Origin of the sequence: Paenibacillus sp. FSL H8-0548 (genome assembly GCF_038630985.1) — a bacterium.
In the GTDB taxonomy this organism is placed as follows: domain Bacteria; phylum Bacillota; class Bacilli; order Paenibacillales; family Paenibacillaceae; genus Pristimantibacillus.
The window spans coordinates 6,799,990-7,030,675 of the sequence record NZ_CP152049.1 but is presented as its reverse complement, the minus strand read 5'-3'; the positions used below and the strand labels follow the sequence as shown (position 1 = coordinate 7,030,675).

Genomic DNA, 230,686 nt, shown 5'->3' with positions numbered 1-230,686 from the left:
GAAATACGAAATCATTGCAATGCATGAGAACATGCTCTTTGGCTATCAGGAGTTTCCCGCTGTTGTTGAGGAGCCAGTGCTGCCTGGAAAGCTAAGTACAGCGGGGACGCCTCCAAATTGGGGGGACTCCAGAATGGATCTGCATTTTCAGCCATGGGAGGATGGGCATCTGTATTTTAAACCGGTCGAGCAGTTATTTGCGTACTATAGTGATTCCTTCAAAAAAAGGCGCGAAAATATGAACTGATATTTGCCTTTATTGGACGAAATATGGTACAATAAAATCATTGCAAGTTTGAAGCAAATATTCAAAATACACTGCTGTTTATAAATGATAACTGCCCCTTACTCATAAGTTCGAGGCAGTTTTTCCTTTTTTATCGCGAAGGAGGCTGAACATGTACAATCGTAAAAAACCGCTTGAAGAAATTCCGGAAGAAAACACGAAGGTATGGACATGTGAGACAGAAGGGTGCAACAGTTGGATGCGCGATAACTTCGCGTTTGAGCATGTGCCTACATGTTTGATCTGCCATGCACCAATGGTCAGCGGCGAGAAGATGCTGCCAGCCCTCAATAACTCTAATAGTGACATGAAGGCGTTGAAGAAGGGCACACCGATTACGTAGGTGCCTTTGTCAACGAGAAGCCCAGCTTTGCGGGAGCGGTTAACGCCGTTCTCACAGAGCTGGGCTTTTTTCATTTTTCGATGCAGCTCTATTCATTTTCACCGTAATGCTGCTTGCGGTAGTCATTGGGAGAACAGCTCGTACGTTTCTTAAATACACGGCTAAAATATTTCTCGTCCTGGAAACCAACAAGCTCGGCCACCTGTGAAATTTTTAGCTGTCTATTCGCCAGCAGCTCCTTCGCGCGTTTGATACGAACCTCAGCAATGAAATCCGACAGATTCCCGTTAGTCTCCTGCTTGAATTTCCGCGAGATATACTCTCTGCTCAAATAAAAGCGCTCCGATATATCCTGCAGTGTAATTTCCTCCTGCGGATGCTGCTCGATATATTTTGCAATGTCATCGATCACACTGCGCTCTTTGTCTGACTCCGAAAGCTGCGAGGAAACGTCACATGCCTCTTCATATATCATTTTCTTCCACAGCTCGTAATCAAAAGATCCATTTTCGTCGACAGGCAGCGATACCGATTCTTCGGAAGGACGTTCCTGTCCATTGCTGCGGTTTTGAACGCTTTTGGATTTCCATATCGTTTTGGCAAGCTCATATTGCTGTCTCCATGGAAATAGCTGTTTGAGTGAAATATATCCGCTTTGATCAAGCTTATCGAACCAAGGCTGAAAGGCGCGGCGTATTTGCTCCTTGCTGCCGCTTTGTACAGCGAATCGTATGCTTTCTTCATGCTCGCTGAAGAGAAGCAGTGTATTTTCCGAAGTAGAATGGGCTTCATCAAACAGATGGCAATACGAATCATGAACGAGCAAATTACGCCTAAGCAGTGCGAGCTTTGCTTGCTGATACGCGCTTGCTGCTGACAGAGGAAAGGCTTCTGCGCGCCCGACTCCAAAGTGAAGACGCGTCTTCAGCGCCAAAAATATCGCATCGTTTATGGCTGCAAGCAGCTGAGGCGCCTGCTCGCCCTCTCCCCAGAACAGCAGCAGCAGCTCATGCTCCTGCCCCCGGTGGCGAAGCGCGAAGCCAAGCTCTGTCTCCTTAAGAAACTCATTACAAATATTCGTCAAAGAAAACAATAGCAAATCCAGCCCAGATACAAACTTCTCTCTAATGCTAGGAGAAGTGAGATCAAATCTAGCGATGGCGATTCGTGCTTGTGTAACGGACTTAGTGATGCCAAGTTCCTGCCTTAGCGTCTCGGCTAAGCTGGGATAGCTGCCTGGCTCGTTGATCAGCGCCGAGAAATACTGCTCCAAATAGATAGGCTTAAGCTGGTTGAGCTCGATATTCATTTGGAGCTTTCGGGTGCGTTCCTGCTCCTCGGTCGTCCAGCAGTTGACCGCTTTCGTAAGTGCACCTACCAGCTGCTCCGCATCAATCGGCTTCAAAATATAATCGACACCGCCATACTTTACCGCATGGCGCACGAGACTGAAGTCATCATGTCCGCTGATAACGATAATTTTACTAGCAGGCGCATGCTCCGCCACCCATTGCAGCAGCTCTGTGCCATCCATATTCGGCATCATCATATCGGTAAAAATAATTTCCGGTCGTTCGGTGCGGATGAGATGGGTAGCGGACATACCGTCCTGTGCTTCGAGCAGCGTATCGATGCCAAAGCGTTCCCACGGTACAAGCAGGCGAATGGCTTCTCTTACATGCTTCTCATCGTCAATGATTAATGCCTTCATCCTTCATTCTCCTTTGCCAGCGGAATATGGATCGTTACGGAAAAGCCGTGCGGCTGCACATGCTGAAGCTCCATGAAAGCCGTTGCGTTAAAATGCAGGCGCAGCCTTGAAAGCACGTTGTGCAAGCCGATCCCTCCTTCCTCCTGCTTACTCGTCTGAGGAGCCCCGTGCGTGGTCACACGCTCCAGCCTCAGCAAAATTTCCTGCCGGCGCTCTTCAGACAGGCCGCGTCCATTATCCGCAATGGTAATGGTGAGCCATGTCTGTGTTTCATCCAGCTTGCTGGCAATGATCAGCTCCGAGGGCTCCTCGGACGATTGCACGAAGCCGTGCTTGAAGAAATTTTCAAGCAGCGGCTGCAGAATCATTTTTGGAACGAGAATATGTCTGGATTGCTCCTCTATATGAAGCTGAATATGCAGAGCAGTATCAAAGCGCTGCTTCTGAAGGTCGAGATAGGCCTGTACATAATCGAGTTCTCTGCTAAGCTCTACGACTGCATCCATCGTGTTCATGTGATAGCGCATCATTTTGCCAAGGGAGGTAATGAGTGAATAAGCCTTCGTATCACCGTGCTGTAGTGAAACTGTTCCGATCGACTGCAGCGCATTATACAAAAAGTGAGGATTTACCTGCGCTTGCAGCGCCTTCAGCTCATTGGTCTTGTTGGCAATCTCGAGCCGATATTCTGTCAAAATCAAATTGTTAATCGTCTGCATCATCGAGCGGAAGCGTCTGGCGAGCAGGCCGATTTCGTCATTGCTGTGAATGTCGATCGATACGTTCAAATTACCCGTTTCAATTTTGTTCACGTACCCGATCAAGCGCAGCAGTGGCTTCGTAAATCGGATGGAAATGAATAATGTCGCGAGCACCACGATAGCAAGAAACACAATTCCGACGGCTGTATTAATCCGGGCAATTCGATCCGCAGCGCTAAAGAGATGCTTATAAGGCGTTTGCTTAATTAAATACCAGTCCATATATGGCGTTTTAATTCGATCATAAAAAATCATCCCGTCGAACGCTCCCGCCTTCCAATCGAAATGCCCGCTGTCCTGACCGGATTCTACAATAGAACCGAGCCAGCTTTGCGCAGCTTCTGTGCCAATCTCAGCTTTGTTTGAGGATAGCACAATTTGTCCCTCGGCATCGACAATATAGAAGCTTTCCTCACCGCTGTCATAGAGCTGACGATTTAAGTCCTCCAGTACAAGCAGCTTGACATCGATGGACAGCTCGGCGAGCAGCTCGTCGCTTGGCGCACGAAATATCGGGCGATGCAGCGTGAATACAAGCTCCTCGCTCGCGGATGATTTAAGATTGACGAGTCCGTAATTATGGCTTTTATGCGTAGGCTCAATATAGGCCTTCTTGAGAGTTTCTGGTATTTCCTCCACATTTTGTCCGACCTTGATGTCGTCATTCCAGAGTAGATAGGTTGCGTTTTGGTTCACGACATACAATCGTACTTTATGGAATTCGCTGACGCTTTGATAGATGTTGTACAGGTGGTCCTTCAGTAGATTGCGATTGCGGATGACGTCGGTAATATCGTTCGGAAATACCTCATCCTCCATACTGTGCTCCAAAATATAATACAAGGAGCGCGGTACGTTCATCGCGTTATAGACAGCGAGTGATTTCTGATTAATGTTGTTCATGTAGTTCATAATATTGGTTTTGCCTAGGGAAAGCAGTCGATTATTTTTGGCAATGGCTTCCTCTGTGATCGATTTGGTTGTCGCATTATAGGAGATAATCATGGAGGTCGCGATGGGCAAAATCGTTGCTGCGAGCAGCAGGAGCATCAGTTTTTTTCGAATCGTATTAAATGGCTTAACTCCATTCATAGCTGCACTCGCCCGCTTTCTGTTCATATCTCTCATGCATACACAGTAACCGATCCTGCTGTGGATGGTCAATATAGTCCACCTACCTTATCATCATTCTCAGTGGTTCATTGGCGGGCTCGGTTCTATACTGTGATTAGTAATAGATTTATTCCGGCAGAGGGAAAGAGAAGGGGGACGAGAATGATGTCCAAAAAAATAAAATGGAACGAATGGGTCCAGCAAACGGTGTTTGTAGGCCCAGGATTAATTGCATTTACGCTAATTGTGCTGGCTCCGTTCATGATGGGCTTTTATTACACGTTTACGGAATGGAACGGACTAGACTTAGGAAACGCTAAATGGATCGGAATGAAAAATATAATAAGAATTTTTACTGATGATGAGCGATTTTGGAATGCGTTTTGGTTCACGACGAAGTTTACGGCTGCTGCTGTTGTCGTCACGAATGTCATCGCATTTCTACTGTCGCTGCTGCTGACGCGAAATCTGAAGAGCCGCAATATTTTGCGGACGGTGTTCTTCCTGCCTAACGTCATTGGCGGCTTGCTGCTTGGCTACATCTGGTATTTCATTTTTGTAAGGGGCTTCCGAGCGATTGGAGAGGCAACGGGTATCAGATTTTTTAATCTACAGTGGCTGGGAACTCCGGATACAGCCTTCTGGGGAATTGTCATCGTTTTTGTATGGCAGACCGCTGGCTATATGATGATTATTTATATTGCGGCGATGATTAGTGTGCCGAAGGATTTAATCGAGGCAGCACGAATCGATGGGGCAGGCGCTCTGCAAATGCTGCGTTCGGTTACTGTACCGCTCATTATGCCAGCCATAACAATTTGTTTATTTCTAACGACGTCAAATTCATTTCGAATGTTTGATCTTAACTTGTCTCTAACGGCGGGTGGACCGGGCAATGCGACGGAATCGATAGCACTTAATGTTTATCGGGAGGGGCTTGTCAACAACCGCTATGGTCTCGGTACAGCGAAAGCGATGATCTTCTTCTTCGCTGTTGCGCTCATTACGGTGACCCAGGTTTGGATTACGAAGAAGAAGGAGGTGGAGGCGTAATGGATAGCAAACAGCGATATACGCCTCTACTCTTGCTGCTGGAGCTCGTTGGTATTGCAGCAGCTCTCGTTTTTTTGGCACCCTTTTATTTTCTCATCGTCAACTCGTTTAAAGAGCTCAAATATATTTTGCTGAATGCGGCGTCATTGCCAGAGAAGCTTGGCTTCGATAACTTTAAGCGAGCATGGGTCGCCATTGATTTTCCAACTGTATTTCTCAATTCATTCCTAATTACCTCGATCAGCGTGACGATGCTGGTAGTCATTAGCTCGATGATGGCATATCGCTTGGTCCGCCGCCCGACAGTGTTCAATAATTTGCTGCTCACGGTACTCATTGCGGCTATGATTATTCCATTTCAGTCGGTCATGCTGCCCTTGATGCGAATTACTTCGCTGTTCGAGCTTCGCGGACATTTGTATGGTATCGTTATTTGTTATATGGGCTTCGGTATTTCGTTGTCGATGTTTTTGTATCATGGCTTTATTAAGTCGGTGCCTCTTGAAGTGGAGGAGGCTGCAGTAGTAGACGGGTGCTCTCCTTATGGGGTGTTTTGGCGGATCGTATTTCCGCTCTTGAAGCCGATTACCGTTACCGTTATTATTTTGAACGTGCTGTGGATTTGGAATGATTATTTGCTGCCGGTGCTCGTTGTTAACGATAATCTGACTACTATTCCACTGGCGGTGCAAAAGTTTTTTGGCCAATATTTGCGCAAGTGGGATCTTGCAATGGCCGCGCTCACCTTAAGTACGATTCCGGTCATCATGTTTTTCTTATTTTTGCAAAAGCATATTATTGAAGGCATTACGGCTGGTTCAGTAAAAGGGTAAGCATGCAGCGTGTATATCTGGAAGTTATCAACATATTACACCTATTTGTACAATATATTCGGTGTTGTGCTACGTTGTTGCACACTTATACTAACGTTGTAAGCGTTACAAAAAATGATAAAAAATTGCGGGGGGTCATAAAAATGAAAAAATTAATCGCGGTTATGCTGTCTGCTATTATGCTTATCTTTCTGGCAAGTGCTTGTGGCAGCAACAATAATGGTGGAGCGGCTACAAACGCACCGAAGAATACTAACGATACAGGTAAAACGGAAGCAACGGCAGCACCTAAGAAGGACGTTACGATTAAAGTGTTTCAGTTCAAAGTAGAGATCGCAGATGCGCTTGCGAAAATGGCGACAGAATATGAGAAGGAAACAGGTGTAAAAGTAGATATTGAAACGCATGGCGGCGGCGAGGATTACAGCGCCTTGCTGAAAGCGGAGCTGGCGGCTGGCGAAGAGCCGGAAATCTTCAACTCCAGCGGTTGGTCAGGCTTCGATCCGTACGTCGACCGTGCTGTTGATCTGTCAGGTGAAGCGTGGGCGAAGGATCTGGTAGATGCGTCTAAAGCGCAAATTACGCGTGATGGCAAGCTGCTTGGCATGCCGATGAACCTTGAGGCTTACGGCTTTACGTATAACAAAGATTTATTCGCAAAAGCGGGCATTACAGAGCTGCCGCAAACGCTGGATGAGCTTGAGGCTGCGGCTAAGAAGCTGAAGGACGCTGGCATCATTCCGTTCGCACTGACTTCGGAGTGGTGGTCGATGGGTATTCATACGCTCAACATTGCCTTTGCTAACCAAGCAGACCCAGCTGCTTTCATCGAAGATGTGAAGGCGGATAAAGTGAAGCTGAAGGATGATCCGACTATGAAGCAGTGGATTCGCCTTGTGGACATTATGTTCGCTAATGGTCAAGACAATGCTCTTACAACGGATTACAATACGCAGGTAGCTGAATTTGCATCAGGCAAATACGCGATGATTCAGCATGGCAACTGGATTCAAGGGATGATCGACGAAATCGATCCAGCACTTAATCTAGGGATGATGGCGGTGCCGCTTCTAGATAAGCCGAGTGTATTTACAGGCGTACCGAACAACTGGATCGTGAACAGCAAATCGGATCAAGTAGAAGAGGCTAAAGCATTCTTGAACTGGATGGTTACTTCGGAAACGGGCAAAAAATATATTGCGACTGATTTTAAATTTGTACCTGCACTGTCCTCCATCGAGCCAAACCCAGAGGCAGTAGGCAAAATCGGCGGCGATTTCGCAATCTACGCCAATGCGAACCCTGAGCAAGTGAAAAGCTGGAACTGGGATCGCTTCCCAGACGGCATTACGCAGCAATGGGGCGCTGCAATGCAAGAGTATCTTGGCAAGCAAATCACGAGTGACCAGCTGCTTGAGAAATTTGACAAAGCGGTACAGGATATCGTGAAAAAATAATAAGCAATGGAAAACTCCGAGCACTCGCTCGGGGTTTTTCTTTGTTTATCGTCAACAGCTTCCTCTATTCGATAATGTTAGGTATGCCCCAGTCACTTCCACATGCACCCCACGACAAAATATGTTTTAATATACGAAAGGAGTGTGATTTAATGGAAATCAAATCGTTTCTATTTCCTAAGAACGAGGTCTCTTACCTTTTGACATCCTCTAACATGAAAGAAGCTATGGATAAATTAGAGGCAAGCCACTATACGGCCATTCCGATTCTAGATGAAAATGGCTTATATTTCGGAACACTATCCGAGGGAGATTTGTTATGGAAGCTGAAAGGCACACCAGGCCTCAGCTTCGATACGATGCACGAAATTCCTGTCGTTTCCATCAAAAAACGGATGAAAGTCGAATGCGTCGCGATTAACGCCGATTTGGACGATATGCTAGCGCTGGCGGCCGATCAGAACTTCGTTCCGGTCGTAGATGCCGATCGCGTCTTCCTTGGTATTATTCGCCGCAAAGATATAATCGAATACTATACCCGAAATATTGCTGACTAGTTGGAAAGTCATCCTATTGCGGATCATAAGGCTGCCGGTCACCGGCAGTCTTATTGTTGTTCTTCATGTTTATTGAGCTAGCTGTCGTTACAATTTTCTTAAATGATTAAATCTTCTTCTAAACAAAGGGGACTCTCCATACCTATATTGTTGAGAGCAGTATGCTCAAAGCAGTATGGACAAGGCGGGGATCATATGAGAATGAGATGGCTCATTAAGGGAAGCGCGAGGGTAAGACGGATTCTAGCTTTCATTTGGAGATCCATTTATAAGCTCATAAGCGCAAATAGAGCTTCAGCTTCGCGTAGTGTCGCTGCGGGCTTAGCGCAGCATATCGGCGAACGAGAAGAGCAGCAGGATGCCTATAGGCTCTTTCCTCTAGAGGAAACGGGGAAGAAGGAGAAACAGGACTTTTTTGCGGTGCTGGCAGATGGCATGGGCGGTTACGCCATGGGCAAGGAAGCGGGAATACTTGCTGTGGAAACGATGGTGAGCGCTTATGCGATTCATTCGCCGTTGACCTCCGTACCTAAGGCGCTGGGTCGGTCCTTGCAGCTCGCGAATAAAGCCGTTTACGAGCTAGCGCTGAAGAATGATCTGGAATGGAATGTTGGATCGACGCTCATTGCAGCTGTCATTGCTAGCGGGAAGTTGAACTGGATATCCGCAGGTGACAGCCGAGTGTATTTATACCGGAGCGGCGTGCTAGTTTCATTAACGCGAGATCACGTGTATGCCAATCGGCTGTATGAACAAGTTTTGGCAGGAACGCTTTCCATAGAAGAAGCGGAGTCACATCCGGAACGTCATTTGTTGACCAGCTATCTAGGTATTCCAAGCATGACCGAAATCGATGCGAATCAAACACCGCTGGCGCTGCTGGCAGGCGACTATGTTTTATTGTGCAGCGATGGTATTCATGATGACCTGTCAGAGGAGCTGCTTGAGGTGGCGTTCAAGTTCTCACCGCAGGCTGCCGCTGATTATATATTGCAGTATGTCCTTGCACAGCAGAGACCTTATCAGGATAATGCGACCATTATCCTGCTCGCCTATAGGTAGGATTGACTGCGTTAAAGCCTCGCAGAAATAGTTGGTTAGAATGATGGTTGAGGTGGGTATTATAGGATAGAACCGACGAAGGAGGCCATTTTAAATGACAAACGGACATGATCACACTAGAGAGCACTTGAACAACAGCTTAGTGACCGAGAAGGATATCGATCCAAGGTTTGGTTTGTTTACGGAAGAAGTACAAGAGGACGCAGTTTCAGAAACCTCGGAGGAAATCTCAGAGGAGCTTGCAGCTGTGCCGGATGCGGATATTATTGCAAAGGACAGCCCTGTTGATGCAGCGTCGCCAGTCGAGGAATTCCACGGTACGGATTTGTTGAACGGCGTTGGCCGCCATCCCGAGGAAGAGATTGAAGAGCGTTAATGGTTCAAGCAAAATAAAGCATTAGACTGACGACAAACATAGAAGCAGCAGCCAGAGACGTGAAATAATGTCTTGGGCTGCTGCCTGTTTTGTTGAACGATCGATTCTTTTTAGTTTAATAAGCTAGTTTTTTGTGCAATCATTTTTGTTATGGCATGTTGGTGCGGGATGCCTGATGAATTACAGTCAAAAATAACTTCTGAGCTGTCCCTAATAAGCCAGTCGTGATAATGTGAAAGTAATTCTCCAGAATGCCACTTAAATGCATTGGGTTCTTTTTCAGGTGGTGGAGATATAAAAGGTTTGTTTACAAATACATTAAAAACATGAATACCATTTGTGTTTGTAAACTGTCTATAGTTACTAAATATGTCGTTTCGATAATCAGGCTTAATATAATGAAATACACCGCTAGAGAAAAGGATGTCAAAATTGGAATCTATACGAAAATCCAAAATATCGGCTTTGAAGACTTCAACGGGTACACCAACTTTATCAGCAAGCCTTTTAGTTTTTTCAATACCTGCATCGGATACATCAATTGATGTGACATCATATCCATTTCTTGCAAAAAACACAGAGTCTTTCCCCTCGCCGCAACCAATATCTAGTAATTTTAGATGTTTGGTAGGGGGCATTAAACGAATGACTTCATAACATGCTGTATTTGGTTCCATACCCCAATAATAATCTGGCGTTTTATATTCTTCCTCATAAATGGTAATCTGTTTATCCTGTATTACATAACCAAGTAGTTTATCAATACTTATTTCCAATACTTTAGACAGATGTGGTAACAATGAGATTTCGGGCATTGTCTGAGCGTTTTCCCATTTTGAAACTGCTTGAAAGGTAATTCCAAGTATGTTTGCAAGTTCTTCTTGTGTTAGTCCCTTTTCCTTACGATATCTGTTTATGTTTCTTGCCAGTGTAGCCTTCATAACTTCTCACGCTCCTTATTAACACCAATTTTATTGATGTTAATGGAAACAAACAATAACCTGATATTTGATATACTTTTTTATTCAACCAACAGTTGACCCAATCGTTCCGGTTCCATTTTGCTATCTATTGCGGTAACCAAGCTTTTATTTCGCTTCTCCCAACCAAACATTTACTTTATGATCCATCTCTTCGTGCAAATCCTCAACATTTCCAACATCTCGCTGTGCCATGCTTAAATACTTTTCAGGAAACATTTTTTTCAAAGAAGATTGATAAAGATCTCCGTCTTTTGGCTCAGTGTAGCTGGTTACAGAGTATCCTGCTGCTTTTTTCTGCAGACGAATAACAGCAGGCAATGAATGCCCCGCTTGAGTTTTTAGCCCGGTGGACTTATTAAACCCGCCAAAATAGGAATGCATATAAACACTAATGATTCCATTTGATTCACTCGTGCCATATACTCTATGTACTTCAAATTGCTGTTCGGTGTGAGCATAGACAGATGAATACTTTTCAATAATATAATTTGAAATAACCTCGTTCATTTCTTCGGAGAGGGGACTGCTGCTATCCTCTGTCGTAGGACCCACATCAGTTTTACATGCGCTAAGTAAACAAACGATAAAAATCATGAACAAAATTAATTTAAGCCTCATATAAAAACTCCTTATTAATAATACTTTTACATCAGTTTAGACGCCTTCATTATTAATAAAGTTGCATATTTGGAAACATTATCCTGAATCTGACTCACAACCTATTTACGCTTGCTTCGGCTCATGTGCTACAATAAAGGAACAAATGTTCTTTTTGGGAGCGGAAGAAAAGACTTATGCTAATGAATGATACGGTTACCATTTCAGTGAGACACTTGGTCGAATATGTATTTCTTAGCGGCAGCATCGATGTCAGGCTAAATGCGATCGATACGATGCATGAGGGTACGAAGGCACACCAGCGGGTGCAGCGCGCCTATGGTGAACAAGATCTTAAAGAGGTTTATGTGAAAGCAGACATTCAGCTGGATGATCTGTTGTTTGTTGTAGATGGGCGCTGTGATGGGCTGCTGGGTACGGAGCCGTTATTGACGATTGATGAGATTAAATCGACCGGCGGCGATCTGGATCGCATTGCGGAGGATGGTTATCCGGTACACTGGGCGCAAGCGTTGTTCTATGCTTATATGTACGCTAAAGAGCACGAGCAGGCGGCGATGCGTGTGCAGCTAACCTATGTGCAAACGGAGACGGAAGAGGAACGACGGTTCGTGAGAGAGGTAAGCTATGAAGAGCTTGCGGAGTACGTCCATGAGATCGTATTGCGTTACGCGCCTTATGCGCAGCAGCGCCGCAGGCATGAGCTAGCTAGAAACGAAAGCATTCACGGGCTGGCATTTCCATTCGAGGCTTATCGCGCAGGGCAGCGGAAGCTGGCAGGGGCGGTATACAAATCAATCGAGGAAGGCGTTCGTTTATTTGCCAAAGCACCTACCGGTATTGGCAAGACCATTTCTACGACTTATCCGACTATCAAGGCGATAGGGACAGGCCTGTTGCAGCGCTTTTATTATTTGACAGCACGAACGACAACAAGAGCAGCGGCCGAGGATGCGCTTCTGTTCATGCGTGATAAGGGCCTGCACCTGCATGCCGTAACGATAACGGCTAAGGATAAGATTTGCTTTCAAGAGGAAGTACGCTGCGAGAAGGAGCATTGTCCTTATGCAGATGGCTACTACGATAGAATAAATGGCGCGGTGCTTGATATATTGGAGCAGGAGACGGTTATGACAAGGGCGGTCATTGAGCGCTATGCTCATAAGCACCTTGTATGCCCGTTTGAGTTTTCGCTCGATTTGGCGTATGCGGCTGATGCGGTTATTTGTGATTACAATTATATTTTTGATCCGCGCATCTCATTTAAACGTCAATATGCAGAGATGAAGAAGCGTTCGGCCTTGCTCGTCGATGAGGCGCATAACCTTGTGGACCGGGCACGGGAGATGTTTTCAGCGGAGCTGACGAAGGCGCCTTTTCTAGCGCTGCAGCGCGAGCTTAAGGGTGTGCACAGCGAGGGCTACCGCACAGCGAAGGCGATGAATGATTATTTTATTGCTTTGCGCAAGAGCAGTGATGGTGCGCCGCATCTGGTGGAGCGGCAGCTGCCAGAGGAGCTGGTTGCGCTGGCAGCTGCCTTTGCTTCCGCCGCAGAACAAGCGTTGGCAGCTGGAGCTGCAGGAAGCGGTCAGCTATTGGATGCTTATTTTAACGCACAAAATTTTATTCGCACGGCCAAGCTATTCGATGACCGATATGTTGTCTATACGGAGCTGACGAAAAATGATGTGCGGCTAAAGCTGTTCTGCCTCGACCCTTCATTATTGCTGCAGCAAATGGGCAAGGGATATCGTTCGCATATTTATTTCTCCGCTACACTCTCGCCGGTTTCCTATTACATGGACATGCTGGGAGCGAGGGAAGAGGATTATACGCTGGTGGTCCCTTCACCTTTTTTGAAGGAGCAGCTGGATGTCATTATCAAACCGCTTTCTACTCGCTACCATGATCGCGATGCGTCTAAGGAGCCGATTGCGAAGCTGATTATGCAGCTGATGGAGGAGCGTCCAGGCAATTATTTTGTTTTTTTTCCTTCCTATGCTTATATGAATGCGGTTTATGAAACTTATATGGAGCTAAGGGAATGGTCAACTAGTGCAGGCTCTGCTTCAGATGCAGAAGTGCTGCTGCAGCGACCGGATATGTCAGAGGAGGAGCGGGATAGCTTCTTGAAAGCCTTTCAAGGCAGTAATGAGCAGTCGTTGCTCGGCTTCGCTGTCATGGGCGGTATATTTTCAGAGGGTGTGGATTTAGTTGGCGACCGGTTGGTTGGAGTTATAGTCGTTGGCGTAGGGCTGCCCCAGCTAGGGGTGGAGCGTAATATGCTGAAGGATTATTTTAACGAGCGGGGCAAGAGTGGCTATGATTATGCTTACGTCTTTCCGGGGATGAATAAGGTTCTTCAAGCCGGCGGGAGATTAATAAGGTCCGAAACCGATCGTGGGACGCTCGTGCTTATAGACGATCGGTATAGGCAAGCGCAGTATCAGCGCCTGCTGCCGGAGGAATGGAGACCTTAACTACATCGCCGAATCCGATTCGGTATTGATCGCTTTTTTGGGGAACAGCGAAATGGTGCCGAATCTTTTCTCAACATATGAAGCAGCAGACAAAGTCATTAGCAAGCCGAGCAGTGAGCCGCAGACAGATAAGGGAATGACCCATAATAGCGGAGGCTGCGTAAAAAATGGAATAAGAGAAACGGCCAATATTGGCGGTGCATTCCATTTAAATTTATTAATGAGGAAGATAACGATCAGCAGCGTGAAAAGCAAGGAGAGCACGCCAGAGCTCCAAAAGACGAATAATGAGCCAATAACGGATGAAAGAATCGCTCCAAAGGCGATTTTGCGAACCTCTGCTTTCTCAAAGGGCCTTGAAATAAAGAGTAGGCTGAATGCGCCTAACGTTGGGAAAAACAAAGCATTCATGTACGGGACATGCAAGGAAACCCAGTAAACCATAATGATATATAAGCAAATAGCGTAAGTTCTGATGCGCATGCTGCGTAAATCCCTTCTTTCAACATGGAAGTTTGAGTCTTTTTTTGAAATATAAGAAAGTAGATCATTTCGCCATACTATCTCTATATTTCGCCGGAATGAAACGCGCTCGCGCCTTTAAAGGACGCCGACAGCCATTTCACCTTGGTCAGCAAGTAACATTTTACTCCTCTTGCTCTTGTACCGTCAATTACTTAAATGTGTCATGATCAAACTATATAAGTTGAACTAGTAGCTTACGTTTTGGTCGCTGCGCGAGTAGATTATTCTTTACGTCGCGGTTGCAGCGAGATTCTAGGGTTTATCTATCACTGCGAAACGAGCTTTGCCTTTAAAGGACGCCGATAGCCGTTTACGCTTGAGTTCAGCTTATGTAAATGGAATTTCTCCCTCTATTTTAAGGGAATTTAGCTTATTTTGGCGATTAGATGGAATTCCTCCCACTAGTTCTAAGGAATCAGCCGAATTCATGAGAAACAGTAAAATTAACAGGACAAATTCCATCTAGTTCATACTGCGAAGCGAACAACGTTATTTTAGCGGGAGAAATTCCATCTAAATTCATTGCATTTATAAATGTGAGGGTAAAACGAAGCGAGCAGATCAAGTTTTACGATCCCAGGTGCAGCCGCCGGATGCTTCGTTTCACCTTGAGCTTAACTTATATAGCTTGTTATGCGAAAATACAAGAAAACCCTTCCGTCAAAACAGAAGGGTTTGGATAAAGGTGGGAATTTCGTGCTGCTGCATAAAGGCCAAATCCTGTTTCGACAAGGGGAAGAAGGGTCGCTCTATCACTTGCGAAGCGGGCTGCTTAAGATCGTTCGCCTGCATGAGGACGGCAGCCCGCATCTAGTCAATATTATCGTACCGGATGAGATCATCCCTCATCATTCCTTAATAAGTCCAATGCCTAATCATGGTACGGCGATCGCCCTGGTTACTTGTGAAGTTGATATCGTATCGCCGCAGGAATGGTATGAGGAGCTCGCGCAGAGTCCGGAGAAAATCCGCGATATTGCTTTGCTCCTCCAAGGCAAGCTGCGAATGATGCAGCAGCGTATCGATCAATTAACCCAGATCGCCCCCGCCGATAAGCTGAGCAAGCTGCAGCAGTGGTTTGCAGCTTACATTGGACCAGCCCCGATAACGGATGTGCTGACACAGGATGAAATCGGACAGTTTATCGGCTTGCGGCGCGAAACGGTTAACCGGCTGCTGCGGGCTTCGTTGAAATAAGAATGAACGTGCGTTTAGACAGTTACGGCCGGCTCAAGGCTTGCTGCGGGACCAAAAAACTCAAAGTGAATATCTGCCTCTGGAATTCCCCACTGCTTAAGCGAACGGTTCATGGCGGTCATAAATGGCAGCGGACCGCAGAAATAGAATGGCCCTCCGGCATCCTTAATGACCGATTGCAGCCAAGGCAGATCAACATAGCCTGTTTTGTGGAAGCGCTGCTGCTCCAAATCCTGTTTAGTTGGGTTGTTATAGCAATAATAGACCGCAAGCTGCGGATGCTCACTTGCCAGTGCATCTACTTCCTCTCTCAAGGCATGAAAATCTCCGTTTTGAGCAGCATGGATGAAGGTAACAGGCCGCTTCGGAGCCTGCTCCACGAGTGTATGAAGCATGCTGAGCATAGGAGTTAGGCCAACGCCACCGCTAAGCAGCACGACAGGCCGCTCGTCTTCTAGATTCAAGGTGAAATCACCGGCGGGAGCTGAGAGCAGCAAGGGAGTGCCAACGGCTGCACATTGGTGCAAATAGGTGGATACAGCACCAGCGGCACGATCCTGATCTCCGTCCTCGCGCTTCACAGAGATGCGATAATAGGGCTTCCCGGATGAAGCGGATAAGCTGTACTGACGAATTTGCGTATGCTCTGCGCCTTCTTGATTAATTTTTACGCTCACATATTGCCCAGGCTTAAAGGCTGCAATGGCACCGCCATCCTCCGGAACAAGGTAGAAGGAGCTGATAACCTCGCTCTCTTTAACCATCCGCTCCACGCGGAAGGAACGAAAGCCCTCCCAGCCTCCAGCCGCCGTGTGTGCCTCCTCGTACATTTCATTTTCAATGCTAATAAATGCATCAGCGATAATCCCATAAGCCTCTGCCCAAGCATTCAAAATATCATCGGTAGCGGCATCTCCGAGCACATCCTTAATGGCCATCAGCAAATATTTACCGACAACCGGATAATGCTCAGGCTTTACGCCCAGACTGCGATGCTTATGGCCAATTTGCTTTACAACTGGAATAATGGCACTCAGGTTTTCAATGTGCAGCGCTGCTGCATATACGGTATTTGCAAGGGCGGCTTGTTGTCTGCCTTGCTTCTGGTTCGCGTGATTGAATAGGTTCAGGAGCTCAGGATGATTAGTGAACAGCAGCTCATAGAAGCGCTTTGTAATCGTAACGCCGTGTACTTCTAGTACAGGAACCGTTGATTTAATAATGTTAATGGATTGGACGCTTAGCATGTTTAATCCCTCCAGGCTTTGTTTGAAACGAATAAGCTAAGTATAGACGGAGGGAAGTGAAGCTCTTGTGATTCAAATCACAGAAATCCGCAACGATTTGTGACAGCTGGCACATGAATGGGCACAAAAAATTAGAATATAGGGTATTGACAGTATTTTCATCGGATGGTAAAGTGACTAATATATTTTACGAGAGGAGGGTTACGTTCCATGAACATTCACAATCATTTTAGTCTTATTGCAGCTATTAATCATCGTTTGAACATGAATAACGTAATCCATCCGCGCGTCGTTTATCTTTGATTGAGGATATTCCGATCATCAGAGGCGCATGGTTACGTCACCGTAACTATGCGCCTTTTCTATGCTTGCGAGATACGACTGAATTCCAGTCGTTTCCCGCCTGAGGAGGAAGCGTGTCGTTGCGGCGGCGCGCTTCTTTTTTTTGTAAATATAGGAATATTCAAGGTTTACGATGCTGGGATGGACAGCGGAAGGTGTGGTAGAGAAGCATGTTTAGTGTACTCAAAAAGTTAAGCTGGTTTTTTAAATCGAATTGGAAGCGTTATACCGTAGCGATCTCGCTGCTTGTGATTACAGGGTTTATCGATGTCATTCCGCCATGGCTCATCGGCTATACGATTGATGGTATTCATCAGGATTTGCTCGGTCAGGCTGACTTCAATCGGATACTTTATGGTTGGATAGCCATTACGATTGTCGGCTATGTTATTACGTACGTCTGGCACTATAAGCTGTTTGGCGGTGCCTTCGTACTGGAGAAGCTGCTTAGATCACGATTAATGGGACATTTTCTAAAAATGACTCCTACTTTCTACGAACGCAATCGTACGGGTGATCTGATGGCCCGCTCGACCAATGACCTTGGGGCCGTTGCGACGACTGCAGGCTTTGGCATATTGACGCTCATTGATTCGACTTTGTTTATGATTACGATTCTAATTGTAATGGCAGGTCTCATTAGCATCAAGCTGACGCTTGCCGCATTACTGCCACTGCCGCTTATGGCACTGGCGATGAGCTTTTATGGCAAAAAAATTCATGAGCGCTTTATGGATGCACAAAATGCATTCGGTGAGCTCAACGATCAGGTGCTGGAATCCGTATCCGGGGTTAGAGTGATAAGAGCCTTTGTACAGGAGGAAGCAAACGAAGAGCGCTTTGGCGCTAAGACAAACGAGGTACTCAGCAAAAATATCGCCGTAGCACGTATTGACGCATTGTTCGAGCCTACGATGAAAATTCTTGTGGGAACGAGCTATTTGATCGGGCTTTGTTATGGCGGTTACTTAGTTTTCCACAATGAGATCACACTTGGTGAATTGGTATCCTTTAACGTATTTCTTGGCATGCTGATCTGGCCGATGTTCGCCATCGGCGAGCTTATCAATATTATGCAGCGCGGCAATGCTTCGCTCGATCGTGTTAGTGAGACGCTTGGCTATAAGCCGGACGTTAATGATGCAAGTGTACCTGTTCGGGTGGAGGAGCCTACCTCATTATCCTTTAGCAAGGTTACATTCCGTTATCCGTCCTCTACCGTCGATAACCTGAGCAAAGTATCCTTTACGCTGCATCAAGGTCAGACTCTCGGCATCGTTGGCAGAACCGGCAGCGGCAAGACGACACTACTTAAGCAGCTGCTTCGCGAATACCCGCTCGGCAGCGGGGACATCAGCATATCCGGGGCATCGCTTAACCGTGTGAAAATTGATGATTTACTTGGCTGGATTGGTTATGTGCCGCAGCAGCCAGTTCTCTTCTCCAAGACGATTCGCGAAAATATCTTTTTTGGCCTCAAAGAGGGAACCGAGAAGGATTTGCAGCGCGCGCTTGAGCGGGCTTCGTTCGCCAAGGATATTAAATTTTTGCCGGATGGCCTGGAGACGATGGTTGGGGAGCGGGGCGTTGCGCTGTCTGGTGGACAGAAGCAGCGTGTCAGCATTGCCCGCGCATTAATTGCCGATCCGGAAATATTGCTCATGGATGATGCGTTGTCAGCGGTTGACGGGAAGACGGAGGCTGAGATTATTGAAGGCATTCGTACGGAAAGAGCAGGCAAGACCACGCTCATTACGACGCACCGGCTGTCAGCCGTGCAGCATGCCGATTGGATCATCGTCTTAGACGAGGGCAAAGTCGTGCAGGAAGGCACACATGAGCAATTGTTAGAGAGTGGCGGCTGGTATCGTGAGCAATATGATCGCCAGCAGCTTGAGGCTACTATTGAAACGTAATAAATTGGAGCGTGAAGAGCAATGGGCAATACAGGAAAACGATTGTTTCAATACGCCATGCTATATAAAAAACCGATTATTCTTGCGCTGCTGCTACTCATATTAGCCGTATGCGCAGAGCTTGCAGGCCCGCTGATCGCCAAACGGATGATCGACCAAAATATTCTCGGCATCGAGAAGAAGTGGCATGAGGTTGAGGCGAAGCAGGACTATGCGGTTTTTTATAAAGATAAATGGTATAAGCGCGAGGATCACTTTGCAGCTAGCGGTTCAGAGCCAAAGGGCAAAGAGGTTCGCGTGCTGCAGATTGGTCGCAAGTTTTATTGGCTGGACGATGCGCTAGCTTTCGAGCAGGGCAAGCGTGTCATCGAAGGGAATACGTTGACCGTGACAGAGAAGGAGTCTGGGAAGCAGGCTTCCTATCCGGTAACGGAGCTCACGAATCCGGAGCTTTATGAGTTTTATAAGCCTGAGTTTCCGGCGTTGCTGAAGCTTGCAGCTATGTATTTTGGTTTCTTGCTGCTGGTGGCGGTATTCACCTACGGACAGCGATTGATGCTGCAGACGTCTGCGAACCGCATCGTACGCAAGCTGCGCACCGATATTTTTGCACATACGCAGCGGTTGCCCGTCAATTATTATGATAATTTATCGGCGGGGCAGGTCGTCTCGCGGGTGACGAATGATACAGAAGCGATTCGTGAGCTGTACGTCGCGGTTTTGGCGAATTTTTTCACAGGCATTATTTATATGGCAGCGATCTATGGAGCTTTGTTCCTGCTGGATGTTCGACTAGCGCTAATTGCACTGCCGTTAGTTCCAATTCTAATCGTATGGATTATCGTCTATCGGAAGTTTGCTGCGCGTTACAACCGTATTATTCGCGCCAAGCTGAGCGAAATTAATGGCATGATCAATGAATCGATTCAAGGGATGACCATTATTCAGGCGTTCCGCCGTCAGAAGGAGACGAATAAGGAATTTGAAGAAATGAACGAGCATTATTATACGTATCAAAATAAACTGCTCAGCTTAAATTCCATTACGTCGCATAATTTAGTCAATGTCGTTCGGAACATTTTATTTATAATCGTGATTTGGATGTTCTGGGGCGATTCGCTGCGCGGAGCGGTATCTGTCGGTGTCCTTTACGCCTTCGTTGATTATATGAACCGCATGTTTGCACCGATTGTCGGTATCGTAAACCAGCTATCCAATCTGGAGACAGCACGTGTCTCTGCAGAACGTGTCTTCAAGCTGATGGACGAGGAAGGCATTGATGTCGTTTCTGGCAAGATGGATCGCTATAAGGGTGATGTGCAATTCGAGGATGTTTCGTTTGCGTATAAGAAGGATGAATACGTTCTGAAGCATATTTCCTTCCATGCCCGTCAAGGGGAGACTGTTGCGCTCGTAGGCCACACCGGATCTGGGAAGAGCTCGATATTAAATCTGCTGTTCCGCTTCTATGATTCCAATGAAGGAAAAATTAGGGTAGACGGTACGGATGTGCGCGATATGCCGAAGCAGCTGCTAAGGCAGCATATGGGTATTGTTCTGCAGGATCCGTTTCTATTTACGGGAACGATTGCTTCCAACATCAGCTTGGATAATCCTGAGATAAGTCGGGAAAAGATTGAACAGTCGCTCCGCGACGTTGGCGCGTATGATATGTTCAGTCAGCTCACAGGCGGCATTGACGCACCGGTAATTGAGAAGGGCAGCACGCTGTCTGCAGGCCAGAGGCAGTTGATCTCATTTGCACGAGCGCTAGCCTATGATCCAGCTATTCTCATATTGGATGAAGCAACAGCTAGCATCGATACGGAGACGGAAGCGATTATTCAAGAAGCGCTTGATGTATTGAAGAAAGGGCGTACGACGTTTGTTATTGCGCATCGTCTATCCACCATTCGGAATGCAGATCAAATTCTTGTGCTTGATCGCGGTGTAATTGTAGAGCGTGGCAGTCATGATGAGCTTATGGAGCAGCAGGGCAAATATTTCGCCATGTATCAGCTGCAGCTAGGTGCTGCATTGTCGGCATAATGATAGAGGATAGAAAAAAACGGCTAAACGGGAGCATACCCGTTTAGCCGTTTTTGCTTAGTTGCTATATCACCCTATTGCTTAGGTTTTGAACCGTCCAATGGCCTCTTGCAGGCTGGAAGCCAAATTACGAAGCTGCTCGGATGAGCTTGCAACCTCCTGCATGGAGGCAAGCTGCTCCTCGGAAGCAGCAGCTACGCGCTGTGAATTGCCAGCGGCACTCGCTGTTATCGTCTCAAGCTCATCGAGCGAGGCGGCGATCTGTTCACTGCCAGCGGACATTTGCTCCGATGCTGCGGAAACCTCCTGTACTTGAGAGGATACGTCGCGGATGGAAGCAACAATGGTGCGGAATGATTCGCCCGCTTGGCCCGAAACGCTTGAGCCAGTGCGTGCCGCATCAGCGGATTGTTCCATAGAGGATAATGCAGTCGATGTATAGTTTCCAATGCTGTGCAGGATCGTACCGATTTGTTCAGAAGATTCTTTAGAGCGCTCTGCCAGCTTTCTTATTTCGTGGGCAACGACGGCGAAGCCTTTGCCATGCTCGCCAGCACGTGCTGCTTCTATAGAAGCATTAAGAGCGAGCAGGTTGGTTTGAGTGGCTACATCGCCGATCATGGCTAGAATATGACCGATTTGATTGCTTTGCTCCTCCAGCTCACGTAAGGTAGCAACCGTTGCTACGACATTGGTTTCAATCGTTTGCATTTGATCGAGCGTTTGCTCGATAACAGCTTCGCCTGCAACAGCAAGCGTGGAAGTCTCGGCAGCAAGATCGGATACGGAGGACGTTGATTCCGCGATTCGCTGAATGCCGATGGTCATTTCCGTCATCGCACGCTGGCACTCTTGGAAGCTTTGCAGCTGTGTCTCGGAGCCGGATGCAACCTCTTGGATAGCTTCGGTTACTTCTTCAGTAGCTCTTGAGGTCTGTTCGGCGCTTTGCTGCATGTTGAAGGCAGAGCCGGCAACCTCGTCCGATGTCGTACGAATGCTGCTGGTCAGCTGGCGCAGGCTGGCGATCATTTGGTTAAATGCTATAGCAACTTGTGCAATTTCGTTGCTGCCACTGACGGGCACGGAGAGGGTTAAGTCTCCTTGTGCTGCCAGCGAGGCAACTACCGCAAGTCTTTTGAGCGGCTTCAGCACGATACGAATAAGTACAATAATAATGCCGATAGCAATAGCGGATAGAAGTACTGCTATCCCGATACTCTTCCACAGCAATGTGGACAAGGCTGTATCAATTTTTTGGTATTCAACATCTATGCCGAATAAGCCGATGGTCTTGCCGCTAGAATCTGTTAAGGTAGAGAAAAATGTCAACCACTGACCGTACTTATCTATGACTAAGTCTGTGATAGCAGTGCCATCCTTAAAGGCTTTATTCACACTCTCTTCCAATGTGAACGTCATTTGATAAACGGCTCCGGGTCCTAGGCCGTCCGCTTTCAGCTGCGCACTGCTTTGCAGCATGGTAAGCGCATTAGTGCCTTCCTGCTCCACGATCTCAGGCATATAGATGTAGGCGTTAGCGACAATATCGTTCTCAACCATGGCATCAAGATACTTCTGTAGCTGCTTGGAATTGTCGTTATCATCGTAATTTCCGGCAGCTATCTCGCTATAGCCTAATGCAAGCATTTCACGATCAGCTTCGATTTGGTAGCTGAGGGTTTGACCTATTCGTTCGATCTCATCATAATAAGCTTTTTTTTGCGTGTTGTAGGACAAATACTCCGTAACGCCAATAACAATGATTAATAGCAGGGCTAACACAATGGAGCTGGTAACGACTAAGCTTTTGTCCTTCATACGAAACATGTGGGCTACACCTCTTAATGGATTTGTTAATGTAGTTTATCGTCGAATTTTGTCGGAAAATGTATAGGCAATCACTAATTATTTTCACAACATTTCATGGTGTATGCACTACCCTAACAGTAACAAATGTCTATTAGAAAAATACGCACTTAATGTTAGGAAAGTGTTCAATTCCAAAAATGAAAGTTCATTTTAATCATGTATCAACTCACAATATCCAGTTTGATCCAATAGCAGCAGGCCGCAACAACCTTCAGCTAACCTTCAGCTAACCTTCAGCGGTCTTTAAAGGAGACTTAAGTATTGCCTGTTATGATGGGTCTTGTAACAACAAATCGTAATTGAAAGGTGGAATTAAGTATGATGAAAGCAGGAGCAATAACAGCAGGTGCAATCGCACTAACACTGGCGCTAGGAGGCGGCAGCTTATGGACGAGCCAGTATGTAAATGCAGCAACAGCTAGCGTTGATAAGCAGCTGGAGCAGAGCACTCAAACAGATAAGGGAACTGCTAAAAAGAACCACAGCGGCAAACGCGGCGGCCTCGGAAGCGGTTTTGAACATATACAAGAACAATTGACAGCAGTTCTTAGCCTGACTGCGGCTGAGCTAGAGGCTGAGCAGGAGGCGGGCAAGACGATTGCGGCTATTGCAGAGGAGAACGGAGTCGACGTACAAACCGTTATTGATGCGCTGGTAAGTGATCAGAAAGTGAAGCTGGACGAGAAGCTGGCAGAAGAATTAGCAGCCGGCACAATTACTCAAGAGCAATACGATATTAGACTGGCAGCTGTCTCTGAGCAGGTGACAAAATTTGTGAATGGCGAATTTACGGTACCAACCAAGGGCGACGATAAGAACGGCCATGAAGGAAAGGGATCGCGTGGCGAACGTCCAGATGGAGCTGGAGTAAAAGATAAGTCGGCCGCTGACGAGATAACAGATGAGGAATAGTTAGTTAGCGGATAAACGTGGAGCAGCTGTAAAGAGGGCGTGCTTTAAAATAAAAGGAGCGATCTCCTAAGGTTCATAACCTGGAGATCGCTCCTATTTCTATTGATCCACGTTTTCATTCTTATATTAGAAAATTGCAGTTAAGCTTTGAGAACATCATGATCTACGTATCTCTCGCCATTTAGCTCACTAATGATGTTGATGGCTGCCTTCGCTCCGTCGCCTGCAGTAATAATGGCATGCACGCTTACTCCAGCTACCGTACCGGCTGCCCAAATGCCTTCTATGTTTGTTTTTCCTGCCTGATCGACAGCGATAATGGTTTTGATGCGCGGCTCAGTGCCCGGCTTCGTAGTAAGTCCGATGTGCTCTGCGAGCTCAGTGGATACACCAGTGGCGAACAGTACATGCTTAGCTTCATAGCTGCCGGCATCCGTATCTACTCGTAGTCCGCCTGTAACAGCTTCAATATTTTGTACGGTTTCCTCTTTGATCTCAGCACCGAATTTTTCGGCCTGTTTTTTGCCGGTATCGACAAGATCAGGACCTCCAATTTCCAATACTCCGTAATGATTCTCGAACCAAGCGCGCTTGGTCATTCCTTTGTTGTTTTCAAACACGAGCGTCTTCTTGCCTGCTTTCGCAGTAAAAATGGCCGCGCTTGCTCCAGCTGGACCAGCGCCAATAATAATGATATCGTACATGCGGCAAACCTCCAGTGAATGATTTTGTATTTACCTCAATAGTATATAAACTGCTGCTTCTAAAAAGCAAATCGTTTGTCCATATTTATTTCCAGTATTTGTTCACCATATGTTCAAATTCATAACGTTGAATTGCTGAAAAAGATTTGATATAGTTCTATTATCGAACTATTTCATAATAGAATTAGTTTCATGTCTGTTCACTAGCTGTGAAAGAGGAGGATACTATTGTGGATCGAGCGTTGCTGAAACAAATAATTGATCGTTACGAGGCAGCAACATTTCTCGTGAACCGCCGATTAAATGCTATGATCCGCGAGTTAATGCCGGATGATTTAACGATTGACCAGTTTTCAACCTTGCGTTATTTGCACTCAAGCAAGCGGAGCACGCCATCTGAGCTGGCTGATATTTTTTGCGTAGGCAAAAGCTCAATATCTGCGATTACGACAAGATTATTTGACAAAAACCTGATTGAAAGAATACCGGATGAAAAGGATCGCCGAGTCATTTATTTGGCGCTTACGACGGAAGGCCAGCAGGTTTGCGAAGAGATGGAGGATAAGATTCACCTGCTGCTTGCTAAATACATCAATCATTTTGATGAGCAAGAGGCCATTTGTTTTATAGAGACCTTTGAGAAGCTTGGGAAAGACTTGATGAATGATTAGTTTTATTTTAGATGGAGGGATATGAGAGATGAGGACGGTACTAAAGTATAGATGGCTGGTGCTGGCTGTTTGGTTGATTGCTGCGGTAGGGCTGATGGTAACCGCGCCAGGCATGGAGGAGCTCGTTCGCACGAAGGGCCAGATCAATGTGCCAGATGGTTATTCATCAACGATAGCAAGTGAACTGGAGAACGCAATTGGGGCAGATGAAGAAGGCGCCAACAGCGGAATGTCCACCGTGCTCGTATTTCATAAGGATGGCGGTTTGTCAGATGCAGATTTAGCAGATGTGCGGAGCGGTGTGGATAAACTGAAGAGCGACGGTGAGTCCATCGGTGTTTTGTCCGTAACGACGCACTTTGATACCAAAGAGCTTGAAGAGCAAATGGTGTCCGAGGATGGGAATACGATTCTTGTACTCGTTAATGTTGAGGCAGGAGATCGTGAGCTTTCAGAGCTTAGCGATGGTCTTTATGCGGCTATTTCCGATGTGAAGGTCGATCATTATTATACGGGAAACTGGCTGATTTCCGAGGATGTTGTACAAAGCTCACAGGAAGGGCTTAAGAAAACAGAGTTTATTACACTCGGCTTTATATTAATTATTTTATTTGTCGTATTCCGTTCGGCCATTGCGCCGATCGTTCCGCTTGTGGGGGTTGGCTTTACTTATTTGATATCACAATCCATTATTGCGTTCTTAGTCGAATACTTCGACTTCCCGCTTTCAAACTTTACGCAAATCTTCCTCGTTGCTGTTTTGTTCGGGATCGGTACGGATTATTGTATTCTGCTTATCAGCCGATTTAAGGAAGAGCTTACGCATAGCGGGGGCGACAAAACAGAAGCTATTATTCAGACGTATCGGACAGCGGGCAAGACCGTCTTGTTTTCTGGTCTAGCTGTACTGGTCGGTTTTTCAGCGATTGGCTTCTCTACCTTCATGCTGTACCGCTCGGCGGTTGCTGTTGCGGTCGGTGTAGCGATCTTGCTCATTGCCTTGTTCACGATCGTGCCTTTCTTTATGGCGGTGCTGGGCACAAAGCTGTTCTGGCCTGCGAAAGGCTCTCTAGAGCATAAGCCAAGCAAGCTGTGGGGGAGTGTCGGGAAATTTTCATTGAAGCGTCCCGTTTGGGCACTTATTATTTTGGCCGTAATTATTGTTCCGTTTCTAACGGCGTACAAGGGAACCATTTCCTTTAACTCCTTAGATGAAATTGGTGATAAATATGATTCTGTCAAAGCGTTTAATATTATTTCAGATAGCTTTGGACCAGGGGATTCTTTACCAACTACGGTTATCGTTAAGTCGGATAAACCGATGGATACGCCAGAGGGTCTTGCGATAATGGAGCAGGTAAGCCGCGAGCTTGCCAATACGGGGGGTGTTAAGACCGTTCGCAGCGCCACTCGTCCAACTGGCGATATTATGGAGCAATTTCTCGTTTCTGATCAAGTTGTGACACTTGAGGACGGTCTCGGTCAGAGCGGCGATGGCTTGGGGAAAATCGGTGACGGACTTGCTGAAGCAAGCAGCGCGCTGAATGAAAATGCGCCAAAGCTCAGTGAAGCTGTTAATGGCGCAGAGCAGCTCGTTGCGGGTACGAATCAGCTGAAGGCGGGCATCGTACAGCTGGGCGATGGACTGAAACAAATTCAACAGGGTCTGCAGGACGGTTCAGCCGGTGCTGGAGAGCTTAGCGAGGGACTGAAGCAGGCACAAGCCAGCGCGGCGCAATTAGCAGGCGCAAGCCGTCAGCTGTTAGGCAGCTATGAGCAGCTAGGCGGAGGCCTCGGTCAATTGACGGGCGCATATAGCGCTGTTGCTGCTGAGCAAGCGAAGCTGGCAGATGGTCTATCTGGTGTCTTGCAAGGCTTAACCGGTCTGCAGGAAACCTATCCAGAGCTGCAAGCTGACGAAAGCTTCAAGCAAGCGCTAAGTACATTAGGTCAGCTTCAAGTAGGAGCAGCAGGTATTAGCGGTCAATTGAACCAGCTGGGAGAGCAGCTGACTGGCATTTCCTCAGGTATGGTACTGGCGAATGCCGGCTTCCTGCAAGCAGCAGAAGGACAATCGGCACTGGCGTCAGGCCTTGGCAAGCTCGCGGATGGGCTTGCAGAGCTTCAGATTGGTATCGCACAGGCGGCTGAAGGCCAAGGGCAAATTGTTTCGAAGCTACCAGGCGTAACGCAAGGTTTTAATGAGCTTGCAGATGGTCAGAAGGAGCTTCAAGCCGGCTTTGCTGCTTTAAATGATCAGCTTGGCGAGCTCACGAGCGGGCTTGATCAAAGCGTGGACGGATTGTCTCAGGTCACTGACGGGCTTGCTTCCGCAGGAGGCTACTTGAGTGGTTTGGCTGGAGCACCGGATAAACAGCTGACAGGCTGGTACATTCCAGAAGAGGCGATTGCTAATGAGGAGTTCCAATCGGCACTGAATGTTTATATGTCCAATGACCGTCAGACGGCAAAGTTCGATGTCGTATTTAGCGGTAATCCTTATTCACAGGAAACGATGGCACAGATTGAGGAGCTCGAGTCTGCTGTAAACCGTGCGATTACAGGTACGGACTACAGCGGCGCACAGGTTGCCATTGGCGGTGTAACGAGCATGAACAATGATTTGAGCAATATTTCGAAGGCCGACTACTCACGCACGGTTATTCTGATGCTGATCGGGATCTCCATTATATTAATTATTTTGTTCCGCTCCATCGTCATGCCGCTTTATATGGTTGCATCGCTGCTCGTTACTTTCTATTCTTCATTGGCCATTGCAGAGGTCATATTCGTAAGGATGCTTGGATTGTCAGGCATCAGCTGGGCGGTTCCGTTCTTCGGGTTTGTTATGCTAGTGGCGCTCGGTATCGATTACAGTATTTTCTTGATGGATCGCTTCAAGGAATACCGTCATTTGTCACCGCAGGAAGCCATTCTTGAGGCGATGAAAAATATGGGTACCGTTATTATGTCGGCAGCCGTTATTCTCGGGGGAACGTTCGCTGCGATGCTTCCATCGGGCGTAATGTCGCTCTTGCAAATCGCCACAATTGTGCTGTGCGGATTATTTATGTACGCATTGCTTATGCTTCCATTGTTTATCCCTGTAATGGTTCGTATATTCGGACCTGCCAACTGGTGGCCATTTATGGGCCGGAGGCCGGAGGATGGGCAGCCAGGACGTGCTCAAGACGGGCAGACGTTAAAGGGTCATCCTGTCTCACATGATTCGATAAGCTAATAGATGAATAGGGGTTGCCGGGTGGTCTGAGCTGCAGACTGGCGGCAACCCCTTCTTTGAAATATAGGAAAGTAGATCATTTCGCCATACGATCTCTATACTTCTCCGGAATGAAACGCGCAGCGCCGCCAAAGGACGGCGACAGCCGTTTCACCTTGTGAACAAAAGCTAGGTGTATGCTTCCTGATTTTCCTCAGCTGAGAAGCTTTCCTGCTCGTGTCCATCCAGAAACTTATTGATTTGCTGCTGCTGCTCAAATAATAGCTTCTGTAATCGATTTGCACGCTCCTTGCTTGCAGAAGCCTCTTGCTCCGCTTGGGTTACCAGTCTGAGCAAACCGAAGGATTGGCTTGATAAACCAAGCTTGAGCCGTATTTTTTCAATACGGAAGGCCTCGGCCTCCGGTGAGTAGCGGCCATCTACTGCTGCAATTCGGCTTGTCTTGTCAGGAAGAAGCAGTAAAGAGGATCGACCATGCTCCGTTATCCTATAAATTTTTTTTCCGGAATCCTCAATCCTTACAGAAATAAATCCGCGTTTTTCAAGCATTTGCAGCGTCGGATAGATAGAGCCCGGGCTAGGCACATAAAGTCCGCCGGACTGCTCCTTTAACGCCTTCATCATCTGATAGCCATGCATCGGCTCTTCTTCAAGCAGCTTGAGCAGTGCAAACTTGACACCGCCTCTGCCAAAGTATCGTTTTCCATAAACCTGCTGCTTGTCATCTGTTGGATAGAGCATCTAATGTCACCTCGGTTTTTATGTTAAAGTATTCCTCGTCCTATTCAATAAGGCATGAATCGTTTATGCTTGGTTTATTACCGCTTTGGGGTTGTCTGCATAAAATTGTCTCTACCTACAGCATTGACAATGATTATTATTATTATTTATGCTTTATAAAAATAATATGATTTTTAAAGGATGTGAGCGGATTATGACGCAACAGCCGGATCAAGAAAAATATAAAATAATGACCTATACAAAGACAGAAGAAATCAAGCTGTCGCCTGGGGACCAGCATCATTTGATCCATGGGCAGGAGCATTGCTTCGCCTATGTGCTGCAGCAGAAGGTTAAGGTTAGAATTGTGAAGCAGGAGCTGCACACTTCCAATAGAGCGGTTGCAGGAGAGCTGTTTCTCATTCCGCCGGATTGTATAGGTACACTGCAAAACTCAGGCTCGCTGCAGGCAACGGTTTTGCTTATTCATTTTCGGAGTGAGTCTGCGGCTGATGCAGAAGGCTCTTCCAATGCCAGGATAGATAATCTTCCCTATCGAGACAGTACAGGCTTAAAGCTGCTGCGATTGCCTCAAGCGAGGAGCTGGATACAGGACTTCCAAAGCGATTGCGGCTCCGATGATGTCAGTCTTTACTATCAGCTTCAATCGCAGCTGTATGCTATGGTTGCAGCTCTTGTGCAAGCTACTCAGCAGCCTAGAGGGACGGAGGCTGGTCTAATCAGCTTCATCGAGCACACGAAGCAGTTCATGATTGAGCAAATCAACTCTCCGATGGATATGGAGGAGCTTGCCAGATCCTCCGGTGTAAGCACGAGTCGCTTTTACCAGGCATTTCGCACCTATACTGGCTTAAGCCCGCTCAAATATATAACGAAGCTTAGGTTGGATGCTTCTATGCATATGCTCTCAGGTACAACGGCTTCTATTGTCGATGTAGCTCATTCAGTGGGATATCCGGATGAGTATTACTTTAGCCGATTGTTTAAAAAGCAGCTCGGGCTGGCGCCTACCGAATATGCCCAGCTTGCAAAAAAGAGAGTGGCGACACTTGTTTCGGTATTTGCGGGGGATCTATCGGCACTCGGCATGAGCACATGTTTATCTATTATTCGATTAGGAAAGCATCAGCAGGAAACGGTGCTGCAGCAATTGCGAGAGGCGGAGCCGGATCTGATCCTGGCAGGGCCATTAGAGCAGGACATGCATGCAGCATGCTCTGCAATTGCTCCAGTCCTTACGCTCGACTGGAAGGCTTACTCTTGGAAGGAACGGCTGATGGACATTAGTGAAGCGCTCGGCTTGTCTACAGTGGGCGAGCGCTGGTTAGCCTACTACGAGATTAAGGTTCAAAATGCGCGTATGCAGCTTAAGGATAGCTTAGGCGATGAGCCATTTTTGCTAGTTCACGCTGGTCAATCGGGTTTTCGTATGTTCGGACCGCGCCGCCGCAAGATGAAGGATTTCTTTTATGATGATTTACAAATGGCTTCCCCGCACTCTGCTCGTCAAATCGGTTTTTTGGATACACCCTCACTCCATGAGATTGCTGATTTGGGCTGCAGCAGCGTACTCTTTCTTGTCCCAGCTGGTTCCTCGCGTGCCTACTGTGATCAATTGGAGAAGAGCTGGCTTCATCTGAAGCAAGGGGACAAACAAAGAAAATGTATGTTTATTAGCTATCATGATCGGCTTAATTACAATCCTCTTGTCCACGACGGGTTGATTGATGAGACGGTGAGATATTTTCTGAACTATGCGCAATAGCAGCTGCACAAATAAAATTATCCATCGGACTGATGTATCAGCCGGAATTCCGTCAAGCTCTCGGGGTGCAGCCTGGAGAGAAAATCGTTGGTGTTCTGCATACCGGCTACCCCCAGAAGGTGCCAGCAGCGCAGTCTCGTATTCCAGCAATCGACCGGCTTACCATTATTGAATAGCTTTGTTTTCGTTAAAAAGATCAATCCTATGCGAATAGCGTAGGGTTGATTTTTTTTGAAAAAAAACGAATAAACAGTGTCGTACCAGCCACATAAAGCCGATAAATAAAGTAGCGGGAATGAATCATTATTGATAGGAGGAAATGTGATGAGGCACCATATAATGAGTAGAACAATATATTTTCTCTCATGCATCATCATGATTTCTATTTTATGCAGCTGTACGAAAAATGTAGATCTTCAGATAGAGCAAGAGGAATCAGCTGATTCCGCGCATGAGAAAATAACGTTAAAGATTGTTCAAAGCTTGATATCGCCGCAGCGGACTGCGAAACTCGAACAGCTTATTGATCAGTATGAAGCAGATCATCCGAACATTAGCATTCAATTGATTACGCCACAAAATTCTACGCCAGACAAGACGATATTAACGATGCTGGAGGAGAACCGGGAGGTTGATATCGTTGAGGTGCGTGATATTACGGCGCATGAATATGCTTCACGCGGTCTGCTCGCAAGCCTTGAAAAAAACATTTCACACTGGGGCAATTATGCTCTACTTAGTGAAAATGCTAGGCTAATGGCCAGGGATGTCGGCAATATCACCTATTACATACCAAGCAGCCTTTATCAGGTACAGCTTTATTATCGCAAGGATTGGTTTGATGCCAGAGCGCTTCAGGTACCGGAAACGTGGGAGCAGCTCTATTATGTGGGCAAGCAGCTGACGAAGCCGATGATGGGACAATACGGCTTTGCTTTCCGAGGCGGACCAGGTGCAGCATACATGCTCTCCAGCATGATTCAAGATTACAATGGAGACGATGTCGGCACGAATGATTCGATGTTCAATTTGGATGGAACTACGATTTTTAAGGACGAGCGGGCGCAGGAAGCTCTTGAGCTGTACCGCAAGCTTTACACCGAAATTTCTCATCCTGACTCTATGGATTGGGGATTTACTGAGCATGTTCAAGCATTTATGGACGGTAAAGCGGCAATGCTGATTCAGGACTCGGACGTCATTCCAATGTTTATAGAAAAGCTCAAGGATATGGAATGGGCCACAGCCCCTCTTCCTTCGGGACCACAGGGCATATCACATTTTAATGTTGGAGCGGCAGGCTGGGGAATTGCTTTGCAGTCTAAGCATCGTGAAGAGGCCTGGAGGTTCATTGTATACCTCTCCACCATGGAGAATAATCGAGACTTTGCAGACGCGGCAAGCGTCATATCCATTTACAATAATGCGCTGAATGAGGAAAAGTATGCTACTGGTCCTTATGCGCCTTATATTCTGATGAATAACGATCCTATCCATTATAGAGGAGTCAAGCGGCCAAGCCATTATATGAATTATAATGAGTTTTTTAAGATGAGTACGGAGCGCGGACGTTTTTACTTGCAGGGACAGCTCACTGCTGATATGCTGCTAAGCGAGTTCGATGAGTTTTGGCAGCTGCAAAGGCAACTGCAAAATTGACGATAAGGTTGATATGGGAAAGGGGATGCTGCGATGAAGCTGTAGTTTGCAGGCGTCCTCTTTTTTCATATTTAGTCGGATCGATTTTTATAGGGTATGAAGATGGATGGGAGGGGGAACCTGTTAAGAGGGAGAATACCACTTGACCTGCGTGCAGCTGCGCATATACGATAGCAGCATAGCAAGGAGGAGCACAAATGAAACAGCTGTTAGTTCTATTTACAGGAGGAACCATCGGAAGCAAAAAGCAAGGAGCTGGTATTGATGTTGATCAATCAGGCACTTATTCACTAATTGATGTCTATCTCAATAGCACCCGTCAGCGGGACGATAGCATTCTACATACGATACAGCCACTAAATTTATTGAGTGAAAATATGACGACAGATGATTGGATTGTACTTGCTGAGGCTATTCGCGGGGTAGATACAGCGCTGTACGATGGTCTTGTCATTACGCATGGTTCAGATACGCTGGCCTATAGCGCTGCTATGCTGAGTTATTTATTTGCGAATTCGAGCATTCCGATCGTGCTGACTGCTAGCAATTACCCGCTCGAGGATGAGAGAAGCAACGGACTTCGGAATTTTTCGAATGCGATTGATTTTATTGCTGATGCAGGTCTGCCAGGTGTGTTCGTCGTATATGAGGATGATCAGGGAAACGCTCATGTATATCTCGGAACGAGAATTACGCAGGCCGTATCGTTTACAGATCAGTTCGGCAGTCCCTACGGCGTACCATATGGAACGATGGAGAACGGAGCCTTCAGCTGGCTTGAGCATGGGCGCAATCCAACACCCGAGGCGCTTCTTCAGCCAGCGGCACAGTCCTCCTTGGTATGGGAGCCAACTTCGCTTCGTCTCGATTCCAATGTGGTCTATATTAAGCCTTATCCAGGCTTAAATTATTCCTATTATGATTTTTCATTGAATCGGCCCAAAGCTGTGCTTCACGATCTGCATCATTCCGGTACGGCATGTGCGATTGCGGAGGGGCCCTACTCGCTTCCACAATTCATTGCATACTGCATAAAGCTTGGCATCGACGTCTACATATGTCCGATTAGGGATCAGTCGGATTCGCTCTATTCGTCATCGCTCAGGCTGATAGAGGCGGGGGCAATCGTTATTGAAAAGCTGTCCGTCGAGGCTGCGTTAACGAAGCTCATGCTGGCGTATGGTCTTTATGGCGATAAGGCTGAGGCAAAGGCATTTGCGATAGGAAGCAGCTTGTATTATGAGCACAACGAAGCATTCAATCATATTTGAAAAACAAATGAAGAGGAGCATGTGAAATGGGAGAGCAACTAAAAGTAGGAGATCGGGTTCCAAATTTCAAGCTGGAGGCATCAAACGGCAAAACGGTGGAGCTGGCGGATTATGCAGGCAAGAAGCTCGTTATTTATTTTTATCCACGTGATATGACACCTGGCTGCACAACGGAATCATGTGATTTCCGCGATTACAACGGGCAGTTTGGAGCGAATAATGCAGAGGTTATCGGCATCAGTCCGGATGATCTGGCTTCACACGAGCAGTTTGTCGACAAGCATGAGCTTCCGTTCCTGCTCCTTTCCGATACGGAGCACACGGTTTCGGAGCTGTTTGGCGTATGGAAGCTGCGGAGCTGGAAGGATGAGGAATTTATGGGGATCGAGCGCTCAACCTTCCTGCTTGATGAAAAGGGCGTTATAGCCAAGGAATGGCGCAGCGTTAGTGTAGAGGGGCATGTCAAGGAAGTGCTTGAAGCTATAACGGACATATAATACGGAATGCTCTGATTATCAAAAAAAAGAAGGCTCACTCTAAAGCAGCTAATCGCGCTTTAGAGTGAGCCTTCTATCTGTTTATTTTGTTTTCCAGCTTGGCAATTGGCTTACGTAGCTGTCGGATAGATTGAGCAGCTCCAGCGCACGCTGATACTCATCCTCGGTCGCTTCTTGTTCTTTAAGCCCGTCTCCAGCTAACGAGTAGTGCTTGCCGTCTTCATAGCCGCTGCCAGACATAAATAGCTCCTTGCTGCTTAAGAATGAGCCTGTCGGGAGATAATAACGTTGTGGAAGCACGTTATACGACTGATTGAATAAGTCTTGACCAAAATGGATATGATCATCCAAGGAAATACCGAGCATATTCGCAATAGTTGGCAGAATATCGATCTGGCCGCCTAGCTGATCGAATACTTTTCCTTCGGTTACGCCTGTTGATGCGACAACAAGTGGAATATTAATCATATCGGTGTAGCTATATTCGTGTCCGTAAATTTCAGCCATCAGCTCTTTGTCATCACGATCAAGCGAGTAGATGGGAAGTCCCAGATGATCGCCATAAAGTAGAATTAAGCTGTCGTCCCAAATGCCGCGTTCCTTTAAATCAGCGATAAAGTTGCCGAGTGCGTAATCGGCATAGTTTTGGGCGCGAATATAATCGCCGACAAAGGTGTTCTCATAACGCTCAGGAAGTGTCATTTTGTACTTGTCTTCAGGAATGGTATACGGATGATGTGCTGTCATCGAAATGACATGTGAGTAGAACGGCTTACCATTCTGACTCATGCGATCCAGCTCTTCCGCTGTTTTTTTGTAAAGCTGGTCATCGGAAGCACCGAAAAATACAGTATCCTCTTTACCGAAAAACTTCTCATCGTAATAACGATCGAAGCCAAGTGCTTTGTACAGCTCTCCGCGGTTCCAGAACTCGACGACATTCGAATGGAATGTTGTCGTATCGTAGCCGTTTGCTTTCAACAGCTTAGGCAAGCTTGGAAGCTCTTTATCAGCATAAACCATCGTAGCTGCGCCGCGAGGCGGAATATAAAAGGATGTATTGACGACGAATTCAGCATCGGATGTATTTCCTTGTCCGACCTGCTGGTAGAAATGTTTGAAATAGTAGTTTTCATTGACTAGCTTGTTAATGTTTGGCGTAATTTCTTTGCCGTCAATGTTTAGATTAACGAGAAAGTTTTGGAATGACTCCATCTGAATGATAATAACATTTTTGCCGGACGCTGTTTTCCAAAGCTGCGGAGCAGCAGGCTGTTCAATTTTCTTTACCGTATTAATTTTCTCTTGCGTGATATGGTTAGGATCAATAAATTCGATGTCTTTATTGGAAAAAATCATATAGGCCTCGTAATTAAGAATGCCCATTTGCTCGGCTTTAATAATTTCATTCATGCTTGCACGGTTAGGCAAGATATTGAATAGGCAAAGCGCAATCGAAATGCCGAAAAGTGCAGTGACAAGCCGTTTACTTTCCTTGCGTGAGCTTTCTTTCTTCCAGGTGATTGCTTTCTTAGGGCGAAACAGCAGGAACGCCATAATAATAATGTCAGTAAAGATGAGCAAGTAGTAAGGGTCCATTAACGAGAACACACTATTTTTAACCGCTGTTACCTGATTGACCTGCTCAAGTGCCAGATAGGTGACGATGACACCGTAATATTTGTAATACATAATGACGGCAAACAAAATAAGTGTCATGAGCAAATTGGCTATTGTATAGTAGACAAGCTTGCGTTTGGATGCAAAGTATTCTATGAGACAGAAAACAATGAGTACAAACGGTATTTCTTTTAAAATTGTAGTCCAAGAGAATCCATCTTCGAATATCACCATCCAAGCTAAATAGCTTTTGAGAAGCATAATAAACGAGAAGAATAGAATGGGCCTGGTGCTTAACCATTTTTTTGGATTTGAAATTGACATATAACCGCCTACCTCTCACAGCAAAAACTGGCCATCTCTTCGAGGCAGCCAGCCCGCTAATATTAATCTATATGCGTTTTGTAAATTCTTATCCCATTATGCTCCTAATAATAGTCCGATGTCAAAAGGCAAAAGGCTCCTTCATACCCAAGGATATGGACATACATTACAAATATAGGGATTCATTGCTCTATTTCTATAAAAGCAAAGAATTTCCAAGTGATTGGATTGAAACATTACAGTAGTTTTAGTAGTCTATTAAATAGATAGATTGGGAAGAGCGTGAATACAAGTATCATAACATGAAAAATATGTAAAATCATCTATTGGAGGATAATCATGAGAAAAAGAAGTAGTAGAAGGCTGCTCATGTTTGTTATGGTATGCGCAGCCATGGTCATAGGTTACTCCATATTTAAAACGGAAATTTCGGAGGTCTTCCCTGCCAAGCAAGCTGCGGCTAAAGGCGAGACGATGGAGAGCGGTGGACAGGTAATCGGGACTATTGATGCTGGGGCAGATGCTAAGCCTATAGCTGTACCGACAAGTGCTCCACAAGAGCAGGAGCCTATAGTGAAGACAGAGGACGGAATGGTCGTTATTGCGAAGCCTGCGGATATGGCAGTGCTCGTAAATAAACAAAACAAGCTGCCTGAGGAATACAATCCATCAGACTTAGTATATCCGGACGTGCGATTTATATTTGCAGAAAAACTGGACAAGCGCATGATGAGGCAAGAAGCGGCTGCGGCTCTCGAGAAGATGTTCAAGGCGGCGGAAAATGACGGGGCTATGCTGGCTGGGGTTTCGGCTTATCGATCGCATAGCACGCAAACAACGCTGTTTGAGCGCTATGTGAAAAAGGATGGGCTGGAGAAGGCGAGAACCTATAGTGCATTTCCTGGCACGAGTGAGCATGAAACAGGCCTTGCAATCGACGTGACGAGCAGCGATGGCAAGTGTGCAGCGGACAATTGCTTTGCTGACACGAAGGAATCGGCGTGGCTGGAGAAGCATGCGCATGAGTATGGGTTTATTATTCGTTATTTAAAGGGCAAGGAAGATATCACAGGCTATCAATATGAGCCATGGCATTTGCGGTATGTCGGCAAAGATATCGCTGCGGAGCTTGCAGAGAGCGGCGAATCGCTTGAAGAGTATTACAATGCGGTTCCTGTCACAAAATAAATTTAGTAGAAGCGGCGCAAGCACTAAGATTCGGGAGTTTTCGTCATCCCGTATTTACAATCAGAGCGCTTGCGCTGCTTTCTAGAAATATAGGAAATCCTTTCCTTATATCTTTGCTTCAAACGTTTTGCAATCCGTTTCTTCGGAATTGCTTGCTTGTTTGCCGCGGTTGCTGACCACATAAATAGAAGAAGCGCCGCAGTGATTTCCTGCTGCCCAGAACTTGCATGAATTCACTTCACATAGTACATCTTTAGCCATTGACCGTTCACCTCCTTGTTTATAGGATGGACAAACGATATATCGTTTTATACGTAATGAGGACGGATAGATATGGGAATGAACTATATTTTAATCATGATGCGGGCGTAGACGATCTTATATCGCTATTTCAGAACAAAAAAGCACAGCCGAGAATGAGTAGGCCTCACTCCAGCTGCGCTTTTATTTTTAGTCCATTTCATATATAGAGCCAGATTTGCTGGCGTATAGCTCGGCGTAAACCTTCTCGGCGTATGCGTCTGTCATACCGGAAATATAATCCGCTACAAAGCGGGGCCAGCTCCATTTGTTCTTATGGAGCTCGAAATTTTCAATCCAATCCGGCGGTATGATGAGCCGGCCCGATTCAGGCACCTTAAAGCTGTCCCAAAGTCTGCGAATCATAATTTCGCTTCGCATTTGCAGGCGCTGCACGCGGAAGTCCTTGATGAGCGTCACCCATGCAAGCTTTTTCAATATTTCCATCGTTCGCAGCAAGTCGATATCCTGTTGTCCATTGTTGACGAAGGTGACCTGCTTCCAGCCGAGCTGCGAATGGTCGATAATGCCGACCTTGCCTGCAAACAAGCTCACCCAGCGCGCTTTCATCTCTCGCCTAGTGCGAGAGGGCTCACGATCACAGCTGACATACAGAGCCTCCCATTGCTCGAAATAGGAGAGGAGCACCCGCTTAACCATTCCTGTAATGTCAACCTCGCCCCAGCCGATACCGGTATTTCCTTTATCCTCGACAATTTCCTGCACGACATGATCAATTAGTCGGCTATCCTCGAAAAAAGTCCGGTTCATTTGAATTTTTCCTGCGCGAATGCCATCTTCGATATCATGTGTGGAATAAGCAATATCATCGCATAAGTCCATTAGCTGTGCTTCCAAAGTCGAGCAGCCAATCGGAATTTGCCAAGATCTCCGCAGCTGTTCAATTTCTCCCCATTCTGAGGTATATAAGCCCTTGAGCCGGCCCGACTCTCCCAGACTGAATGGATATTTATTAACAGCGAGCAATACGGCAGCAGTTAAGTCCAGACCGCTACCGCTGCCGGCACGCTTCTCCAGAAACATTAATATTCGAAAGTTTTGTGCATTTCCCTCGTAGGGAATACCATACTCCTCTATGAGCAAATGGTTAAGGACCTCTTCACCCTTATGCCCGAATGGGGGGTGACCGAGATCATGAGCAAGCGCAGCAATCTCGACCACAGCAGGATCAAGCACTAAACCGGGATGCTCCTTGCGCGCCAGAAACTCATATTGCTTGTTCAGCCTGCGCGCGACCTCGCGTGCGATTTGAGAAACTTCAAGTGAATGGGTTAATCTTGTCCTATAGTAATCGCCCGTGCCTGCACCGAATACCTGTGATTTGCCTTGCAAGCGGCGAAAAGCAGGGGATTGAATAAGTCTGGCATAATCCCGTTCGTATTCATCCCGCTCTTCGCTAAAGGTGCTTGATGTTTTCTCGTCTAGTCTAAATTTGCGAATGTCCATCATGGTTCCTCCAGTGTGCCACTGCTGCATTAATGAAGAAGCAGCTTGTTTGCTTGAATTGTAGCATATAATCAGGCTTGAACATACATCACGCTTAGAGTATGATCGCAGTAGCTTTCATATAGGACTGAGGTGTTTATTATACGAGCAATCATTATACAAAACGTATATGCAATTATTATGGTTCTTAACATTTTTTTGGCCATAACTGTCATTTTTCTTGAGCGGCGAAACGCGAGTACTACATGGGCGTGGCTGATGATTTTATTTTTTGTTCCGGTTTTTGGATTCATCTTGTATCTTATTCTGGGCCAGAAGCTGCGCAAAAGGAAGCTGTATAAGCTGCTCGGCGACAGTCAGCGCATTGTCGAGCATACGATCGAGCGGCAAATGCGACAGCTGCGCGACGGTGAACTTTTGGATAAGGACCTTGAAATGATCAGCTATCAGGATATGGTCTATATGAATTTGAAAACGAGCTATGCGCTGTATACGAGCAATAATGCGGTTGAGATCTACACCGAAGGGAATCAGAAGTTTGATGCACTGCTGAGAGATATCGAGAGTGCCCAGCATCATATTCATCTCGTCTATTATATCGTCCGTGATGATAAGCTTGGGAGAAGATTGGTAAAGGCGCTTGCTGCGAAGGCTGCGGAGGGCGTTGAGGTTAAATTTTTATATGATCATATCGGAAGCTCTGGCTTGCCCAAGCGTTATTTTTATGAGCTGCGTGCGGCCGGTGGACAGGCGGCAGCGTTTTTCCCATCACGCATTCCTTACTTGAATTTAAAATTAAATTATCGGAATCATCGCAAGCTCGTCATTATCGATGGACAGGTAGGCTATATCGGTGGTTTTAATATTGGTGATGAGTATTTGGGATTGAATAAACATTTCGGAGAGTGGCGAGATACGCATCTGAGAGTTCAAGGCAACGCGGTGCTGCAAATGCAAGCACAGTTTCTAATGGACTGGAATTTGGCTGCATCCGGAAAAATTATATTAAATGATCAATATTTCCCCATTATGGATGATGCTAAGGGCACAATCGGCATGCAGCTGGTGGCAAGCGGACCGGATACGGAATACCAGCAAATTAAAAATTCGTATATCAAAATGATCTATGCTGCCAAAAAGACGATTTGCTTGCAAACCCCTTATTTTGTACCCGATGAAAGCTTGATGACGGCGTTGAAGATCGCTTCCTTATCCGGCGTTGATGTTCGCATTATGCTTCCGATCAAGCGGGATCATTTCTTCGTGTATTGGGCGACACATTCCTATTTGGGCGAGCTTCTCGCTAATGGTGTCCAATGCTATATGTTTGAGAAAGGTTTCCTTCATGCGAAGACGCTTGTTATTGACGGCAAGGTTGCATCTGTGGGAACTGCCAACCTCGATATTCGCAGCTTTAAGCTTAATTTTGAAATGAATGCATTTATCTATGATACGCAGACGGCGGCTAAGCTGCAACGCATTTTTGAAGACGATATGAAAAATAGCACGCAGCTAACGCTTGCACTGTATGGCAAGCGGCCGCTCATGAATCGATTCAAAGAATCTATCTCTAGATTATTGAGTCCAATCCTATAGACGCAAATAAGAAAGGCTTCTGCTTATCAAATGATAACCAGAAGCCCTTCACCTGCTTGGTAGAGAACTATTCAATTTATTCAAACGCTCCAATCCGAATCTTTCCTTGTATCTTCCTCGTCCTTTCGAATTTGTTACAAACCCTATCGACTTCGATCCTAGCTTGAGTGACCTCGATCAACATCCTTTCGATTTGTTTCAAATTCTTGCCTTCCGTTAAGTACCTGACATCCAACCAATCGACAAATGAGCTTCGCTGCTTTCCCCGCATGTCATTTATACTCTTCGTTTCTCCTTCCCGAGTTGGTGAGACATGCTTCGCTAACCTACTTCAATGGGCTATCCCCTCTCGTTTGGTATAGGCTTAGTATACATCATTGTTTGAATTTTGTAAATATTCAGTTTATTTATTTCGACAAAAAAATTGTGATTTTTTATACAATGCATGTTTGATGGCTTATTTGCCCTCGATCGTGCTTACCGGCTTAAAGCAGTCTAAATGCTGGCAGCGCTGTAAGTGATCAGACGGTTGACCATTTTAGTCATTGTATTTATACTTAGTCTAAAGTCATTAAACTGAAGGAATGATGTTTTTATGAACAAAATTAATTTAACTATACAGCGCAAAGCTATATTTGAGGTAGTGCAGGACGCACATGATCATCCAACAGCTGCAGATGTCATTGATCGGCTGAAAGGAAAAGGCCATAACTTCGCTTATGGCACCGTTTATAACTCACTTCGTTATTTGAGCGATGTAGGCCTTATTCGTGAAATGAAGCTAGGCGAGGCGGTCAGCCGATACGATGCGCGTACGGAAGAGCATCAGCATATCGTATGTACCGTTTGTGGACGTGTAGATGAAGTGCTGACCGAGCTGCCGAATGAATGGCTGCAGAAGGTTGCTTTGGAGACAAAATATAAAATTGAGCACGCACAGGTCGTCATCGAGGGGGTTTGTGAAACATGCGCAACGAAACAACCATAGGAGATGCTGCTCAAGCTGCCGTAAATGAGGGAGCGCTGCTGCCTAGCGATGCAGGCAGCTTCTCAGAGGAAGAACTGCTGCAAAGCGGAATGCTGTGCTCGATCACACAGCGAGTCATGATTATCAGTCCGTTTCCTGAGCGTGTCAAAAGCTTGCTTATCGCGTTGTCGTCCGAGTGCTTCGATGTTTTCTCGCTGCATGACTTCAATAAGAGCATGCTGGAGAGCATGCAGCCGGAGCTGCTGGTCTATGATGCGATTCCTGTCGTCCACGCAGCTGCTGGAAATACGCTGCAGGCTGGGGCAGAGCTGCTGGAGTCTGCGGATCTGCATGCCGTACCGGTTCTCATATTGTTGGATGAGAAATCGTTTGAAGCGCGCGGAACCTTCGCTTTGGGAGCGGCAGAGCTGCTTGTATGGCCTGCTAAGCCAGAGCAAGCGGTTAAACAAATCAACCGCATGCTCCTAAATCGACCAGCTGCTGCCGCTAAGGCTGTATCTGCCGATACGATTCGCTCGTTTAAGGATATTACGGTAGATCTTAAGAAAATGACCGTTGATCGGAATGGACAGCGTATTGATCTTACGAAGACAGAATATGATTTGCTGCTGCATTTTATGTCATCGGATGGATCGGTGCTCTCGCGAGAATCTCTGCTTGATACGGTATGGGGACTGCATTTCTATGGCGGGAGCAATCTGGTTGACGCTCACATTAAGAGCTTGCGCAAAAAACTTAAGGATAGTGCTGTTGCTCCCAAATATATCGTTACGGTGCGCGGTGCAGGCTATCGACTTGCGGATCTTCGCGATAAATAAGCAAGCAGCTTTTCTTCTGTAATTCCCCGTCTTCATGTAGAGATTTCTCTTCATGAAACGTTCATCCTTCATTCATAGGGTGTTCATGACAGTCATCTCACTATCCGATATGATTAGTTTAAGGATTTAGATCAAGTCTAAATATATAAACTAATCGAAGAGGTGCTATCATGAGAAACGATATGACAACGAATCAAGGAACGCCTGTCGGCGATAATCAAAATTCGCGGACGGCGGGACAGCGCGGGCCTGCACTGCTAGAGGATTATCACCTGCTGGAGAAGCTGGCACATTTTGACCGGGAGCGCATTCCTGAGCGCGTCGTTCATGCTCGGGGCGCAGGAGCGCATGGCGTTTTCCGCACAGAGGCAAGTATGAAGAGCCATACGAAAGCGCATTTTGTACAGGAAGCAGGAATGGAGACTCCTGTATTCGTAAGATTTTCAACGGTGATTAATGGAACGGGCTCTCCGGAGACGGCACGTGATCCACGCGGCTTCGCAGTTAAATTTTATACGGAGGAAGGCAACTATGATATTGTCGGCAATCATTTGCCTGTCTTTTTCATCCGTGATGCCATGAAATTCCCTGATATGGTGCATTCCTTGAAGCCAGCGCCGCATACGAATCTTCAAGATCCGGCACGCTACTGGGATTTTATGACGCTTTCGCCTGAGTCCACTCATATGCTTACTTGGCTTTTTTCGGATGATGGGACACCTGCCACGTACCGCGAAATGAACGGCTTTGGCGTACATGCGTACAAGTGGATCAATGCTGCAGGAGTGGCTGTCTATGCGAAGTATCAGTGGAAGTCCAAGCAGGGGGTACGCAACTTTACAGCAGCGGAAGCGAGCGAAATGCAGGGTAAGGATTTTAATCATGCGACCCGCGATTTACATGCTGCAATCGAGCAAGGCGATTTTCCTGAGTGGGAGCTGTATGTGCAGCTGATGCCTCTAGACCACGTTGAGCGATATGCGTTCGATCCGCTTGATGCGACAAAGGTATGGCCAGAGGATATGTACCCGCTGCAAAAGGCAGGGACAATGACGTTAAACCGGAATCCGGTTAACTATTTCGCAGAGGTAGAGCAGTCGGCTTTCTCGCCAAGCGCTGTCGTTCCAGGCATAGAGCCGTCGGAGGACAAGCTGCTGCAAGGACGGCTCTTCTCGTACCCGGATGCTCAGCGATACCGCTTAGGCACGAACTATTTGCACATTCCGGTAAACTGTCCGTATGCGCCTGTACGCAATCATCAGCGTGACGGAGCAATGACGATGCATGCTAATCCCTCTACTGTTAACTATGAGCCAAACAGCTCGTCGGAGAGCCCGAGAGAGTCAGCAGCTTATCATGATTCTTACGTCGCTCTTCAAGGTGCTGCCGGGCGCCAAAAGATTGACAAAACTGATGATTTCACACAAGCTGGCGAGCGCTTCCGCTCACTGTCTGAAGACCAGCAGACTAACTTGCTTGCCAATTTGACGGGTGAGCTGGCGCAGACGAATGATGATATCCGTCTCCGCGCCATTTGCAACTTCTTCCGTGCGGACCGCAGCTTAGGCATGCAGCTATCGCAGAACCTTGGCGTAGATATTCAGAAGTTTATGCCGCAAGGCTAGGCAGCGTTAGTCACGTAGCGAAAATAGTATGCTTCAGATTTCTGGTATCTCCACAGAAACTAGCAATCGCTGAAACTGTTAACGGAGCGCAGTCTGTATGGCCGAAATGCTGCAATTCCGATTAACGGAGCGCAGTCTGTATGGCTGAAATGCTGCAATATGCTACTAACGGGAAAAACTCCTGCTATTTCCGTTGATTTGAGCCGTTTAACTCTTTTAAATGGAAAAACTCCTGTTAATTTATCGGCAGAAGGCAGTTTAACGAGTAACGAATAATTTTAGCGGGAGAAAATCCTGTTAAGTCGATTTTATCCTCAAGTAAAGCTAGTTTAGATGGAGTTATTCCTGTTAATAACTATGCTGCACTTTCAGTGGGATTGACGTGAAATATAGTTGTGCTAGAATCTATTGTGTTATGGAATAAGCATAACAACTGAACAATACAAAACTTTATATTTGAGGCTGGTCTAATTAGGCAACTTAGCCTATAATCATATGCATGAGACGAAGAACGTCCTGTTTACACTCCTTGGTGAGTGTTGGCAGGACGTTTTTTTATTTATACATAAGAATTTTTAAGTTTTCTATTATAAATAGACTTATCTATCACTGCGAAACGAGCTTTGCCTTTAAAGGAAGACGATAGTTGTTTACGTTTGTTCAGAGAGGATGATTGGGATGGGATATGAAGAAGCGCATGGCTCCTTTATTCAATTTCATATCGGCAGGAGGACGGGGGAGCGTCGCGGAAGGCTGGAAAGAGGACATGGACATGCAGAGTCATTATTTTTACGCAATGTGTGGTGGCCTCTTAGGGGAGACTTTCAGCATCTTCATCCCGAATATGAGGTGCTTGATTGGCGAGGAAGATCGTATTATGCCGACTTTGCATGGCTTTTGGGCGGGATGAAATTGATTATTGAAATTAAAGGTTATGCTGCGCACGTACGCGACATGGATCGGCAAAAATATTGCAACGAGCTGAATCGTGAAACCTTTTTGCAGGCGATGGGATATTCAATCATCTCATTCGCCTACGACGATGTGGAGAAAAATGCTGAGCTTTGTATAACTATGCTTCGATTGGTGATGAGCAGATATTTGCCTGAAGGATCGACGACATCGCGTATACGGTTAGTGGAGAAGGAGATTTTACGATTGGCGATCCAGCAAGCTGAGCCGATCAGGCCAAAAGATGTAGAAATCCACTTTGAGGTTGATCACAAAACAGCAGTTCGCTGGCTGCAGCAGCTATGTGCAAGAGGCTGGATGCTGCCCGCCTACGGTGTCAATCGCGCACGAGTTATCCGCTATGAGATTGCTCCGATAGCTTTTCAATATTTGTAGCAGCAAAGCAAAAAAACAGCCGTTCAACCTCCATATGGACGGTTAAGCGGCTGCTTGGTTATTTAGTGTTATTTAGATTTATTTAAAATTATTTAGTGTCGGCTTTAAGCTTGTCCCATGCGCCTTGCATCCCAGTTTCCCAACCGGACGCATCGATTCTGCCAGCGATGTATTGTTGAATTACGCTAGCAAATTCTTGCGTTACGCCATCAGGGAATTTCGAAGATTGAAGGCCGAGAACTTTGTTTTCTTGTACATAGTTGTAAACCTCAGTACCGATATCGCCCATATCTTCTGGTGTAGCTACGATCGAAGTTAGAGCGGGAATGAATTTGAACTTTTTGACGATGTATTCTTTACCGATATCAGAAGTTACGAGCCAGTTCAGGAATGTTTTTGCTTCTTCCTTCACGTCTGATTCTTTGCTGATAACAAGGTTGGCAGGAATACCTACGTTCAGCTTGTCGTTAGCAGCAGCATCCTCGCCAAGCGGCATAGGAAGAACGCCGACATTCAAATCAGGAGCGATACTGTCGATTTGAACCTGTGACCAGTTGCCTTCTTGCATCATAGCTGCTTCGCCGCTTGCAAATAGCGATACTTGCGTGTTGTAGTCAGTTGTAAGCGGGTTTTTGTTGCCGTAATCAACTGTAAGCTTCATTAGCTTAGCCCATTCTTGGAACTTCTCGTTTCCTACGATTGTTGAAGTGCCGTCGTTCAGACCAGCGATAAAAGCATCAACGTCTGGTTGTTGGGCAAATGCAGGATTGATTCCTTGGTTGCCGATCAACCACCATTCTTGATAAGCATTAGCGAAAGGCGTAATGCCGGCTGCTTGCAATGTTTTTGCAGCAGCTTCTAGCTGAGAATATGTTTTAGGAAGCTCAGTAATGCCAACCTTCTCGAACAAATCTTTGTTATAAATGTAGCCAAAGCCTTCAAGGTTCATCGCCATACCATACACTTTACCGTCTTTGGTCATAGGCTCAGCAGCTAGCGGGGAAAGATCCTTTACCCAAGGCTGGTCGGAGAGATCTTCCAGCTTGTCCAGCCACATTTCCATTTCAGCATAACCGCCGTTGGAGAAAATGTCAGGAGCATCGCCGGCAGCAAATTTTGTTTTTAGGGAAGCACCGTAGTCAGCACCGCCGCCTACCGTTTGAATATCCAGCTTAATGTTTGGGTATTCTTTATTGAATTCAACGGCCAATTCGTTTAGGCCTTCAACGATCTCTGTTTTGAATTGAAAAATAGTTACCGTTTTTACTTCCTCTTTAGATGTTCCGCTACCTTCGTTGCTGTTTCCGCCACATGCGGATAGTACGATACTCATAGCTAGCACAAGGCTAAGCGTAAGCATGGTCAGCTTCTTATTCATGATGTAAATCCCCCTTAAATAATGTTTTATTATATGGAATCAGCTGTTCAATTATAAGCGTTAGCCTTTCACTGAACCAGCTGCTATTCCCTCAACGATGTAGCGCTGCAATAGCAGGAAGAATGCTACGATTGGTGTAATGCCAAGTACGAGTGCAGGCAGTGCAAGATCCCACTGCTTCGTATATTGCCCGAAGAATGCGAAGGTCGCGAGCGGAATCGTCCGCATGTCCGGCTTTTGCAGGATCAAGGATGGCAGCAAGTAATCATTCCAAACCCATAAACAGTTCAAAATAATGACCGTCATCAGCATAGGCTTGAGCAGTGGAAGCACGATCCGGAAAAATACGGAGATCGGATTGCAGCCATCTACAGTTGCAGCCTCTTCAATCTCAAGCGGGATCGCCTTAACGAACCCATGGAAGAGAAACAGTGAGAGTGGAGCTCCAAGGCCGAGATAACACATAATAAGACCAATCATGCTATTGTTGACGCCGAGCCAGTTAACAACCTGAAGCAATGGAATCATAATCGATTGGAACGGTATAACCATAGCCGCTACAAAGAACATAAATAAAATACGGTTAAGACGCGTGTCAGCACGCACCATGCGGTATGCGCCCATTGCGCTGATCAGTGCAGTCAGAATAACGGTGGACGCTGTAATAATCATCGAATTAGTAAATGCCTGCGGGAACCTTGTCAGCGTCCAGGCACGAGAGTAGTTGCTCCAATTAAACACCTGCGGCCAGCTCGCCGAGTTGGTCATAATTTCGCCGAAGGGCTTAACCGAGTTAACGAGCAGGAAATAGAATGGCGCAAGAAACAAGAGGCCAATAACGATCATAACCGCTTCGGTTAAGAACAGCTTGCCGGTATATTTTTTTGTATCCATTAAGCTTCAACCTCCTTGCTCTTGGTGACGCGAACCTGTATAAGTGTAATAATAGCTACGACGATAAAGAAGATGAGCGATTTAGCTGTACCTAGTCCATATCGGTTGTTCTGGAAAGCCTCAGCGTAAATATTAAGGGCAACGGATTCTGTCGATTTGAATGGTCCGCCTTTGGTTAGCGATAGATTAAGATCGAACATTTTGAAGGACCATGAAATAGCCAGGAACAAGCAAACCGTAATCGCAGGCATAATCAGTGGTAAAATAATGCTGCGCAGCACCTGCATCCGAGTCGCGCCATCAATTTCCGCAGCTTCAAGCACTTCCTTCGATACGTTTGTTAGTGATGCAATATAGACGACCATCAGGTAACCTGCTGATTGCCATACGAATACCATTGTAATTCCCCAGAAGCCGGTCGTTTCATCACCAAGCCATGGGAGGTTGAAGAAGGACCAGCCGGTCATGTCACCGACAGTAGAAAATCCTTTTACAAATATAAACTGCCATATGAAGCCGAGCAGCAAGCCGCCAATGACGTTGGGCATAAAGAAGATTGTCCGCAGCACGTTGCGGGTTTTCAGCTTCTTCGTCAGTAAGTAGGCTAAGAAGAAGCCGACTAGATTAGTTAATAAAACACCAACGATCGTGAAGCGAATCGTAAACCAAAACGATGACCAGAAATCGGCATCATTTGTAAATATTTTTTTGAAGTTGTCGAAGCCAACCCAATTGACAGTTCCCGCAACGCCGTTCCAATCGGTAAACGAGTAGTACATGCCAAACAGAAACGGGATAATCATAATAAGTAGAAAAAAGATGGTAACTGGACCTACGAATACGAATTGAGGCCACCATCCGGACATTTTCTTGCTGCCCATCTCATAACTCCCCTTTCTTTTCACCAGAAAACTATTGTATGTTTAATTATGCAAGTCAGAGAGAGTGATAAACACCGACGGATGTGACCGGTCAGGTGCAATATATTGATCGGGAGCGGAGGCGACCTATAGATGAAATTCAAAAGCATTCGAACCAAGCTAATCGTATTTATGTTGATCGCTACTATTATCCCTATCGTGACGACGATGTTTGTTACCTATACCTATACGTCCAAGTCGATGAAGGACAGGGCACTGGAGGATACGCAAAACCTGCTGTATCAAGGCCAGCGGAACGTGAGTGCAGTGCTAGCGGCGCTGAACAGCAGCTCGCTTTATGTCTATTCGGACGCAGAGCTCTATCGCGAGCTGCAAACGGGCGTGCCCGATTTTCAAACGGATAGCCGCTTATTCGCTGCTTTATCTTATATGAAGTCATCGGTGACGGATGTACATCAAGTCTACTTATATACAAGCCTCGGCAAGCGGGCAACGATCGTGACGAATGTAGCAGGGGCTAAACGAGCAACGGATACGGAAGCTTTTGCCGATGTGGATCACTATGTAGGCAGTGGAGAGAGCGTGTATGTGCAGCCGACGCATCTGAGCCATACGTATGGCTTCGCCTCCTTGCAGCCCCAGCCAAGCGAGAAAGTATTTACGCTGCACCGCCGGATCGAACGAATTCCTTCTAATGAAGAGCTTGGTTTTATTTCGATGGACGTCAAGCTGTCACTGCTTACTGATATCGTAGGGCAGTTGTATGATAACACCGAGGAGGATTTGTACATTGTTGATGGCAATGGCGTTGTTATTTATGCTGATGAAGATCAACTGATCGGGAAGCCAATACGGTCGACATGGTTTCAGGGGGAAGTGGCTGATCGGGAAGTGGAGCGGGGCAGCATTGAGCAGGGCGGTGCGCTGATCGTTTATGAGCATGTTCAGGGTACGATAGCGGACTGGACGATTATTAAGCGGATACCGACCTCTTATTTGATGCGAGAAGCTAATCATGCCGCTGCTATCAATATGCTTCTGCTTGCAGTATCGCTAGCGGTCATCGTTACGGCAACCATTATTGTTTCTTTGCGAATAACAGCTCCTATTAAGCAATTGGTCCGGTACATGAATGAGGTACAAGCAGGCAACCTAAATGTAGCGATCCAGCCTGCCAGCAATGATGAAATTGGAATGGTCGTTGTCAGCTTTCGCAGCATGATGGGGACGATTAATCATTTGATTTTAAGCGAGTATAAGCTGGAATTAGCGAACAAAACGAATCAGCTGCGCGCGCTGCAGGCACAAATCAATCCGCATTTTATGAATAATACACTTCAAATTATTGGTACGCTAGCGCTTGAGCTGGGTGTGCCGCGCATTTATGCGCTGCTCGCCGCACTTGCTCGAATGATGCGTTACAGTATGGATAATGAGTCGAGTACGATTACGCTGCGCGATGAGCTCGCTCACTTGAAGGCATATGTGGAGCTTCAGAAGGAACGATATGAAAACCGCTTTGAATTCCATGTAGAGGTGGATGCGCCGCTGCTCGATGCGGAAATGCCCAAAATGATTTTGCAGCCTGTGATCGAAAACTACTTTAAGCACGGTATGGATAAATCTGCAGAGGATGGACAGCTCTATTTGAAGGCCTATTCGCGTGGAGACGGCTTGATAGAGCTTATCGTTGAAAATAATGGTGCTGTCATATCGTCTGAGAAGCTGGAGGCAATACGCCGAGGGCTTGAAACCGTTTATGCTGAAAATGGGGTACAGAAGAATAGTGGCTATGCAATGGAAAGTATTGATGAGCAGCCAGCTGCAGATACAGATGTTAACAGCTCTTTAAAGCAGGCACAGGCTGGAGCTGAGCCTAGGATTGGCTTAAACAATGTTCTTGCTCGATTGCGTATGGTTTATGGAGAGGAAGCGCAGTTGAGAGTGGAAAATATAGCGCCCAGCGGAGTGCGGATAACGCTCGTTATAATGAAAAAGGTTGTGGAAGGAGGGGAAATGGATGAAGGTGCTGATCGTCGATGATGAGGCGCGTGTACGAAAGGCCGTAAGATTGCTTGTCGATTGGTCTTCCTATGGCATTACTGAAATCGAGGAGGCTAGCGGCGGATTTGAAGCTATTGAACGGATGAGAGAAGCCAGGCCAGCGATAGTCATTATGGATATGATGATGCCGGAGGGCAGCGGCATTGATCTGATGACGGCAGTAAATGAGTTTGCTGGAACAGTGAAGTTTATTGTCGTAAGCGGCCGCGGCGACTTTGATTTTGTGAGGGAAGCGGTTCGCAATGGGGGAATTGACTATCTGCTCAAACCGATTGAACCAGAGGCGATTAATACAGCGGTGGCAAAGGCAGCGACGCAGTGGCGGATCGAGGAGAAGGAGCGAAAGGAACGGCAGAAGCAAAGTATACAGCTGAACGAGTTTAAGCCTGTATATGGCGAGAAGCTGCTTACAGGCTTGATTGACGATCCGGCAACAGCACAGACGGCTTTGCGCAGACTTCAGAAGGAGGAGCTTATTCCTGAGCGTGTTGATAAAGCGAGGCTTGCTCTGCTGCAGGTAGATACTAGCGATACTCAGCTTCATGAGCGGTTTGCTTGGGACAGCGACTTGCTGCACTTCGCCATCATTAATATTTGTAATGAGTTTCTTTTGGATAAGCATCAGGGCGTCGCATTCCGTCACTGGGGGGCGCCTACGGAAATTGTAATTTTGGTGTGGAAAGAAGTGGAGCTGCTGCCTTCTATTTTACATAGTATTAATGAAGGAATATTTGTAACGCTCCAAAGACGAATGCATATTGGGATGAGTAATGCAGGTGCTTTCCCAGATATGATGCCATCGCAATACGAGGATGCTCTTTCTGCTTTATGGCACCGAAACATGCTCGAGACCGGTGAATATGTGCATCCTTACCAAGAATCGCAAGTGGGCAGCCGGATGACATTTGCTGATTGGGAGGAGGAATGGAAGGTTGCTGTGCTCAGCGGGAATAAGGAGCAGCTGCGGATGGTTTCCAGTCACTGGCTGGAGGCTGCGCATGGAACGAGCTGCATTACACCGCATATGCTGGAGGAATATAAAACAGGCGCAATGCTGTTTTGTGCGAAGCTGCTTCGGGAAGCGCCTGGCAGACAGGCGGATGAGGCAGTGCTCACAATAGAGGAGCTTGTACAGAAAGCACCCTATGTGTTCGCGAGTACGCTGTCGCTTCAAGATTGGCGCGAGTGGTCTTATCATAGTCTTCTGCAGCTATCTCAAGCGATCGTGCAGCGGCAAGTTCGGGAGAAAGCAAAGATGAGCGATATTGCAAGCTTTATTGAGCAGCATTACCAATCAGAGCTCTCGCTTCAGGACATTGCCAAACGATTTTTTGTGAGTCGTGAATACGTATCGCGCAAGTTCAAGCAGGAGTATGATGTTAATATTACCGACTATATTTCAAGCGTGCGAATCAATAAGGCAAAGCAGCTGATGGTCAATCCTAATCTGCGTATTGCCAAAATAGCAGAAATGGTCGGCTTCCATGACGAGAAATATTTCAGTAAGGTGTTCAAAAAACAAGAGGGCATCTCCCCGAAGGCGTATCGCCTTGGCGGCGCGGAATAAGAGCAGCGGTTTGCAGTGTTTCTGATTTTGCAGTACGATAAAAGCAATAATAGAACTATTCATACGACTAAATGAGGGGGAGGACGCGGAGTTGCTCTCTACATATTTTATACAAGTGGGTTCGATCATTTTATCGGCAGTAGCTGGCTTTACACTTATCATCCTTCGTATACGTGCTGGGAAGCAGCCGACTTCCTTGCGCAAAATAATTATCCCTCCATTAGGTATGTCGACGGGTCTTATCATGTTCGCTTTTTCGATTACTCATATTCCTTGGGTATGGGGACTTGGTGCGTTTCTAACTGGGATGCTGATTTTTTCATTTCCGCTCATCGTTACAACTCAATTGGAGCGCGTACAATCTGAAATCTACGTCAGACGCTCGAAGGCTTTCATCTTTATTATGCTGACGTTGTTTATTACTAGGCTGTCACTGCACAACATAGTAGAACAATATATGTCGCTGCCACAAACAGGAGCGATTTTTTATCTAGTAGCATTCGGTATGATTATTCCGTGGCGACTGGCTATGGTTAGTGATTATATGAGGCTTCAGAAGGCGGATACACCGCTAGATAAGGGAACGGGTATGAAATCGAGTCTGAACGGCGGGTAAAGCCGTTTCACCTTATAATAAGCAAAGTTTCTATGCAAAGACTACTTTCAAATTGCGAGCAATTCGCAGGAGGAGGTAGTTTTTTTTGAAATTGACAAGCCTGTGCGATCATGATATTATTTTAAGTAATTAAGTTGTATACAATTTAATTACTTAAAACTTACAGAGTCTTGAGGAGGCAATCAGAAATGAGTATTTATTCATATGATTTGGAAACGATCAAGGGCGAGCAGCAGAGCATGGAGCAATATAAGGGCAAGGTATTGATCGTCGTTAATACAGCTAGCAAATGCGGATTCACACCACAATATACAGATCTGCAAAAACTATATGAACAATATAAAGATCAAGGCCTTGAAATTTTAGGTTTTCCAAGCAATCAATTTGGTGAACAGGAGCCTGGAGCAAACTCCGATGTGCAAAGCTTCTGTCAGTTGAATTATGGCGTTACATTCCCGCTATTCGGTAAAACTGATGTGCGCGATGAAACTGCTCACCCTCTGTTCAAGTATTTATCGGAGGAAGCGCCATTCGACGGATTTGATACAAGCAACCCTAGCGGTAAAATGCTTAATTCATTCCTCAGCGAGAAGCTGCCGCATTACCTTGAAGGCAACTCGATCAAATGGAACTTCACGAAATTTTTGATTGACCGGTCTGGAAATATCGTAAAACGGTTCGAATCAACCGACGAGCCACTCGATATGAAGGCCGATATCGAGCAGCTGCTTTAGTGCTCCCTCACTTAAAAGTGAAATAGATGCGGCTTCCCGGCGAAAAAAAGCCCAATTATTGGCTGTTTTAGTCGTTTTACGGCTGAGTATGGCGTTTGGGAGTGAGCTGACTGTGTTTTGCAGACAAGCTTCGAGTGAAATCGTGCTCCGCTTAAGGAAATGTTGATTAAGCACGTTCGGAAGTGAAGAATGGGCAGGCCTACTTAATAAAGGGAGCGTTGCACTGCGTCATAATGGCTGTGCTGGCAGCAGCATACTGCGGCTCTCGTGCGTTGAAGCTCGAAACTCGATCGGAGTATGGCGTCAGAATCGCGAGGCTCCGGCATGCACTGCAATGCGTCGATGCAGTCAATATGCAAGGTGCAGGCTATAATACGCAATATGCTGCCTCTTCATTGGCATGCTGCTTATCGTTTTACTCAGAAATCGGAAAAAACGATTTTCTATTTCGAGGGTGATAATGGACAGAAACAGGAAACTGGATCTGTCCGTTTTTTTATATTGTATGGTGATCGGCGAGGGTGGTTTTTAGACATCATCATTTTATATAACAAGTTGTTTTTGTGCAAATTATTATGAAACATATAAGATATTTATCTGTTTATAGTGGGTTTTATAACGTTTTTTATAAACATAAAAAGAGGTTTTATATACAAAAAAATAAAGATAGATATTTCTGGGTGTGGATAAAATCGGTTTGTGGGAGTAGGGGGAGATGAATGAAAAGTGAAGTGTGTAATTAGTTATAAAATGATGTGATATGGAGAACTATAGGCGTTGCAATAGACTTAGAGAAAGTAGGCTATCCTGCACATTTGCAGGGTAGAGTGCTCTTTTTACTGTTTCTCGGGAGCTATCCTGCACATTAGCAGGATAGCTCCCGAGAATAGATACAAGATGGCTGGAAATGGGCTGAAACGGCGAGCTATAATGCGTGCGTACAGGATAGCTTGCTCGAGCACCTCAATTAGCACGAAGTTACTGCAAAAGTGCAGGATAGCTTCGGCGTTAGGAGTAGGAGACGGGGGATTTGGGGGAAGTATCGAGTGTGGAGTAAGCTGAGGCAAGGCGGTAAAGTAGCATGATTTAATCATTCTAACAGCTACTGAAGTATGGAGAACTATAGGCGTTGCAATAGACTTAGAGAGAGTAGGCTATCCTACACATTTACAGGGTGGAAACCTGACATGAGAGCCGATTTGGGCAGCTATATTGTAGTTTTGCAACAGGAGTAGCTTCTAATGGACGATTTCCCCCGAAAAATAGGTAAACTACTGCAGAAAGAGCAGTGTAGGTTAGCGGCTGGCCAAGTTACATCGAATCTATTGCAGAAAGTGCATTGTAAGCTAACAGCTGATCGGATGACATCGGTCTCCCGTAGTTGCTGTCATGCTTCATTTAGTTTCCGAGTTAGTAGTCTTTGACCGAGAGAATTAGGGGGAGTATTATAATTTGCCGGGATTTTGTGTATTATAGGAGGATAAATATTTTCCGTGGGAAAGGTTGGTCGCAGATGGATAATGCAGTAGAGAACAAGCCCTCATCCTCTAATTTCATTAAAAACATTGTAAACGAAGATTTGAAGAGCGGCCATGTGCAGCAAATTGTTACTCGTTTTCCACCGGAGCCGAACGGCTATTTGCATATTGGTCATGCCAAGTCTATTTGTCTAAACTTTGAGCTCGCTGATGAATTCAAGGGCAAAACCAATTTGCGCTTTGATGATACGAATCCGGTCAAAGAGGATACAGAGTACGTGGAATCGATTCAAGAGGATGTCCGCTGGCTCGGCTTTGAATGGGATGAGCTTCATTTTGCATCCGATTATTTTGAAGAGCTGTACAACCGTGCGGTACTGCTGATCAAGAAGGGCAAAGCGTATGTGTGTGATTTGACAGCTGAGCAAATGCGCGAGTATCGCGGCACGTTAACCGAGCCAGGCAAGGAGAGTCCTTATCGGAATCGCAGCGTGGAGGAAAACCTTGACTTGTTCAATCGTATGCGTGCTGGTGAGTTTAAGGACGGCGAGCGTGTGCTGCGCGCCAAAATTGATATGGCTTCCCCTAACATTACTTTGCGCGATCCGGTGCTGTACCGCATTGCCCATGCGCATCATCATCGCACAGGCGATGCCTGGTGCATCTATCCGATGTATGACTATGCGCATCCGCTAAGCGATGCAATTGAAGGCATCACGCATTCTATCTGTACGCTTGAGTTTGAGGACCACCGTCCGCTGTATGATTGGACCGTTGCGGAATGCGAGATGGAAGCTGCGCCGCGCCAATACGAATTTGCTCGTCTGAACGTGACGAACACGGTCATGAGCAAGCGGAAGCTGAAGCAATTGGTAGATGAAGCTGCTGTAGACGGCTGGGATGATCCTCGTATGCCGACGATTAGCGGCTTGCGCCGCAAGGGCTATACCCCTGAAGCGATTCGCGCGTTCTGTCGAGAGATTGGTGTCTCCAAGAGCAACAGTCTTGTTGACGAGCGCAATCTGGAGCACTTCATTAGAGAAGATTTGAAGCTCAAGGCACTTCGTACAATGGCTGTATTGCGTCCGCTTAAGGTGATCATTACGAACTATCCAGAAGGCGAAACGGAGCTGCTGGATGCAGAAAACAATGCAGAAAACGAAGCGATGGGCATTCGCCAAATTCCGTTTTCACGCGAGATCTACATTGAACAGGATGATTTTATGGAAAATCCTCCGAACAAATATTTCCGTCTCTTCCCCGGCAATGAAGTGCGTCTCAAGCATGCATACTTCATTACCTGTCAAGATGTAATCAAGGATTCAGAAGGCAATGTGATAGAACTGCATTGTACTTATGATGTGAGAACGAAGAGCGGCTCAGGCTTTAATGAACGTAAAGTGAAAGGCACCATTCACTGGGTGGATGCCACTCAGGCGGTCGCTGCGGATTTCCGCTTGTTCGAGCCGCTCATTACGAGTGAGGCAGAAGAGGAAGGCAAGCCGTTCCTAGAATGCATCAATCCGAATTCCATTGAAGTGCTGAAAGGTTTCGTTGAGCCGAATATGAAGGAAGCGGCTGGCGGTGACAAATTCCAATTTTTCCGTCACGGCTACTTTAATGTTGATCCGAAGGATACGACAGCAGAGAAGCTGGCATTTAACCGCATCGTTTCACTCAAAAGCTCATTTGACCCATCGAAAGCATAGACCAATTTGAAGCACAGAAGCCTGCCGAGCATCCATTTCTCGGCGGGCTTTCTTCTATATAAGAGAGGCGGGATTGAAGTGGAGCAGCATAAGGTCGCAGGTCTGATTCTTGCTGGGGGACGGAGCACGAGAATGGGGACGGATAAAGCGCTGCTGCACATTGACGGCAAGCCACTACTGTACCGGCTAGTGAAGCAGCTATCGAGACTTACACAGGAGGTAATCATATCCGTCGGAACAAAGCAGCAGGAGACGATTTATAGGCAATGCCTAGGCGAGCTAGAGAATTCAGTTCGTTTCGCGGCGGATTTGTATCCAGATTGCGGACCGTTATCCGGACTGCATGCAGGCTTGCTAGGGAGAGTGGATGGTTACCTATTCGTCATGGCCTGTGATATGCCGAATGTGTCGGAGGAAGTGCTAGGGCAGCTGACGGCGCATATGGACAGCGGGGCAGAGGTTATCCATGTCGCGGGCCAGCCGTTTCATGCGCTTTACCATACAGGAGCAATAACACAAATCGAAGCTGCGCTTAACGAACAGGATTACCGTCTTCAGCGATTGCTCCAAAGATTATTTTCTGTGCAGGTGAAGCTGGCGGCTGACGTTTCTTCAGCGGTGTTTGCAAACCTGAATACACCCGAGGATTATAACAAATATGCTGCAAAATAGAACGCAGTTTCAGGCTCTTCATTCATGGCAGTCCGCTGAGCATTTTGCTCGGCGGGCTATTTTTTTTGAATGCTCAAACAATCGGTCTTGTGATATAATTTGACAAAGTTAGTTGGGATCTATTTTCAAATACGATAAAGCTTAGTCATAGAAGGGAAGAGGTGGCATACATGTCCAGACAGCTTACTTATGAAATTGTTGATGCGCAGCTGAGCGATCTGGAGCGTATTGTCGACATTTACAACTCAACGATTTCAAGTAGAATGGTAACAGCGGATTTAGAACCTGCAACGGTAGAGAGCAAGAGGGCTTGGTTTGACGAGCATTCTGCAGACCACCGGCCTTTATGGGTATTGCGTACAAATGGTGAAATTGCGGCATGGTTCAGCTTTCAATCGTTTTATGGCAGGCCGGCATATCAGGCAACAGCTGAAATAAGCATTTATATAGCGGAGCAATTTCGCAAGCTTGGACTTGGGGCAGCCTTGCTGCAAAAGGCGATAGAAGAGAGTCCGCGTTTAGGGCTCACCACGCTGCTTGGCTTCGTGTTTGGGCATAATAAGCCGAGCCTGGCTTTGCTCCATAAGTATGGCTTTGAGACATGGGGGCATTTGCCAAAGGTAGCGAATCTAGACGGAGTAGAAAGAGATCTTGTGATCTCGGGGAGACGCGTATGAAGAGGACGTTGGTTATTAGTGACATTCATGGCTGTTACACACCGTTTAATGATCTTCTCGCGCTTATGAATTATTGTCCTGGAGAGGATCAATTGCTGCTGCTTGGCGATTTTGTTGATCGCGGGCCGCGAAGCAGAGAAGTGGTGGAGCAGGTTTACCAGTTGGTTCAAGCAGAGGGTGCGATTGCCATTCAAGGCAATCATGATGAACGGCTTGTGGATGTGATGCTGGAGCGAAGCGAGCAGGCGCTAATGAAGTTCTCTGGGCACGGAGGAAGGCAGACCGCAGAGAGCTATGCAGGCGTTAAACAAGGGGCAATTGAGGACGTTATTGAGCGTGCCAAAACAGCTGTTCACGAGCGTTATACACATCATATGACATTTCTGGATCAACTGCCTTATTATCATGAGGACGAGCATTTTATTTATGTGCACGCAGGTCTCAATCCGAATTATTTGAACTGGAAGGAGCAGCCCCATAGAGACTTTCTCTACATCAAGCAGCCCTTTCTTAGCAGACCGACAAATGTGAGCAAAACGGTTGTTTTTGGCCATACCAAAACGATAGACATTCATGGAAAACCGGACGTTTGGTTCGGTTCTGGAAAAATTGGCATTGACGGAGGATGCTCCACAGGTCATCAGCTAAACGGATTAGCCATTTCAGGAGCTGACGAGTTTAAGGTTTATTCTGTGCCTTGGAGGCTGTGAATGATGCGCCTGTACCCAAATGCTCATTTCAAAAGCTTTCTGCTTAATGCACTTATTATTATCATCGCCTTTGGTTATGCGCTTATTATGGGTTGGCTATTATTTTATCGCAACCGTTATTTTGGCGAAGGGTACAGCTACAATATCGTACCGTTTTATACCATTAAGAAGTATATCATTCATTACGATCATTTTAATTTTGAAACTTGGTTCAAAAATTTATTCGGCAACGTCGTTCTGTTCATACCGATCGGTGTTTTCTTGCCGCTGCTAAATAAAAAGTACAGAAGCGTGCTGCGGCTTACTGCTGCAACCATTATGTTGATTACCATTGTCGAGGCTGCTCAGATGGTTACACGTCTAGGCAGCTTCGATATTGACGATATTATTCTAAATACGTTTGGAGCGTTAATTGGCTTACTCATGTTAAGGGCTGCTGTCCGTCCTGTCTGACTTGAATAGGGCTGCTGAATGGCGCATGTTAAACTAAAGCTGGCGTTTGAAATGCCGATCATGAAAGGAAGAGTAGACATTGAGTAAATTTTGGAGTCCACTGACCGCTTCGCTCGTTCCTTACGTGCCTGGCGAACAGCCGAAGGACAAAGTGTATATTAAGCTGAATACGAATGAAAATCCTTATCCGCCTTCTCCTAAGGCGATTGCTGCGATTGTGGGGGCGACTAACGAAGATTTGCGTCTTTATCCCGATCCTACCTGCGAGGTGCTTGTGAGGGCAGCAGCGGCCTATTATGGTTTGCCAGAAGAGCAGGTATTTGTTGGCAACGGTTCTGATGAAATATTGGCATTTGCGTTTGCTGCTTTTTTTGATCCGGCAAAAAAACTGTTGTTTCCGGATATTACATACAGCTTCTATAAGGTGTATGCGAAGCTCTATGGTTTAAGTGCTGAGCTTATAGCGCTCGACGAGCAGTTTCGCGTACATGTGGAAGCTTTCCATTCGGATAATGGCGGAATCATCATTCCGAATCCGAATGCGCCAACGGCTCAATTGCTCTCGCTTGATGAGATTCGCACCTTGCTTGCCAGCCATCCCGATCAGGCAGTCATTATCGACGAGGCGTACATCGATTTTGGAGGACAGTCGGCTATTGAGCTGATTAAAGACTATCCGAACCTGCTCGTCGTTCAGACGCTCTCGAAGTCCCGTTCCTTGGCAGGCCTGCGCGTAGGCTTTGCATTCGGCAGCGAGGAGTTGATTGATGGATTGAATCGCATCAAAAACTCATTCAATTCCTATACGCTTGATCGACTCGCTTTGGCTGGTGCTGTTGCTTCGCTTGAGGACGATGCTTATTTCCATGAGACGACGGCGAAGGTTATCGCTACACGTGAGCGTGTGACGGAGCAGCTTCTCGAAATGGGTTTTAAGGCTACCGATTCAAAGGCCAACTTTGTTTTTATCTCACATAAAGAGATTGAAGCTAAGGAAATATTCCAGCAGCTGCGTGATAAAGGTGTGCTGGTTCGCTATTTCAATCAGCCTCGGATCGATAACTATTTGCGGGTGAGCATCGGAACGGATGAAGAGATGGATGCTTTTATTGCAGCGCTTCATGAGATTGTAGGCGTGTAATGGCAGAGCACGAGAAGGATCAAATGCTGTTCAGACGATCGATGAAGCGGGTACTTCTGCTCAGTGCGATCTATGCGGGAGCGGGCAATTTGTTTTTGTATGCTGCATACTTTAACAGTGGAGTTATAAAGCGGAGCTATATCATCTGCGCGATTATGATTATTGCGTTTGCCCTGCCAATTGTGAAGCTATTCCGGAATCGGCATTGGTACTTCCCAGCTTTCATTTTCTTGTTCTGGATTCCGTTTAGCGTTCTTCTAGCATTTGTGCTCAGCAAAGTGCTCCCCCAGTCTGACAACAACGCGGACTTTGGACTGCTGCTCGTCTATTTTCTAATTTTGAATATCCTTGTTATTGTGTTAGGCATTGGATTAGGCATGCTTGTGAATGGCTGCTGGATGCTGTATGACAAATATAATCGAGCGAAAAAGAACGAATAAGTAAGCCATGCGGCTGCTCCTCTTTAGAATAGGAGAGCGCATGGCTTTTTATTATGGGGTGTTTACCTGTTGACTTTTGACGGTATTCGTTTTACAATTTCGTTAAACTAACGTTCGTTAGGCAAGGGAACGGATAGATGGAATAGGAGGGATGAAGCTTGACTACAGAGCCTTCTACAGCAGAACGCATTAAGCAGGCGGCATTAACGATGTTTACGGAGTCTGGCTATGAGGGAGCGTCCTTATCAGAAATTGCCAAAGCGGTTGGCATCAAGACGCCATCCATTTATGCGCATTATAAATCGAAGGAGCAGCTGTTTCTACAGCTCATTCAAGAAGTGATCGAAGAGGAACGAGAGCAATATTTTAAGCTGCTTCGTGACATTGAGTTCGTATCCAGTGAACAGCAGCTTTATCGACTGTTTGTTTTTTTTACCGACTTAAATCATATGACGACCGGCCAGGCTTTTTTGAAGCGGACGATATTAGTTCCCCCTCGGCATTTGCGTGACCAGCTGCGGCAGGATTTAATGCGCTACGAGGAAGAACTGACGGAGGGTATCGCTGATGTGCTGCACAAAGGAGCAAGTGCGGGGCTGTTTAACGGTCAGGAGGAGGAACGTTTGATTGCCTCCTTTTACGTATGTGTCGATGGAATGCTGGTTGAAAACCAATTATATGAGGAAGAGCTGTTTGAGAAAAGGAAGCAAATGACCTGGAAATCATTATGGCAGCTTTGGACGATGACAGCGAGAGAGGATTGAACGAGAATGCAATGGATATTTTTACTTTTAGCAGGCTTTCTAGAGGTTGGCTGGACGTTCGGGCTGAAATACTCGGAGGGCTTTACGCTGCTTGTGCCGAGTCTCATTACGATAGTACTGCTGGCAGCCAGCTTTATGTTGTTTGCTCGTGCGATGCGTACCATTGAAATAGGCGTGGCCTATGCTATGTTTACAGGTATTGGTACGGTAGGTACGGTAATCGCCGGCATACTTGTGCTGCATGAGCCAGCAGATTTTTGGCGTTTGTTTTTTATCGCTTTGTTAGTTGGAGGCATTGTTGGACTCAAGCTGGTCTCCAAGGAAAAGCCGCTGGCTGCGGAAGCGCAGGCTCAGGAGTCGTCTTCAATCGAAACGGCAGTTATAGACAACAAAGATCGTGAAAAGGTGGGTACGTAATATGGCTTGGGTTTTCTTGATTATTTCCGGCTTAGGCGAGGTCGGCGGCGTTACTTTTATGAAGCTCTCCGACGGCTTTAAGCGTTGGAAGGGTACGGTAGGCGCAATTGGCGCAGGATTTGTTAGCTTTTACTTCTTATCTAAAGCTCTTCAAACCATACCCATTAGTACTGCCTATGGAATATGGACAGGAATAGGCTCAATTGGCAGCGTGCTTCTAGGTATGTTCATATTTGGCGAGTCTCGGGACTGGCGGAAAATGTTATTCTTAACTATGATTATTTCTGGAGTTATTGGATTAAAAGTCGTTAGCGGGTGATTTTGAATGCTGACAGTGTTCGCAAGGGCTATCGCTGGATAAGGCACTCCTCTATGACTGGACGCTCGTCCTAATCAGACACTATAGCAGCAGGCTGCCCTTCGGCAGCCTGCTGCTTGGCATAGCTTAGAATCGTACAGAAGCTGTGCCGTCATCTGTTTAGTGCTCCTCATCAAAGGCATCGAGCAATACCTTGGCAAGTTCGGCGTCCTTTTTAAGCACATGAATCCTTTTCAAGGAATTGCCTTCAATGGTAACTTTGGTTTTCAAGCCATTTGCTTTGAAATGGGCCTGCAATCGGTCAATTAATTCCGATCTAGTGCCTCCTTCTGTTCGCACGGGTAGCCATCGATTCCAAAATAATGCCATTATGCATCACCTCCTTAAAGTTTTACAAAGTAAAACTAGTTTAGGAAGCCTGTGACTTACAATGTTGTACGACGAACTCGAATGAGAGTACACTATTCATATTTATTCAACATGAGCGCTCAATCATGACAATGTACGAAAAAATACTTTAGGGCTTTCATCCAAATTTTGATGGAGAATAACTCCATGGACACAGCTGTATGCTAAAGAAGGAATCAGGCAACCCGGCTATTGACAAATGTAACTGTAACTGATAAAATTACAGTACAAAGCAGGGAGGCTCGTAACAGTGAACAGCGAATTTACGATTGCCGTACACAGTCTCGTTTACTTGGCTTATTTGCCAGAGAGAATGGCGAGCAGCGATATGATTGCCGAGAATGTTGGCACACATTCTGCACGTATTCGGAAGGTGATGAGTGGCTTGCGCCGCAGCGGATACGTGGATACACGTGAAGGCTCAGGCGGAGGCTATAGGCTGACGATTGATCCAAATGTTGTAACACTAGCCGATATTTATCGGGTGATGGCACAAGGCTCGCTTATTCCAAGCTGGTGCTCAGGCAATCCAGAAATGGATTGTGTCGTAGGCTCGAATATGACGCAAGTTATGTTCGGTATATTCTGTACAGCGGAGAAGCAGCTGGAGAACCATTTTCAAGCGATTACCATTCAAGATGTGTTGAAGAAAATTCACGCATGCGATTAGCTGATGGTGTTTCAATAAGCGGTGAGACGGGTAATCCCTTAATCATACACATAGTTTGGAGAGGATGATTGACATGGCAGTAGCATTGACAAAAGAAAACTTTACCGAGAGCATTCAAAGCGGCGTTTCCCTTGTAGATTTCTGGGCACCATGGTGCGGACCTTGCAAAATGCAGCTTCCGATCGTTGAGGAGCTTGCTACAGAGCTGGAAGGCCAAGCTGTAATTGCAAAAATCAACGTGGATGAGCAGCCAGAACTCGCTTCCCAATTCGGCGTCATGAGTATTCCTACCCTTATTTTGTTCAAAGACGGTCAACCCGTTGACAAAATGGTGGGCGTACAAAGCAAAGACGCATTGAAAGCAAAAATCTCTGGTCAAATGTAAGCAACCTTTTCATGTGAATGAACGTCTAAATATCGTCTGGTACCAGCTAAAGCTGATCGCCAGGCGGTATTTTTTTTCATGAAATCCTCTCATTTACTAGATATAAAATGCTAGTTTAGGAAAAAAATTCATCTCATATCCGTGGTTTTTGTACATTTTTTACACAATTTCACAATCATTTTTATTGCATTCTGATAGACTAATCAAGTAGAATTGATATAATTGTGCGCATCGGCGTGCCCAACTATGATTTATGGAGTGGTGATGAAGTGAACGCAGTCATTACGAAAAAGGACAGCAAGATAACGGGAGAGTCCCTGCGGCAAGGTTTGACATCTTCGAAAATACTGATCATTATTCCGGCTTATAATGAAGAGCTCAGTATTAGCCACGTGATTCAGGATGTGAAGACACATTGTCCGGCTGCTCATATATTAGTCATTAATGACGGCTCTAAGGACCGTACTCGCGAGGTTGCTGAAGCGAATGGCGCATCAGTTATTACTCTTCCAACCAATCTGGGAATTGGCGGCGCTATGCAGACCGGGTATCGTTATGCTCATCGCTATGGCTATGATGTGGCCGTTCAAGTGGATGGAGACGGACAGCATAAAGCAGAGCAGCTTCATCTTATATTGGCTCCTGTGCTTAGCGGCACAGCGGATTTGGCGATTGGATCACGTTTTATTGAACAAACTGGCTTCCTCTCCTCTGCTTCAAGAAGAGCAGGAATCAAAATATTGTCTACAATTGTTAGCGCGATGACACATAAGCGTGTCTTAGATGTAACATCGGGTTTCCGAGCTGCCAACAAACGTGCAATATCTGTTTTCCAAAGCGATTATGCCACGGACTACCCTGAGGTGGATTCCATTGTGCTGATCCATCGCAGCGGACTGCGTACGAGCGAGGTTGCTGTGATCATGGACGCTCGAACGGGCGGCAAGTCATCAATAAATGCAGTGCGTTCGGTATATTATATGATTAAGGTTACGTTGGCGCTGTTTATTCGGAGCTTAAAGGCGACGAAGCCGGTCGAGGTTCAATCGTAACGCAAGGCTAATGCTCAAGAAGCATAACTTTAAGGAGGATACACCATGCAAGCCTTGTGGATTATCACAAGTGTAGGATTTCTGTTCGTGCTGATTATGTTGATTAACCGTAGATTGCTGAGAGAGCAGTACTCCATGCTCTGGCTGTTATTTGGAGTTGTAATGTTGATTCTGTCTGTGCGCGTTCAAATTATTGATACGCTGGCACATGCGATAGGCATTAATTATGCACCGGCTTTGTTGTTTTTAGTCGGTATTTTGTTTTGCATTATGTTGATTCTTCATCTTACAGTCATTGTTTCCAAATTATCGGAGAAGGTTATCCGGCTTACCCAAGAGCTTGGTATTTTGCACCACGAATTACATGAACGAAAAAGGTCGGATTCCTAATGGCATATATTGTATTGTTCTTTAATATTTTGCTGCTCGTATCCGGACAGCTGCTGTGGAAAGCTGGGATGAACAAGCTTGATACGGCTAAGGGCGATTCTTGGATCACTTTGCTCTGGTCGCCGCATATATGGTCGGGGCTAGTATTGTATGGAATAGCAACCGTGTTGTGGCTGTATGTACTTAAGAAGCTGCCGCTTAGCTTGGCTTATCCGCTTCAAAGTCTTGCTTATGTTATTGCTTTAGTAGCAGCAGTTTTCATTTTTCATGAATCAGTTCCGCTCCAGCGCTGGATCGGGGCTGCCATTATTTTGACTGGCGTCATCGTACTGGCATGGAAATAAGCGGCTGCTAGTATGAGGGGGGATTAACGAACGTGGTGGAATGGGTTAAAAAAAACAAAGCATGGACGATAGCGATCGTCCTTATTTTTCTGCTGGCCTTTTGGCTGAGAGCTGATTTTCTTACCTCTGTTAAGCATACGATTTCGCATGATACGAAGTATTATGATGAGATGGTGAATCGACTGCTTGACACAGGTGTATACGCTTATAAGGAAGAGATACCTAATGCGAGGGTAACACCGGGTTACCCGTTATTCATGACCGCTATGTATCTGATCGCCGATCCACTGGGCGTTGAACCGTTTCCGCTTATAAGGTGGGTGCAGGTTCTGTTCAGCTTAGCTACCTTGGTTTTAATTTATTTGATAGCTATGCTGGCGACTAGAAGCAAATGGGTTGCGATCATAGCGCTTTTTGTCTCAGCAATTTATCATCCGTTTATTTGGACGAATGGAGCTGTTCTTACTGAAACGCTCGCTTTATTCTTTCTTATGGGTTACTTAGCGATGCAGCTCTATGCCTTTCAAACGCAGCGTAAGCGTGATGCTGCACTGGCGGGTGTTTTATTAGGCATTACTGTACTTGTCAGAGCCGAATTTTTGCCGCTATTTGTTCCGTTGTATGGGTTGTTTTTACTGCAGCAATGGTTTAGGCCCAAATCGGAGCAGAAGATTAGACAAATATCGAAGTTTGCTGTTTTTAAGAAGGTCGCATTGCTTGGTATTATTACGGGTCTAAGCCTTTCAGCAGTCATGCTTCCATGGTGGGTTCGGAATGTCGTTTCTCTCAATGAATTTGTGATGACGGCTTCTCAGTCCAACCCATTTAAAGCAGGTACTTATCCGGATAAAGACTATACAGACAAAATCGTCGTTCAAGGCGACATGTCTCAAGATGAATATGCTTGGGCGCGCATTAAGGCGGGCTTTACGCAGCAGACTTGGAAATACGTGAAATGGTATACGGTTGGCAAGCTCAAATATACATATACCCATATGTTCTTTGGCTCGGGGCATTCACCGATTTATAAAGCTTATCCTAATGTAGCTTATCTGCATCTATTCATCATTTACAGTGCCATTATTCCGCTGTTTGCGCTGATTTGGAGATGGAGACATACGGGAGCGATGCTTGCGGCGGTTATCATTTTTATGACGATGATCAGACTCGTGTTCGTACCGGAGTATCGTTATAATTTTACCGTTATGCCTTTGATTATTATTTTGTCGACGTGGCTCGGCGTTTATATTTTGCAGAAATTGTGGGCTTTTGTGGCAAGGAAGAGAAGCGCACGATCATAATCTCTGCTTCAAGAAGCAAGACTGACTCCTTTAAGTAAGGAGCAGTCTTTTTTTTGCTTTTGTTGCAACTTCTGGACTGTATATCGCGTCATACTTTATGAATTATATGGAAAAGCATTGGAGGGTGAAGCGTTGAAGAATAATAACCGTAAGAAGCTAGCGGTCATGCTGTCGGCGGCTATGCTAATGAGCGTATTGCCTGCTTCGGCATTTGCCGAAAGCGTTAACAAAAATGTGGTAACGAAAGCAGCAGAGGCGGTATCGTCATCAGGAGGGGTAAAGATGGATGAGGTTTTTGATACTCCGGTAGATGCAGCGATAACGAAGGAGAAAGCACAGGCGCTGGCAAGGCAATATGTTAGCATTCCGAAGGAGTATGTCCTTCAAGGAGCTAATCTATCTATGGAAATGCTGGCAAGCGGAAAACGTAATGCTTGGGGTCTGGACTTCGTGAAGAAGGTTAACGGCAAGCATTTGGGCAGCATTTATGTTCGAATTCATGCGGATACCGGACAGCTGCTTGAGTTTAGCTCGTATACGGACAACACAACGGCTAAGCCCACCTATCCTTTGAAGGTTGAGCGAGATGGAGCACAGCAAATTGCAATAAAGTTTATTCAGAAGATAGCTGCTGATTACAAGGAACAAATTCAATATAATCCAGATTACGGTGTGCAGCTGCTGCCGCCTCTGTCGGGCGCGGTCGTACACTCCTTGCGCTATGATCGAGTGGTTCAGGGTATCCCCTATGTTGACAACTATATAGAACTTCAGATTGACAGCGAAGGAAACATACAGAGATATTCGCTTCAATGGGACGATACCATCAGCTTTCCGAAGATAGAAACGAAGCTGACGGCAGAAGAAGCGAATACGAAGCTGAGAGAGGCGGCGACGCCTAAGCTTTCCTACATTGTCCCTTATAATATGCAGGGCAAGAAAAATCCGGTGTTAAGCTACGAGCTTCAGCCGATTGCTATTGATGCCGTTACTGGCGAGCTTAAGGGGGAATCAGACAGTTCTTATTTTAGATCAGGGACCGTTTCTGAGAATCCATTAACAGAGAAGCCTTTAGGCGAGCTGCCAAAGGCAAATGCGATTACGGAGAAGCAAGCCGAGGCTGTGGTGAGGTCTGCGTTCAAGCTTCCTGAGGGAGCAGTGCTAAACGGCTCGAATTATAGTGAAAATCAAAATGAGGGCACGGGCACGATTGAAGCCTATTGGTATTTGAACTGGACGATCAGCAAGGATGGCAAAGAGCTTGGCTCAGCATCAGCTTCTGTTGATGGACGGACAGGTGCTGTTCGTAATTTCTATACGTATGCGTACAATGAACAGGTGAATGCTACAGATTCTTTAATCTCGCTGGAGAAGGCAACGGCCGCTGCAGAAGACGCGGTTAAGAAGCATTTGCCATGGCTCACACATGAGCTGTATTTGGTAAAGCCAGATCCTAAGCAATATGAAGATATGAGTGCGAGGGGAAATCGTCAATACTATTTCAACTTCGTGCATAAAGTTCATGGCGCCGCAGTCGATTATGACAGTATTAGCGTAGCTATTCATTCGGTAACGGGGGAAATCGTGAATTACGATGCATATCTCTCTAGCTTTGAATACCCTGCTGAGGCACCTGCTGTGATCAAGAAGGAGCAGGCTGTCGACAGCTGGCTCAATTACTATCGTACGCAGCTAACGTATCGCCTTGTGCAGCAGTTTGAGTGGAACGGCCAGCCAATCCCGATTGAAAAATATAAACTGCTTCTCGCATCCGGAGAAATTAGAGGCGACGAGGTGGAGACGACTACAGAGGCAGAACTCGTCTACCGCTTGGTGCCGAGGCTGATTGATGAATCCGTGTATCTTGACGCGGTGACTGGCGGCTGGAGCAATCGGGAGACAGGCGAGGCAACGCAGCTTGAGAAGCCGAAAGCACAGGATATCGAGGGGCACTGGGCACAGCGGCAGCTGGAGCTGATGGTCGCCTATAAAGCACTGGATGTCAAAGATGGCAAGGTACGCCCGAATGAGCTGGTTACTCGCGGCGAGCTGATCAAAATGCTGGTGCTTGCGAGAAGCAGCGGACGGTCTCCAGGCCTGATGTTTGGTAATACCGCTACGGCGGCCAAAGCCTCCTTTAACGATGTTGCAACGGATTCTAGCTATTTCGTTTATGTCGAAAGCGCGCTTGAGCAAAACCTCATTGATGTAGGCGATGGCTCCTTTAACCCAAGCGGTAAAGTGTCACGCGATGAAATGGCTGAGCTGATTGTGCGGGCGCTAGGCTATAATGCACTTGCCAATTATGATCATATTTTTAAAGCCTCCTTTAAAGACTCATCGCAAATCGAGAATCAAGGGCAGGCTGCGATTGTTGTCGGCTTGAAAATTATGAGCTTAACGGATAATAAGTTTTTACCTAAGAAGCAGGTGACGCGCGGCGAAGCATCGGTCGCATTCTTCCGTTATTTGCAATCGCGTGCGGAGCTGCAGGAGGCACCTCTTCGATTATAGGCGAATAGGTTTAAAAGGGCGTGGATGGGGTCGGCGAAGAGCCGGCCTCGTCCACGCCTTTCTTTGAAATATAGGAACAATAGCTAATCTGACTTTTTCTTTTTGGACGTAAAGTTGGTTACTGATTTGGAGTCCTCAATCGTATCGTTGACGAAGGCCATATCTTGATTTTTGGCTTTCATGTGAGTCGTGCCTTTGTAATTTCCTTTATGCGTCTGATTTTCCATGTATACACCTCCTCTTCCTCTATTTTTCAGAAAATCTTGCTTCTGAGCCGGCTGCGAAGAGCCAGCGTTATCGTAGTATTTCCGCATCTGAAGGATTCATTCGATCATTCGGTTAGCGGTTAGTACTTTCAATGTAGGTGCCGCTGGGGTATAATAGCTGGAGTTGTTTACTTTCGGGAAAATAGGGGTGTCTTATCGCATGGCATTGAAAGCTGGTATTGTAGGTCTGCCGAACGTAGGCAAGTCGACATTGTTTAACGCAATTACACAAGCAGGGGCAGAATCTGCCAATTACCCTTTTTGTACAATAGATCCTAACGTTGGTGTTGTTGAAGTGCCGGACGAGCGTCTGAATAGGCTGGTTGAGCTAGTGGTGCCTAAGAGCATCGTGCCTACCGCTTTTGAATTTGTTGATATTGCCGGTCTTGTAGCGGGCGCAAGCAAGGGCGAAGGGCTTGGCAACAAGTTTCTCGCGCATATCCGTGAGGTAGATGCAATCGTTCATGTAGTTCGCTGCTTCCAGGATGATAATATTACGCATGTATCTGGTAAAGTAGATCCGATCAGCGATATTCAAACGATTAATTTGGAGCTTATTTTGGCTGATATCGATTCGGTCGATAAGAAGATTGAACGCTCCCGCAAAAACCTTAAGGGCGGAGATAAGAAGGTTGCCCAAGAGATTGAAGTGCTTGAGCGCATCAAGGAAGCGTTGTATAACGATATGCCGGCGCGCAGCGTAGAGCTGAGCGACGATGAGAAGCTGCTCGTTCGCGATCTGCATTTGCTGACGATGAAGACGGTATTGTATGCTGCGAATGTAAGTGAAGAAGAGGTTTCCAATTCAGATGGCAATGAGTATGTGCAAAAGGTACGTGAGTTTGCGCAGGCTGAGGGTGCTGACGTTGTGCCGATCAGCGCGAAGGTTGAAGCGGAAATCGCTGAGCTTGAAGGCGAGGATAAAGATATGTTCCTCGAGGAGCTAGGCATGTCGGAGTCTGGCCTTAATCGCTTGATCAGCTCTGCATACAAGCTGCTTGGATTGTACACTTACTTTACGGCAGGCGTGCAAGAGGTGCGTGCTTGGACAATCCGCAGCGGAACGAAAGCTCCGCAAGCAGCAGGCGTAATTCATACTGATTTCGAGCGCGGCTTCATTCGTGCTGAGGTTGTGTCCTTTACGGACCTGTCAGCAGCAGGCTCAATGGTAGCGGCTCGCGAGAAGGGTCAGGTTCGTTTAGAGGGCAAGGAATATGTCGTGCGTGATGGCGACGTTATTCACTTCCGTTTTAACGTATAGAAAAGTTGGGAATAATATGGCCCTGTAAGTGCTGATTGGCGCTTGCAGGGTCTTTTTGGAAATTTGGGCCTGCAAGCGTGCTGTAAATCAAAACCAGCAGTCGATACAAACCCGTAAATATGCTATAATGAACATTATCCTAATGGAATAAACAGAGGTGAATGATCGTGTTTGACCGTTTACAAGCACTCGCAGACCGGTATGAAAAGTTGAGTGAGCTATTGTGTGATCCAGATGTATCCAGTGATCCCAAGCGGCTTAGAGAGCTTTCCAAGGAGCAGTCTGATTTACAAGAGGCCTATGATGCCTTTACGGAATATAAACAAGTGACCGAGCAGCTAGATGATGCCAAGATTATGCAGGCGGAGAAGCTCGATGACGAAATGCGTGAAATGGTTAAGATGGAAATTGACGAGTTAAGCCAGCGGCAAGCTGAGCTTGATGAGAAAATTCGCATCGTATTGCTGCCTAAGGACCCGAATGACGACAAGAACGTTATTGTTGAAATTCGCGGCGCTGCTGGCGGAGATGAAGCAGCTTTGTTCGCTTACGAGCTGTATCGCATGTATACGAAGTTTGCTGATACGCAAGGCTGGCGCGTGGAGCTGATGGATTTCAGCGAGAATGACCTTGGAGGCTTCAAAGAGGTTATTTTTATGATTACGGGCAAAGGTGCTTACAGCAAGATGAAATTCGAAAGCGGCGCTCATCGCGTACAGCGTATTCCAGTAACGGAATCGGGCGGTCGTATTCATACATCGACATCTACGGTAGCGGTTATGCCTGAGGTTGAAGAGGTAGATATTGAGATTTTTGACAAGGATATTCGTGTGGATACGTTCTGCTCAAGCGGAGCGGGCGGTCAATCCGTTAATACAACGAAATCCGCGGTACGCGTATTGCATGTTCCTACGGGAATTATGGCGACCTGTCAGGATGGAAAATCGCAGAATGAGAACAAGGCGAAGGCACTGGCAGTGCTTCGTGCACGTATTTCCGACGTACGCCGTCAAGAGGAAGAAGCGAAATATGCAGGCGAGCGCAAGAGCAAGGTTGGAACGGGAGACCGAAGCGAGCGTATCCGTACGTACAATTTCCCGCAAAGCCGTGTAACGGATCATCGGATTGGATTGACGCTGCATAAGCTCGATTCCGTTATGAACGGGGATCTGGCTGATGTTATTTCGTCGCTGACGATTGCGGAGCAAGCGGATCTAATGGAACGTGAAATGGCTTAATACTGACGCTGGATCGTTGTATGCTTAGAATAAGCATACAGTTGATCCGGCGTTTTGTTTTGACATCTTGAATAGCTGCCTGCAAGCGATGAATAGCAGGCACGGAAGCTGGTACAAGAAGAAGGAGCGTTGAAGGAATGAATAATATGAAGGGCGGCTCGTGGTTTACGCTGCCGCTAACGATTCGCGAGGCGAGTATGCGTGCCGTTTCTCTGCTCAAGGAGGAAGCCGTGGAGGAGCCGCGCAATAACGCCGAGCTGCTGCTTATGCATCTGCTCCATATTGACCGTGCAGCGCTGCTGCGCGATGGAGGCGATCCCTTCCCGGAGGCTAAGCTGGCTGAATGGGAGGAGCTTGTGCGCCGGAAGGCGCTGGGGGAGCCGGTGCAATATATGATTGGCGAGCAATGGTTCTATAGCCGCCCCTTTGCGGTATCGCCAGCGGTGCTTATTCCGCGACCCGAGACGGAGCTGCTCGTAGAGGCCGTGCTAGAAGCGGCTGATTTGCTCTGGCCTTCCGCGGCGAGCGAGTCCGTGAGCGCAGTCGCAAGAGCGAGTGAAGCGCCGACGATCGTTGACGTCGGCACAGGCAGCGGCGCCATCGCCGTCACGCTAGCTGCGCAGCGTCCCGCGTGGCGCGTCAGCGCATCCGATCTATCGCCGGATGCGCTGACAGTCGCCCGCGCGAACGTGGCCCGCCATGAAGCGGCGGACCGCGTCGCGTTCGCGCAGGGCGACCTGCTCATGCCCTTCATACCTGGGCATGAGCAGTGCAAGCTATCGCACGACATGCTGCGCATAGACGTGCTGGTATCCAATCCGCCGTATATACCCGCGGCGGATATGAAGGGCTTGCAGCGCGAAGTTCGCGACTATGAGCCGCATCTCGCGCTGGAGGGCGGAGCGGACGGACTCGATCCGTACCGCCGCATGCTGGAGCAGCTTCCGCTGCTCTTGCAAATCCCGCGTATTGTCGCCTTCGAGCTTGGCATGGGCCAGCCGCGTATTGTGGCAGATATGATGCGTGCTATGGGCCACTGGGATGATATCCGAATCATTAGCGATTACGCCGGCATCGAGCGACATGTGATAGCAATTCAGTCGCAGCGCGCCTAAGAATAATATAACCTGTCACAGTGTCATCCTATCGTATTGCCAGAGAAAAGAACCTTAGGCCACTTTAGCGGCCTAAGGTTCTTTTCTTGAAATATAGGGGAGTATATCATTTCACCATACGATATCTATATTTCTCCGGAATGAAACGCGCCACCGCCATAAGGAAGGCGGCAGCCGTTTCACCTTGGTTAATTTCCATAGGAATCTCCAACTAGATTTGCAGCATTATTAGCTGCGTACGACCTTAAATTTGCTATACCATGCACTAAAGTCCTCGCTAGTTTAAGGGGAAGCAGCCTACACTGCACTTCGTACAATAGAAACCTCACATGAGAGCTGTTTCAGACGGCTACAATGTAATTCTGCAGTAGAATTAGCTCCAAATCAACAAATATCGCTCTAGACTAGGCATTCTATTGCACAAACTGCAGTGTTCGTGGTCGAGTCAGGCGAGTAACGTCGATTACGTTGTACAAAGTGCAACGCAGCCTCGTCCTATTGCGCTATTTCATAAATGAACCAATCCAACTAGATAAGTCGAACTAGAAATTTACGTATTGGACGCTGCGCGAAAAGATCATTCTTTAGCGTCGCGGTTGCAGCTGATTGCCGTTACTCCGGCATCATATTCGTACTGATCGCGATCCGGTTCCAAGCATTGATGGTGATGATGCACATGATGATTTCACCGATCTGCTTGCTGTCGAAATAACGGGCTGCTTCATCGTAGACGGCATCCGGCACATGCTCCTTTGTAATGATGGTTACCGATTCCGTCAACGCAAGCACTGCCCGCTCGGCAGGCGTGAAGTACGGCGTGTCGCGCCAAGCGCTCAAAGCATAAATCCGCTGTTCGGTTTCGCCAAGCGCTCTTGCATCCTTGGTATGCATATTGATACAAAAAGCACAGCCGTTGATTTGTGATGCGCGAATTTTAATTAGCTCTCTTAGCTGCTTGTCGATGCTGGTCGTTTCCAAATATTTTTCCAATCCAGTCATGGCCTGATAGGCAGCGGGCAATTCTTTCGCTATTGCGGTTCTTTGTGTCATCCTCTTCAATCTCCTCTGTTATCTGATTAAGCGGCCTCTTCAGGCTGCCTTAAGTTCCTTCATCATCTAAGACAAAGTATAGCCCGAGATTGTGACAGACAATGCGTGGAAGTTTTAACTTCTCACCAAATAGCCTATAGAAGTCCGACATGAACCAGCTTGTCCGGATTCAACAAGACGAAAATTCGCTCGAGCTTCTGCTCATGCTCATTCAGCTGGAAGCTGATCACGCTTTTTGGCTTATTATCGCTCATAATGATGAGGCCAGCTTGTCCGTTAATGACAGCAAATTGGTGGCCGTCCCCCAGGAAGCTTCTCCTTATTACTCCCTGTAGAAAAGCGATCACGCGGGCTCTGCTAGTGATCGCGAAGATGGCAGCATGCACTTTACCTCCGCCATCAGCGACCAGAATAGCCTCTTCCGTCAAAAGAGCAATCAATTTATCGAAATCGCCTGAGGCTGCAGCCTCCATAAAGGCGGCAACAAGCGGTGCGGCCTTTACCGAGTTTGCAGGAAGCTTATTCCGCTCGAGCTGAAGCTTCCCTTTAGCTCTGCTGAAAATTTTACGGCAATTGGCCTCTTTTAGCTGCAGGCATTCCGCAATTTCCGTGTAGTCGTACTGAAGCGACTCTCTAAGAATGAAGACAGCTCTCTCGGCGGCTGACAGCTTTTCCATCATGACAAGCAGTCCATAAGAAAGCTCTTCATGCGCTGCATAAAGCTGAGCAGGGTCCTGCTCGGCAGAAGCAATATCCGGCTCGGGCAGCCAATGACCGACGTATACCTCTCGCCGCTTGCGTGCCGATTGCAGGGCAGTAAGGGATCGATTAGTGACCATTCGGACTAAATACGCTTTTTCGTTGCTGATATTAGAGGTGTCTAGTCCGCTATAGTCGGCAAATACGTCCTGAACTAAATCCTCGGCCTCGCTGAGCGAGCCGAGCATACGATAGGCAATGGAATGGAGCAGCGGTCGATATGTCGTATACATGCTCTCGAAACTCATCAAATGATCCGTCCTTCTCTCTTAAAAATATAAGATTAAGCTTATGGCTGTTATTATACCGTAATCACTTTTGGAAAAAAGATAGATTAGTAGGTTTATATAGTAGAGCTGCTGGACATAATGACGGATAGATACGTTCCGGGACGCAAGCAGACGCACTGACGGGTGCGACGAGAGGGGCTTGTGTGTATGTCCAGCAATTATTCGATTCATTCCTATTCTAATGTTACAAAAACAACTCATTCTCATTCCAAACGTTCCAACCGGCTTGCTTATCGCAACTCATATGGATTTATCATTTTTGCACTTATTCTCTTAATTATGAGCTGGGAATCCCAGCAAATGGACGCTGCTGTCGCGAGCAGTCATATTCCGCAGGAGGCTATCCGCCTTCGTATATTAGCAAATTCCGATAATCCCGCGGATCAAGTGGTAAAACGCCTTGTGCGGGATGAGATCGTTAAAGCGATGAATAGCTGGGTTACCGGTCCTCAAACGATCGAGGAAGCCCGTCAAAGCATTATCGCAAATATGGCTGAAATTGAACGCATTACGGCAAAGGTGTTGGAGAGCCGCGGGTTTAGCTATGACTTTTCCGCAGAGCTTGGGATGGTGCCATTCCCGACGAAAATGTACGGCGATCAGGTTTATCCAGCCGGTGATTATGAGTCGCTGCTTATTACCTTGGGCGAAGGCGGCGGGCAAAATTGGTGGTGCGTGCTATTTCCTCCGTTATGCTTCATTGATGCTGTGAGTGGCGAGGCATCCGCGGCTCCCGCAGGGGATACGGTGCAATCGGCAGCAGTGGTGAAGGCAGATCCAGCTGTGGAGAAAGCCACCGCGCTGCAAGCTTCCAAAGAGGATGCGGCACCTGGCGGAGAAGCACCGGAAGCAAAGTTTTTTCTCTGGGAAATGCTTAAGTCCTTGATCGACTGGATTAAATCGTTATTTTCATAAGAAACGGCAGCTGCAGCTTCAGTTATGAAGGGGCGGCTGTCGTTTCTGCTCGTTTACGGACGCATATGCTATAATAGCGAAAGAATGGACAATTTAATTATATAGCAAGGATTGAATGATAGAGATGACGATAACTAAAATATGGCATGTGAAGAAGGCAGCGGATGAGCAGTTAAGTACTCAGCTCACAGAGGCTGCTCGCCAGCTAAGAGAAGGCGGACTTATCGCATTTCCGACGGAGACGGTCTATGGTCTTGGCGCGGATGCGAGGAGCACGGCTGCCGTTGAGCGGATATTTACGGCAAAGGGCCGTCCATCGGACAACCCGCTTATCGTCCATATTGCGGCACGCGAGCAATTGGACGAGCTTGTGCTTCCGTATCCGCCGCTCGCGAAAGTGCTTATGGAGCATTTTTGGCCGGGTCCGCTTACGATTGTGCTTCCTGTACGGACAGGGGCGCTCTCGCCGCTTGTGACCGCCGGATTGCCGACCGTAGGCATTCGAATACCGGATCATAGAACAGCGCTTGCTCTGCTTGCGCAAGCCGGCTGTCCGATTGCAGCTCCGAGCGCCAATCGCTCGGGAAGACCGAGCCCTACTTTGGCAGAGCATGTTCTAGAGGATTTAGACGGCAGGATAGACGGAGTTGTTGATGATGGGCAGACGGGAGTTGGCTTGGAATCAACTGTCATCGAACTTACTGGCCTTGACGCGATACGTATATTGCGCCCGGGAGGAATTACACGTGAAGCGCTGCAGCAGGCGGTGCCGGATGTAAGCATCGATAGCGCAAATGAAGCGGAGCCTGAGTCTGCGCCTCGTTCTCCGGGGATGAAATATACGCATTACGCTCCGCAGGGGGAGCTGGAGCTTGTGCGGGGGGAGGCGGGTGCAGTTGTCTTCTATATTCAAGAGCAGGTTGCAGCGGCGAGAGCACGCGGCGAGGTAACGGGCGTTCTCGCCTTTGATGAGCGACTTGGAAGCTTTGATGCGGATCGTCTATTATCTTTGGGCAGCGAAGCGGAGCTTGATGCCGCTGCTCAGAGGCTGTATGCTGCATTGCGAGTATTTGATGGCGCAGGTGTGCAGCGGATATGGGCGGAAGGCTGCGAGGAGGATGGAATTGGCGCAGCTTTAATGAATCGGCTGGTTAAAGCAGCCGGTCATCGAATCATTCGCGTATAAGCAGCTTTTTGCGCAGCAGTACAGCTTGTATGATCAGTAGTATGTTTGTCCCTAATCCCGCATATGTTGGATATAGACTATGCGCGGACATGGGGGAGATCGGCTGTGGTAGATGCACATATGCAGGCAGGGCAGTTTTTGACGCTGCTCATTATAGCGTTGGCTCTGGGACTTGATGCATTTTCGCTTGGACTCGGCATTGGTCTGAAGGGCATACGCTTGTTGGATGTTTTGAAGCTGGGAGTCGTTATTGCCTTGTTCCATGTGTTCATGCCGCTAGCTGGGATATATACCGGACAGTACGTAGGCAGCTTGCTTGGAGAAGTAGCGACGACAGCGGCAGGTATCTTGCTGGTTCTGCTCGGTGGGCATATGATTTACAGCTCGCTGCGCGGGGAGGAAGTAAAATCGTTTGATCATCAATCGTTGTGGGGCTTGCTTGTGCTCTCCCTTAGCGTCAGTATTGATTCCTTCTCGGTAGGTATTACACTTGGAATGTTTTCGGCTAATATGTGGGTGACGGTATTGCTGATTGGCTTGCTTGGCGGACTTATGTCGGTGCTTGGCTTGCTGCTCGGGCGAAAGGTAAGCGGCAACCTTGGCGAATATGGCGAAGCCATTGGCGGAGGGGTTCTGTTTGTTTTTGGCATATTATTTATTTTTTGAAATATAGGAAAGTATATCATTCCGTCATACTTTCTCTATATTTCTCCGGAATGAAACGCGCCACCGCCATAAGGACGGCGACAGCCGTTTCACCTTGAAATATAGGAAAATATGAGGGTGGAAAAGGGGTTGGCAGTGTGAAACGTATCTTATTTATTTGTACCGGCAATACATGCCGCTCACCAATGGCTGAAGCCATGCTTCGCCGAATGGCTGCTTTGAGGGGCGTTACTATTGCTGTGCGCTCAGCTGGCATATCGACCATTGATGGCCTGCCAGTCTCGTCGCATGCGGCAGAGGCGCTTAGGCAGCGGGAAATTGAGCATAAAAGCACCTCATTAGCATTGACAAGTGAGGCCGTTAGCTGGGCTGACCTTATTTTGACGATGACGTCCAATCATAAGCGAGGGCTGCTGCAATGGTATCCGGAAGCGGTGGACAAGGCCTATACACTTAAGGAATATTCGAATATGGATGCAAAGGTGCTTGCCGATATTGAGGAGCTGGAGCAGCTTTATTCGGAGCTTCACATGAAGCAGGCGCTGGGTCAGAAGCTGTCAGCATCCGAGCGAAGCCGTTTGCTTGAGCTGGAGCAGCGTATTCCAAGCTTCGATATCGTTGATCCGTTCGGGGGCTCACAGTCTATTTATGACAGCAGCGCACACGAAATCGAAGCCGCGCTGGTGAAGCTTTTGGACAAGCTGACAAGAAGATAAATACACGAGTGCCTATGTCGATAAAGATTGATTTTTTGAAAGACTTCGGCTATTATAAAAGAATAATATACGGTTTCCGATGTAACTGGCGACGGAAGTGGGTTAACCACGGTGGAGCATCGGAACATACGGCCGGTCGCCTGGGCAAAGAGCAGCATGCTAATTAGCATGTCATGCTCTTTTTTCGTCTTTTTCTGCAAAAATAGGTATACTAGCACTGTAATGTGTTATTTCGAAGGAGGTCTTTTACGTTGAAAATTGCCATTGGTGCCGATCATGCAGGCTACCGCTTGAAGGATGAGGTCGTACCTTTTCTTTTATCGCTCGGTCATGAGGTCGAGGATGTTGGCTGCAGCTGCGATCAATCCGTTGATTACCCAGATTATGCATTGCCCGTATGTGACCTTGTAACGAGCAGCAAAGCAGAACGCGGTATACTGATTTGCGGCACAGGAATTGGCATGTCGATTGCTGCCAACAAAGTACGGGGTATCCGCTGTGCACTAGTGAATGACATGTTCTCTGCAAAAGCAACTCGCGAGCATAATGATACGAATGTATTAGCACTTGGAGAACGCGTTATTGGTCCAGGAGTCGCTTTGGAAATTATTCGTATTTGGCTCGAAACACCGTTCTCGGGCGGCGAGCGTCATGTTGCCAGAGTAAATAAAGTAAATCAAATTGAAGAGCAATAGATTGTCCATACCTATGCCATACCTAAGCAGGAGGCCGTCGCAATGAGTGAAAATGGCAACGTACAGCTTGGAGTCATTGCAAAGCAGGTAGAAACGATTGTTCGAGAGCTTGCAGCTGCAGGCAGCATTGCTGAAAATCAGCTGCTTGTCATAGGAGTAAGCACCAGCGAGGTGCTGGGGCATCACATTGGTACAGCTGGAACAACCGATGCAGCTGCACAAATTTATGCAGGCGTGGATGCTGTGCGCAGAGAAATTGGCTTCGTGCCGATGTATCAATGCTGCGAGCATTTGAATCGCGCTCTTGTCATTGAGCGTGCTGCCGCTGAGAGATACGGACTTGAGATCGTAGGTGCGGTTCCTGTTCCGAAGGCTGGCGGATCAATGGCAGCCTATGCCTATCGTCAGCTGGTGTCTCCTTGCTTGGTTGAGGCTGTACAAGCACATGCGGGCATTGATATTGGAGATACGTTCATCGGTATGCATTTGAAGCGGGTTGCTGTACCCGTTCGACCTTCTGTTCGCCGGATCGGCGAGGCTCATGTGACAATGGCGATCACGAGGCCGAAGCTGATTGGCGGTTCCCGCGCAGTTTACGAGCTGCAAACGAATATTACTGCAGAGCAATCTGCGGGTTCATGTGAATAACGATGTTTAAATCTTAATGATTAGTTTTATAAGTATTTATTGAAAATATAAGCTTTCTAACTATGAGGAGGAATATTCAGATGGAAAATTTACGTAAGCAGGACCCTGAGGTACTAAAAGCGCTAGGACTTGAGCTAGGACGTCAACGCGATAACATCGAGCTTATCGCATCTGAGAACATCGTTAGCGAAGCTGTATTGGAAGCAATGGGAAGTGTGCTTACGAACAAATATGCAGAGGGTTACCCAAGCAAACGTTTCTACGGCGGCTGTGAGCATGTTGATATCGTAGAGGATATCGCTCGCAATCGTGCGAAAGAGCTGTTCGGAGCTGAGCATGCAAACGTACAACCGCACTCCGGCGCACAAGCGAATATGGCGGTTTACCTTGCAGCCTTGAAGCCTGGTGACACTGTGCTCGGTATGAACCTGGCGCATGGCGGTCACTTGACGCACGGCAGCCCGGTTAACGCTTCTGGCTTGCTTTATAATTTCGTAGCCTACGGCGTGCAGGAGGATTCCTTCACGATTGATTATGAAGAGGTTCGCAAACTTGCATTCAAACACCGTCCTCGTCTGATTGTTGCTGGTGCAAGTGCATATCCGCGTACAATCGATTTCGAAACGCTTGGCAAAATTGCGAATGACGTAGGCGCATTGTTCATGGTTGATATGGCTCATATCGCTGGTTTGGTAGCTGCGGGTCTTCACCCAAGCCCAGTACCGCATGCACACTTCGTAACGACTACAACTCACAAAACGCTTCGCGGACCACGCGGCGGTATGATTCTTTGCCGTCAGCCTTGGGCAGCGGCGATCGACAAAGCGGTATTCCCTGGCTCACAAGGCGGCCCTTTGATGCATATTATCGCAGCAAAAGCCGTTGCTTTCGGAGAAGCGCTTAAACCGGAATTCAAGCAATATGCGACACAAGTAGTCAAAAATGCTAAAGTGCTTTCTGAGGAGCTTGTTGCTAAAGGCTTCAACATCGTATCCGGTGGAACAGACAATCACTTGATGCTGCTCGATACGCGCAGTCTGAACATTACAGGCAAGGTTGCTGAGCATGTTCTTGATGAGGTTGGTATTACTGTTAACAAAAATGCGATTCCATTTGATCCTACAAGCCCGTTTGTAACCTCCGGTATTCGTATCGGTACGCCGGCAGCAACAGCTCGTGGCATGGAAGAGAACGCAATGAAAGTTATTGCAGAAGTGATCGCTCTTGTACTAAACAGTCCACAGGATCAAGAGGTTTTGACGAAGGCTCGCGGCATGGTGCGTGACCTTACTGCTCAATATCCACTGTATCCAGGCATGACTTACTAATTCATAGCTAATTAAATTGATTTGGAAACCCATTCGACAACTAGTTGTCGAATGGGTTTTTTTGTTTTTCCGTGCATAAAACAATTAGCGTTATAAAATAATAGCGTTACAAGCGGAGGCAATAAATTTGCCTGAAAGGCACAATAACCTTTTTTGAAAATATAGGAAAGTATATCATTTCGCCATACTTTCTCTATATTTCTGGGAATGAAACCAGCTGTCGTCGTCCAAGGATGGAGATGACCGTTTCACCTTGGTAAAAAGATAAAGAGGGGGTATTCAATAGTGAAATATTGTAATTTTACATGTTGATTCAAAAGATAGAAATTCGTGTATAAATAGTAGATTATCGTTATAAATAATAGGTTTATCGATTTGGATTAATAAAAAAATCGCGAAATTTAGATCTGTAAAATAGGGATATAAATTATGAGAATTCAATCTATAAATGTAAGTTAATGTATTTGGAATTTTGTGGTTTATGAATAATGAATAAATAACATGAATAAACGCTTGAAAGCGTTGAAGTGTAAAATTAATTAATCGAATAAACGCGTTGAAGTGGTGAAGTGTAACGGTTTAAAGCGATATAAAACAATAATTTACAGTTTACATACCATTGATAAATAATTAACATAGATGTATAGTGAAAAAATTAATAATAATAATTCTCTAAGGTTAAATGGGAGGATAGACCCCTATTGAATCGAATAGAGAGGAAGCGGGGGATTTTAATGAGAACAAGAAAGTCTGCTTTTACTTTTGTTGCTGCATTACTCATTCTTGCTATGGTTGCGGTAGGTTGTACTCCGAAAAATGAGACTGGCAACAACGGTGCGGCGAATAATGAAACTTCTGAGGGTAAATCGGAAACGAAAGCATTCCGTTTGAATATCCATTCAGAGCCTTCAACACTGGATCCTGCACTGATGGAAGACAATGTTTCTGGTACGCTTGCAACAGGGATTTATGAAGGCTTGACTCGCAAAAATGAAAATGGTGAATCTGTTCCGGCTACAGCAGAAAGCTTTGTAAAGTCAGAGGATGGAATGACGTATACCTTCACAATTCGTGATGATGCAAAGTGGAGCAATGGTGATCCCGTTACGGCTAATGACTTCGAATACTCTTGGAAACGTGCGCTTGATCCTGCTACAGGCTCAACTTACGCATACCAATTTTATTACATCGTTGGAGCACAAGATTACAACGAAGGAAAAACAACGAATGCAGATGCGGTAGGCATTAAGGCATTGGATGAAAAAACGCTTGAGGTTAAGCTGAATTCACCTACTCCTTATTTCTTGAGCCTAACTTCTTTCTATGTCTATAATCCTGTTCACCAATCGGTGAAGGATAATGAAGCTTGGGCTGCTGACGCAGCGACTATTATCGGTAATGGTCCGTTCAAAATGAGTGCATGGCAGCACAATACATCCATTAAGCTCACTCCAAACGAATATTATTATGAGAAAGACCAAGTGAAATTTACTAGCATAGAATTTTCGATGCTAAGTGATTCGGCTACAGAGCTTGCGAACTACGAGACTGGCAAGCTTGATTACACAGGTAAACCAACAGGTGAAATTCCAGCTGAGCAAATTCCTGTTCTTAAGGAATCGAAACCAGATGAGATCGTGACTAAAGGTATTGCAAGCTCATACTACTACCAATTTAATACAGAAGAAGTTCCTTTTAACAACGTAAAGGTTCGTAGAGCCCTTTCGATGGCGATTGATCGTCAAGCAATTGTTGAGAGCGTGACGATGGCTGGCGAAGTGCCTTCCTTCGGATTTGTACCACCAGGTATTATCGGTCAAAAAGAGGATTATCGTACAGAAGTGAAGGATGATTTCTTCACAGAGAACGTTGACGAAGCAAAAACTTTGCTTGCTGAGGGTTTGGCTGAGCTTGGACTAGCTAAGTTCCCTAAGGTTACTTTGACCTTCAATACAAGCGACGGGCACAAGAAAATTGCTGAGGCAATCGTAGAAATGTGGCGTCAAAACCTCGGTATCGAGGTAGGTATTGAAAATCAAGAATTTGCTGTTTTGTTAAAAAACCGTACGGCAATGAACTACCAGATTTCCCGCGCAGGCTGGGGAGCTGACTACAATGATCCAATGACTTACTTGGATATGTTTGTCACAGGCGGAGGCCAGAACAATACTGGTTTTGCTTCACCTGAGTACGATGCTTTGATCGCAAAAGCAAACAAAAGCGGAGATCAAGCTGAACGTATTGCAGCAATGACAGAAGCAGAAAAAATCCTTATGGATTATATGCCGATCATGCCGATTTACTATTACAGCAACGTGTACATGCTTAAGCCTGGATTCAAAAATATCACTACGGACTACAAAGGCGACATTGACTATACAAGAGGTTATTACGAAGCGGAATAGTCACCCTTCGACTATTTGAAGGTGGGGATATATGCGGGTAATCCGTATATATCCCTTTCTTGTTGATAAATTCTGACTCCTGTTTTTGTGCATTTCTTCTTGTTTATATTCTGTAAGGAGGTGTCCATTGCGTTGATAAAATATATATTCAAGAAGTTTCTGTCCATGTTCGTTTCGTTGTTTGTTTTGGCATCGGCTACCTTCTTTCTTATGAAAATTATTCCAGGTGATCCCTTCGTTAGGGAGAAAGCGATTCCCGAGAAGATTAGAGAGCACCTCTTTGCGATGTATGGTCTTGATCAACCGATGTGGAAGCAATACTTAATGTATTTGAACAATTTGCTTCATGGCGATTTAGGCATGTCGATGAAGCAGCAATATATGTCTGTTACCCGTATTATCAAGGAAAGCTTTATTTATTCAGCACAAATTGGCCTTTTTGCTGTTTTCGTTTCGCTGGCAATGGGTCTAATTCTGGGAATTATTGCTGCGCTTAATCATCGTAAGTGGCTGGATAGCGCGACGATTTTTATTGCCGTATTAGGGGTTTCTATTCCCAATTTTCTCGCAGCATCTATTTTGCAATACATTTTTGGAAGCAAACTGCAATGGCTAAGTGTTTCAGGCCTTAACGATCCTACTGATTTTATTATGCCTGTACTTGCTCTCTCTTTTCTTCCAGCGGCATTTATTGCGCGTCTAACCCGCTCGACCATGCTGGAGGTATTGTCAGCTGACTATATTAAGACGGCTCGTTCCAAAGGCTTGAGTGGTCGGATTATATTGGTTCGTCATGCTCTTCGCAATGCCATATTGCCGGTGGTCACCTATATTGGGCCAATGACTGCGAATATCATTACAGGGTCCGTAGTTGTTGAGCAAATTTTCGGTATTGGTGGTATCGGTAAATACTTTGTACAAAGTATAACTAACCGTGACTATACGCTCATAATGGGGCTTACTTTATTTTATGGAATTATATTGATGGCTGCGCGATTCTTGACTGACGTTGCCTACGGCTTTGTTGATCCGCGTATTAAGCTGACAAGAGGAGGGGGGAAAGGATGAAGGAAAATACCTTTACACCTGATGATTTTGCCAAGCTGAACAAAGACGAGAAGCATACGGAAGTAGTCGTTCGTGAGAGCATATCGGCATGGAAGGACGCCTGGTTCAGGCTCCGTACGAATAAAATAGCGATGATAAGCTTAATTATTCTGGTCATCGTCGCCCTGATGGCTGCCTTTGGTCCAATGATTACCGAGCAAGATTATCAAACGAATCATTTGAAGGAAAAAAACCTTGGCCCAAACAGCACCTATTGGTTTGGTACGGATGATCTTGGACGAGATCTTTTCTCTAGAACTTGGATGGGCGCAGGGATTTCCTTGCAGGTTGGCATATATGCAGCCCTTGCCGATTTGGTGTTAGGTGTTATTATTGGCGGAATTATGGGTTATTTCGGAGGACGCGTTGATGAAATTCTGAACCGTTTTTGTGAAATTATATACTCGATTCCAAGCATGCTTATTATTATTCTTTTAATCGTTATTTTAGAGCCCAGCATGTTTACGATCGTGCTTGCGCTTAGTATAACTGGGTGGGTTAGTATGGCTTGGATTGTAAGAGGTCAAATTATGCAGCTTAAAAACCAGGAATACGTTATGGCTGCACAAGCGCTGGGCGCAGGTACCGCGCGTATTCTATTCCGACATCTGATTCCGAATGCGATGGGCCCTATTATCGTAACGCTAACGCTCACTGTACCTAGCGCTATCTTCGCTGAGGCATTCCTCAGCTTCCTTGGCTTAGGTGTGCAATCGCCGGCGGCCTCGCTTGGAACGATGATTAACGATGCCATTAAAGCATGGACGCTTTATCCATGGAGAATGATCTTCCCGGCAGCAGTTATTAGTATTACGATGCTTTGCTTTAATATTTTTGGGGATGGTCTGAGAGATGCGCTTGATCCGAAAATGAAAAAGTAGGAGGTGGTCTATGATGGAGAAGTTACTTGAAGTCAATAACCTTCGTGTTAATTTCAAAGTGCGCGGCGGTGTAGTCAAAGCGGTGCGCGGCGTTAATTTTCACGTAAATAAAGGAGAAGCTGTTGCTATCGTTGGAGAATCGGGCTGCGGCAAGAGCGTTACAGCACAATCGCTCATGCGTTTGATTCCATCCCCTCCAGCGGAAACGAGCGGCTCCATTAGGTTCAAAGACAAAGACATTTTGAAGCTGTCCAATAAAGAAATGGAAGATATTCGCGGCAAAGAGATGGGGATGATCTTCCAGGATCCGATGACCTCGCTGAATCCAACGCTGACCATTGGGCGTCAAATTACAGAAGGTTTGATTAAGCATCAAGGGTTAAGCGGAGCCAAAGCGACCGCACGCGCCATTGAGATGCTTGATCTAGTCGGAATTCCAAATGCTTCATCAAGAGTAAATCAATATCCCCATCAATTTTCTGGAGGCATGCGCCAGCGTGCAATGATCGCGATTGCGCTTGCGTGTAATCCATCGCTGCTCATTGCGGATGAACCGACCACGGCGCTCGATGTAACGATTCAAGCGCAAATTATGCGAGTGATGAAGGATTTGCAGCACAAGCTAGGCACTTCTATTATTCTTATTACACATGACTTAGGCGTCGTAGCGGATATGTGTGATCGTGTCATTGTTATGTATGCCGGCAAGGTGGTCGAAACGGGAACCAAATGGGAAATTTTCAAAAATCCTAAGCATCCGTATACAAGGGGATTGCTTCGTTCCCTGCCTCGTCTTGATCAGAGAAAGGATGAGCCTCTCGTGCCAATTTACGGGATGCCGCCGGATCTGATCAAGCCGCCAGTAGGCTGCAGCTTCTGTGCTCGTTGTGATGAGGCAATGAGAGTATGTGTGGATAATGATCCTGAACTGCTCCCTGTAGACGGCAATGAATCACATGCCTCGGCATGCTGGCTCGCACATCCTTATGCTAAACGGGAGGTGTCCGTATGAGTGCTCCATTAATCGAAATCAATCATTTGCGCAAGTTTTTTAATTTAGGCGGCGGACAAACGCTCCAAGCTGTTAATGATATAACCTTCTCCATTCAAAAAGGTGAAACCGTTGGAGTAGTCGGTGAATCCGGCTGCGGCAAGTCAACTGCTGGGCGTACCATTATGCGTCTTTATGAGCCGACTAGCGGAGGGGTTACCTTCGACGGGCAAGATATTTATAAGCTGCAGGGCTCTAAGCTTAAGGCGCTGCGCCGTGATATGCAGATGATATTTCAAGATCCGTATGCATCGCTTAATCCGCGTATGACCGTTATGGATATCATAGGCGAAGCGCTGGATATTCATAAGCTGGTGTCCAGCAAGAAGGAACGTAAGCACCGTGTTGAAGGGCTGCTCGATGTTGTTGGCCTTAATCCCGATCACGCTACGCGTTATCCGCATGAGTTCTCAGGCGGTCAGCGGCAGCGTATTGGCATCGCACGCGCGCTTGCTGTAGATCCGCGCTTTATCATTGCGGACGAGCCGATCTCGGCGCTCGATGTGTCCATTCAAGCGCAGGTTGTGAACCTGCTGCAGGATTTGCAGCGCAAGTTAGGATTAACCTACTTGTTTATCGCGCATGACTTGTCGATGGTTAAGCATATCAGTGACCGAGTTGCGGTTATGTATCTGGGGAAAATCGTAGAGCTGGCAGAAAGCAGCGAGCTTTATGATAAGCCGGCGCATCCATATACTAGAGCGCTGCTGTCGGCAATTCCAATTCCGGACCCTGAAGTAGAGGCTAATCGTGAGCGAATTGTATTGACAGGGGATTTGCCTAGTCCCATTAATCCGCCAACCGGCTGTCAATTCCACACGCGCTGTCCCATTGCCACTAACAAGTGCAAGGTCGATGAACCAGCTCTGCTGGAGATAAGAAAAGGACATTTTGCCGCTTGTCATTATGCGTCTGTATAGTCTGTATAGCAGGATATAAAAAAATGGAGCAGGGATTTTCCCTGCTCCTCTTTTTGTTATTATTAATATATAAGTTGAACTTTAGAAATGAAGTTTAAGCGAAGCGAGAAGATCGTTCTGGAGAAACGAAGTGTTCGCCTTTGCAGCCAGATTTTTACCTTTAAATGTTTTAGGAAATCAAAAAATCTGGCTGCAACCGCGATCGTAAGAATGATCTACTCGCGCAGCGCCTAAAACGTAATTTCTAAATTTAACTTATTATAAATGGCTTGTGGATTGTGCATAAGTATGTGGATAAAATGTGAGTACATGTGGATAACTGCATAATACAAATGATAATTTTGCTCCATGAAGGCTGTATTTTGAGCCCAGATGGATGCTTATATGCTAAAATGTGGTTACGACAAGATCGCTTAGGAGGGCATGATGGTTCAATTAATTGTAGTTTTGATCATTGTTGCAGTTGTTTTTATGGCAGTAAACGCAATTATTAAATCGAATCGGAGAACTGGCAATAAACACTCGTATAGGGCAGGCAGAGGATCATTTGGAAGGACGAATGCATTTGCTCCTTGGCCAAATGAAAATCCGCCATCTGCGCTAGGTGTTCCTTACGGACATCCGGCAAGAACGGCAGCCGAGCGCTTAGAAGCCTCGCTTAGCGAATCTTTTGAAAGTCGGGTCAAAGATCGGGTGTTGAAGGAATTTCCACGAATTTCAGATAAGGAATGGGACTGGACGTGGTTTGAGCTTAAACGTTATTTCCTTATGTGCAGTATTATGCGCAGCGTTCCGATGTATAGCAGACAGGTAGATGCAGTGTGGCATGAGATGCTTATGTTTACAAGGGAATATGAGCAGTTTTGCTTAAGTTTTTGTGGTGAAATGATCCATCACGCGCCTCATGCGCCTGGTTCACATCCGGAGGAAGGAGAGCGCGCCTTATTTGATTGGCTGTACGGTGAGCTGTTCAAGCAGACACCCGCCAGCGGCAGAATATGGGGGGCATTTTATCGTACCCGCATGTCAGCTCAGAAGCTAAGCGAGCTTGCGGAGTTTAGCGGGGAAACATTGCGGCTGCAGTGGTTTAATACAAAAACATCTGCACATTATACTGATTTAAACGCAACGGTGGAATACTTAATTACGCGCTCCAAGTCACAGCGTAACCCGGATAAAAGCAGGGACAGCCGCAGTAATGGTTATGATCCCGTCCTTGGCGGAACGGGCATGCTAACAGGTATGCTGATTTATTATTCGATATCAGATCCCGATGGCTTTATTCAGCAGATGAATCAGGTGCAAAACGAGGAGCAGCGCAAAGCGAACGGAAGCGGGGATTCTACATATGTTTGCAGTGGGTCCTCTGATGATGGAAGCGACCATTCGGGAGACGGATCTGGCGGAGACTCGTCTTGCAGCAGTGGAGGCGATAGCGGGGGATCATCCTGCGGCGGGGGCTGCAGCAGCTAATAATTGGAAACCATGCAGAGGCGCATGCTTCCTATATTAGAGTCCTCGGCCTTTATTTGGCTATATCCTTAAAAGACAAGATGCAACGGCTAGTTTACAATGCTATAATATACGGGATTGTGTCACAGCCTACAACAACAAACGGGAGGAATACCGCTCCATGAGCAAATTAATCATTTGCGACCATCCGTTAATTCAGCATAAGCTGACTTTTATTCGGAATAAAGAAACGAATACAAAAGATTTTCGGGAATTGGTTGATGAAGTCGCTACACTTATGTCTTACGAAATTACGAGAGAAATACCGCTTGATACGATTAAGGTACAAACGCCTGTCGCTGAGACGGATGCAAAAGTCGTCTCTGGAAGAATGCTCGGGCTTGTGCCTATTTTGCGCGCCGGTCTAGGTATGGTTGACGGTATATTGAAGCTGATCCCCTCTGCTAAGGTAGGCCACATTGGACTTGCCCGTGATCACGAGACGCTTCAACCGAAGGAATATTATATTAATTTGCCGACGGATGCTCCGAACCGGCTGCTCATTGTCATTGATCCTATGCTTGCAACTGGCGGATCAGCGATCGCTGCGATCAACTCATTGAAGAATCATCAATGCGATCAAATTAAATTAATGTGTCTAATTGCTGCGCCAGAAGGCGTGAAGGCTGTACAGGAAGCACATCCGGATGTTGATATTTATATTGCAGCGTTGGATGAGCGTTTGGACGAAAAAGGCTACATCGTGCCAGGCCTTGGCGATGCTGGAGACCGTATGTTTGGAACAAATTAACGCCAAGCCGGATCAAATTATAATAGGAGTGGAAGCTTTTGTCTAAACTAAAGGTAATGACTATTTTCGGTACGCGACCGGAGGCAGTCAAAATGGCACCGCTTGTACTTGAACTTCAGAAGCGTGAGGATGAGATCGAATCGATCGTTTGTGTAACGGCACAGCATCGTCAGATGCTGGATCAGGTTCTAGATTTTTTTGAAATACATCCCAACTACGATTTGAATGTTATGAAGGAGCGTCAGACGCTAACGGAGACAACGGTACGTGTTCTCGAAGGGCTTGATCCTGTGCTAACGCAAGCGAAGCCTGATATCGTGCTTGTACACGGCGATACGCAGACCACCTTTCTAGCTAGCTATGCAGCGTTCTTAAAGCAAATACAGGTAGGTCACGTGGAAGCGGGTCTTCGTACATGGAACAAGCTTTCGCCTTACCCAGAGGAAATGAATCGGCAGCTTGCCGGCGTACTCTCTGATGTGCATTTTGCACCGACAGAATGGTCGGCAGGCAATTTGCGTAAAGAGAATAAGTCGGATTCCACCATTTATGTGACTGGCAATACGGCTACTGACGTGTTTCAATACACGGTGGACGAATCGTTCTCACACCCAGTCATTGACTGGGCGAAAGGGAAACGGATGATTCTCATGACTGCCCATCGCAGGGAAGCTCTCGGCGAGCCGCATCGGAACATATTTCGGGCGATAAAACGAATTGCAGATGAGCATGAGGACGTAGCCATCGTGTACGCAGTACATCCTAATCCAGCTGTGAGAGAACCGGCAAATGAAATTTTGGGCGATCATCCTCGCATCCGCCTGATTGATCCGCTGGATGTATTCGAATTCCACAACTTCTATCCGCATGCTTACATGATTATGACAGACTCTGGCGGTTTGCAGGAAGAAGCTCCTTCATTTGGCGTTCCGACTTTAGTGCTTCGTGATACGACAGAGCGCCCGGAGGGAATAGAGGCTGGAACCCTTGAACTGGTCGGTACGGATGAAGAGACGGTATACAACCGCGCTCACGCTCTATTGACTGATTCACAGCTATACAGCCGAATGAGCCAAGCAGCAAATCCATATGGTGACGGCAAAGCGTCAGAACGTATTGTTGACGCTATTTTACATCATTTTGGCAAGCGGAAGGAACGTCCGGATACGTTCACACAACGTTCATAGATTAGCTTGGAGCACTAGCCCAACAGCCGAATGTACAGCGTACAGTAGTACTGTACGGTTTTTGAGAGTCGTAACACCTTATGTATCAAGGGTTTTGGGCAATCTATTCAGCAAAAGTTTGCACTTAATTCAATTGACAAACCTGTTGTTGCTTGGATAAAATAAATGAGGATTGACAGGGGTAAGAGCCATGAATAAAAAGGACAGAAGAGACAATCCGCTTTATGCTGCCGGACTAGTGGGCGCACTTGGCGTGCAAGTCGCGATATGTATCTTTTTAGGCTATTGGATCGGATCTTCTCTAGGAAGCCGTTTTGGAGAAGAGAAGGGATGGATGCTAGGTGGCATCCTGGTCGGTCTGGCTGTCGGTCTGATCTCAGCCATTCTGCTTGTTAAGAAGGTTATGGGGGAAGCTGATGGACGATAAAATAATGAAGACAGCAGTGCGTGTGCTTGTCTACATGATGGTGGTCTGCTTGATCGTTTGGGCGTTCCTTCCAGAATGGCGCACGGTGTCTCTCGGTCTCCTTTTGGGGTTGGCGGCAAGTTCTATGAATGCGTTATTATTAAAGCGCAGAGTGAGCATGATCGCACAATATGCAACGGGAGAAAGCTCCAAGAAGCGAGGCCTTGGCTTTGGCAATCGAATTGCGACGGTTCTACTGGTAGCGATGATTGCTTATCGTTATCCAGAGACTCTAAATATGCCAGCCGCATTATTAGGCAGCATGGTCATGCCGTTTGTGATTTTAGTGGTGGCACTTATTCACAATTTGAAAGAAAATAATAACGGAAAGGGGTGAAATAGTTATATGCATGCATTTCCCATATTAGAGTGGAGTGGGATGCGATTCGATCTTGCTGCGATTATTGCGATTCTCGTTTCTGTGATTATAACATTGGGTGTTGCTCGATTGTCTGTACGCAACTTATCGGTGGACAACCCCACTAAGATGCAGAACTTCATGGAATGGGCTATAGATTTCATGCATTCTACCATTGCAAGCTCAATGCCGGTCCAAAAAGTAAAGCATTACCTAGCTTTAGGGTTAACACTCATCATGTTCATCTTTATATCTAACCTGTTAGGTTTGCCTTTGCTTATTACTACGGACGTGCACGAGGCCATGCCTGCGATAGGCATTACGCAAGAGTATCTTGATTCACATCACGGTGCGGCTCACGTTGCATGGTGGAAATCACCAACAGCGGATTTGTCGGTAACATCGGGCTTAGCATTAATCGTATTCGTATTGGTTCATTTCCTTGGACTGAAACTGAACAAAAAGCATTATCTGAAACATTATTTCCATCCATATCCGGTTTTCTTTCCAGTCAACCTAATTGAAACAGTTGCAAAGCCGGTTACGCTTGCTCTTCGTCTATTTGCAAACATATATGCGGGCGAGGTTCTAATCAGCACCATACTGATGCTGGGTTGGGTTGGTATCCCGTTCATGGTTGCATGGCAAGGCTTTAGTATATTTATTGGTGCAATTCAAGCCTTCTTGTTTACGGTTCTTACGATGGTTTACATCTCACAGGCGACTGTACATGATGAAGAAGAAGCGCATTAAACTCAGGTTACGCTTTATCTCCAATTCGGCAGTAATAACAAGTCGATGATTGGAGCTGGATCGAATAGATAATACCCAAAAAACATTCAATTCTGAGGAGGATTTTTAAAATGGAAGTATTGGCAGCAGCTATTGCAGTAGGTTTGGGCGCGATCGGAGCAGGTATTGGTAACGGTATGATCGTAAGTAAAACAGTTGAAGGTATCGCTCGTCAGCCAGAACAAAAAGCGGCACTTCAAACAACAATGTTTATCGGCGCTGGTATCGTCGAAGTTGTACCTATTATCGGCGTAGTTATCGGTTTCCTAGCGTTCTTTAGCTAATAGGCAGCATAAATGATTGGCGGGGAAGGCCTAGCCCTCTTCGCCTTTGTTTTGATTAAAAGTTAGATTAGGACAAGGAAGGAGTGGCAGCTTTGGACTTTGTATGGACATCGACCGTGATAACGATCCTAGCATTTCTTATTTTATACTGGGGTTTGAATAAATTGGCGTTTGGACCGTTGTTTGCTGTGATGGAGAAGCGTAGACAGCTGATACTCGATCAAATGAACACAGCGGATTCGACCCGCAAGCAGGCTGAGCAAGCAATGTTAGAGCAGAAGGCAGCTCTAGAACAAGCTCGCAAAGAAGCTTATGCAATAATTGAGCAATCCAGAACAACGAGCTCGAAGCAAGCGGAAGATATCGTTCAAACAGCGAAATCGGAAGCAACCCGCCTGAAAGACGACGCGCTCAAAGATATCGAAAGCGAAAAGAACAAAGCAATTGCAGCACTTCGTACAGAGGTTGGCGGCATTTCCGTGAAAATCGCTTCGAAAATTATGGAGAAGCAAGTCGATGAGAAATCTCAGGAGCAGTTGGTTGGTCAATACCTGAAAGAAGTTGGAAACAAATGAGCCGCGATACGGTCGTAGCGAAGCGCTACGCAAAAGCGTTGTTCGAGCTGGCTGAGAAGCAACAAATTGTGTCAGGAGTTGAGGATCAGCTCAAGCTGATCGTACAAATTCTTGAGAAGGATCCGGAAATAGAAAGTTTCCTTTCTCTTCCTAGCATTGATCCTGCAAGCAAGATTGCCGTTCTTAAAACAGCATTTGGCGATCAAGTGTCTGTTCTTGTTCTTAATACAATTGAAATTCTTATCACTCGTGGACGTCAAAATGTCATTGCTGATTTATATGCAGCCTATACAAAGGTAGCAGGAGATTCGCTCGGACAGGCACATGCGACCGTTTATGCCGCAAAAGCTTTGACGGATGAAGAGCTTGCTGCTGTAGCTGTACAGTTTGGACAAGTGACTGGAAAAACTATTATTGCACAGCAAGTGGTTGAGCCTAGCTTGCTCGGCGGCGTACAAGTACGCATCGGTGATCGTCTATATGACGGCAGCTTGTCAGGTAAGCTGGAACGTTTGCAAAAATCGTTTAAAATCTAATGCATTGTAGATAGGGGTGAACGAATTGAGTATCAGACCTGATGAAATCAGCACGCTGATTAAACAACAGATCGAACAATATAAATCCGAAATTCAAGTCGTGGACGTCGGCACCGTAATCAATGTCGGTGACGGTATCGCCCGCGTACACGGTTTGGAAAATGCGATGCAGGGCGAATTGCTCGAATTCTCCAACGGTGTTGTCGGTATGGCTTTGAACCTTGAAGAAAGCAACGTTGGTGTCGTTATCCTTGGACCATACACGGATATTCGTGAAGGCGATCAAGTAAAACGTACAGGCCGCATTATGGAAGTGCCTGTCGGCGATGAGCTTCTTGGCCGCGTAGTAAACCCGCTTGGTCAGCCGCTTGACGGCAAAGGACCAATCAATACCACTCAATTCCGTGCGATTGAATCTCCAGCACCAGGCGTTATCGACCGTAAATCGGTTCATGAGCCTATGCAAACGGGAATTAAAGCAATCGATGCGATGGTTCCAGTAGGCCGCGGACAACGTGAGCTTATTATCGGTGACCGTCAAACGGGTAAAACAGCGATTGCTATTGATGCGATTATTAACCAAAAAGGCAATGGCGTTAAATGTATTTATGTTGCTGTTGGTCAAAAACAATCCACTGTTGCCAACGTAGTAGAAACACTTCGTCGTCACGGTGCGCTTGAATATACAATCGTGGTTACTGCTGGTGCTTCCGAGCCAGCGCCATTGCTATTCCTAGCTCCTTACGCGGGCTGCACAATGGGCGAGTATTTCATGTATAAAGGCGAGCATGTGCTCGTAATCTATGATGACTTGTCCAAACAAGCAGCAGCATACCGTGAGCTTTCACTCTTGCTTCGCCGTCCACCGGGTCGTGAAGCATACCCAGGTGACGTGTTCTACCTTCACTCCCGTTTGCTTGAGCGCGCTGCTAAACTGAGCGATGCTAGAGGCGGCGGTTCAATGACGGCTTTGCCATTCATTGAGACACAAGCATCTGACGTTTCGGCTTACATTCCTACGAATGTTATTTCGATCACAGATGGACAAATCTTCCTTGAAGCGGATCTATTCTACTCTGGTCAGCGTCCAGCGGTTAACGTTGGTATCTCTGTATCCCGTGTAGGTGGTTCAGCTCAAATTAAAGCGATGAAGAAGGTAGCTGGTACGCTTCGTCTAGATCTTGCGGCTTACCGTGAGCTTCAAGCGTTCTCGCAATTCGGTTCTGACCTTGATAAATCAACGCTTGCCCGTCTTAACCGCGGTGCTCGTACAATGGAAATCCTTAAACAAGACGTTAACCAGCCGATGCCGGTTGAGAAGCAAGTTATTTCAATCTACTCTGCTGTAAAAGGTCACTTGGATGAAATTCCAGTTGATGATATCCTTCGTTTCGAGAAAGAGTTTCATGCGTATTTGGAATCGAACAGCCCTGAAATCGGTCAATCGATTCGTGATACAAAGGACATTACTTCAGACAATGAGAAGGCTCTCGTTGATGCCATCAATACATTTAAGAAAAGCTTTGCTGTAACGGCGTAATAAGCATGATCAGCCTCCGCTGCTTGAGCAGCGGGGCTAGAGCATTGCCGTGAACTATAGCGCTAAGCCCGTTCATCATGTCCGGGCTTTGGCTGCTTACTCCACCAACACCAGGCTTTGGAGCAGGTCCAAAGCAACAAAGGCGGGTGAAACCAAATGGCAAAAGGTATGCGCGATATTAAACGCGAAATCAAGAGTAAACAAAACACGAAGCAGATTACGAAAGCAATGGAGATGGTTGCCGCTTCCCGCCTCAGAAAAGCTCAGGAAGCCGCGCAAGCAGCACGTCCATATGCTGAGAAGCTGAAGGAAGTTGTAGCAAGCATCGCAGCCGGTACGAAGGATGTGAAGCACCCGATGCTGGAGACGCGTCCGGTGAAGAAAACGGGTTATCTCGTGATCACCTCCGATCGTGGACTAGCGGGCGGCTACAACGCGAATATTCTTCGTAAAGTAACACAAACGATTCGTGAAAAGCATAAATCAACCGATGATTACGTGTTGTTCGTAATCGGACGCAAGGGCCGCGATTATTTCCGCCGCCGCAATATGCCAATCGTTGAAGAAGTGACCGGCTTGCCGGATGCTCCAACGTTTGCTGATATTAAGTCAGTCGCATATTCAGCGGTTAAGATGTTCTCGGAAGGCGCTTATGATGAGCTTTACTTGTATTATAACGAGTTCGTAAATGCGATTACTCAAGTTCCGACGGAATTACGCTTATTGCCGCTTGAAGAAGTTGGCGATAGTGCTTCTGTTGTAGCGTACGAATACGAGCCATCTCCTGAGGGCGTACTTGAAGTGCTGCTGCCTAAATATGCGGAAACGCTCATATATAGCGCAGTCCTTGATGGTAAAGCAAGTGAGTTCGGGGCACGTATGACTGCCATGGGAAGCGCAACAAAAAATGCAACAAAAATTATCGGTCAATTGACGCTCACTTACAACAGAGCGCGTCAAGCAGCGATTACGCAGGAAATTTCTGAAATCGTTGCAGGGGCGAATGCCCAATCTTAATATATGGCTGCAAGGACCAGGCGCTTGCGATGAGCTGACCGGTATGCAGTAACAAGAGGGAACCAGGAGGGAAAACCATGAAAAAAGGACATGTTGTATCCGTCATGGGTCCGGTCGTAGACTTAGAGTTCGAACGCGGCCAATTGCCGCAAATTTTGAACGCAGTCGTTATCGAGCAAAAGGGCGAAGCAGGCGGCATTGACATTAACTTGACGCTTGAAGTAGCTGTTCATCTCGGTGACAATAAGGTACGTGCCGTAGCTATGAGCACGACAGACGGTCTTGTACGCGGTATGATCGCTGTAGATACAGGCGCACCAATTACTATTCCGGTTGGAGCTCCAACACTTGGCCGTGTATTTAACGTTCTAGGTCAACCAATCGATGAAGCTGGCGATGTAACATCGGCAATTAACCTTCCGATTCACCGCGAAGCACCTGCTTTTGATGAATTGTCCACGCAAGCGGAAATTCTTGAGACAGGCATTAAAGTAATCGATCTTCTCGCACCTTACTCAAAGGGTGGTAAAATCGGCCTCTTCGGCGGTGCGGGTGTAGGTAAAACGGTTACGATTCAAGAGCTTATTAATAACATCGCACAAGAACACGGCGGTATTTCCGTATTCGCAGGTGTTGGTGAGCGTACGCGTGAAGGTAATGACCTTTACCACGAGATGAAAGACTCGGGCGTACTAAGCAAAACAGCAATGGTATTCGGACAAATGAATGAGCCTCCAGGTGCACGTCAACGTGTTGCTTTGACAGGTCTTACAATGGCTGAATATTTCCGCGACGTAGAAGGCAAAGACGTTCTATTGTTCGTAGATAATATCTTCCGCTTCACGCAAGCAGGCTCCGAGGTTTCGGCCCTTCTAGGCCGTATGCCTTCCGCGGTAGGTTACCAGCCAACGCTGGCAACTGAAATGGGTCAATTGCAAGAGCGTATCACGTCTACGAAAAATGGTTCAGTTACTTCGATCCAAGCGATCTATGTACCTGCCGATGACTATACGGATCCGGCTCCTGCTACGACGTTTGCCCACTTGGATGCGACAACAAACTTGGAGCGTAAAATCTCCGAAATGGGTATCTTCCCTGCGGTAGATCCACTCGCATCTTCTTCTCGGATTCTTAGCCCTGCTATATTGGGCGAAGAGCATTACAATGTAGCTCAAGGCGTTAAGAAAATTCTTCAACGCTACAAAGAGCTTCAAGATATTATCGCAATTCTTGGTATGGATGAGTTAAGTGAAGAAGATAAATTGACCGTGTCTCGCGCACGTAAAATTCAACTTTTCCTATCTCAACCATTCCATGTTGCTGAGCCGTTTACAGGTATCAAAGGTAAATATGTACCTGTAGCAGAATCCGTTCGCAGCTTTAAAGAAATTCTCGAGGGCAAACATGACGACCTTCCGGAAGAATCCTTCCGATATGTTGGTGTGATTGAAGAAGCCGTGGAGAAAGCCAAAACGCTGTAATAGCGAAGGGCGGGAGGAATCCACATGAGTTCTATTTTGGTAGAAATCGTAACACCTGAGCGTAAGGTGTATGCAGAGACAGCGAATATGGTAAGTGTGACAGGCGCCGAAGGTGAACTTGGTATTTATCCCAATCATATTCCGCTCGTAACACCGCTTCGTATCGCTCCTGTTATCATTAAACGCGATAATAAAATTGATGTTATTGCAGTAAATGGAGGCTTTATCGAAGTTCGCAAGGATAAGATTGTTATTCTTGCTGAGAGCGCAGAGCTTGCAACTGATATTAACATCGAGCGTGCTGAAGCCGCTAAGCAGCGTGCTCAGCAGCGTCTTAATGCAAAGCAAGACCAGACTGATTTCCGCCGTGCAGAGCTCGCTTTGCAGCGCGCGATGAATCGTCTGCATACTAGGCAAAAATAAGAATAAGCCAAAAGAACCGTTTACGCCGTCAAAAGCGTCAACGGTTCTTTTTTTTCATATTGCATAAAACAATGTCAGGTTATCTCTAATGTTCGCTTTTTAATAGCTGATCATGTCATATATTCATAAAATATCAGTAATTTTGACAATATCCCTTATATTATGAATGATTTCTTATATAATATATGTTAGTATATTTAACATAAGAATGACTGAGCAAGCAGGGGGAGAGTCGTATGTTTGACTGGCTAGGTGCGAAAGTAGGATTTCCGCTCTGGGTATCATGGCATCTGAACAAAGAGCTGAAGGTAGATGTCGAGCATAGCTTTGAGGGGATTGCAGAGACACGAAAAGAGCTGCTAACCTCATGGGCATCAGATTATTGGGGACATTTGGATAGACTAAGTGAACAGATGACCACGGTTCTGACACAAGGAGCGGATGTTTCAGCATCAACGGCAAAGCTGGATATTGAGCGTTTATTCCATAGAGCCTATGCGCGTGCTATTGATTTTACGGAACTTTTTTTTCTAGATTCAATGCAGAAAGTGACATGCTCGACGTACGATGCCCATATTGGAACGACCTATGGAGCAAGCAGCAGTCTGGATCGGGGGCTTGCCTACACACAGGAAGCTAATAGCTTGCGTAAATGCCTGTACGGACCTTATCGTGACGCTATTACGTTAGATCTAGGTGCTCGCTCATCTTCTTTCCATGATCAAATGACACTATTATTCATGCTGCCGCTTTCTATAAACGGAAGCTTTGTCGGTACGTTGTGTGGACGAGTACCTAACGATGTGTTGGGTGATCTAATACAGCGTGAATCAGGCCATGTATATCCGGATTCGGGCGATAACTACTTGTTTATGGCTAAAGCTGGTTTAAATACACATATAGAGCCGGGAACTGCCCTGTCTCGCAGCCGTTTTGAGGACAGAACGTTTACACATGGAGAGAACTTGAAGGATGGAGTGACCACCGATTATGGAGTTGTATCCATCGAGGAGCATACGGAGCTTGAAATCATGTTCACGGACCCTGCGACAGGCGGTCTTCATCCCGGTGTAGCTAGTACGATTCAAAATGGAAGCAATCTATTTGTGCAGTTTCCCGGATATTCTGATTATCGGCATATTTCGGTGATCGGTAAAGGAGTCACTCTTCAGCTCCCACATTGTCCTGATAAATGGGGCATGATGTGCGAAGGGGATTTTGAGGAGGTTTATCGCATCCGGAGCATTGGCTGGAGACAGCGAAAGCTGCAGCTTGCTTCAATCGTCAGTCTGAGCGTATTGACTGCTCTGCTGATTTTGTTTATTTCAACTGGTGTACCTATTTGGGTAACAGCGGTTACAGCAGGTGCTTTCAATTTGTTATTTGGTCTAATTTATAGCGGAGTCTTTCAAAAAAGAGAATCAACGAGAGTAGTATCTCATTTACGCAAAATTAATAGCTTTATTCGTATAAATGCAGAGGGGAAAGGAGATTTAACTCAGCGGCTCACACTTGGCGAATTTGATAATGATGAATCGAAGGAGCTGGCGAAATGGATCAATAATATGATTGATTCATTGGAGGGGATTATGCTGCAGGTAAAGCTCGCTTCAGCAGATGTATTAGCCAGCCAGCTTGCGCTTAATGAGTCAGCAGAAGTTACTTCAGCCTCTACAGAACGGGTTAGCGGCAAAGTTACCGATATGATTGGAAGCATTAGGCTGCAGCTGAAGGATATTGATATGGCTAAGGATGCTGCAGGGGACATGAGGACGACGCTCAAAGAGCTGGAAGAACAGGCAAACGACCAAATAGCAGCCGCAAAAAATGAGGTCGATCGAATCGGTGACAAAATGCATCACATATCTGCTAAAGTAGGCGAGAGCAATGACACGATTCATAAATTTATGAATACAGTGCAGGATATTCGTGGCGTACTTCAAGTGATCGAAGAAATCTCATCACAAACTCATTTGCTTGCGCTAAACGCTTCGATAGAGGCTGCGAGAGTTGGGGAACAGGGCAGAGGTTTTGCAGTTGTAGCAGCAGAAATTCGCAAGCTTGCTGATATGACCAAAAAGTCTACAGAAGAGGTTCATGACATTACTCGTCAAATCTATGATGAAGCGAAGCAAGCTTATGCTTCAATGGATGAAGGATCGCGTGTGGTTGAGGAAGGGAATCAGCTTGTCGCAGCAGCGGCGAATACGCTTGCGGTTGCGCATGCGGAGGATCTTCGCAAATCACAGGTTGTTGATGAGGTCGTGCAGCTTATGGAGAAAATCGCTCTAGTCAGCAGAGAGAATCGAAGGGCATCCTCCGATGTAGAAGGCAATGTGCGGGAGCTTATTGGTGAAATGACGAACGTCCGTCAAACCTCGCAAAGCGTGGAGTCGATTACAACGCTGCTGCAGCAGCTGGTGGGTCAATTTAAGCTTACCGATTCGCGAATTCGTTAGTTTATAAGAAGCTAGAGCCGCAGTCACCGAATATATTCGGCGACTGCGGCTCTTTTTTTAAAATATATGAAAGTACAAGTTTCACATTTGATGAGCTATTTGCTTGGTGCGCTATACATAATTATGCCATGGAAGAGTTATCCTAACCATATCTACTGCAAAGAAGAAGGAAGGAGAGAGGCAGATGTTTGGAACAATGGGGCAAGGCTTAGGCCGGGCAGGTAAGAAAACCGAGAAGAGCTCACCCGAAGCGGAGCGACATGAACAAGAGCAGCTGGACCCATTTGCGGAAAAACCTCTCTTTTCTTCACTAGAGCAGAATATGGCGTTGATCAAGCAAGAGCTTGGAGAGAGTCAGGATATTATTTTTCGTGAGCTGCTTCTAACCGATGCCAAACGAACGAAGGTACTCATTGTTTATGTGCAGGGCATGGTGGATGATGAGAAGCTGAATGAATTTATTATTCTTCCGCTGCTAAGAAATAGATTCCCACAGGATGAGAGCATCCAGGCAGGTGCACTGCTTGATAGTATGAAGAGCAGTCAGCTCTCGACAGGTATTGTTACCGATATTTGCGATTGGAAGGAGTTGTTTCAAAAGCTATTCAAGGGCTTCAGCATCGTTATGATCGATGGTGTCGATAAGGCGATAGGTGCAAACGTAATTGGCGGGGAAAAACGAGGCATTGAAGAGCCCAAGTCAGAGATGGCTATTCGAGGTCCGAGAGAGGGCTTCACGGAAACTCTCCGAGTAAATACAACGATGCTGCGCAGAAAGATTAGAAGCCCCAAGCTATGGATGGAGCAATGGACGATTGGGGAAGTATCGCAAACCTCGGTCTGCATTATGTATGTGAAGGGCCTCGCTGATGAAAATGTACTAAAGGATTTAAGAGAACGCTTGGAAGGGATAAAAATAGACGGAATTTTGGAATCGGGATATATCGAGGAGCTAATCTCCGATCAATTATGGTCGCCTTTTCCGACGATTAAAAGTATTGAACGGCCGGATACTGCAGCTGGAAATTTGCTTGAAGGCAGAATTGCCATTCTCGTTGACGGAACACCTTTTGTGCTCATTATACCAACGACATTAAATATGTTTTTTCAAGCATCCGAGGATTACTATCAACGATTTGATATTGCGACCTTCATTCGGATGCTTCGGTTTGTTTCCTTCATCATCGCGCTGCTCATGCCGTCTGTCTATGTTGCGATTGTAGGCTATCATCATGAAATGATACCGACGCAGCTGCTGCTGAAGCTCGCCGCACAGCGGGAGGGTGTACCTTTTCCTGCTTACTTGGAAGCTTTTGTTATGGAACTGGTATTTGAAATATTGCGTGAGGCTGTCGTGCGAATGCCGAGTGCTGCTGGCAACACGATCTCAATTGTTGGCGGGTTAGTCATTGGACAATCGGTCGTAGAGGCAGGCATCGTTTCTCCAGCGGTTGTTATCGTCGTCTCTTTTACAGCTATTGCAAGCTTTGTCTCACCTAACTACAGTCTAGGCATCGCAGCCAGGCTCCTTCGCTTTCTGCTGCTGCTGGCTGCTTCGACACTCGGGTTTTACGGGATCGCATTAGTTGTGCTCGTGCTTCTGCTGCATTTGAGTAATTTAAGGTCCTTTGGCATGCCCTATTTCAAGCCGTTTGGACCTATGTTTATAAAGGATATGAAGGATACGCTGTTGCGAGCGCCGCTGTGGAAGATGCGTGAGCGTCCGCAGAAGCTGGCTGATGGAAATGAAGTTAGGCAGGACCTTGTAATGGAGCCGAGGAAGGAGCCGCAGCAATGATCCGAAGCAGCATTCATCAGTTTAAACGAATAATCGTAGTTAGGGGGATATTCCGCAGGCTGATGCTTCTTTGGACAATCAGCATGCTGTTAGTATTAAGCGGTTGTTGGGACTTGCGCTATTTAGACAAGCTTGGGGTCGTATTGGCTTTAGGTGTGGATGTGGACCCGAAGGAAAAGCAAAAGCTGAAATTGACGGTTCAAGTCGTATTGCCTCAAAACGTGGCGGCAGAAAGCAAGGGCGGAAGTGGGGGGACATCTGTAACAACCTTTTCGGAAAGTGGAGATACATTGTTTGAAGCCATCCGCAAAATGACGACAAAAACATCTAGACGACTATTTTTTTCTCACACTCAGATGCTCGTTATTAGCGATAAAATGGCGAAAAAAGACATCTATTCCCTAGTTGATTTAATTGAACGGAACCCCGATATTCGTACTGATATTTCAGTTGTTATTGCGAGAGACAGTACGGCGTCGGATCTGCTCCAGCTGACGACCCAAATGGAGCCTATACCGATAAATCAAATGCACGAAATGATAGAAGTAAATCAAACGTCCTACGCCACAAGCTACGCTGTTTTAGTCAAAGACATAACGAAGCTGATGGGGAGAGGGCAACAGCAAGCAGTTCTCCCCACCATGCGCATAGAGGGTGATAAAGGGGAGATGCATTCCATTGAGAATGTGAATAATATCCCTGCGGGCGCTATTCCTGTCTTATCGACGATGGCGGTATTTCGTGAAGGGAAATTAATAGGTTATTTGAGTCCAAAGGAATCAAGAGGTTTATCCTGGCTCCATGATAAAGTGAAGAGCACGGTCGTTAAGCTTGCCTGCCCAGGCTCAGAGGGAAAGCTGATCGTCGAGGTCCATGAATCATCGACCGAGCTAAAGGTTAAACGCGGATTGAATGATATGCCAATTGTCGAAGTGAAGGTACGTCTTGTTGGCGGGGTTCAAGAAATTATGTGTCCCGGCCTTGAGGTCTCGGAGGAAAGTGTGTTGGTTGAAATAGGAAATCTAATGAGTAAAGCAGTGGAGGAAGAGATTGAGAGTGCCATCAGGAGGATTCAAACCGGCATGCGCTCGGATGCGATTGGCTGGGGAAGAGAGACCTATTTGCAACAGCCGACAATATGGAAAAGGATAGAATCGGACTGGCAAGCTGTGTTCCCAAAAGTAAAAAGTGAGGTCAGCTGCAGCACCGTGATTACGGGCTCAGGTGGGCGGAGTGAATCTATTGTGAAATGAGTGAGCGGTCATGGTGTCGGTCTTTCTTGTCTTATTGTTTGCCATTGCGATAGGCACAATAATATGGATGCGCAATGGTAAAAAAAAACGTTACCGTGAGCGTGGCTGGGCGATGGTTATTTTAGCATTAGGAACTGTGTTGATATTAGCAGAGCTGATGCGCTTTCCGATTCCAAACCCTGTAGATTGGATTACGACGATTTTATCACCAGTATATAAGCCAATACTTTTCTGGATAGAGGGGGGAGCATAGCGGAGATGAGCAAATATGCAGGTATGAACAACGCAGAAATTACATCGGGGCAATGTGCAAAGCTATTATTTTTGTTTGCATTAGGCAGCTCAGCTCTTATATTGCCAACGACTGTAACGTTGATCGCCAAGCAGGACGCATGGATATCGATGCTGCTTGTTGGGCCTGTTAATTATTTCGTCTTAATGATCTATCTGGCTCTTGCTGACCGTTTTCCCAATATGTCTCCGGCTCATTACGTTGGGAAGGTAGTTGGGGTGTGGGGCGGGAAGGTGCTGACTTTTCTGTATTGTTTGTTTTTCCTGTTGACAAGTGCGCTTGTTCTGCGCAACATTTCTGATTTTATGAACCTTTCTGTGCTGCCGCAGACACCGGAATGGTTTATTGATGTTACGTTTATGATTGTTGTTATTTATGGCGCCTTACTAGGCATTGAGACGATCGCTAGAACTGGAGAGATTCTTTTTGGCTGGTGCACATTTGTCATTACGATCCTTTTATTTGCATTGTTTAATCAATTTGATTTTCATAACTTTGAGCCTTTTCTTTATGATGGATTGGTGCGCCCCATCAAAGGCATTTATCCGGTATTAGGGTTCCCGATCGGTGAGTTTGTCTTTATTACGCTGCTGTTACCGCAAGTCAGGCAGGAGGATCGCAAGAAGCTGAGAAAGGCGCTTAAGCTTTCTGTTGTTATGATTACTTTTGTAAGTACGCTCCTTGCGGCATTTCTGGTAGGGGTTATGGGTGTTTCTGATGCCAGCAGAAGTCCGTTTGCTATATATGATATGGCGAAAAATATTAATATTGAAGAAATAGTGGTGCGGATTGAAATATTGGTGGCGATGGTATGGGTCGCAACCGTCTTTATTAAGCTCGTGCTTTGTGTGTACGTGCTTAGTTTAATTACGGGTCAACTGCTCAAGCTTTCCACCTATCGCCCATTGGTCATTCCCTATTCGTTCATCATTGTGCCGCTTTCGTTGTTAGTATATCGAAACGCTGCCCAGGCCCAGGAGTTTGCTATAGGGGCATGGACGATATATAGTTTGCTGCACGGCTTCGTTTTTCCTATGCTGCTTCTTCTCATTGCGATGATACGAGGGAAAAAGGATACGGGAGACGGAAGTACTTGAGCGTAACTCCATCATAGACGTAAGTGGAAGCATTTGTTATAATTGTGAGGAAAATTGACCAAGCGGCAACGGTCCGTACCTATTCAATTGACGGAGGCGATCGGGTGGAGAACTACGCCAATAATTATGTCGTCGTGGCTATTTTTATCGTGCTGGGCATTATGCTTCCAGTTGTTGCGTTGACAGTAGGAAGACTCCTTAGGCCGAATAAACCGACAGAGCTTAAGCAAACCACCTACGAGAGCGGCAATGAGCCGGTTGGTGAAGGACAGGTTCGTTTCAACATTCGTTATTACTTGTTTGCGCTTATGTTTGTTATTTTTGATGTGGAAACCGTTTTCTTATATCCGTGGGCCGTTGCATATAATAAGCTCGGCTTTTTTGTGCTAGTTGAAATGTTGATTTTTGCGGGAATGCTGCTTATTGGTCTTCTATATGCCTGGAAGAAGAAGGTGCTGAAATGGAATTCAGTTTAGAGTCAATTTCGTTAGAGGAACGCAAAGAGCTGGAGCGCAACGTGTTTATGGGAACCTTGGAGCAGCTGAAGGCATGGGCCAGGAGCAACTCGTTATGGCCGCTGACATTCGGTCTGGCATGCTGTGCGATCGAAATGATGGGCACGGGTGCATCGCATTATGATCTGGATCGTTTCGGAGTCATGTTCCGCACCTCGCCGCGTCAATCAGATGTCATGATTGTTGCGGGCACCGTCACTAAGAAAATGGGGCCGCTGCTGAAGCGGCTGTACGATCAAATGCCAGAGCCCAAATGGGTCATCGCCATGGGCTCCTGTGCGACCGCCGGCGGTCCCTATATAAAGTCGTATTCGGTCATTAAAGGCGTCGATCAAATTGTACCTGTTGACGTCTATATTCCCGGCTGTCCTCCTAACCCGGCTGCCTTAATCTATGGCATTAACAAGCTGCAGGAGAAGATCCGTTATGAGGCGAAGACAGGGAAGCAGGTGACCAGCCGATGAGTGAAGAGGATAAACCGGTCACAGAGACGGCTCCCGTAGACCCGGAGAAGGAAGCCAAGCTGAAGGCAGCTGCGGAAGCACGCGCAGCGAGAGCGGCAGCAAAAGCAAAGGCCGAAGCAGAAGCGAGTGAAGCAGAGCCGGAGCAGCCGAAGCCTCCTTCGCCAAGGCAGCCTGAGCTTGATGCCATAGTTGCGCTTCTGAAGCAGGAAGTAGCAGAAGCAGCGGTTGAGGATGCCTATGTAAATGAACTGAATGGCGATATGCCGATGATTATCATGCGCAACGAACACTGGCGGGAAGCTGCAAAGCTGCTGAAGGAGCATGAGCAGCTGCAATTTAATTATTTGCGTAATGTGTCCGGTGTCGATTACGAGACCCATATAGAAGTGGTCTATCATATGATCTCGCTGGGAACCAAAAGAGAGGTCGGAATTAAAATAAAGACGGAGCGGGAAGCATCAGCCGTCTATTCAGCAACACCAGTCTGGGCAACAGCGAATTGGAATGAACGTGAAATTTACGATTTACTGGGAGTTGATTTTCCTGGACACCCCGATATGCGGCGAATCATGATGCCCGATGATTGGGTTGGCCATCCGCTGCGCAAGGACTATGAATCGTTAGACTCGGAGGTGTAAGCTGCCCTTGATCCGTACAGAAGAACTGCTGTTGAACGTTGGCCCTCAGCATCCAAGCACGCATGGCGTATTTCGAATTATTGTCAAGCTTGATGGAGAAGTCATAACAGAGGCGACGCCCGTCATGGGCTACTTGCATCGGGGCACGGAGAAGATTGCGGAAAATCTAAATTTTACACAAATTATTCCCTATACCGATCGTATGGATTACGTATCGGCAATGACGAGCAACTATGTGCTTGTACATGCGGTAGAGACGATGATGGGGCTTGCGGTGCCTCAGCGGGCGGAGTATCTTCGGCTAGTCGTCATGGAGCTTCAAAGAGTAGCGAGCCACCTCGTTTGGTGGGGAACCTATTTGCTGGATATCGGAGCTATGAGTCCGTTTTTGTATGCTTTTCGCGATAGGGAAATCATTATTGATTTGTTTAATGAGCTTTGCGGTGCAAGACTGACCTACAACTATATGCGGGTAGGAGGAGTGAAATGGGATGCTCCTCCAGGCTGGCTGGATAAGGTGCGCGATTTCATCCCATATATGGAGAAGAAGCTGCTGGAATATGATAAGCTCGTCAGCGGCAATGAAATTTTTCTGGCACGCATTAAGGGTGTCGGGCGATATGATGCCGCTACCGCTATTGATTATGGATTATCGGGCGCTAATCTGCGCTGCACCGGTGTGGACTTTGATATCCGCAAGGCAGAGCCCTACAGCTTATACAGTCAGTTTGAGTTCGATGTGCCGCTGGGTACAATCGGGGATTGCTATGATCGCTACCGCATTCGGCTCGAAGAAATTCGCCAAAGCCTGCGCATTTTGAAGCAAGCGCTAGCGCAGTTCCCAGCTGGCGGGGAGACGATGGGGAAAGTTCCGCGGGCCATTCGTCCGCCTGCGGGAGAGGTTTATGTCAGGATAGAATCGCCGCGCGGAGAAATTGGCTGTCATATCGTATCCAAAGGGAAAGCAGAGCCCTACCGGCTTAAGTTCCGTCGACCCTCTTTCGTTAATTTGCAAATTTTGCCCAAGCTGCTTGTTGGCGAGACGATGACGAACCTTATTACCATATTGGGCGGTATTGATATTGTCGTCGGGGAGGTAGATTGCTGATGCAGCCTTGGCTTAATCAATCGCTCACATGGGGCAATGTGCTCGTACTGTTTCTTTGGGCAGTTGTATTTTTGTTCATCGTGCTTGGCTTCGTAACGTATGCTATTTATTTTGAGCGCAAGGTCATCGGCTGGATGCAGCTGCGCATCGGTCCTAATCGCGTAGGTCCGTTAGGCTTGCTTCAGACGGTAGCTGATATATTCAAATTGCTTATTAAGGAGGATACGATTCCGCGCAAGGCCGATCGGGTGTTATTCATTCTTGCTCCAGCGCTGGCTTACATACCGGCCTTCTCCGTTTTGGCAGTGCTCCCGTATACACAAAAGCTTTATTTTGCAGATTTGAATGTCGGATTGCTTTATTATGTAGCTTTGTCGGGCATTTCCACGCTCGCCATCGTACTTGGCGGCTGGGCTTCTAATAATAAATATGCCCTCCTTGGGGGTATGCGCTCGGCTGCGCAAATGATAAGCTATGAAGTACCGCTTGTCATTTCCGTTGTTGGTGTTGTTCTGCTGAGCGGAAGCTTGAATTTAAGAGATATTGTGGCAGCTCAGGATGGCGGCTGGTTCTGGAATTGGAATTTCATTCCTCAAATGATTGGATTCGTCATCTTCATTATTGCTGCGGTTTCAGAGCTCAATCGCACGCCCTTCGATTTGCCGGAGGCGGAATCAGAGTTGGTCGCAGGTTACCATGTGGAGTACAGTGGTTTCCGTTTTGCGTTTTTTATGCTTTCGGAATATGTTTATGTCTATGCGATTGCCGCGTTAACTACAGTGCTCTTTCTTGGCGGCTGGCATGCCCCCGCGCCGTTTCTTGATTTTGTGCCAGGTCTCGTTTGGTTTTTGCTTAAATTTGCTTTTATTGTGTTTTTCCTGTTTTGGATTCGTGCAACCATGCCGCGTATACGCGTGGATCAGCTGATGGGACTTGCCTGGAAGGTGCTGCTGCCCATTGCGCTGCTCAACGTATTTCTAACGGCTTTGTATTTGGAGCTGTTTATTAAGAACTAGCAAAGGGGAGAAGGAAATGAAAGGAATACTGCAAGGACTGGGCGTTACACTGAAAGCAATGACGGCTCCGAAAGTAACTACCTCCTATCCTGATGTACCCTTTGTTATGCCGGATCGATTCCGCGGTATTCAGCACTTCATTCCAGACTTATGCATCGTGTGCAATCAATGTGCCCGGATATGCCCGACAGACTGCATAACATTGACTGGCAAGCCGAACCCTGATCCCGACAAAAAAGGCAAGGTTATCGACACGTTTGATATTAATTTTGAAATATGCATTTTATGTGATCTATGTACGGAGGTATGTCCAACCGAAGCAATCGTCATGTCGAATCATTTTGAGCTGGCAGCCTTTAGCCGTGATGATTTGTTTAAGGATGCGCAGTGGCTTACAGACAACAATACGCTCACGCGGCAGGATAATAACAATATCGGAGCGCCGGCCAAAGGAGGCGGCAAATAGTTGTTCAATATAGCGTTAACAGGCGAATTTGTCGCTTTTTTTGTCTTCTCGGCCATTATGATCACCGGCGCCGTTCTGATGATTAGTTTAGAGAAGGTCGTTCATATGATCATCTCTATGGCGGCTGTATTTCTTGGCTTAGCGGGGATGTTTGTGCTGCTGGAGGCGGAGTTTGTGGCGTTTGTCCAAGTGCTGATCTATGCGGGAGCCGTTTCGATCTTGATGATTTTCGGCATTATGATGACGAAGCATCAGGCAGGAGAGCGCGAGCGTGCGAAGCCGCTCCACGAGACGCTTGCGGCGGTTGCTGCGCTCAGTCTATTCGGCGTATTGTTTTATGCTATTCGGACGACGACTTTTCCTGAAGCTCAGCCCTTCGAAGCAGGCGAAGACAATACAATGGCGATCGGGGAGCTCTTATATACGGGCTATGTGATTCCGTTTGAGCTGCTCTCTGTATTACTGACGGTTGCTTTTATCGGTGCAATCGTGCTGGCCAAGAAGGAGGCGGATGAATGAGATGCTCCCGTCCTATTTAACGATGGCGGCCATATTGTTCTGTATCGGACTATATGGCGCGTTAGTGAAACGAAATGCAGTTGTGGTGCTGTTGTCGCTTGAGCTCATGCTGAATGCAGTCAATTTGAATTTGATCGCGTTCTCGAAGTATGGTGTCGTTCCGTCGCTGACTGGGCAAATTTTTTCTTTGTTCACGATCACAGTCGCGGCAGCTGAAGCGGCAATTGGGGTAGCTATTTTAATTGCATTATTCCGATTGCGCGGATCGGTTAATGTCGACGAATTTGACAAAATGAGGAGGTAGAACAGCATATGGATATTTACACACAAGCGGCATGGCTAATTCCGCTGTTTCCGCTGATAGCCTTCCTCGTTTTGACTGCGCTCGGCCGCAGCTATCGGCGGGCAGGTGTTATCATTGGATCGATAGGCTCATTAGCGGGCTTGCTCATGTCCTTGCTGATCGTAATGGATCGGATAAGCGGCAAAGTGCTTGATTATAATTATGCTTTTGATTGGATAACGATAGGAGATTATACGCTTCGGATTGGGTTTGAGGTTACGAATTTGACGGCGCTGATGCTGGTTGTCGTTACGCTGGTCAGCTTTCTCGTCAATGTATACTCGGCTGGCTATATGAAGAAGGATGAGCGGATTACCGTGTTTTACGGCTATTTATCCTTGTTCTCCTTTTCGATGCTTGGGCTCGTTCTATCCGATAATTTATTATCGTTATATATTTTTTGGGAATTAGTAGGTGTATGCTCGTTTCTGCTGATCGGGTTTTGGTTTACTTTGCCGAAGGCGCGTGCTGCTGCCAAAAAGGCATTTATCGTTACGCGTATCGGAGACGCGGGCCTGCTGCTTGCTATACTGCTGCTGTTCTGGTATATGCCGGACCATGCGCTTGATTTTACGACGATTCAAAGCGTGTTTGATGGGCAATCAGGTGCGTTTACGAATGGTATAACGACGTTGATTGCTTTACTTATCTTCCTCGGAGCGGTTGGGAAATCGGGTCAATTCCCGCTTCATGTCTGGCTTCCCGATGCGATGGAGGGCCCGACACCCGTTAGTGCGCTGATCCATGCGGCGACGATGGTTGCAGCCGGCGTCTTTCTAATCGCGAGAACGTATGATATTTTTCAGGACTCTGCAGCAGCTATGGAAACGATCGCTTATATTGGCGGGTTTACGGCTATATTCGCAGCGACGATTGCACTGGCGCAAAATGATATAAAAAGAATATTGGCCTACTCCACGGTCAGCCAGTTAGGCTACATGATAATGGCGCTGGGACTGGGCTCTTTAACAGGCGGAATCTTTCATTTGTTCACACATGCCTTTTTCAAGGCGCTTCTGTTTTTAGGAGCGGGAAGCATTATTCATGCGGTACATACTCAAAATATCAATGAAATGGGCGGATTAGGCTCAAAAATGAAAGTGACCGCGTGGACCTTTGCAATCGGCGCACTGGCGCTAGCGGGCATTCCACCATTTTCGGGCTTTTGGTCGAAGGATTTGATTTTGACAGTAGCCTTTGAAACTAATATTGTGCTCTTCATTGTCGGCTTGGTGGCAGCCTTTTGTACGGTGCTTTATATGTCGCGGGTGTTCATTCTTGTATTTATGGGAAAACCTAGCGCGGCCGCATCCAGCGCGAAGGAATCATCTGCTGCGATGACCATACCGCTTGTTATTTTAGCGGTACTTGCTCTTCTATCCGGTTTTATAGAAACGCCATGGAACGGCTGGCTCGATTCTTGGCTGAATGATGGACAAAATGAAGCACATAGCAGCTGGGCGATCATTGCTTTGTCTGTTGCTGTAGGGCTCTTAGGTATTTATATTGGCTGGCTGGTCTATGGAAAAAGAAGGACCGGCAGCTCTGCTGCACCAGAGAAATCACGAGGGTTTATCAAGCTGCTCGAGCGCGGCTATTACGTTGATGAGCTTTATGCTGCTGCAATTGTGACGCCATTGAAGCTGCTTGGAGCAGCGCTATCGGCATTCGATATCTACGTTATCGGCGGTATCGTTCGGTTAACAGGAGCTGCTGTAAGCACTGCTGGGAGAACGGCAGCTCGGCTGCAGAATGGTCAAGTACAAACCTATAGCATTGCTGCTATTATTGGCTTCGTCATCCTTGTGGTTGCCATTGTCGGAAGGAGGTTTCTGCCATGAGCATCCTGAATGATTTGCCGATATTATCCTTGATTCTATTGTCACCTTTGCTTGGGATACTCGTTATCTTATTGCTTCCTAAGCATCGCAGCAGCTGGATGAAGACGGCGGTAATTATTACGACGCTGGTTCCGCTTGTTTTGTCATTATGGCTGTATGCTAACTTCGACAAACAGCAGGGCGGAGCGGCGTTTGATGAGCAGCTTAGCTGGGTGGAGGTGCCGCTAAATAAAGAATCGCAATCGGGCGTTTCTGAATTCATATTTCAATTTCAATATCATCTGGGAGTCGACGGTTTATCGCTTCCTTTATTGCTTCTGACAGCGCTGGTGACTGCGATGGCTGCACTTGCAGCTGTTCACATAAAGAAAAGATGGAAATCATTTTTTGTTTGGTTTTTGCTGCTGGAGATCGGCATGCTTGGCGTCTTTCTGGCTCGCGATTTGTTTTTGTTTTTTATTTTCTTTGAGATTACCCTAATTGCCATGTATTTTTTAATTGGCATATGGGGGAATTTCAATCGCGAGCGTGCTGCTAACCAGTTTTTGATCTACAACGGCTTGGGCTCTGCAATCATGCTAATTGCTTTCGTCATCCTTGTGAATACGGCGGGCTTCCATATTGATCAGGTTGGCGAGCAGGTTAGTTTGATATATAGCGGCAGTTACTCCGACATATTTCGAAACATGGCTGACCCAATGGCCTGGGTCAATTTGGCGCCAGAGCAGCTCGGATATGCCAATCCGTTTGCGATGACGGATACGATGCAATGGACGCTGTTTATTATGCTGCTCGTTGCCTTTGGCATTAAGCTGCCGATATTCCCTTTCCATACGTGGATGCTCAAGGTGCATACAGAGGCATCGCCATCCATCGTTATGCTTCATTCCGGCATCCTGCTAAAAATGGGTGCCTACGGCCTGCTCCGCTTTGGCTTGCTGCTGTTTCCTTCGCAGGCGCGTGAATTTGCCACTGTGCTTGCCGTGCTTGGTGTTATCAATTTGTTGTACGGAGCTTTGCTTGCCTTTAGGCAGCAGGAGCTAAGGCTCGTTCTCGCATATGCTTCCATGAGCCACATGGGTATTGTTTTGCTTGGATTTGCTGCCTTTAACGAGATTGGCCTCCAGGGAGCGGTATTTCAGCTTGTGTCCCATGGGCTAATATCAGCACTGATCTTCTTGATCGTTGGCAGCATTTATGAACGCACAGGAACGACTGAGCTGAGCGAATTAGGCGGCCTTGCAAGATCAATGCCTTTCATCAGCGGCGTTCTGATGGCGGCAGGTCTAGCTTCGCTTGGTTTGCCGGGATTATCGGGCTTTGTTGGAGAATTCTTGTCTCTGCTCGGCTTGTTCGAATCGATGCGCTGGCTTACAGCGGCAGCGGTGCTTGGCATAGTCTTAACGGCGGTTTATATGCTTCGCGCGGTGCTTAAAATTACTTTTGGACCGCTTCCGGAGCCGTTTGGCGCACTTAAGGATGCAAGACTAATCGAGGCTATGCCGATGATTGTGCTGCTGGCATTCATTTTATTGCTCGGCTGCTATCCATCCATACTTACGGATACGGTGCAGCTTGGCGTTGAAGAGCTGCTCCAACCATTATTTGCAACAAGGGCGGGGGGATAGACCATGCATGAAGATGCTTTTTTTGTACCAATGACATGGACGGATACGTTCTATCTTGCCCCTGAGTTTATACTGGCTGCTGTATTTTTGCTGCTCATCGTATTGGATCTGTTCTTGCCTAAGCGTGTGAGCAGGCTGACTTTCGGTTGGTTATCCTTGGCGGCAATCATTGCTTCACTGGTGGTTGTTATACTGCGGATGATAGACATGAATCAGGGCGGAATATCGACTGAAGCGATACAGCTGCTCAGCAACAGCTACCGAATCGATGATTTCTCCAGTCTGTTGAAAATCGTTTTCTTAAGCGGAACGGCGCTAGTTGTCTTGCTGGCGCTCGGCTCGGAGCGGGATGAGAGCGACATCACGGATAAAGCGGAATACTTCTACTTGCTGCTTCCAGCGCTTATTGGAGCTATGATTATGGCTTCGTCGGGCAATCTGATCTCGTTGTATATCGGTCTAGAGCTGCTAAGCATAACCAGCTACGTGCTGGTAGGCATAAGGCGCAAGTCGTTGTTGTCTGCTGAAGCGGCATTTAAATATGTGATAACAGGCGGTATCTCCTCTGCTATGGTGCTGTTCGGTATGTCCTATATTTATGGTATAACGGGTTCTGTCGATCTTGGTGTGATTGGAGCGGCTTTGCCGCAAGCGTTGATCGATTTCAAGGCGCTGGCTTATGTGGGTTTCTTCTTTATGCTGGCAGGGTTCGGGATCAAAATTGCAGCTGCACCCTTTCACGCTTGGGCGCCTGATGTGTATCAGGGAGCGCCGACGCCGGTGTCTGCTTTTCTAGCGGTCATTGCCAAAGGAGCCGCTCTTGCAGCTATTTTTAGAATTTTATTCAGCACCAAATTGTTTAACGCAGGCGGAGACGCCTTTGCAGCAAACGATATTTTCTTTGCACTGCTGGTGCTTGCGGCGGCAGCGATGCTCGTAGGGACGACGACGGCGCTAGGTCAAAAAAATGCAAAGCGTCTCCTCGCTTTATCTGGTGTAGTGAATGCCGGCTATTTGCTCGTGCCGATCGGCCTTTCTTTTACCGCTTTTCATAGCAACAACTTCTCGGAGTTCATTTTCTATCTGATCGTCTACTTGTTTATGACGATAGGAGCCTTTGCGGTACTTACTATCGTAAGCCGAGCTGCAGGACATGAGGAGCTTAAGGGCTTTGCAGGCATGTACTACCGAGCGCCATGGACGGCCGTGGCGATGTTGATTTTTATATTGTCACTAGCAGGCTTGCCGATATCCGGCGGATTTTTTGGGAAGCTGTTCATTTTGCTTGGGGCAGCGAATGCAAAAGCTTATTGGCTGGTAGCTATTATGGTCATTAGCAGCGTCATTTCTTATTATTTCTATTTTGGCCTTGCACGCCAAATGTTCATGCGCAGCGGCAATGATGATCGTGAAATTCAAATATCCGGCTGTACTGGGGCCGTTATTTGGATATGCGCAGCAGCCACGCTTGTACTCGGTATTTTCCCAGGTCCGTTAATGCACTGGATTGACGCTGTATTTACGATTACGGGCGATTTATGGATTAACATGAACAGCTAGGTTGGTTGAACGATTGGTAAGGTTTTGCGCAATAGCAGCGATGCGTGGCGAGGGCTCTCTTAAAAGGCGAAAAGTCATTTTAAGAGAGTCCTCGCCTTTTTTTTGAAATATACGAAAGTATACGTTTCACGTTTATACTCCGCCTATATTTTTCGATAAACTTTTTGTTCGTAGACAAGGACGACGTAATCGTTTCTTCTTATAGGTCTTAGGGCCTTTTATCTGCTTGAAACAAGGGAAATGACAGCCTGAAAGAGAAAGTATAAAGAACTATGAACATGATCATAAAGAATGCTCTACTCGCGCAGCGCCCAAAACATAAATTTATACTTCAACTAATATAGCAATACGAAAAGGCAGACGATGATGACTAAACGAATCGTACAAAAACGAGCCCGCCAATCGCAGAACAAGCGAGTATCTGCGAATGAAAGCAATATAGCGCGACTATACATGCGACTACGCGCCAAGGGCACGCTGGCGCTGCGCATGGTTATGCGGCGCGCGCTGCTGTTGCTGCTGCTCGCGAGCGTCGCCCTCGGGGGCATAGCCCCCGCAGGGCTCGCTCACGCTGCCGTGCAGGCCGCTGCTAGCGCGGCCGCTGGCGAAGCCGTAGAGCAGCCGCAGAGCTGGCTGCTCAAATGGCGTGACCCCGCGCTCGCGCATGAGCTGCGCGGGACGGAGGTGCTCCGCCGCCAGAATGAGGCGGCGGTCATGCTCGTGCGTCCGGCCGATGCAGGCGCGGACGTGCAAGAGTGGCTGCGCCGGCTGCAAGGCATGCCGGGCGTGGAGTATGTGCACCCGAACTATTCGGTGCACATCTTGTCTTTGCCTGCCGGCGAGGCGGATGACGCCGCTGCAGAGGAAACCGCTGCGCGTGGCAGTGCGCCGCAGCCAGCGCAGGAGGCTCCCCCTACGGCGGATCTCCCGCCTGAGGGGCAAGCAGCGCCAGCACTCGCAATTGCAGCTACCGCTGCTCCGCTGCAGGCCAACGACCCAGAGCTGCCTAAGCAGCTCTATCTCAGTCAAATCGGCGCTCCGAAGGCGTGGGAGACTGTTCGTGAGCAGCAGCAGCTTACGATTGCAATCGTAGATACGGGTATTGATCTGGATCACCCTGATCTGAAGGATAATCTGGTGGCGGGTGCGAATTTAGTTAGTCCAGGTGAGCAGCCTGATGATGATAACGGTCATGGCACGAGTGTGGCAGGTGTAATCGCGGCAGTCGGAAATAACGGAATAGGCGTTTCCGGCATCATTTGGAAAGCCAAAATCATGCCAATCAAGGCATTAGATCATAGAGGCGACGGAACGGAGCAGGAGCTTGGCGAAGCCATTCTTTATGCCGTACGCAGCGGAGCCAAAATCATCGTGTTATCGGTAGGCTTGCATCGTTACTCTCCCTACATGCTGGATATTGTGCAATACGCAGAGAGCAAGAATGTACTGCTCGTAGCAGCAGCAGGAAATGATGGCGTGTCACTTGGAGAGAAGGCTGCCGTTAAATATCCGGCAGCGTATCCCACCGTGCTTGCTGTCGGAGGTGTTAAAGCGAATAATACGGCAGATTCCCGTTCGAATCGGGGGACAGAGCTTGATGTGGTTGCCCCTTGGAATGTGTATACAACCGCGATTGGCGGCTTGTATAAGAAGGAAGAAGGCACCTCTATGGCGGCTCCACAGGCCGCTGCGGCCGCTGCACTTATATGGGCGCGCTACAAGGATCTGAAGCCCTATCAGGTACGCCAGCTGCTGCGCCAAACGGCTAAGGATATCGGCGCGCCAGGTATCGACAGCTCCACAGGCTATGGATTGCTGCAAATTGATAAAGCGGTAAGTACGGCCCTTAAAGCCGATGCCTTCGAGCCGAACAACAGCTTATCAGCAGCAGCGCGTTTTCCGCTTAACACGCATATATCAGCTTTGCTGCAAGGAACAGCAGATCAGGATTGGTACCGAATTGATACACCATATGACGGTACACTGACGATTGGATACGAGGGACTTGTTGGCAGCGGCAAGGTCGTGCCGCCTGTTCGTCTCACCCACTATGTGAATGGCGTCAAAAAGAGTGCTCATGATATGAAACTTGCCAGCAGGACGATCGACCTTGACGTCAAAAAAGGCTCGCAAATCGTGCAGCTGGAGCAGATTAATCAGAACAGCAGCGAAGATCTGCCTTATTTGCTCACTGCAACTTTTGTGATGAAGGCGGATGAATTTGAAACCAATGATAAGTCCTACGAGGCGTTTACGCTCCTGCCCAAAACACAAACGATCACAGGCAATTTCCATCAGACCGCTGATCGAGATTGGTTTGTAGCAACCTTTACGCAAAGCGGGAGGCTGAGCCTTGAGCTTAGTACCAATACGGCGCGTATAGATCCGGGTCTAGCACTTCAAAGAGCAGGGCAGCAGCTGATGGTGTACGATGATGAAGGGGAAGGCAAGACGGAGCGATCACCAGTCATAACTGTGACCCCAGGCAAATATTATATTCGTATTCACAATGCAATCTCCTCTGAAGCAAGCCCGGCAATCGGCACTTATACGCTCAAGCTGGATTACACGCCAAAATATGATGATCCAAATGAGCCAAATGATAAATCCTATGAAGCCTTTATGGTTAATGCGGGCAGTGAGTACCTCGGTGTGATCGGCAGTTATTCTGACGTGGATTGGTTTCAATATCGGATGGCAGCTGCGGGTGTCGCCAATATAACGATTAGCGGCGTGCCGCTAGACATCGATTTGAACCTTGAGGTATATGATAAACGAATGAAGCGAATAGCGAATGCCAAAACAGGGAAGAGCGGAAAGCTCGAAACAGGTGAGCTGCTGCTTCAACCGGATATTTATTATGTGAAGCTGACGGCTAATGCCGCTTTTGACAAGCAGTACTATCGCTTGAAAATTAATACAGAAGAGCTCGTAGCTGGATTTCGCGACATAAAAAATCATTGGGCAAAAAACGAGATCATAGCATTAAGTCAATTGGGAATCATCAACGGTACGGGGGAGAGCCGCTTTGAACCGAAGCGCGCCATTACACGAGCGGAGGCAGTAGCGATGGTCGTCAAGGCATATAAGCCGATAGGAGCAGATACAGCACAGGTCAAACGCTTTAAGGATGTTTCCAATAGCCACTGGGCGGGTAATGCTATTTCAAGAGCGGTTAAACAGGGCTGGATCAAAGGGTTCCCGGACAATACATTTAAGCCGGATCAGCCTGTTACGAGAGCGGAGATGGCACTCATTGTCGGTTATGCTGACGGGGTTCAGCCGCGTTTTCCGAGCTTCGATCCGTTCGAGGACGTTCCGAATACGCACTGGTCAGCTCCGATGCTGCTTGCAATGAAGCAGAATGGTCAAATTGAAGGGGTGCAATCGAATCTTTTTAGACCGAAACAGCAAGCGAGCCGTGCTGACTTTACTGTGCTGCTTTACCGCATGATATCCTAATTTTGGGTGAAACAATTTATCTTTTCCTTTCGTTTGATAGATAGGCGAATAATTGGAAAAAGTAAAAAGCAAAGAAGCTTGGGAGGAAACATGGACTTTGATAATGAGCTTTATAATAATTTTCAAACCTATACCGGAATGACAGGGCTTTTTTCCATTGTCATCGTCATCCTTAGCATTATTTTTGTTTGGTTCCTGCTAGGAGAGGTGAAATGGGAGACGTTTTTCCATTTTCCGCGAAGTCCTAAGGCACGTATGCTTCAGGTTGTTGTAGCTATTATTGCGGGCCATTTATTAGCCAGATTTATTTTGGAATATTGGGGCTACACCGTACTGCTCAAAAGCTTTGTCGAATAACAAGAGCGAAACTTGTCAACAATGGTAATACATGACGGTCTCAAAAAGCCGATTGCCTGCGAATAACTATAGGGTCAGCGATTTTTGAGGAGTTGAAAACGTATTTTCGCTCGAATTTTTGGTGAAAAAGTCATAAATAGCAGAGAAATCAGCAGTGAAATAATGGATTAAATTTAACCCTTGTCGTTTCATGTAATTGAATGATAAGATGAAGTTTGGGTAAAGTGAGCTATTTTAAAATATTTAGGAATAAGCAATAGAAAATGCAGTTCGCGGAGGGAACCATAAGATGACCAAAATTATCGTCCGCGGAGGCCAGCGTTTGAAGGGAACGGTCCGTGTTAGCGGAGCAAAAAATGCAGTACTCCCCATTTTAGCGGCCTCATTATTGGCGACAGAAGGAGACAGCGTCATCTGTGACGTACCCCTCCTCGACGACGTTATGACGATTCAGAAGGTGCTCGCTTCTTTAGGTGCACAATTAACCTATAACAATGAAACTATGCGCATTACAGCGCAGACGATCACGTCTTATGAGGCTCCTTATGAGCTTATTCGCAAAATGCGCGCTTCCTTTTTAGTTATGGGACCGCTTTTGGGTCGTATCGGCAGAGTTAGAATTTCACTGCCAGGCGGCTGTGCTATTGGAACACGTCCGATAGATCAGCATTTGAAGGGCTTTGAAGCGATGGGAGCAGAAATAACGCTCGGTCAAGGCTTTATCGAAGCAAGCACGAAGTCTCGTCTCAAGGGAGCTAAGATTTATCTTGACGTTGCGAGTGTAGGCGCTACTGAAAATATTATGATGGCAGCAGCTTTGGCGGAAGGCACTACTATTCTTGAAAATGCAGCCAAAGAGCCGGAAATCGTTGATTTAGCTAACTATATCAATGCAATGGGCGGTAAAGTGCGCGGGGCAGGCACTGGCGTCATTCGAATCGAAGGCGTAGATAGAATGTATGGTGCTGCACATAATGTCATACCCGATAGAGTGGAAGCAGGTACTTACATGATTGCTGCTGCTATTACGGGCGGCGATGTATTCATCGAAGGAGCAATTGCGGATCACCTGACGCCGGTTATTTCTAAGCTGCAAGAAATGGGCGTAGAAATTACAGAAAGTGATAATGGCGTTCGTGTGCAATCGGGCATGGCTTTGAAGTCAGTAGATGTCAAAACCTTGCCTCATCCAGGCTTCCCGACGGATATGCAGTCTCAAATGATGGCTCTTCTGCTCGTTTCAGAAGGAACGAGTGTTGTAACGGAAACCGTGTTTGAGAACCGGTTCATGCATGTGGAAGAATTTATGAAAATGAATGCACAAATTAAAGTGGATGGACGTACTGCAATTGTTAGCGGAGGCTTGCCGCTTACAGGCGCTAAGGTATGCGCAACCGATTTGCGAGCAGGTGCAGCGCTGATTTGTGCGGCCTTGCGTGCGGAAGGCGAGACGGAAGTAACGGGTCTGCATCATGTGGATCGCGGATATGTCAATATTACGGGCAAGCTTGCCGCGCTCGGAGCGGATATTTACCGTATCGAGTCTGCTGCTGAGAATGCTTCGGATGTGGCGACAAGCAATCACGGATCAGTCGTTAATCTATCTTCCAAATCCGCTAGGGAGTTGGCTTCAGCCGCTGCTAGTACAGTGGCAGCATCTTCTGAGGGGGAAGCAGCTGCTTCCTTCATGCGAGAGAAGGAAATATCTGTTCTAAAGATTCAACCGACCTGGGCTTAGGCCAAGGACGACATAACGAAGAGGCTGCTTCACATAAGCTGTATTGAGCTTATGGTGAAGCAGCCTCTTTTTTTCGTATATAAGTTGAACCAAGGTGAAACGGATGGCGCCATCCGCTTGGCGGCGCTACTAGCACGTTTCATTCCGAGAAATATAGAGAAAGTATGGCGAAATGATCTGCTTTCCTATATTTTAATAAAATAAAGTAATAACGAAGCGAGAAGATCGTCTCTCTAGAAACGAAGTGTTCGGCTTTGCAAATGTGTTCGTAAAGAGTAGTTTACTCGCTTCGTTTTAACTTCACATTTATAAATGCAATGAATATTAATTAGATGGAATTTCTCCCGTTAAAATAACGTTATTCGCTTCATAGTATGAAATAGATGGAATTTGTCCAGTTAATTTTACTGATTCTTATGAATTTCGGCTGATTCCTTAGAATTAGATGGAGGAATTCCATCTAAATTCCAAAACAAGTTAAAACTCCTTAAAATAAATGGAGAAATTCCATCGAATAAGTTGAATTTGAAAAATGAAGATATAGCGAAGCGAGAAGATCGTTTCTCTAGAAACGAAGTGTTCGCCTTTACAGCCGTGTTCGTAAAGAATAGTTTACTCGCTTCGTTTTTAACTTCACATTTAAAGATGCAATGAATATTAGATGGAATTTCTCCCGTTAAAATAACGTTATTCGCTTCATAGTATGAAATAGATGGAATTTGTCCAGTTAATTTTACTGATTCTTATGAATTTCGGCTGATTCCTTCGAATTAGATGGAGGAATTCCATCTAAATTCCAAAACAAGTTAAAACTCCTTAAAATAAATGGAGAAATTCCATCTAAATAAGTTGGATTTGAAAAATGAAGATCTAGCGAGGCGAGAAGATCGTTCTGAAGAAACGAAGTGTTCGGCTTTGCAAATGTGTTCGTAAAGAGTAGTTTACTCGCTTCGTTTTAACTTCACATTTATAAATGCAATGAATATTAATTAGATGGAATTTCTCCCGTTAAAATAACGTTATTCGCTTCATAGTATGAAATAGATGGAATTTGTGCAGTTAATTTTACTGTTTCTTATGAATTTCGGCTGATTCCTTAGAATTAGATGGAGGAATTCCATCTAAATTCCAAAACAAGTTAAAACTCCTTAAAATAAAGGGAGAAATTCCATCTAATAAGTTGAATTTGAAAAATGAAGATATAGCGAAGCGAGAAGATCGTTTCTCTAGAAACGAAGTGTTCGCCTTTGCAGCCGGATTCTTACCTTTAAATGTCTTAGGAAATCAAAAAATCTGGCTGCAACAGCGATCGTAAGAATGATCTACTCGCGCAGCACCCGAAACGTAAATTTCTAGTTCAGCTTATACAGATTGATTATGCTGTGGATTTAGCTATACTTAATGGACTACAGCAAGACAAAGGGGCGGCCATGGCAACGATAAACGATGTAGCAATAAAAGCGAACGTATCTGTAACGACGGTTTCCCGTGTTTTAAATAATCGGGGTTATATTAGTGAGGCAACAAGAACGAAGGTTTACAAGACCATGGAGGAGCTAAATTATCAGCCTAATGAAATTGCCCGCTCACTCCTAAGAAAACAATCGAACGTCATCGGACTCATCATACCTAGCGTTTCTCATCCTTTTTTTAGCGAGCTTGCGAATCATGTGGAGAACTACGCCTATGAGCTTGGCTTTAAACTGCTTTTATGCAATTCTCAGCTTGATCCTTATAAGGAGAAGGATTATATCGAAATGCTCAAACGAAACCGTGTGGATGGCATTATTATGGGCAGTCATACGCTTCAGGTTGATGAGTACAAAAGCTTAAGCTCACCAATCGTTACGATTGATCGTCAGATCAGTAAGGAAATTCCGTATATATCCTCAGACAATCGTGCGGGAGGAAGCTTGGCGGCGGAGCTGCTTGTTCAAAAAGGCTGCAAAAAAATTGCGCATATCTGCGGTAATTTAGAGCTGCAAATGCTAGCTAATCAGCGAACCGAAGCTTTTCAGGCTGTCATGCTCGAGCATGGGATAGAGCATATGATTATTCAAACTGATATGAACGTGTTTGATCAATTGCAGTACGAGCAAATTATGCATCAATTGTTTCAGGACCATCCGGATATAGACGGCATATTCGCGACGAGCGATATTATTGCTGCATTTGCGGTCAAAGAATGCTTGGCTGCCGGCAGACGGGTGCCGGGTGATGTGAAAATCATCGGCTACGATGACGTGAATGCTGCCAAATGGATAACACCTGAGCTGACGACGGTGAAACAACCTATTGAAGAGATTGGAAAAGCCGCTGTTGATTTAATTATAAAGCAGCTGAACAAGGAAGCCTTCGAGACTGAAAATACTTTTCCAGTAACGTTAATTGAACGAGCTTCCACGAAGTAGGCTGAACATGAAAACCCATGCACAGCAAGGGTTTTTTATTATTATTCTGTATGTCAATCGTTTGACATGTCAAACGATTGACATACAGGTAAAGTAATTATATAATACGTTGTGAAAGCGGTTTACACGATCGGTGAGCCGCATTTAAATTTTGAGCTCCGGGGGGCAATACAATGAAAAATTGGAAGTGGATACAAGCACTGGCTTTATCGCTTATGGTTGTTATGGTCGTTACAGCTTGTGGTAATAATGCAGGCGGTTCTAATGAAAAAGAGACGAATAAAGAATCAGCTGTCAAGATTACGCTGCTTAACTCTAAGGGTGAAATTCAGACACAACTGGAGGACGCTGCCAAAGCATTTAAAGAGGATTACCCCAATATTACTCTTGAAATTATACCTGTACCTGGTGGGCAATCTCCGTTTGAGAAAGCTTCTGCGTTGTATGCGTCAGGAAATCCGGCAACGATTACGATGCTGGATACAGGAGATGTTGAGAAATTCAAGGATCGTGTACTCGATCTAAGTGGAGAGAAATGGATGGCCGATGCTGTTGAGCGCAGTACCGCGTTAACCACGTTCGACGACAAAAACTATGCGTTCCCGCTTGCTATTGAAGGTTATGGCTTTATTTATAACAAAGCGGTTGTAGATCAAGCTGTTGGTGGATCGTTTGATCCGGCAACTATTAATACAACAAGCTCGCTTGAGGATTTGTTCCAAAAAATCGAGGCGTCCGGCAAAGCGCCGCTTATTATCTCTCCTATGGATTGGTCGCTCGGGGCTCATTACTTGCCGCTTGCGTATGCAGGACAATCGGCTGATACTGCTGTTGTTGCGAAGTTCGTAGACGATTTGAAAGCAGGTACAGTTGATTTGACGAGCAATGCTGTATTTAACGGCTTAATGGATACGTTTGATGTGATGGCACAATACAACATTGATAAAGCATCTCCATTGGCAGGAACGTATGAAAGAGGTCCGGAAGTACTGGGTAAAGGCGAGGTAGGTATCTGGTTCCAAGGAAACTGGGCATGGCCGCAAATTAGCAGCTTTGATACGGCAAGCGGCCAATATGGTTTTCTTCCCATCCCAGTAAGCAATAATCCGGACGATTTCGGCAATACACAAATTTCTTCTGCTGTTTCGAAGCGCTTGGTGCTCGATAAAGAGAAAAATACAGCGGAGCAGCAGGCAGCAGCTAAAACGTTCTTGGAGTGGATGGTCTACAGTGAGAAGGGACAAGACTTCCTTGTGAACAAAGCAAATATTATACCAGCGTTCAAGAACATTACGCTTGAAGCGCAGGACCCGCTTGCGAAGTCGATCTCTGAGTATATTGCAAAAGGCAAAACAGAAGACTCCATGAGCACTCTGCCTGCAGATCACTGGGCTAAGGTTGGCGCATCCATGCAAAAATATCTAGCTGGAGCAGGCGACCGCGCAACTTTGACTAAAGAGATCCAAGAGTATTGGAAATCGGTTAAGTAATTATTTAAAGCTGCAAATGAGCTTACCCCGCTGAGTGGCGGGGTAAGCTGTTTACCTTAAATAGCATTTTGAATCACAAAACCATGCCTGAATGCGAGGGATCATGATGATAACGGAAAAAGGGCTGTGGAATCGCTTGCGATTGCGACTGCTGTTTACCGGACCTACTTTATTTTCTTTTTTTGCAGTAATGATTATTCCTTTCCTGTATGGCATTTATTTGACCTTTACAAACTGGGATGGCATATCAACGACTAGCAGCCTGGTCGGGTTTAGCAATTACGTTGCAGTATTTAACGATTCTGTTTTTTGGAAATCATTTTTACTGACTTTGAAGTATGTATTTATTTCAGTTGTGCTTATTAATGTCGTTGCTTTTCTACTGGCCTATGTATTGTCAAGCGGATTGAAGGGGCAAAGCATTTTTAGAGCGGGTTTCTTTATTCCTAACTTGGTGGGCGGTATTATCCTCGGCTTCGTATGGCAATTTATTTTTTCCAACGTACTCGTTTACCTGGGGAAAGAATGGGGTATCCCTTTATTCAGCACCTCATGGCTGGCGGACCCTGATAAAGCATTTTGGACTATGATTATCGTTACAGTATGGCAATACGCCGGTTATATGATGGTTATTTATGTGGCTGGGCTTATGAATGTGCCTAAGGATATTTTAGAGGCGGCAAGTATCGATGGTGCGAGCTTATGGACCAAGATGCGTAAAATGATTTTACCGCTGATGGTTCCATCTTTTATCGTTTGTATTTTCCTATCGCTGCAAAGATGCTTTATGGTTTATGATCTAAACCTCTCCCTAACGAAGGGCGGACCTTTCAAGAGCACGGAAATGGTATCGATGCATGTATACGAGAAGGCATTCCTATCGCGAGATTATGGAGTAGGTCAAGCAGAGGCTTTCGTCTTGTTCCTGCTTGTGGCTACGATCACGATTGCTCAGGTTTATTTTAGCAAGAAGCTGGAGGTGGAGGCGTGATGGAGAATAGGAACCGAATACTTTCGTGGACGAAGTTCATTGCCCTCTGCATTTTATTAGTAGCGTTTGTATTCCCTTTTTTCATGCTGCTAATCAATTCGTTTAAGGAGAATAAGGAAATTACCTCAAGTCCGCTGTCCTTGCCGGATAGCTTTAGCTTTAGTAATTATACGAATGCTTTCAATAAAATGTCCTATATGTCCGCTTTTTCGAACTCTGTTGTAATAACGGTGCTTAGCGTCGTATTGATCTCGATTTTGGCAGGAATGACAGCTCATTATTTTGTAAGAAACCAAACAAAGATGAACCAATACACCTTCTTCTTAATGGTAGCGGCAATGATAATTCCTTTCCAGGCCATTATGATCCCTCTCGTCAAAATTTACGGCTCCATTGGTTTTATGAATAGCAAATGGGCCCTTATTTATATGTATGTTGGTTTTGGCAGTCCGCTTGCCGTTTTTATTTATCATGGATTTGTCAAAAGCATACCTGCTGAGCTTGAAGAAGCGGCGCTTATTGATGGCTGCACGCGGACGCAAACGTTTTTTCGAATTGTATTTCCGGTGCTGGCCCCAACTACGGTTACGATTGCCATTCTGAATATATTGTGGATTTGGAATGACTTCCTGCTGCCTTCCCTGGTTTTGATATCACCGAATGCACGTACGCTCCCGCTATCCACATTTTATTTTTTCGGAACGTATACGGTGGATTATGGACCGCTTATGGCTGGGCTTACGCTGACGATATTGCCAGTACTCATCGTTTATTTGTTTGCACAGAAATATATTATCCAAGGGGTAATGCAGGGCTCAATTAAATAATTAGCAAGGGATGGATGCTTTATTTTGTACACCAGAGAAAATGCCGATGCATTCGTAGCTGAGCGTAAATATTTGCTTAAAGATGAATACCGGCTTAACTTTCATTTAATGAGCGAGTTTGGCTGGATGAATGATCCTAACGGCTTTATTTACTACAATGGAGAATATCATATGTTTTATCAGCATTATCCATACCAGCCGGTATGGGGCCCGATGCACTGGGGACATGCGGTTAGCCGGGATCTTATGACGTGGAGGCATCTGCCTGTTGCGCTAGCGCCGGATCAGACTTATGATCGCGACGGCTGCTTCTCCGGCAGCGCTTTTGAGCGGGAAGGCAAGCTTTATTTGATGTATACCGGACACATTGTAACAGGACCAGATAGAGATAACGATTACCGCCAAAATCAAAATATAGCCGTATCCGAGGATGGTATCCATTTCGAGAAGCTGGCTTCCAACCCGATCATTAGTGCCGAAGATATACCAGCTGGCGCAAGCCAAAAGGATTTTCGCGATCCAAAGGTGTTCGAGCGTGATGGCACCTATTATGTGGTGCTAGGCTCTAATGACGGGCAGGGTCACGGGTTGATTTTATTATATCGCTCTGATGATTTAGTAGATTGGACTATAGTGGGTGAAATCGCACGGGGCGATGAGGAGCTTGGCGATAATTGGGAATGTCCAGATCTGTTTGAGCTGGGCGGGCAAGATGTACTTGTGATGTCGCCGCAGCGCATGCCTGCACAAGGAGACAACTATCATAATTTACACTCCACCACTTATATGATTGGACGATTGGATATCGAGCAAAGCAGCTTTAACTACGATCGTTATGAGCCCGTTGACTACGGCTTTGATTATTATGCTCCGCAGACGACGGTTGACGAGAAGGGCAGACGTATCATCATGGCCTGGATGGAGACTTGGGAAAGCGAAATTCCGACACAGCTGGGCCATTATTGGGCAGGCGCGATGACGCTGCCACGCGAGGTTGTTTTGCAAGGCGAGTCGTTATTGTTCAAGCCTGTGGAGGAAACGAAAGCTTATCGTCAGAATGGCTATGAGACTGGCGGTGTTCCTTTATCAGGCATTAAAGATATGGAAGTCAGTGGGGACTGCTACGAGCTTGAGGTCGTTTTTAAAGCGGATCAAGCGGAGGAGTTTGGCTTGAAGCTGCGGGTGCACGGCGAGGAAGAGACGGTACTGTCCTATCTTTCGGCAGAGGAGACTTTCCGATTTAACCGTGATAAGTCTGGCATCGGTCTTGGCGGAGAGCGCAGAGCTAAGGTAGCGCTGAAGGATGGATTGCTCGCGTTGAACATTTTTGTAGATAAATCCTCTGTTGAGGTATTTATTCAAGGCGGCGAGAAGGTTATGACCGGCAGAATTTATCCTGGTACTCATTCGCTAGGCATTCAAGCGTATAGCGAAGGTGCATGTTCTATGTTATCTTTTAAGAAATGGGACATGAAGTAGGAGGGTTTAAACTGTCTAAGCTGTATACGATTGGTGAAGCGTTAATTGATTTTATTCCAGATACGCGGGGCATTGAGCTAAAGAACGTGACCGGCTTTACGAAGGAGGCTGGCGGTGCTCCTGCTAACGTAGCTTGCGTGGTTGCGAAGCTGGGTGGGAGCAGTGCTTTTATCGGTAAGCTCGGAATAGATGCGTTTGGTGATTTTCTTGTAGAAACGATGCAGGCCATCGGTGTGGATACGAGCCATGTATTTCGGACGAATGAGACGAACACGGCGCTTGCTTTTGTCAGCTTAAAGGCAGACGGTGATCGGGATTTTTCCTTTTATCGAAACCCAAGCGCCGACATGCTGCTTTCAGAGGATGAGATCGACGGAGAATGGTTTGCAGCAGGAGACATATTGCACTATTGCTCAGTTGATCTTATAGAAGCTCCTGTTAAGTATGCCCATCTGAGGGCGATCGAAGCGATGAAGGCAGCAGGCGGCATGATTAGCTTTGATCCAAACGTCCGGCTTCCGCTATGGGCGGATCAGGAGCAGTGCAGGCAAACGATTTTGGAGTTTATTCCATTAAGCCATCTGGTGAAAATAAGCTCCGACGAGCTTTCCTTTATTACTGGCATCGAGAATGAGAAGGAAGCTATTGCTTCTTTGTTTGTAGGCGATGTGCAGGCGGTTGTCTATACAAAGGGCTCGGAGGGGGCAGTTTGGCATACGCCTTCTTATGAAGTATCTGTTCCGGGCCAGAAGGTAATAGTTAAGGATACGACTGGAGCTGGCGATGCTTTTATTGGGGCATTGCTGTATCAGCTTCAAATAGATAAAGGGACGGTTGAGGGACTTACGGCTGAGCATGCGAAACGGATCGTTGCTTTTGCGAATGCCGCCGCCGCGCTGACGACGACAAGAGCAGGGGCGATTTCCTCACTGCCTGAATTGCACGAGCTTCCATCTCTGTAATAAGAGAGAATAGCAATATCGATAGAGCATTGTTCTTTCCTGCCGAATCTGGCGGGGGAGAGCGATGCTCTTATTTGTTCATCTTGCGTTCATTTTAGTGTGCTATATTCGTTCTCACTAAGACCGATGGAGGGTGGATTACAGTACATGAAGAAATGGACGATAGGGCTCAGCATTTTGATTATTTTGGCTGCAGCTGGAGCAGGTGCTTATTATTTTTATTTTGCTAAAGATAAGGAAGCGGCAGGTGAAACGGCTACATCGCGAACGGTTATGGCCACCAAAGGGTCTATCGTCAAGCAAATTAGCGGGACGGGCTCCGTCTCTGCCAACTCTAGAGAAACGGTAACAGCAGGCAAGAGCGGTACTATTGCAACGGTTAATGTCCAGAAAGGCGATATGGTTAAAGCGGGTCAAATTCTCGTTACCTTTGAAGCTGCGGATGACTACGACGATAAGATAACAACGATTGAAAAAAATATAGCGAAGCTGAATGAATCGATTTTAGAGTATCAAGAGGATTATAAGGAAGCAACAGGTACGGAAAATGAAGAAGTGACAAAGAAATCACTTCAAAAAAACATTGAAAATACGAATGGTGAAATAGCGGATTATGAAGAAGAGCTGCAAAATATTTATGAAGATCAAGCGAAGGAAGAAAAATCGGTGACAGCGTCCATTGATGGTGAAATTACAGAAATGACGATCAAAGTCGGCGATGAGGTTAATGCAAATACGACGATCGCTTCTATTGTAGACTACACGCTATTGGAGTTTGTAACTTCGGTGGATGAGCTTGATATTTCTGCTGTAAAGGTGGGACAAGCGGCGGCGATTACTTTAAGCTCGATTACAGATAAAACGATTGCGGCGACCGTATCTGAGATTGAGAGGGAGGGTACATCCAGCAATGGCTCATCTGCATTTAAAGTGAATATCCAGCTTAACGATATTGAGGGTGTTATGGCAGGGATGTCAGGTGAAGCGGCCATTACGATTGAAGCTAAGGAAAATATCGTTCTTGTTCCTGTTAATGCTGTTGTGGAGATGGGGACAAGATCATTTGTGCGGATTCCTAGTGAGAATAATGATGGAACGACAGAAGCTGGTGCAGCACAACAGCCAGCAGAGGGCAGTACGGCGGGCGGCAGACAACAAGGCGCGGCAGCAGGTCAACAAGGCGGCGCAGTCGGTGGCGGGCAGGGTGCGGCAGCAGGCCAGGGCAGCGCAGCTGGTGGTACGAGGCCAAGCGGCGGAGGCAGAGGATCTGCCGCTGTAGGACAATCGGCGGCAGAAGGCGGGCAATCACAGGCAGGAGCCGGACAATCGGCAGAGGGCAATGGTACAGCGGCTGGGGGAGGCTTTGCAGCAGCAGGAGGATCTGGCGGAAGCCGGATGCCAAATGCACTTGGAGGGCAGCTGGTAGAAGTGACAACAGGACTTAGCGATGAAAGCTTTGTGGAGATTGTGTCGGGTCTCTCCGAGGGAGACAGCGTACTTGTTCCTATCGCTCAAGGAGCAGCAGGAATGGGCTCTGCTGCGGAAGCGACAACGATGCAGCAGGGCGGATTTGGCGGAGGCGGTATGGGTGGATTCCCAAGCGGCATGGGTATGGGCGGAGGCGGCGCCGGCATGGGCGGCGGTGGAGGTGGCATGCGATGAGCAATGCACCTTATGTTCCTTTGATCGAGATGGTCAATATTTCGAAGTCATATACGATGGCGCGCGAGAAAACAACGGTTTTGCACGAGGTTTCACTAAAGGTTGCTCATGGTGATTTTCTTGCAATTGTCGGCCCATCAGGATCGGGCAAATCGACGCTAATGAATATTATAGGCTGTCTTGACTTGCCAAGCGTGGGCAGCTACAAGCTTGAAGGGCTTGAGGTGACGGGGCAGAGTGATAATAAGCTAACAGAAATGCGCAATAAGAAAATCGGGTTTATTTTTCAAGGGTATCATTTGCTTCCTAAGCTTACGGCGCTTGAGAACTGCGAGCTGCCGCTTATTTACCGGGGATTGCCGGGCAAAGAGAGGAAGCGGCGGGCGATGGAGGCGCTTGAGCGGGTAGGGCTCGGAGATCGTATGCACCACCGTCAGAATGAACTCTCAGGCGGACAACAGCAGCGTGTAGCTATCGCCCGCGCGCTTGCGACGAATCCGCCGATGCTGCTCGCTGATGAACCGACAGGAGCGCTGGATTCCAAGACTGGCATGGAGGTACTCAGCATGATGGAGGAGCTCAACCAAGCCGGACAGACGATTGTCCTGATTACGCATGATATGGAGGTAGCGAAGCGTGCCAGACGTACCGTTATTATACGGGATGGCGTGCTGACGGAGCGTGAAAGGAGGGACAGCGATGAAGCTTACGCAGGGGCTCAAGATGGCAGTGAAAAGCGTCTTGTCCAACAAGCTTAGAACTGTTCTATCTATGCTCGGCATTTTGATTGGTGTTGCAACGGTAATTGCACTTGTAGCTATGGGTAAGGCATCCTCTAACGAAGTAGCCAAGCAGGTCTCGTCTCTAGGGAGCCCGAATTCGCTGTCGGTTACCATAGTGGGACGCGGAACAGTAACGACGCTTTCTGTGGACGAAGCTAATGAGCTTGGTGAGATTGCGAATGTAGCAGGAGTAGCTCCGGTGACGAGCACGACGGGCTATGCGAAATACGGAAAAACGCAAGTATCGGTCACCGTAGAAGGAATTACGACTGCATATGAAGATGTGAAGGCATTTCCCGTGCAAGATGGAAGATATATCGCTTCTCCAGATATTCATAACAATACGAAGGTTGCGCTCCTCGGGGTGGCTACCGCAGCAGATCTGTTTGAGGATGAAGGCGTTGATCCTGCTGCCGCGGTGGGCAAGAAGATAACGATTAACGGTTATATGTTCACCATAGTCGGATTGCTTGAATCGCAAGGCAGCTCTCTCACGGGATCAAATGATGAGAAAATATTAATTCCGGTCTCGACAGCTCAAAAAATATTTCAAACGAGCGGCGTTTCTACTATTAACTTGATTGTATCGGACACAAAGCTGATGGCTTCTACCGTTACAGCGGTTGAAGCGGTTCTCTATGAGAAATTTCGCGGCAATGAAAACTCTTACCGTGTGCTTAATCAAGAGGAAGCTATGAAGACATTGAATTCAGTTAATGAAACGATGAACAGACAGCTAATCTATGTGGCGATTATTTCTCTTATTGTAGGTGGGATAGGCATTATGAATATTATGCTTGTATCGGTTACGGAACGCACCCGCGAGATTGGGATTCGCAAATCATTAGGTGCCAAGAAGCGGGACATTCTGTTTCAGTTTTTAGTAGAGGCGGTTTGCATCAGCGGTTTGGGAGGCGCACTTGGAATCGGACTTGGTTACGCCGCCTCGTTTATTATTGGTATGGTTATGCAAACGGAAACCGAGGTTCCAATAGATACGGTTATGCTGGCCTTTGCATTCTCTGCTTTTGTTGGTGTTGTGTTCGGTTATTTGCCTGCGAATAAAGCAGCTGGTCTGCGTCCTGTTGACGCTCTTCGCCACGATTAGCCATGAAACGGTTCTACCCTATTATTTCAGCTCATAGACTGAACCATCAAGATCGGTTTAAGAGAGAGGGGCTGCGGCTGCTCGCTCTTGCCGTCCAAGATGGAAGGAGAGCTCATGAAAAGAGGGATAGGGAAGTTTTCAATAGTTTCTATGCTTCATAATCTCAGGACAAGCCGCTGGATGGCATGGTTTGCTGTTGGTGCTATGCTGGGTGCGTCAATGCTGCTAGTGAGGCTTTCGCTGAACGAGCTTCAGCATGTACAGGCTCGCTCCGATACGGTGTCTGCGCCTTTGGTGAAGGACAGCGCCGAAGGGGGGCGGTCTAACACTCAGAAGTCTAATGCGCAGCAGAGCTCAAGGCCGAGCTCCGATCAAGAAACGCTAACGGAAAAACCGACTATAGTTGATCAGCTTCTCGTACGTGTTTATGTGACAGAGGAAAAGCGTGTGGAGAGCGTGCCGCTAGAAACCTATGTTCGAGGTGTGGTAGCAGCGGAAATGCCAGTCAGCTTCGAGCTGGAGGCACTTAAGGCGCAGGCGATTGCGGCGCGTACTTATATCATTCGAAGAATCGTTCAAGGCAATGATGTTGGGATGCCTGTTAAAGATGCAGATGTGACGGATACCACCGAGCATCAGGTTTATATTTCGGTACAAGGGCTTGCCGTCAAATGGGATGGCAATGAACAGAAGTCGAATATGAACAAGCTGGATGAAGCGATCGCACAGACGAGAGGGAAGATCATTACGTATAAGGGTGAACCGATTGAGGCTGTCTTCTTCTCAACAAGCAATGGGTATACGGAAAACTCAGAGGATTATTGGCTGCAGGAGATTCCTTATTTGCGCAGTGTAGAGAGTCCATGGGATAAGTCTATCTCGCCAAGATATAAAGAGACCGTGAAGCTGTCTCTTAATGAGTTCTATAGCAAGCTTGGAGTTGCGAGTAAAGGATCTGCCAAATCATCGATTCGCATCGTAGAGAAAACAGAAGGCAATCGCATTAGTAAAATGATGATAGCAGGAACGAGCTTCACAGGGAGAGAGGTAAGAGAAAAGCTGAGTCTAGCTTCCTCTCAATTCACATGGAGCATCAAGGGGAACACGATTTCGATTACAACCTACGGTTACGGTCATGGTGTCGGGATGAGCCAATGGGGCGCCAATGGGATGGCTCAGTCAGGGGCTAGCGCGGAGGAAATATTGTCCCATTATTATTCTAGCGTTCAGGTAGAGCAAGCTTCAAAGCTTTCAAAACAGATCGCTAGCCGCTCATAACTCAAACTCTTTCAATATTTCATATCATCCTCACGTATAAACCTAGCAGATCTGGCAACAATGGCTAGTGAGGTGATAGAAAATGAATGATCAAAACAAACCGAAGCAAAAACCAGAAGAAACTCCCAAAACTGTTCTGGGAGGAACGTCTGCCGCCAAATCTAGCAGTGGATGGAAGAACCTTTTTGCAAAGCGATGGGTATCTCCAGCAATCTTCATGGCCGCGGCAGCAATTATCGTAACCTTAATGTGGATCTATCAGGGGGCGGATCAGAATACTCCAACAACAGGAAAAGTCGATCCTACTGAAGTTTCACAAGAAGGTAATATTGCAGCTGAAGGCGAAGAAGTTGATGCAGCAGAGATTGTTGTTGGTGATGAGTTGATGCAGTGGCCGCTCGTTAACAAAGCCGCAATGCAGGTGCTGCTTCCATTCTACGATGATAAAGCGACTGATGCAGAACGGGAAGCGGCAGTAGTTCAAACTGGAAATACCTTCTCGCCGCATATGGGTATCGATTTTATTGACCCGGATGGAAACACCTTCGACGTGCTTGCTGCGCTATCGGGCAAAGTAACCTATGTTGAGAAGCATCCGACCAATGGCAATGTCATCGAAATTACGCATGCTGGTGACCTTGTGACCGTGTATCAAAGCGTAACGGAGGTTGCGGTTGAAGAAGGCGACGATGTCACGCAAGGTACCGTCATTGCCAAAGCAGGCCGCAATGATCTTGAACGCGATTTGGGCATCCACCTTCATTATGAAACACGCAATAACGGCAAGGCGGTTAATCCAAACGATCTGATCGTGGAGTAGTCGTTGATGCAGGGAAGCACCTTTTCAGAAAAATAGGACTAAAGACGTACAGGCAGGGGTTAATTCCCTGCCTGTTTTACGTTTTTATGAAAATTTTTTCACATTAAGGCCTGTCAGGCTTGACCATAAAGAATATATACCCGACCTACTCATATAATGTACCAAACTATCTCGAGTAGGGAGGCGGGAACGTGCACGATTACATCAAGGAACGAACCATTAAGATAGGCCGCTGTATCGTGGAGACAAAACATACGGTGCGAACGATTGCCAAAGAGTTCGGTGTATCCAAAAGCACGGTGCACAAGGACTTGACTGAGCGGCTTCCTGAAATAAACCCTGATTTGGCTGATCAGGTTAAGAACATTCTCGAATACCACAAATCGATTCGTCACCTGAGGGGAGGAGAAGCGACCAAGATTAAATACAAGAAAACGAGCACGAAAAAGCGTGAAGTGCAGGCAGCAGGCAAGCTATGAAGTTTTTTCACGAAATATAGAGGAATTTTGTCTTATTTGGCGAATAATGAACGTGAACGGTTTCTGTGTCAAGGGAACCAAATGTACGTTTTGTAATTATTATTCGTTGGGGGACTTAAGCCTTATGTTGAGCAAGGATATCGGGATAGATCTTGGTACAGCAAATGTTTCCATTCATGTAAAAGGAAAAGGCGTTGTGCTTGATGAACCGTCAGTTGTAGCGATTGAAAGCGATACGAAGCGCGTGCTTGCGGTTGGCGAAGAAGCGCATCGCATGGTGGGACGAACGCCTGGCAATATTATAGCGATTCGCCCGCTGCGCGATGGTGTCATTGCTGATTTTGAAATTACAGAAATTATGTTAAAAGCATTTATTGACCGTGTCGAGGGACGGAAATGGTTTAGCCGTCCCCGTATTCTTATTTGCGCACCTACGAACATCACATCCGTGGAGCAGAAAGCTATTCGTGAGGCCGCTGAGCGCAGCGGTGCTAAGGAAGTTTTTCTTGAGGATGAGCCGAAGGCTGCCGCAATCGGGGCTGGAATGGATATTTTCCAGCCCAGCGGCAATATGGTCGTAGATATTGGTGGAGGCACAACAGACGTAGCCGTTCTTTCTATGGGCGACGTTGTTACGGCCTCTTCTATTAAGGTTGCAGGCGATAAATTTGATGATGCTATCATGAAATTTATCAAAAACAAATACAAGCTTCTAATCGGTGAAAGAACGAGTGAGGATATAAAAATCAAGATCGGTACCGTTCTCGGGAACGGCCAGCAGAAAGAGATGGACATCCGTGGGCGTGACATGGTAACTGGGCTGCCTCTAACGCTGACGATTCGTTCTGGAGAAATACGCGAGGCGCTATGGGATCCGATTATGTCCATCGTCTCTGCTGCTAAGTCGGTGCTGGAGCGTACACCGCCGGAGCTTTCGGCGGATATCATTGACCGCGGTGTTATTCTGACAGGCGGGGGAGCTTTGCTAGACGGTCTTGATTCGCTTCTCGCTGATGAGCTTAAGGTACCTGTGCTTATAGCAGACAATCCTATGCACTGCGTGGTTAAAGGCACAGGCATCCTTCTTGATAACTTGGACAAGCTTGGGAAAAAGTAAGGGCAGCAGCGGCCTAGTATAACCTCATATGCGCGGGTAGGGAGCCTTAGGGGGGCGTAGCCGAGGCGTAAATGGGTCATAGGTCGCAGGGTCAAGCTATTCAGCCAGCCTTGCTTTCAACCGATAACATAGATAGGAAGTTGGATTGAAAGCGGCCAAGGAGGTTATAACGATGTTAAGAGGTTTATATACCGCAGCTTCGGGCATGATTTCTCAGCAGCGCCGACATGATACGGTAACTAATAATATTTCAAATATAAATACGCCAGGCTATAAACAGAGCAATGCGGTTACCCGCTCTTTCCCTGAGGTTATGCTTTCTTTGACGGGAGCGGGCAAAGAGAATTTCACTCAGATCGGCAAATTAACGAATGGCGTGTTTGCAGAAGAAAGCTTATCTATTCATCTGCAAGGCGACTTGACACAGACGAATCATTCGTCTGATTTTGCTTTGGTCTCCAACATTGAAGTGAATGGTTTAGCTTTTGATGCATCCGGCAAAAATGTTAGCGATGATGGTGAAATTACGTTCCAGCCGCAAGCCTTTTTTACAATACAGGATCAAAATGGCGAGGTTCGGTATACCAGAAGCGGGAAGTTTACGTTGACTGAGGAAGGCTTCCTTATGGGCAGTGATGGCACGCACGTATTAGGCACGAATGGTCAGCCTATTCAAATGCCGGCTGGCGTTGGACTTGATAGTCTGATATTGACAGACAACCAGCGCTTCATTGATGCAAATGGACAGGATGTAGGCGTACAACTGCTCATTAGTCGAATTGATAACCCGAATCTTCTTGTGCGTGAAGGGAACGGAAGCTTTCGTTTTTCAGGGGATGAGCGCGAAGTCGTAGCTATCGCTCCAAATGAGCGGATCGAGGTAAGACAGGGCTATGTGGAACGATCGAATGTTGATGCTGCCCAAGCGGCTGTTGATCTGATGTCCGCACTCCGCGCTTATGAAGCGAATCAAAAGGTGATCCAGTTTTATGATCAAAGCTTAAGCAAGGCAGTTAATGACGTCGGTCGCATATAACATTTGGCTTAAAGCAGCGGAGGTGTACGAATAATGAACAGCTCGATGATTAATGCTATGGTATCCATGAACGGCCTTCAGCAGAAGCTGGATATGCTCGCGGATAATATTGCTAATATCAATACGGTAGGGTACAAACGCAAGGAAGCAACCTTCGAGGATCTTCTTACTAATCTGAGAAGCCAGCCTGAGGCATTCGATCAGCCAGGCCGGCTTACACCTATGGACTTTAATCAAGGCTGGGGCTCAAGAATGACAGCTATTCAACCCAATCTATCACAAGGCCCGCTGCAAGGCACAGATAAAGATACGGATATTGCCATTGAAGGAAATGCCCTTTTCGAGGTTGAGGTAGATGGTGCCGGTACTCGTGCTTACACGCGCAATGGCGCGTTTCAGTTGACGCTCGGCGCAAACGGTGATACGATTTTGGCAACGGAAGATGGCTATCCGGTTGTCGCTAACGTTAGAAATGCTGATACAGGAGCTGTAATTGAGGGTAATATTGTATTGCCTCAAGGATATAGTTTACGAGTGAATACGGACGGAACGGTTCTTGGTGTTTCCTCGAATCGCACGATTGAGCTTGGAAGCATCAAGCTGCTGCACGCCTCACGCCCAGCGGCATTGACTGCGGTTTCTGATAACCTATTTGTTATTGCGAACGGAATTAATACAGGCGATGTGGTACAGCAAATTGTACCAGATTCAGATAATCTCATTTCATTGCGCCAAGGCTCCTTGGAGCAATCGAATGTCCAGTTGACAGATGAGATGACTGAGCTTATTAATGTGCAGCGAGCTTATCAATTGGCAGCTAGAGCGTTATCGTCAAGTGATACGATGATGAGCCTAACGAACGGTCTGCGCGCATAAGGATAGGATGATGTAAATGAGTATGGCCGATGAACGAATCGACCGTGAAGCAATTGGATTCGGGAGTCAAGCGGATGAGGTAGGCCCCGAGAAGAAAAAGCGCGCTAGTCGTGCAAAGACTGACGGAGGCTCCAAGAAGAAGCGGCGGCCCAAAGGGGTGAAGGTGCTTCTTTGGTTTTTGCGAAAGAGCATCGTACCGCTCATCATGCTAATTATGCTTGCTGCGGGGCTTTATATTGGTTACGTTGTTGTGGGCAAGCAGCCGGAGGAAGACGTCTTCCAGTGGGCCACATGGCGGCATCTATATGACCTGATCTTTGCAGAAGCATGATGATTCATAACAAACAAAAAGCAGATCAAGGCTTCAAGCCCTGATCTGCTTTTTCTGTATCATTTTTAGTACTATTTTACCGTTACTCGAATGGTTACGGTCTTGCCAGCATAGGTTGCTTTAATGGAGGCTGTGCCTTTGCCAATGGCAACTATTTTTCCTGATACAACAGTGGCCACGCTTGCTTTGGACGATGTCCAAACGGCGGCGCCTGTTACATTAGCGGGATTTCCAGTTGTGTAATTGGCTTGAAGCTTGGCGTCATAGACCCCGCCCTTGCTTAGCTGTACCGATTTAGTTGAGAGCAAAAGCGATTTTAGCTTTTGTGATACCACGATAGGAACGATTACCGTATTGCCTTGGTAGGAGCCTGTAATTTTAGTCGTTCCGACAGCCGCACCTTTAACCGATGTGCTGCTGACGGTGGCAATGCTCGGATTCCCAGATTCCCAATTCATTTTTGAACCAAGCGAAACCTGTTTACCGCTCTTGTAATAACCCGTAACCTTAACGGATTTTGATTTGCCTGGATAAATCTCTACAGTCGCAGGCTCAACGACAAGCTTGACGATCTCTTCTTCAATTTTCACACGGACAGTCACGCTCTTCGTAAGATACGTAGCGGTGAGCGTTATGCTGGACACCTCTAAGCCCTTCATGGTCGTTTCCTTCAGTACAATATTGTCTGAGGTCGTTTTCCACTTGACTCTGCTTGAAACATCTTCTTCCTCGCCATCCTCATTAATGACAGTAACAGTCGGAAGCGGTGTCTCTTTGCCTAAAATGATGCTGACATCCTTAACGTCCGCGAGCAGCTTTAATGGCTTCACATGAATAGTGAGTTCAGTTTTTGCCTTTTTTCCATCAAGGGTCGCGGTTAGCTCGGTTTCGCCGATTGCTTTGGCCAACCACTTCCCATCTTTAATAATGGCGACCTTCTCATCCTCACTGGTCCAGGAAACAAGCTTGCTCACATCGACCTTCGAACCATCAAAGGTAGTTGCCATTACGACAGGCAGGTCTTCACTTATGTCAACATAACCATCGATTGTTTCAGTTTCGATACTAATTCCGGTAACGCTTGGATATACGGTAATGTCGATACTCCGGCTAATGCCCATATAGGCAGCTGTAATTTTTGTTGTACCCACTGCTTTAGGTGTTACTTTACCTTCGTACACAGTTGCAACTACGACGTTGGAAGAAGTCCAAACCGCTTTATTTGTCACTAGGTCGGTAACGTTAGAGTTGCTGAGCACCTCTGCGGTTACCTGAAGTGGTGCATCCTGCAGAAGCATATGGTATTCCTTTTCAGGTGAGAGCTTGATCGATTGGTAGGCAGAACGAACGACAACATCAATCGAAGCGGTTACTCCCTTGTACGATACCGTGACTGTTGTTTTGCCTGCACTAACAGGGGAGAGAACACCTTTGTTGACAGTTACGATCTTCTCGTTGGCACTGACCCATTTGGCCTCTTCGGTAACCTCCAGCGTTCCGCCTGTTTTTGGAGCGACTGATGCAGTTAGTTCTTTGTCATCCGAGCCGATAGTGAGCTCAACTAATGATCCGGGATCAATAGTAATCGATTTATAGGGCGATGATACAATAATGGTAATGGCATCTGATTTCCCTTTATACTTGGCCGTGATCGTTACAGTGCCAACACCAACGATTGTAAGGGTACCATCATCGACGGTTGCGACTGCTGAATTGGAGGTGGTCCATACGGCATCATCCGTAATGTCCTTTGTGACATTGGCTTTTGTACCGTTCAGCGTGAAACTTAAAGTGTTTCCGATCTCGATATCCATCTTCTCAGGTGCGGTCGTGTTGTTCTGCATGAGGGTAACGGAATCATAGACATAGTCAGAAGCCGCTTTGATGGAAATCGTATAGCCTTTATAGGTAGCGCTTATGGTTGCGGTACCTTTGCCAACACCGGTTAACATACCGCTTTCGACCTTTACGAGTGCAGTGTTTGACGATTTCCATGTGGCATCTGATGTAACATCCTTTTTGGATGAGGAGCTGGAATCGGATGCGAAGACGGATAGATTTACTTTGTCATCTTCTACGAAAGTCTGGAGCGATGATGTGCTGCTGTTGAAATCCGATGAATCATAAGTGAATTCGATTCCGGTTACGGTATCCTCTGCTGCGTTCACAACACCGGAAAATGAAGTCATAAGGAGTGCAAAAGTGAGCAGCGCGGCAAGCCACCTGCGAGTTTCTTTGAACGACGATTTCGAGCGTAAACTATAATTCACTACATCCTATCCTTCCTGATTTAAAGTAATGGTCTTCTATTAATAACGGTTATTAGATGAAGATAATGAATACAGTAACCATAAAAAGTAAATAAAAGTTTGTTGAGGCGTGAGAATAAATGAGCTTTCGAGGATCTACACTTATCGTGCGAAGCGTGATAGTTTTATTTTTGCTGGAGGTAGTTGTATAATAGTTGGGAACCATGGTGAGCAGTCAGCAATAGGTAGAGGGGTGTGAGAGTTTGAATCTGCCGAATCTATTAACATCATTGCGTTTTGTATTGATTCCGGTCTACATAGCGGTGTTCGCACAAGGGCATCTGATTCCTGCCTTTTTGATTATGCTGGCTGCGGGCGTAACCGATGTGCTTGATGGTTATATTGCGCGAAGGAACGGCCAGGTGACGAAGCTTGGCATGATGCTTGATCCGCTTGCTGACAAGCTGATGCTCATAACCGTTATTGTATCGCTGCTTATTTCCGGCCATATTTCTTGGGTGGCGGCTGCAGCGATGTTTTTGCGCGATTTGGGCATGATAGCGGGAGGAATGTTTTTTCATTTCAGGGGAAAAAAGACGGTGCCTGCCAATTGGATGGGAAAGCTGACAACTGTGCTGTTTTATGGGTCCATTATGCTGATTTTCTTTGAAGTGCCAAATGCGCACTCGTATTTATGGGCGGTCATTGCTTTTTCATTCCTTACTTCAATCATGTATATCGCAATGTTTAAGGCACTCAATAAGCCTGCTGCGGGAACGCCTACAGGGCATTCGTGATCTTCTCTTCTTAGAGGTATTTACATAGGAAAAAAGAGGCTTGGCGTAGGACACTTCTGGTCCAAAAGCAGCCAAGCCCCTTATCTTAACCTTCATAAACTGCAGTTTATGAGGGATATGTATAGTGTCGTACATTTACTGGATTTTTATACTACTTAAAATATTGAAAGGGGCTTTTTTTTCACATGCTGGATATCAATCAAATTCAAGAAATTATTCCACACCGTCCTCCATTTCTGCTTATTGATCGAATTTTGGAGGTTGAGCCAGGGGTAAGGGCAGTCGGTCTCAAAAATGTTACGATGAATGAGCCTTATTTTGTCGGTCACTTTCCCGGATATCCGGTTATGCCAGGCGTATTAATTGTAGAGGCGCTGGCGCAGGTCGGTACAGTTGCTATGCTGATGCTTGAAGCAAATAAGGGCAAGCTTGGATTTTTTGCAGGGATTGACGGGTTCCGCTTCCGCGGTCAAGTCAAGCCAGGCGATACATTAACGCTTGAGGTGCAAATTACGAGACTTAAGGGATCTATCGGCAAAGGGCAAGGAACAGCAAAGGTTGGCGATCAAATCGTTGCCGAAGGTGAGCTTATGTTTGCTTTATCTAATCCTTCATAAACTTAAATTCATGAATGAAAGAGGCTGCTAATTATGACGAATCCAACTAATGATACGGTTATTGCTAAATATGAGGCGTGGCTAAATGATCCGCTAATTGATGCTGCGACGAAGGAAGAGCTTCGAGGCCTAGAAGGACAGGAGAAAGAAATTACAGATCGCTTCTATCGTGACCTTGAATTCGGTACAGGCGGCTTGCGTGGTGTGATGGGGGCGGGTACAAACCGTTTAAACGCGTATACCGTCGGTAAGGCTACGCAAGGGCTTGCGAATTGGCTGGTTGCTGGCACTAAATCGAATGGTGCTGGCCCGTCCGTTGTTATTGCACATGATTCTCGTAATTACTCACCTGAGTTTGCGCTGGACGCGGCACTTGTACTAGCTGGCAACGGGATTACAACGTACCTGTTTTCTGCATTGCGTCCAACCCCTCAGCTTTCCTACGCGGTGCGTACGCTTAACGCAGCTAGCGGTATCGTCATTACAGCAAGTCATAATCCTCCTGAGTATAACGGCTATAAGGCTTATGGAGCTGACGGCTGCCAGCTCATCCCTGAAGAGGCAGAGCAGGTTATTTCGGCAATCAGCCAAATTACGGGCTTCGATGAAGTGAAACGTCTTACTCGCGAGGATGCGGAAGCTAAGGGATTGCTTCGGTGGCTGGGCGAGGAGGCAGATCAGCAGTTTATTGATACTGTAGTGTCACAAAGCTTGAATGCAGAGCTTATTAAAGACGGCATTGGCGAGAAGTTTAGCGTCGTGTTTACACCGCTTCATGGAACAGGCAATATGCCCGTTCGAGAGGTTTTGAAGAAGGTTGGTTTTACGAATGTGCACATTGTGCCGGAGCAAGAGCAGCCAGACGGTTATTTTAGCACGGTGAAATCCCCTAACCCTGAGGAACGCGAAGCTTTTACGCTTGCAATCAAGCTGGCACAGCAGGTCAATGCTGACATTATTATTGGAACTGATCCAGATGCTGACCGTATGGGGGCAGTTGTAAAAAATAACGAGGGCGAGTATGTCGTCCTAACAGGCAACCAATCTGGTGCGCTGATGGTACATTATGTACTTAGCCAGCTGCAGGAGCGCGGCCAGCTGCCGGATAACGGTGTCGTAATCAAGACGATCGTAACGAGCGAGCTTGGGGCGGATATTGCCCTCTCGTACGGCGTATCTGTTGAAAATACATTAACCGGCTTTAAATATATTGGGGAAAAAATGACTCGTTATGAGCAAACAGGCGAGCGTACTTTCCTTTTCGGATATGAAGAAAGCTACGGCTATCTGACAGGCACCTATGCACGTGATAAAGATGCAATCGTCGCGGCGTTATTGATCGCAGAGGCTGCGGCATACTATAGCAGTCAAGGGAAAACATTATATGATGTATTATTGGAGCTTTACGCTAAATTCGGCTTCTATCTAGAGGGCTTGGAATCGCGTACGCTTAAAGGCTTTGACGGTGTACAAAAAATCGGTGCCATTATGGACGATTGGCGTCAAAACCCGCCCGTCGAAATTAATGGCGTTAAAGTAGAGCAAGTGCTTGATTACGGAAAAGGACATGATGGGCTGCGTCCTGAGAATGTTCTGAAATATTTACTTGAGGATGGCTCATGGTTCTGTTTGCGTCCTTCTGGCACAGAGCCGAAAATTAAAGTTTATTTTGCGGTCAAGGGCGAGTCGAAGGATACTGCTGATCGTGCGCTGCATGCGCTCAAGACTGCCGTTATGGAACGGGTAGACCGAAGCGAATAAATAACGACAATCAACCTGTTTAGAACGGAGGAATTACGTGTTTTTACGTTGGCAGCAATGGAATCGACGTGCGAGGTTTGTATTATGGGTAGTTGCATTAATTGGCGTAGCGGCAGCTTTGCCGCTTGGCGCTGTTCGCATGGATATGGAGAAATCATCCAAGCACGTGGAGTATGTGTTCGATTATCGGGATATTACTGATGTAGCAGATCGTCAGCCAAGACCACAAATCTTTCTTGCGGAAAAAATAGCGATGCTGAAGGAAGCTGGCATTACGACGATGGCTGTCTATGAGAGCTCGCTTAAGGATCTTCAACTCTCAGGCAGATTGACCTTTTACAGCACTAGAGATGCAGCGCTGCTGCAAAGCAAGTTTGAGCCTGTTGGTCAAAACTTCACTTATATTTTATTTAATGGCTCAAAGGAAGAAGAATTGGTGGGTCCGATTGTACGCGAGGCATTCGATCGAGCCGATGCGGCATACAGTGATTGGTCTTATGGCGGACGAAACGGTATTGTCGTTGAAGTTCCAATTGCTGAGGCGATTATGCAAACGATGGACTTTGATCCGATGACGCTGCAGACGATTCATGATGCAGGCTTCAGCATTTTGCCGCGTTTTTCAGATCGAATTAAGCCTTATAATCAAGAGCTGACAGAAGCACTCCTTGTCAAAATGAAAGGCTATGGCGTCACTCGAGTGTTGTTTGATGGCGACAAAGTAAAGGGAGCCTCTGATCAGGCAGAAGACAACAGCTTGGATAAATTCGGAGAATTGCTGAAAAAATATGATATGGGCGTTGCAACGATTGAAAATTTAAAAAAACCTCAACAAGGTATGAATAAGCTCGCATATATTACAAACTACAATGCAGTAAGGCTTTATTCCTTGTCCGAAAATGACGGCATGACGATGTCATCGGAAGCAATCGCTGATCGGTTTCTTCTAGCTGCTAAGGACCGTAATATTCGTATGTTCTTCATCAACGGTACGGTATCCTCTAATACGGATAAGGCAAAAATCGTACATTCCTTGGACAAGCTTAGCGAAGCTATGAGCGGCAAGGAAGGAATTGTTACCAAGCTGACAGCAGCAGGCTTTACCCCGGGAACACCAGAGCCATTCGATTATGAGCCGGCCTCATGGAGCAAACCTGTTCGCGCAATCGTAGCTGTGGCAGCGGTCGCTTTGATCGCATTATTAATCGGAGCGTTCATTCCGGGTGTGTATATTCCTGCATTTGCAATCGGTATCGTCGGCAGCGCGGGCTTGTACAAGCTGAACAGCTCCGTTATGGAGCAGGGGCTTGCTCTCGGAGCTGCTATTGCAGCGCCAACGCTGGCACTTGTGTGGGTCATGAACCGCATTTATTCTCGTACGATCGGCGAGCGCCGTGCTGTAGGCGGAGAGCAATGGTCGATAAGCAGCAAAAAGCAAGGACAAGCACCACATCAGCCTGGTGCCCTTTATGAGCAAGCAAGCCGAATGAAATGGATTTTCCCGGCTTTGTCTACGGGCAGACGCTTTGGGCTCGCGTTGAATTGGTTTATTGTCGCTACGTTAATTTCATTGATGGCTGTACCGATCGTATTCGGATTGCTGAATAATATTACGTATAACCTAGTACTGGAGCAATTTCGCGGCGTTAGTCTGCTGCATCTAGCGCCGATTGTACTCGTTGCTATCTATGTGCTGCTCTACAATGGTCAGATGTCAGTAGGAAAGCTGAAACCTCTGTTAACGAAGCCAATAACCCTATCATGGATTATTTTGGCGGCGGTTATTGGAATGATAGGTTATTACTACCTTTCACGTACAGGCAATAGCGGCCAGGTATCTTCACTTGAGCTTGTTATACGGCACTTTTTGGAATCGTTGTTTGGTGTGCGTCCGCGCTTTAAGGAGTTTTTACTCGCGCATCCATTATTGCTTCTTGGTTTGTTCCTATCTCTGCGCTATCGCGCAGCATGGCTGCTTATTATTATTGGCTCGATTGGACAGCTGTCGATGGTGGATACCTTCGCGCATCTTCATACGCCATTGTACATTTCCATCATCCGGGTATTGCTCGGCCTCGGCGCTGGTTTAATTATTGGATGTATTTTAATTGTGGCATGGCAGCTAGTGGAAGGGGCAGTTCGTAAATGGGCACCGGCAATCATTCGCAAGTCCGTCAAATAGTGATTTCTGGCTACTACGGCTTCAGCAACAGCGGAGACGAAGCTGTCCTGCGTTCTATATTGCTTGCATTGGAAGAGCAAGGAAAAGCAGCAGGCGTTCGGATTGATCCGATCGTCTTGTCGGCTGATCCTGTGTGGACAAGCCAAATGTATGGAGTTGAATCTGTGCGCCGCATGCATCCAGGTGACTTATGGAACGCGCTGCGGAGCAGCGATGGCTTGATTAGCGGAGGCGGCAGCCTTCTGCAGGATGCGACTGGGACTAAGACGATCCCTTATTATACGGGAGTTATGAAGCTCGCTCAGCTGCTTGGCAAACCAACCTTTGTTTATTCTCAGGGAATTGGCCCAGTCAACCGCCGCTGGATGGACCCGTTAATTAGAGGAGTCATGAAGCGAAGCGCTTATGTCTCTGTACGCGACTCAGAATCTGCCGCTTTGCTTGGACGAATCGGCGTTCCCACGGAACGGATCGATGTGGTGCCCGATCCTGTAATGGGCTTGCCGCTTCCAGCAGGCGCGCCTAATGCTGCGCTAACCGCGGCGCCAGCCGGAGCTGGGCAAGCCGCTGGCGCGCTATCCGCGCAGGAGCCGCCGCTGGTCGGCGTATCGCTACGCCGCTGGCGCAGCGACGGCGGCGACCTCGTCCGCGCCGCCGAAGCGCTAATCGCGCTATCGAAGCGGAAGCCTGTGCGGCTCCGCTTCCTGCCGTTCCACACCCCCTCCGACACAGAAGCGTCGGAGGAAGTGATGGAACGGCTGCGCGGCCGGCTCGGCGACGGTTCCACCGCCGAGCTTGCCGCGCCTAGCGACGACCCGCAGCAAATGCTGCTGGCGGTCAGCAAATGCGATGCTTTGCTCGGCATGCGCCTCCATGCGCTGATCTATGCGGCCAGCCAAATGGTTCCTATGCTTGGCCTCTCCTACGATCCGAAGATCGATCAGTTTCTCAATCGATTGGGTCTGAACTCCATTGGCACAACGGAGCAGCTTGATGCCGAAGCTTTCGCTGAAGCGGCATGCTCGCTGCTGGATGACAAGGCCAGCTGGCAAGCGAAGCACAAGCCGGCAATTGACCTTCTAAAACAACAATCGCAAAAACCAGCGCAACATATTGTGCAGTTATTGCGTCATAACATATCGAGGTGATTTCCTCTTGTCGAAACAACTACCGACAGTGCCGATTTATGGCATACCGTTCTCGAAAGCGAGTATGGATGAAACGGTCAATTATTTAACAGCAGCTATTGAAGCAAGGCAGATTAAGCATGTGATCACAGCTAATCCCATCATGATTATGTCCGCGGTTGATGATTCGAGCTACAGTGCGATGATTCAGCGTGCAGATCTTATTACGCCGGACGGCGCTGGTGTCGTATGGGCTGCCAAGCATGTAGGACAGCCGGTTGCAGAGAGGGTCACTGGCTTTGATTTGATGCATCGCCTCTTTCAGCAAGGGGAATCACGCAAATGGAAGGCCTATTTGCTTGGTACCTCGCAAGAGATCATTGAAGCGGCGGCGGAGAAGCTGCAGCTGCAATATCCTCAGGTGAAAATCGTTGGTTATCGAAACGGATTTTTTGGTGCAGAGCAGGATGAGGAAGTTGTGGAGGCCATTCGCTCGGCAGCTCCGGATTTATTGTTTGTAGCTCGAGGCGCGGATACGCAGGAGCCTTGGATTGTGAAATTTAAGCAAAGACTCGGTGTTCCCCTCATTATGGGCGTCGGCGGCAGCTTTGATGTTGTATCGGGCAAGCTGAAGCGAGCGCCGATGGTATTTCAGAAGCTTCGCTTGGAATGGCTTTACCGTCTGCTCCAAGAGCCTAAACGGTACAAAAGAATGCTCGTTTTGCCGAAATTCGTAGTGAAAGTGCTGCGGGACAAAGAAAATGTGACAAAACCTGGGGCTACACCGTGAAATCTCGTTAAAATCATGAAAATTGGATGAAAACGGGGTTGGTATTTCTCTTTCAATCGGAGTATAATTCACTTCGGTAGATAGAAAAGGAGAGTTGCAAACATGCCGGTTGGCTTGCTGTATTCAATTGGATTTATTATCGCACTTATTCTGGCCCTTGCGATGACGCCGCTTGTTAAGAAATTTGCTTTCAAGGTTGGCGCCATAGACAAACCAAATCACCGCAAGGTACATACGCGGATTATGCCGCGTCTTGGCGGTTTAGCTATTTACATTGCATTCGTAGGCGCATTTTTTATTTTGTCGCCATTTATACCGGACGGTTTGCTGCGTCCACAAGATTCAAATATGATCAATGCGCTGCTCGTGGGCGGAACCATGATTATTATTTTAGGAGCGTTTGATGACCGCTTTGAGCTGTCGGCTAAAATTAAGCTTCTCGGTCAAATTGCTGCGGCATGCGTTGTTGTATTCGGATTTAACGTGAAGATCGATTTGCTCAACATTCCTTTTGGTGAAACGATGCAGCCGATTGCCGGCTGGATAAGCATCCCTCTTACTATTCTATGGATTGTTGGCGTAACAAATGCTATTAACTTAATTGACGGTCTGGACGGCCTGGCAGCCGGTGTTTCCGGTATTGCTATCGCAACCATTGCTGTAATGGCATCGCTGATGGGGTTCCAACCAGTTATTTTGCTTAGTACGCTGCTGCTTGGCGGCATTGCAGGATTTCTTGTATTCAACTTCCATCCAGCTAAAATATTTATGGGTGACTCCGGCTCGTTGTTTCTCGGCTTTAGCTTGGCAACACTATCGATGCTAGGCTTCAAGCAAGTAACACTCGTGTCATTTGTAACCCCATTGCTTATTATCGGCGTTCCGCTTTTCGATACGTTTTTCGCAATCGTTCGCCGCTGGGTCCATAAGAAGCCGATATTTGCGCCAGACAAGGGGCATTTGCATCACAGACTGCGCGATCTTGGCTTTAGTCACCGTCGTACCGTTCTCATTATTTGGGGAGTAGCAGCAATCTTCGGTGTACTCGCTATCGTACAATCTGCAGTTGTACAATCAAGCGCAGCAAACTGGATTACCTTCGGTGTTATTTGCATGCTGATGTTCTTCTTGCAAATCGGTGCTGAGGTTACCGGGATTGTGGACAAAACGCGCAAGCCGCTCATAAACTTCTTTCATCGGATGAGGGGTCGACTGAAGGTCGACGCAGAATCTCGTTCGAAATAATAATAAGCCTTGGTCCTTAATAGGAGCCAAGGCTCTTTTTTTTGAAATATAGGAAAGTAGATCATTTCACCTTATGTAAATTTGCGCATTTAACTAAAATAATGGTTCCAACAAGCCGATAACAAAAGTACAGAACTTTTCTGCGGTCGGCGCGTCTAGATTCAAATGCACGAAGGCTGACTAAAGAGGAAAAGGGAGGAAGAGTTATTCGGAGATAGGCCGCACTGACGTTGATCCATCTACTACACCAATACCTATGCTTGTCATATAAATAAAGGAGGAATACGGTTTTGAAAAGAATACTTTCATTAGCACTTACATTGGCATTGTTGATTACATTACTTCCACCGTTCGGTTCATTGCAATCCGTTACAGCCGCAACAGGCAGCTTCAGCTTTCCAACGGAGACGGATGTATCAACACAAGCAAGAGTTACATCGGACCCTAGTCTAACGTTGACGGGCTCGATTACGGGGGTAGACCCTTCTTCTGTATCCTATAGCGTTGTTCAAGTGATTAATAATAAAGGCAATGATGATCCAACTGATGATCAAATTGGTTCAAAGCGCGAGAATATTACAAGTAATATTTATATTAATGGATTCAATATTCAGGTATATAATGTCGAGTTATTTCCCGGTCTGAACCGCATTACATTCAGAGGCGTCCAAGGTGGCGGCGAAGTAACGAACTCGATCTATATTGAGTACCATAACGGTCCTGTTTTCTATGACTTGGTTGCACAATTAGACGGCAGCAAGTTTACTATTGAAGAGGCGGGCACCACGGTCGTTCACTCCACAGCATCTGCTGGCCGTCAATCAGCAGATATTAGCATTACAGGATTTGCTCCTAATGCGCAGCAGGTAACGGTGGATGTTAACGGCAGCAGCAAGACGTATTCGGTTAACAGCTCCAATAGCTATCAGTTTGCAGCCTCGCCGATTACGCTGCAAAAGGGTAAAAACCTGGTGACGATTAAAGTGAAAAATGCCAATCAAACCGTTGAGACGACACGGGAGGTTGCTTTCTATAATGGCGAAGTTACTTTTTATGATGTGAATTTAAACGGGATTACGGGTACGGGAACAACGATTAATTCGAGTGAGCCGCTGGAATACAGCCCGAATTTGCTAGTATCAGACGGTAAGAGGGGCGCAACGACCGTAACAGGTAAAATTATTGTACCTAACTATTTGGTCGATAATCCTCCTGCGGATGGGATTTTAGATCCTCATCCCGTTCCGACTTTACCCATTGACATTAGGTATACGATAAATGGAAACGGTGATAATTTTGCTCAACCAGCTGGACAAAACGCTACTCCTGTTGGGACCTATACTGGACAAGAGGCTTTCTTTATCTATGAGTTCAATGCCGCTGTTGGTGCTCATAATCTAGTTTTTGATAAAAACTACACCATCAGGCTGACTGCGGAGAACACCAAGAAAGCAATGACAGGCCAATCCCCTTCCCAAGAGGGGACGGGACTTTTGAGCTTTATGCTGCAGGATGCTGATAAACGTTTCATCGATAAGATCAATTATTTAAGCGGATACCGGAGTGGCAACGGTGAAGCGTTGACTGGAACTACGCTAGAGGGAGCGAATCTCTATAGCGTGCCATTTGCAATGGAAGTGCTCGTTGGCAATCCGAATTTGGCCAGCACGGCTGAATTAGTTGAGGTAACGGATATTAAGAATGTTACTAATGCTTCTGCACCATCAAGCTATGAATACGACGAAGAAACTAATATAGAAAATGTATCCAGTACGTTAGCTAATCAATTTGTTAATGTGAATGGGAAAGTATACAAACGTGAAATTTTGATTTTCAAAAAGCTGCCGTTTGAAGGCACTCAAACGATTACGCTAAACGTGGGCGGGACGACCGGATCAAACAAGCAGGTGAAGTTCACCATGCTATTTGGGCCATATGTAAGCTACACTAGTGCCTTTGACAATATGACGGTTTATGATGATACGAATAAAGTCAAGGCGGATCGAGTTGCGGATGCGATTACAACGGCTCTGAGTGATTTTAAGGGTGTCATCAATAACATCAACAACACCTCTGAAATTCATTACGATTTTGACAGTACGTCGGGTCAAGCTCAAACGGTGTTTTTCTATGTGAATAACACGCCAATTAGGCTACAAAAACAAACGACAGCAGGGCCAATTACAAACTTTATGATATTAAATACGCTTGCAGAGAGAACCAAAGCTTTCGAAGCATTGTTCAGCGGAGAGAACGAGATTAAGTTTATTTTCCAAGGCAGCAAAAACTCCTATGAGAAAACGATCAAGCTGTATCTCATTCCTACCAATATGCCAGTCATTCCGACCGAAGGTACAACGATCTATCCATACAGCACTAAATATGACGAGCCGCTGCCTAATGATCCAAGCTTTGTAAATCGCGGCGGTATATATTCAACAAACGAAGCCAATATGAATGTATTTGGTACATTTGATTTTATTGATTTTGATGCAGCAGGCGCGACCGACGCAGCTATTGTCGCTAACATTCAAACCAAGATAGATCAAATGAAAGATACAGCGAATTTTGGACTGACACCACCTACTCAATATATTTTGAAAGTGGAGAGCAGTACCTTGCCAAATCCAATTCCTTGGAATTTGAGCAATGAATTGAATATTATGAGAGGCACAACCTACCTAGGCACTATCAATAATAGAGGATTACCATTTGATCTAACTAAAAATGATGTGGACAATCTATCTGTTCGTTATGATATTGTGACTAAGACCTTTTCTTTTATTCTGACAGGACAAAAACTTAATCCAGACGGCAGCTCCAGCGTTTATACCTTTACGGTGTTCAATAATGGTGAGACGGGACCCAAAGCCTCCTACCGCCTAGAGGTTGACCCAACGTCGTTGCCGTATTCGCTGCTGCGTCCATTTTTGCCAAGCCAAAGCATCGTCAACCAAAACTATATAGAGGTTATTATTGATGCACCAGGTGCAGATTCGATTACGATAAACAAGCAGGTTGCAGAAAAAATTAAATACGATTCTGATAATAATCTTGCATCACCAGAGATAATGTATAATAATACGTACCGCGTATTTGTGGATAAGCTCAAAGTTGGTAAAAACAAAATAGATTTTGTTATTTCCAGTGCCAATGACAAAGTACAGAGCAGTATTGAGATCACTTATGCACCTACGAACATCCCAGGTGCGCAATATCTTGAAGCGATGGCGAGCAGCCATAAAGTTTTCGATGGCTCAGTCGATTTGAAATTTGAAAAGGGCACAACGCTTATCCGTACGGACTTTAACGTTCCGGTTGACTTTAAGAACCAAGTATTTACCGGCCATAACCTGTTGTTTGCGATAGCTAATGCCGAAGACGGTGTAGTGGACCGTCGTGAGCTCGAAGAGAAGCCGCCAAATTTTAATATCATTTTAGAAAGCTTTGGCACTAGATTTAGATTGTCATACCCTACGCGCTTTACAAAAGCGAGTCCAGTTTACTGGATTGATGCGGGGCTTGCTGATGATCCTGCTACTGGAGCGTACGATCCGCTTACTAGAGGAGTTGATCCTTATCAATTCCCGAATGCAACAGGAACTGGCGGCACGAAAATACCGACTTACGATGAACGTCCTGATGCTCGGGAATTGATTACATCGAAGACGGGAACGTTGACTCTTGCTTTTGATCCAAATATGAGAGACAGCGTGGGCACAATTATTACGGTTTACAGATACGATGTAAAAGCGAAGTATTGGGAAAACATCGGCGGTACGGTCGATGTGAAGAAAAATACGATAACAGTACCATTCAGTAAATTTGGTTATTACGTAGTCGGCAAAATGGTCTACTCCTTTACGGACATGACTTCTCATCCTTATGCGAGGAACTATCTTGAAGCTATTTATTCCAAAGGAATCATGAATGCAGCAGGCTTTGATGATTTTGGCGCTAATATCTATGTTTCAAGAGGTGAGTTCGCCAGAATGATGGTTAAGGCATTAGACATTCCGCTCAACTATGAGCTGAGCAAGCCGCACTTTGATGACGTACCTGCAATTATTAACCCAGATGCACTATGGGATTATCGATATGTAGAAACAGCAGCGAGAGAAGGAATCATTCGTGGTACTGGTCCGCGTACATTCCAGCCAAGTGCGAATCTTACTCGCGAAGAGGCTGCAGTTATCATTGCAAGAGCGCTTGATCTGAAGCTGGAGACGGATTCTGCGAAAATTAATAAGGAACTCGAGAAAACATTCAAGGATGCAGGAAGCTCTTCGTTCTATGCGAAAAGCTCAGTAGTTGCAATAGCGAAGAAAAAATACATTCTTGGTTCACTTGTTGATCCCAATAATGTGAAGGCAGGCTATGTATTCGAGCCTAGGTCTAACTTATTGCGCTCTGATGCGGCGATTATCGTTGCTCGTATATTAGCTGATTTGAAGAAGCTGCCTAAGATCGGATAATATTCATGCAATATAACCAAAAACTGGCCGAGGAATTATCCTTGGCCAGTTTTTTATTGCGGAATAAGCGGATTTGCACGTCATGTGAAACATTATCCATGGTAAAAGTTTCGCATCGACGGTTCCTATGAAAACAAGCTATACTAACTAAAGAGTTGAAAAGGTATGCGTTCAAGTTACATAAAAAGTTTTATTTTTTTTAAAAAACTTCGCAACTTTTCACTCCCACTTGCGTTTAAATACATGACGTTGTAACAAACGCATGATTTGATGCATAGGACCTGCTGCTACTGGAAAGAAATTGGAATGAATTCTCAACTTCCTCTTTACGGTACGACTTGCCCATTGTATAATGTTAAAGTGGTGCAGTAACTCTAGCATTTTTCTAATTTTTTTTACAAGTTTCTACGACATGATTTTACAAATGGGTTTATCATGATTGTAGACATCATTTATATCAAATCTATGCTCAACTCTGGAAAGGGGGTGAATCGGCTATGAGGGAAAAGAGCAATTCACTATTTAAACAAAACTCTCAACAACCGAACGTATTTAGAGGAGGAGAAATAAAGGTTATGAAGAAAAAAATAGCAGCATTTGTATTAGCGGCAGCGCTAGTACTTCCAACATCTCTTACAGCATTCGCAGCAACTCCGTCTGATGTAGTGGGTAAACCAGTACAATCAGCGGTTGAAGAACTAACAGCACTTGGAATCATTACAGGATATGAAGACGGTACATTCAAACCTGACAACACAATTACTCGCGCTGAGCTAGCAAAAATCATCGTTATCGGTTCAGGTAACGAAGGCGCTGCTAACTTGATGCAAACAGTAAAACCAACATTCAAAGATGTTAAAGCAAATGTTTGGTATACTGGTTACATTAATGCAGCTGCTACTAAAGGCTTCATCCAAGGTTACAACGGCAACTTCCGCCCAAGCGACCCAGTTAAGTTTGAAGAAGTAGTTGCAGTATTGGTTCGTTCCCTTGGTTACCAAGAGAACAAGTTGTCAGGCGTATGGCCTTATAACGTCCTATTGAAAGCACAAGATATTAATTTGTTCGATGGCGTTAATCTCAACGTTGGCGGGCAAGCGGTTCGTGGTGTTGTTGCGCAACTAACTTCCAACACACTTAACGCTAAATTGGTTTCGTACAATGCAGATGGCAACGAAGTGCTTTCAAGCAGCACATTGATTTCGAAACTTGGAAATACTTCTTCTGCTGAGCTTCTTGGTGCAGCACTAGTTGATGGTAAAGTAACACTTCGTTGGGTTGATGGTAAAGATACAAACGGCGTTGAAATCGTTAAAAATGAATCTGTAGCAACTGCTACTAACTTCATTGTTACTGGTGGCAAATCGCTTGTTGACCTTGTTGGACACAACGTAACTGTTGTTAAAAACAAAGCTGGTCAAGTTCTTGCAATCACTGACGCTCAAGCAACTGGCGACATCGTAACAGGTAAAATTGATGGCGTTCAAACAGCTGGTACTGTAAAAATTAAAGATAAAACTGCTTATGCAACTGTAAGCAACAGCGTATACTTTGTTAACAACGTAACAGTTGCTAGCCTAGGATCTGCTGCAGACAAAGATGAAGTAACTCTTTTCCTTGATAACGGTAAAGTTCGTGCAGCTGTAGTGGCTCAATGGTCACAAAAAGATGCACTAGTAACTTCTGTTGAAGCGAAAAACAACTACCGTGAAGCTCGTTTGAACACTAACGGTAAAAACGGCGACGAAAGCGTATTTGTAACTGATGCTACTTCTGTAACATTGGATGGCAAAGTTGCTGCATTGGCTGATCTTAAAGCTGATGACACTGTACGTGTAATTCAAGCATCTGGTAAAGCTTCGAAAGTTGAAGCTGTACGTTCTGTAACTAATGGTAAACTTGAATCAATCGGTACAAGTAACGGAACTGCAAAATATACAATTTCCGGTAAAGTATATGATGCTTCTGGTGATGTAAAAGCTGGAAACATTGATACACTTATCGCTGCAAACATCGGTAAAGAATTCACGCTTGTACTTAACAAAGACGGTGCAATTGTTAAAGCTAAAGCTCCTGAAGCTGCTGTTAACACACCATTCGCGATTATTACAAACGTTGATAACGATGTATGGGCTTTGGATGGTAGCAAACTAGTTAATAAACAAGAAGTAACTTACTACAACATCAAAGATAATAAATCTGTAAGTGTTCAAACAGATAAATATGTTGTTGCACCTGCAGCTGGTTATGACTTCGCTGCACATGAAGGTAAAGTTGTAGAGTTGGACATTAACTCAGATGGCAAACTTGTAGGTCTTACTGCTACTACTAAGCTTGCTGTAGATGGAGCAGGATCGGTAGTTGATGCAGTATCTGCATCTGACATTAAAGTTGGAAATGTAACACACCTGTTGAGCACTAATACAGTTGTGGTTAACGTTTCGAAGCTAGATGAAACAAAACCTGCTGACCGCGTTCTTACTACTGAAGCAATTGCTAAAGTAACTAAAGGCGATTTGGTATACGTATACGCAAAAGACGGCGTTAACGCTAACTTCATCTTGTTGGTTACAGACACAGATGGCGTATCTGACAAAAAAGATAATGTACATGGTTTGTTCGTAGAAGCTATCAAAAACCAACTTACTACAACATCTTCGACTTATGCAGTTAAGTTGAACGTTGCTGGTGAAGTGAAAACTTTTGATACGACTGGTTCTGCATACGAAACTTTGGTAGCTACTGCTACTAAAGCCGTGGAAAATGACATTATCACATTGACTGATACTGACTTGACTAATACTTTGTATGACAACTCGTTCATCAACAAAACTTACTATTCTGATGCAGAACAAGCAGTAGTAGTTCCTTCAGCTATTACAGAAACTTCTAGCGTAGCTGGTAACACGTTTACTGTTGGTAATGACAAATACATTGTATCAGGTAAAACGAACGTCTATGTAATTGCAAAAGACGGTACACTTTACACTGGTAACTATGTAGATGTTAAAAACCTAACTGGTGCTACTATCAACACTGCTAACGGTACTGTTGCAGATGTGAAAATCGCTAACAGCGGTACAAATCTTGGTGCTTACCAAGAAGCAGCTGTTATTGTAATCAAGCTTAAATCGTAGTCATCTGTAAGAAGAAAGGCTGAGAGTCTAACTCTCGGCCTTTTTTTTGTTCATACGCAGTTCATAATAAAAAGATATATTATACATATGAATAATTAAAACTAACGATATAGGGAGTTGATATATAAAAATATATATTTGCGAAACTTATTGTTCGCTGTTTGCGTCTAGATAGGTATACCAAAAGATACGGAGTGAAATAAAAATGCAAATGGGTTTTAGAAGAATACCTATCCTATTAACGTTCTTCCTTACATTAGCTTTACTAGTAAGCACTGTTCCTGTACCGAAGACTGTCGCAGCCGCAGCCACTGTTTTTAAGAAGGTAAGTATTACCAAGGCATCCTACATACAATTAACGGATGCGAATTTAATTCCAAGCGCAAGCGGTGCTACAGCTAGTTTTACTTTTTCCATCTATAATGGTGACAGTAGCGCTATTAATTTAGTTGATTATTGGGTTCGATTAAAAACCGCAGGTGGAACAAAATATACTTTGTCTTTGCTGGATGCAGATAAAAAGAAAAAAGTTCTTCCTAAAACGACGACTACCTTAACTTATTACAGTGAAGTTGGTTCGAAAGTTACGTTGGATCAGCTTGTAGTAAATCTTATTAAATTTGATTTTAGTGTGTCTGGTTATGAGAAAACGATTGGACAGTTTACTTTCCCAAAAGGATATTCAAATTTTGTTAAATCAGGTGGTTTTAAGGGTGTATTGGCAAATAACTCTTTAGTAAATATTCGTATTGATCAAATTAACGTAACCAAGTCTGCTAAAAACTATAACTTCAATTTGACTTATGTTGCACGAAATACTGGGAAGTTTGGTGTTGCATTACCTCAATATAATTATTATGCCCAAACAGCTAATGGATTATATAAGTTATCTTTAAGAAATAAATCGGATGAAACGTTAACCTTAGAACCATCTGTACTTAACGCAGTACAACTAACGGGATCGATTCCTTTATCAGTTGCAACAAGTGGTTGGAAGCTAATTGTAACGAATAATGTCGGTGCAGAAACGAACAAAGTTGAACTGCCGGTTGTTATTTTTGATATCCCTTTTAAAGTGACAACTACGACATCCACATCGACTAAAACAACCTTTACTAATGACGATGGTACTTATGAAGTAGAGTTGAGTGCAGTACAAAGACTGCCTTGGAATAATGATGATAATGTAATTGCAGATTTAATCGTAAGGAATAATGGTTCAGTATATCTGCCTTTACCTGATTTAACAGGATTGCTCATTGTTGATGACAATATTAAGCTGGAAGTCAAAGCAATTAAGAAAGTAGGCGACATTGGATTAGCTCCAGGTGCCTCAACAACGATTAGTTATGTGGGATCTATCCCTTATAACTATACTTGGAAAAAATTCAAAATAAGTCTTTCTCAGAAGGCTGGAGAAACAGTGACGGAAATTGGCGAACTTACTCGTTCAACGATCGTACCTGTTAAGAAAGTGGAGTTAGGCGCAGTATTTGTTCAGCAAAATAATGGTGCTCCTTATAACGCACTTGTAACTGATGTGAAAACATATAGTGGCGAAAAAACAGATATGTACGCTGTATACATCGAGATGACAAATAAGCAAAAAAGAATTGGTTCATTACCGCTATTAGCTGGATATTTTAAAACAAGCGATGGTAATCTCTATGAGGCTAAGTTTACAAAAGCTACGAATGCAGTGAAATCAGAAAGCAAAGACCAGCTTATCGTTTGGACAGAGCTTCCACAAAATGTTGAACGTTCTGGTATTCAGCTCCTAATGGGAGAAGCTTTTGACGACAAAGGCTTGCTTCAAGGTGCTGAAGCTGCAAGAGGTTATTTACGCGCGGCACAGTTTGTCCTTCCTGAAGAGAAAATGGCTGATACTAACTTCAGAGGTCTGAAGGTTGGACCATATACCATCAACATGAACTATTTTAATGTTTGGTTGAATGGTACACGTATGGATATAAAAGCAGGCGCTGATGTTCAAAAAGATATAAATTTTGATGGATATACGCAATCACAATTTTCATTCGAAATTGAACATGAAGCAACAAACCAAGTTCTTATTTCTCAGGTGATTGATCTTGAAGGCAAAGCTGAAAATAGCTTGAAATGGAAAGCTGGAGCCAATTACAGTGATTTGAACAAAGAAATGGGAGAAACCTTATTTTGGAATGAGTACCAGCTGAATATTTATGAATCCTTTAATGGAAACCGTAAGAAATTAGCTTCTATGCCGATTACATTCTCACCTGTTACGAACTGGCTTGATGGATCGCACTAATAATATTAAAAAACTGGTTTCTCCTACTTAAATCTAGTATCTTAATAGGAGATGCTAGATTGAGAGGAGACTTCCGAGTGAAACAAAAGGTACTACGTGGGATCGCAGCAGTTGTGTTGATAGGGGCTGGGGTGTGGGTCGGCGTGAACTTTGCTTCGCCTCTAGAGGCCGAATCAAACGCGCTGACGCCGGGCTCTGTTCAAGACCCAGTCGTTACTAAAAGCTATGTAGATGAGCAGCTTGCCAAATTAAGCGGTGGCGCTGTAGGAGGCGGAACGGCACCTGTCGCAGACTCGACGCTAGAGGTCGTAATCGTACCAGCAGGAAAGACGCTAATGGCTGGACAAGGCACTGAGGTTATTGTAAGAGTAGGCAAAGCTATAGCCTACAGTTCTGATGCAAGTGGGATTGCAGATCTTACAGGTGGAACGGATTTGACTAAAGGAAAATCGATCCCTACTAACCATTTACTTTTATTTCCGCGAGAAGGGCGAGGCATATTGCCAGATCCTAATCAAAAGAATGGTCTGACCGTGTTGGTTAAAGGGAGCTATACGTTGCAATAATTTGGAGCTATAGCCTACAATTTACCCGAACTGACAATAGATTATACGCTTCAAAAAGAATGCTGCGGCACACAATATCATTGTGTTCCAACATTCAGTGGAGGTGTCATTTTATGAGTCGTTCGAATAAAGTGGTAGTGCCTACATGCAAAGCTGCATTAAATCAAATGAAGTATGAAATTGCAGCAGAATTTGGCCTTACGTCAAGTGTCTATGCCGGTAATGCTGCTGATACAGAGTTTGCCGGTGAGCTGGGAGCGAGCTCCGGGGCTGGAGGCGGACAAACGGTTCAATGGTCGTCTTTATCCACACGTCAAGCCGGCTCTGTAGGCGGTGAAATTACTAGAAGATTAATTGCTCAAGCCGAATCTGTGCTTGGCGGCTACCATTAATTACTAAAAATGCTGGCGTCCATTGACACTAAGCGACATTTTCGGTATCATACTGTTTTAGAAGAGTTGTCAAACAACCTTTTCCTACGGGAAAAGGTTCATTTTTTGTGTAGGGTATCCGCACTTATTTCATATTCAGGTTGTAGGAGGTTGATACGGATGTCGGTTAAAGGACGCCACTTGTTCACATCGGAATCAGTAACTGAAGGCCATCCGGATAAGATCTGTGATCAAATATCCGATGCTGTCTTAGATGCATTTCTAGAAGCAGATCCATTTGCACGTGTCGCTTGTGAGGTTTCTGTAGCTACTGGTCTTGTTTTGGTAATTGGAGAAATTAGCAGCAAAGCGGATTATGTTGATATTTCAGCTATTGCGCGCCGCACGATTAAGGAAATTGGTTACACACGTGCCAAATATGGCTTTGACTCCAGCACATGTGCTGTTTTGACATCGCTTAATGAGCAGTCAGCTGATATCGCCCAAGGCGTTAACGCAGCACTGGAAACTCGTGATGGCAAAGATATGAAATTGGAAAATGAAGATATCGGTGCAGGCGATCAAGGACTTATGTTTGGTTTTGCAACAAACGAAACGCCTGAGCTTATGCCGCTTCCTATTGCTCTTTCACATCGTATTGCCCGTCGTTTGTCTGAAGTTCGTAAGAACGAGACACTTGATTACCTTCGTCCAGATGGTAAAACGCAAGTTACGATTGAGTACGCAGATGGCAAGCCAGTACGCGTAGACACGATTGTTGTTTCCACGCAGCATGCAGAAGAAATTACCTTAGAGCAAATTCAACAAGATATTCTTGAGCATGTTATCAAGCCAGTCGTTCCTGTGGAATGGCTTGATGCAGATACGAAATACTTCATCAACCCTACTGGCCGTTTTGTTATTGGCGGACCTCAAGGTGATGCAGGCTTGACTGGCCGTAAAATTATCGTTGATACGTATGGCGGCTATGCTCGTCATGGCGGCGGCGCATTCTCCGGCAAGGATCCGACAAAAGTTGACCGTTCGGCAGCATATGCTGCTCGTTATGTAGCTAAGAACATCGTAGCTGCAGGACTTGCAGACAAATGTGAAATTCAATTGGCATATGCTATCGGTGTTGCTCAACCAGTATCCATCAATGTGGACACTTATGGTACGGGCAAAATCGGTGAGGATAAGCTCGTTGATCTGATCACAAGCAACTTTGATCTTCGTCCTGCAGGCATTATCAAAATGCTTGATCTGCGTCGTCCAATCTACAGACAGACAGCTGCATATGGTCATTTTGGCCGTACAGATGTTGATCTTCCTTGGGAACGTGTGGACAAAGCAGAGAAGCTTAAAGCAGACGCTGGCGTTCAAAGCGGAGTATAAATTCTAGATTAGTCTTTCAAGATGATTTCTATATCACATTAAAAAAAGCTGTCAACAAGTAGCAAAACTACTCTGTTGACAGCTTTTTTTAAATATAGGAAAGTAGATCATTTCACCATACTTTCTCTATATTTCTCCGGAATGAAACGCGCTGGTGCCGCCAAAGGACGGCGATAGCCGTTTCACCTTGTTTGCCGAACAACACAAATAAGGAGTTTAACCTAAATATTTCATGTCAACTAACCGACAAATAAAGTACGAGTGTAATTTTTTGAGGAGTGAATGGAAATGAATCGAACTAGCAAGCTGTCAACATTTATTGCAGTCATGCTGTTGCTTCAAATAAGTCTGGCTGGCTGGGCCTCAAACCCGCAGCAAGCAGCAGCAGCAGCTACAGGGCCGGTCGTATTAAGCCTGAGTCCAGCTGATGATTTAACTAACGTGCTCATAACGGCTGATTTGAAAATGACCTTTGATGAGAATATTAACAAAGGCTCTAGTTCAACATCGATTTCTATTTATGAATACGGGACAAGCAGTCTGATAGAAACCATACCAGTAACATCAAATCGAGTTTGGATCGATGCGACGCAGCGGATTGTGACCATAGACCCTACATATAATTTTGCGTTGAATACGAATTATTATGTATTAGTGGATGCAGGCGCATTTGTAAATGCATCTAACGGCGCGGGATATGTGGGTATCAATAGCGCAAGCAGCTGGAATTTTAGGACCGTGGCAGAAATTGATGTGAAGAGGCCTTTACTTACGAAACAAATTCCAACTACGGGAGCTATTCCAGTAACGACGCCAATTATTTTGACCTTTGATGAGACTGTTTATGTTGCAAGCGGCAGTATTCAGTTGAGATCAACGGAGGATATTAGAGATATTACCGTTACGTCTAATGCTGTAAGGGGCAGCGGAACGAACGAGATCGTTATTCAGCCGTCGGCAGCTCTCCAGCCAAACACGTTGTACACTGTGACGATTCCAGGCACTGCCTTCCAAGATGCAGCTGGGAATCTATATAGCGGCACAGCTTGGAGCTTTACTACAGCGACAGCGCCAGTAAATGTGACGGGAGCGTTTATACCTGCGGATAATGCGACGTCTGTTCCAGTTAGCGCCACTCTTGGGATTGCCTTCGATAAGGACGTTAAGGCTCGCCCAGACAAATATATCGAAATACGCCGCATTAGCAATAATACTACGTTTGATCGTATTCCTGCTCTTTCATCGAGAGTGGTTGTAACCAATAATGAGGTAAAAATTACGCCAATCACCAATTTTGAAGCAAATACTGGTTATTATGTGTTGATAGATGCAGGAGCCTTCACGCAGCATGATCCAAATGGCAGTGAGTGGTATCATGGTATCGGTGGAGCATCCATATGGAATTTCAGCACGGATCCAGGCAATGAGAAGATTCCTCCAAGTGCGACAGCTGTATCTCCTGCATCCGGAGGAACCATAACAAGTCTAAACGCATTGTTGAAAATTAGTTTTAATGAGCCTGTATTTCCAAGCAGCGGAGCCATTGAGATTAGAGAATCAGCAAATGGCTCATTATTCCGCAGCATACCGATTACCTCGGAGCGAGTGACGGGCGGGGGAACTTATGAATTAACGATTGATCCAAATAAATTAGTTGGCGGAGAGCCTGCTAAGTCATTCGTCAATAATACAAAATATTATGTTACGATAGGCAATCGAGCAATTCGCGATGCAGCAGGCAATTACTATGGTGGAATTTCTTCGACTACAGATTGGTCTTTTACAGTAGCACAGGATACAGTGAGGCCAACGCTGTCGATATTAAACCCGCTTAATAACGCTGTGTCAGTAGGGCTTGGCCAGGAATTTACTGCCTTGTTCAGTGAAGCGATAAGAAAAGGCGATACGGGCGCCATTATATTCTACCCTATTGGAAATAACAGCAATTTACAGCCGATTGCAGCTAGCTTTCATGTGCACGGGAATAACAATCAATTATTAGTCATTAAACCTAATGAGGCGCTTATTGCCAACACGGAATATTATGTAACGATTGATGCCAGTGCGGTTACCGATCTGGCTGGGAATACGTTTGCCGGTATATTAAATGAATATCAATGGACATTCCGAACGTTTGGCTCAGATACGGTTGCTCCAATCATTAGCAAGCTGGAATGGAGCGGCTCAACGATTACGATGTCGTATAATGAAAGCTTGAACATCTATGCAGTTCCTTCAGAGGGCAGCTTCTACGTAACCGTCAATGGTGCCCCTCGTGGGGTAACCAGTGTTCAAATTAAAGGAGAAGCTGTTATTTTGACGCTGGCGAGTCCCATCGTAGCTGGACAGCTGGTCAAGCTGTCCTATTCGAAGGCAGCAACAGGGCTGATTCAAGATACATCAGGCAATCAAGCATTAAGCTTTGCCAATCAGGATGTCATAGGCGCTAAAGATACAACCGCGCCAACGATTATTGGTGGAAATGCATCAGGCAGTGCGATTACTTTATCTTTTAGTAAGGATTTAATGCCGGTGAACAGCTATGCTTATCTACAGTTTTCAGTAGTAGCTGGCGGTGTTGCATACAGTACGACTTCGATTTCAAGCACAGGAAGCAATGTTTTGCTGACCATTAATGGCACTATTCAAAGCTATCAGAATCTTTATGTGACTTATGCACCTGGCTCATATCCAATTAGGGACGCGGCAGGGAACTATTTGGCTGCGGTCAGTAATTACAGTGTGAGCAGCGTGCCGGATACAGCGACGCCAACGCTGCAATCCGTTAGTGTGAGCAGCAACATCGTTACACTTAAATATAATAAGAGTCTAAATATACAAAGTGTTCCATATGTGGGTCAATATAATGTTTTAGTTGATAATAGTGTACGCTCGGTCATTCAAGTGCGGATTTCTGGAGATTCTGTTTTATTGACGTTATCATCGGCTGTTACGGCTGGCCAAATCGTTACGGTATCCTATTTAGCATCTATGACGCTGCTTATGGATTTGGCGGGCAATGCAGCTCCGTCCTTTAATAACGCAACCACAGGCGGTGGAAGCGGCATCGGGCAAAACGGAACGATTTATGGCATTATTGCCAAGGGATCAACGATCACCCTGACCTTTGCAGAGTCGCTGAATAGCAGCTATGTTCCGTCTACCGTTCAATTTTCTGTAAATGCAGGCAACTATACAAAAACAATATCAAAAGTGGAGCTGGGCGGCTCCTCGGTAATCTTAACATTATCCTCACCGCTTGCTGTAGGAGAGATCGTTACGGTAACCTATTATTCGAGCTCGTCTGGCTTACGGACAAATGGCGGGGTAGCGATCAATAGCTTCACGAATTTAAGCGCAGCAAATCAAACGACATTAATCGATGGATTAACCGGTGATTATGAAGCATCGGCAGGTGGAGGAGTCGGTCTCAAAGCGTCAGCTGCAACGACTGCTACTGATGTATCGCCTGCTGGCGTTCAAGCAAAACGATACAGTGTGACGAGTGAGAAGGTGCTGACGGCATTCCAGACGGCCCGTTCAGCGGGACTAGCTGTTCCACGCGTAGCTTTCCAAGTGCCAGCTGCTGAGCCAGCAGCAATCGTCTCCGTGCCTATCAGCACTCTGGATACTGCCTATCGCTTAAATGCAAGCTCGGTCTTTGCTGTACAATACGGTGATATCACCTATGAGCTTCAGCTGAATGCAGCAGATTTCACAAATATAAATACGCTGCTTAACGGGAACAGTGCATCTGGTCAATTGCTTATCCGTATTGATCAAGGTCTGTCTTCGTTGACAGGAACGATTAGCTCGAAAATTAACAGCTCTAACACAAATCTGCTTGCAGGTCCCTATCACTTCAATGTCGCGGTTGTAAGCGGCTCTGTGCAGAAAGATATTAATAGTTTCAATAGCTATGTTTCTCGAACGATTCAGACCTATCAAAATGTAGATAGCAGCAAAACGGCTGTCGTATGGTTTGATCCGACAACAGGAGTGCTCTCTTATGTTCCAACAGAAATTTCGACAAGCGCAGGGAAAACAAACGTAACGTTTAAGCGTAAGGGAAACAGCGCTTACGCGCTAGTGTCCAATTCGTCTACTTTCACAGATTTGGGCAATCATTGGGCAGCAAGCTCCATCTATCCGATGTCCAGAAAATTTATCGTCGAGGGGCGTTCAGCGACAAAGTTTGAACCTAATGCTTCTATTACCCGAGGCGAGTTTGCCACCTATATTGCAAAAGGCTTAGGCCTAACCAGTGACAAGACTGCGGCAGCCAAGTACAAGGACGTTAATGTGAACACAGCGATGGGTGCCTATATTGGTGCTGCCTCAGCAGCTGGAATTGTAGCTGGCAATACGGACGGTACCTTTAGGCCTAATAATCCGATCACACGCCAAGAAATGGCTGTTATGATGATTAGAGCCGCTAAAGTGGCAGGACTTACGGTTGAGCTTCCTAATTCAGCCTCCTCTTACCTGCAAAAATATACGGATCGTGCCAAGGTTGGAGCATGGGCACAATCAGACATGGCGAAATCAGTATATATCGGTGTTATCAGCGGGAAAACAACAACAACATTAAGTCCGCTGACGAACGCTACTCGCGCGGAAGGAACAGTTATGCTGCTGCGATTACTGCAGAAAGTAAAGTTTTTAACGCCATAACGAGTTAACTTGAGGCTCAATTCGCTAAGCAAGCGGATTGAGCCTTTTGTCATAGATATTATCTATCAAATGATAGATAATGATAGCACTATTCTATCGGACGGAACTTTTCTGCTATTCTTGTAGTCTAAACCTAATAGATTAATAGATGGGAGAGTTGCTAAACTAATGGGTAAGGTTCAAAAAAACATCGGTAGGCAGTCGGAAAGCTTAGGGAAACGGGTCATCATTGTAATGTTAGGTGGAGCATTACTCACACAACCGCTTGCTTCGATCCTGCCCGGCAACTGGAAAACGTCAGTTATAGAATCCACGGAGGCGGCTGCTAGTGATTCTGCGCTAAAGCTGTCACAGCAATCGTTTATTACAGCAGGGGCTAAACGGCTCGACTACGTTTTTCATACGACTCGCGGCAGCTCTAAGGTGCAAACCGATGTGCATGTCATAGAAATTGATTTGACAAACCCCTACGTATCACTAAATGCGATGAGTGGAAAAAATAATAGCATTGGCCAAGTAAATTCTATTCTAAATATGACAAAGGAAAATGGCGCGGTAGCTGCCATTAATGCAGATATATTCGTCATGGGCAATGAAGGCGCACCGATGGGCGCGCAGGTTTCGAATGGGATGTTCATGTCGAGCCCATCCAAGCTTACAGGAATGTATGCATTTTCGGTGTCGAAGGATCGCAAGCCCATGATCGACAACTATAGCTTTGAGGGTCTTGTAAGAGCAGCGGATGGTTCTACTTTCCCATTAGAAGGGCTGAATCAATCGGCTTATGTTCCCGAGACGACCGGGGCTTCTTTCAGTCATGTGAATATGATGTATATCTATACAAGCGCTTGGGGCGGGGCGGAGCGTCCGAAAAATTCCGGAACGACACCTACGGAGGTATTGGTTCGCAATGGAGTGATAGAGGATATCTCAATCGACAGGGCCTTTGCAGGACAAGCACCGACGGACGGATATATCCTAAGGGCACATGGGCTTGCGGCAGCCTATGTGAAGGAGCATTTGCAAATTGGACAGCCTATGACAGCTGACTATGCGCTTATCTCCCAAACGACCGGAGCAAAGGTAGACCCTTCCTCCTTCGAAATGATGGCCGGCGGCCACACGCTTCTGGTTAATGCTGGAGCAGCAGTATCATTTTCCAGGGATGTAACGGGTGTAAGCGGCTCCTCCTATACTTCTCGCACAGGTATTGGCTATTCAAAGGACAGCTCAAAAGTATATCTGATTACGAGCGAGCGTTACGGAAGCAATACGGGCGTCAGCCTGAAGGAGCTTCAACTAATTATGGTTCAGCTAGGCATATATAAAGGAGTCAACCTCGATGGAGGCGGCTCGACAACGATGATTGAGCGGCCGCTTGGCAGTCAAGCGCTGCAGCTAGCCCATTCGACGCAATATGGCACTACACAACGCAGTGTGGCAAATGGAATAGGGGTATTCACAAGTGCTCCAAAGGGAGCGCTTAAAGGAATCTCGGTAAGCGGTTCGAAGACGATGCTTATCGGTCAGAAGTCTTCTTATTCATTGACAGGCTATGATACTTATTATAATCCGTATGAAGTAGATAATACTGGGGCGGTATGGAGCTCATCGAAGGCGGTTGGGACCTTCAAGGGCAGCGACTTTACGGCTACTAAGGCTGGGAAGACGACACTCAGCGTCAAGTCAGGCACCATTACGACGTCGCATGACATCGAGGTTGTTGGAGCGGATCAAATTGCTTCACTAACTATAGATACGACAGCAGGCACGCTCGCTAAAGGAGCGGCCATCTCTGTTCCACTGACTATGAAGCTTAAGAACGGCAATACTTACAAGCTCAGCGGTGATTCTGTGAAATGGGAATTCGTAGGTTTTACGGCAACCGTGGCGGGAGACAGCTTGACTGTAAAATCAATCAATGAGGGTGCGACCACAGGTTATGCTATTGCTCGCTATGATGGTTATCCATCGATGATTCCGTTCACGACAGGCGAAGCGGTCGCTACCTTTGAGGATTTCGAGAAGTCGACGTACGCCATTACGAATCAGGTGACACCGGCAGAGACGACTGGGGGCGTGTCGCTTGTTGCTGATCTTCCAGGCCAGACTACTGCGAAAGCTTTGAAGCTGGACTATAATTTCACGAATGGTTCGGGAACAAAAGCATCTTATGCGGTGTTTAACACGTCGGGGCGTGCGATTGAAGGCTCACCAACCTCTATGACAGTCGATCTATACAGCGATAATAGCTTAAACTGGGTGCGTGCAGAGTTTATAGATGCAGACGGAAAGGCCCATTTGCTGGATCTTGCGAAGCAATTGGATTGGAGCGGCTGGAAAAACGTGAAAGTAAACCTGTCTTCCGCAGGAATGAAATTCCCAGTGAAGCTAAAGCGCGTCTATGTCGTTACCATTGCTGAAGGACAGGATGAGCGTATCGCTGCAGGCTCTATTGGACTAGATAATATGAAACTGCAGTATCCGCCTTCCGTTGCGGTAGCCCAACCCGCAAAGATTGTAATGACAGTAGGGAATCCTTCCGCATCGGTAAACGGGAAAGCGTTGAAGCTGGATTCTGCACCGCTAGTACTGAACGGAACTACGTATGTACCGGTTCGTTTCGTATCGGATGCGATGGGCTCTAAGCTGCTATTTAACGGCAGTACGAGTCAAGTAACGGTTTTGCGCGGCAATAAGCTGATGGAGATGACCATTGGCAAAAAGGATCTCATTTTGAACGGAGTGCTGCAAACCTCCGAGCTTGCGCCGATTATTCGCAACGACCGGACATTGATCCCTGTTCGGTTGTTTTCAGAGAAGCTGGGGCTAAAGGTTGGTTATGATGGGAAGACCAAAAAGATTACCATAGATTAACCCCTGACGAAAGATATCCAATCTGTGGTATGATATAGTAGATTGACCTTTAAAAAGAAAGGTTGCCGATCTGTTGTGGACCACCTTACAGTAGATATAAATCGAGTTATTAAAAATGCGATCGAGGTTATGGAAGACAGTAAATATCAGATTTATGAAATATGTGAATCGGCGCGTACGGAGCTTGAAGCGCTTGAACAGGAGCTTGAGGTTGTGCTTCAGGAAACAGTGAAGACGATCGATAAGGTCGATCAGCTGGAGCAGGATTACCGCCGTGCGCGTGTACGATTGACGGAAGTCAGCCGAGATTTCGTACGCTACAAGGAAGATGATATTAAGTCTGCCTATGAGAAGGCTACACAAATTCAACTAGATCTGATGGTTTACCGCGAGAAGGAGTCCTACTTGAAGGCGCGTCGAGATGATTTGCAAATGCGTGTTCGCAATGTGGAAACTTCAATCGAGCGGGCTGAAACAATTGCTTCACAAATAAATGTTGTACTTGAATATTTATCTGGAGATTTGAATCAGGTTACTCGGATACTGGAATCGGCCAAAACAAGGCAGCTGCTTGGCTTGAAGATCATACTGGCGCAAGAGGAAGAGCGAAAGCGGATCGCTAGAGAGATTCATGACGGCCCGGCTCAATCTCTCGCAAATATTGTTCTTCGAACAGAAATTGCAGAACGTATGCTTATCAAGCAGGAATTTGTGATGGTACAGGAAGAATTAGTAGATTTGAAAGGACAGGTTCGATCAGGCCTTGAGGAAATACGCAAAATTATATTTAATTTGCGGCCGATGGCGCTGGATGACTTGGGACTCGTACCGACTCTTCGTAAATTCACGCAGGATTTTGAAGAGAAAACGAAGATACATACGGTTTTCGAGCTGAATGGAAAAGAAGCTCGGTTGCCCTCTGCTATGGAAGCAGCTGTATATCGTTTGGTTCAGGAAGCCTTTACTAATGCTCTAAAGCATGCGAGCGCTTCTCATATCGTGCTCGAAATAAACTTTCAGCCTAATCACCTTTCACTCGTCATCTATGACAATGGCGTTGGTTTCAATAGCGATTTAATCGAGCAGGATGCTAGTCGAAACGCACATTTTGGATTAGTAGGGATGAGAGAGAGGATAGAGCTGATAGAAGGAAGGATGGATATAGACTCAAATCCCGATAGTGGGACGAAAATTATAATAGATATACCAACAACTGCCGAATCTAGAAAGGAGTAAGATGATGATGATCCAAAAACCTGCAAGCAGCGCGAATACAATCAAAATTTTACTTGCGGATGACCACCAGCTTTTTCGTGAAGGACTCAAGCGGATTCTGAATATGGAAGACGATCTTGAAGTTATTGGCGAATGCGGAGACGGCATTCAAGTGATGGAATTTTGCAATCATACGATTCCAGAAATCGTATTGATGGATATCAATATGCCTATCGAGAACGGTGTTGTTGCAACGGAACGATTAAAGAGCCTATTTCCTGATGTAAAGGTTATCATTTTATCTATTCATGATGATGAGAGCTATGTGTTTGAAACGCTTCGCAAAGGGGCGACAGGTTACCTGCTTAAGGATATGGAAGCGGAATCGCTAATTAACGCGATACGTTCAGTTGTTCAAGGGCATGCGTACATTCATCCTAAAGTTACGGGCAAATTGATCAACCAGCTTCGTCGCATGACTTATTTGGACGAAATGGGCATTGTTTCAGGAGCAGCTGCTGCTAAGGAGCCGGGAGTGAAGTTTGTCGCAGGCGACGATAGCCCGCTTACTCGCCGCGAGGCGGAGGTATTGCGTCTAATGGCTGAAGGCAAGAGCAATAAGCTAATCGGAGAGTTTTTGTTCATTAGTGAAAAAACAGTAAAAAACCATGTCAGCAGCATTTTGCAAAAAATGGAAGTTGACGATCGTACACAAGCAGTTATTCAATCGATAAAATATGGCTGGGTTACTTTGTAGCAGCTTACATACAGCGAGAAGTCCCGCACCTTAGGTTGCGGGACTTCTTCGTATAGTCAAACCGATAAACTCCAAGAATGAGAAGCGGCACTCCCAAAAGTGATATGCTTGCTTAAGCAACTGATGGGCAAGCGAAAACCACCCGACCTCTAGACTTACTTTAGGTAAGCCTCGAAGCAGAAACCTTCGAAATCTACGGTTGCTTTTCATATCACCAACAAACACAGGCTTAATCATACGCCGAACGGCTAACGCGCAGTCTTCTTGGCTGCGAAGCTTTTCGCGTACCTGGTTTTTTTAACTCAAGTAGTTGGTAATTTGCACCTATGTGTTCTTATTCGCACGAAATGACCATCCTCCGCCACTAATCCCACCTAAAAAGGGGCTATCCCACCTTGGTCAATGACCTTATGGGAAGCCCCCTTTTTTTGAAATATAGGAAAGTATATCATTTCGCAATGCTTTCTCTATATTTTTGGGAGTGAAACGCGCTGGCGCCGCTAAAGGACGGCGACAGCCGTTTCACCTTGTCATGAAGTAAATTTGTACATTACGTTAGCGTTGTTTTCTTTGCTTGCGCAGTGAGGTGAAACCAACAGTCAGTGCAAAGGCACCGATAAGATAATATGGAATTGGACTGGAGTCCCCTGTTTTTGGAAGGGCAGCGAGTGGAACTTTATTTTCGCCTAAGTCAACAATCGTTTCGATTGGGACTTCATCACTGACACCTGCATTAACTCCTCCTATCGGTGTATCCTCATCCTCTAGATCAATTAATACATCTGGTGTTTCTGAAGGCGCAGTACTTGTCGTAGGTGCAGGAGAGGTCTCCGTTGTAGGCGTAGTGTTTGTCGTAGGTGTAGGAGAAGTCACTGTTGTAGGTGTAGAGCCTGTCGTAGGTGTAGGAGAGGTCTCCGTTGTAGGTGTGGTGCTTATCGTAGGTGTGGGAGAGGTCTCTGTTGTAGGTGTAGGACTTGGCGGTGTTGTTGGTGTTGGCGTAGGGCATAACTCGCCACTGTTCACAAGGGATATCGTTTTATCACTCCCCCAGTGAAGATTTAAAGTATTTGGAGCGATTGGATCGGTTATTTCGGCGGTAGAAATAATTGGAGTTGAGGCTGCTCCTGCAACAGTTCCTCCACCCGTTTGAGGTGAGCCTGTAATATCCCATGTGTAAGGAACTTCAATATCGCTCTCGTTGATGACAGTCCAGTTTCTTGTTTGATTTGGATCGGCAGAGCAAGCGGCTTCTAATTTTAGCTTAGGGGTGTTGATGACGACTTTTAGCTTTGAGGAATCCATGGTGACTGCTATTTGCTCGGTTATCGCCAGATCTGTAGTGAAGCCGTTCAAGGTTTGCTCTTTTAATACGTAGTTTCCAATCGGAAGATCATTGAATTGTAGAACTCCATTGACGTCCGTTGCTCCGGTAGTGTATAAAACGTCATTTTTCCAGAGCTCGAAGGTAATACCGGCATGTGGTGCTCCGTCTACATGGTTCAAGAATTTATTAATTGTGATATTTCCTTTACAGGTGTTGGTAAGCTTAAGCTTCCAGCCTAAAATTTTATCGCCATGAGCACCCACACCTAATGTGATAAGCTCTTTGCCGCTGTAGATATCTAATTGATAAGGGAGGCATTTTGGGATATTAATCGTGATCGAATGGCTCCCAGCTTTCGGATATTCAATCGTCTTGCCGTTAAAGTGCGTCTGCAAGAGGTAGGGAATTGTAGTTTCATTTGGGCCAAGAGTCCAATCCTCGGGGGCCGCATAGGAGGAAAAGCTTACTCTCACACAATCGAGCTTGGTTTTGAAGGTTGCTGTTGCTGTGCCGTCACCATTGTCTACGATGCTTGCGTTAGTTGCTTCCACATTTATTTTGTCGTCTGAATATTGCTGACAGCTATTTTCGATAATCGGGTCGGTTGTGGCCGAGCCTCCGCTGCTTCCTGCATCCGCCATGACCAGTGAGCCAAGCGCTAATGAAAGAATTAATAAAATGGATAAACTTACAGAAACCCGTTTTTTCCAATAATACATTAAGCACTCTCCTCTTAGATAGGTAGTGTGGTTCTAAGAGGGCCGGTTACACTACTAGCTCCATATAATCCAAGTGTCCAAATGCAGATTATATTTCATCGCTTCCCTGGTAGTTATGGATAAGTAAAGTCCACCTTCTCCCTCGATCATTATGCTCACCATCATACAACTACAAGGATATAGTAAAATGATAACATATATTGTAAATTGCTCAAGGGTGTTTCTTTGTCGTATTTTGACTATTATGATTCGGTAAAAGCGGGCTGCTGTTTGGCTTTTGGTGCATTTTGTCGTCTTGTCCCTCAGGTGGGTAACCAGTGGGCTCATCTCAGCATATAGTGTCACAAAGAGGAGGTGGCCGCTATGCTTGAGCTTCTATTATTAGTCATTGGCTGCTATGTTCTGGCTGCATTATTCGTGCATCTGGCGTATCGAATTTGGCGTGGAAGGCAGCGTTCCAGCCAGCATTATGTGCTCGTAGCGGACGATCGGCAGAGAAATTTGGAGTGGTACGTACGTTCGTTATTTTCATTTTCACGCAGAATGGGTCGAAATGTGCGTTTGACCATTGTTGATCATGGTGTCTCAGAAGAGACGCGAGCAATGGTTGACCGTTTGGCTAGAGGAGGCCGGGAGGTTAACGTTCACCCTAAAAAGCAAATACAAATGACAGAAAATGATGATAGTAAGCGCTCACAAATGAAGGGGATAGAGGGGACCCAGCTTTTGTGGCTGCTGCAGGCTGAGGGCATCGTTTCGCAAGCGGATCATGCGGTATTAATTGATTTGCAAAATCCGTCAGATTTGTCGAAAATGCCATTTTAGTATATGATTATGGTAATTTCATACAAAGAGTGAAGCACACTCCATAACGCAGGCTGCGTCGATGAGTGTGTTTCTTTTCGTTTATGCAGCCGTTGGTCGTTATGCTCAGTGTGCTCGATACTGACAAGCGATCGGGGGCGAATTAGGATGAGGGTTCAAGTGTATATCGTAGAGGTGCGCAAGCAATGGAAAGCTAGGCTGACCATCAACTCTGAGGTGGATAAGCATTATTGGATGAATGGGCATTTCGAAGAGGCCGGCTGCTTAAATGGTGAGCTTGCTCATTCAGGCTGGCTGCTGCTGGAGGAGCTTCCGCTTTCTGATGCCTCTCGCGCAGTGGAGCTATGGGATATTGCAATGAGGAGCGGGAGTGGAGTTTGGAAAGAGAGGCAGGCAGTTGTTGATTGTGTAGGAGCGATTGAGCTGCTGCTTGCCTGTACTCGGGAGGCAAAGCTTGAAGCGGAAAATGGACAGGCAGCACGCTGGAAGTGGCGGTGGCAAAGGAGAATCCATCCTGTACGGACTGCGGAGTGGGATAGAGAAGGCTTGCTTCGATTAGGTGTGGTCTGGGAGCGGGAGAAAAGGAGAAGTGCAGCGGAAAGGTATGGGGAGCAGAAGGAGGGAAAGAGCGGGATCGGTGTGATTGGACTGAGTGAGAAAAGGACGAGTTTAGCGGGTAGTTATAGTGAGCTGAGGGAAAGAGCGAATGCAGCGAGCTGGTATGGAGAAAATGAAGGCAGATCTAGAGAAACATATGCAATGAAAGGGCCTATGCTCAGCGTAAGCACGCTGGGCCTGGTCGCGGCATGGGCGGAGCTTGCCGCGGATGTATTGCAGGGACGTGCGCTATTGCGCAGCGAGGCGCACGCCCTGCTCACTGGCGCAGGGGGACCCGGTGCCGCGGCAAGCTGGAGCGCAGTGCTCCAGCTTGCTGCGCTGCTCGGGCGGGTGCGCCTTGGCGGATCAGTCGCCGCTGAAGCGGGCGTGCGAGTGGACGGGTTGAGGCGCCGCAGGCGCGAGTGCAGCTGCTTGCGCTGCGGGAGTGGCGAGGCGAAGCTGCACCGCACGGCATGTGCTGCGTGCGGGCGGGTTTGCGCCTATTGCACGGCGTGCATTGGGATGGGGCGGAGCCGGGAATGCGAGCTGCTGGTGATTGGACAGCGAGCTGCCCAGTTGAAGCGAAGTGCGGAGCAGGGCGGGACGAAGCAGGCTATGCAGCAGATATCAGCAGAGCAGAGTCTGGGTAAATGGGGACTGAGCCCTGCTCAGACTGCGGCTGCTGCCAAGGCGCTGCGTTTTGTTGAGGGACAGGCTGCGGAGTCGACACAGGCAGGAGGGAGAGAATCCGCTCCCAAGAGAGATTTTCTTCTTTGGGCTGTAACTGGGGCGGGCAAGACGGAGATGATTTTCCCGCTGTTGGGATCGGTACTGCAGCGGGGCGGCAGGGCGCTTATTGCAACGCCGCGCCGCGACGTTGTAATCGAGCTTGATCCGCGCATTCGGAAAGCTTTCCCTGCGGCGTCGGTTGTTACCTTATACGGTGGAAGCGCGCAGCGCTGGGAGAGCGGAGATATTACACTGGCTACTACGCATCAGCTGCTGCGATTTTACCAAGGGTTTGATCTAGTGGTCATTGATGAGCTGGATGCTTTTCCCTATGCCGGCGATCCCATGCTTCACTACGCTGCAGACAAGAGCTGTGCACCTGGCGCCGCTCGGCTGCTGCTTTCTGCCACGCCGCCAAGTGAGCTGCAGCGTGCAGCAAAGCGCGGCAAGCTGCCGCATGCGAGGGTGCCAGTACGCTATCATCGCCATCCACTTCCTGTGCCTAAGCTGCTCCAAATTCCAGCCGTACAGCAAATGCTTCAGCAGAGAAGGCTGCCATCGAGGCTGCAAGCCGCGATGCAGAAGTCGCTCATGCGCGGTGCTCAGCTGTTCGTGTTTGTTCAGCGGATTGCTCAAACCGAGCCAATGGCTGCCATGCTGCGAGATGTGCTGATGCAAGGGGCAGTAGCGGCGACCTCCTCACAAGATGCGGAGCGCGCGGAAAAGGTTCAGCGTTTCCGCACACGTGAGATCAGGGTGCTGGTCACCACGACGATACTTGAGAGAGGAGTCACGATTCCAAAGAGCGACGTCTATATATTGGATGCAGATGGGCGGTTGTTCGACGAGGCCTCCTTAGTTCAAATGGCAGGTAGAGCTGGCCGCTCGGCAGATGATCCGTTTGGGCAGGTATATTTTTGCAGTCGTGAACGCAATCATGCTCAGCTCTCTGCGGTGCGTCATATTCAAACGATGAACCGCATGGCTCGCAAGCACGGCTACTTGCTCCCCGCAGGCAAAGGAGGCTCGTCTACATGATCGCCTCGCTATTCAACAGGCTCCGGCGGCTTCCGTCCGCCTTCGCCACGGCAGCGCAGCTGCTCGCCCCTAGTTCTGCCGCATGCCTCCTATGCGGCAAGCCATTTGACGAGGCTCGCAGCGCGGCCGCTTACAACCAATCGAAGCTGACGACCCAGCTTCGACAATCGCTTTGCGGAGCGTGCCTCTCCGCAATACCTTGGCTCAGCCGCATCGCTTGTACTCGCTGCGGCCGGGGCATCGCTTGCGAGGATTGCGTGCGAAGCCCTAGGCGGGCATTCGTGTGCAACCGCAGCGCGGTGCGCTATAACCCCGCTATGAGAGAGATGCTCGCTCTCTATAAATACCGAGGCAATGAGCGGCTTGCTCCGCTGCTTGGCGATATGCTTATTCCTGCCTTCGAGTCGATGACGAATGAAATAGCAGCGCAGCATTTGAGGCCACGCACTCGATCCTCTAGGTCAAAAGTGACAATGTCTAATTATTGGGATGCGATTACCTATGTCCCTATTAGTACAGAACGTTCAATGGAGCGAGGCTTTAATCAAGCGGAGCAGCTAGCGAGCCATATCGCCGCGAAATACCGTTTGCCGCTCATGAGTTTACTTACTCGATCCCGACACTCCGAGAAGCAAAGCTTCAAAACGCGTGCAGAGAGGATGAGTGATACAAAAGCTCTTTTTACCGTTAATCATGCCGAGTTTACTAGTTTGAAAACGAATGGTAATCTTCCTATACGCAAATCGCAATTATCTTATAGTACTATCCGTATTCTGCTTATTGACGATATATATACAACGGGGAGCACGGCGGAGGCGTGCGCACAGGCGCTTCACCAGCATGCGCAGTTTCCTTTAGAAATCTATGTTTTGACATGGGCTCGTTCCTAAGTGATTCTATGGAGCGTAAGGCTTTGTAATAGATTGATAGTGAAAAAGTTAGCTTTTTCGATTAGAATGAAAATAACTAATGACCATACCGATGAAAAAAAAGGGGGCTCAGAGCGATGAATTTAGACAATTGTCCTCGCTGCGGAAAGCTGTTTGCCAAACATTTTAGAGACGTGTGCCCGTCATGCTTGCGCGAAATTGATAATGAGTATCAGCTTTGCGCAGATTATTTGCGTGAATTCAAGGGTTCGATCATAACAGAGGTATCTGAAGCTACCGGGGTGTCCATTAAGCAAATTACGAAATTCATCCGCGAAGGCCGAATCTCGATTATTAATGCTCCGAATATGTCGTATCCGTGTGAATCCTGCGGGACGCTGATCCGTGAGCATCATCTCTGCGATGAGTGCCGTAACCGGATCGATAAGGATAAGAAGCAAATGTTTGAGGATTTGGCTAGAAAAGATCAATCAAAAGGATTCAACAAAGAAAACGGTGTCTATAAAGGCCTTGATAGATACAAGGATAAAAAATGATTTTATACTAATGTTTTTTTTACACTATAAAATTTCACTTGACTGAAGCCGATAATACTTGTAAAGGTAATCGGCTTTTTTAGTTCTCGTAAATAATGAGGTGGATAAAATGAAAATAAATGAGACGAATCGTGTTGGAGCGTTCAACCAGTATCAGAAGCAAAATGATTTCAAAGCGACCGGAGCAAGCAAGGCCAAGCAGAAGGACGAGGTCCAAATATCAGCAGCGGCCAAGGAGCTGCTAACGACAAGCAAGGCTAGCGGAGCGGACAGAACGCAGCATATCGAGCAGTTGAAAAACGAAGTAGCATCAGGCACATATCATGTGGAAGCGGGTAAGATTGCTGAGAGGCTGCTTCCCTACCTGAAGGAGTAGTTCTCTAGATGAATGAGTACATCCTGCAAATAATCGAGATATTGCGCGAGCTGATTGATGAGCATAGACAACTTATTGAATATGGGAATGCGAAGACAACAGCAATCACCGCAAACAGCGTGGAGACCATCTCGTATATTTCCAGTAAAGAAAAGAAGAGCGTTCAGCGGGTATTGGAGCTGGAGCAGCGGCGAGTCTTTTTAATTGGGAAATATATGCTGGATCAGAAGCTGACCGCCCATCGATCTTTCAAAATGGAGAAGCTTATACAGGTAGTCTACCACGCGAATGAAAAACAGCAGCTGCAGGCCATATGGCTTGAAATGTCAGAGGTAATTAAGAAGCTTCAAGATATTAACGAATTCAACCAGCAGCTAACGCGTATGAAATTGGAATATCTTCATTTTACGCAAGATTTGCTGCTTGGGCCAGTAGATGAGGATGTTACCTACCATCGTGCCTTGCAAGGTAATGCTTATCAAAGAAGCGGTCGTTTTAATATGAAAATGTAGTTTTTCAACAAAAGAAGGAGCGATATCATGGGATCTACATTTCACGGATTGGAAACGGCTCGTCGCAGCTTGTTTACTTCACAAACCGCACTTAATACAACCGGACATAACATCGCCAATGCAAACACAGCAGGCTATACGAGACAAGTTGTAAATATGACAGCATCACGGTCGATTGAAGCATTGGGATATTCAAAATCCACAGCTGCGGGACAATTGGGAACAGGTGTTGAAGCGAGCTCAATTGACCGTGTTCGAAATCGCTTTCTTGATGATCAATTCCATAGTGAATACAAATGGCTTGGCAATCAAACCGTCCAGTTAGATACACTGAATAAGCTTGAGGGTATTGTGAACGAACCGAGTAACACCGGTTTGCAAACCGTATTGTCAAACTTCTGGAATGCATGGTCTGATCTTAGTGTAAACCCGGATAGCGTGGACGGACGAGCGGTTGTTAAAGAACAAACAGCGGCATTGATCGATACCTTTAACTATACAGCTAATCAACTAAATGATTTGAAATCAGATTTGACCGAAAATGCTGAGATTAATCTTTCCAATCTTAATTCTATTATTAATACGATTGCACAGCTTAATGGAGAGATCGAACGCATCGAAGCCATGGGAGATCGAGCAAATGATTTGCGCGATCAACGTGATTTGCTAACAGATGAGCTGTCTGGGCTTGTTAATATCAATATGAAAGAGATGTCGAACGGATACTCTATTTCTATGGGCGGAATTGAGCTAGTGAATGGCAAGACAGCAACACCACTTGAAATGGCAGACGTAACAGCAGCTATCGCATCGGGCGATTTGAACAATGGAGCTATTTACGGCACGATATATTCTAGAGATTCACATGTTCAAGGATATATAGATAATCTTAATGCTATGGCCAACACAATCGCGAACGGAGAATTTCAAGTTACGATCCCTAAGGGATCGATTCTGCCTGAGGGTACCATATTAAACGGTGTATCTTATACGGGAACTAGTCGAGAGCTAACTGAAGACCTACCGGTTACTGTTAAAGGCTTGAATGGTCTGCATCAGCTTGGCTATACGCTATCTGGAGAGCCTGGTTTGCCTATCTTCACGGATGCTTCCGGAAGTACGGAAAACCTAACTGCATTAAACCTAAGGTTGAATTCAGCTATTGATACGGATCCGAGCAAAATCGCTACCTCGATGCGTGTAACATTCAATGAGGATGGTACGGAAACGGCTGTAGTGGGCAACAATATGATGTCAGTATTAATGTCCAAAATGCGTGACACGAAGTTTGATTTCGATTCATCTAACAGCGGTACGAGCATGAATACGATCGATACGTATTTCCGTTCTGTTGTGGGTAAGCTGGGTGTGCAGACGAGTGAAGCAAAACGCCTCCAAGCCAATCAACAAACGCTTGTCGATCAGGTTGATTCGAATCGTATGTCAGTGAGCGGTGTTTCATTGGATGAAGAAATGTCGAATATGATTAAATACCAGCATGCATATAATGCAGCTGCCCGTAATATGACAATGATCGATGAGATGCTGGATCGTGTCATTAACAATATGGGCCGTGTCGGTCTGTAAAATAAGAATTGAACCAATTCGGAGGTAGAGCATTATGTCATTTCGAGTCACGCAATCGATGATGAACACGCAGTTGTTAGGTAACTTGAATAAGAACTTGAATCGTTTGAACACGCTTCAGGAGCAGCTGTCTACAGGCAGAAAAATTAACAAGGCATCTGATGATCCAGTTGGTGTAACGTACGCACTGCGTTACCGTTCGGAGATTGCCACGAATGATCAGTATAGGGCTAATGCAGATTCAGCATTATCCCAGCTTGAATATATGGATACAACCGTTGGACAGGCTACTGATATTATGCAGCGCTTCAGAGAACTGGTCGTTAAAGGTGCGAACGGAACGCTGGAGGAAACAAGCTTGAATGCGATTAAGACGGAGGTTTCACAGTTATACAACCAGATGATTGAAATTGGCAACAGCCAGTTTAATGGGAAGCAAATGTTTAACGGGGAGTTAACGGATACGAAGCCGTACTCTACGTTGACGTTGGAGGAATCGATTGATCCTCTTGCAGTCCCGCCGCAGACGAAGGCTTACAGCAACGTAACCGATACGGGAAAGATACAATATGAATTGTCGCCAGGAATGACGATGACTACTAACGTTACAGGAACAGAAGTGTTCGGAGATCCGATCGTAACGGAACCGGATACGACAAGTGATAATGCGTTTCACCTATTACGGAATGCGTTTGAAATGCTAGAGTCAGGCGATCAGACAGGTCTAAGCAATATGCTTGGACAAATCGACAGCCGCTTAAACAGCATGCTGACCAAGCGTGCCGAAGTTGGCGCACGTACCAATCGTGTAGAGCTTGTCCAAAGCCGTTTGGCTGACGTTAGTCTGAACTTGCAGGAACTGCAATCCAAAATTGAAGATGCTGATTTGGCAGAGGTCATTACGAATATTACTACGGAAGAGAACGTCTACCAAGCTTCGTTGTCGGCAGGCGCAAAGATCATTCAACCAAGCCTACTTGATTTCTTGAGATAGGGTGAGGCATATGTCCATACCCCAAATTCAAATTAAACAGCAGATGGCTCAAATCGGAATGAGTGCTGAACGAGGCAAGCTGAAGCTTGAACAGCCTGAAGCAAGTATTAAGATGAAGCAGGTTAACGCGGAGCTTCAAATTTCACATACGGATGGGCGCCTGGAGATTAATCAAGATAAAGCCTGGGATGCGCTGGGACTCGCAAGCCCTACGACAGTGATGAATCGAATTTACACGCAAGCCAAAAGCATAGCATTAAATGGTATTGCACGACGTATGCAGGATGGAGATAGGCTCGGTAATATTGCGCAGTCGCAGGGGAATAATCCAATTCCTAGCATGGCAAAGGATTGGCGTGATAAAAAAACAAATTTCAATGTCAGCGGGCCTGCTTCCTATCTAAACGTTCATGTGAATTATTCAGAGGGACAGCTGTCAATTGACTCTAAAGAGGGTTATGTCGATAGAACAGTTGAGGTTAACTCGCCAATTAATCGTTCGACTATTGGTCAACTGGATATTTATATGCGTCAGCGTGCGAGTGTAGAAATCACTCCTCCGCAAATTAATACTACATTTTAAACAAATATAGCTACAAGCAGCAACCGTATCGAGACTATAGATCCAGAAAGTTTGCGTCAACGCAGACTGTGGTCTATAGTTTTTCTATTATGGGAGTATGCGAAAAAAAGGAGATGCACATGATGACTGAACAAAACATCCACTTCAAATATGGAATTCCCGGCTTCGAAAATTTGCAGCAATTTGTGATGACGGAAGTAGAAGGTGATTTGCCAATGAAGCTGCTCAAGCCTGTGAATCATAATGAGATTTCTTTTTTGATTGCCAGCCCTTTTTATTTCCGAGCGGATTATGAATGGGATCTGCCCCAGTCGGTCATGGATGAGCTTGAAATTGCTGATGAGACTGATGTTGAGATCTGGTCTATTCTAACCATCCCTGCTGATCCCAAAGAAGCAACATTAAATTTGCTTGCTCCGCTAGTATTCAACAAGACAAAGAGATTAGGCAAACAGCATATTATCCATAATAGCAGCTTCAGTGCTCGAGCACCGCTGTTCGAAGTGTCGATAGGCTCCTCGTTGCAAGGAGGGGCTTAGCATGCTCGTATTATCACGCAAACAAAATGAATCGATTATTATTGATGGAGATATTGAGGTAGTGGTTTTAGGGGTGGAGGGGGATACTGTAAAGCTAGGTATACGCGCACCTAAGGAAATCGATATCTATCGCAAAGAGCTTTATGATTCCATCATTAGTTCGAATCAGGAAGCAGCCCATAATGCAGGCTCGCTTGATCAAATAGCACGGTTGCTCCAGAGCGGCCGAATAACAAAAACGTAAGCTTGAATAGAACAACAAAGGCTGCCATCGATAACGATTGGCAGCCTTTCTGAATATCATTAGTTTTTTATGAGAATTGACATATAGGCCATGCTAGTATATCCATTTTTTTTCAGTGTATCGGACATTTTAGTGAGAAATGATTTGTTATGCTCGAACATTTTGGAGAAGGACTGTATAATTTTAACTGCAAGATCAGTGGTCATTCCCTTATGATAGCCACCTACTCCGATAAACAGCATTTTGATTATGGAGAAATGTACAACGAGCATCACATACTCTTCAAAGACATTTTCGTATTCGCTGAATGGAAAGGTATTTTTAAATACATGATTTACGAGATAGTTTTCCATAATATATTCGTGCTCATTCATAAATGGCTCATAATAGAGCGAGATCATTTCACTATACTTAGCAGCGACATCGGCGTAAAGAGAGTCCTTTACATAGCCCAGTCCTAAGAGCGCCTCTGTGAAGCATTGAAGAAAACGTTCGTTCTTAATACCCATCCGGAAACGTTCATCGGTCATCGCTTTAATAAGCTCCATTTGCAAATTTTGCTGTGTAGGAATGCCGTTAAGTGATTCGCGAAGTGAACCGCTTTCTACTATATTTGTATAGGAGCTAATGAGAGTGGGGATCTGATCTAGCTGTTTCTCGTTAATAAGCTCTGAGAGCTTATTATAGAACATGCCTAAAATTATGAGTCGATCTTGTAAAGGGTACATGCGGTTTTGTAATAATGAGATGGTGAAAATGCGAAGCTCCCATAAATATTTTTTTGGGCTGTTTTTCAAACGAATATCCGAAGTGTCCAGTGAACCTACATTCACAGACCTTCCATCTACTTGATTCTGGACCTCATCAAATTCAATGCCATCTGGATTGAGCAAGGCAAGCCTCGCAATTTCGGGGCAGGATACGGTTCCAGACTGTTCTAGCACATCATTCACATTACGAGTCATTCTAGGGTATGTGGCGCATGTCGTAGACAGATATTCCTCGCCCAGTTTTTTTTGAATGCTGCACAGCTTCTCGGTATCGAGAAACGGGCAACTGCCATCCTGCTCCATCTTAATCTTTGCATAATTATTTGGACTGGGGTTTGAACGATTGCGGGTAACTTTCTTTTGAAGCGTGAATGTTAAGTCTTTATCGCGGACGCGATTATATTTCTTGTACGTATCCTCATCAATCGAAACCTTCCATCCGATACAGCAGCTATCCTCGCAAGCAGAACCGATGCATGAGAAATCGCGCATGTATTGAGGAATGATCGCTGAACTATTACGAGTACTCATTAAATTGCCTCCCCAAATTTTCAGAATGCCACATCTTAATTGTTAGAAAACAGGCCTTTGCAGCAAGTAATCCGACATGATTTGCAATGCTCTATTCAATTTATCGACAAATTTTTAAAAAATATAATATTATTTGAATCTGCTATTAAATTTTAAGGGCTAGCGTTCGATAAATATAGTAGCGCGATAATGGGGCGGCCGACCTATATATCGTAAGCTTCCGCAAGGATGCGGAAATTCGAACTTATTTCAAGGAGGAAATTAAAATGCGTATTAATCACAACATCGCAGCTCTAAACACTCACCGTCAATTGGGTGCTAACCAAGCAGGTACTAGCAAGAACCTTGAGAAACTATCATCCGGTTTGAAAATCAACCGTGCTGGCGATGATGCAGCAGGTCTAGCTATTTCCGAAAAAATGCGTGCTCAAATCCGCGGTTTGGATATGGCTTCCAAAAACGCGCAAGATAGCATTTCTCTTATTCAAACAGCTGAGGGCGCGATGAGCGAAACTCACAGCATCTTGCAACGTATGCGTGAGCTTGCTGTTCAATCGGCGAATGATACGAATACAACTGAAGATCGCCAGAAGCTTCAATCCGAAGTTAATGAGCTTACTTCTGAAATCAACCGTATTGGTAAAACAACACAATTCAACAACAAGGATTTGTTGAAAGGTGATTTCGATTATAAAGCAGCAACAAGCGCATCCGTAAGTGGTACAGCTGCAGTTACAGGCCTTACATTGAATGATGTAGCTGAAACGTTCGCTGGAGCAAAAGCTGGCAATGCCGCTAATCTACAAACAGAAGATACAAAATCCGTTTTGACTGGTGGAGTTGCCGTAACTGGTGCTGATACATTCACTACTGACCAAGATGAGATTACGATTAATGTTGGTGGTACTGAGAAATCTTATACTTTGACAGGCGCAGACCTTGATGCTGCTCTTACTGATTTGAACACTAAGCTGACTACTGACGGTCTTGATGCAAAAGCTTCAATTTCTGGCGGTAAAATTGTAATTGAATCTACAGTTAAAGGCGCTGGTGCAGCTTCTATCTCCGTAACTGGCGGTGGCTTTGCTGATACATTCATTGGCAACAACGCGAATCCGGCTACTTCTGTTCAAGGTCAAGCAGGTGCAATCAGAATTGGTGCTACTGATGCAACTGCGACTGGCGGCACGGCGGTTACAACTTACTCGCCTACTGCAGCGGCAAATGAGCTTACACTATCAGTAGATGACCAATCGTATACGGTTGCGCTTACCGAACCTGGTGCTCCATACGACTTAACAGATGCTACTGATCAGGGCACATTCCTAACTGATATTAATGCTAAGCTAACTGCTGCTGGTGCAGTAGGCGTTACAGCATCATTTGATGCGAGCAACAAACTGGTATTCACTGCAGGCGCTGGTATTGAGAATGTTTCGGTAACTGGTGGTAATGCTGCAACTGGTCTTGGTTTCGCAACAAGCACTAATGCTGCAGCTGGAGCAGACAACAAAGATATCGAAATTAATGGTACAACTTACACTCTAGATGCGGGTAATTATGCGGACACAGATGCTGTTATCGCAAACTTGAACACAAAATTGGCTGCTGACGATCTTGTTGCGAGCATTGATACAGATGGAAAAGTGAAAATTGCTTCTACAGCATCGACTACTACAGCAATAGCTGTTACTGGTACTGGTGAGCTAGCTGCACAATTAGGCCTAGATGTTACTACAGCAACTGGTCATGATGCCGGATCTGTAGCAGACAACACGTTAGATTTGAAAGTAAATGGTCAAGCTGCGACTGTTACCTTCACGAAAGGTACTGCGTATACTCAAGCACAAGTTAAAGATGAAATTACAAATCAATTAAAAGCTGCTGGAGCAACTGATTTTGAAGTATCTATTAAAGATAACAAACTTCAGATCTCTTCGACTCTAACAGGTACAGCATCGAGTGTTGAAGTTGTGGGTGCTAGTGATGAGCTTGCTACTACACTTGGACTTGAGGGTCTTAACTCGACAGGTAAAGCAACTGAGAACGAATTGCTTACTTTCCAAATCGGCTCAAACCAAAACCAAACTATGGCTCTATCGATTGCTGATATGAGAGCTGGTGCACTTGGTATCACAGGAGCGGGAACAGGCTTTAGCGCTTCTTCTAATGTTACTGACGGTACAGATAATAAGTTTGTAGAAAGCTCCCTAGACATCACAACTACTACTGGCGCTGCTAACGCAATTAGTGTTCTTGATACAGCAATTAACTCGGTATCCACTGAACGCTCGAAACTTGGTGCTGTTCAAAACCGTCTAGAGCACACAATCAACAACTTGGGAACTTCTTCCGAGAACTTGACTGCTGCTGAATCCCGTATCCGCGACGTAGATATGGCGAAAGAAATGATGGAGTTCACGAAGAACAACATCCTTTCCCAAGCTGCACAAGCGATGCTTGCACAAGCAAATCAACAGCCGCAAGGCGTTCTTCAATTGCTTGGTTAATATGTACTCGTACGACCAAGAGACTCTGGAATTTCAGAGTCTCTTTTTTTATTTCCTATAACACAATTCAAATAGGATTCCGATATATAGGGTAATAAGAATTTTACCATGGAGGGTTGGGGCTTGTATGAATACGAATTTGTCGATCTCAGGCAGTCATACTGGGGCACAAGAACGGTCTATATTACGCAGCTCAGAATCGACAGTAAATAATGATCAAACCGCTATAGCCAACAGTAATTCCTTGCAGCGAGTGCCGTCGATGATTAACAACGTCGCAGCACTAAAGAATGCGGAGCTTAAGGGTGATAGCTTCACGATCAGTCAAGAACAAGTGGTTAAAGCTATTGAAAGTGCTATGAAGAGCATGCAGGGCAAAGCGACATCTTTGGAGTTCACTGTTCATGAACCAACAAAGCGAATTGCGGTTAAAGTTCTAGATAGCGATACTGGAGATATCATTCGCGAAATTCCTCCTGAAAAGTCGCTTGATTTTATCGCCAAGCTATGGGAAATGGCCGGTATCATAATTGACGAGAAACGTTAATTTGAATATTTGAAAGGAGAAAATAATATCATGGCAAATCGCATTTCAGGTTTATCCTCGGGCATCGATTACGATACGATCATTAAACAAATGATGGATGCACGCAGGATTCCGATGGAAAAAGTCCAACAGCAAAAGCAATTGCTCCAATGGAAGCGTGACGATTATCGTACGCTGAACAACAAAATTTTAGATTTTAAAAACGCAGCGTTCGATATGACTTTGCAAACAGGTTATTTATCAAAAAAAGTAACCTCGTCGAATGAAAGTATTGTTACCGTTACGGGAACGGCTAATGCTAATGAAGGACAGTATAAATTTACGGTTGACAAATTGGCTTCGGCTGGATCTTTAAGTACGGGGAAATTATCAGAAGGAAAGTTAGCCCAGGTGTCCACTCTAGGTGAATTAACCGATGCGGCTTGGACCGGCGAAACCGGATTTACCATTGGCGGAGAGAAGGGTACATCGACAATTTCAATAAAGGCCACAGATACGTTAGAGCAGTTTGCTGCTGCAGTGAACAGCAAGTCTTCTGTAACCGGTGTTAAAGTTACGTATGACAAGAAGCTGGACACGATGTTTTTTGTCTCTACTGCAACAGGAGACGCTTCTAATATATCATTAAGCATGCAAGACCAGAAGATTAATGATTTTCTTAACCTCAGTGGAAGCACTACATCTCAAGGGCAGGTATTTGAGGGTGATAAGGCCTTTACTTCCTCTTTATCCGTGATCAACTCTGAGTTGACAGGCACGAAGCAGTTTAAAATGACAGTAAACGGCGATGAGAAAACGTTTGATATCACCAATAAAACGACCATTGGACAGCTAATTAATAACATTAATAAAGAAATAGGAACGGCTTCGGGTGCTACAGCATATTTATCGTCTGAAGGTAAACTAGCTTTTAATGACCCAAATAAAGCTTTGGATGCAAGTGGCTTCAGCGATGATTCAAGCAATGCATTACTGACATCTTTGGGTTTGACAAGCTCGACATCAGTTCCCAAGGATTTTTATTCGGTCAAAACAACGAACGGTAATGATGCTGAAGTTACTTTTAATGGTGTTAGCGGCAAGTATAGCTCCAATACGGTCGCTATAGGCGGTATGAATTTTACGCTGAAGAAGGCAAGTCCTTTTGAAGAAGTGACAGTGGGAGTTACTCAAGATGTTGACGCAGTATATGATACAATTAAAAAGTTTGTAGATAAATATAACGAGCTTATTGAAGCGGTCAATACTGGAATAGGACAGAAGCGTGACCGTGATTATCCACCATTGACCGATGCTCAGAAAGAAGATATGACGGAGAAGGAAATAGAAAAGTGGGAAACTGCTGCTAAAGCAGGGACGCTTGCAAATGACCCATTACTCTCCAATGGCCTTCAGTCGCTTCGACGCGCTTTGAGTGATTCGTTAAGCGGACTACCGCTTGGGCAGTTGAAAAGTCTTTCAGACATCGGAATTTCCAATACCAATATCAGCGGTTCTACAATATCTGGATCGTATGATGACAAAGGTAAGCTTTATATTGATGAAACGAAGCTCAAGGCCGCTTTGGCTGAGAAACCGGATGAAGTGATGGCTTTGTTTACTACAGATGCAGCTACAAGCTCCGGTGACGGCATTGCTACTCGATTGTATGATCAAGCTTCAATTTTGTTCAAGCAAATTACGGAAAAAGCGGGTACGTCAACAGCGCTCGAAAACAACTATGCAATGGGCAAAGAATCATTGCGTTATGATGAACAAATTGCCGCAATGACTTTACGGTTAGAGAACTTAGAAAAACGGTATTACAGCCAATTCACCGCAATGGAAACCTATCTAGATAAAATGAACTCTCAAAGCGCATGGTTAAGTCAGCAATTTAGCACATAGGGGGATAACAGATGCTTGCTCAACAGCGTAATAAATATTTGCAGACAACAGTACAAACGGCTACTCCACAGCAGTTACTCATTATGCTATATGATGGTGCAATTCGTTTTTGCCGTCAGGGTATCGAAGGAATCAAGAACGGCAATTATTCAGATGCTAATACTGGTTTCCTAAAAACACAAGCCATTATTAATGAATTTATTATTACGATTGACCGTACGTCACCAGTTGCGGAAAATTTATTGAAATTATACGATTATTTCAATATGCGACTAACGGAGGCGAACATCAGTAAGAAGACGGAGCCTGCCGAAGAAGTGCTGAACCATCTGATCGAGCTGAAAGAAACCTGGTATCAAGCTGCAAAACAATTTAATCAGTCAGCGGGGCAAGCGAGTGGAAGCAACTTTGCAGCGACTCATTCAACTGTCGTCTGATCTTATTTCGCAGGGTGAGACTAGCGGGCTAGAGGATATCGAAGCTTACATGCAGGAGCGAGATAGGGTGTTTACAGATTTGCAGCATTTGACACCCGCTTCTGACCAAGTAGTAGCCTTTCGACCTCTTGTTCTACGCATTGCCGAGATGGATGCTGTTATTACTAGCAGAATGACACTTCTACGTGATACTGCATTATTTGAAATCGAAAAAATAAATCAAGGCAAACGTTCCAAGTCGGCGTATGATTCACCCGCTTACGGAGATGATAGTGTATTTTTCGACAGCAAGCAATAAATAAATAAGCATACTCTGTTGAGCCGCCCTTGGGCGGCTTTTTTTATATTAGGAGATTATATGAATCTAAATATAAGGAACGCTTAGTGGATGATCTAAATAGTTGTTTTGTTCTTATCATTTAAAATAGTATCAAAACAGCTGTTAATGTATATCCTATGTATATACAACATAATTGAGGTGATATATACTTGGATTATATATATGGGGAGGATTTGATTCTTATGACAACAGCGACACTGAGCAAATGGGGGAATAGCAGCGCTATACGAATTCCAAGTCAGTTTCTTAAGCAACTGAATTTAGAGGAAGGTGCGGAGCTGCAAATCATGGTCACTGTCAATAATGAAATATTAATTCGTCCCTTAAAAAAGGCATCAGAAACATCAGAAGAATTACGTGATCATATGAAAATGCTCCTTTCCAAAATTAAGCCGGGATCTCCGCGACATGAAGAGATAGATTTAGGTGTTGAAGGGGACGAATTGTTGTGATCATCCCAACATGCGGCGATTTGGTTTGGCTTGATTTTGATCCACAAGCGGGTCGAGAGCAAGCAGGTCGACTTCCTGCCATTGTATTGTCTGAAGCTGATTTTTAATGAATTGACAGGTTTTGCTCTTGTTTGTCCTATCACTAACCAAGCAAAGGACTATGCCTTTGAGGTTCTGCTCCCTGAAGGTCTCCCGTTTACTGGAGTGGTTCTAACTGATCAGTTAAAAAGCTTAGATGTGAGAAAGCGCAAAATTAAAGTCGTTGGCAGCATTTCGAATGATTCGGAAGTCATGAAGGCAGTTCTTCGCAATACTCGAGCAATTCTAGCCTAACCAGATATTAACCTTAATGAAGCTATATAAATTGTTTTTTCGACATAAAACGATAAGCATAAATGCCCGCCACCTATAGGTTGAATCCGCTTACAATAAATTGTTTGACAATTCCGTGAAGTGGGTGTTATAGTCAAATTGTGGGCTATACAATGAGATGCCTCACAGTATTTGAAGATGAAGGGAATGTTTGCACATGCAAGGTAAAGTTAAATGGTTTAACGCAGAGAAGGGTTATGGATTTATCGAGACTGAGCAAGGCGGCGACGTATTTGTTCATTTCTCCGCTATCCAAACTGAAGGTTTCAAAACACTTGAAGAAGGCCAATCCGTGGAATTCGATATCGTTGAAGGCGCTCGTGGTCCACAAGCAGCTAACGTAGTCAAATTGTAATTATCCGGCTGATCCAGCCAACCTATCATTTGGATCACTAAACAAGCAGCATATACAAAGCTCCGGTAACCCGGGGCTTTTTTTTGTGGATGGCCTGCGGGCAGTACTTCCAGCTGTGACGATTCTATTAATTTTTAGTTATAATTATCTGAAAATTCTAAATAAAATAAAAACTATTTTGATCTATGCGCTTACATATGATATAATAATACCATGTAAAGGAGGAGTTCCCCATGAACTACAACATTCGAGGTCAACACTTTCAAGTGACAGACGCATTGAGAGAATACGTCGAAAAAAAACTCAGCCGATTGGATAAATATTTCGAAGCACCAATCACCTCCGATATTAACGTAACACTATCCGTCACCAAAGGTAAACATGCAGTAGAGGTGACCATTCCACTTACCGGCGTTATGCTAAGAGCCGAAGAGAAAAGCGAGGACATGTACGCATCGATAGATTTGGTTGCTGACAAACTCGAACGACAAATACGTAAGCACAAAACAAAAGTGAATCGCAAATTCCGCCAAGACAGCGGCGTACGCGCCTTATTCAAGGAAGAAGGCTCAGCAGTGGGCGTTCTAGAGGAAGAAGACGATTTGGAGCTAGTACGTACCAAGCGCTTTGCACTCAAGCCGATGGATGTAGAAGAAGCGATTTTGCAAATGAATATGGTTGGACATAGTTTCTTCGTCTTCTCGAATGTAGACAACAAAGAGGTAAGTGTTGTATACAAACGAAGTGATGGAAAATATGGCTTAATTGAGCAGGGCTAGCCGCAATTATACTTAAATTAAAGAGCCTATTCTCCTTTTTGGAGAAAGGCTTTTTCTTTTCCAAGCATCCTCGTTGCGGCGATCTCTACAAACTGATACAATTTAAGGCAAAGAGTTGTCATTATGAAAGGGGAATTCCATGCTCGGATTAGTGAAAAAGATATTTGGTGACCATAACGAGCGCGAGGTTAAACGGATTCAACGGACAGTAGATGAAGTAAATGCACTGGAATCCAAATTTACAGCTTTATCGGATGAAGGGCTGCGTGCTAAAACCGAGGAATTCAGAGCAAGACTTGATAAGGGCGAGACGTTGGAAAAAATTATGCCTGAAGCTTTTGCAACCGTAAGAGAAGCATCTAAGCGTACGCTAGGTATGCGTCATTTTGATGTGCAATTACTCGGCGGTATCGTTCTTCATGAAGGTAAAATTGCGGAGATGAGAACGGGTGAAGGTAAGACGCTTGTTGCGACGCTTCCGGTTTATTTAAATGCACTTCTCGGCAAAGGTGTCCACGTTATTACTGTCAATAACTATCTAGCACAGCGTGATAGCGAATTGATGGGAGAGCTGTATGGCTTTCTCGGCATGACTGTTGGCTGTAACCTGCATGGCTTGTCGCATGATGAGAAGCAAGAGGCTTATGCTTGTGATATTACTTACGGTACGAATAATGAATTCGGCTTCGATTATTTGCGTGACAATATGGTGCTTTATAAGGAACAGATGGTTCAGCGCCCGCTTTATTTTGCCATCATCGATGAAGTGGATTCGATTCTTGTCGATGAAGCTCGAACGCCGCTTATTATTTCTGGACAAGCTGCGAAGTCGACAGAGCTTTATTTTGCCGCTGATCGATTTATTGCTCGTTTGAAGCCCGAAGAGGACTTTACGATTGATATTAAGCTGCGCAGCGTAATGCTGACTGAATCAGGCGTAGAAAAGGTAGAGAAGGCTTTCCAAATTGAGAACCTATTCGACCATGCGAATGTTACACTTAACCATCATATTCAACAAGCGCTGAAAGCGAATTTCATTATGAAGCGCGATGTTGATTATGTTGTTGAGGAAGAAGAGGTTGTCATTGTTGACGAGTTCACGGGCCGTCTTATGTCGGGCCGCCGTTACAGCGATGGCTTGCACCAAGCGATTGAAGCTAAGGAAGAGCTGAAGGTTCAGAACGAAAGTATGACACTTGCAACGATAACGTTCCAGAACTACTTCCGTATGTATCGCAAGCTGGCAGGTATGACCGGTACGGCGAAAACAGAGGAAGAAGAGTTCAAACGGATTTACGGGCTCGATGTCATTCAAGTGCCTACAAACCGTTCTATGATTCGTGCGGATATTGCAGATGTCGTCTACAAGACCGAACTCGGTAAATTCAAAGCCGTTGTAGAAGAAATTGTTGAACGTCATAGTAAGAATCAACCAGTGCTTGTTGGTACGATCTCTATTGAAAATTCGGAGAAGCTATCTGATATGCTGAAACGCAGAGGCGTAACGCATAAGGTACTGAATGCGAAGTTCCATGCAGAGGAAGCGGAAATTATTTCTCGTGCTGGACAATCGGGTTCTGTGACGATTGCAACGAATATGGCTGGTCGTGGTACCGATATTTTGCTGGGAGATTCAGTTGCCGATATTGGTGGTTTGCATATTATTGGTACGGAGCGGCATGAGAGCCGTCGAATTGATAATCAGCTTCGTGGTCGTGCAGGACGTCAAGGCGATCCAGGGTCTTCGCAGTTCTATTTATCATTAGAGGATGAGCTGATGCGTCGCTTCGGTTCTGAAAATATTATGGGCATGATGGACAAGCTAGGTCTTGATGAGGATCAGCCTATCGAGAGTCGGATGATCTCAAGAGCGATTGAATCCGCTCAGAAGCGTGTTGAGGGCAATAACTTCGACATTCGGAAAGTCGTTTTGCAATATGATGATGTTATGAATCAGCAGCGTGAGGTTATTTATAAGCAGCGCCGCGACATTCTTGGTTCCGAAAATATCCGCCAGGAAGTTATGGATATGATCAAGCCGGTTATCGAACGTATCGTTGAAGCACACTGTTCTGAGGATATTCCGGAGGAGTGGGATCTTCAAGCGATTATCGATTATGCGCACGCTACGTTCCTGCAAGAAGGCGCGATCTCCAAGGAAGAAATTTGGGGCAAGGAAAAGTCTGAGATTAGCGATTATATTTTCGAAGAGGTTGTTGCTTCGTATGATGAGCGCGAGGCAGAGCTTGGACCTGAAACGATGCGTGAGTTCGAGAAGGTTGTTGTGCTGCGTGCTGTAGACAGCAAATGGATGGATCACATCGATGCCATGGATCAGCTTCGTCAAGGTATTCATTTACGCGCATATGGCGGTACAGATCCTCTTCGTGAATATCAATTTGAAGGCTTCGAGATGTTCAAGGAAATGATCGAGAACATTCAAGAAGAAGTTGCGAGATACATCATGAAGGCGCGCGTAGAGAGCAATCTAGAGCGTCAAGAAGTAGCGCAAGGCCAAACGACAACAACGAGCGGCGGCGGTGAAGCGGTAGAGAAGCGTCCTGCTAAGCGCGAGGAGCGTGTCGGCCGCAACGATGCTTGTCCATGTGGCAGCGGCAAGAAATACAAGCAGTGCCACGGCAAGTAAGGAACGATGTTAGGCGGCGCAGCATACGGTTAATGATCAACTAAAATTTTGAGGTGAAGCGGTAGCTATGATAGACATAACGGTTAAACAAGACCTGCGTGAAATGGCTAAGCGTCTCCAAGAGCTCAGGGGGTCTCTTTGACTTAGATATTAAGCAAGAGATTATTGCGAATTTCGAAGAAAAAATGACGTTTCCTGATTTTTGGGATGACAATGAGAAAGCGCAAAGCGTAATTTCCGAGATGAATGCAGTGAAGTCCGTCGTAGATCATTATGATGGGCTGAATAACGAGCAGGAAGAGCTGCAGATGATGCTGGAGCTAGCCGAAGAGGAGAGCGATGAGTCGCTTGAAGCAGACGTCGTGAGCGGCGTTGAGAAGCTTATGAAGAAGATAAGCGACTTTGAGCTTCAATTGCTGCTCAATCAGCCTTACGATAAGCTCAATGCGATTCTAGAGCTGCATCCTGGCGCTGGCGGTACCGAGTCGCAGGACTGGGGGCTAATGCTCTACAGAATGTACACGCGCTGGGCGGAGAAGAGCGGCTTCAAGGTAGAACTGCTTGATTATTTGCCTGGCGATGAGGCCGGTATCAAGAGTGTCACCATTCTCGTTAAGGGCTTCAACGCTTATGGCTATCTGAAGGCTGAGAAAGGCGTGCACAGGCTTGTCCGCATTTCTCCGTTTGATTCTGCGGGCCGCAGGCATACATCCTTCGCTTCTTGTGATGTTGTACCGGAAATCGATGATAGTATTGAAATTGAGATTCGACCAGAGGATTTGAAGGTGGATACGTACAGAGCAAGCGGCGCGGGCGGTCAGCACGTCAATAAGACGGAGTCAGCGATCCGAATTACACATATTCCATCGGGCATTATTGTAGCTTGCCAGCAGGAGCGCTCACAAATCCAAAACCGGGAAAAGGCAATGAAAACGCTACGGTCCAAGCTTTATGAACGGAAGATTGAAGAGCAAATCAAGCACCTAGCGGAAATTCGAGGAGACCAATCGGAGATCGCTTGGGGCAGTCAAATACGTTCTTACGTCTTTCACCCTTACAGCATGGTGAAGGATCACCGTACATCGGTGGAGACAGGTAACGTAGGTGCAGTTATGGATGGAGATATCGACGCGTTTATTGATGGCTATTTGCGCCATCAGATTCGTCATGAATAAGAGTATTACTCTGGGGAAGAGTTCCAACACGGTTTTCGTGTGGAGCTCTTCTTTTTGCGAAAATCAGCCTGCGAGGAGATACACGGCATGAATGAGGGGACAGTAAAACGTAGAAAAGGCGGGCGTACCTTAAGTCCAAGAGCTCAGTCGGTTTGGAGTATTGTCCAGCTCCTGATTGGTTCAATGATTGTGGCTATTAGCTTTAATATGTTTATGGTGCCTAATGGCATCGCGTCTGGCGGTGTTTCGGGGGTATCGATTCTGGTGCAAAGAATGGCAGGAATTACTCCGGCGCTCACGCAATGGGCGATTAATATTCCGTTGTTTATTGTAGGCCTTTGGCTGCTTGGCAAACGGTTTGGTCTCAAAACAGCGCTTGGCTCAGTCATACTGCCGTTGTTTGTTCTACTGACGAATGGCTGGCCATCCCCTACGGATAATCCTTTGCTTGCGGCCATATATGGCGGCATCGGAGTAGGTCTTGGATTAGGACTCGTTTTTCGTGGTGGGGCATCGACAGGCGGGCTGGATTTAGCTGCGCAAATTTTACATCGTTATACAGGGCTTCCGCTTAGTCTAGCGATCGTTTGCTTTGATGGGTGTGTGATCATTGCAGCAGGGATCATCATATCGCCTGAGGTCGCGCTCTATGCTTTGATTGGCTTGTTCGTGACGAGCAAAACGATTGATTTTGTCCAAAGCGGTCTGCAGCTCTCTAAGGTCGCCTTTATTATTAGCGAAGAATCGGAGTCGGTAGCCGAAGCCATCCTTCACGATCTGGATCGGGGTTTGACTCGGCTGGATGGCCACGGGGGGTACACAGGTGCTGGGCGAACGGTACTAATGGTAGTCGTTGGGCAAAATGAGGTGCCGAAGCTTAAGCAGCTTGTCCGGGCGATTGATCCGGGTGCTTTCGTTATTATAAGTAATACGGCTGAGGTACTGGGGCAAGGCTTCAAGCTGGATAGCTGATTGAGGCAGGTATTTGTAGGGGACCTGGATGAAGTTGGAGACCGAAAGGTGATTTATTGCGCGCTATTCGTCATTCGTACAAATGCGTAGTAAGAAATATTACGGTAAACGGAGGATTCTACTGCACAAAATACAACAGAAACCTTACATCATACTCAAAAGTCGAAGCTACATTGTAATCATGCAGCAGAAACTGCTCATATTGGGATGGATTTGATGAAAGCGAGCGAATCTATTGTAAAAAGTGCAGCGTAGCAAGGTGAAGAACGGAAAAAGAGCTATTCTACTGTAGAAAGTGCAGCGTAGCAGGGAATAAAAGATAAATGAGCTAGTCTTCTGAACAAAGTTGCTGAACAAAGTAGAACGAAGAAGGATGCTCACTGGTGAGCAGGTTGTTCTGATGAATCTTGGTTATTTTACCGAGGAATATTAGGCAAGAGTCAAGCTGTCCGCGCCTTGTCAGCAAGCTACGGAAGCTTTGACCCTTGCCTAGCGACTAAATGTCATTTAGTCCGAGCGGGTTATGGAGTAGTTGGTTGTAGGTTGAAGCAGGTTTGGCGATTTAAGAATTTATAGCTTTATTTTCGTTTTAGCTTTTCAATTTCTGTTTTCAGGATGAGCTGTTCTCGGTTTAAAATATCGATTCCGAAACCATGCGTGTTCAGCTCGGCGGCTACTTTTCGTTCAAAGCTTGCCCCAGTGGTTTCGATTCGTTTTGATATCTCGAGTGTCTCCAGTGTTGCCTGACGGACCAATGGGATATCAACAACCAAGGTTTCAATTTGATGAAGCCTGTGATTAGTCGTATGCTGCTCCTGCTTCATTTCAAAAATGGCTTGCTTCATTTCATCTAATGTCTGTTTCATTCCCAGTTGCTCGTTCTCGATAGAATCGAGCTTGTTGAGCGCCTGTTTCATTTGAAGCTGCTCGTTCTCGATAGAATCGAGCTTGTTGAGCGCCTGTTTCATTTGAAGCTGCTCGCTCTCAATAGAATCGAGCTTGTTGAGCGTCTGTTTCATTTCCTTCTGTTCTTCCTCAAATGATTGGAGCTTGTCGAGAATTTGTTGTAGGATTTGCTCTTCCATGCTGGTATCCTCCTTTAAATGGTATGGCTGGTGTGTTTGCTCGGGTGGCTCGCCGCTCATATAACTCTGGTTGCAAATAGTATATCATTTATGCTAGTTTTATGATAACATAAAAAGGGAACAGGTGTTCTTGTTTTTAAAAAATTGTCATAAGAAATCGGAATATACGTTGGACAAAAAAGTCAATAAACGTTCGTTGTATTATTATTAATTAAAATGTATAATAATACGAAACAATGTGTGTATTTCCATCAACTGCCGAATGTTGTACAATTATAAGCTGGGGAAGAATACAAGCTTTCCGCTTGCGGAAAGAGCAATAGAAAGAGCTGCATTGCAAGCTAGCTTCAGCTGTGCAGCATCTAGTTTCGGGGAGAGATTAACATGAGCATAAAGGTGAAAATAGCAATAATCGGTTCAACCGGATATGGCGGTGTAGAGCTCATTCGATTGCTCGCATCTCATCCGCTGGCAGAGGTGACCTCGGTCATTTCCTCCTCCAGTGCAGGTACTTCTATTTCGGAGGGCTATCCGCATTTAATCGGTATCCGCGAAGAGCTACTTGACGATGTAGAACCTGCTTCCATTAAAGAGAAGGCGGATGTTGTGTTCCTTGCAACGCCTGCTGGCGTTGCATCGAAGCTCGTTCCAACGCTGCTTGAGGCTGGCTTGAAGGTAATTGATTTGTCAGGGGATTTCCGTTTGAAATCACCTGCCTTATATGAAAAATGGTATAAAAAGCCGGCCGCGGATGATGCTTATCTAAAGCAAGCCGTATTTGGTCTGGCTGAAATATATGGCGATCAAGTGCAGGATGCACCTTTCATTTCCAACCCGGGCTGTTACCCGACAGCGACACTGCTCGGTTTAATTCCAGCAGTGAAGGAAGGCTGGATTGATCCGTCTACAATAATTATTGACGCAAAATCCGGCGTTTCCGGAGCGGGGCGCGGAGCTTCATTGGGTACCCATTATTCAGAGCTAAATGAAAATTTAAGAGCTTATAAGCTGAATCAGCACCAACATATTCCAGAAATCGAAATGGTATTGTCAGATGCGGCTAATAAGCCCGTCGTGACAACCTTTACGACTCACCTCGTACCGATGACAAGGGGAATTATGTCCACCATGTACGCTACGGTTCAAGGCGAGCGGAGCACGAACGATTTTATAGAGCTATATCGTACTTATTATGAAGGGCGTAAATTTGTACGGATTCGTCCAGAAGGTGGGTGGCCGTCTACGAAGGAAGTATGGGGCTCTAATTATTGTGATATCGGCTTTGCGGTTGATGAACGTACAGGTCGTGTAACGATCGTATCCGTTATTGATAATCTTGTTAAAGGTGCGGCTGGTCAAGCGATCCAAAACTTGAATCTAATGATGGGCTGGGACGAGACGCTTGGACTGCAGTTTGTTCCTGTTTATCCGTAATAAACAAATATACCTTATAAACATAGTAATCATACTTATACTGGTGAAGGAGATACGATCTTACAATGGGACAGGACAATTCAGCAGCGTTGTTCTCGGTCGTCGCGGACGGCTCGATAACAACGCCACAAGGCTTTAAAGCAGGTGGACTCCACTGCGGTCTCAAAAAAACAACGCGTTACGATTTAGGGGCAATCGTATGCGAGGTTCCAGCTGCGGCAGCTGGTGTGTATACAACGAATGCATTTCAAGCTGCTCCGCTTCAGGTGACGCGTGATAGCATCGGCTCAGACGGTTTGCTTCGTGCCGTAATCGTTAACAGCGGCAACGCGAATGCCTGCACAGGCAAGCAAGGTGAAGCTGACGCTTATGAAATGGGCGCAAGGTTCGCTGAATTAATTGGCGTATCTGCTGACCAAGTAGCGGTTGCATCTACAGGTGTAATTGGCGAGAACCTGAAAATGGATAAAGTACGGACAGGCATTGATGGACTACCGGCAAAGCTGGATGGAAATCGTGAAGGCGCAGAGGATTTTTGCCAAGCGATCCTAACGACAGATTTGGTTCAGAAAATGGTATGCGTCGAGCTTGAGCTCGATGGCAAAAAAGTTTCTGTGGCTGGTGCCGCGAAGGGCTCAGGCATGATTCATCCCAATATGGCGACGATGCTTGGCTTCGTAACGACAGATGCTGCTATTGGCAGTGAAGCACTTCAACAGCTGCTTCGACAATCGACGGATTTAACGTTCAATATGATTACAGTTGATGGAGATACGAGCACGAACGACATGCTTGTAGCTATGGCGAGCGGGCTTGCTGGCAATAAGGAGCTGAACGAGGCACACGAGGGCTGGAATGCGTTTGCTGCTGCAATTCGTCATGTATGCGAGGTACTGGCGAAAGCAATTGCTCGTGATGGCGAGGGAGCTACGAAGCTCGTTGAGGTACAGGTAAATGGTGCAATAAGCGATGATTCGGCGCAAGCCATTGCGAAGACGGTTATTGGATCATCGCTCGTGAAGTCTGCTGTATTCGGAGCAGATGCGAACTGGGGTCGGATTATCGCGGCGGTAGGCCGTGCAGGTCAGCCGGTTAATCCAGAGACGGTCGACATTCGACTTGGTGATATTTTGACATTGGAGCAATCCCGTCCTATCGCTTTCGACGAAGAAGCTGCCCTGGATTATTTGAAGGGCGATACCGTAGTTATTCGTGTTGATCTTCACCATGGCGAAGGGCAGGCAACAGCTTGGGGCTGTGATTTGACCTATGACTATGTTCGTATCAATGCGGCCTATCGGACTTAAGCAAAGAAGAGGCTTGGAGGTTATGGAATAGTGACGGAGCAACGATTTGTAATGAAATGCGGAGGCAGCACACTAGCGGCGCTTCCAAATAGCTTTTTTGATGAGCTAAGAGAGCTGCAGCTCTCTGGAACTTTTCCGGTCATCGTGCATGGAGGCGGTCCTGCAATATCAGAAACACTCGGAAAGCTTGGCATTGAGACGGGCTTTGTTAATGGTCTGCGTATAACGAGTGATGCGGTCCTTGATGTCGTTGAGATGGTGCTTGCAGGCCGGATCAACAAAGAGATTGTTCGCAAAATCCAGATCAATGGCGCAAAGTCGCTGGGATTGTCCGGGGTAGACGGGATGCTCATTCAAGCACAGCCTGTTGTGAATGCAGCAGAGATCGGCTTTGTTGGAGATGTCACGGACGTTAACGCTGCGATCATTGAAGGGATCATGGACATGGGCTATATTCCGGTCATTGCCCCCATCGGTATCGATGGAAAAGGCCAGCGCTACAATATTAATGCAGATACGGCAGCAGGAGCGGTTGCGTCTCATTTGGGCGTGGAGCGTATGATTGTTGTGACGGATGTTCCAGGCATACTGAAAACAGTGGATGGACAGAAGCAGGTGCTCCCAGTGGTCACTGTAGCTGAGATTGAAGCGATGATCGAGAGCGGTGAAATTTACGGCGGCATGATTCCGAAAGTACGAGCAGCGATTCAGTGCATACAAGGACGTGTTCGTGAGGTAGTTATAGTAAGCGGCGAGGAGCCTGGTGTGCTAACGAGAGCTGTTCGCGAGGGCGGCGTTGGTACGCGTATTGTACAGACGAATGAAGGGCGGGTGTAAATTCGATGAGTGAAACAAAAACAGCAGTTGGTGCTGACGAATCTCTGTTTCCTACATATGCAAGATATCCAATGGCATTGGTTAAGGGTGAGGGAAGCTGGCTATGGGACGACAAGGGGAACAAATACCTTGATTTTATGAGCGGGATTGCCGTTACAAATCTTGGGCATGCGCCGAAGCAAATCAAAGCAGCACTCATTAAACAGCTTGATGAGCTGTGGCATGTTTCCAATCTATTTCATATTCCAAACCAAGCAGAGGCAGGCAAGCTGATTACTGACAATAGCTGTGCGGATGCTGTTTTTTTCTGCAACTCGGGCGCTGAAGCGAACGAAGCAGCTATTAAGCTGGCGCGTCGCTATAATCAGAAGGTGCTGAACAATGGTCGTTTTGAAATTATAACCTTCGACCAATCGTTCCACGGACGCACCCTTGCAACGCTTACTGCAACAGGTCAAGCGAAGGTTAAGGAAGGTTTTGCTCCTCTGCCGGGAGGCTTCAAAACCATTCCATTAAATGATCTGGCTGCGCTTGAAGCCGCTGTTTCGGATCAGACCGCAGCAGTAATGCTGGAGATGGTGCAGGCGGAGGGCGGAATTTATCCTGTTGATCCTGAATACTTGAAGGCGCTTGTTGCTTTATGCGAGAAGCAAGGCATTCTAGTTATTGTAGATGAGATTCAAACCGGAATGGGACGCACGGGCAAGCTGTTCGCGTATGAGCATTACGGTATTGAGCCAGATATTTTCACAATGGCCAAAGGGCTTGGCAGCGGCTTCCCTGTTGGTGCAATGGCAGCAAAAGAGAAGCTTCGCGAAGGTTTTAGTGCAGGTAGCCATGGCTCAACCTTCGGAGGAACGCCGATAGCAACTGCGGTTGTCAAAGCAACCTTAGAGACTATTGTAGGTGAAGGGTTATCTGAGCGCGCAGCGCAAAAAGGAAATTATTTGATTTCACAGCTTCGCGAGAAGCTTGCTGGAAATGCTTTTGTCCATGAGGTTCGCGGACTTGGCTTGCTTGTTGGTATCGAATGTGCGGAGCCCATTGCGGAAATTCTGAATAAGGCGCAGGAGCGCGGTCTAATTGCGATATCGGCAGGGCCGAATGTTATTCGTCTTTTGCCAAATTTACTTGTTACTGATGAAGAAATTGACACTGCTGTTGCGATTCTGGTAGAACTATTGGAAGAGAAACGGTCGGCCATTTAAATAAGCAAGCAGATGGTTTTAACTAGAAGGAGGGCTTTTACCATGCAAGGAACTGTAAAAGAGGAATTGGCGCAAAGCTTAAAAGGGCGCGACTTTCTAATGCTGGTTGATTTCAAGCCGGAGGAAATCCGTTACTTGATAGACCTTGCTATTGATTTGAAGAAAAAGAAAAAAGCAGGCGAAGCCCATGATGTGCTAAAAGGGAAGACGCTTGGAATGATCTTTGAAAAATCCTCAACACGTACACGTGTATCATTCGAGGTTGGTATGTATCAACTGGGTGGACAAGGACTTTTCCTTAGCGGAAATGATTTGCAGATTGGTCGCGGCGAGACGATTTGGGATACAGCCCAGACGCTTTCACGCTACCTGGATGGTATTATGATCCGGACGTTTGCACATCGTAAAGTAGTAGAGCTGGCTCGCGGAGCGACGATTCCTGTTATTAATGGTTTAACGGATCTATCACATCCCTGCCAAGCACTTGCTGATTACCAAACGATCCTTGAGCAAAAGGGTCGTCTAGAAGGCCTGAAAATTGCATATATCGGCGACGGCAACAACATGACGCATTCCTTGCTAATGGGCGCAGCTAAGCTTGGTCTCAATATGTCAGTAGCGACACCTGAAGGCTACGAGCCTGACGCGGATATCATTCAACAAACGAAGGACCATGCCGCACAGTGGGGTACACAAATCCATATTTGCCGCGATCCAAAAGAAGCGATAGCTGATGCTGACATCGTATATACGGACGTATGGGCGAGCATGGGGCAGGAAGCAGAGCAGAAGGAACGCGAGGTAGCATTTGCTGCTTATCAAGTAAACGAAGCGATTACGAAATATGCGAAAAAGGATTATCTCTTCATGCACTGCTTGCCAGCACATCGTGGCGAAGAAGTGAGCGAGGGAGTAATCGACGGCGATCGTTCGATTATTTTTGATCAAGCGGAGAACCGTCTTCATGCACAAAAAGCGATTATGGCTGCAATCATGTCCTAATTGGATTGATTAAAATATAATTATATTCGAAGGGAAGTAAAATACTACTATGGCAAAAGAAAAAATTGTACTTGCCTACTCAGGCGGCTTGGATACATCGGTTATCCTCAAATGGTTGAAAGAAACCTATGATGCTGAAATTATTGCGTTCACAGCGGATATCGGTCAAAAGGATGAACTCGATGGCTTGGAAGAAAAAGCACTGGCAACAGGCGCATCCAAAGTATATATCGATGATCTTCGTGAAGAATTTGCAAAGGACTTCATCTACCCTATGTTCCAAGCGGGAACACTGTATGAAGGCCAATATTTGCTCGGAACTTCTATTGCGCGTCCGCTAATCGCTAAGCGCATGGTGGATATTGCTCGTGCAGAAGGTGCGGCTTACATCGCGCATGGCGCAACAGGCAAAGGCAACGATCAGGTTCGTTTTGAGCTGACAGCCGCTGCTTTGGCTCCTGAAATCGGTGTAATCGCGCCTTGGCGCCTTGAAGCATTCCGTGAAGAATTCCCAGGCCGTGCAGAAATGATCGCTTATGCAGAGAAGCATAACATTCCAGTTACTGCATCAGCAGCGAAGCCATACTCGACAGACCGCAACTTGCTGCATATCAGCTTTGAGAGCGGCATGCTGGAGGATCCTTGGTTTGATCCTAGCTCCGAAGAGAACGAGAGCATGTATGTGCTCAGCGTATCTCCAGAGAATGCGCCAGATAAAGCGGAATATGTTGAGCTTACTTTCGCAGAGGGCAATTGTACGGCAATTAACGGCAAGGAGCTTAGCCCCCTTGAGGTTATGGATACGCTCAATGAGCTAGGCGGCAAGCATGGTATTGGGCGCGTCGATATGGTTGAGAATCGTTTCGTTGGTATGAAGAGCCGCGGAGTGTACGAAACACCAGGCGGAACTATTCTGTTCACTGCTCATCGCAAAATGGAATCATTAACGATGGACCGCGAGGTTATGCATCTTCGTGACTCATTGATTGCAAAATATAGCCAGCTCGTATATAACGGCTTCTGGTTTGCGCCAGAGCGTCTTGCTCTGCAAGCACTTGTGACTGAATCGCAAAATAACGTGAGCGGCGTTGTTCGCTTGAAGCTATACAAAGGTAATGTTATCGGAGCAGGTGTGAAAAGCCCAGTCAGCTTGTACAACCCTGACATTGCAACGATGGAAGCAGATCCATCTCAAGCATATGATCAAGGTGATGCGACAGGCTTCATCCGTCTGAACGCATTGCGACTGAAGGTATCCTCTGCAGTTAGCAATAAATAAGGTTTACAAGGGAGTGTAACGAACCGGTGAGCAAATTATGGGGCGGACGTTTTACGAAAAAAACGGACCAATTGGTAGAGGAATATACAGCTTCGATCATGTTCGACAAGGAACTGGCTGAAGAGGATATTCAAGGTAGTCTTGCGCATGTAACGATGCTTGGCAAGCAAGGCATTCTTCCAGCTGATGACGTTGAGAAAATTAAGGATGGCTTGCATCGCGTCCTACAACGCATCAAGCGCAATGATATCGAATTCTCCATCGGAGACGAAGATATTCATATGAATATCGAGAAGACACTTATTGACGATGTTGGCACAGTAGGCGGCAAGCTGCACACTGGACGTAGCCGGAATGACCAAGTGGCGACGGATATGCATTTGTGGCTTCGCAAGCGTGTGGTTGAGTTTGTTGATATGCTCTACAAGCTCCAATCGGCGCTTATCGATCAAGCGAAAGCCAACATCGACACCATTGTACCTGGCTATACGCATTTACAACGTGCTCAGCCGATTCTATTTGCCCATCACTTGATGGCTTATGTTTCGATGTTTGGACGCGATATCGAGCGTCTACAGGACAGCTACAAGCGTATCAACGTGCTTCCGCTTGGTGCTGGCGCTTTGGCGGGAACGACATTCCCGATTGATCGCCATTTTGTGGCGAGCCAATTGAAATTCGACAGCGTGTATGAAAACAGCCTGGATGCTGTAAGCGATCGCGACTTCATTGTTGAGTTCCTTGCTGATGCTTCGATCATTATGATGCATCTATCTCGACTAAGTGAAGAACTTATATTATGGTCAAGCACAGAGTTTCATTTCGTTGAGCTGGATGATGCTTTTTGCACAGGAAGCAGCATCATGCCGCAAAAGAAAAACCCGGATGTGCCTGAGCTTGTACGCGGCAAAACCGGACGTGTTTATGGCGACCTAATAGGCTTGCTCACGGTGCTTAAATCTTTGCCGCTTGCTTACAATAAGGATATGCAGGAAGACAAGGAAGGTATGTTCGATACCGTGAAGACGCTGCAAGGCGCTCTTCAATTGTTTGCTCCGATGATTGCTACGATGAAGGTCAATAAGGACCGGATGCGTCAAGCGGTTAACCAGGATTTCTCGAATGCGACAGATATCGCTGACTTCCTCGTAGGCAAAGGCTTGCCTTTCCGCCAGGCGCATGAAGTAATCGGCAAAACGGTATTGTATTGCATCGAGCAAAACAAATATTTGCTAGATCTGACGCTGGAGGAGTTTAAAACTTTCTCCTCCTTGTTCGATGATCGTATTTATGCAGTGCTTCAACCTGAACAGGTGGTTAATGCTCGCAATGTTTACGGCGGAACAGCTAAGACGCAGGTACAGGATGCCATCGGCCGTGCCGACCTCGTGCTTGAGCAGACAGCCGCTTGGGTGACAGAGTATTTGGAGCGCAGCAGATAGTAAAGTAATATTTAAATTTAGTGAAAATAAAAAGCAGTTCAGCAGAGCCGATTTAGGCGTAAGCTGAACTGCTTTTTATTTGATCAAATGTAGGAAAGTATATCATTTCACCATACTTTCTCTATATTTCTCGGAATGAAACGCGCAGCACGCCGCCAAAGGACGGCGACAGCCGTTTCTACTTAGTTGGCATCGTGATGACTACTTTAAGTAAAGATCCTTTTCTACTGCAGTTTCTGCAATGAAAACCTGACATGGGCCGGTATTAGGGAGGCTACGTGGCAGAAATGCAGAAGAATAGTGGAAAATCAGAGCTAAAAAGGCCAATTACGCGAAATCCATTGCAGAAAGTACAATGTAGCTGAAGAAGTGACGATGAAAAGCTAAATCCATTGCAGAAAGTACAATGTAGCTGAATAAGTCATGGTCAAAGGTAAAAACAGCTGAAGGAGCGCAGCAGCTAATTAAGCTACAGGAGTGAGTCTGGTGAAAATAAAATGCAGTTCAGCAGAGCCGATTACTGCTCGTCGTATTCATTTCTAAGTTATCTCTAAGCTATTTCTAGCTTGTTTCTAACCTAGATCCTTATCCTAGATCCCCATCCTAGATCCCATCCTCCAACAGTGGAGGTGCGGTGCGGGACGGCGGAGCTGGTGTCGGTGACGGAGCGCCGCTGTTGTTCATGGCGCCAACCTCGACTAAGGTAGGCTGTGATTTGTAGGTGTCACGAGATACGCGATCTCTCGACACGACATTCCCGTCACGCACAAGCGTACGAAAAGTTTCAACGATATAACCCTCTTTGCCTTTCTCTACGGTTACCTTCTGACCAGGAGATAGGCGGGTACTGCTTTTTTCTTGAACGGTTGGAGCAATCGTTTTGAGTGTGACAGACTCGATATCGTATCGTTCATTCTCATTCATCGTACCGAATAGCTTGACGGTAAGCTTGCGATCCTCCACTGCGGTGCGAATAATGAGATGCTTGCCGGTCGTATTTTTAAAACGAAAGTTAATAGCGCCTCCAGCGTAGGTGGCATCTTGGCCTATCGGCAAATAGGCAACAGGCAGGGAGTGGTTGCGTCGTTCTACAATTTCTAAGCCCGTTCGAAGGACGGCATTATATAGTGTGCTGGAAACCTGACAGATCCCCCCGCCAATTCCCGGTACAAGCTTTCCATTCAAAATAACAGGGGCCTCTCGATATTCGTAAAGCTCTTCTGCTCTTGCGATAAGCTTGCCATAGTCGAACACCTCATTTGGCGCAAGCTCCCAATCGTTCAGAGCTAAGGCGGTCACCGTTACATTATGGGCACGACCTTCTGCGCTCGTACGAAAGTCAGTTGAAAACTCATAAATTTTACGTTCAACGCCTTCATCCTTCAGCATCTCCAGCGTTACCTCAGGATGAACTGCTGCAACTGGAAGCTCAGCTTCAAAGGCTTGTTCTACTGGCTTGCCAATTTGCTCCTTCTTCACGATAACCCATGCATCTAATGTGGCTGTCAGCTTCCCGATATCAAGACGATAGGCATCGACATGAGGCTCATAAACGACCTTATCATCGTCTGTTATCGTGCGAGAGGCGTTTTTGGTTTCGTTTTTTTCAATCCAGCTCCATTGCTTTCGAACCGCAGCATCGAATTCAGCAGGGTTCCAGCTTTGAGTCAGTGTGTACGATTTTTGAAAATGATAACGATAAACAGCCCTTTCCCAAATCTCTCCTTCATCAAGCTTCGCTATAGCTTCGCGAGCTCCTTGAAATTTAGCTATGTAGCCAAGCTCGGCAGCTGTCCACTGCTTTTTGTCAGCTTTCATTGCTTCATTATGAATAGTAATCGTTCGCTGCAGCAGCGAGTTCTCATATTGTCCAAGCAGCGCAAGCGCCTCTTCAACGGGCATGCCGCCAATTTGAATGCCGCCTGCGTCTACCTCAGCGGGAACGGTTTTTTGAAGGGCGTAATTCCAGACAACTCCCCAGCCGACAGCTGCAATGAGCAGCAGAGAGGCGACGATGATAATAGCCATGTGAAGACGTTTTGCGATAGGAAACACTCCTTTCTATGTGCTAACAAGACAGTCTTACATGTATATGCAGCACAAGGAGTAATTTTGTCTAATATGAAATTAAAGCTCGATTCGACAAGCAAATATATTATGAGATTTGTGAAAAATGAGGAATACCTGCTTCTTATGAAGGAATTCAGCACAACCTGTCGAAATAGTAGTACTGACTATAAACAGGATGTGGAAGTGATAATGTGATTGAGATGCAAGACATATGGAAAACTTACACCGACGGAACGCATGCGTTAAAGGGCGTCTCTGTTCGTATAGATCGCAACGAATTTGTCTATCTCGTAGGACCATCTGGTGCAGGTAAATCAACATTTATGAAGCTAATTTATCGTGAGGAAGTACCTACTAAGGGGCAAATTTCAGTCAACGGCTTTAATATAGGCAAGCTGAAGCCACGTAAAATCCCATTTGTTAGACGGAATATCGGTGTTATTTTTCAGGACTTCAGACTACTACCCAAATTAACTGTATTTGAAAACGTTGCGTTTGCTATGGAAGTCATAGAGGCGCCAACACGAGTGATCAAGAAGCGAACGATGGAGGTGCTTGAGCTTGTTGGTCTGAAGCATAAGCATGCGAGTCTGCCTGCGCAGCTTTCGGGCGGCGAACAGCAGCGGGTATCCATTGCGCGAGCGATCGTAAATAATCCTTCGGTTATCGTGGCGGACGAGCCTACAGGAAATCTTGATCCGGAAACGTCGCTAGGCATCATGAACCTGCTGGAAGAGATTAATTTCCGAGGCGCTACCATTGTTATGGCAACACACAATAAAGATATCGTAAACTCCATGCGCAAGCGCGTCATCGCAATTGAGGACGGCAATATCGTTCGTGACGAGGCTAGAGGGGAGTACGGTTATGAAGCTTAGAACTATATTTCGGCATTTACGTGAAGGCGCGAAAAACATCATTCGAAATGGCTGGATGTCGTTTGCTTCGATGAGTTCGATTTTTATATCCTTGTTTATTTTAGGGATTTTCTTATTAGTAGCATTGAATATCAATCAAATGGCAGCACAAATTGAAAGTCAGGTACAAATTCGGGTATTCCTCCAGCTCAATGTTGAGCAAGAGAAAATAACGGAGCTGCAGAACAAAATCGGCAATCTTACTGAGGTCAAGAAAGTAACGTTTGTGTCGAAAGCAGAGGGACTTGAGCTTTTGCGCAAAAATCTTGGTGATGAAAACAAGGATTTGCTTGATGGTTATGAAAAAGAAAAAAATCCACTTCCGGATTCATTTACGGTAGAGGTTTATGATCCGCAGTCGATTGAATCAGCAGCTAAACAAATCGAAGCGGTCAATAAAGCAGATGATCTAATACCTATTTCCAAAGTCAAGTACGGTCAAGGTACGGTAGAGACGCTATTTAAAATTACAAATGCTGTTCGCTACATAGGGGTTGTCGTCGTTATTGCTCTCACCGTAACAGCTATGTTCCTTATTTCAAACACGATCAAAATGACGATTATCGCAAGACGTCGTGAAATTGGCATTATGAAGCTTGTAGGTGCTACGAATTCATTTATTCGCTGGCCATTTTTTATTGAAGGTGCGCTCATTGGGATTATAAGCTCAGTGATTACAACGATAGCTGTTCTTTTAGGCTATTCTCAGCTTGTTAAGTTTACACAAATGGAATTGTCACTCATGATGATTAAGCTTGTCACGATAGAGGAATCTGGTATGATGACTGCTGCGCTGCTCATTGTACTTGGAACATTAATAGGGGTATGGGGCAGTACGATTTCGATACGAAAGTATTTGAAAGTGTAGGTGGATACGAACGTGAAGAAGAGGAAATGGTTGTTATTCATAGCAATGATGATGCTTACAGTATTTGTACTGCAGCCAACAGGAGGAGAAGCAGCTTCTCTTAGCGATATTCAGAAACAGATTGCTGCTGCGAAGGCAGAAATGAAAGAAGCGGAGCGACGTGCTGCGAATGCAGAGAGGCAGGCAGCTCAGGCAGAGCAGCAAGCGGCAAGTGCCAAGAGTGAAAAGGGAGACATCATTACTAAGAAGGCGGATGCGGAAGCCTCTATTAAAAATTTGATGGCAGAGATCGATAATGTAGTCATCAATAAGACCAAAACACAGGCCCAGAGTGATGCTAAGGAAGAAGAGCTACTACAAACTGGGCTGGAGCTGGAGCAGGCGGAGGAACGTGTAGTTACACGCGATGAGCTGCTTCAATCCCGCATGCGTCTAATGTATACAAATGGATTTGTATCCTATATGGACGTACTGCTTAGCGCGACAAGCTTTACTGATTTTATTGACCGTTTTGATGCACTCCAGTCTATACTTTCGCAAGACCGTGATATTCTTGCGGAGCAGAGAGAAGAGAAGGAGCTCGTAGCGGCCAAAAAAATTGAGGTAGAAAAGCAGTTTGCTGAAGTGAAAGCGATTTATGAGAAGCTGGAGCTGTACGAGGCTCATTTAATTAAGAAGGAACAAGAAAAGGAAACGCTTATTGCGAGCTATAATAGCAATATTCAGCAGCTCGACAGCAGGCTTACTCAGATCGACAGTACGCTAGAGGAGCTTGAGGGCATTAGTAAGGAGCAAGAAGAGCTGCTTATGGCACTTGCTTCGAAAGTATCTAAGCTTAATGCTGAGAAAAATAGAATATCAAACCCATATACAGGCGGCAAGCTTGGGATGCCGATCAAGGACAACTACCGAATAAGCTCGAATTTCGGTACGCGGGTTCATCCGATATCGGGGAAAAAGCATACCCATACCGGAATTGATTTTGCTGCACCGCAAGGGACAGCGATTTATGCGGCAGAGGCTGGGGTTGTACTGGTTGCCCAATCATGGAGCAGCTATGGCAACACTGTCATCATCGACCATGGCAACGGGTTATGGACGCTGTATGGACATATTCGCAATAACGGGATTAAGGTAGATAAGGGTGATACAGTCAAGAAAGGCCAGAAAATTGCCGAGGTCGGCAGTACGGGCAACTCGACAGGACCCCATTTGCATTTTGAAGTACGTAAAAATCAAGTTACGGTAAATCCAAGCAGCTATTTAAAATAAGAATGACTTCAATATAGTTCAATCAAAGGCAGCCTCTGAGGCTGCCTTTGATTGAACTATGAACATGAAATTTGCGAAATATGCAACATTTCCGTTTTTAGACAAATAATTGAATGCAAGTTGTCATATACTAAGCTGGTCTTAAATCTAAGACTGTGTAGGATAGGAAGGTGGTGTAGACAGGTGCATTTCAAAGGGCGGACAGTATTCGCGTTCGTTATGCTTACAATGATTGCATCCGTACTCGTGACGTTGATGATCGCGGATCAAATCATTAAACCGGACGAGCCATCAGTGCCTGCACTCACAGCTTCAGCAGGCGATGAGGGTAAGAGTTTCAGGCTGAAAGACGATGAGCTCACGAAGCTTAACGCGGTACTGGAATTAATTGAAACCAAATATTATCAAAAGGTTGATCGCCTCGAGCTGCTCGATGGCGCCGTGAGCGGCATGATGTCTTCACTGGATGATCCCTACTCCGTTTATATGGAGAAGGATGCAGCTCAGCATTTTTCGGAGTCGATTGAAGGCTCGTTTACGGGCATCGGTGCTGAGGTTACGCTTGAGAATGGACGAATTGTTGTTATTTCACCAATTAAGGGATCTCCAGCTGAACGCTCGGGCTTATTGGCTAAGGACGTGCTGCTCTCTGTGAATGGTGAAAAGCTGGATGGATTGAATTTGCAGGAAGCAGTGGCCAAAATTCGTGGTCCAAAGGGAACGAAAGCCAAAATTCAGGTGCAGCGTACCGGCTCCTCAGAGCCGATTCAGCTTGTACTCATCCGCGATGATATTGATGTAGAAACGGTCTATAGCAGCCTGCGGCCAGATGGGACAGGCATCATTGAAATTAGACAGTTCTCCTTACATACAGCGGAGCGCTTTAAACAAGAGCTTGCGAAGCTGGAGGAGCAAGGGATGAAGGGGCTCGTGTTGGATGTGCGAAACAATCCAGGCGGTGTTCTGCCCGTAGTCGTTGACATTGCACAATCCTTTTTGCCAAAAGGAGCGACAGTCGTTCAAGTCGAGGACCGTGAGGGTCACCGGGAAAAAACGTTATCCAAAGGGCAGAGCAAATCCTATCCGATAGCAGTTCTCATGAATAACGGCAGCGCAAGCGCGTCAGAAATATTGGCGGGCGCTCTGCAGGAGGGTGCGGGTGCCAAGCTTGTTGGTGAAGCTACCTTTGGCAAGGGAACGGTTCAGGTTAGCTATAACAAGGCACTCGGCGACGGAAGTCTTTTGAAAATGACGATTGCCAAATGGCTGACACCTAAGGGGAATTGGATTCATCAACAAGGAATAAAACCGGATATTGCCATCCAGCCTCCAGATTTATATACGGTGGCTAGATTAACGCTAACAGAGACACTAGGGCAGGATATGCTGGGCGAGCAGGTACGGAGCGTACAAATTATGCTGCACGGCCTAGGCTATAAACCACAGCGTGAGGACGGCTATTATGGAGCCGAGACGACAGAGGCTGTTAAGTCATTTCAAACGGAGCAAGGCTTGCCTGCTACGGGACAGGTAGATAAGCTGACCGGAGAGGCTCTTGAGAAGGCAGTCATTAAATGGATCCAGGACGAGAACAACGATACGCAGCTTCATGAAGCAATTAAGGCAGTAGGCAGGAAATAATATAAGAATGTCGAATGAATAGAAGGTTGACTCTGTTTGATGGAGTTAGCCTTTTATTTTTTTTTGAATATAGGAAATGCGGAACGAGCGAAGGAGTGTTAGCTTTGAAAACAGCAATAGAGTTGCTGGAAATGCTCGGACAAACGGCTGTTCAACTGGTCATACAGCCATTTTATTATATTGCTGTTGTATTTATTATTTTACAGTATATGAGGCAAATCAAAATGGAGCGGCAAATGTTTGCAGTTAAGCTGCATAGCTGGCCTAAGCTCGTTTTTAAAGCGTTAGTGGCCGGTCTGTTGGTCGGTATAGTCGTTTCTATTGCTGGAGCATTCATAGGGGTTGCCTTAACAGGTGAAGCGGTCATTTGGCTATGGGTGATCGCTGCTATTCTAATGCTCATTCGGATAAGGTATTTATGCTTTGCGTACAGTGCGGGAGTCATCACGATTTTGCAGTGGGTTTTGGGTTTTACACCGCTTTCGGAGCGGAGCGATTCACTAGGCGCAATAGCGGCTTCACTGGCGGGCATTGATGCTGCAGGGCTGCTTGTGCTGGTCGCTATTCTTCACCTCGCGGAAGCGGTGCTTGTACGCTCGCAGGGGAGTCGACTGGCCACGCCATTATTTCTTGAAGGCAAAAGAGGGAAGCTGGTTGGGGGCTACATGCTGCAAGGCTTTTGGCCTGTTCCGCTTCTCATGCTAGTGCCGACAGCTGCTAGCGGTGCTTCAACATTAAGCTTGCCATGGACAACGCTGTTTGGCGCAGACCTCTCACAGGGCTGGACGTTTGTAGCATTGCCGATGATTATCGGCTTCACCGAAATGACACGCTCGCTATTGCCGAAAGACAAAGCAAAGCATGCTGCAAAGGGATTGCTATTATACAGTATTTGCTTAGCGGGGGCAGCAATGCTTGCTTGGTATCAGCCGATGCTGCTGCCAGTTGCTGGTTTGGTATCGTTATTGCTGCATGAAGCCATCATATGGCGCAGCCAAATAATAGAGGCTGCTCAGTCTCCATTATACGTACATGATTCCCGCGGATTGCGTATCCTTGATATCGTGCCTGGTACGCCGGCTGAGACGATGGGACTTGTTGCAGGTGAGATTGTGCATAAGGTAAATGGCGTAAGAGTAAAAACGAAAGAAGAGCTGTATGAGGCGCTCGTATTAAATTCCGCATTTTGCAAGCTGGAGGTTTTAAATCTAGCCGGGGAAATCAAGTTTGCGCAGCGTGCGAGATTCGCTGGCGAGCATCATCAGCTAGGAGTAATTCTGGCGCCAGATGAACAGGCGAACTATTATGCTTCAGCAGGCCCAGCCTCCCTGCTCGCCCTGCTGCGAAGCTATCGTGCTTCCAATCGTCGCGGGGGAAAGATCGAGAAAGCAGAGTACTAATTGTCGCTTAGCTGAGTAGAGAAAAAGGTGGATCAGGAAATTTCCTGATCCACCTTTTTTTTCGAAATATAGGTAAGTATATTATTTTTCCATACTTTCTCTCCGGAATGAAACGCGCTGGCGCTGCTAAAGGACGGCGACAGCCGTTTCACCTTGATAACTTAATGAAATACTTTCAAGTCTTGCTTCTGTGATTAACGTCTTGCTTTGCGTCTCTTGATGACTAAAGCTCCGAGACCAACGGCAATCATCGAGAAGCCAAGAAGCTGTATAAGCAGGTAGCTGCTTTCTCCTGTTTTTGGTAATACAGGCACGTTCGGTGTTGCAATCACTCCGCCTTTAGGAGGCTCCTCAACGTCGATTTCGAAGAAGATTTCTTCTTCATTATCGTCTTGATCTGTAATGATAATGGAGAAGGTATCCTTGCCGATAAATCCAGGGTTTGGCGTATATACCCAACTTCCTTCAGGAGATATGGTGACTGTACCATTCTGTGGCGTAACTCCGCCAGTTGGTATACTGCCGTCAGGTATTTCAATTTCACCTTCGATCGGCGTGTTTTCTTTTGTCTTTTCTTTCTCAGTATCTGTTTTTGGCGTTGTAGTTGGCGCCACAGACGGTGTTGCAACTGGTGTTGCAGTTGGAGCTATAGTCGGTGTAGCAGTTGGTGCTGTTGTCGGCGTAGCAGTCGGAGCTACAGTTGGTGTAGCGGTTGGAACAGGTATCACTGTTTTACTATTATTAATGGTGATCGTTTTAATTGACGATGAATTAATCGTAATCGTGACCTCACCGCTACCCACAAGATTATAGCCTGCTGGCGCAGAAATTTCCTTCAGAACATAATTGCCGTAAGGAAGACCAGTAAATGTAATTTTTCCGTTTGCCGCTGTAGTTTTTTGTCCTAAGCTTACATTAGCGCTGTCGAATAACTCAAAAGTTGCTCCTTCAAGAAGAACAGAAGTATCGTCGTTATCCACCTTTATTACTTCCAAATCACCGTATAAAATAATTTTATTATTTTCCACTTGTTTGTATTCAGCAGCAGAAGCAATTGTGATGGTTGTTTCACCGTTGCCAATAATACTGTAGCCTGCAGGCGCAGAAATTTCTTTCAATACATAATTGCCGTAAGGAAGACCGGTGAAGGTAACTTTACCGTTTGCTGCTGTTGTTTTTTGTCCTAAGCTTACATTGGCGCTGTCGAACAACTCAAATGTAGCACCTTCCAGAAGAACAGTAGTTTCTTTGCTGTCCACTTTTGTTACTTCCAAATTACCGAGTAAAATCGTTTTGTTGTTTTTTACTTGTTTGGTTTGTGAAGCGGAAGAGATCGTTATATTCTCTGAGCCGCTGCCCATAATATCGTAGCCTGCAGGAGCAGAGATTTCCTTCAGTACATAATTGCCATACGGAAGTCCAGTGAAGGTAACCTTTCCGCTTGCCGGTGTTGTTTTTTGTCCCAAGCTTACATTAGAGCTATTGAACAACTCGAATGTGGCACCTTCGAGAAAAACAGAAGTATCAGCGTTATCGACTTTTGTTACTTCCAAGTTACCAAGCAGTTTCTTGTTTCCAATTGGATCTAATTCAATACCAGAGCTTGAGTTAATAGTAACCTCGTAGATTCCTGTTCCGGAAATCGAGTACCCTGCAGGAGCACTTGTTTCCTTTAAGGTATATTTGCCATAGCGCAAGTCTTTAAATTCTAGAAGACCATTGGAATCAGTTGTTCCTACTTTTTTATCACCATTGGAATTACGTGTAAGCTCAAAAGATGCTCCAAATAATTTATGAGTAGTATCATCTTCATCTACTTTGACAATTTTTAAATCACCTTTTAAAGTGCTGCCCGTACCTTCTCCGCCAGATAAGGCAACCTTAACCTCAAAAGGACTATCGAGAGATTTAGTAATTCCTCCATCACCAGTGAAGGTAACTGTGTTCGATAATGTTTCCTTGTCTTTTGCATCAATAACCGATTGGTATTCAAGAATATAAGGCTTAGAAATTTGGTTTTTAAAGCTAAGCTCAAAAGTCTCATCACTGCTTACAGCAGGATTCGTATTCTCAGTAAAGGATAGCGTATAGCCGTGTATAGGATCGGATGGCAATATCTCGCTGCCTCTAGTTACATTACCACTGCTGTCGACATTTGTAAGATAGAGCTTAAATGATTCTTTCACTAGCGTTTGTTTTTTGCTCGGAACGTCAAAGATCTTTGCATTATCGACTGTAGATTGGCCGCGGTTAATGAATATTTTCCAGTTAATCGAATCGTCACTTTGCGCGCCTTCTTTGGCTACATATTCACCTGCTTTTGGAATCGAAACAGAATTGTTAAGATCCTTTGTGACGTACCCAGTTCCGCTTAAGAATGCATGATTGTTAAGGGTTTTGTCAGCATTTCCGATGACTTCGCCTTCAAGAGTAGTATCGAAGGTAATAAAATAAGGCTCAGTTATTGGGTTGCTAAACGTTATTTTTAACTCATTGCTGTTCGCTTGAGTCGGAAGTACAGCTGTGTAGTTGCCGGTTGGAGCTACTAGAGCACCAACTGTAGTAGAGCCATCGCTGTTCACAGTCAGCTTATGCACGGCAAGAGTACCTGGGACGAGCTTTTGCACAGATTCGAGTGTATCCGTTACTACTGCATTGTTAATGATCTTGCTGTTGTAGTTGATGCCAATATCCCAAGTTATTTTTTTAGTAGTAGCATTGTATTTTCCTTTTTTGTATCCATTATCTTGTGTCTGTTTATTAGGAGTAAACGTTGAAGTACCTGTCTTATTTAGGACTGACCCGCCAACAGTCTCTTTCCAAGATAGTTTCCCATCGTTATCGAACGAGAAATCAGTGTTGGAGAAATAGGCTGTATTCGTATAATCAAACTCAGTAGTATAAGTGATCGTGTAGGCATTTGTGCCATTAGGAAGATCGACGATAAAGCCTTGAGTTGTAGCAGTAACGCCTGCTGGCTTATAAGTTAGCGTATAAACCGAGTCGGTCACCGTTACGTTATTTTGTTTGATGACCAGACTGCCTGGAACAAGCTTTAATCCATTCGCAAACGTATCCTCAAACTTTAAATCCTGAAGGCTGTAGTTGTCTGTATTTATTTCAACTTTCCAATCTACCGTTCTTGCATTATAGTTTGCGTTGCTATTTGATTTGTGCAAAAAGTGTTGATTGGCGGTAATATCAACGGTGTTTGATTGTTTGCCACCTGAGTAAACCGTGTTGCTAATTGCTGCGTTGTTATAGAGATTATTCGTTGGACGCGTTTGGTATTTAATTTTATAAGCGCCAGTGATTGTAGCTGGATTTGTAAAAGTCAGTGTGAATCCAGATTTATCGGCAGTATAGGCGCTATGGCCACTGACAACGTAGTTAAGAGAGTAATCTGTTGTCGGAAGCGCGGCTCCTATTGTGCCTGCAACAGGATCAGCAACGGGATAAACCTGTATAGAATTTGCAACCAGCTGATGTTTATTAGTAAATAAATCTGTCAATGCAGCAGCTGTAATAGAGTCTTCGCCAAAATTGTATTTAATTTCCCAATCGATAAGCTGGGTGGTTTCATTATAAGTGCCTGATTTTTCCAGCAGCTTACCCCTCGTATTTGTTACTTTATCTGAATCGGACACATTGCTTATATTGCTTCCACTCAAAGTTGCAGTATTGTTGAAATCTGCTGCTGATGAGTCGCTGAGAGATGTTATAAATACAATGCGATAAACAGAATTGATATCTCCGAGTTCGATTTTCAATTCATTTTGGGGAGCCGCTGGTAATGTTGCTTGGTAGTCGGATGGATTTACGAGTACTGGAGTTGAAAGGACGCCATCCGTGTCCGAGCTCATTTTGAAAACCTGCAACGTGCCTGGCGTAAAAGTTAAACCAGTAGGGATGGGATCGGTGACAACAGCATTCGTGACTTTTTTTAAATTTTTGTTGATGTCTACCGTCCAAGTTATATTTTCGGCATTGAATGCTTTATCGGCTTGTCCCTTTTTTTCAATAGGCAGTGTTCCTGCTTTGGGAGCGATAGGAATCGTTATAGAATCCCCGATATTAAATTTAATATCTACTTCTGTTTTGTTATTAACACTCTGCTTCGTGAAGTAATTCCAGAAGCTGAGCGTTCCAGCTGTAGGAGTACCGTCATTAATTTCGTCATTAAATGTAACGGTAACTGTACGACCTGTTACTTTATAGGTACCAGGGCTTGGGTTACCGACTAAATTTGTTATTGGAATATTTCCGCCGTACAATTCAAACTCTGCGGGAAGATCGAATGTATATGTATCTCCATCAGAATACAAATGGTCTTCCGGAAGCTCCCACTCATAGTTCAAAGTGAGATACTGCCCAAGCTCAACACGAATTTCCGGGTTTACGTAGTAAACAGAATCATACACAGAGGCAATAACGGTACTAGGTATAGCCTTGTCCGTTAGTGTCATTTTAGTGATGAGATTTCCAGGTATTACTGCTGCTTCAACCGATTTCGTAATACCGGCAAAGTTTACATATTGAAAAATTAGAAGAAAGGCAATGACTAGTGCTGTTGTTTTTTTTCTCATTTAGTATGTATCCTCCATTATTTTTATTTATAATATAAAAGTGTAGCTCCAAAAAGTTCGGGAAACTTTTTGGCTCTTATTTCTCTTGCTGCATCATTCCTTTCTATGGATGAATCGGATTAGATATGGTCTCGGCAAGCTGCTTGCTGAGAAGTAGTTTATATGTGCGGGTAGCTTTCTAAGAAAAGCGCCGATCTATCAGAGGGATGGGGGAACAACGTTTGCGGTAAGTTTAAGTGGGAATTGGAAACTAGTAGGCTCGTAAATTCCGCAATCGTAAATATACGATGTATTTCGCATCAGTAGTCATTGTATAAAATGAATCTATACATTTTCTGAACAAATATTGTTCAGAAAGCTTATAATAATCCGTAGGCATAAATGAATGCTTAGTCATTGCCGATATACATATATAATGAAAGCGATATAAGGCAGATATAGGAGTGAAGCAAGTGAAGGTGCTTTTAGTTGATGATGAAAGACTGGCGATCGTTCAGCTTGAGCGTATGCTCCGTCAATCGACCGAGCTCATTGCAATTGAGTCCTTTCAAAATCCGATGCAGGCGGTAGAGCGAGCAAGCACGATGCAGCCGGATGTTGTGTTTTTGGATATCCATATGCCCGAAATATCCGGCATTCAAGCAGCTGAGCTGATTCAGGAAACTTGTCCCCAAGCGAATATTGTGTTTGTAACGGCTCACGATGAATACGCGGTTCAAGCTTTTGAGCTTAACGCTGTTGATTATGTGTTGAAGCCGCTACAAACCTCGCGCGTTCAGAAAACGATCGAGCGCCTTATGGAGCGCAGGGGGCTGCAAGTGCCGTCTTCAGCGGTGGAGGAGCAGGCCCAAGTGATCTCTTGTTTCAAAACATTGCGTTTTCAAACTAACGGTCAGCCTGCTGAGGTTCCGAAATGGCGAACGGCCAAAGCACAGGAGCTCTTCGCTTATTTGCTGCATTATCGCGGACAAATTGTTCATAAATCAACATTATTGGAGCTGTTTTTCCCTGAGATGGATTTGAAGCGGGCGATGACTCAGCTCTATACGGCTATTTATCAAATCAGGCAGTGCATTCAGAAGATGAATATGAATGTGGTCATTCAAAACTCCAGTATTCAAGAGGGTTATATTTTGGATGCTGGACAGGTTGTAATAGACACGGAGCGCTGGGAGCAAGAGGCGGATAAGCTGAATGGCCCAATTTCTGAGTTTCATGAACGAGTATCCCAGCTGCTGGCGGAATACGAAGGAGATTATCTTCAAGATTATGGATATATATGGGCGGAGCATGAGACCGAACGGCTTCGGCAGCTATGGCTTAGCCTGGCAAGGCAGTTGGCTGGCTATTATTTGAGTAGAGAAGACAGATCCGGTGATGCGTTGCAATTGTATGAAAGAATACAACTTATCGATCCTTATCATGAGAACGAAGGATTATTAGTTATGAGGCTGTATGACGAGTTGGGCTATTATGATAAGGTGACGGTTTATTACGAGCGTTTTATTCAAACGATGGAGAAAGAGCTGGGTCTAGCTGTCCCTCAACAGGCGAGCGCATGGTACAAACAATGGATGGAGAAAAGACTGGGCAGCGAAAGCATCGTATGAGAAAAAATATACTCTGGAAAATATGAATACCGCAGCGCGTGTCTTAAGTGACTTGGCTGTGCGTATTTTTTTTGCTTTTGTAATATTGCACAGCTTGACGGATAAAGGTATAATAAACGGGAACAAACATTCCTATTTTAAAAAATCATTGATGAAATGATTTTCTTATATTTGACTATAATGGTAAGAGTATTCGGAATAACGGGGGTGGATGATAGGCGTGAGTGAACTTGCAAAGGAAGTAAGGCTGTTTGATCTAAAGTCAGAATATACGCCGCAAGGCGATCAGCCTAAAGCAATTGAGCAGCTGCTGGAAGGGATCAAGGCAGGGAAGAGGCATCAGACGCTGCTGGGCGCAACGGGTACGGGGAAAACCTATACGATCGCAAATATGATCGAGAAGCTGAATCGACCAACGCTCGTTATTGCACATAATAAGACATTGGCCGCACAGCTATGCAGTGAATTCAAAAGCTTTTTTCCAGACAATGCAGTTGAATATTTTGTGAGCTACTACGACTACTATCAGCCTGAGGCTTATATTCCCTCATCGGATACGTTTATTGAGAAGGATTCAAGCATAAATGATGAAATAGATAAGCTTCGACATTCAGCGACCAGCTCCTTGTTTGAACGTAGAGATGTTATTATCGTGGCCAGCGTTTCGTGTATTTATGGTCTCGGATCTCCGACGGAGTACGGGGGCTTGGTGCTCTCGCTGCGGGTAGGGATGGAGAAGCCGCGCGATACGATCCTGCATAAGCTGGTTGATATTCAGTACCAGCGAAACGATATCAGCTTTACAAGGGGAACCTTTCGTGTTCGCGGTGATATTGTTGAAATTTTCCCGGTAGCCAACAATGAACGAGCGATTCGAGTAGAGCTCTTCGGAGACGAAATCGAGCGGATATCGGAAATTGATGTTCTGACTGGTGAAATTATTGGCGAACGCGACCATATCGCGATATTTCCGGCTTCTCACTTCGTAACGCAAGAAGAGACGATGAAGGTAGCGCTCATTAATATTGAGCGTGAGCTGGAAGAGCGTCTTGCAGAGCTGCGCGAGGCCGGCAAGCTGCTGGAAGCCCAGCGGCTGGAACAGCGTACGCGCTACGATTTGGAAATGATGGCGGAGATGGGCTTTTGCTCAGGCATTGAGAACTATTCAGGGCCGCTTACCTTCCGGGAGCGGGGCGCTACGCCTTATACATTGCTTGATTATTTTCCTGAAGATATGGTTATTGTTATTGATGAATCCCATGTATCGCTGCCGCAAATCAGAGCGATGTACAATGGTGACCGAGCACGCAAGGAAATGCTTGTGAATCATGGGTTTAGATTGCCATCAGCGATGGATAACCGTCCTTTGCGATTTGAAGAGTTCGAGGGTAAAGCGAAGCAACTCGTATATGTATCAGCTACTCCTGGTCCGTATGAGATTGAACATACCGACAAAATGATCGAGCAAATTATTCGGCCTACCGGCCTAATCGATCCGATTATTGATGTTCGCCCGACAAAGGGGCAAATCGATGATCTATTAAATGAGATTCGAGATCGGATGGCAAAGGACGAGCGGGTGCTTGTTACAACGCTGACGAAGAAAATGTCGGAGGATTTGACCGATTATATGAAGGAGATAGGCATTAAAGTGCGCTATCTCCACTCTGATATTAAGACGCTGGAAAGACTGGCTATTTTACGTGATCTACGACTTGGCGTGTTCCATGTCCTTATTGGAATCAATTTGCTCAGAGAAGGCTTGGATTTGCCGGAGGTATCGCTGGTAACGATTCTTGATGCGGATAAGGAAGGTTTCCTGCGCTCTGATCGCGCGCTTATTCAGACGATCGGGCGAGCTGCGAGGAACAGCGAAGGCCGAGTGATTATGTATGGAGATAGAATCACGGATTCGATGGATAGGGCGATAAAAGAAACAGAGCGTCGTCGTATCATTCAATTGGCATACAATGAGAAGCACGGTGTGACCCCGCAGACCATACGCAAAAAAGTTCATGACGTCATTGAAGCTACGAAGGTGGCTGAGCAGAAGGCGGATTATTTAACTGGCGTAGGTGCTGGAAAAATGAACAAAAAGGAACGGTTGGTGCTGCTTCAGAAGCTGGAAGCAGACATGAAGGATGCAGCGAAGAACCTGCAGTTCGAACGTGCAGCAGAGCTTCGCGACGCGCTGCTTGAGCTTCGCGCTGAGATGGGATAAGTAGGGGGAGAAACGATTGGCTAGCGATAAAATAGTGATCAAGGGCGCGCGCGCCCACAATTTAAAAAATATTGATGTCACCATACCTCGTGACAAATTTGTCGTGCTTACGGGTCTAAGCGGATCGGGGAAATCCTCTCTTGCATTCGATACCATCTATGCGGAAGGTCAGCGCCGATATGTAGAGTCTTTATCTGCTTACGCTAGACAGTTTCTCGGTCAAATGGAAAAGCCGGATGTTGATTCTATTGAGGGATTATCACCGGCGATCTCCATTGATCAGAAGACAACTAGTCGCAATCCACGCTCCACAGTCGGAACTGTAACCGAGATCTACGATTATTTGCGGCTGTTATTTGCTCGAATCGGCAAGCCGCATTGTCCGGAGCATGGGATTGAAATTACATCGCAGACTGTGGAGCAGATGGTTGACCGGATCATGGAATATCCTGAGAAGACGAAGCTGCAAATACTGGCTCCGCTTATTTCAGGACGCAAAGGCGAGCACACCAAGCTCCTTGCAGACATTCAGAAGCAAGGCTTCGTACGGGTGCGTGTGAACGGTGAATTGCGCGAGCTTAGTGAAAAGATTGAGCTAGAGAAAAATAAAAAGCATAATATCGAGGTCGTTGTCGACAGAATCGTTGTGAAGTCAGACATTCAGAGCAGGCTCGCTGATTCTTTAGAAACTGCTCTTAAGCTCTCTGAGGGCCGCGTGCTCGTTGATATTATTGACCAAGAAGAGCTGCTTTTCAGCTCTAATCTGGCTTGTCCGGAATGCGGATTCAGTATTGATGAGCTTGAGCCGCGTATGTTTTCCTTCAACAGCCCTTATGGCGCTTGTCCGGACTGCGATGGTTTAGGCCTCAAAATGATTGTTGACCCTGAGCTTCTCGTACCAGATAGAACCAAATCCATTGAAAATGCGGCTTTTCTTGCTTGGGCAGGCAGTACGTCCAACTATTATCCGCAATTTTTAAGTGCGGTTTGTGTTCACTATGGCATACCGCAAAACGTACCCGTATCAGAGCTCTCTGCTGAGCACATGAATAAGCTGCTCCACGGTACAGGTGGAGAGCGTGTTCGTTTCCTATATGAAAACGATTTTGGCCATCGGAAGGAAGCCTATGTTCCATTCGAAGGCATTGTGAATAATCTAGAGCGACGTTATCGCGACACGGCATCAGATATGATGCGGGAGCATATTGAGAATTATATGAGTGCTAAGCCATGCAGCGGCTGTAAGGGCCGAAGGCTCCGCAAGGAGAGCTTGGCGGTTACGATCAATACCCAAGATATTTCACAGGTAACGTCATTATCGATAGGCGATTCACAGCGCTACTTTGAATCGCTTAAGCTCTCGTCGAAGGAATTGGCAATTGCGAGCTTGATTTTGAAAGAAATCAACAGCCGCTTAGGCTTTCTTGTCAATGTTGGTTTAGAGTATTTGTCCTTAAGCCGCGCCGCGGGTACGTTATCAGGCGGGGAAGCACAGCGGATCCGATTAGCTACACAAATCGGATCGAGCTTAATGGGTGTGCTATATATTTTGGACGAGCCGAGCATTGGCTTGCATCAACGCGATAATGATCGGTTAATTGAGACGCTGGAGCATATGCGCAATCTTGGCAACACTCTAATCGTCGTAGAGCATGATGAGGATACGATGCTGGCTGCTGATTATATTATTGATATTGGGCCAGGTGCGGGTATACATGGAGGCATGGTTATAGCAGAAGGTACGCCGGAAGAGGTTATGGCCAATGAAAATTCGCTGACAGGCCAATACTTGAGCGGTCGCAAGTTTATTGAGGTGCCGGCTGAACGTCGCAAAACCAATGATAAATGGCTTGAGGTTCGCGGTGCCAAAGAAAACAACCTTAGAAATGTGAATGTGAAAATCCCGCTGGGCGTATTCGCTGCCGTCACGGGGGTATCGGGCTCGGGCAAGTCTACCTTCGTTAATGAAATTGTTTATAAGACATTAGCGAGAGATTTAAATAAAGCGAAGACACGCCCAGGTCAGTATAAGGAGCTTCGCGGCATAGAGCATTTGGAGAAGGTTATTGATATTGATCAATCACCAATCGGCCGAACGCCAAGATCGAATCCAGCTACCTATACTGGAGTGTTTGACGATATTCGTGATTTGTATGCAAGCACGACTGAATCAAAGGTTCGAGGCTATAAGAAAGGACGCTTCAGCTTTAATGTGAAGGGTGGACGCTGCGAAGCCTGTCGCGGTGATGGAATCATCAAAATCGAAATGCACTTCCTTCCGGACGTATACGTTCCTTGTGAGATTTGCAAAGGCAAACGATATAATCGTGAGACGCTTGAAGTGAAATACAAAGGGAAAAACATTGCAGAGGTATTGGATATGACGATTGAGGACAGCTGTCTTTTCTTCGAGAATATTCCAAGGGTTCATCGCAAAGTACAGACATTGCTTGATGTAGGGCTTGGTTATATGAAGCTTGGACAGCCGGCAACAACGTTATCAGGCGGCGAAGCCCAAAGAGTTAAGCTGGCGGCCGAGCTCTATCGCCGATCGACAGGAAAAACACTTTACATTTTGGATGAACCAACAACAGGCTTGCATGTGCATGATATCGATAGATTGTTAGCGGTTTTGCACCGCTTGGTAGATTCAGGTGAATCGGTACTCGTTATTGAGCATAATTTGGATGTTATTAAAACAGCAGATTATTTGATAGATCTTGGACCGGAAGGCGGCAACGGCGGAGGGTTGATTGTTGCGACAGGTACACCGGAGCAGGTCATTAAAGTGGAGCAATCGTACACGGGGAAATATTTAAAGCCGATTTTGGAACGTGATCGTGAACGGACGAATGCGCTGAAAAAACAGATGGCGGCAGTAGCGGCAGAATAAAGGAAAGCACGCGGAGTGCTCGGGGCCACTGAAAAAGGCAAACTTTTTCAGTGGCCTTCGATTACTCAGACCATCGGGCAAAATGACTTGTAAAATGTACAGCCTATCCTCTTAATTGATTAAACATGGACTGTTTAAACTCGTCCATCATCATCGGTCCGTCACTCACATAACAGCTTAGATCAAAGCTTGAAATGATTGGTTCTATATAATCAAATACATTAGAATTGGGCGCGACAAGCTTCGCTGGGAGCAGCTTTGTAGTCTCGAGCAGATCGAGAAGCTTATTAGGAATAATGCTGAAGCCATCCTGCTGCTCAAACATATGCATCATAAGGATTTGTTCGGACTGTTGGTCGAGCACTACGAAGCCCATAGGGAAGTATGGTCTTCCTTCATCACTTACAGGTGTAGGCATAAAGAAACAATCAAGCTCCCATATTCCGCTTGTTCTCTTAATTGTTTTTTTAAGCTTGGCAAGCTGGAGCTCATTGATAACAGCCACACTCTGTGGCAGCTCTTCCTGGGCTTCTTCCTCTGGTATCAGCCATTCTGTGTCCCAAGCGATAGCTCCATTTATTTCAGATGCTGGTACACGAGTTAATACCTTTTTGTCTTGGAATTCGAGATACGCATCGGGATCTTCGGCAGCAGCCTGGGCGACATATATAGCTTGTTCTAACGCAGCAGTCAAAAAAATGACATCTTCAGCTGTTTGGAGCGGCCAAGGATAAAAACCAGGCTCATGAATTTTAAAAGCAGGCCATGCCCCGCGCCCACGAAATTTTAACCCTAGAGCTTTGATTTGTTCTCTTTCATTTGGATGGAGATCTTCTCGATCATCGAACGAGAGCATGAGACAATGCTGAACATAAAGAGGATCATCGGCTAATTGATCATTAAACATAGCTAATAAAGTGTTTAAGCCTCCTGTACCTAAATACAATGCCATTCCAAATAACTCTCCACCTGCACCCATTACACAGCAGTAGCCTGTTCGATTAGTATTTGGTTCTTTAACTGCGAAGATGTGATAGTTCTCAAGCACGTTCCAAGGCTCAGCGGCTTTGAATGCAATTGCTGAATCATAAAGCTTCTTCCATTGATCGTCGGTTGGCTGCATGTCATTCCTCTACTTTCATCATTTGATCTAAAAAGTTGTTTTTCGATAAAAAATAAAGATAAATCACGCTCAAAACGATATTATTTTCAATTATACATAGAAATCTTAATTTGTTTAAAAGGTTGTAAATGAACAAAAATTATTGTAGGACTGACATTTATGCAAGTGGGGACAAGTGCATAGAATTTCGTAATATGTCTATAATACCAACGTTATAGTTTTTGGAACAGATGGACATTTTATAATTATAGCAAATATTTTTTGAAATCGTGACAAACTTGTTACGAAAGCGGATTCGGACTTGCGTCGGAAGCCACAAAAAGCTAACATATAGTATAATAGGTTACGTGCGAAAAAAGGAGGTCACTTCATGTTTTTGGCAGAAGAAGCAGCTCAAGCGGCAAGCAAAATCGGTACATTCGATTGGTTTATGTTGGCCTTTACTGTATTGATCGCAATTGGTCTTGTTCGACTATTGACCGCTCGTCCGAAGAAAAACATTTTCGCGATCGGATTTACGGTCGTTTCTCTCGGATTGTTTTTGTTGATCGACTTTATTATGATCACAAAGGTATGGTTAGCGTAGTTTGCAGAAATAGAAAAAGGCCTACCGGACTTGTCCGGTAGGCCTTTTTCTATTTCTATGGAGATTAAACCCACCACATCTCGCCAAGCGGCTCGCGGATCAAAATTTGCTGTAGATTTTGAACAGCCTTCGTAAAGCCCTCATCAACGGACATTAAGCCGTCTTCATGCTCGATGCTGACTACATAGTCATAGCCTACAAGGCGTAGAGCGCTAAGTATGTCTGACCATACTTTTAAGTCATGGCCATAACCAACCGTACGGAACTGCCAAGCGCGGTCAAGCATGAGAGCGTAGGATTGCATATCGGTTACGCCGTGATGGTTAACGTTGATTGGATCAATCGTCGTATCCTTCGCATGGAAGTGATGGATTGCGCCTGCACGTCCCAAAATATGAACGGCTTGTACAGGATCAATACCTTGCCACCACATGTGGCTTGGATCAAGATTCGCGCCAATCGCATCGCCAGCTGCTTCGCGAAGACGAAGCAAAGTAGCAGGACTATGAACGGAGAAGCCGCCGTGAAGCTCTAGACCGATCTTCACACCGCCTGCAGTTGCGAGCTTGCCGATTTCAGACCAATATGGAATAACCTTTTCTTCCCATTGCCATTTCAAAATATCTTGGAAATCGTTTGGCCAAGGAGCTACAGGCCAGTTCGGATATTTTGCATCCTCATGGTCCCCAGGACAGCCGGAGAAAGTATTTACTACAGATACTTCAAGACGATTAGCCAGCTCGATGGTTTTGCGAATAACAGCATCGTGATCAGATGAAATAGCTTTCTGAGGGTGAAGCGGGTTGCCATGACAGCTGAGTGCGCTGATCATCAGTCCGCGTGATTCCACTGCCTGCTTAAACGCTTTCAGTTTGCCTGCATCAGCAAGCAGCTCATCTGGATTGCAATGTGCATCCCCTGGATATCCGCCTGTTCCGATTTCGATGGCGTCAAGCCCCTTGGAGGCAATATAGTCTAGTGATTCCTCGAATGATTTTTGTGCAAAAAGAACGCTAAATACGCCTAATTTCATGTGTCCTTTTACCTCCCGAATCCATCAAATGGATTGAATTAGCAGTCCCACATAGTATAACACTTCTGTAATCAGAACACATGACCGAAATGACAATTGACAAGATCGCATAATAATAGAGCAAAACTAGCAAGGTGCAGCGATTGGTCTTAAGGATAGAATAGATTATTCTAGTAAACTAGTGAATTCTCATTGTTAAATTTGGGAAAATATGCTACGTTATGAGTTGATTTGTAAGATGGAAAAATGTGAATTAATTGTAAGATTCATATTTGTGTCTGTATGGAGATGGATAGGGAGAGTGAATTTATGAAAAGGAGTATCCTTCGTATTTGCAGCATTATTGTTATTGGTGCAATCCTTGCTTCTGGAACCGTATGGGCTGCTGGAACAGTTGGGACAGCTACGCATGCGATGAATGCGACTAAGGTTAATGGCGAGGTTTACGTCAAAGCAAGCTCACTTACAAGTGCGCTTGGAGGCTCTGGTACTTTTGACTCAAAGACGAATACATACAGTTACATACCGGCTGATATTCCCTCGGTCATTAAGAAGGTATCTCCATCGGTTGTCGCGATTATAGGGAAGCCAAAGAATATCGGTTCAGCAGATCCGAGATACGCTTTAGCTCATGGAACAGGAGTTATTATTAGGGCAGATGGCTGGATTGTAACGAATGCGCATGTCGTGGAGGATATGAGTAATTTAGTTGTTGTAACGGCAGATGGGAAGCAATATGATGCAGAACGAACGCATCATGATGAGGCGAGCGATTTGGCATTAGTCAAAATCAAAGCAACAAAACTCCCCATAGCGAAGCTGGCGCCGTCTCCTCTTTCGGTCCAGGTAGGTGAAACGGTTGTGGCAATCGGCACGCCGGTTTCCTTCTCTCTACGAAATACTGCGACAAGCGGTATAGTGAGCGGTATGAATCGCAGTATTTCCTCAGCATACAACCTTCTCCAGACAGACGCAGCTATTAATCCGGGCAATAGCGGAGGTCCGCTCGTAAATATGAAGGGCGAGGTTATCGGTATAAATTCATTGAAATTCGTAGAAGTGGGAGTCGATAATCTCGGTTTTTCCATTCCAGCCGACACCGTGCAGTATGTGACAAACCATTTTTTTAAATATGGACATGTCAAGCGTGCTGGGCTTGGACTAGTGCTCGAGGAAAGCTGGTCAGCAATTATCGGAATTCCTACCTCGGATCCGCTAACTGTGAAATCAGTACAATCGGCAGCAGCTCAGAAGATAGGTATTAAAAATGGTGATTTGCTCTATAAGGTGGCTGGCAAGCAGGTTTCTACGATTGTAGAGCTAAATGAACTGCTGAAGAGCTATCTACCAGGACAACAGGTTGAGGTTATGCTGCAGATTGATGGTGACCTCGTAACACGAAAGCTGACACTGGTTGAAGGTTGATTATTAACTTGGAAGAAATTAATAAGAGAACTAAGCTATTATCCTACTTATAAGGGGTCAAAATAAATGAAGAAGCTATTAACGATGCTGCTGCCCGTACTGCTCGTATTATCGATGCTGCCAATGGCGGTGTTCGCTGCTGATGAAGACAATAAGGTGGAGGTTAGACTTAAGGCGGGCAGTACAGCTGTCAAAATTAATGGAAAAGCAACGACTGTGGAAGCGCCATTTGTAACAAGCGGCACTACGATGGTACCTTTGAAGGTTATTACAAATGCGTTTGGCGCTGGTCTTAAATTGGAAAATGGAAATGTCATTACGTTAACGTACAATGACCGGAATATCGTCTTAACTTTTGGCAATAAAACCGTAAAGGTGAACGGAGTTGCAAAAAACGTAGCGGTAGCCCCTGTAGTTGTCAAAGGCTCAACGATGGTTCCGCTTCGTGTAATTGTTGAAGCTTTTGGTGCAAGTATCACCAACGATAACAAGACAAAAGAAACGGTGATTGTCGGCGTTCGAGCTAAATCATCAACTTCTGGA

Annotated in this window: 193 protein-coding genes, 1 pseudogene and 2 riboswitches (2 of these 196 running past the window's edge); of the genes and pseudogenes, 167 read left to right on the top strand and 27 right to left on the bottom strand. The window is 46.0% G+C overall.

Going from position 1 to position 230,686, the window contains the following annotated elements; genetic code table 11:
- Together MHI37_RS29665 and MHI37_RS29660 are read left to right on the top strand one after the other, a co-directional pair.
- Positions 1-247 carry the end of a hypothetical protein gene (locus MHI37_RS29665; protein WP_076335577.1) on the top strand. Its footprint begins 428 nt before the window's first position, so only the last 247 of its 675 coding nucleotides appear in the window; the start codon falls outside the window, past its left edge; its stop codon occupies positions 245-247.
- Between the two features lie 151 nt (positions 248-398).
- Entirely contained in the window at positions 399-629 is a 231-nt protein-coding gene (locus tag MHI37_RS29660; RefSeq protein ID WP_076335576.1) for a cold-shock protein, read from the top strand.
- 88 nt (positions 630-717) lie between these two features.
- Here MHI37_RS29660 and MHI37_RS29655 read toward each other — a convergent pair whose 3' ends face one another.
- A complete protein-coding gene (locus tag MHI37_RS29655; RefSeq protein ID WP_076335575.1) occupies positions 718-2,340 on the bottom strand; it encodes a response regulator in 1,623 nt (540 codons plus the stop codon).
- Entirely contained in the window at positions 2,337-4,193 is a 1,857-nt protein-coding gene (locus tag MHI37_RS29650; RefSeq protein WP_076335674.1) for a sensor histidine kinase, read from the bottom strand. The genes MHI37_RS29655 and MHI37_RS29650 overlap by 4 nt, the downstream gene beginning before the upstream one ends.
- Before the next feature lie 186 nt (positions 4,194-4,379).
- Between MHI37_RS29650 and MHI37_RS29645 the strand changes: the two genes are divergently transcribed.
- From MHI37_RS29645 to MHI37_RS29620, 6 genes are all read left to right on the top strand, one after another.
- Complete coding sequence (locus MHI37_RS29645) at positions 4,380-5,267, top strand: sugar ABC transporter permease (RefSeq protein WP_076335574.1); 888 nt, start codon at positions 4,380-4,382, stop codon at positions 5,265-5,267.
- Positions 5,267-6,100: a carbohydrate ABC transporter permease gene (locus MHI37_RS29640; protein ID WP_076335573.1), complete on the top strand. Its 834-nt coding sequence runs from the start codon at positions 5,267-5,269 to the stop codon at positions 6,098-6,100. Before MHI37_RS29645 ends, MHI37_RS29640 begins: the two co-directional genes overlap by 1 nt.
- Before the next feature lie 143 nt (positions 6,101-6,243).
- Complete coding sequence (locus tag MHI37_RS29635) at positions 6,244-7,557, top strand: ABC transporter substrate-binding protein (RefSeq protein ID WP_076335572.1); 1,314 nt, start codon at positions 6,244-6,246, stop codon at positions 7,555-7,557.
- Between the two features lie 152 nt (positions 7,558-7,709).
- On the top strand, positions 7,710-8,114 hold the full coding sequence (locus MHI37_RS29630; RefSeq protein ID WP_076335571.1) for a CBS domain-containing protein: 405 nt from the start codon (positions 7,710-7,712) through the stop codon (positions 8,112-8,114).
- Positions 8,115-8,309: 195 nt separating this feature from the next.
- Positions 8,310-9,176, top strand: coding sequence for a protein phosphatase 2C domain-containing protein (locus MHI37_RS29625; RefSeq protein ID WP_076335570.1), 867 nt, complete (start codon positions 8,310-8,312; stop codon positions 9,174-9,176).
- Positions 9,177-9,270: 94 nt separating this feature from the next.
- Positions 9,271-9,552 carry a hypothetical protein gene (locus MHI37_RS29620; RefSeq protein ID WP_076335569.1) on the top strand — a complete coding sequence of 94 codons (282 nt, stop codon included), beginning with the start codon at positions 9,271-9,273 and terminating at the stop codon, positions 9,550-9,552.
- Positions 9,553-9,662: 110 nt separating this feature from the next.
- Here the strand turns inward: MHI37_RS29620 and MHI37_RS29615 are convergent, their stop codons facing one another.
- Positions 9,663-10,493 (bottom strand): methyltransferase domain-containing protein, encoded by an 831-nt coding sequence (locus MHI37_RS29615; RefSeq protein WP_076335568.1) that lies wholly within the window; start codon positions 10,491-10,493, stop codon positions 9,663-9,665.
- Between the two features lie 147 nt (positions 10,494-10,640).
- The gene (locus MHI37_RS29610; protein WP_076335567.1) at positions 10,641-11,153 is read right to left on the bottom strand and encodes a hypothetical protein; all 513 of its coding nucleotides are present in this window, start codon (positions 11,151-11,153) and stop codon (positions 10,641-10,643) included.
- A gap of 182 nt (positions 11,154-11,335) precedes the next feature.
- Here MHI37_RS29610 and MHI37_RS29605 point away from each other — a divergent pair, with 182 nt between their 5' ends.
- Entirely contained in the window at positions 11,336-13,633 is a 2,298-nt protein-coding gene (locus MHI37_RS29605) for a helicase C-terminal domain-containing protein (protein ID WP_076335673.1), read from the top strand.
- Here MHI37_RS29605 and MHI37_RS29600 read toward each other — a convergent pair whose 3' ends face one another.
- Positions 13,634-14,116, bottom strand: coding sequence for an HPP family protein (locus MHI37_RS29600; protein WP_076335566.1), 483 nt, complete (start codon positions 14,114-14,116; stop codon positions 13,634-13,636).
- Between the two features lie 738 nt (positions 14,117-14,854).
- Here MHI37_RS29600 and MHI37_RS29595 point away from each other — a divergent pair.
- Positions 14,855-15,355, top strand: a complete 501-nt coding sequence (locus MHI37_RS29595; protein ID WP_076335565.1) for a Crp/Fnr family transcriptional regulator — start codon at positions 14,855-14,857, stop codon at positions 15,353-15,355.
- A gap of 14 nt (positions 15,356-15,369) precedes the next feature.
- On the opposite strand, the gene hmpA is transcribed toward MHI37_RS29595, so the two are convergent.
- Positions 15,370-16,602 (bottom strand): NO-inducible flavohemoprotein, encoded by a 1,233-nt coding sequence (hmpA, locus tag MHI37_RS29590; protein WP_076335564.1) that lies wholly within the window; start codon positions 16,600-16,602, stop codon positions 15,370-15,372.
- Between the two features lie 512 nt (positions 16,603-17,114).
- Here hmpA and MHI37_RS29585 point away from each other — a divergent pair.
- Together MHI37_RS29585 and MHI37_RS29580 are read left to right on the top strand one after the other, a co-directional pair.
- The gene (locus MHI37_RS29585) at positions 17,115-18,860 is read left to right on the top strand and encodes an ABC transporter transmembrane domain-containing protein (protein WP_076335563.1); all 1,746 of its coding nucleotides are present in this window, start codon (positions 17,115-17,117) and stop codon (positions 18,858-18,860) included.
- Positions 18,861-18,881: 21 nt separating this feature from the next.
- Positions 18,882-20,909, top strand: coding sequence for an ABC transporter ATP-binding protein (locus tag MHI37_RS29580; RefSeq protein ID WP_076335562.1), 2,028 nt, complete (start codon positions 18,882-18,884; stop codon positions 20,907-20,909).
- Positions 20,910-20,990: 81 nt separating this feature from the next.
- On the opposite strand, the gene MHI37_RS29575 is transcribed toward MHI37_RS29580, so the two are convergent.
- A complete protein-coding gene (locus tag MHI37_RS29575; RefSeq protein ID WP_083676108.1) occupies positions 20,991-22,736 on the bottom strand; it encodes a HAMP domain-containing methyl-accepting chemotaxis protein in 1,746 nt (581 codons plus the stop codon).
- Positions 22,737-23,096: 360 nt separating this feature from the next.
- Here MHI37_RS29575 and MHI37_RS29570 point away from each other — a divergent pair, with 360 nt between their 5' ends.
- On the top strand, positions 23,097-23,690 hold the full coding sequence (locus MHI37_RS29570) for a hypothetical protein (protein ID WP_076335561.1): 594 nt from the start codon (positions 23,097-23,099) through the stop codon (positions 23,688-23,690).
- A 140-nt stretch (positions 23,691-23,830) separates the two neighbouring features.
- On the opposite strand, the gene MHI37_RS29565 is transcribed toward MHI37_RS29570, so the two are convergent.
- Positions 23,831-24,394 carry an FAD-dependent oxidoreductase gene (locus MHI37_RS29565; protein WP_076335560.1) on the bottom strand — a complete coding sequence of 188 codons (564 nt, stop codon included), beginning with the start codon at positions 24,392-24,394 and terminating at the stop codon, positions 23,831-23,833.
- Positions 24,395-24,624: 230 nt separating this feature from the next.
- Here MHI37_RS29565 and MHI37_RS29560 point away from each other — a divergent pair, with 230 nt between their 5' ends.
- Together MHI37_RS29560 and MHI37_RS29555 are read left to right on the top strand one after the other, a co-directional pair.
- On the top strand, positions 24,625-25,065 hold the full coding sequence (locus tag MHI37_RS29560) for a MarR family transcriptional regulator (RefSeq protein WP_076335559.1): 441 nt from the start codon (positions 24,625-24,627) through the stop codon (positions 25,063-25,065).
- Between the two features lie 28 nt (positions 25,066-25,093).
- Positions 25,094-28,306, top strand: coding sequence for an MMPL family transporter (locus tag MHI37_RS29555; protein WP_076335558.1), 3,213 nt, complete (start codon positions 25,094-25,096; stop codon positions 28,304-28,306).
- Positions 28,307-28,474: 168 nt separating this feature from the next.
- Here MHI37_RS29555 and MHI37_RS29550 read toward each other — a convergent pair whose 3' ends face one another.
- Positions 28,475-29,047: a PadR family transcriptional regulator gene (locus MHI37_RS29550; RefSeq protein ID WP_076335557.1), complete on the bottom strand. Its 573-nt coding sequence runs from the start codon at positions 29,045-29,047 to the stop codon at positions 28,475-28,477.
- A 193-nt stretch (positions 29,048-29,240) separates the two neighbouring features.
- Here MHI37_RS29550 and MHI37_RS29545 point away from each other — a divergent pair, with 193 nt between their 5' ends.
- The 4 genes from MHI37_RS29545 to bcp all read left to right on the top strand — a co-directional run bounded on the left by MHI37_RS29545 (position 29,241) and on the right by bcp (position 34,239).
- A complete protein-coding gene (locus MHI37_RS29545; RefSeq protein WP_076335556.1) occupies positions 29,241-30,812 on the top strand; it encodes a helix-turn-helix domain-containing protein in 1,572 nt (523 codons plus the stop codon).
- A 339-nt stretch (positions 30,813-31,151) separates the two neighbouring features.
- On the top strand, positions 31,152-32,471 hold the full coding sequence (locus MHI37_RS29540; RefSeq protein ID WP_179090158.1) for a sugar ABC transporter substrate-binding protein: 1,320 nt from the start codon (positions 31,152-31,154) through the stop codon (positions 32,469-32,471).
- Positions 32,472-32,668: 197 nt separating this feature from the next.
- Positions 32,669-33,742, top strand: coding sequence for an asparaginase domain-containing protein (locus MHI37_RS29535; RefSeq protein WP_076335554.1), 1,074 nt, complete (start codon positions 32,669-32,671; stop codon positions 33,740-33,742).
- A gap of 26 nt (positions 33,743-33,768) precedes the next feature.
- A complete protein-coding gene (gene bcp, locus MHI37_RS29530; RefSeq protein ID WP_076335553.1) occupies positions 33,769-34,239 on the top strand; it encodes a thioredoxin-dependent thiol peroxidase in 471 nt (156 codons plus the stop codon).
- An 81-nt stretch (positions 34,240-34,320) separates the two neighbouring features.
- Here the strand turns inward: bcp and MHI37_RS29525 are convergent, their stop codons facing one another.
- The gene (locus MHI37_RS29525) at positions 34,321-36,183 is read right to left on the bottom strand and encodes an LTA synthase family protein (RefSeq protein ID WP_076335552.1); all 1,863 of its coding nucleotides are present in this window, start codon (positions 36,181-36,183) and stop codon (positions 34,321-34,323) included.
- Between the two features lie 339 nt (positions 36,184-36,522).
- Between MHI37_RS29525 and MHI37_RS29520 the strand changes: the two genes are divergently transcribed.
- The gene (locus MHI37_RS29520; RefSeq protein WP_144023616.1) at positions 36,523-37,371 is read left to right on the top strand and encodes a M15 family metallopeptidase; all 849 of its coding nucleotides are present in this window, start codon (positions 36,523-36,525) and stop codon (positions 37,369-37,371) included.
- A 105-nt stretch (positions 37,372-37,476) separates the two neighbouring features.
- Here the strand turns inward: MHI37_RS29520 and MHI37_RS29515 are convergent, their stop codons facing one another.
- Positions 37,477-37,632 (bottom strand): DUF1540 domain-containing protein, encoded by a 156-nt coding sequence (locus MHI37_RS29515; protein ID WP_076266302.1) that lies wholly within the window; start codon positions 37,630-37,632, stop codon positions 37,477-37,479.
- Between the two features lie 189 nt (positions 37,633-37,821).
- Positions 37,822-39,138: a dGTP triphosphohydrolase gene (gene dgt / locus MHI37_RS29510; RefSeq protein WP_076335551.1), complete on the bottom strand. Its 1,317-nt coding sequence runs from the start codon at positions 39,136-39,138 to the stop codon at positions 37,822-37,824.
- A 138-nt stretch (positions 39,139-39,276) separates the two neighbouring features.
- Between dgt and cls the strand changes: the two genes are divergently transcribed.
- The 5 genes from cls (at position 39,277) to MHI37_RS29485 (ending at position 45,512) form a co-directional block, all read left to right on the top strand.
- Positions 39,277-40,734 (top strand): cardiolipin synthase, encoded by a 1,458-nt coding sequence (cls, locus tag MHI37_RS29505; protein WP_144023622.1) that lies wholly within the window; start codon positions 39,277-39,279, stop codon positions 40,732-40,734.
- Positions 40,735-41,329: 595 nt separating this feature from the next.
- Complete coding sequence (locus MHI37_RS29500) at positions 41,330-41,722, top strand: transcriptional repressor (protein WP_076335549.1); 393 nt, start codon at positions 41,330-41,332, stop codon at positions 41,720-41,722.
- On the top strand, positions 41,701-42,540 hold the full coding sequence (locus tag MHI37_RS29495) for a response regulator transcription factor (RefSeq protein WP_083676105.1): 840 nt from the start codon (positions 41,701-41,703) through the stop codon (positions 42,538-42,540). The genes MHI37_RS29500 and MHI37_RS29495 overlap by 22 nt, the downstream gene beginning before the upstream one ends.
- 170 nt (positions 42,541-42,710) lie before the next feature.
- Positions 42,711-44,165, top strand: coding sequence for a catalase (locus MHI37_RS29490; protein ID WP_076335548.1), 1,455 nt, complete (start codon positions 42,711-42,713; stop codon positions 44,163-44,165).
- Positions 44,166-44,843: 678 nt separating this feature from the next.
- Positions 44,844-45,512 (top strand): DUF559 domain-containing protein, encoded by a 669-nt coding sequence (locus MHI37_RS29485; protein WP_076335547.1) that lies wholly within the window; start codon positions 44,844-44,846, stop codon positions 45,510-45,512.
- 88 nt (positions 45,513-45,600) lie between these two features.
- Here MHI37_RS29485 and MHI37_RS29480 read toward each other — a convergent pair whose 3' ends face one another.
- From MHI37_RS29480 to MHI37_RS29470, 3 genes are read right to left on the bottom strand one after another with little or no spacing between them, the layout of a single operon-like run.
- On the bottom strand, positions 45,601-46,890 hold the full coding sequence (locus MHI37_RS29480; RefSeq protein WP_076335546.1) for an ABC transporter substrate-binding protein: 1,290 nt from the start codon (positions 46,888-46,890) through the stop codon (positions 45,601-45,603).
- Positions 46,891-46,950: 60 nt separating this feature from the next.
- Positions 46,951-47,784, bottom strand: a complete 834-nt coding sequence (locus tag MHI37_RS29475; protein WP_076335545.1) for a carbohydrate ABC transporter permease — start codon at positions 47,782-47,784, stop codon at positions 46,951-46,953.
- On the bottom strand, positions 47,784-48,665 hold the full coding sequence (locus tag MHI37_RS29470; RefSeq protein WP_076335544.1) for a sugar ABC transporter permease: 882 nt from the start codon (positions 48,663-48,665) through the stop codon (positions 47,784-47,786). The genes MHI37_RS29475 and MHI37_RS29470 overlap by 1 nt, the downstream gene beginning before the upstream one ends.
- 132 nt (positions 48,666-48,797) lie before the next feature.
- Here MHI37_RS29470 and MHI37_RS29465 point away from each other — a divergent pair, with 132 nt between their 5' ends.
- From MHI37_RS29465 to MHI37_RS29400, 14 genes are all read left to right on the top strand, one after another.
- Positions 48,798-50,708, top strand: a complete 1,911-nt coding sequence (locus MHI37_RS29465; RefSeq protein WP_076335543.1) for a sensor histidine kinase — start codon at positions 48,798-48,800, stop codon at positions 50,706-50,708.
- Entirely contained in the window at positions 50,686-52,296 is a 1,611-nt protein-coding gene (locus MHI37_RS29460; protein WP_076335542.1) for a helix-turn-helix domain-containing protein, read from the top strand. Before MHI37_RS29465 ends, MHI37_RS29460 begins: the two co-directional genes overlap by 23 nt.
- A gap of 91 nt (positions 52,297-52,387) precedes the next feature.
- Complete coding sequence (locus tag MHI37_RS29455) at positions 52,388-52,912, top strand: cytochrome c biogenesis protein CcdC (RefSeq protein ID WP_076335541.1); 525 nt, start codon at positions 52,388-52,390, stop codon at positions 52,910-52,912.
- Between the two features lie 188 nt (positions 52,913-53,100).
- The gene (locus MHI37_RS29450) at positions 53,101-53,646 is read left to right on the top strand and encodes a glutathione peroxidase (protein ID WP_076335540.1); all 546 of its coding nucleotides are present in this window, start codon (positions 53,101-53,103) and stop codon (positions 53,644-53,646) included.
- 1,513 nt (positions 53,647-55,159) lie between these two features.
- Positions 55,160-56,833, top strand: a complete 1,674-nt coding sequence (locus MHI37_RS29445; protein WP_076335538.1) for a glutamine--tRNA ligase/YqeY domain fusion protein — start codon at positions 55,160-55,162, stop codon at positions 56,831-56,833.
- 78 nt (positions 56,834-56,911) lie between these two features.
- Positions 56,912-57,505: a molybdenum cofactor guanylyltransferase gene (locus tag MHI37_RS29440; RefSeq protein WP_076335537.1), complete on the top strand. Its 594-nt coding sequence runs from the start codon at positions 56,912-56,914 to the stop codon at positions 57,503-57,505.
- 170 nt (positions 57,506-57,675) lie between these two features.
- Positions 57,676-58,182: a GNAT family N-acetyltransferase gene (locus MHI37_RS29435; protein ID WP_076335536.1), complete on the top strand. Its 507-nt coding sequence runs from the start codon at positions 57,676-57,678 to the stop codon at positions 58,180-58,182.
- A complete protein-coding gene (locus MHI37_RS29430; RefSeq protein ID WP_076335535.1) occupies positions 58,179-58,892 on the top strand; it encodes a metallophosphoesterase family protein in 714 nt (237 codons plus the stop codon). The genes MHI37_RS29435 and MHI37_RS29430 overlap by 4 nt, the downstream gene beginning before the upstream one ends.
- On the top strand, positions 58,893-59,345 hold the full coding sequence (locus tag MHI37_RS29425; protein WP_076335534.1) for a VanZ family protein: 453 nt from the start codon (positions 58,893-58,895) through the stop codon (positions 59,343-59,345).
- A 79-nt stretch (positions 59,346-59,424) separates the two neighbouring features.
- Positions 59,425-60,486: a histidinol-phosphate transaminase gene (gene hisC / locus MHI37_RS29420; RefSeq protein WP_076335533.1), complete on the top strand. Its 1,062-nt coding sequence runs from the start codon at positions 59,425-59,427 to the stop codon at positions 60,484-60,486.
- Positions 60,486-60,926 (top strand): hypothetical protein, encoded by a 441-nt coding sequence (locus tag MHI37_RS29415; protein WP_076335532.1) that lies wholly within the window; start codon positions 60,486-60,488, stop codon positions 60,924-60,926. The genes hisC and MHI37_RS29415 overlap by 1 nt, the downstream gene beginning before the upstream one ends.
- Positions 60,927-61,084: 158 nt before the next feature.
- Positions 61,085-61,690, top strand: coding sequence for a TetR/AcrR family transcriptional regulator (locus tag MHI37_RS29410; protein WP_076335531.1), 606 nt, complete (start codon positions 61,085-61,087; stop codon positions 61,688-61,690).
- 6 nt (positions 61,691-61,696) lie between these two features.
- A complete protein-coding gene (locus tag MHI37_RS29405) occupies positions 61,697-62,107 on the top strand; it encodes a multidrug efflux SMR transporter (protein ID WP_076335530.1) in 411 nt (136 codons plus the stop codon).
- A gap of 1 nt (position 62,108) precedes the next feature.
- Entirely contained in the window at positions 62,109-62,426 is a 318-nt protein-coding gene (locus MHI37_RS29400; RefSeq protein WP_076335529.1) for a multidrug efflux SMR transporter, read from the top strand.
- A 159-nt stretch (positions 62,427-62,585) separates the two neighbouring features.
- Here the strand turns inward: MHI37_RS29400 and MHI37_RS29395 are convergent, their stop codons facing one another.
- Positions 62,586-62,795, bottom strand: a complete 210-nt coding sequence (locus tag MHI37_RS29395; RefSeq protein WP_076335528.1) for a hypothetical protein — start codon at positions 62,793-62,795, stop codon at positions 62,586-62,588.
- Positions 62,796-63,084: 289 nt separating this feature from the next.
- Here MHI37_RS29395 and MHI37_RS29390 point away from each other — a divergent pair, with 289 nt between their 5' ends.
- From MHI37_RS29390 to MHI37_RS29360, 7 genes are all read left to right on the top strand, one after another.
- Complete coding sequence (locus tag MHI37_RS29390) at positions 63,085-63,504, top strand: Rrf2 family transcriptional regulator (RefSeq protein ID WP_076335527.1); 420 nt, start codon at positions 63,085-63,087, stop codon at positions 63,502-63,504.
- A 73-nt stretch (positions 63,505-63,577) separates the two neighbouring features.
- Positions 63,578-63,889, top strand: coding sequence for a thioredoxin (gene trxA / locus MHI37_RS29385; protein WP_076335526.1), 312 nt, complete (start codon positions 63,578-63,580; stop codon positions 63,887-63,889).
- Between the two features lie 269 nt (positions 63,890-64,158).
- Positions 64,159-64,941 (top strand): glycosyltransferase family 2 protein, encoded by a 783-nt coding sequence (locus MHI37_RS29380; RefSeq protein WP_256710039.1) that lies wholly within the window; start codon positions 64,159-64,161, stop codon positions 64,939-64,941.
- Positions 64,942-64,986: 45 nt separating this feature from the next.
- A complete protein-coding gene (locus MHI37_RS29375) occupies positions 64,987-65,331 on the top strand; it encodes a DUF2304 domain-containing protein (RefSeq protein WP_076335525.1) in 345 nt (114 codons plus the stop codon).
- On the top strand, positions 65,331-65,675 hold the full coding sequence (locus tag MHI37_RS29370) for an EamA family transporter (protein ID WP_076335524.1): 345 nt from the start codon (positions 65,331-65,333) through the stop codon (positions 65,673-65,675). The genes MHI37_RS29375 and MHI37_RS29370 overlap by 1 nt, the downstream gene beginning before the upstream one ends.
- Positions 65,676-65,707: 32 nt before the next feature.
- On the top strand, positions 65,708-66,976 hold the full coding sequence (locus MHI37_RS29365; protein ID WP_076335523.1) for a phospholipid carrier-dependent glycosyltransferase: 1,269 nt from the start codon (positions 65,708-65,710) through the stop codon (positions 66,974-66,976).
- 132 nt (positions 66,977-67,108) lie between these two features.
- Positions 67,109-69,490 (top strand): S-layer homology domain-containing protein, encoded by a 2,382-nt coding sequence (locus MHI37_RS29360; protein WP_076335522.1) that lies wholly within the window; start codon positions 67,109-67,111, stop codon positions 69,488-69,490.
- An 83-nt stretch (positions 69,491-69,573) separates the two neighbouring features.
- On the opposite strand, the gene MHI37_RS29355 is transcribed toward MHI37_RS29360, so the two are convergent.
- A complete protein-coding gene (locus MHI37_RS29355; RefSeq protein ID WP_179090157.1) occupies positions 69,574-69,717 on the bottom strand; it encodes a hypothetical protein in 144 nt (47 codons plus the stop codon).
- Between the two features lie 199 nt (positions 69,718-69,916).
- Between MHI37_RS29355 and ychF the strand changes: the two genes are divergently transcribed.
- The 3 genes from ychF to prmC all read left to right on the top strand — a co-directional run bounded on the left by ychF (position 69,917) and on the right by prmC (position 73,370).
- The gene (ychF, locus tag MHI37_RS29350; RefSeq protein WP_076335521.1) at positions 69,917-71,017 is read left to right on the top strand and encodes a redox-regulated ATPase YchF; all 1,101 of its coding nucleotides are present in this window, start codon (positions 69,917-69,919) and stop codon (positions 71,015-71,017) included.
- A gap of 167 nt (positions 71,018-71,184) precedes the next feature.
- A complete protein-coding gene (gene prfA / locus MHI37_RS29345; protein WP_076335520.1) occupies positions 71,185-72,255 on the top strand; it encodes a peptide chain release factor 1 in 1,071 nt (356 codons plus the stop codon).
- Between the two features lie 137 nt (positions 72,256-72,392).
- Positions 72,393-73,370: a peptide chain release factor N(5)-glutamine methyltransferase gene (gene prmC, locus MHI37_RS29340; protein WP_076335519.1), complete on the top strand. Its 978-nt coding sequence runs from the start codon at positions 72,393-72,395 to the stop codon at positions 73,368-73,370.
- 612 nt (positions 73,371-73,982) lie between these two features.
- Here the strand turns inward: prmC and MHI37_RS29335 are convergent.
- Together MHI37_RS29335 and MHI37_RS29330 are read right to left on the bottom strand one after the other, a co-directional pair.
- Positions 73,983-74,420: a carboxymuconolactone decarboxylase family protein gene (locus MHI37_RS29335; RefSeq protein ID WP_076335518.1), complete on the bottom strand. Its 438-nt coding sequence runs from the start codon at positions 74,418-74,420 to the stop codon at positions 73,983-73,985.
- Between the two features lie 134 nt (positions 74,421-74,554).
- Positions 74,555-75,427 (bottom strand): RNA polymerase sigma-70 factor, encoded by an 873-nt coding sequence (locus MHI37_RS29330; RefSeq protein ID WP_076335517.1) that lies wholly within the window; start codon positions 75,425-75,427, stop codon positions 74,555-74,557.
- A 189-nt stretch (positions 75,428-75,616) separates the two neighbouring features.
- On the opposite strand from MHI37_RS29330, the gene spoIIR reads away from it, so the two are divergent.
- The 60 genes from spoIIR to MHI37_RS29030 all read left to right on the top strand — a co-directional run bounded on the left by spoIIR (position 75,617) and on the right by MHI37_RS29030 (position 139,112).
- Positions 75,617-76,384 (top strand): stage II sporulation protein R, encoded by a 768-nt coding sequence (gene spoIIR, locus MHI37_RS29325; protein ID WP_083676104.1) that lies wholly within the window; start codon positions 75,617-75,619, stop codon positions 76,382-76,384.
- A gap of 124 nt (positions 76,385-76,508) precedes the next feature.
- Complete coding sequence (locus tag MHI37_RS29320; protein ID WP_076335516.1) at positions 76,509-77,570, top strand: L-threonylcarbamoyladenylate synthase; 1,062 nt, start codon at positions 76,509-76,511, stop codon at positions 77,568-77,570.
- A 120-nt stretch (positions 77,571-77,690) separates the two neighbouring features.
- Positions 77,691-78,236, top strand: a complete 546-nt coding sequence (locus MHI37_RS29315) for a manganese efflux pump MntP family protein (RefSeq protein WP_076335667.1) — start codon at positions 77,691-77,693, stop codon at positions 78,234-78,236.
- A gap of 137 nt (positions 78,237-78,373) precedes the next feature.
- Positions 78,374-78,952 (top strand): low molecular weight protein arginine phosphatase, encoded by a 579-nt coding sequence (locus tag MHI37_RS29310; protein WP_076335515.1) that lies wholly within the window; start codon positions 78,374-78,376, stop codon positions 78,950-78,952.
- Positions 78,953-79,023: 71 nt separating this feature from the next.
- Positions 79,024-79,105: riboswitch (ZMP/ZTP riboswitch) on the top strand.
- Between the two features lie 98 nt (positions 79,106-79,203).
- A complete protein-coding gene (gene rpiB / locus MHI37_RS29305; protein WP_076335514.1) occupies positions 79,204-79,647 on the top strand; it encodes a ribose 5-phosphate isomerase B in 444 nt (147 codons plus the stop codon).
- A gap of 42 nt (positions 79,648-79,689) precedes the next feature.
- Positions 79,690-80,295, top strand: coding sequence for a TIGR01440 family protein (locus MHI37_RS29300; protein ID WP_076335513.1), 606 nt, complete (start codon positions 79,690-79,692; stop codon positions 80,293-80,295).
- An 80-nt stretch (positions 80,296-80,375) separates the two neighbouring features.
- The gene (gene glyA, locus MHI37_RS29295) at positions 80,376-81,623 is read left to right on the top strand and encodes a serine hydroxymethyltransferase (protein ID WP_076335512.1); all 1,248 of its coding nucleotides are present in this window, start codon (positions 80,376-80,378) and stop codon (positions 81,621-81,623) included.
- A gap of 734 nt (positions 81,624-82,357) precedes the next feature.
- A complete protein-coding gene (locus tag MHI37_RS29290) occupies positions 82,358-84,028 on the top strand; it encodes a peptide ABC transporter substrate-binding protein (protein ID WP_076335511.1) in 1,671 nt (556 codons plus the stop codon).
- A 132-nt stretch (positions 84,029-84,160) separates the two neighbouring features.
- Positions 84,161-85,096 carry an ABC transporter permease gene (locus MHI37_RS29285; protein WP_076335510.1) on the top strand — a complete coding sequence of 312 codons (936 nt, stop codon included), beginning with the start codon at positions 84,161-84,163 and terminating at the stop codon, positions 85,094-85,096.
- Positions 85,093-86,016, top strand: coding sequence for an ABC transporter permease (locus MHI37_RS29280; protein ID WP_076335509.1), 924 nt, complete (start codon positions 85,093-85,095; stop codon positions 86,014-86,016). The genes MHI37_RS29285 and MHI37_RS29280 overlap by 4 nt, the downstream gene beginning before the upstream one ends.
- 13 nt (positions 86,017-86,029) lie before the next feature.
- Positions 86,030-87,028: an ABC transporter ATP-binding protein gene (locus tag MHI37_RS29275; RefSeq protein WP_076335508.1), complete on the top strand. Its 999-nt coding sequence runs from the start codon at positions 86,030-86,032 to the stop codon at positions 87,026-87,028.
- Entirely contained in the window at positions 87,025-87,987 is a 963-nt protein-coding gene (locus MHI37_RS29270) for an oligopeptide/dipeptide ABC transporter ATP-binding protein (protein ID WP_076335507.1), read from the top strand. The genes MHI37_RS29275 and MHI37_RS29270 overlap by 4 nt, the downstream gene beginning before the upstream one ends.
- A 423-nt stretch (positions 87,988-88,410) precedes the next feature.
- Positions 88,411-89,460: a hypothetical protein gene (locus MHI37_RS29265; protein WP_144023614.1), complete on the top strand. Its 1,050-nt coding sequence runs from the start codon at positions 88,411-88,413 to the stop codon at positions 89,458-89,460.
- Between the two features lie 160 nt (positions 89,461-89,620).
- A complete protein-coding gene (gene upp, locus MHI37_RS29260; RefSeq protein ID WP_076335505.1) occupies positions 89,621-90,250 on the top strand; it encodes a uracil phosphoribosyltransferase in 630 nt (209 codons plus the stop codon).
- Between the two features lie 38 nt (positions 90,251-90,288).
- Positions 90,289-91,437, top strand: coding sequence for a UDP-N-acetylglucosamine 2-epimerase (non-hydrolyzing) (gene wecB, locus MHI37_RS29255; RefSeq protein ID WP_076335504.1), 1,149 nt, complete (start codon positions 90,289-90,291; stop codon positions 91,435-91,437).
- A gap of 190 nt (positions 91,438-91,627) precedes the next feature.
- A complete protein-coding gene (locus MHI37_RS29250; protein ID WP_076335503.1) occupies positions 91,628-91,864 on the top strand; it encodes an AtpZ/AtpI family protein in 237 nt (78 codons plus the stop codon).
- Complete coding sequence (locus tag MHI37_RS29245) at positions 91,854-92,240, top strand: ATP synthase subunit I (RefSeq protein WP_076335502.1); 387 nt, start codon at positions 91,854-91,856, stop codon at positions 92,238-92,240. Before MHI37_RS29250 ends, MHI37_RS29245 begins: the two co-directional genes overlap by 11 nt.
- Positions 92,241-92,249: 9 nt before the next feature.
- Entirely contained in the window at positions 92,250-93,014 is a 765-nt protein-coding gene (atpB, locus tag MHI37_RS29240) for a F0F1 ATP synthase subunit A (protein ID WP_076335501.1), read from the top strand.
- A 110-nt stretch (positions 93,015-93,124) separates the two neighbouring features.
- A complete protein-coding gene (gene atpE / locus MHI37_RS29235; RefSeq protein WP_028608302.1) occupies positions 93,125-93,337 on the top strand; it encodes a F0F1 ATP synthase subunit C in 213 nt (70 codons plus the stop codon).
- Between the two features lie 92 nt (positions 93,338-93,429).
- The gene (gene atpF / locus MHI37_RS29230) at positions 93,430-93,912 is read left to right on the top strand and encodes a F0F1 ATP synthase subunit B (protein ID WP_076335500.1); all 483 of its coding nucleotides are present in this window, start codon (positions 93,430-93,432) and stop codon (positions 93,910-93,912) included.
- Positions 93,909-94,448, top strand: a complete 540-nt coding sequence (locus MHI37_RS29225) for a F0F1 ATP synthase subunit delta (protein WP_076335499.1) — start codon at positions 93,909-93,911, stop codon at positions 94,446-94,448. Before atpF ends, MHI37_RS29225 begins: the two co-directional genes overlap by 4 nt.
- 25 nt (positions 94,449-94,473) lie before the next feature.
- Positions 94,474-95,988, top strand: coding sequence for a F0F1 ATP synthase subunit alpha (gene atpA / locus MHI37_RS29220; RefSeq protein ID WP_076335498.1), 1,515 nt, complete (start codon positions 94,474-94,476; stop codon positions 95,986-95,988).
- A gap of 156 nt (positions 95,989-96,144) precedes the next feature.
- A complete protein-coding gene (atpG, locus tag MHI37_RS29215) occupies positions 96,145-97,005 on the top strand; it encodes an ATP synthase F1 subunit gamma (RefSeq protein ID WP_076335497.1) in 861 nt (286 codons plus the stop codon).
- 77 nt (positions 97,006-97,082) lie between these two features.
- A complete protein-coding gene (gene atpD, locus MHI37_RS29210; protein WP_076335496.1) occupies positions 97,083-98,486 on the top strand; it encodes a F0F1 ATP synthase subunit beta in 1,404 nt (467 codons plus the stop codon).
- A 24-nt stretch (positions 98,487-98,510) separates the two neighbouring features.
- Positions 98,511-98,909 carry a F0F1 ATP synthase subunit epsilon gene (locus MHI37_RS29205; RefSeq protein WP_076335495.1) on the top strand — a complete coding sequence of 133 codons (399 nt, stop codon included), beginning with the start codon at positions 98,511-98,513 and terminating at the stop codon, positions 98,907-98,909.
- A gap of 236 nt (positions 98,910-99,145) precedes the next feature.
- Entirely contained in the window at positions 99,146-101,368 is a 2,223-nt protein-coding gene (locus MHI37_RS29200; protein ID WP_076335494.1) for a methyl-accepting chemotaxis protein, read from the top strand.
- 184 nt (positions 101,369-101,552) lie between these two features.
- Positions 101,553-103,166 carry a spore germination protein gene (locus MHI37_RS29195; RefSeq protein ID WP_076335493.1) on the top strand — a complete coding sequence of 538 codons (1,614 nt, stop codon included), beginning with the start codon at positions 101,553-101,555 and terminating at the stop codon, positions 103,164-103,166.
- A complete protein-coding gene (locus MHI37_RS29190) occupies positions 103,163-104,419 on the top strand; it encodes a Ger(x)C family spore germination protein (RefSeq protein ID WP_076335492.1) in 1,257 nt (418 codons plus the stop codon). The genes MHI37_RS29195 and MHI37_RS29190 overlap by 4 nt, the downstream gene beginning before the upstream one ends.
- Positions 104,420-104,429: 10 nt before the next feature.
- The gene (locus tag MHI37_RS29185) at positions 104,430-104,672 is read left to right on the top strand and encodes a hypothetical protein (protein ID WP_076335491.1); all 243 of its coding nucleotides are present in this window, start codon (positions 104,430-104,432) and stop codon (positions 104,670-104,672) included.
- 5 nt (positions 104,673-104,677) lie between these two features.
- Positions 104,678-105,808 carry an endospore germination permease gene (locus tag MHI37_RS29180; RefSeq protein ID WP_076335490.1) on the top strand — a complete coding sequence of 377 codons (1,131 nt, stop codon included), beginning with the start codon at positions 104,678-104,680 and terminating at the stop codon, positions 105,806-105,808.
- A 161-nt stretch (positions 105,809-105,969) separates the two neighbouring features.
- Entirely contained in the window at positions 105,970-106,284 is a 315-nt protein-coding gene (locus MHI37_RS29175; RefSeq protein ID WP_256710127.1) for an NADH-quinone oxidoreductase subunit A, read from the top strand.
- The gene (locus MHI37_RS29170; RefSeq protein ID WP_076335489.1) at positions 106,269-106,787 is read left to right on the top strand and encodes an NADH-quinone oxidoreductase subunit B; all 519 of its coding nucleotides are present in this window, start codon (positions 106,269-106,271) and stop codon (positions 106,785-106,787) included. The genes MHI37_RS29175 and MHI37_RS29170 overlap by 16 nt, the downstream gene beginning before the upstream one ends.
- Positions 106,784-107,425 (top strand): NADH-quinone oxidoreductase subunit C, encoded by a 642-nt coding sequence (locus MHI37_RS29165; RefSeq protein ID WP_083676103.1) that lies wholly within the window; start codon positions 106,784-106,786, stop codon positions 107,423-107,425. The genes MHI37_RS29170 and MHI37_RS29165 overlap by 4 nt, the downstream gene beginning before the upstream one ends.
- Before the next feature lie 7 nt (positions 107,426-107,432).
- Positions 107,433-108,533, top strand: a complete 1,101-nt coding sequence (locus MHI37_RS29160) for an NADH-quinone oxidoreductase subunit D (protein WP_076335488.1) — start codon at positions 107,433-107,435, stop codon at positions 108,531-108,533.
- Positions 108,533-109,549 (top strand): NADH-quinone oxidoreductase subunit NuoH, encoded by a 1,017-nt coding sequence (nuoH, locus tag MHI37_RS29155; RefSeq protein WP_076335487.1) that lies wholly within the window; start codon positions 108,533-108,535, stop codon positions 109,547-109,549. The genes MHI37_RS29160 and nuoH overlap by 1 nt, the downstream gene beginning before the upstream one ends.
- 16 nt (positions 109,550-109,565) lie before the next feature.
- A complete protein-coding gene (nuoI, locus tag MHI37_RS29150; protein WP_076335486.1) occupies positions 109,566-110,015 on the top strand; it encodes an NADH-quinone oxidoreductase subunit NuoI in 450 nt (149 codons plus the stop codon).
- Positions 110,016-110,534: an NADH-quinone oxidoreductase subunit J gene (locus MHI37_RS29145; RefSeq protein WP_076335485.1), complete on the top strand. Its 519-nt coding sequence runs from the start codon at positions 110,016-110,018 to the stop codon at positions 110,532-110,534. It abuts the gene before it with no gap.
- Positions 110,527-110,838 (top strand): NADH-quinone oxidoreductase subunit NuoK, encoded by a 312-nt coding sequence (nuoK, locus tag MHI37_RS29140; RefSeq protein ID WP_076335484.1) that lies wholly within the window; start codon positions 110,527-110,529, stop codon positions 110,836-110,838. Before MHI37_RS29145 ends, nuoK begins: the two co-directional genes overlap by 8 nt.
- Before the next feature lie 8 nt (positions 110,839-110,846).
- Positions 110,847-112,718, top strand: coding sequence for an NADH-quinone oxidoreductase subunit L (gene nuoL, locus MHI37_RS29135; protein WP_076335483.1), 1,872 nt, complete (start codon positions 110,847-110,849; stop codon positions 112,716-112,718).
- The gene (locus MHI37_RS29130; protein WP_076335482.1) at positions 112,715-114,346 is read left to right on the top strand and encodes an NADH-quinone oxidoreductase subunit M; all 1,632 of its coding nucleotides are present in this window, start codon (positions 112,715-112,717) and stop codon (positions 114,344-114,346) included. Before nuoL ends, MHI37_RS29130 begins: the two co-directional genes overlap by 4 nt.
- Before the next feature lie 3 nt (positions 114,347-114,349).
- The gene (locus MHI37_RS29125; RefSeq protein ID WP_083676102.1) at positions 114,350-115,906 is read left to right on the top strand and encodes an NADH-quinone oxidoreductase subunit N; all 1,557 of its coding nucleotides are present in this window, start codon (positions 114,350-114,352) and stop codon (positions 115,904-115,906) included.
- Between the two features lie 363 nt (positions 115,907-116,269).
- On the top strand, positions 116,270-119,368 hold the full coding sequence (locus MHI37_RS29120; RefSeq protein ID WP_256710011.1) for a S8 family serine peptidase: 3,099 nt from the start codon (positions 116,270-116,272) through the stop codon (positions 119,366-119,368).
- A gap of 90 nt (positions 119,369-119,458) precedes the next feature.
- Entirely contained in the window at positions 119,459-119,725 is a 267-nt protein-coding gene (locus MHI37_RS29115) for a DUF1146 domain-containing protein (protein ID WP_076335481.1), read from the top strand.
- 289 nt (positions 119,726-120,014) lie between these two features.
- Positions 120,015-121,463, top strand: coding sequence for a UDP-N-acetylglucosamine 1-carboxyvinyltransferase (murA, locus tag MHI37_RS29110; RefSeq protein WP_076335480.1), 1,449 nt, complete (start codon positions 120,015-120,017; stop codon positions 121,461-121,463).
- A 1,430-nt stretch (positions 121,464-122,893) separates the two neighbouring features.
- Entirely contained in the window at positions 122,894-123,874 is a 981-nt protein-coding gene (locus MHI37_RS29105) for a LacI family DNA-binding transcriptional regulator (RefSeq protein ID WP_076336352.1), read from the top strand.
- 173 nt (positions 123,875-124,047) lie between these two features.
- Entirely contained in the window at positions 124,048-125,364 is a 1,317-nt protein-coding gene (locus tag MHI37_RS29100) for an ABC transporter substrate-binding protein (protein ID WP_076336351.1), read from the top strand.
- Positions 125,365-125,470: 106 nt separating this feature from the next.
- Complete coding sequence (locus tag MHI37_RS29095; RefSeq protein WP_076336350.1) at positions 125,471-126,355, top strand: sugar ABC transporter permease; 885 nt, start codon at positions 125,471-125,473, stop codon at positions 126,353-126,355.
- On the top strand, positions 126,355-127,182 hold the full coding sequence (locus tag MHI37_RS29090) for a carbohydrate ABC transporter permease (RefSeq protein ID WP_076336349.1): 828 nt from the start codon (positions 126,355-126,357) through the stop codon (positions 127,180-127,182). Before MHI37_RS29095 ends, MHI37_RS29090 begins: the two co-directional genes overlap by 1 nt.
- A gap of 24 nt (positions 127,183-127,206) precedes the next feature.
- Positions 127,207-128,661, top strand: coding sequence for a glycoside hydrolase family 32 protein (locus MHI37_RS29085; protein WP_076336348.1), 1,455 nt, complete (start codon positions 127,207-127,209; stop codon positions 128,659-128,661).
- Positions 128,662-128,672: 11 nt separating this feature from the next.
- Positions 128,673-129,623 (top strand): carbohydrate kinase, encoded by a 951-nt coding sequence (locus MHI37_RS29080; RefSeq protein WP_076336361.1) that lies wholly within the window; start codon positions 128,673-128,675, stop codon positions 129,621-129,623.
- A 147-nt stretch (positions 129,624-129,770) separates the two neighbouring features.
- Positions 129,771-131,285, top strand: a complete 1,515-nt coding sequence (locus MHI37_RS29075; RefSeq protein ID WP_076336347.1) for an efflux RND transporter periplasmic adaptor subunit — start codon at positions 129,771-129,773, stop codon at positions 131,283-131,285.
- Positions 131,282-132,043 carry an ABC transporter ATP-binding protein gene (locus MHI37_RS29070; RefSeq protein WP_076336346.1) on the top strand — a complete coding sequence of 254 codons (762 nt, stop codon included), beginning with the start codon at positions 131,282-131,284 and terminating at the stop codon, positions 132,041-132,043. The genes MHI37_RS29075 and MHI37_RS29070 overlap by 4 nt, the downstream gene beginning before the upstream one ends.
- Positions 131,985-133,175 (top strand): ABC transporter permease, encoded by a 1,191-nt coding sequence (locus MHI37_RS29065; protein ID WP_076336345.1) that lies wholly within the window; start codon positions 131,985-131,987, stop codon positions 133,173-133,175. The genes MHI37_RS29070 and MHI37_RS29065 overlap by 59 nt, the downstream gene beginning before the upstream one ends.
- A 114-nt stretch (positions 133,176-133,289) precedes the next feature.
- Positions 133,290-134,453, top strand: a complete 1,164-nt coding sequence (spoIID, locus tag MHI37_RS29060) for a stage II sporulation protein D (protein WP_256710485.1) — start codon at positions 133,290-133,292, stop codon at positions 134,451-134,453.
- Positions 134,454-134,535: 82 nt separating this feature from the next.
- Entirely contained in the window at positions 134,536-135,273 is a 738-nt protein-coding gene (locus tag MHI37_RS29055) for a M23 family metallopeptidase (protein ID WP_076336344.1), read from the top strand.
- A gap of 191 nt (positions 135,274-135,464) precedes the next feature.
- The gene (gene spoIIID, locus MHI37_RS29050; protein ID WP_076336343.1) at positions 135,465-135,752 is read left to right on the top strand and encodes a sporulation transcriptional regulator SpoIIID; all 288 of its coding nucleotides are present in this window, start codon (positions 135,465-135,467) and stop codon (positions 135,750-135,752) included.
- 124 nt (positions 135,753-135,876) lie between these two features.
- Positions 135,877-136,869, top strand: coding sequence for a rod shape-determining protein (locus MHI37_RS29045; protein ID WP_076336342.1), 993 nt, complete (start codon positions 135,877-135,879; stop codon positions 136,867-136,869).
- 172 nt (positions 136,870-137,041) lie between these two features.
- Entirely contained in the window at positions 137,042-137,905 is an 864-nt protein-coding gene (locus MHI37_RS29040) for a flagellar hook-basal body protein (protein WP_076336341.1), read from the top strand.
- Between the two features lie 33 nt (positions 137,906-137,938).
- Entirely contained in the window at positions 137,939-138,781 is an 843-nt protein-coding gene (locus MHI37_RS29035; RefSeq protein WP_076336340.1) for a flagellar hook-basal body protein, read from the top strand.
- Between the two features lie 16 nt (positions 138,782-138,797).
- Complete coding sequence (locus tag MHI37_RS29030; RefSeq protein ID WP_083676188.1) at positions 138,798-139,112, top strand: DNA-directed RNA polymerase subunit beta; 315 nt, start codon at positions 138,798-138,800, stop codon at positions 139,110-139,112.
- 71 nt (positions 139,113-139,183) lie between these two features.
- Here the strand turns inward: MHI37_RS29030 and MHI37_RS29025 are convergent, their stop codons facing one another.
- Positions 139,184-141,382, bottom strand: coding sequence for an Ig-like domain-containing protein (locus MHI37_RS29025; RefSeq protein WP_144023648.1), 2,199 nt, complete (start codon positions 141,380-141,382; stop codon positions 139,184-139,186).
- Between the two features lie 242 nt (positions 141,383-141,624).
- Between MHI37_RS29025 and MHI37_RS29020 the strand changes: the two genes are divergently transcribed.
- From MHI37_RS29020 to MHI37_RS28940, 17 genes are all read left to right on the top strand, one after another.
- Entirely contained in the window at positions 141,625-142,158 is a 534-nt protein-coding gene (locus MHI37_RS29020) for a CDP-alcohol phosphatidyltransferase family protein (RefSeq protein ID WP_076336338.1), read from the top strand.
- A gap of 185 nt (positions 142,159-142,343) precedes the next feature.
- On the top strand, positions 142,344-142,775 hold the full coding sequence (fabZ, locus tag MHI37_RS29015) for a 3-hydroxyacyl-ACP dehydratase FabZ (RefSeq protein WP_076336337.1): 432 nt from the start codon (positions 142,344-142,346) through the stop codon (positions 142,773-142,775).
- A 33-nt stretch (positions 142,776-142,808) separates the two neighbouring features.
- Positions 142,809-144,536, top strand: a complete 1,728-nt coding sequence (locus MHI37_RS29010; protein ID WP_076336336.1) for a phospho-sugar mutase — start codon at positions 142,809-142,811, stop codon at positions 144,534-144,536.
- A 37-nt stretch (positions 144,537-144,573) separates the two neighbouring features.
- Positions 144,574-146,718 (top strand): DUF5693 family protein, encoded by a 2,145-nt coding sequence (locus MHI37_RS29005; protein ID WP_076336335.1) that lies wholly within the window; start codon positions 144,574-144,576, stop codon positions 146,716-146,718.
- Entirely contained in the window at positions 146,682-147,866 is a 1,185-nt protein-coding gene (csaB, locus tag MHI37_RS29000) for a polysaccharide pyruvyl transferase CsaB (RefSeq protein WP_076336334.1), read from the top strand. The genes MHI37_RS29005 and csaB overlap by 37 nt, the downstream gene beginning before the upstream one ends.
- A 64-nt stretch (positions 147,867-147,930) precedes the next feature.
- Entirely contained in the window at positions 147,931-148,635 is a 705-nt protein-coding gene (locus MHI37_RS28995; protein ID WP_083676193.1) for a WecB/TagA/CpsF family glycosyltransferase, read from the top strand.
- A gap of 102 nt (positions 148,636-148,737) precedes the next feature.
- Positions 148,738-149,880: an MraY family glycosyltransferase gene (locus MHI37_RS28990; RefSeq protein ID WP_076336332.1), complete on the top strand. Its 1,143-nt coding sequence runs from the start codon at positions 148,738-148,740 to the stop codon at positions 149,878-149,880.
- Positions 149,881-150,170: 290 nt separating this feature from the next.
- Positions 150,171-154,355 (top strand): S-layer homology domain-containing protein, encoded by a 4,185-nt coding sequence (locus MHI37_RS28985; protein ID WP_076336331.1) that lies wholly within the window; start codon positions 150,171-150,173, stop codon positions 154,353-154,355.
- A gap of 497 nt (positions 154,356-154,852) precedes the next feature.
- Positions 154,853-157,492 (top strand): S-layer homology domain-containing protein, encoded by a 2,640-nt coding sequence (locus MHI37_RS28980; RefSeq protein WP_083676187.1) that lies wholly within the window; start codon positions 154,853-154,855, stop codon positions 157,490-157,492.
- A 205-nt stretch (positions 157,493-157,697) separates the two neighbouring features.
- Positions 157,698-159,782, top strand: a complete 2,085-nt coding sequence (locus MHI37_RS28975; protein ID WP_076336329.1) for a hypothetical protein — start codon at positions 157,698-157,700, stop codon at positions 159,780-159,782.
- 77 nt (positions 159,783-159,859) lie between these two features.
- Positions 159,860-160,348 carry a hypothetical protein gene (locus MHI37_RS28970; protein WP_076336328.1) on the top strand — a complete coding sequence of 163 codons (489 nt, stop codon included), beginning with the start codon at positions 159,860-159,862 and terminating at the stop codon, positions 160,346-160,348.
- A 113-nt stretch (positions 160,349-160,461) separates the two neighbouring features.
- Positions 160,462-160,740 carry an alpha/beta-type small acid-soluble spore protein gene (locus MHI37_RS28965; RefSeq protein ID WP_076336327.1) on the top strand — a complete coding sequence of 93 codons (279 nt, stop codon included), beginning with the start codon at positions 160,462-160,464 and terminating at the stop codon, positions 160,738-160,740.
- A 159-nt stretch (positions 160,741-160,899) separates the two neighbouring features.
- The gene (gene metK, locus MHI37_RS28960) at positions 160,900-162,114 is read left to right on the top strand and encodes a methionine adenosyltransferase (RefSeq protein WP_076336326.1); all 1,215 of its coding nucleotides are present in this window, start codon (positions 160,900-160,902) and stop codon (positions 162,112-162,114) included.
- Between the two features lie 288 nt (positions 162,115-162,402).
- Entirely contained in the window at positions 162,403-166,788 is a 4,386-nt protein-coding gene (locus MHI37_RS28955) for an Ig-like domain-containing protein (RefSeq protein WP_076336325.1), read from the top strand.
- Between the two features lie 168 nt (positions 166,789-166,956).
- Positions 166,957-169,665, top strand: coding sequence for a stalk domain-containing protein (locus MHI37_RS28950; RefSeq protein WP_076336324.1), 2,709 nt, complete (start codon positions 166,957-166,959; stop codon positions 169,663-169,665).
- A gap of 75 nt (positions 169,666-169,740) precedes the next feature.
- Positions 169,741-170,901, top strand: a complete 1,161-nt coding sequence (locus MHI37_RS28945) for a sensor histidine kinase (RefSeq protein ID WP_076336323.1) — start codon at positions 169,741-169,743, stop codon at positions 170,899-170,901.
- A gap of 7 nt (positions 170,902-170,908) precedes the next feature.
- Entirely contained in the window at positions 170,909-171,637 is a 729-nt protein-coding gene (locus MHI37_RS28940; protein ID WP_076336322.1) for a response regulator transcription factor, read from the top strand.
- 555 nt (positions 171,638-172,192) lie between these two features.
- On the opposite strand, the gene MHI37_RS28935 is transcribed toward MHI37_RS28940, so the two are convergent.
- The gene (locus MHI37_RS28935) at positions 172,193-173,680 is read right to left on the bottom strand and encodes a SpaA isopeptide-forming pilin-related protein (protein ID WP_076336321.1); all 1,488 of its coding nucleotides are present in this window, start codon (positions 173,678-173,680) and stop codon (positions 172,193-172,195) included.
- A 31-nt stretch (positions 173,681-173,711) separates the two neighbouring features.
- Positions 173,712-173,795, bottom strand: a riboswitch (cyclic di-GMP riboswitch).
- A 248-nt stretch (positions 173,796-174,043) separates the two neighbouring features.
- Here MHI37_RS28935 and MHI37_RS28930 point away from each other — a divergent pair.
- From MHI37_RS28930 to csrA, 11 genes are all read left to right on the top strand, one after another.
- Positions 174,044-174,505 (top strand): hypothetical protein, encoded by a 462-nt coding sequence (locus MHI37_RS28930; RefSeq protein WP_076336320.1) that lies wholly within the window; start codon positions 174,044-174,046, stop codon positions 174,503-174,505.
- 147 nt (positions 174,506-174,652) lie between these two features.
- Positions 174,653-176,869: a helicase-related protein gene (locus MHI37_RS28925; protein WP_076336319.1), complete on the top strand. Its 2,217-nt coding sequence runs from the start codon at positions 174,653-174,655 to the stop codon at positions 176,867-176,869.
- Positions 176,866-177,759: a ComF family protein gene (locus tag MHI37_RS28920; protein WP_076336318.1), complete on the top strand. Its 894-nt coding sequence runs from the start codon at positions 176,866-176,868 to the stop codon at positions 177,757-177,759. Before MHI37_RS28925 ends, MHI37_RS28920 begins: the two co-directional genes overlap by 4 nt.
- Before the next feature lie 116 nt (positions 177,760-177,875).
- A complete protein-coding gene (locus MHI37_RS28915; RefSeq protein ID WP_076336317.1) occupies positions 177,876-178,295 on the top strand; it encodes a TIGR03826 family flagellar region protein in 420 nt (139 codons plus the stop codon).
- A 109-nt stretch (positions 178,296-178,404) separates the two neighbouring features.
- The gene (gene flgM / locus MHI37_RS28910) at positions 178,405-178,671 is read left to right on the top strand and encodes a flagellar biosynthesis anti-sigma factor FlgM (protein ID WP_076336316.1); all 267 of its coding nucleotides are present in this window, start codon (positions 178,405-178,407) and stop codon (positions 178,669-178,671) included.
- Positions 178,672-178,679: 8 nt separating this feature from the next.
- Positions 178,680-179,183 carry a flagellar protein FlgN gene (locus MHI37_RS28905; RefSeq protein WP_076336315.1) on the top strand — a complete coding sequence of 168 codons (504 nt, stop codon included), beginning with the start codon at positions 178,680-178,682 and terminating at the stop codon, positions 179,181-179,183.
- A 27-nt stretch (positions 179,184-179,210) separates the two neighbouring features.
- Complete coding sequence (flgK, locus tag MHI37_RS28900) at positions 179,211-180,770, top strand: flagellar hook-associated protein FlgK (protein WP_076336314.1); 1,560 nt, start codon at positions 179,211-179,213, stop codon at positions 180,768-180,770.
- A 34-nt stretch (positions 180,771-180,804) separates the two neighbouring features.
- A complete protein-coding gene (gene flgL, locus MHI37_RS28895; RefSeq protein ID WP_076336313.1) occupies positions 180,805-181,764 on the top strand; it encodes a flagellar hook-associated protein FlgL in 960 nt (319 codons plus the stop codon).
- A gap of 10 nt (positions 181,765-181,774) precedes the next feature.
- Positions 181,775-182,347 carry a DUF6470 family protein gene (locus MHI37_RS28890; RefSeq protein WP_076336312.1) on the top strand — a complete coding sequence of 191 codons (573 nt, stop codon included), beginning with the start codon at positions 181,775-181,777 and terminating at the stop codon, positions 182,345-182,347.
- 119 nt (positions 182,348-182,466) lie between these two features.
- The gene (fliW, locus tag MHI37_RS28885) at positions 182,467-182,886 is read left to right on the top strand and encodes a flagellar assembly protein FliW (protein WP_083676185.1); all 420 of its coding nucleotides are present in this window, start codon (positions 182,467-182,469) and stop codon (positions 182,884-182,886) included.
- A gap of 1 nt (position 182,887) precedes the next feature.
- Positions 182,888-183,130 carry a carbon storage regulator CsrA gene (gene csrA, locus MHI37_RS28880; protein ID WP_076336310.1) on the top strand — a complete coding sequence of 81 codons (243 nt, stop codon included), beginning with the start codon at positions 182,888-182,890 and terminating at the stop codon, positions 183,128-183,130.
- A 59-nt stretch (positions 183,131-183,189) separates the two neighbouring features.
- On the opposite strand, the gene fliB is transcribed toward csrA, so the two are convergent.
- Positions 183,190-184,431 (bottom strand): flagellin lysine-N-methylase, encoded by a 1,242-nt coding sequence (gene fliB, locus MHI37_RS28875; protein WP_076336309.1) that lies wholly within the window; start codon positions 184,429-184,431, stop codon positions 183,190-183,192.
- 266 nt (positions 184,432-184,697) lie between these two features.
- On the opposite strand from fliB, the gene MHI37_RS28870 reads away from it, so the two are divergent.
- The 12 genes and pseudogenes from MHI37_RS28870 to MHI37_RS28815 all read left to right on the top strand — a co-directional run bounded on the left by MHI37_RS28870 (position 184,698) and on the right by MHI37_RS28815 (position 196,904).
- A complete protein-coding gene (locus MHI37_RS28870; protein WP_076336308.1) occupies positions 184,698-186,941 on the top strand; it encodes a flagellin in 2,244 nt (747 codons plus the stop codon).
- Between the two features lie 127 nt (positions 186,942-187,068).
- On the top strand, positions 187,069-187,488 hold the full coding sequence (locus MHI37_RS28865) for a flagellar protein FlaG (RefSeq protein WP_076336307.1): 420 nt from the start codon (positions 187,069-187,071) through the stop codon (positions 187,486-187,488).
- 9 nt (positions 187,489-187,497) lie between these two features.
- Positions 187,498-189,375, top strand: a complete 1,878-nt coding sequence (fliD, locus tag MHI37_RS28860; protein WP_144023647.1) for a flagellar filament capping protein FliD — start codon at positions 187,498-187,500, stop codon at positions 189,373-189,375.
- 11 nt (positions 189,376-189,386) lie between these two features.
- Positions 189,387-189,812, top strand: coding sequence for a flagellar export chaperone FliS (fliS, locus tag MHI37_RS28855; protein WP_076336305.1), 426 nt, complete (start codon positions 189,387-189,389; stop codon positions 189,810-189,812).
- A complete protein-coding gene (locus MHI37_RS28850; RefSeq protein ID WP_144023646.1) occupies positions 189,772-190,110 on the top strand; it encodes a hypothetical protein in 339 nt (112 codons plus the stop codon). The genes fliS and MHI37_RS28850 overlap by 41 nt, the downstream gene beginning before the upstream one ends.
- 224 nt (positions 190,111-190,334) lie before the next feature.
- Positions 190,335-190,604: an AbrB/MazE/SpoVT family DNA-binding domain-containing protein gene (locus MHI37_RS28845; protein ID WP_144023645.1), complete on the top strand. Its 270-nt coding sequence runs from the start codon at positions 190,335-190,337 to the stop codon at positions 190,602-190,604.
- Positions 190,601-190,937: pseudogene (locus MHI37_RS28840) on the top strand (type II toxin-antitoxin system PemK/MazF family toxin). Before MHI37_RS28845 ends, MHI37_RS28840 begins: the two are co-directional and overlap by 4 nt.
- Positions 190,938-191,133: 196 nt before the next feature.
- Positions 191,134-191,331, top strand: a complete 198-nt coding sequence (locus MHI37_RS28835) for a cold shock domain-containing protein (protein WP_028608231.1) — start codon at positions 191,134-191,136, stop codon at positions 191,329-191,331.
- Between the two features lie 233 nt (positions 191,332-191,564).
- Positions 191,565-192,110: a ribosome-associated translation inhibitor RaiA gene (gene raiA / locus MHI37_RS28830; RefSeq protein ID WP_076336302.1), complete on the top strand. Its 546-nt coding sequence runs from the start codon at positions 191,565-191,567 to the stop codon at positions 192,108-192,110.
- Between the two features lie 139 nt (positions 192,111-192,249).
- Positions 192,250-194,757 carry a preprotein translocase subunit SecA gene (secA, locus tag MHI37_RS28825; RefSeq protein WP_076336301.1) on the top strand — a complete coding sequence of 836 codons (2,508 nt, stop codon included), beginning with the start codon at positions 192,250-192,252 and terminating at the stop codon, positions 194,755-194,757.
- Positions 194,758-194,824: 67 nt separating this feature from the next.
- A protein-coding gene (prfB, locus tag MHI37_RS28820) for a peptide chain release factor 2 (RefSeq protein ID WP_144023644.1) occupies positions 194,825-195,932 on the top strand; the annotation gives its coding sequence in 2 pieces (ribosomal slippage) (positions 194,825-194,896 and positions 194,898-195,932; 1,107 coding nt in all).
- Between the two features lie 87 nt (positions 195,933-196,019).
- Entirely contained in the window at positions 196,020-196,904 is an 885-nt protein-coding gene (locus tag MHI37_RS28815; protein WP_076336299.1) for a YitT family protein, read from the top strand.
- Positions 196,905-197,482: 578 nt separating this feature from the next.
- Here the strand turns inward: MHI37_RS28815 and MHI37_RS28810 are convergent.
- Positions 197,483-197,989, bottom strand: coding sequence for a hypothetical protein (locus MHI37_RS28810; RefSeq protein WP_076336298.1), 507 nt, complete (start codon positions 197,987-197,989; stop codon positions 197,483-197,485).
- Positions 197,990-198,373: 384 nt separating this feature from the next.
- On the opposite strand from MHI37_RS28810, the gene argC reads away from it, so the two are divergent.
- From argC to argH, 7 genes are all read left to right on the top strand, one after another.
- Positions 198,374-199,423: an N-acetyl-gamma-glutamyl-phosphate reductase gene (argC, locus tag MHI37_RS28805; RefSeq protein ID WP_076336297.1), complete on the top strand. Its 1,050-nt coding sequence runs from the start codon at positions 198,374-198,376 to the stop codon at positions 199,421-199,423.
- 65 nt (positions 199,424-199,488) lie between these two features.
- Positions 199,489-200,730 (top strand): bifunctional ornithine acetyltransferase/N-acetylglutamate synthase, encoded by a 1,242-nt coding sequence (gene argJ / locus MHI37_RS28800; RefSeq protein WP_076336296.1) that lies wholly within the window; start codon positions 199,489-199,491, stop codon positions 200,728-200,730.
- Between the two features lie 51 nt (positions 200,731-200,781).
- Positions 200,782-201,567 (top strand): acetylglutamate kinase, encoded by a 786-nt coding sequence (argB, locus tag MHI37_RS28795; RefSeq protein WP_076336358.1) that lies wholly within the window; start codon positions 200,782-200,784, stop codon positions 201,565-201,567.
- Between the two features lie 5 nt (positions 201,568-201,572).
- The gene (locus MHI37_RS28790; RefSeq protein ID WP_076336295.1) at positions 201,573-202,775 is read left to right on the top strand and encodes an acetylornithine transaminase; all 1,203 of its coding nucleotides are present in this window, start codon (positions 201,573-201,575) and stop codon (positions 202,773-202,775) included.
- A gap of 42 nt (positions 202,776-202,817) precedes the next feature.
- Positions 202,818-203,777: an ornithine carbamoyltransferase gene (gene argF, locus MHI37_RS28785; protein WP_076336294.1), complete on the top strand. Its 960-nt coding sequence runs from the start codon at positions 202,818-202,820 to the stop codon at positions 203,775-203,777.
- 49 nt (positions 203,778-203,826) lie between these two features.
- The gene (locus MHI37_RS28780) at positions 203,827-205,056 is read left to right on the top strand and encodes an argininosuccinate synthase (RefSeq protein WP_076336293.1); all 1,230 of its coding nucleotides are present in this window, start codon (positions 203,827-203,829) and stop codon (positions 205,054-205,056) included.
- Between the two features lie 26 nt (positions 205,057-205,082).
- A complete protein-coding gene (gene argH / locus MHI37_RS28775; RefSeq protein WP_076336292.1) occupies positions 205,083-206,498 on the top strand; it encodes an argininosuccinate lyase in 1,416 nt (471 codons plus the stop codon).
- A gap of 603 nt (positions 206,499-207,101) precedes the next feature.
- Here argH and MHI37_RS28770 read toward each other — a convergent pair.
- Positions 207,102-208,526: a VanW family protein gene (locus MHI37_RS28770; RefSeq protein WP_076336291.1), complete on the bottom strand. Its 1,425-nt coding sequence runs from the start codon at positions 208,524-208,526 to the stop codon at positions 207,102-207,104.
- Between the two features lie 233 nt (positions 208,527-208,759).
- On the opposite strand from MHI37_RS28770, the gene ftsE reads away from it, so the two are divergent.
- The 5 genes from ftsE to MHI37_RS28745 all read left to right on the top strand — a co-directional run bounded on the left by ftsE (position 208,760) and on the right by MHI37_RS28745 (position 214,666).
- Entirely contained in the window at positions 208,760-209,446 is a 687-nt protein-coding gene (gene ftsE / locus MHI37_RS28765) for a cell division ATP-binding protein FtsE (RefSeq protein ID WP_076336290.1), read from the top strand.
- Entirely contained in the window at positions 209,436-210,353 is a 918-nt protein-coding gene (gene ftsX / locus MHI37_RS28760; RefSeq protein WP_076336289.1) for a permease-like cell division protein FtsX, read from the top strand. Before ftsE ends, ftsX begins: the two co-directional genes overlap by 11 nt.
- A gap of 12 nt (positions 210,354-210,365) precedes the next feature.
- Positions 210,366-211,625 carry a M23 family metallopeptidase gene (locus tag MHI37_RS28755; RefSeq protein ID WP_256710438.1) on the top strand — a complete coding sequence of 420 codons (1,260 nt, stop codon included), beginning with the start codon at positions 210,366-210,368 and terminating at the stop codon, positions 211,623-211,625.
- 183 nt (positions 211,626-211,808) lie between these two features.
- The gene (locus MHI37_RS28750) at positions 211,809-213,266 is read left to right on the top strand and encodes a S41 family peptidase (protein ID WP_076336288.1); all 1,458 of its coding nucleotides are present in this window, start codon (positions 211,809-211,811) and stop codon (positions 213,264-213,266) included.
- 104 nt (positions 213,267-213,370) lie between these two features.
- A complete protein-coding gene (locus tag MHI37_RS28745) occupies positions 213,371-214,666 on the top strand; it encodes a PDZ domain-containing protein (protein WP_076336287.1) in 1,296 nt (431 codons plus the stop codon).
- Between the two features lie 194 nt (positions 214,667-214,860).
- Here MHI37_RS28745 and MHI37_RS28740 read toward each other — a convergent pair whose 3' ends face one another.
- Positions 214,861-219,252, bottom strand: coding sequence for a collagen binding domain-containing protein (locus MHI37_RS28740; protein WP_083676184.1), 4,392 nt, complete (start codon positions 219,250-219,252; stop codon positions 214,861-214,863).
- Positions 219,253-219,704: 452 nt separating this feature from the next.
- On the opposite strand from MHI37_RS28740, the gene MHI37_RS28735 reads away from it, so the two are divergent.
- From MHI37_RS28735 to uvrA, 3 genes are all read left to right on the top strand, one after another.
- On the top strand, positions 219,705-220,862 hold the full coding sequence (locus MHI37_RS28735; protein WP_076336286.1) for a response regulator: 1,158 nt from the start codon (positions 219,705-219,707) through the stop codon (positions 220,860-220,862).
- Between the two features lie 220 nt (positions 220,863-221,082).
- Positions 221,083-223,083, top strand: a complete 2,001-nt coding sequence (uvrB, locus tag MHI37_RS28730) for an excinuclease ABC subunit UvrB (RefSeq protein WP_076336285.1) — start codon at positions 221,083-221,085, stop codon at positions 223,081-223,083.
- A 16-nt stretch (positions 223,084-223,099) separates the two neighbouring features.
- On the top strand, positions 223,100-225,976 hold the full coding sequence (gene uvrA, locus MHI37_RS28725) for an excinuclease ABC subunit UvrA (RefSeq protein ID WP_076336284.1): 2,877 nt from the start codon (positions 223,100-223,102) through the stop codon (positions 225,974-225,976).
- A gap of 103 nt (positions 225,977-226,079) precedes the next feature.
- Here the strand turns inward: uvrA and MHI37_RS28720 are convergent, their stop codons facing one another.
- Complete coding sequence (locus MHI37_RS28720) at positions 226,080-227,099, bottom strand: hypothetical protein (protein WP_076336283.1); 1,020 nt, start codon at positions 227,097-227,099, stop codon at positions 226,080-226,082.
- A 370-nt stretch (positions 227,100-227,469) separates the two neighbouring features.
- On the opposite strand from MHI37_RS28720, the gene MHI37_RS28715 reads away from it, so the two are divergent.
- Positions 227,470-227,685, top strand: a complete 216-nt coding sequence (locus MHI37_RS28715; RefSeq protein WP_076336282.1) for a hypothetical protein — start codon at positions 227,470-227,472, stop codon at positions 227,683-227,685.
- 64 nt (positions 227,686-227,749) lie between these two features.
- Here MHI37_RS28715 and MHI37_RS28710 read toward each other — a convergent pair whose 3' ends face one another.
- A complete protein-coding gene (locus MHI37_RS28710) occupies positions 227,750-228,718 on the bottom strand; it encodes a sugar phosphate isomerase/epimerase (protein WP_076336281.1) in 969 nt (322 codons plus the stop codon).
- 309 nt (positions 228,719-229,027) lie between these two features.
- Here MHI37_RS28710 and MHI37_RS28705 point away from each other — a divergent pair, with 309 nt between their 5' ends.
- Together MHI37_RS28705 and MHI37_RS28700 are read left to right on the top strand one after the other, a co-directional pair.
- Positions 229,028-230,143 carry a trypsin-like peptidase domain-containing protein gene (locus tag MHI37_RS28705; RefSeq protein ID WP_076336280.1) on the top strand — a complete coding sequence of 372 codons (1,116 nt, stop codon included), beginning with the start codon at positions 229,028-229,030 and terminating at the stop codon, positions 230,141-230,143.
- 66 nt (positions 230,144-230,209) lie between these two features.
- Positions 230,210-230,686, top strand: partial view of a stalk domain-containing protein gene (locus MHI37_RS28700; RefSeq protein WP_076336279.1) — the 5' end (the start) only. Its footprint extends 1,434 nt past the window's final position; 477 of the gene's 1,911 nt are visible here — the first part of the coding sequence; its start codon is at positions 230,210-230,212; its stop codon lies beyond the right edge, outside the window.

Coding starts and splice junctions, on each gene's coding strand:
- MHI37_RS29300 (WP_076335513.1), top strand. CDS start 79,690: ATGAGTGAAAATGGCAACGTACAGCTTGGAGTCATTGCAAAGCAGGTA.
- hmpA (WP_076335564.1), bottom strand. CDS start 16,602: ATGCTAAGCGTCCAATCCATTAACATTATTAAATCAACGGTTCCTGTA.
- MHI37_RS28705 (WP_076336280.1), top strand. CDS start 229,028: ATGAAAAGGAGTATCCTTCGTATTTGCAGCATTATTGTTATTGGTGCA.
- MHI37_RS29480 (WP_076335546.1), bottom strand. CDS start 46,890: ATGAATAAGAAGCTGACCATGCTTACGCTTAGCCTTGTGCTAGCTATG.
- MHI37_RS28995 (WP_083676193.1), top strand. CDS start 147,931: ATGGATGAAACGGTCAATTATTTAACAGCAGCTATTGAAGCAAGGCAG.
- MHI37_RS29605 (WP_076335673.1), top strand. CDS start 11,336: ATGAATGATACGGTTACCATTTCAGTGAGACACTTGGTCGAATATGTA.
- MHI37_RS29355 (WP_179090157.1), bottom strand. CDS start 69,717: ATGGAAAATCAGACGCATAAAGGAAATTACAAAGGCACGACTCACATG.
- MHI37_RS29065 (WP_076336345.1), top strand. CDS start 131,985: ATGAAGCTTACGCAGGGGCTCAAGATGGCAGTGAAAAGCGTCTTGTCC.
- argF (WP_076336294.1), top strand. CDS start 202,818: ATGCAAGGAACTGTAAAAGAGGAATTGGCGCAAAGCTTAAAAGGGCGC.
- MHI37_RS29045 (WP_076336342.1), top strand. CDS start 135,877: ATGTTGAGCAAGGATATCGGGATAGATCTTGGTACAGCAAATGTTTCC.
- MHI37_RS29055 (WP_076336344.1), top strand. CDS start 134,536: ATGAATGATCAAAACAAACCGAAGCAAAAACCAGAAGAAACTCCCAAA.
- MHI37_RS28905 (WP_076336315.1), top strand. CDS start 178,680: ATGAATGAGTACATCCTGCAAATAATCGAGATATTGCGCGAGCTGATT.
- MHI37_RS29550 (WP_076335557.1), bottom strand. CDS start 29,047: ATGCTCTATCCAACAGATGACAAGCAGCAGGTTTATGGAAAACGATAC.
- MHI37_RS29580 (WP_076335562.1), top strand. CDS start 18,882: ATGGGCAATACAGGAAAACGATTGTTTCAATACGCCATGCTATATAAA.
- MHI37_RS29485 (WP_076335547.1), top strand. CDS start 44,844: ATGGGATATGAAGAAGCGCATGGCTCCTTTATTCAATTTCATATCGGC.
- MHI37_RS29430 (WP_076335535.1), top strand. CDS start 58,179: ATGAAGAGGACGTTGGTTATTAGTGACATTCATGGCTGTTACACACCG.
- MHI37_RS29395 (WP_076335528.1), bottom strand. CDS start 62,795: ATGGCATTATTTTGGAATCGATGGCTACCCGTGCGAACAGAAGGAGGC.
- MHI37_RS29520 (WP_144023616.1), top strand. CDS start 36,523: ATGAGAAAAAGAAGTAGTAGAAGGCTGCTCATGTTTGTTATGGTATGC.
- atpE (WP_028608302.1), top strand. CDS start 93,125: ATGGAAGTATTGGCAGCAGCTATTGCAGTAGGTTTGGGCGCGATCGGA.
- MHI37_RS29400 (WP_076335529.1), top strand. CDS start 62,109: ATGGCTTGGGTTTTCTTGATTATTTCCGGCTTAGGCGAGGTCGGCGGC.
- MHI37_RS29290 (WP_076335511.1), top strand. CDS start 82,358: ATGAGAACAAGAAAGTCTGCTTTTACTTTTGTTGCTGCATTACTCATT.
- MHI37_RS28990 (WP_076336332.1), top strand. CDS start 148,738: ATGCCGGTTGGCTTGCTGTATTCAATTGGATTTATTATCGCACTTATT.
- MHI37_RS29250 (WP_076335503.1), top strand. CDS start 91,628: ATGAATAAAAAGGACAGAAGAGACAATCCGCTTTATGCTGCCGGACTA.
- MHI37_RS28920 (WP_076336318.1), top strand. CDS start 176,866: ATGATCGCCTCGCTATTCAACAGGCTCCGGCGGCTTCCGTCCGCCTTC.
- MHI37_RS29565 (WP_076335560.1), bottom strand. CDS start 24,394: ATGTACGATATCATTATTATTGGCGCTGGTCCAGCTGGAGCAAGCGCG.
- MHI37_RS29445 (WP_076335538.1), top strand. CDS start 55,160: ATGGATAATGCAGTAGAGAACAAGCCCTCATCCTCTAATTTCATTAAA.
- MHI37_RS29535 (WP_076335554.1), top strand. CDS start 32,669: ATGAAACAGCTGTTAGTTCTATTTACAGGAGGAACCATCGGAAGCAAA.
- MHI37_RS28975 (WP_076336329.1), top strand. CDS start 157,698: ATGCAAATGGGTTTTAGAAGAATACCTATCCTATTAACGTTCTTCCTT.
- MHI37_RS29495 (WP_083676105.1), top strand. CDS start 41,701: ATGCGCAACGAAACAACCATAGGAGATGCTGCTCAAGCTGCCGTAAAT.
- metK (WP_076336326.1), top strand. CDS start 160,900: ATGTCGGTTAAAGGACGCCACTTGTTCACATCGGAATCAGTAACTGAA.
- ftsX (WP_076336289.1), top strand. CDS start 209,436: ATGAAGCTTAGAACTATATTTCGGCATTTACGTGAAGGCGCGAAAAAC.
- upp (WP_076335505.1), top strand. CDS start 89,621: ATGAGCAAATTAATCATTTGCGACCATCCGTTAATTCAGCATAAGCTG.
- MHI37_RS29315 (WP_076335667.1), top strand. CDS start 77,691: ATGCAGGCAGGGCAGTTTTTGACGCTGCTCATTATAGCGTTGGCTCTG.
- MHI37_RS29185 (WP_076335491.1), top strand. CDS start 104,430: ATGGTGTCGGTCTTTCTTGTCTTATTGTTTGCCATTGCGATAGGCACA.
- MHI37_RS29660 (WP_076335576.1), top strand. CDS start 399: ATGTACAATCGTAAAAAACCGCTTGAAGAAATTCCGGAAGAAAACACG.
- MHI37_RS29470 (WP_076335544.1), bottom strand. CDS start 48,665: ATGGGCAGCAAGAAAATGTCCGGATGGTGGCCTCAATTCGTATTCGTA.
- MHI37_RS28865 (WP_076336307.1), top strand. CDS start 187,069: ATGAATACGAATTTGTCGATCTCAGGCAGTCATACTGGGGCACAAGAA.
- MHI37_RS29405 (WP_076335530.1), top strand. CDS start 61,697: ATGCAATGGATATTTTTACTTTTAGCAGGCTTTCTAGAGGTTGGCTGG.
- trxA (WP_076335526.1), top strand. CDS start 63,578: ATGGCAGTAGCATTGACAAAAGAAAACTTTACCGAGAGCATTCAAAGC.
- MHI37_RS29330 (WP_076335517.1), bottom strand. CDS start 75,427: ATGAGTTTCGAGAGCATGTATACGACATATCGACCGCTGCTCCATTCC.
- fliB (WP_076336309.1), bottom strand. CDS start 184,431: ATGAGTACTCGTAATAGTTCAGCGATCATTCCTCAATACATGCGCGAT.
- MHI37_RS29010 (WP_076336336.1), top strand. CDS start 142,809: ATGACGAATCCAACTAATGATACGGTTATTGCTAAATATGAGGCGTGG.
- MHI37_RS29425 (WP_076335534.1), top strand. CDS start 58,893: ATGATGCGCCTGTACCCAAATGCTCATTTCAAAAGCTTTCTGCTTAAT.
- flgL (WP_076336313.1), top strand. CDS start 180,805: ATGTCATTTCGAGTCACGCAATCGATGATGAACACGCAGTTGTTAGGT.
- MHI37_RS29105 (WP_076336352.1), top strand. CDS start 122,894: ATGGCAACGATAAACGATGTAGCAATAAAAGCGAACGTATCTGTAACG.
- MHI37_RS28720 (WP_076336283.1), bottom strand. CDS start 227,099: ATGCAGCCAACCGACGATCAATGGAAGAAGCTTTATGATTCAGCAATT.
- nuoK (WP_076335484.1), top strand. CDS start 110,527: ATGAATGAGATGCTCCCGTCCTATTTAACGATGGCGGCCATATTGTTC.
- fliW (WP_083676185.1), top strand. CDS start 182,467: ATGATGACTGAACAAAACATCCACTTCAAATATGGAATTCCCGGCTTC.
- glyA (WP_076335512.1), top strand. CDS start 80,376: ATGGAAAATTTACGTAAGCAGGACCCTGAGGTACTAAAAGCGCTAGGA.
- MHI37_RS29130 (WP_076335482.1), top strand. CDS start 112,715: ATGAGCATCCTGAATGATTTGCCGATATTATCCTTGATTCTATTGTCA.
- raiA (WP_076336302.1), top strand. CDS start 191,565: ATGAACTACAACATTCGAGGTCAACACTTTCAAGTGACAGACGCATTG.
- MHI37_RS29035 (WP_076336340.1), top strand. CDS start 137,939: ATGAACAGCTCGATGATTAATGCTATGGTATCCATGAACGGCCTTCAG.
- MHI37_RS29460 (WP_076335542.1), top strand. CDS start 50,686: ATGAAGGTGCTGATCGTCGATGATGAGGCGCGTGTACGAAAGGCCGTA.
- csaB (WP_076336334.1), top strand. CDS start 146,682: ATGGGCACCGGCAATCATTCGCAAGTCCGTCAAATAGTGATTTCTGGC.
- MHI37_RS29490 (WP_076335548.1), top strand. CDS start 42,711: ATGAGAAACGATATGACAACGAATCAAGGAACGCCTGTCGGCGATAAT.
- murA (WP_076335480.1), top strand. CDS start 120,015: ATGACCAAAATTATCGTCCGCGGAGGCCAGCGTTTGAAGGGAACGGTC.
- ychF (WP_076335521.1), top strand. CDS start 69,917: ATGGCATTGAAAGCTGGTATTGTAGGTCTGCCGAACGTAGGCAAGTCG.
- atpG (WP_076335497.1), top strand. CDS start 96,145: ATGGCAAAAGGTATGCGCGATATTAAACGCGAAATCAAGAGTAAACAA.
- MHI37_RS29200 (WP_076335494.1), top strand. CDS start 99,146: ATGTTTGACTGGCTAGGTGCGAAAGTAGGATTTCCGCTCTGGGTATCA.
- MHI37_RS29515 (WP_076266302.1), bottom strand. CDS start 37,632: ATGGCTAAAGATGTACTATGTGAAGTGAATTCATGCAAGTTCTGGGCA.
- spoIID (WP_256710485.1), top strand. CDS start 133,290: ATGAAAAGAGGGATAGGGAAGTTTTCAATAGTTTCTATGCTTCATAAT.
- MHI37_RS28715 (WP_076336282.1), top strand. CDS start 227,470: ATGTTTTTGGCAGAAGAAGCAGCTCAAGCGGCAAGCAAAATCGGTACA.
- MHI37_RS29190 (WP_076335492.1), top strand. CDS start 103,163: ATGATCCGAAGCAGCATTCATCAGTTTAAACGAATAATCGTAGTTAGG.
- MHI37_RS28790 (WP_076336295.1), top strand. CDS start 201,573: ATGAGTGAAACAAAAACAGCAGTTGGTGCTGACGAATCTCTGTTTCCT.
- MHI37_RS29320 (WP_076335516.1), top strand. CDS start 76,509: ATGACGATAACTAAAATATGGCATGTGAAGAAGGCAGCGGATGAGCAG.
- MHI37_RS29335 (WP_076335518.1), bottom strand. CDS start 74,420: ATGACACAAAGAACCGCAATAGCGAAAGAATTGCCCGCTGCCTATCAG.
- MHI37_RS29245 (WP_076335502.1), top strand. CDS start 91,854: ATGGACGATAAAATAATGAAGACAGCAGTGCGTGTGCTTGTCTACATG.
- MHI37_RS29575 (WP_083676108.1), bottom strand. CDS start 22,736: ATGTTTCGTATGAAGGACAAAAGCTTAGTCGTTACCAGCTCCATTGTG.
- MHI37_RS29475 (WP_076335545.1), bottom strand. CDS start 47,784: ATGGATACAAAAAAATATACCGGCAAGCTGTTCTTAACCGAAGCGGTT.
- MHI37_RS29195 (WP_076335493.1), top strand. CDS start 101,553: ATGTTTGGAACAATGGGGCAAGGCTTAGGCCGGGCAGGTAAGAAAACC.
- spoIIR (WP_083676104.1), top strand. CDS start 75,617: ATGTCCAGCAATTATTCGATTCATTCCTATTCTAATGTTACAAAAACA.
- MHI37_RS29545 (WP_076335556.1), top strand. CDS start 29,241: ATGACGCAACAGCCGGATCAAGAAAAATATAAAATAATGACCTATACA.
- MHI37_RS29650 (WP_076335674.1), bottom strand. CDS start 4,193: ATGAATGGAGTTAAGCCATTTAATACGATTCGAAAAAAACTGATGCTC.
- MHI37_RS28950 (WP_076336324.1), top strand. CDS start 166,957: ATGGGTAAGGTTCAAAAAAACATCGGTAGGCAGTCGGAAAGCTTAGGG.
- MHI37_RS29585 (WP_076335563.1), top strand. CDS start 17,115: ATGTTTAGTGTACTCAAAAAGTTAAGCTGGTTTTTTAAATCGAATTGG.
- MHI37_RS29630 (WP_076335571.1), top strand. CDS start 7,710: ATGGAAATCAAATCGTTTCTATTTCCTAAGAACGAGGTCTCTTACCTT.
- flgK (WP_076336314.1), top strand. CDS start 179,211: ATGGGATCTACATTTCACGGATTGGAAACGGCTCGTCGCAGCTTGTTT.
- MHI37_RS29275 (WP_076335508.1), top strand. CDS start 86,030: ATGGAGAAGTTACTTGAAGTCAATAACCTTCGTGTTAATTTCAAAGTG.
- MHI37_RS28940 (WP_076336322.1), top strand. CDS start 170,909: ATGATCCAAAAACCTGCAAGCAGCGCGAATACAATCAAAATTTTACTT.
- MHI37_RS29090 (WP_076336349.1), top strand. CDS start 126,355: ATGGAGAATAGGAACCGAATACTTTCGTGGACGAAGTTCATTGCCCTC.
- MHI37_RS29450 (WP_076335540.1), top strand. CDS start 53,101: ATGAGTATTTATTCATATGATTTGGAAACGATCAAGGGCGAGCAGCAG.
- prmC (WP_076335519.1), top strand. CDS start 72,393: ATGAATAATATGAAGGGCGGCTCGTGGTTTACGCTGCCGCTAACGATT.
- MHI37_RS28980 (WP_083676187.1), top strand. CDS start 154,853: ATGAGGGAAAAGAGCAATTCACTATTTAAACAAAACTCTCAACAACCG.
- MHI37_RS29095 (WP_076336350.1), top strand. CDS start 125,471: ATGATAACGGAAAAAGGGCTGTGGAATCGCTTGCGATTGCGACTGCTG.
- MHI37_RS28815 (WP_076336299.1), top strand. CDS start 196,020: ATGAATGAGGGGACAGTAAAACGTAGAAAAGGCGGGCGTACCTTAAGT.
- argJ (WP_076336296.1), top strand. CDS start 199,489: ATGGGACAGGACAATTCAGCAGCGTTGTTCTCGGTCGTCGCGGACGGC.
- MHI37_RS29115 (WP_076335481.1), top strand. CDS start 119,459: ATGGACTTTGATAATGAGCTTTATAATAATTTTCAAACCTATACCGGA.
- MHI37_RS29280 (WP_076335509.1), top strand. CDS start 85,093: ATGAAGGAAAATACCTTTACACCTGATGATTTTGCCAAGCTGAACAAA.
- MHI37_RS29620 (WP_076335569.1), top strand. CDS start 9,271: ATGACAAACGGACATGATCACACTAGAGAGCACTTGAACAACAGCTTA.
- MHI37_RS29180 (WP_076335490.1), top strand. CDS start 104,678: ATGAGCAAATATGCAGGTATGAACAACGCAGAAATTACATCGGGGCAA.
- MHI37_RS29525 (WP_076335552.1), bottom strand. CDS start 36,183: ATGTCAATTTCAAATCCAAAAAAATGGTTAAGCACCAGGCCCATTCTA.
- nuoL (WP_076335483.1), top strand. CDS start 110,847: ATGGATATTTACACACAAGCGGCATGGCTAATTCCGCTGTTTCCGCTG.
- MHI37_RS29075 (WP_076336347.1), top strand. CDS start 129,771: ATGAAGAAATGGACGATAGGGCTCAGCATTTTGATTATTTTGGCTGCA.
- nuoI (WP_076335486.1), top strand. CDS start 109,566: ATGAAAGGAATACTGCAAGGACTGGGCGTTACACTGAAAGCAATGACG.
- MHI37_RS29615 (WP_076335568.1), bottom strand. CDS start 10,493: ATGAAGGCTACACTGGCAAGAAACATAAACAGATATCGTAAGGAAAAG.
- MHI37_RS29655 (WP_076335575.1), bottom strand. CDS start 2,340: ATGAAGGCATTAATCATTGACGATGAGAAGCATGTAAGAGAAGCCATT.
- MHI37_RS28955 (WP_076336325.1), top strand. CDS start 162,403: ATGAATCGAACTAGCAAGCTGTCAACATTTATTGCAGTCATGCTGTTG.
- MHI37_RS29640 (WP_076335573.1), top strand. CDS start 5,267: ATGGATAGCAAACAGCGATATACGCCTCTACTCTTGCTGCTGGAGCTC.
- MHI37_RS29610 (WP_076335567.1), bottom strand. CDS start 11,153: ATGAGGCTTAAATTAATTTTGTTCATGATTTTTATCGTTTGTTTACTT.
- MHI37_RS29645 (WP_076335574.1), top strand. CDS start 4,380: ATGTCCAAAAAAATAAAATGGAACGAATGGGTCCAGCAAACGGTGTTT.
- MHI37_RS28965 (WP_076336327.1), top strand. CDS start 160,462: ATGAGTCGTTCGAATAAAGTGGTAGTGCCTACATGCAAAGCTGCATTA.
- MHI37_RS29165 (WP_083676103.1), top strand. CDS start 106,784: ATGAGTGAAGAGGATAAACCGGTCACAGAGACGGCTCCCGTAGACCCG.
- dgt (WP_076335551.1), bottom strand. CDS start 39,138: ATGGACATTCGCAAATTTAGACTAGACGAGAAAACATCAAGCACCTTT.
- MHI37_RS29635 (WP_076335572.1), top strand. CDS start 6,244: ATGAAAAAATTAATCGCGGTTATGCTGTCTGCTATTATGCTTATCTTT.
- MHI37_RS28710 (WP_076336281.1), bottom strand. CDS start 228,718: ATGAAATTAGGCGTATTTAGCGTTCTTTTTGCACAAAAATCATTCGAG.
- MHI37_RS29070 (WP_076336346.1), top strand. CDS start 131,282: ATGAGCAATGCACCTTATGTTCCTTTGATCGAGATGGTCAATATTTCG.
- MHI37_RS29555 (WP_076335558.1), top strand. CDS start 25,094: ATGAGGACGGTACTAAAGTATAGATGGCTGGTGCTGGCTGTTTGGTTG.
- flgM (WP_076336316.1), top strand. CDS start 178,405: ATGAAAATAAATGAGACGAATCGTGTTGGAGCGTTCAACCAGTATCAG.
- MHI37_RS28935 (WP_076336321.1), bottom strand. CDS start 173,680: ATGTATTATTGGAAAAAACGGGTTTCTGTAAGTTTATCCATTTTATTA.
- MHI37_RS28925 (WP_076336319.1), top strand. CDS start 174,653: ATGAGGGTTCAAGTGTATATCGTAGAGGTGCGCAAGCAATGGAAAGCT.
- MHI37_RS29415 (WP_076335532.1), top strand. CDS start 60,486: ATGGCAGAGCACGAGAAGGATCAAATGCTGTTCAGACGATCGATGAAG.
- MHI37_RS28845 (WP_144023645.1), top strand. CDS start 190,335: ATGACAACAGCGACACTGAGCAAATGGGGGAATAGCAGCGCTATACGA.
- MHI37_RS29600 (WP_076335566.1), bottom strand. CDS start 14,116: ATGCGCATCAGAACTTACGCTATTTGCTTATATATCATTATGGTTTAC.
- MHI37_RS29625 (WP_076335570.1), top strand. CDS start 8,310: ATGAGAATGAGATGGCTCATTAAGGGAAGCGCGAGGGTAAGACGGATT.
- csrA (WP_076336310.1), top strand. CDS start 182,888: ATGCTCGTATTATCACGCAAACAAAATGAATCGATTATTATTGATGGA.
- argC (WP_076336297.1), top strand. CDS start 198,374: ATGAGCATAAAGGTGAAAATAGCAATAATCGGTTCAACCGGATATGGC.
- MHI37_RS29265 (WP_144023614.1), top strand. CDS start 88,411: ATGATGGTTCAATTAATTGTAGTTTTGATCATTGTTGCAGTTGTTTTT.
- atpD (WP_076335496.1), top strand. CDS start 97,083: ATGAAAAAAGGACATGTTGTATCCGTCATGGGTCCGGTCGTAGACTTA.
- MHI37_RS29370 (WP_076335524.1), top strand. CDS start 65,331: ATGGCATATATTGTATTGTTCTTTAATATTTTGCTGCTCGTATCCGGA.
- MHI37_RS29170 (WP_076335489.1), top strand. CDS start 106,269: ATGGAATTCAGTTTAGAGTCAATTTCGTTAGAGGAACGCAAAGAGCTG.
- MHI37_RS29125 (WP_083676102.1), top strand. CDS start 114,350: ATGCATGAAGATGCTTTTTTTGTACCAATGACATGGACGGATACGTTC.
- MHI37_RS28835 (WP_028608231.1), top strand. CDS start 191,134: ATGCAAGGTAAAGTTAAATGGTTTAACGCAGAGAAGGGTTATGGATTT.
- MHI37_RS29100 (WP_076336351.1), top strand. CDS start 124,048: ATGAAAAATTGGAAGTGGATACAAGCACTGGCTTTATCGCTTATGGTT.
- MHI37_RS29570 (WP_076335561.1), top strand. CDS start 23,097: ATGATGAAAGCAGGAGCAATAACAGCAGGTGCAATCGCACTAACACTG.
- MHI37_RS28930 (WP_076336320.1), top strand. CDS start 174,044: ATGCTTGAGCTTCTATTATTAGTCATTGGCTGCTATGTTCTGGCTGCA.
- fabZ (WP_076336337.1), top strand. CDS start 142,344: ATGCTGGATATCAATCAAATTCAAGAAATTATTCCACACCGTCCTCCA.
- MHI37_RS29270 (WP_076335507.1), top strand. CDS start 87,025: ATGAGTGCTCCATTAATCGAAATCAATCATTTGCGCAAGTTTTTTAAT.
- secA (WP_076336301.1), top strand. CDS start 192,250: ATGCTCGGATTAGTGAAAAAGATATTTGGTGACCATAACGAGCGCGAG.
- bcp (WP_076335553.1), top strand. CDS start 33,769: ATGGGAGAGCAACTAAAAGTAGGAGATCGGGTTCCAAATTTCAAGCTG.
- MHI37_RS28870 (WP_076336308.1), top strand. CDS start 184,698: ATGCGTATTAATCACAACATCGCAGCTCTAAACACTCACCGTCAATTG.
- MHI37_RS29465 (WP_076335543.1), top strand. CDS start 48,798: ATGAAATTCAAAAGCATTCGAACCAAGCTAATCGTATTTATGTTGATC.
- atpB (WP_076335501.1), top strand. CDS start 92,250: ATGCATGCATTTCCCATATTAGAGTGGAGTGGGATGCGATTCGATCTT.
- MHI37_RS29030 (WP_083676188.1), top strand. CDS start 138,798: ATGAGTATGGCCGATGAACGAATCGACCGTGAAGCAATTGGATTCGGG.
- MHI37_RS29205 (WP_076335495.1), top strand. CDS start 98,511: ATGAGTTCTATTTTGGTAGAAATCGTAACACCTGAGCGTAAGGTGTAT.
- MHI37_RS28915 (WP_076336317.1), top strand. CDS start 177,876: ATGAATTTAGACAATTGTCCTCGCTGCGGAAAGCTGTTTGCCAAACAT.
- MHI37_RS28810 (WP_076336298.1), bottom strand. CDS start 197,989: ATGGAAGAGCAAATCCTACAACAAATTCTCGACAAGCTCCAATCATTT.
- MHI37_RS28770 (WP_076336291.1), bottom strand. CDS start 208,526: ATGGCTATTATCATCGTCGCCTCTCTGCTGCTCATTGCAGCTGTCGGC.
- MHI37_RS29225 (WP_076335499.1), top strand. CDS start 93,909: ATGAGCCGCGATACGGTCGTAGCGAAGCGCTACGCAAAAGCGTTGTTC.
- MHI37_RS29500 (WP_076335549.1), top strand. CDS start 41,330: ATGAACAAAATTAATTTAACTATACAGCGCAAAGCTATATTTGAGGTA.
- MHI37_RS29540 (WP_179090158.1), top strand. CDS start 31,152: ATGAGTAGAACAATATATTTTCTCTCATGCATCATCATGATTTCTATT.
- argB (WP_076336358.1), top strand. CDS start 200,782: ATGAAATGCGGAGGCAGCACACTAGCGGCGCTTCCAAATAGCTTTTTT.
- MHI37_RS28890 (WP_076336312.1), top strand. CDS start 181,775: ATGTCCATACCCCAAATTCAAATTAAACAGCAGATGGCTCAAATCGGA.
- nuoH (WP_076335487.1), top strand. CDS start 108,533: ATGCAGCCTTGGCTTAATCAATCGCTCACATGGGGCAATGTGCTCGTA.
- MHI37_RS29120 (WP_256710011.1), top strand. CDS start 116,270: ATGATGACTAAACGAATCGTACAAAAACGAGCCCGCCAATCGCAGAAC.
- MHI37_RS28780 (WP_076336293.1), top strand. CDS start 203,827: ATGGCAAAAGAAAAAATTGTACTTGCCTACTCAGGCGGCTTGGATACA.
- MHI37_RS29435 (WP_076335536.1), top strand. CDS start 57,676: ATGTCCAGACAGCTTACTTATGAAATTGTTGATGCGCAGCTGAGCGAT.
- MHI37_RS28740 (WP_083676184.1), bottom strand. CDS start 219,252: ATGAGAAAAAAAACAACAGCACTAGTCATTGCCTTTCTTCTAATTTTT.
- MHI37_RS29375 (WP_076335525.1), top strand. CDS start 64,987: ATGCAAGCCTTGTGGATTATCACAAGTGTAGGATTTCTGTTCGTGCTG.
- fliS (WP_076336305.1), top strand. CDS start 189,387: ATGCTTGCTCAACAGCGTAATAAATATTTGCAGACAACAGTACAAACG.
- MHI37_RS29040 (WP_076336341.1), top strand. CDS start 137,042: ATGTTAAGAGGTTTATATACCGCAGCTTCGGGCATGATTTCTCAGCAG.
- MHI37_RS29175 (WP_256710127.1), top strand. CDS start 105,970: ATGCTTCCAGTTGTTGCGTTGACAGTAGGAAGACTCCTTAGGCCGAAT.